Genomic DNA, 166,646 nt, shown 5'->3' with positions numbered 1-166,646 from the left:
GGTCGGGATGGCCCCCCCTTTTTTGTGCCCAAACGCGGGCCGTCACGGTGCGGCCGGCGTGACCGCGGCCTTCAGCAGAGGCTCGACGCGATAGGGGATCTGGGTCGACAGGGCGATCGTCGTGTCCGTCCGCCGGACCGCGGGGGAGGCCAGGATCCGGGCGATGATCTCCTGTAGATGCGGCGTGCTGTGGGCGACCACGCGGCACAGCAGATCGGCCTGGCCGCTCGTGCCGTACACCTCGAGGATCTCCGGGATCTCGGCCAGCGTCTCCACCGCCTCCGTCAGCCGGCCCTGCGCGATCTGCAGGGAGGCGAAGGCGAGGATGGGATAACCGATCTCCTCGGTGGCGATGGCGGGGCCGAAGTCCGTGATCACTCCGCGCGCGGTCAGCTTCTCCACGCGTGCCTGCACGGTGCCCCGGGCCACGCCGAGCAGGCGGGCCAGTTCGGTGAGCCCGATGCGGGGATGGGCTCGCATGGTGGTCAGCAGCCGGCTGTCGAGCGCGTCGAGCATGTGCCGAGGCTACGCCCGGAGTGGGCGAATCGACCAGTGTGATCAGCCGTGAACGATCAGTTTTGGGCGATCCGCCTACTGCGACTGGTCACTCTTGCCACTCGTAGGGCGAGTTGCTGTCATATAGAAGTATGTTCGAGGAAGCGCAGTATTTCGCTCCGGTGGCGACGAGGGATGACGGTTCCGTCGTCGTCGAGCTGGCCACCAGCCACCCGGGGTTCGCGGACCTGGTCTACCGGGAACGGCGCAACGCGATCGCGGCGCTGGCGCTCGGTCACACGCCCGGCGACCCGATTCCCGTCGCCGAGTACACCGACGAGGAGCACCACGTGTGGGCGCTCGTCAGCAAGGAACTGGCGGTCAAGCACCACAAGTACGCGGTGCGCGAGTTCCTCCGCGGGGCGGAGCGGCTCGGGCTGCCCGAGCACCGCATCCCGCAGCTTCAGGAGGTCAGCGACCTGCTCCATCCGCTCACCGGATTCCGCTACCTGCCCGCCGCCGGGCTGGTGCCGCTCCGTGAGTTCTACGGGGTGCTGGCCGACGGCCTCTTCCACTCCACGCAGTACATCCGGCACCATTCGGTGCCCTTCTACACGCCGGAGCCGGACATCATCCACGAGGTGATCGGCCACGCCAACACTTTGGCCTCGCCCCGGTTCGCCGAGCTGTACCGGGCCGCCGGGCGGGCGGCGCGGCGGATGGAGACCACCGAGGCGCTGGAGTTCGTCTCCAAGGTGTTCTGGTTCACGCTGGAGTTCGGCGTCATGCGGGAGGACGGCGAGCTCAAGGCGTACGGCGCGGGGATCCTCAGCTCGTACGGCGAGATCGAGGAGTTCCGCGGGATGGACATCCGCCCGCTCGACCTCGCCGTGATGGGCACCACCAAGTACGACATCACCAAGTATCAGGAGGTGCTCTTCGAGGCGGCCTCGTTCGACCACCTCGAAGACACCGTCGGGACGTTCTGGGACACCTGCGACGACGACGCCGTCACCCGCCTCCTGTCCGGGCGCCGGCCGTAGGGGCTTGTCCCCGGCTCAGGGCGCGGGGACGATCAGCAGGGCGTCGCCGACTCCCCGCTCCACGCCGTCGGACGGGTGGTTGACCACCTTCTTGCCGATGACCATGGCGCTGGAGCCGCCGCCGTCGAGGTTGATCGCGTCACGCGCCCCGAGCCAGCGCATGAGCTCGGCCGCCTCGAAGAACGACGCGCCGATCGTGCCGCCGGGGTCGCGGCCGTCCACGACCGCGATGACGAGCTTGCCGTTCCGGGTGACGCCGGCGAGCGTCCGGGGGTGGCGGCGCAGGATCATGTTGGTGTTGGCCATGCCGTCCCGGCCTGGGTTGATCGTCGTCCGGCCCCCGCGGACCAGGCCCACGGCGCCGCCGATGATGTTCGTCTCCGGCGTCAGCGGGACGGCCCTCTTCGTGCGCAGGTCCGTGACCCGGGTCGTGATCCTGACCGTCGTGCCCTCGGTCACGTGCTCCGACAGCCAGTCGGCGCCCGCTCCGACGCCGTGCAGCACCCGCATCCCACGGGTGACCTTGCCGCCCGTGTCGCGGACGGCAAGCACCTTGCCGGTCGCGTCGAGGACCGCCTCGACGCCGTCGTCCTTCGGGGTCTCCCGCCCGAGCTCCTCGGTGTAGAGGACGACCTCGTCCGGCTGCGGCACCCGGTTGAGGCCGGCCACCTGGACGGTCGTCCCGTCGGCCGCGCGGGCGACCACCGAGGAGGACAACTCGGTGACCCGGGCCGTACGGCCCTTCAGCACCAGGCCGACCCGGCCGGGGACCGCCTCGCTGAGCAGTTTCCCGCCCACGACCGAGATGCCGGTGGGGTCGCCGCGGAAGGCGGGGAGGGTGTGGATGTCGAAGAAGCCGCCGTTCACCGCCGCCACGGCCTTCGCGGCGGTGGCCATCGCCGAAACCTTCTCCCGCTTGGCGACGCTCGTGCCCACCGAGGACCGGTAGGAGCCGCGGAAGGTGCGGGGATCGACCACGATCACCCGTACGCTCCAGGGGCCGGTGGTGACGAAGCCGTCGTCGCCCTGGAAGTCCACCTTCGCGCTCACGCCGGCGTCCTTGAGCTGCTTGACGACCTTGGCGGCCTCGGCCTTCTGGCTGAGCGGCCAGCCGCCGACGCGGACCATGTAGTAGTCGCCGGCGGGGAAGTCGGCCACGGCCGGCCGGGTGAACTTCACCACCGTGGGAGTGAACCCCGCCACCTGTACGGCGTCCGCCTGGGCCTGCGCGTTGGACTCGGACATGAAGTCCTTGCCCGCCACGACGACGCTGACGGTGTACCCGTCCTTCGCGGAGCCGTGCCGGAGCGTGAAGTAGCTGATGCCGGGTCCGAGGCTCTTGGCCGCCGACTTCGGTATCCCGGGCGCGCCGAGCGGAAAGCTCGTCGTCGGCAGGCCGGCGACGGGTTCGGCGGCTGCCGGGGCCGTAAGGGTGGTCGTCGTCAGGGCCAGTGCTGCGGCCCCGGCGATCAGGCGGCGTCTCATGCGGTTTCTCCCCATTGGTGATCCTTGCGGGACCATCGTGGCGAGACTGACACCCCTTGTGGAGGCGAACGCGCCAAAGGGCATCAAATTGCGACGTGCCACCGTCGGCGGCACGCGCGAAAAACGGATTAGGGGAACGCAAACGTACAAACTGCGCGCCCAGCGACTTATGCGGGATCGCGGGAGGCGCGGGCGTCCATCTCCCGGGCCCGCTGGACGAACTCCTGCGCGGAGCGGGCCTCGATGTGGACGAGCAGTCCGTCGGGGCGACGGAACATGCCCCAGTAGTGGGTGGTGGCCTGGCCCCACCAGATGGTCCAGCCGGGGAAACGCGCGGACAGGGCCCGTACCACCACGGCCGGGCTGATTCGGGGTTCGTTCATCGTGGGCACGCTTCGAGATAAGCACGATTCGGTGCGTGATCGCGAGTGTGCGAAGGGTAGCGGGTAGGAACTCTTACACCGGGGTCGACATACCTACGTTCCGGTTATGACATCGCCATGAGTGGTCGTCCGCCCGGGCCGGTGGCGGCCGGATCGCGCTCAGCCGCTCTCGCGGCGGAAGGTCTCCAGGGCCAGCAGCGCGACGTGCAGCGACAGGCACGACTCGACGTCGTCGAGGTCGATGTCGAGGACGCGCTCCAGCCGCCGCAGCCGGTCATAGAAGGCGGGCCGGGACAGGTGGGCCTTCTGGGCGGCCACCGCTTTGTTGCGGCCCGAGTCGAGGTAAACGCGCAGGATGCGGGTCAGGTCGCCGTGCCGCTGCGCGTCGTGGGCGAGCAGGGCGCCGAGTTCGCGTTCGGCGAAGGTCTGGAGCCGCGCGTCGTCCCGCAGCAGGTGCAGCAGCCCGCGCAGCCGCAGATCGGGCAGGCGGTAGAACGGCCGTCCGTCGGGCCGGCGCACCGCGACCTCGGCGACCTGCTCGGCCTCCAGGAAGCTGCGCCGTACGTCCTTGATCGATTCCACGACGGAGCCGGCCGCGAGCACGAACGGCGTGACGAACCCGGCCCGCAGGCGCTCGGCCAGCACGCCGAGCGCCGTCTCGGCGGCCGTACGGGGCGGCAGCGGCAGCAGCACCCCCACGCTGCTCTGGTCGAGCGCTCCCACCAGCGCGGGCAGCTTGGCCTCGCGGCAGGCGGCGGCGCCGGCCTCGGCCAGTTCGCCGAGCCTGGCCTGCTCGCCCAGCGCGGTGCCGGCCGGGACCGCGCCCGCCGCGACTGTGCCGGCCGGGACCGGGCCGGCCGGGGAGGGCAGGCGGATGACGGCGCTCACCAGCCTGCGGCCGGTGAGCGGGACGCCGACGGCGCGGGCCCGCGCGGCGGCCTCGTCGGGATCGGCGTAGGCGTGGGTGAGGATGCCGGTGAGTATCGTGCCGTGCGCCTGCCGCTCCAGGGACTCCTGGTGCCGCTCCAGCAGGCGGCCGAGCGCGAGGGTGGTCGCCGCGCGTTCGGCGAGCACGATGTCGCGGGGGCCGGGCGGGCCGTCGCACAGCAGGATGAGCCGTCCCCAGTCCTGGCCCCGGGCCCCGACCATGGTCACCAGCCATCCGGCGGCGGCGTCGTAGGCGGTCCGCCCGGACGGCATGACCGCGCGCGACCTGGCCTCCCAGTTGGCCAGCACGGTGCCGGTGTCGCCTCCGGCGGCGTCGCAGGCCAGCACCTGGTGGGCGAGGTTCTCCAGCAGCGCCGGGCGGCCGGAGAACCGGACGACCTGGTTCAGCACCTCCCCCGGGGAGGCGCCCTCGACGGACAGCTCGGTGAAGACCTCGTGCAGCTGCTCGGAGGCCCGCAACTCCTGGAGCTGGCTGTCGATGATCCGCGCGTGCACCGACTCGGTGATCTGCACGAAGGGCGTCTCGCGGGCCAGCGTGACGAGCGGCAGCCCGTGTTCCTCCGCGGCCGTGACCACCGCCCTCGGCAGCTCGCGGACGAACCGGCGGCCGAGCTCCACGACCAGTCCCGAGGCGCCCACCTCGGCCAGTTCGCCGATGTAGTCGGCCAGGCTGCCGGGTTCGTCCGGCAGCGCCACCCCGGTCGTGAGGACGAGCTCACCGCCGCGCAGCAGATGCGCGATGTCGTGGACCTCACCGACATGCACCCAGCGGACCCGGGTGTCGAGCCGGTCGCCGCCCGCCACCACCCGGGGCTTGCCGCGCCGCACCGTGTCCAGGGCGAGCACGTCGGCGACCGTGGGGAGCATGGTCCGAGGCTACCTGATCATCATGTAAGGGCGACCCGCCGAAACATGACAGTGTGCCGGGCTCGGTGTCAGGAGTCGCCCGTCCTGTTCCGGTCCAGTCCGTCGAGCAGGGCGGTCAGCCCGAAGTCGAAGGCGAGCCGGCGGGCGACAAGGGGGTCGACGTCCATGGCGTTGTAGCTGCGATAGCGCTCCAGCAGGTTGGGCCGGTCGGCCACCGCCCTCATCAGGACCGGCTCGACCGCGGCCTGCAGGTCCGCGACGCTCTGACCGGAGCTCTCCACCGCGCCGAGGAAGGCGACCTCGGGAATCGTGGCGCCCAGCGTGTACGACACGACGGCCGCGCAGGCGTAGTCCACGTCGATGCCGTGGAAGCCCGCGCGCACGAACGCGCCCATCAGCCGGTCGGAGACGGTGAGCGCGTTCGGCCCGAGCGCGGGGACCATCCCGATCAGGCGGGCGCTCCAGGGGTGGGCGAAGACCGCACCCCGCATGGCGTACGCGAAGACTCTCGTGGTCTCCCGCCAGTCGGCGTCCTCGGGCAGCACGACGGCGGCGTAGACCTCGTCCATGACCAGCTCGATCAGCTCGTCCTTGTTCGCCACGTGCCAGTAGAGGCTGGTCGCCCCCGCGCCCAGGCGCGCGCCCAGTTTGCGCATGCTGAGCGCGTCGAGGCCCTCGGCGTCGAGCAGGTCCACGGCCGCGCGGACGATCTGGTCGCGGCTGAGGCCCTGCTCGCGCGTTCCCCTGCGCTCACGGGTCCAGACGGAGGTGAACGGCTTCGGTGACACGACACCACGATATTCGCTCGCACGGTGTTCGGTCCCGTCGTACAGTGTGCGAGACAACTCGCACACTGTACGAGGAGACGTACATGTCCCATCCCCGCCGATGGTGGATTCTCGGGGTCCTCTGCCTGAGCCTGCTGACTCTGGTCGTGGACAACACCGTGCTCAACCTCGCGATCCCGTCGCTCATGCGCGACCTCGGCGCCACCCCGCAGGACGTGCAGTGGATCATCGACGCGTACGTCCTGGTCTTCGCCGGGCTGCTGCTCACCGCGGGCAGCCTGTCCGACCGGTTCGGCAGGCGGCGGATGCTGGTGATCGGCCTGGCGTTCTTCGGCGGGGCCTCGCTGGCCGCCACCCTGGCCACCGAGCCCTGGCAGCTCGTCGGGGCCCGCGCGCTCATGGGCGTCGGCGGCTCGTGCGTCATGCCGTCCACCCTGTCGATCCTGATCACCGTCTTTGACGAGAGCGAGCGGCGCAAGGCCATCGCGGTGTGGAGCTCGGTCGCCATGGTCGGCGTCGTCGCCGGTCCCACGCTCGGCGGGTTCCTGCTCCGGCACTACTACTGGGGATCGGTCTTCCTGCTCAACGTGCCGATCGCGATCCTGGCGATCGCCGCCGCCGTCACGCTCATGCCCGAGACGTACGGCGTGGCGCGGCGGGCGGACCCGCTCGGCGTGATCCTGTCTGTCACGGGCATGGGCGGCCTCGTCTGGGCCGTCATCTCGGCGCCGGGCGGCCACCTCGACCCGGTGGTCGTCGCGGTCTCGGTGCTCGCCCTGGCGGCGTTCGTGCTGTGGGAGCGCCGCACCCCCCACCCCATGCTGCCGCTCGGCCTGTTCCGCGACCGCTCGTTCAGCGGCGCGTGCTTCTCCGTCGTGCTGCTGTCGTTCGGGGCGGGGGCGTTGATGCTGGCGCTCACGCAGTATCTGCAGTTCGTCCTCGGCTACGACCCGCTGACCGCCGGGTTCGCGCTGCTGCCGTACGTCGTGGCGGCGGCGCTCTTCAACGGCCTCGGCGCGGCGCTCGGCAAGAAGGTGAGCAACCGGACGCTCATCGTCGTGGGCCTGGTCGTGATGGCCGCCGGCTTCGCGCTGCTGTCCACGCTCACCGGCGGGTACGGCACGATGATCGCCGGCCTGATGGTCATGGGGGTCGGCGGAGGACTGGCCGGCCCGGCGGCGTACGCCACGTTGATGGGCGCGGTGCCGCCCGACCACGCCGGGGTCGGCTCGGCGCTCAACGACACGGTGCAGCAGGTCGGCATGGCGCTGAGCGTGGCGGTGCTCGGCAGCGTGCTCGCCGCGGCGTACACCTCGGCCATGCCCGCGTCGGTCCCGCCGGCGGCGCGCGAGTCGATCGGCGCCGCCGTGACGTCGGGCGATCCCTCGGTGGCCGCCGCCGGGCGTGCGGCGTTCGTGTCGGCGATGTCGGCGGGCTCGTGGGTCGGAGCGGGCTGCTCGCTCGCGGCGGCCCTGGTCGCGCTGCTGGTCCTGCGCCGCAGGGCCGTCGGTCCCGCCGCCGGCGCGGAGCCGGTGACGTCCGCCACTGTGTAAGAGGAAGCCGGATTGTCCCGACAGGCTGACGGGTGAGCCTCCGCCCGTCAGCCGGGATACTCAGAACATGTCGGACCTTCTCGCGCGCCACCGCGCGGTCATGCCCAACTGGATGGCCCTCTACTACAACGAGCCCATCGAGATCGTCGGCGGCAAGGGCAACCGGGTCGTCGACGCGGAAGGGAAGAGCTACCTCGACTTCTTCGCCGGGATCCTGACCAACATGATCGGGTATGACGTGCCCGAGGTGCGGGAGGCCGTCGAGCGCCAGCTCGCCACCGGAGTCGTGCACACCTCGACGCTGTACCTCCTCCGCACCCAGGTCGAGCTGGCCGAGAAGATCGCCCGCCTGTCGGGCATCCCGGACGCCAAGGTCTTCTTCACCAACTCCGGCACCGAGGCCAACGAGACGGCACTGCTGCTGGCCACCTACGCCCGGGGCACCGACCAGGTGCTCGCGATGCGGCAGAGCTACCACGGCCGGTCGTTCGGCGCGATCAGCGTCACCTCCAACCGCGCCTGGAAGAACAACTCGCTGTCGCCGCTCAACGTGCACTTCCTGCACGGCGCCGACCGCCACCTCACGCAGTTCCGCGGCATGTCCGACGCCGACTACATCGCCGCCTGCGTGGACGACCTGCGCCACGTGCTCGCCACCGCCGTCACCGGGAACGTCGCCGCGCTGATCGCCGAGCCCATCCAGGGCGTGGGCGGCTTCACCGCGGCCCCCGACGGGCTGTTCGCCGCGTACAAGGAGGTCCTCGACGAGGAGGGCATCCTGTTCGTCAGCGACGAGGTGCAGACGGGCTGGGGCCGTACGGGCTCGGCGTTCTTCGGCATCCAGAACCACGGCGTGACGCCGGACATGATGACCTTCGCCAAGGGGCTCGGCAACGGCTTCGCCGTCGGCGGCATCGTGGCGCGCGGCGACCTCATGGACGGCCCGCACGCCATCGGCCTGTCGACCTTCGGCGGCAACCCGATCTCGATGGCGGCGGCCAACGCGACGCTCGACTACGTGCTCGACCACGATCTGCAGGCCAACGCGGCGCGCACCGGGGACATCCTGATCTCCGGACTGCGCGAGGCGGCCGGGCGGCTGCCCGTCGTGGGCGACGTCCGGGGCCGCGGCCTGATGTTCGCCGTCGACCTGGTCGACCCCGCCACCGGAGCGCCGGCCCCCGCGCTGGCCGCCCGCTTCATGGAGGAGACCAAGAAGCTCGGCCTGCTCGCCGGCAAGGGCGGCCTGTACGGGAGCACGCTGCGCATGGCTCCACCGCTCACCCTCACCGAGGACGAGGCCCGCGAGGGCCTCGGCATCCTCGTCACCGCTCTGGAGACCGTCGACGATGAAGCACGTTAACCACTGGATCGACGGCAACCACTCGACCGGGGGTGACCGTACGGCCGAGCTGTTCGATCCGGCGACGGGCGAGGTGAGCGGCCGGGTGTCGCTCGCCTCGGCCGGCGAGGTCGACGCGGCCGTGGACGCGGCCGCGCGCGCCTTCCCCGCCTGGCGGGACGCCTCGCTGGTCAGGCGCACGCAGGTGCTGTTCCGGTTCCGCGAGCTGATGGACGCGCACCGCGACGAGCTGGCCGCGCTGATCACCGCCGAGCACGGCAAGGTCCACTCCGACGCGCTGGGCGAGGTGGCCCGCGGCCTGGAGGTCGTGGAGTTCGCCTGCGGCATCCCCCACCTGCTCAAGGGCGGCTACTCGGAGAACGTCTCCACCCGCGTCGACTCCTACTCGATCCGTCAGCCGCTCGGTGTGGTCGCGGGGATCACGCCGTTCAACTTCCCGGCGATGGTGCCGATGTGGATGTTCCCGGTGGCCATCGCCTGCGGGAACACGTTCGTGCTCAAGCCCTCCGAGCGCGACCCCTCGGCGTCGCTGCTCATCGCCGAGCTGTGGCGGCGGGCGGGGCTGCCGGACGGCGTGTTCAACGTCGTCCAGGGAGACAAGGTCGCGGTCGACCGGCTGCTGGAGCACCCGGCCGTACGGGCGGTGTCGTTCGTCGGTTCCACGCCGATCGCCCGGTACGTGTACGAGACCGGCACGGCCCACGGCAAGCGGGTGCAGGCCCTCGGCGGCGCCAAGAACCACATGCTCGTGCTGCCCGACGCCGACCTCGACCTGGTCGCCGACTCGGCCGTCTCGGCGGGCTTCGGCTCGGCGGGGGAGCGGTGCATGGCGATCTCCGTGGTGCTCGCCGTCGACCCGGTCGGCGACGACCTGGTCGAGAAGATCGTGTCGCGGGTGCGCGACCTGACCGTCGGCCCGGGCGACGACCCCGAGTCGCAGATGGGCCCGCTGGTCACCGCGGCGCACCGCGACAAGGTGGAGTCCTACCTCGACCTCGGCGTCGAGGAGGGGGCCAAGCTCGTGGTCGACGGCCGGGAGACGCCGGTGCGGGGCGGCCGGGGCGACGGCTTCTGGCTGGGCCCCACCGTGCTCGACCACGTGCCGCCGAACTCCCGCGTCCACCGCGAGGAGATCTTCGGCCCGGTGCTGTCGATCGTGCGGGTCCGCTCGTACGAGGAGGGCCTGGAGCTGATCAACACCGGCGAGTACGGCAACGGCACCGCGATCTTCACCAACGACGGCGGCGCGGCCCGGCGCTTCCAGAACGAGGTCGAGGTCGGCATGGTCGGCATCAACGTGCCGATCCCGGTGCCGATGGCGTTCTACAGCTTCGGCGGCTGGAAGGCCTCGCTGTTCGGCGACACCCACGTGCACGGCGCCGAGGGGGTCCACTTCTACACGCGGGGCAAGGTCGTCACCTCCCGGTGGCTCGACCCCTCCCACGGCGGCGTGAACCTGGGATTCCCCACCAACGGCTGAGACCGTCCGGCCGGCCGTGCCCGGTCCGGCGGCGCGTCCGCCGGACCGGGCACGGGGCCGCCTCCGGGGTGCCGGGCCAGTAGGCTCGGGACGTCCGTCTCTTCCCTGGGGGTCGTGCGTGCGCCGTACACATGTGGCCGTGGCGGTGGTGTCCGCCGCGCTGCTCGCCGCCTGCGGCAGCCGTTCCGCGCCGGGGACGGAGACGGTCACGCCGGGCGCCTCGGAGGCGGCCGCGTCGACGACGGCCTCCACCGGCCCCGGCCCGTCCGCGCCGGCCGCCCCACCCACGCCGACACCCGCGGCCTCGCTCGGGCCGGGCGAGGGAACGGTCAGCGTGGTCGCGCTCGACGGGTACGCCGAGTGGGGCGGCGTCGATCCCAAGGTGAAGTGGGTCGGCACGTTCGAGAAGGAGACGGGCTGCAAGGTCAGCCTCCGGTTCTACGACCCCCGCCAGGAGGAGAAGCCGGGCGACTTCGCGCCGTCGTCGTTCGACGTGGTCTCCGCGACGCCGGAGGTGGGCGGCAGGCTGATGGCGGAGGGCAGGGCCGCCCCGCTGAACACCGCCCTGCTCACCGGCTACGACAAGATCCCCAAGCGGCTGCGCACGCTGCCGTCGGTGACCCGGGGCGAGCAGGTGTACGGCGTGCCGTACGTCTGGGCGACCAACGAGGTCCTCTACGACTCCGGCAAGGTCCGTTCGGCCGGGCCGGAGTCGTTGTTCGAGGACAAGGGGCCGGTGCTGCTCCGCGACCGCCCGCTGTCGCTGGCGGACGCCGCGCTGGTGCTCAAGGCGCGCGGCGCGGACATCGAGGACCCCTTCGACCTCACCGACGACCAGCTCGACGCCGCCACCGACCTGTTCCGCGCGGGCGAGGCGGGCAGCCGGCTCTTCTGGCGTGACCCCATCCAGGTCGTCCAGGCCTTCGCGACGGGGTCCGTACGGCTCGCGCAGGCGACGCCGTACCACGCGGACGTGCTCAGCCACGGGCACAAGCCCGTCAAGGTGGCGGGGGACCGGCCGGTGACCGGCTGGGCCGACGCCTGGATGCTGTCGGCGCAGGCCCCCCACCCCTCGTGCGCGTACAAGTGGCTCGACTTCACCGCCTCAGCCGACGTGCAGCGGAAGGTGTCGGCCTGGATGGGCCTCGCCCCGGCCAACCCCGAGGCCTGCACCGGCGCGGCCCGCCGGATCTGCGCCGACTACGAGGTCGGAGAACCGGGCGCCTTCAAGGACGTCTACTTCGCGGTGCGCCCCGAGGCGTACGACAAGTGGGTCGACCACTGGTCCCGCATCGTGCCCTGACGTCGCCCCATGGCAGGAAGACGTGTTCGATGACCTCAAGGTCTCCGTACTTCTGGTACTACCTCTTCTTCTTCTTCTCTTGCGCGTATGGGTCGGGCACGCTGCTGACGCTGTTGGTCTTCGGTGTGAGTATCGACCACAGGGTCACTCCTGGGCGTCCGGACGACGAGGGCCTGGGAATGTCGCTGTTCGCCGTTTTCGGGCTCCTGCTTGATTTCGCCGCTCTCCTGATCTTTCGCCGGTCCTGGGCGGCGTGGATATTGTGCGGGCTCACCGCCCTGCTGGCGGTCGTCGCTATGACGAACCTGCTCGCGTCGGGCGGCCCCTCTCACCCGGCCGTTCTCCCCGAAATGCCGAGGCTCTGGTATCAGGACGCGGAGACGGCCAGAACCACCATTGCCGACCTGGGGTTCGACCTGGAGATCAAGTCCTTGACCGGCGCTGAGGTCGGGAATCCGGCGGAGTGGGTTGTCGTCGGCCAGGCTCCGGCGCCGGGAGCCCCTTTGAAAAGCGCTGCTCCAATCGAGGTCTACGTCACGACCAGGGACATGCCGATACCCAGCCCGTCCACGATGCCGGGCTCACCCTCGGCCTCGGTCCTTGAACCTTCTGAGGTTCCAGCTGCGTCGATGCAGGACTGACGAAGCCGAGGCCGCTGCGGAGCGGTCGGAGAGGGACGCTTAGGCCCGGGTGCCTGGTTCGGTGATCCGGGCGGGGGGCTTCGTGGGGCCCCGGTTTTGTCGGTGGCGGGAGAAAGAATCGGCGTGTGGATGTCGGGGGCGCGAGCTCCGCTCCGGCTCCTCAGTGAGTGCCGCCCATGGCGGTCCCACCGAGACGAAAAGGACACGACGATGACGCTCGCATATGCTCCCTCCCTCACCGGCGAGATCGTGCGGCCCGAAGACGAGGCGTACGAGAACCTGTGCCGGACCTCCGGTGGCACCGGCAGCCCCGCGTACATCGTGCGCTGCCGCGACGCGGAGGAGGTCGCGCAGGCCGTCAGGTTCGCGGCGGAGGAGGGCCTGACGCTGTCGGTGCGCAGCGGCGGGCACCACGGGGCGGGGTTCGCCACCAACGACGGCGGCCTGGTGATCGACCTGGCGCCCATCAACGGGGTGGAGGTGTTCGGCGGCCTGGACGACATCGTGCGGATCGGCGCCGGCGCGCGGTGGGGCGAGGTGGCCCGCGCGCTCGCGCCGTACGGGCTGGCCGTCTCCTCGGGAGACACCGCGGCGGTGGGCGTCGGCGGGCTGATGCTCGGCGGCGGCATCGGGTGGATGGTGCGCAAGCACGGCCTGGCCCTGGACCATCTCGTCGCCGCCGAAGTGGTGACCGCCGACGGCCGGATCGTCCGGGCGAGCGCGACGGAGCACCCCGACCTGTTCTGGGCGATCCGGGGCGGCGGTGGCAACTTCGGCGTGGTGACCACGTTCGAGGTCGCCGCCACGCGCGAGCGGGAGGTGACCTTCGCCAGGGTCGTCTATCCGGCGAGCCAGGCGGCTCGGGTGCTCAGGGGCTGGCGCGACGTCATGCGGGCTGCGGGTGACGAGCTCACGTCCACCGCGCACCTGTCTCCCGCGTCCGGCGGCGACGTCCCGCCCACGGTCGTGATCACTGCCTGCCAGGCCGGCGGTGACCACGACGCGGTGGAGCCGCTGACCCGGCTCGGCGACGCCCTCAGTGCGGACGTCGAGGTCAAGCCGTACGGGGACCTGCTGGTGGAGACCCCGCCGGGACCGCGGCCGGCCTGGCACGCGGTGCTGCGCAACCGGTTCGCCCGGTCCTGCACCGACGAGCTGATCGACACGCTCGTGTCGCGTGCGGGCGACATCCCGATGACGGTGGTGGAGTTGCGGGCACTCGGCGGGGCGATGGGCCGCGTGCCGGCCGGTGCCACCGCCTTCGCCCACCGGGACGCCGAGGTCCTGCTGACCACGGTCGTGCTGGGCGGCCAGGCGGAGCACGCGCCGGTCCGGGAGAAGCTCGAAGCCCTGTGGCGCGGCCTCGCTCCCCACACCGGCGGGGCGTACGGCAACTTCCTGAGCGAGCCGTCGAAGGACGACGTGGCCGCCGTCTACCCGGCCGGCACCTACGAGCGGCTCACCGCCGTCAAGCGCCTGTACGACCCCGCGAACCTGTTCGACCAGAACATCAACGTCGGGCCGGACGGGAGCCGCTGACGCCTCAGGACATGGCCGCGCGGGAGCGGCGGGGCAGCGGCACCTTTCCCTCGGGCGCGGGCAGCAGGGCCTCGGCGCAGTCGTCGCAGGCGTGTACGGGGGCGTTGTCGGGCAGCATGCCCACCTTGACCCGGGGGCGGGGCCACTTCTTGTGGCAGACGACACAGGCGTCGCCGTCGCGCTGCGTTGTGGTCAGACCGGCAGGGTCGAACGTCAGCATGAGCCGCTCGGCGCCGTTCGGGTTCCAGCTCATCAAAGTCCCCCCTCGATCGCCTATCGGAACCGTTATAACGCGGTTACCCTTCGTGATCGGCGCGAGTCGGGCCAAGCGATGGTTAAATCGCGGCATAACGCAAGCCGTACGACATCAAAAGGGACACCCTGGAAGATAACGGGTGCCCCTTTTGATCCGTTTGAAACGGTCTAATCGATGTTGAGGGCCTTCTCCAGGATGGACAGGCCCTCCTCCAGCAGGTGGTCGGGTATGACCAGCGGCGGCAGGAAGCGCAGCACATTGCCGTAGGTTCCGGCGGTGAGCGCGAGAAGCCCCTGCTCATGGCACCTGCGCGCGATCTCGCCGGCCGGGTAGGGCTCCTTGGTCCCCGGCACCACGAGTTCGATCGCGATCATCGCTCCGCGCCCCCGCACGTCGCCGATGATCGGGTTGCGCTCCTGGAGGGCCCGGAGACGGGGCAGCATGATCTCGCCGATGTGCCGGGCCCGCTCGACGAGCTTCTCCTCCTCGATGGTCTCCAGCACGCCCAGGGCCGCCTCGCAGGCGAGGGGGTTGCCGCCGTACGTGCCGCCGAGCCCGCCCGTGTGGACGTGGTCGAGCAGGTCGGCCCTGCCGGTCACGGCCGCCAGCGGGAGACCGCCGGCGATGCCCTTGGCGGTGCAGATGATGTCCGGGACGACCCCCTCGTCCTCGCAGGCGAACAGGTGGCCGGTCCGGGCGAAGCCCGTCTGGACCTCGTCGGCGATGAAGACGATGCCGTTGGCCCGGCAGTACTCCACGATCTTCGGCAGGAACCCGCGCGCCGGCTCGATGAACCCGCCCTCGCCCGCGATCGGCTCGATGAGCACCGCCGCGACGTTCTCCGCGCCGACCTGCTTGTTGATCATGTCGATCGCCTGCGCCGCGGCCTCCTCGGCGCAGTTCTCCGGCCCGGTGGGCCAGCGGAACGGGTAGGCGAGCGGCACCCGGTACACCTCAGGCGCGAACGGGCCGAATCCGTGCTTGTACGGCATGCTCTTGGCCGTCAGCGACATCGTGAGCAGCGTGCGGCCGTGGTAGCCGTGGTCGAACACGACGACCGCCTGCCGCCCGGTGGCGTGCCTGGCGACCTTGACCGCGTTCTCGACGGCCTCCGCGCCGCTGTTCACGAGGAACGTGCGCTTCTCGTGGTCGCCGGGGGTCAGGTCGTTGAGCTTCTCGCAGACCGCCACGTACGACTCGTACGGCGCGACCATGAAGCAGGTGTGGGTGAAGTCGGCGACCTGCTTCTGTACGCGTTCGACGACCCGGGGGGCGGCGTTGCCGACGTTGGTCACGGCGATGCCGGAGCCGAAGTCGATCAGCGAGTTGCCGTCCGCGTCGACGATCACGCCGCCGCCCGCGTGGGTCACGAAGACGGGCAGCGTGGTGCCGATGCCCGGAGGCACGGCCGACTGCTTGCGCGCGAACAGCTCGCGGGACCGGGGGCCGGGGATCTCGGTGACGAGGCGGCGCTCCTGGGGGAGCTGCGGGCCGCCGTGCGTGGTCGCAGTGCTCATATCTGAGACGCTACGGCTACCACTGCCACCTGCCGATATGCCGCTATGTCAGAATGTAGGCGCACTTTTAGCCGGTGCGCACAAGCCGGCGAACCGGGGGAGAGGGGGCCGTGGCACCCACGCTGCGCCGGGTCACGGCGATCGTACCGCTCCACCTGGAGGTTCTCGCCGGGAGGAGCGAGCTCGACCGCCCCGTGCGATGGGTCGCCGTGAGCGAGCTGGAGGACCCCACCCCGTTCCTTGAGGGCGGGGAACTCGTGCTCACCACCGGCATGCGCCTGTCCGGCGCCGACGCCGGCCCGTACGTCTCCCGGCTCGTTGCCCGGGGCGTCGCGGGGCTGGGGTTCGGCGTGGGGCTGAGCCACGACGTCGTCCCGCCGGAGTTCGCCGACGCGGCCGAGGTCGCCGGGCTGCCACTGGTCGAGGTGCCGAGAGACACCCCGTTCATCGCGATCGGCAAGGCCGTCAGCGACCTGCTGGCGGGGGAGCAGTACGAGGAGATCAGCCGCGCCTTCGCCGCGCAGGGCAGGCTGACCCGGGCGGCCCTGCGGCGCCGGGGACCGGTGGCGGTGGTGGACCGGCTGGCCAGGGAGATCGGCGGCTGGGCGCTGCTGCTCGACCCCTCCGGCGCGGTCCGGCACGCCGCGGACGCGACCGGCCACCGGGCATCCGGTGCGTACGGACCCGGCGCACGCGGGGCCGGGGAGGACGAAGCGACGGCGCGTCACGCCGGCGAGCACGGGGCCGCCCCCCGGGGGACGCGGGACGGCCCGGTGGAGGACTGGGCGCGGGAGACGGCCCGGTCGCTGGAGCCCGAGATCGCCCGGCTGCGGAGCGCGCCGTCCCCGGCGAGCCTCGCGCTGGCCACTCCGCACGAGCACGTCGTCGTCCAGCCGCTGGGCCGCCGGGGGTTCTTCGCCGTGGGTTCCCCGCGGCCGTTCTCGCCCATCGCGCACACGGTCGTCAACGCGGCCGGGTCCCTGCTGACGCTCGCGCTGGAACAGGGCAGGGAGCAGCGCGCCGCCGCGGCGCAGGTGCGCGCCGCGGTGCTGCGGCTGCTGCTGGCCGGGGAGACCGGCGCCGCGGCGCGGACGCTGGCGGCCCTCGGCATACGGCTGCCCGCCGAGCCGGTCACGGTCCTGGTCTGCCAGACCTCCGATCCGGACGCGCTGACCGAGGCGCTGGGCGGCGCGGCGCCCGCCTGCCTCACCGCTCCCTGGGAGGACCTGCTCGTCGTGGCGGCTCCGGACGCGTACGCGGAGGAGGTCGTCGCGCTGGCCGTGCGGTACGGCCGGGTCGGCGTCGGCGCGCCCGGAGTGGACCTGTCCTCGGGACGCGGCTCCTCGGGACATGGAGCGGAGACGGGCCCGGCCGGCGAGGGAGCCGACGCCGCGGGCGGCGTTCTCGCGGGCGGCGGGCCCCGGCTGGACCTCGCCGTCGGGCTGGACCAGGCCCGGCGGGCGCTCGCCTCGGCCGCACCGGTGGCACGCTTCACCGAACTCGCGGGCCAGGGACTGCTGTCGCTGTTGGATCCGGCCGCCGCGGCGTCGTTCGCCGCCGCGATCCTCGCGCCGCTCCGCGAGTACGGCTCCCGCGCCGACCTCGTCGAGTCGCTGCGTGCCTATCTGGCCAGCAACGGGCACTGGGACGCCGCCGCGCAGCGTCTCGGCGTGCACCGGCACACGCTGCGCTACCGCATGAAGCGGGTGAGCGAGTTGCTCGGGCGAAACCTCGACGACCCCGCCGTGCGCGCCGAACTCTGGATCGCGCTGTGCGTGTGACCGTGTGACGGAGGTCTGTCAGGCCTGGGGGCGGGCGATGAACGCCCGGATGGCCGCGTTCGTCACGATCTCGTAGGTCTTGCCGTCCGGCAGGTGCCCGGCACGTTCCAGACTGAGCGCGCCCTGCGCGGCGGCCCACAGCGTGTCGGCGACCTTCCGGGGCTGGGTCGGCACCAGGCGGCCCGCCGAGATGCATTCGGCGATCACCCGGTCGACGATGTTGAGCGCGGCCCTCGCCAGCGTGCGGGCGCGCTCGCTCGGGACGAACCCGGGGATGGCCCGCTCGAACATCAGGCTGTAGTAGCCGGGCTCGGACAGCGCGGCCTCGCGATAGGCGGGCCCCAGCAGGCTGAGGTGCTCCATCGGGTCGGCGCGGTGTGGCACGGCCTCCAGCCTGCGGCGGAACCGTTCGAAGCCCTCCAGGTAGAGCGCCTCGGCCAGGCCTTCCTTGCTGCCGAACATCGTGTAGATCAGCTGGGTGGAGCAGCCGGCCTCCGACGCGATCCTGCGTACGGTGAGGCTCTCCGGGCCCGCGGAGGCGAGCAGGTCGTTGGCGACGTCGAGAAGGCGAGTGCGCAGCTCGTCGTAGTTGCTCCGATGGCCGCGTGCGTAGGCACCCTGAAGACCGAGCGGCGCCGGCGTACCCATCAGCGACGAGCCCTTCTGATTGTGGGGGTCCCGCGACAGACCCGGAAGATGACTTAACCATGCCGCTCGGCTTTCAAACCGCCGGTAAACCGAAAACATCATGAAATTGCCGCGCATCCGTGACATCCCACCATAGTTGTCCACCATGGCGTGCCGGAGGGCGGCGATTGGCCCGTCCGGAGTAACGACCGGTCCGCGGCTGGGGGCATAGCGTGAAGCCATGGACGTGAGCCGCACTTCCGATCCCCGCCCCTTCTGGCTCGCCGGTCGTCCCGCCACGGGAGACGCCGAGCAGGCCGTGACCAACCCGCACGACGGAAGGGTCGTCGGCGTCCACTCGGTCCCGACGCCCGACCAGGTCGAGCAGGCCGTCGCCGCCGCCCACGCGGTGCGCGGGCAGGCCGCCGCCCTGCCCATCCACGTACGCGCCGAGGCGCTGGCCCACGTGGCCCGCCGGTTGAGCGAGCGCGCCGAGGAGATCGCCCAGCTGATCAGCGCCGAGAACGGCAAGCCGATCTTCTGGGCCCGGGGCGAGGTCGGCCGGGCCGTCTCCACCTTCCGCTTCGGCGCCGAGGAGGCCCGCCGCTTCAGCGGCGACGTGCAGCGGCTCGACACCGAGCCCGCGGCGCAGGGACGGCTCGCCTACGTCTCCCGGGTGCCGTACGGACCGGTGCTGGCGATCACGCCCTTCAACTTCCCGCTCAACCTGGTGGCGCACAAGGTCGCTCCCGCCATCGCCGTGGGCGCGCCGATCGTGGTCAAGCCGGCTCCCGCGACCCCGCTGTCGGCGCTGGTGCTCGGCGAGATCCTCGCCGAGACCGACCTGCCGGAGGGCGTGTTCTCCGTGCTGCCGGTGCCCAACGACCGGGCCGCCTCCCTGGTGGAGGACCCCCGGCTGCCGGTCGTCTCCTTCACCGGCTCGGGGCCGGTCGGCTACTCCATCCTCGACAGCGTGCCGCGCAAGCACGTCACGCTCGAACTCGGCGGCAACGCCGCCGCGGTCGTGCTCGCCGACGCCGACCTCGACTGGGCGGCGAGCCGGGTGGCGCTGTTCTCCAACTACCAGGCGGGCCAGAGCTGCATCGCGGTGCAGCGCGTGATCGTGGAGGACTCGGTCGCCGACGCCTTCACCGAGAGGCTGGTCGGCGCCGTCGGCGGCCTCGTGACCGGCGACCCGGCCGACGAGAAGACGCAGGTCGGCCCCCTCGTCAGCGAGGACGCCGCGATCCGCGTCGAGAACTGGGTGAACGAGGCCGTGGAGGCCGGCGCGCGGCTGCTCGCGGGCGGCACCCGCGACGGCGCGACCATCGCCCCCACCGTGCTGGCCGACGTGCCCGCCGGCGCGAAGGTCGCCTGCGAGGAGGTCTTCGGGCCGGTCATGACCGTGCAGCGGGTCGCCTCGGTCGACGAGGCGTTCGCCGCGGTCAACGACTCCCGGTACGGCCTGCAGGCCGGGGTCTTCACCCGCAGCCTCGACGTCGCCTTCCGGGCCAACCGGGAGCTCGAGGTCGGCGGGGTCGTCATCGGCGACGTCCCGTCGTACCGGGCCGACCAGATGCCGTACGGCGGGGTGAAGGAGTCGGGCGTGGGCCGCGAGGGACTGCGCTCGGCGATGGAGGACCTCACCTACGAGAAGGTCATGGTGCTCACCGGCCTCACGCTGTAGAACCACGCGTCCGAGGGGCCCGGGGGACGATCGTCCTCCGGGCCCCTCGTCGTCGCGGGCGATCTCGGTTTTCGGGAGATCTCAGTCGGCCACGAGCCGTGCCGTGCGCCCGTGCCAGTCGGGGGAGATGTGCTCGCGCTGCCGCCGTACGACGTAGGCGCCGGAGGCGCAGCCCGTGGCCCCGTGTTCGGGATGCAGCAGGTAGACGACGGCCGAGGCCTCGAAGATCCCGAGCGCCAGCCCTTCGGCGTCCGCGACGTCCGCCGTCCATCGGCAGGTGCCGGGGTCGGCGACGAGCGTGTGCGGGTTGCCCCCGGCGGCGCCGCGCAGGAGTTCGACCCCCTCGGGCGGCACGTCCGTCCACCGGGCCTCCGGCCGGACCGCCACGGCCGACGCGATCAAGGCGAGCGGGACGACGATCAGGTCGCCCTGGGCGTGGAGGCCGTCGACGACGGGGACGCGCGCCGACCGCTCGAGGTGGTCGAGCACGGCGAGTCCGGTCTGGTGGGACAGCGATGCCAGTGTCACGTTCATGGGAGTCACCTCAGGTTCGGCGGACGAGAAGGGAGTACTGCTCGGCGGACAGGCCATAGGTCCAGCCGGCGGCGGCGACGGGGTCGCGGAAGTGGCCCGGCACGGTCAGCCCGTACCGGCGGCGGGTCCCGTCGCGTTCGGCGGACCCGTTGACGGTGAGGAGCACCTTGGTCCCCCCGCGCAGGTCGTAGAGCCGCAGGACGTGGCCGGGGTTGCCGGGGTCGGGGGCGGAGGCGACCAGGCCGAGCCCGGCCCGCGCGACGTAGGCGTCCCAGCCGATGCGCTCGATCGCACACCGCCTGACCTCGACGTTCTCCTCCCGCTCGATGCGTCCGACGGCCGGATCGGTGATGACCCACGGGGGTACGAGCGTGCCGTGCCAGGCGTGCACGTCCCAGCCGTCGGCGTACCGCACGGCCGGGCCGTCCGGGCAGTGCAGCCGCACCTCGCCGTCGTCGCCCCACACCTCCGTACGGAGGACGACGGGCCGTTCGGACACGACGCAGACGTGCTCGTGCGGCCACCACGGGCCGCAGGAGGCGGCCGCGGCGGCCCACAGGTCGAGCCGCCGGTTCTGCTCGGGGGTGTAGCCCACGCCCGCGGCCCGGCGGAGGGCGTCGTAGTGGGCGACCCAGGCGACGCTCTGGATCCGGTACCAGGCGGGCCAGGGATGGCTCGGGCGGTGCGCCGCCAGGATCGGCAGGACGAACGCGCTGTCCGTGGAGCGCTCGGCCGGGACGCGTACGTCGCGGTGGATCCAGCGGTCCACGGTCCGATACCGGGGGCGGACCCGCGCGTCGAGGTCCAGGCAGAGCCCTGTCGCCACGGAGTGGAACCGGCGCGGCAGGGGCCACTCGGACACCAGGTCCACGCCCTGCCCGGAGCGTGGACGAAGACCGGACGGGACGGTCGTCAGGGCGGTGAACGGCGACGGAACCCAGTGGAACCGGGGCGGGGCGAGCCCGAGCAGGCCGTACAGCCCGGAGATGGCGGCCTCTGCGGCCGGACGGTCGGCGGGCCGCGTCGCCAGCGCGTGGCCCAGCCATTCTTCGCGGATTGCGGCAGCTTCCCGCTGCGCGAGGACGCTCACCGGATACGGGTGGCGTCGTCCTTTCCAACGATCATGTCTGACATCGTGACACACCCGCCCCCGGCCTGGGAAGGCCGGGCGGGGGGTTCCGGCCGCCCGGCCCGATCCCTTACAGGAGGGACAGCGCCTTGGCGAGGCCGGGGTCGCGGCCCTCGGCCAGGTCGAGGGCGGTCATGGGCGCCTGGTGGTCGACGGGGACGCCGACCGTGTCGATGATCTCCCGGGCCGGCCCGAGGTGCCGGACCTTCGGCAGCAGCAGCACGCTGCCGTCGTCGAGGAGGTAGGCCTCGGCCGGGCCGGAGACGGCCCCGACGAGGGCGCCGAGGCCGTTGTCCTTCACGGCCGCGCTGAAGTCCTCACAGGCGGAGGCGCAGCCGCGGTCGGTCAGCACGACCAGGCGCAGGCCGAGCAGGGGGATGGTGTCGTCGGTGCGGTTGGCCGCGCAGTCGCCCCTGAGCGGGCAGAAATAGCTGGTCACCTTGCCGTGGGCGAACGCGCCGAGCAGCCGGGTCACCTCGCGCGGCGACCCGCCGCCGTTGCCGCGCAGGTCGAGGACCGCGGCCTTCGTGGTGTCCTTCAACGCGGCGATGACCTGGTCGGCCGCGCCCGGGAAGAACCCGGGCACCTTGACGTAGGTGACGCCACCGGGGAGGGTCTTCGCCGTCACCGCCCGCCTCTGCTCTTCGAGGGGACCCTCCGTGAGCCTCACGGTCCGGACGCGTCCAGTCGTGGGCCGCTTCAGCGTGAGCCGCACAGTGGGGGAGGCGAACGTGTCGACGAGGCTCTGGTTGACCTTCTCCCCGATGAACGCCGGTATGCCGTCGACCTTATCGATGATGTCGCCGGGCCGGATGCCGGCCCTGTCCGCCGGGCTGCGGGGCAGGACGCGGGTGATGAACAGGGGCGGCCGGGCGGCCGGGTCGAGCTGCCCGCCCTGCGCGGCCGAGAGGCCGGCGATGCCCGTCCCCACCGGCCCGCCCTCCGACGCGGCGGTGATGTTCTCCACCCGGGCGTGGTTGTCGTGCAGTCCGGCGACCATGCCCGTGATGGCGGCCCGCAGGGCGCGCGGCTCCCCGGCGCCGAGCACCTTCGCGACGGCGGCCCAGTCGGCGGCGCGGTCCCCGGTCAGGGCGGGCAGGCGGAGGTCCGGCGTGTCGGCCCCGCGCCGGACCAGGTCCTGGGTGTACGCGGACAGGGCGGTGCGCAGCAGTTGCCGCGGATCCGTCTCGGGCCCGCTGTAGTAGTTGTCGAGCACGCAGTCGTACGCCTGCCGGAGCGTGTTCACCGTCGTCGGCGGCGAGGACGCGGGCGGGGGTCCCGACGGCGTGGCGCATCGCCCGCCGTCGTCGGCGGTCGCGGGGGACGGCCCCGACGCGAGGGCGCAGGCCGCCAGCAGGACGGCGGAGCAGAACGTTCTGATCATGTCCGTCAGCGTGGCGGGGAGCGGGTTTCAGCGCCGTGAACGAGATCGTTAACGCCGCTGTTACCCCGCCTGCGGTACGAAGACCCCATGCGGGTTCTGGTGGCGGAGGACGAACGCGACCTCGCCGATCTCGTGGCGATGGGGCTGCGCCGCCACGCGATGGCGGTCGACGTGGTCTACGACGGGGCGGGCGCCGCCGAGCGGCTGGCGGTGAGCGACTACGACGTCCTCGTCCTGGACCGCGACCTGCCCGAGCTGCACGGCGACCTCGTCTGCCGCGAGCTGGTGGCCCGCGGGAGCCGTACCCGGATCCTCATGATGACGGCGGCGGCGTCGGTGCCGGACCGGGTCGCGGGCCTCGGCATGGGCGCCGACGACTACCTGCCCAAGCCGTTCGACTTCGCCGAGCTGGTCGCGCGGGTGCGGGCGCTGGGACGGCGCAGCAGGTCGCAGGTGCCGCCGGTGCTGACGCGGCACGGGATCACGCTCGACACGCACCGCATCCAGGCGTCCCGGGACGGCCGGCACCTGCACCTGTCGCTCAAGGAGTTCGCCGTCCTGGAGACGCTGCTGCGGGCGGAGGGCGCGGTGGTGAGCGCCGAACGGCTGCTGGAGGAGGCGTGGGACGAGAACGTCGATCCGTTCACGACGGTGGTGAGGGTGGTGGTCAGCCGCCTGCGGGCGAAGCTGGGCGACCCGCCCTGCATCCAGACCATCCCCGGCGCGGGTTACGTGCTGTGACGACGGTCCGGGTGCGGCTCACGCTGATCTACTCCGGGCTGTTCCTGTTCACCTCCGTCGTGCTGCTGGTCATCGTGAACACGCTGATGCGGCAGGCGCTGGACGCGCGGATCGCGCGGTTCCCGCTGCCGCCCGAGCGGCCGCCTCCGGCCCCGCGCCTGGGCGAGCCGGAACCGCCGCCGCCGCTGTCGGAGCTGGTGCGGGACGTCATCCACTATCAGTGGGACGTGAGCGTGCTGACGATCGGGGCTCTGACCCTGGTGTCGGTGGTGGTGGGATGGGTGGTCGCGGGACGCGTCCTGCGGCCCCTCCACCGGATCACCTCCACCGCGCAGCGGCTGTCGCTGTCCACCCTGCACGAGCGGATCGCCCTCACCGGGCCGAAGGACGAGCTGAAGGAGCTGGCCGACACGTTCGACGCCATGCTCGACCGGCTGGAGCGCTCGGTCGAGGGCCAGCGGCGGTTCGTCGCGAACGCGTCCCACGAGCTGCGCACCCCGCTGGCCGTGCAGCGGACGGCGATCGAGGTCGGCCTGCCCGAGGACGTCGGGGAGATCCGCGCCAAGCTGCTGCTCCACAACCACCGCATGGAGCGCCTCATCGACGCCCTCCTCGCCCTCGCGCAGGCCGGGCACGGACTGCGCGAGCGGAGCCCGGTCGCGCTCGGCGAGATCGTACGGCTCGCCCTGGCCGACGCGGACGCGGACGGGAGGGGACCCGCGGGCGTGACGGTCACCTCGCGGATCGCCCCTTTCGTCGTACAGGGGGATCCGGTCCTGCTGAACCGGCTCGTGACCAACCTCGTCGACAACGCGCTGCGCTACAACCACTCCGGCGGGACCGTGGACGTGACCCTCGCCGACGGCGTGCTGACGGTCCGCAACACGGGCCCGGAGGTGCCGAAGGAGCGGTTCCACGACCTCTTCGCGCCGTTCCGCCGCCTGCACACCACCCGGGAGCAGGGCGCGGGGCTCGGGCTGTCGATCGTCGCGTCCATCGCCCGCGCGCACGGAGCCGCCGTACGGGCGCGGCCGGGCCCCGAGGGCGGCCTGGAGGTCACCGTGGCGTTCCCGGCGGTCGTCCCGTAACAAGGGGTGTGGTCAGCGGCGGGGCCGCAGGCCGTCGAAGAGGAGGGCGAGCGCGCGGCTACGTAGGTCGTCGCTCCACTGGTCGCGCTCGGCCGCCAGGCACGCCGCGGACAGCAGGGCCAGGAGCTCGGGCATCCGGACGTCGGACCGCACCGCGCCCGACTCCTGCGCGGCCAGCAGCAGCCGCTCAATCACGTTCCGCATGCCGCGGGAGGCCTCCGCCGTCCCCGCTTTGGGATCGGCCCCGGCCGCAGTCAGCAGGTCGGCCGGGGTCTTCCTCCGCCGCGCGTCCGCGACGACGCGCCCGAGGAACCCGAAGAACGCCTCGCCTGCGTCGGCCGGCAGCGTCTCCGCCTCCGCCAGGAGACGCAGCACGCCCTCGACGATCACCGCGTGGTAGAGGGCCTCCTGGTCGGGGAAGTGCCGGTAGATCGTGCCGAGCCCCACCTGCGCCTCGCGGGCGACCGCGCGCATCGACGCGGACATCCCGTCGCGGGCCAGGACGGTCTCGGCCGCCTCCAGGATCCGGGCCCGGTTGCGCCGCGCGTCGGCGCGCAGTGGTCTGGCGTCGCCGGTCATCGTCCTCCTCCCCATGCGGCCGGATCGGCCGCGTTGACAGCGGAACATTAGTTCCGTATGTTGCCGCGACATAATCGGAACGGTTGTTCCGGTCCGCGGGAACACGGGAACAGGGGAGCGCGCAGTGCGGCACACACAACTCGGTCGTTCGGGGCTGAAGGTCTCCACGGCGTGCCTGGGCACCATGAACTTCGGCTCGTCCGGCAGCTGCGACGAGACGGAGGCCGCCCGCATCGTCGACGCCTTCCTGGAGGCCGGCGGGAACGTGGTCGACACCGCCGACGCCTACAACGGCGGCGACTCCGAGCGCATCGTCGGGCGGGCCGTCCGGGGCAGGCGCGACTCCGTCGTGCTGGCCACCAAGGCGTTCCTGCCGCAGGGGCCCGGCCCCAACGACCGCGGGCTGTCCCGGGCCCATCTGACCCGGGCGCTGGAGGGCAGCCTGCGCCGTCTCGGCACCGACCACGTGGACCTCTACCAGTGCCACCAGTGGGACGACTCCACCCCGATCGAGGAGACCATGGCGGCCCTGGACGGGTTCGTGCGTTCGGGCAAGGTGCGTTACATCGGCTGCTCCAACTTCACCGCGGCGCAGATCGTGGAGTCGCAGTGGGCCGCGCAGCGGGCGGGCGGCACGCCCTTCGTGTCCCTGCAGCCGCAGTACTCCCTGCTCGCCCGGAGCATCGAGGCGGAGATCCTGCCCGTCTGCCGGCGGCACGGCCTCGGCACGCTGGTCTGGTCGCCCCTCGGCGGCGGCGTGCTCGCGGGCCGCTACCGGCGGGGCGAGGCCCCCGGAGCGGGAACCCGGATGGCCCGGCTCAAGGCGTCGCCGATGCCCATGGCCCGCGCCTGGGCGGACGGCCTGCTCAACGAGCCCAACCTCGTGATCGCCGACCACGTCGCCGAGGCGGCCGCCGGGCTCGGCGTCACACCGGCGGCGGTGGCGCTGGCCTGGGTGCGTCGGCGGCCGGAGGTCACCTCGGTCATCGTTGGGCCCCGTACGCTCGACCAGTTGCGCGACAACCTCGCCGGGCTCGACCTGCCCCTGCCGCCCGAGGTCGCCGCCCGCCTCGACGAGGTCTCCCGGCCCGCCCGCCTCGCGCCCGCCGACGGAACGCGGGCCGGGGGGTGAACGTCGCGAGAACATCGGCGGCGAAGGGATTGGCGCGGCTTTACGGGTGCAGTAGGGGGGCATGGACGCCAACACAGCGCTTCTCGCCGTCGTCGTCGTCACGGCGCTCGCGTTCGACTTCACGAACGGCTTCCACGACACCGCCAACGCGATGGCGACGTCCATCGCCACCGGTGCGCTGCCGCCGCGCGCGGCCGTCGCACTGTCCGCCGTGCTCAACTTCGCCGGCGCGTTCCTGTCGCTCAAGGTGGCCGCCACGATCGCGACCGGCATCGTCGACAGCGGCGCGATCACGCTGACCGTCGTCTTCGCCGGGCTCGTGGGCGGCCTCGCCTGGAACCTCGTGACCTGGTACTTCGGCATCCCCTCCAGCTCGTCGCACGCGCTGATCGGCGGCGTGGCGGGGGCGACGCTCATCGCGGTGGGCGCCTCCGCCGTCAAGGGCGCCGCGATCGTGTCGAAGGTGCTGATCCCCGCCGTCCTCGCTCCGCTCTTCGCGGCCCTCGTGGCGACCGCGGGCGCCTTCCTCGTCCACCGGATCACCCGCGGGACGCCCGACCGCTTCCGGGAACGCGGCTTCCGCGTCGGCCAGCTCTGCTCGGCGTCCCTGGTGTCGCTCGCCCACGGCACCAACGACGCCCAGAAGACGATGGGAGTCATCACGCTCGCCCTCGTCGCCGACCACGCGATCGCGCCGGACGCGGGCACGCCGTTCTGGGTCATCCTCGCGTGCGCCGTGACGATCGCGCTGGGCACCTACACCGGTGGCTGGCGGGTGATCCGCACGCTGGGCAAGGGCCTCACCGAGATCGGGCCCCCGCAGGGGTTCGCGGCCGAGGGCTCCTCGGCGGCGGTCATCTTCGCCGCGACCCACTTCGGGCTGCCGCTCTCGACGACCCACGTGACCGGCGGCTCGGTGGTCGGCGCGGGGCTCGGCAGGCGGCTCGCCGGGGAGCGGAGCGAGGTGCGGTGGGGCCTCGCCGGCCGCATGGTCGTGGCCTGGCTGGTCACGCTCCCGGCCGCCGCCCTCGTGGGCGCGGCGGCGTGGAAGGGCGCCGACGCCATCGGCGGCACCGGCGGCGCGGCCGTCGTGTTCGCCGTGATGCTGCTGCTGGCCGGCGGCCTCTACCTGGCCGCCCGGCGCGAGCCGGTGACCCACGCCAACGTCAACGCCGAGTGGACCGGGCGTCTCGTCCCCGTGAAGGAGCCGGTCGCATGAGCCAGTACATCGACGTCGCCGTGCTGTGGAAGGTGCTGCTCGCCGGGCTGCTCGGCGGCGCCGGCCTGGTCGCCGTCTACGCCCTCGGTCTCGCGGCTCTCGCCGCGGGGCGGGTGTACGACACCCCTGATCGGGGCAGCGGGACGTCCGCGGCGCGAGCGGCCGGAACGGCCGTCGCCGTCGCCTGCTTCGGCCTCGTCCTGGCCGGGGCGTTGCTCGGCCTATACGTAATGCTGACCAAGTGAGCGGGGTCGGAGATGCCGGAAGCGTCGCAGGTCGCTAAGGATCACCCGGACGGCGTCGAGCTGCTGCGGCGCACGCCCGGACTGAAGGTGCTGGACGACGATGACGACGATCCCGTCCTCGTCCGCGCCGACGGCGGGCCGGTGGACACCTGGCGGGAGCACTACCCGTACGACCATCGCATCTCGCGGCAGGACTACGACCGGCAGAAGCGGCTGCTGCAGATCGAGCTGCTGAAGCTGCAGTACTGGCTGAAGGACACCGGCGGGCGCCTGGTCATCCTCTTCGAGGGACGGGACGCCGCCGGCAAGGGCGGCACGATCAAGCGCTTCATGGAGCACCTCAACCCCCGGGGCGCGACCGTGGTGGCGCTGGAGAAGCCCAGCGAGCGCGAGCGCGGCCAGTGGTACTTCCAGCGGTACATCTCCCACCTCCCGGCGGCGGGGGAGATGGTGCTGTTCGACCGGTCCTGGTACAATCGGGCCGGGGTCGAGCGGGTCATGAACTTCTGCACTCCCGAGGAGTACATGGAGTTCATGTACCAGACGCCGCTGTTCGAGCGGATGCTCGTCCGCGACGGTATCCGCCTGGTCAAGCTGTGGTTCTCCGTCTCCAGGGCAGAGCAGCGCACCCGGTTCATCATCCGCCAGGTCGATCCCGTGCGGCAGTGGAAGCTGTCGCCGATGGACATCGCCTCGCTGGACCTGTGGGACGAGTACACCAGGGCGAAGGAGGACATGTTCCTCAACACCGACACCGAGGACGCCCCCTGGACGATCATCAAGAGCAACGACAAGAAGCGCGGGCGCCTGGAGGCGATGCGCTACGTCCTCTCCCTCTACGACTACGACGACAAGGACGTCTCGGTGGTGGGCGGGCCCGACCCCCTGATCGTCCGGTCCGCCGCCGACATCGTGGACGAGGACAACGCCGAGCCCCTGTCGCCCTTCTGACCGGGTCTCGCGCGTCCCGCACGATCAGGCCTGTTCCGCGCCGCGGAACAGGTCGCGTACGGCCGAGCCGAAGTAGGGGCCGTACATCGTGCGCTGGTCGTTGCTGTACTTGAAGCTGCTCACCGAGGTCAGCGTGCCGCGGCCGGAGCCGGGGTCGAAGCCGCTGAGCCAGGGCCCGCCGCTGGCGCCCGCCGTGAGGTCGCACCGCAGGCCCTGGTCGCGGGTCTGTCCCTGCGGGTCGCCGTGCGGCACCCCGGCGCAGTAGAGCAGGCGCTCCCCGTCGTACGGCGGGTCGGCGGGGAACCCGAACCCGTAGGTCCGCCGGCCCTGCGGCGTGTCGAAGCCCAGAGGCTGGCCGCCCACCACGTCGGTGAGGTGCCGGCCGTCCTGGTCGTCCACGGCGACCATTCCCACGTCGTAGTCGTCGTTCCCGGAGCGCGACCACGGCCCCGCGACGAACATGCGCCGGGCCGGGAAGGCGCCGTACGGCTGACGCCCCTGGTCGTAACCGGGGACGAAGGTCCAGTTCTCGGCCCAGACACCGGAGCCGTCCTTGACGCAGTGCCCGGCGGTGACGACCACGTCCCGGTTCGCGCTGCGCACGGCGCTGGCCGAGCAGACGAAGTCCACGCCGTTCATGGTCAGGAAGACCCTGCCGGTGGTCCTCGTCACCGAACCGCCCGCCGCCCAGTGCGTGCCGCTCGTGGTCACCGGGGGCATCACCGCCGCCTGCCGCGTCCTGGTCGCCCCGGCCGTCGTGCCGGTCGTGCCGGTCTCGGACGTCCCGGTCCGTACGGCGGGCCGCGCCGAGCCGGGCGCGAGGACCGGCGGCGGCAGGGCGGTGATCTTCTGCAGGCCCGCCAGCAGCCCGATCGGGACCGCCCGCGCCATCCGCTGCGGCGTCCAGTAGGGCTCGGCGGTGTGGTCCGCCACGTGTTCCACCACATCCGCCACGGGGTCCTGTACGGAGCCCGTCACGGGGCCTGTCACCGGGCCCTGCGACGGCGGGACCGCCGGTCCGGGGCCGCGGACGAGTCCGGCGGCGAGGAGGGTGACGGCAAGCAAGGGGAGGCTCGGAGTCATGGCTCCCGAGTGTGGACCACCATCGGTGTCCGCGTGGCTACTTTCCGTGAATCGGGAGGGCGCTGATCACCGGGCCGGTTCCTGGGTCGTGTTCTGCGCGGTGTTCTGGGCCGTGTTGTAGACCGCCTCGGCCTCCGGGCCGAAGTACGGCCCGAACATCCAGGAGGGCGCGAAGTTGTACTTGAAGCTGTTCACCGAGTTGACCATGCCGCCGCCGGTGCTCTGGCTGAAGTTGAGCAGCCACGGGCCGCCGCTGGAGCCTCCGGTCATGCCGCAGCTCAGCCCCTGGTCCTCCGAGGACAGGTAGTCGTCGAACGTGCGCCCGCTGCAGTAGACCAGCCTCGATCCGTCGTACGGCGCGCCGGCCGGATATCCGAAGGCGTACGTCTGGCGTCCGCGCGGCTGGTTGAACGCCACGCCCTGCCCGCCGACGACGTCGGTCAGGCTCTTGCCGCCCTGGGGCGCCACGACGGCGGCGGCGACGTCGTAGTTCATGTTCTCGCCAGAGTTCCACTGGGAGGTGGTGAGCAGGGTGGTCGCGGGCCAGGTGCCGTCGGGCCGGTTGCCCTGGTCGTAGCCCGGCACGAACACCCAGTTGGCGTGGAACGCGCCGTTCACCTTCACGCAGTGCCCCGCCGTGATCACGACGCTCTTGTTGGCGCTGGTGACGGCGGTGCCGGTGCACGAGGCGTTCCGGCCGGCGTCCGATCCGGCCGTCACCGTGAAGAACACCCGGCCCGTGGTCCTCGCGATCGTCCCGCCCGCCGTCCAGGACGACCCGGAGGTCCGGGACGAGACGTACACCGAGGACCCCGCCGCGGCGGCCCCGGAGGCGGCGGCCTGCATGGACACGCCCGAAGTGGCGCCTGTGGGGGCACTCGCGGGGGCGCTGGTGGGGGCGACGGCGGCGGGGCTCGCCCCGGACGCGTCGAGCAGGGCGGAGGCCGCGGCGGCGAAGTGCCGCGAGCCGGTGCTGGGCGCCTCCAGCGGCCTGGCGGCCTCCATCCGGGCGGTGGTCCAGAACTTCCGGACCGTCCGCTGCTCCGCCGCCGTGTCGGCCGCGTCGTGCACGGCGGGCCGCGGAGCGGCGGCGGCCGTCCCGGTGGTCTCCGCGGCGCCGGGGGCGGCGGGCAAGGTGAGGAGGACCATGGCCCCCGCCGCGAAACTGGGGACCGCGAGGGCCGTGAGACGTCGTGCCGAGGGGTGCATGCCTACCTCCGTGTCGGGATGTCCTGACGCGGGAAGGTAGCGACGCCTCCGCCCGGATTTCTCACGATCCGCCTATACGGTTATGGGGAGATTCCGGCATAGATGTACTGGTTTCTCCGCCGTATCGGGTGTTCCACGCGGCGGAACGGAAGGGCGACACGGATGCCGTCGCGGTCGTCGGCTCGGCGACAATGAGGGGATGAGCTCCCAATCCCCGCCGCAGCCCCGGTCAGTCGTCGTGCTGGGCTCTACCGGCTCCATCGGCACCCAGGCCCTCGACGTCGTCGCCCACGCGTCCGGACGGTTCCGGGTGACCGCTCTCGCGGCGGGCGGCGGGCGGGCCGACCTGCTCGCGCGGCAGGCGGCCGAGACGGGGGCGGAGACGGTGGCCGTCGCCGACCCCGCGGCCGTGCCCGCGCTGCGGGAGGCGCTCGCCGCCGCCGGGGCGCGGCCCCGGGTGCTGGCGGGCCCGGAGGGGGTGGCGGAGGTCGCCGCGTCGCCCTGCGACGTCGTGCTGAACGGCATCACCGGGGCGCTGGGGCTCACCTCCACCCTCGCGGCGCTGGAGGCGGGCCGGGTGCTCGCGCTGGCCAACAAGGAGTCGCTGATCGTGGGGGGTCCGCTGGTCAAGCGGCTGGCCGGGCCGGGGCGGCTGATCCCGGTCGACTCCGAGCACTCCGCGCTCGCCCAGTGCCTGTGGGCGGCCGGTCCCGGCGGGGCCGCTCCGGCGGCCGTACGGCGGCTGGTCGTGACGGCGAGCGGCGGCCCCTTCCGGGGCAAAAGGCGGGCCGAGCTGACGGACGTGACGCCCGAGATGGCGCTGAACCACCCGACGTGGTCCATGGGCCCGGTCATCACCGTGAACTCGGCGACCCTGGTCAACAAGGGCCTGGAGGTGATCGAGGCCCACCTGCTGTTCGACATCGGCTTCGACCGGATCGAGGTGGTGGTCCACCCGCAGTCGATCATCCACTCGATGGTGGAGTTCGTGGACGGCTCGACGGTCGCGCAGGCGAGCCCGCCCGACATGCGGCTGCCGATCTCGCTCGCGCTGGCCTATCCCGAGCGGGTGCCCGGAGCGGCCCGGCCGGTCGACTGGTCCACCGCCAGCACCTGGACCTTCGAGCCGCTCGACGACGAGGCGTTCCCCGCCGTCGCGCTGGCCCGGCACGTGGGCACACTGGGCGGCACGGCCCCGGCGGTCTACAACGCCGCGAACGAGGTGTGCGTGGAGGCGTTCCTGAAGGGCGCCCTGCCGTTCCCCGGCATCGTGGACACCGTGGAACGCGTGGTGGCCGCCCACGACCCCGGCCCCGCGTCGTCCGTCGAGGAGGTCCTCGACGCCGACGCGTGGGCGAGGGCGCGGGCGGCCGAGCTGACACGCTGAGACCACCGCTGGAACTGTGGCGCGTCCCGGGTCAGGCGGGCCGCGCCACAGCCGGGCGGGTCAGGCCGCCGAGCAGGTCAGCGACGGGGTGCCGCTGCTCGTTCCGTTGGCCAGGAAGCCGAAGGTGGTCGAGGCGCCGGCGCCGAGGCTGCCGTTGTAGTTCACGTTCTGCACGCTGATGTTGCTGCCGGACTGGCTCAGCGTGCCGTTCCAGACCTGGGTGATCGTGCCACCGCTCGGCTGTGTCCACTTGACGGTCCACCCGCCGATGGACGAGGAGCCGGCCTTGACGCTCACCTCACCCTGGAAGCCGCCGCCCCACGAGCTGACGACCTTGTACGTCGCCGAGCAGCCGCCGGGGCCGCTCGACGGGGACGAGGACGGGCTCACCGGCGGGCTCGGCGAGTTCTTGGGCGTGATGCTGGGCGAGGCCGACGGGGAGACGGGCGGGGTCGGGGTGCTGGTGCCGGTCTGGCCGACGCCGGTCACCTCGCCGTTGCCGCCGTCGAAGACGACGTCGGAGCAGCTGTAGAACGTCTCGTTGCTGTCCGAGCGCTGCCACACGGTGTAGATGATGTGGCGGCCGCTCTTACCCGAGGGCAGGCGGGCGTCCCAGTAGTAGTGGCCGTCCTCGGTGCCCACGGAGCCGACGCTCGGCGGGTTGGTGACGCTGTCGAACGGCGTCGACTCCAGGTCGCTCCACGCCAGCGCGCGGGTCGGGCTCCAGGAGTCCTTGGTGATGTACGACCGGAACGTGCCGGGGTGCGCCGCCCACTTGTTGTACTTGAACTGGATGGTCGCCCCGGACGTCAGGTGGGTGACCGGCCAGTCGTCGCGGGCCAGGTCGAAACCGCTGAAGTCGTAGACGATCGCGCCGCCGCTGCACAGCTGCCCGTCCGGGATGAAGCCGGACATCCGGCCCGCGCCGTCCGAACGCAGCACGGCGAACCAGTTGTACAGCGCGTTGGTCCCGCCCTTGGCGACCGCGGCCGCGCAGGCCGGGTTCTTCGGCTGGATGGCGCCGCTCGAGGTGGTGCCGTCCTTCCAGCACAGGTAGGTGCGGCTGCCGGGCGTCATCGGGGCGCCGTGCGCGTTCGCCGGCGAGGCGAGGACGACGGCGGAGACGAGGGCGGACAGCGCGGCCACGATCACGCCGATCGTCGCCTTCGTTGGTGTTCTTCGTGGTCTTCCCACGGGCTACCCTTTCGCGTGGTCATGGCTGCCGCACTCGTGGTGCAGCACGGCACCGCCGACGGCGCGAGCACGTCGGCCCCGGGGGACAGCCTCTGACTAACCGACCTGATGGTGGTGGTGCGAGAGCACTCGCGCTGATCGGACTGTAGGTCGGCCTTGTGCCACCGCCCACCCCGGCGGACGCGGCGGCGCTCGTCCACGCAGGTGGGACCGTTTTCATCGCTCGCGAGTCATGAAACCTTCATTCGTCGTGAAAAGGTTTCGGGCCACCCGCCCTCGCGGCACTCCTTAGACTGGGAGGGCCCCCCACCGGGCATCGCCTATCACACAAGGTGCAGAAATGTCTGTTGATCTCGGTATCCCCGCCGTGCGGAACCGGCCCATCGCCACACGGCGGGTGTCGCGTCAGATCATGGTCGGGTCGGTCCCCGTCGGCGGGGACGCGCCGGTCTCGGTGCAGTCCATGACCACCACGCTGACCGCCGACGTCAACTCCACGCTCCAGCAGATCGCCGAGCTCACCGCGGCCGGCTGTCAGATCGTCCGCGTCGCGGTGCCGTCCCAGGACGACGCCGACGCGCTGCCGGCGATCGCCAGGAAGTCGCAGATCCCCGTCATCGCCGACATCCACTTCCAGCCGAAGTACGTCTTCGCCGCCATCGAGGCGGGCTGCGCGGCGGTGCGGGTCAACCCGGGCAACATCAAGAAGTTCGACGACAAGGTCGGCGAGATCGCCCGCGCCGCCTCCGACGCCGGCGTGCCGATCAGGATCGGCGTGAACGCCGGGTCCCTCGACCCGCGCCTGCTGGCCAAATACGGCAAGGCCACCCCTGAGGCGCTGGTGGAGTCGGCGCTGTGGGAGTGCTCGCTGTTCGAGGAGCACGGCTTCCGCGACATCAAGATCTCCGTCAAGCACAACGACCCCGTCGTGATGATCCAGGCCTACCGGCTGCTGGCCGAGCGGTGCGACTACCCGCTGCACCTGGGCGTCACCGAGGCGGGACCGGCCTTCCAGGGCACGATCAAGTCGGCGGTGGCCTTCGGCGCGCTGCTGGCCGAGGGCATCGGCGACACTATCCGGGTCTCGCTGTCGGCGCCCCCGGTGGAGGAGGTCAAGGTCGGCGCCCAGATCCTGGAGTCGCTGGGCCTGCGCGAGCGCGGCCTGGAGATCGTCTCCTGCCCGTCCTGCGGACGCGCCCAGGTCGACGTCTACACCCTCGCCGAGCAGGTCCAGGCCGGGCTGGCCGGGCTCAAGGTGCCGCTGCGCGTGGCCGTGATGGGCTGCGTGGTCAACGGACCCGGCGAGGCCAGGGAGGCCGACCTCGGCGTCGCCTCGGGCAACGGCAAGGGGCAGATCTTCGTCAGGGGCGAGGTCATCAAGACCGTGCCGGAGTCGCAGATCGTGGAGACCCTCATCGAGGAGGCCCTGCGTCTGGCCGAGGAGATGGGCGTCGAGGTGGACCTCGACGACGACGAGGCCGGCGGCCCCGAGGTCGTCGTCCGCTGATCACAGGGTCGGCTCGACAGGGTCGGCTCGTTACAACAAGCAATACTCTGACTACACAATGGCAATGACCGGGTAGTACCGGGCGTAGCGCCGTGATCACACCGCGAGGCTGGCCTCTGCCGTACAGGAGCAGAGGAGCGTTGCCGGTGAAGCGGGTCGTTGGTGTGGTCGCGGGCGTGGCGGCTCTGGTCGCCGGGCTCGCCGTACCGGGAGGGGCGGCGGCATCCGGAGAGGCCGGGGCCCAGGGCGCGGAGGCCCAGGGTGCGGAGGCTCGGGGTGCGGCGTCGTGGAGCCCGGTGGGGCCTTCGAGTGGGGCGCGGGCCGGGGACCGGACGGCGCCGTGGACCCCGGCGACGTCCCGGAGACGCCCCTGGGGGCCGCCGCAGCGGCCCCTGGAGTGGCGGCCCTGTCCCTCAGAGGGCCCCTCCCAGGACCTTCAGGGCGACACGTCCTCCGGCGGCCTGCCGGGCTCCGCCGCCCCCCGCACGGTGCGGCGGGAGCCGGTGAAAGAGTGCGCCACGCTCGACGTCCCGCTCGACTACTCCGAGCCGTACGGCCAGCGGATCTCGCTGGCGCTCAACCGCTTCAGGGGCACGGTCTCGCGCGACGCCAACCACCTCGGCGTGCTGCTGGTCAACCCGGGCGGCCCGGGCGGCGAGGGCCTCAGCCTGGCGGGATACGTCGCGGCCCGGCTGCCCGCCGACGTCGCCGCGCGGTTCGACGTCGTCGGCTTCGCCCCGCGCGGGGTGGCCCCGAGCAGGCCCGCGCTGTCGTGCGTCGACCCGGCACGGTTCTTCGCCGCGCCCCGCCCCGACAACGTGCCGCGCGGAGACGCCGACGAGCATGTGCTGGCGGACCGGGCCCGGCAGTACGCCGAGGGGTGCGGCAACCGCTGGGCCTGGTTCCTGCCCTACCTGACCAGCGAGAACAACGCGCGGGACATGGACGCGATCCGGGCGGCCCTCGGCGAGGACAAGATCAGCTACCTGGGCTACTCGTACGGCACCTATCTGGGCGCGGTCTACGCCACCCTGTTCCCCCGGCGGGTGCGCCGGCTCGTGCTGGACAGCGTGGTCGACCCCGAGGGCGTCTGGTACGGCGCGAACATCGCCCAGGACCGCAGCTTCGACCGGCGCCACCGCGACTTCCTCGCCTGGCTGGCCGGGCACGACGACGTCTACCGGCTGGGCGCGAGCGAGGCCGCGGTCTCCTACGCCTGGTACGCCATGCGCGCCCGCCTGCGGGACCGCCCGGCGGGCGGCCTGGTCGGCCCGAGCGAGCTCGACGACGTGTTCTCCAACGGCGCCTACACCGACCGGCTCTGGCCGTACCTCGGGGCCGCCTTCTCGGCCTACGTCCACCGGGGAGACCCCTCGATCCTGGTGAAGCTCTTCCACAGCGAGGCCGAGATCGACGCCGAGAAGGAGAACGCCTACGCCGTCTACCTCGGGGTGGAGTGCCGGGACGCGCCCTGGCCCCGGTCATGGGCCCGCTGGCACGACGACACGCGGCGGCTCCACGCGGAGGCGCCGTTCATGGCCTGGCCCAACGCCGTCTACAACGCGCCGTGCGCCTTCTGGCCGGAGAAGGGCGGCACGCCGGTCAAGGTGGCGGGCAGCGCGCAGCTGCCGCCGATCCTGCTGATCCAGGCCCAGCGCGACGCCGCCACGCCGTACGACGGGGCGCTGCGGATGCGCCGCCGGTTCCCGACCGCGCGGCTCGTTACCTCGGCCGGGGGCAACCACGGCGTGTCCCTCGCCGGGAACGCGTGCGTGGACCGCTATCTCGCCGCCTACCTGCGGGACGCGTCGGCGCCGCCGCAGCGCAGGGGCGCGCGGGGAGCCGGCGCGAGCTGCCCGGCCGACCCGTCGCCGCGGGCGGCGCCCGTGAACCTGGCGGCGGCGCCCGGCGCGGCCGCGCACGAATCCGCCGTACGGCGGTGAGGCCCGCGCGGGCCGATACATCCCAAACGTGAACCGTTCGCGTAGGCTGGGCCCGTGATGCTGCGCACATCGGCGTCGCGCGTGCTCGACGACGGCGATCGGGACGAGGTGCTGGCGCTCCTCGACACCGATCCGGTCGCCAACGTGTTCGTAGCGGCCAGGGTCAGGGCCGTCGGCCTCAGCCCCTCGCGGCTGGGCGGCCAGATGTGGGGATACGGCCCGCGCGGCGGGCTGGTGTCCCTCTGTTACGCGGGGGCCAACCTGGTGCCCGTCCACGCCACCCGTGAGGCCGTGCACGCCTTCGCCGACCGGGCCCGCAGGCAGGGCCGCCGCTGCTCGTCCATCGTCGGCCCGGCCGCCGCCGTCGAACAGCTCTGGGAGCGGCTCGAACCCCACTGGGGCAGAGCCCGGGCGATCCGGTCGGCCCAGCCGGTCATGGCCACGAGCTCCGCGCCCGCCGTCGAGCCGGACCCGCTCGTCCGGCGGGTCCGCCCCGAGGAGTTCGGCATCCTGCTGCCCGCGTGCGTCGCGATGTTCACCGAGGAGGTGGGCGTCTCGCCGGACAACGGCGACGGCGGCGCGCTCTACCGGTCGAGGGTCGCCGAGCTCATCCGCATCGGGCGGTCGTACGCCCGGATCGACGACGGCCAGGTGGTCTTCAAGGCGGAGATCGGCGCGGTCACCCCCCACGCCTGCCAGATCCAGGGCGTGTGGGTCCACCCGGACCTGCGCGGCCGGGGCCACGCCGTGGCGGGCATGGCCGCGGTGGTGGAGCAGGCGCTGAAGTACTTCGCCCCGGTCGTCACCCTCTACGTGAACGACTTCAACCTCCCGGCCAGGGCCGTCTACCGCAGGGTGGGCTTCCAGGAGGTCGACTCGTTCATGTCCGTGCTGTTCTGATCTGTGCTGTTCTGACCGCGGCCGGCGGCCTGACCAGCCGGGTGAGCAGGTGCTCCAGCTCGGCGGCCGGATCGCCGGTCAGCCCGGCGTGCACCGGCCCGGTCTGCACGACCGTGCTGCGCGGCGCGGTGAGCCAGCGGAAGCGCGCGCCGAGCGGCTCCCCGCACAGCGGTCCCGCCTCCTCGCCGCAGGCCCGCTCGTACGCCGCCAGGGCCAGCCGTACGCCCGGGAGGTCGACCGGCGCGCCCAGCGCGAGCAGCCGTGGCTCGTCCAGCTCGGCCCGCGCGCACAGATAGCCGCGTGGCTGGCAGTAGAGGATGACCCCCGCGTTGACCAGCTCGCCCCGCTCGACGCTCGGCACCACGCGGATCACCGCGTACTCGTAGACGTCCCGCCCGCTCATCGCCCGGCCTCCCGCGCGGCCCGCCAGAAGCCGCCGATCGTCGCGCCCCGCTCGTCGCGCGGGGCGGGTGCCTCGCCCGGGTCCGGCAGCCAGTCACGCGGCCCGGCGGCCCGGGCGAGCAGGTGCTCGGCATAGGCCTGCCGTACGGCCTCCGCGTCCGCGAAGCCCGGCTCGTCCTCCAGCCACTCGTCCGGCACCAGCGCGGTCACCTCGTCGAGCAGCGTACGGGTGACGCGCCCGGCGAGGTCGGCGTCGGCCTCGCCGAGCCGGGTCGCGAACGGCGCGAGCACGTGGTCACGGCCGTCGAACCGGCGGCGGGGGTCGGCCGTCGGCCAGTTGTGGTGGAACCACAGGGCCGCGCCGTGGTCGATCAGCCAGACCCCGCCGTGCCACACCAGCAGGTTGGGGTTGCGCCAGCTCCGGTCCACGTTGTGGACGAAGGCGTCGAACCACAGCACCCGGGAGGCGAACTCGGCGTCGGGCCGCCAGGCGAGCGGGTCGAAGCCCAGCGCGCCGGGCAGGAAGTCGATCGCGAGGTTGTGCCCGGCGCTCGCGGTGAGCAGGTCCTGGATCTCCTCGTCGGGCTCGCGGGCGCCGAGCTGGGGATCGACGTCGACGACCTTCAGCTCCGGCGTGGCGAAGCCCAGCCGCCGGGCGAGCTCGGCGCAGACGATCTCGGCGACGAGCACCCGCCTGCCCTGGCCCGCGCCGCGGAACTTGACGACGTAGGTGCCGAGGTCGTCGGCCTCGACGACGCCGGGCAGCGAGCCGCCCTCGCAGCGGCGCGACGTACCGCGTCGCCGTGATCTGTTCGAGCACGACAGGAAGGTTACCGGCAGGGCCGGCGGGCGCTCCCCTCCAGGCGCCCGCCGGCCGTCGTGACGGACGACGTCTCCGGTGCCGGTCGCCGGTCTCAGTTGGCGACCGGCAGCCACCAGACCCGGCCCTCCGTCACGTCGTGGTAGACGTCGAGGAGGTCCAGGCCGGTGGTCTTGCTGCGTGACTCGGCGGCGGCCCAGGCGTAGACGCCGCGGGCGATGGTTCCGGGCTCCTGCTGCACCCGCAGCGCGTACACGAGGGCCCTGATCTCGTGGACCTGGTGGTCGTCGGGCTCGGCCTGCGCGGCGAGCTCGGCGAGCTGGCAGGCGAGGCGCAGGTCGCCGTCGGCCGCCGCGGAGACGGCGCGCCCCGCGACCGACGCGGCGCCCGCGGACAGCTCGGCGACCGCGCGGGCGAACACCGCGTCCGGAGCGGGCTTGAGGTTGGCCGGGTTGCCGTCGTGCCAGCCGCCGTGCAGCCGCCAGATGTTGCGCACGATGAACTCGGGCTCGTCGTGGTGCTCCCGCAGGTAGACGCGGGCGGCGAGCGCGGGCGGCGGCTTGACCTCGTGCAGGATCTCGTCCAGCCGGGCGCCGGAGTTCATCAGGTCGAGCGTCTGCTCCACCAGGCTGTCGAGGTAGTCGGCGGTGTCGGCGAGCGCCCTGCGCACCCGGGCGGAGCCGCAGATCGGCAGGCCCCGGCCGGGGAGGAGCAGGTCGGCGTCGAGCGCGGCCATGGCGCGGAGGGCCACCGCCCACTCGTCGGGATAGCCCTGGACCCGCTGCGGGTCGCCCGCGCCCGGCACCGTCCAGGCGAACAGGTCCCCGGTCAGCAGCACGCCGCGCTCCGGCAGGAACGCCCAGGTGGCGTCGTCCGTGGCGCCGTGGGCGTGGGTGAGCATGAAGGTGACGTCGCCCAGCGACAGCGACAGCCGGTCGCGGTAGGTCAGATCGGGCAGCCGGTGCGGCAGCGGCCACACCACCCGCGGGAACCCCTGCTCCCGCAGGTCGACGGTGGCGTTGTAGCCGGCCGTCCTGCCCTGTTGGGCGAGCCGGCGCACCAGGCCTTCCTGCGCCACCACCAGGGGCCGCGGGCCGGGTTCCGCGTCGAACTCCTCCAGCCCGGCCAGCCGGTCGGCCCTGCCCCGGGAGAAGATCGCGTACTTGAGCGGCTCGGCCGACCACTTCCTGATGGCCCGGTAGGACGGCGACGCCTCGCGGGCGTCGCCGGTGTCGAAGAGAGCCAGCCCGTCCTCGCCCCGGACGACGTAGACGTTGCCGCAGGCGGGCCACATCGCGACGCCGTAGGCGATCTCCTGCACCCCGTCCCGGCGCAGATCGGAGACGGGCACGTCCTCGGGACGCACCGAACCACGCCAGACCGCGTCGGCGAACCGAAGGATCGGTGACTCCATGCTCCAGAGCCTGGCCCTCCGCGCGCGCGAGGCCCAGTAGGGAGATCCCTAATGTCCGCCGTGAACCGCCGGGGTCTCGGCGGTCCTGCTCGCGAGAAGGTCCAGGGCGTGTTTCGAGGACGAGCCGGGTTCGGCAGTGTAGACGAAGAGCGTCGTCTCCGGGTCTCCGGGCGGGGAGAGGGTCTCGTACTCGACGGTCAGATCGCCGACGATAGGGTGCCGCAGGCGTTTGGAGCCGTGGGTGCGCTGGTGGACGCGGTGCTGCTCCCAGCAGTGGGCGAACTCACGGCTGCGCTCGCGCAGGTCGGCGGGACCGATTTTCTCACCACGGACAGCCTCGTCCTGCCCGCGGAGACGACCGCGCACTACCCGGCCATCCGCGAGATGATCCTCGATCACCTGAAGCTCCAGGGCAGCCGGCTCGGCGACCCGGTCATGGGCGCCCGCGCGATCATCGGGCGGGTCCTGGCCGGGGAGGGCCCGCTGCGGCAGTTGCTCGGTTCGGACGCCCACTCCTACGCCGTGGCCAAGGTCGAGGCCCTGCGGGCGAACGTCGAGGCCACCGCTCTCAGCGCGCCCGCCACCGACTTCCCGCGCGGCCTGATCACGGCCGGCGGCCCCGCGGGGGACGTGCCTGCGACCACGGGGCCGCTCACAGCTCGCCGCGTGCGACGGCCAGGGCGAGCTCCACGCGGGACCGCAGCCCGGTCTTGGCGTAGACCCGGGTGAGGTACACCTCCACGGTCTTGCGGCTGTAGTGCAGCTCCTCGGCGATCTCGGGGTTGCTCAGGCCGCCCGCGACCAGTTCGATGACGCGGCGCTCGCCGGGGGTGAGGCGGCCCTCGGGTTCGGGGACCATCCCGGCCTCGCGCAGGCGGCGCTCGGACAGCGCCGCCCAGGGAGCCGCGCCGAGCCGGGTGAAGATGGCGTGCGCGCGGGGGAGCTGCGCCGTGTCGCCCAGCGCGCCGAGGATCAACCGGGCGCGGGCCTCCTCGAACGGCAGGCCGTCGGCGCGGGCCCGCTCCAGCGCCGCGCCCGCCCGGGCGGGCCTCCGGAACGCCCAGCCCACCGCCAGGTCGGCGGCCAGCAGGGTCCGGGGGCTGCCGTTCGCCGACCGCTCGTCCAGCGTGGCGGCGGCCGCCCGGCAGGCCGCGTCGTCACCGGCCGCTCCCGTGATGAACACCTGTACGGCGAGGGCCCGGTGCACCACGTCCGGCACGTCGCAGGCGAGCGCCCGGCCGAGCTCGCGCCGCGCCGCGGCGAGGTCGCCCCGGGCGTGCGCGAGGCGCGCGCGGAACGTGCAGCGCAGACCGTTCTGCATGGCGCAGCCGGGCGGCGGCTCGGCGAGGACCCGGTCGGCCTCCTCCAGCCGGCCCTGGTCGAGCAGGATGTCGAGCTCCATGTTGCGCAGCAGGGCGAGGTTCTCCAGCAGGCCCGCCTCGGCGAGCCCCCGGGCCGCGACGGCGATCTCCTGGAGCGCGCGGTCCCAGTCGCCGCCGAGCCGCCGGATGACCGCGACGGTCCGCACGTGCTGCCCGGCGATGTCGTGCCAGCCGAGCCCGCGGTGGATCTGCTCGGCCTGCTCCAGCACGTCGGCGGCGCGGGCGCGCTGCCCGGCCGCCGCGAGCACGTGCGCCGCCGACTCCAGGGCCGCGAGGCGGGCGCCGGGCGGCAGCGCGGCGGCGAAGGCGAGCAACTCGTCGACCGCCCGCCGGCACTCGGCCCAGTCGCCCCGCACCAGCGCGTGGATCGCCAGGCAGCCCACCGCGATCGCGCGGTCCTGCGGCGGGCAGTCGGCGACGCTCTCCCAGGCGCGGCGGGCGATGTCGCGGCTCGGGCGGCCCAGTTCCGCGCTGACCAGCGCCTGCTGGGCGAGCAGCGCCGAGGCGTCGTCGGCCTTCGGGATCTGGCGGCGGGCTACGTCGAGCGCCACCTCGTACCACCCCATGGCGTGCGCCGCGCCGACGGCGGTGTACGCGGCCTGGGTGCGGCGCCGCCCGGAGGGCAGCACGGCGAGGGCGCGCTGGGCCGAGTTGAGCGCGAGCGCGGGCCGCGAGCCCTTCCAGTAGGCCAGGGCCTGCCTCGCCAGCAGCTCGCCCGGCTCGGGGGACAGCTCCGCGGCCTTGCCGTACCAGTGCGCGGCCGACAGCGGCGCGGTCCAGCGGGTCAGGTCGGCCGCCCGCAGCACCGCCGGAAGGGCCCGCGCGGGCGGGCCGGCCTCGGCCATGTGCGTGGCCCACTCCAGCACCCGCCGGGTGCCGGTCAGTCCGTCGCCTTCGAGCATGTCGGCGATGCGGCGATGCACCTCCCGCCGCCCCGCGGGGCCGAGGTCGTCGTACAGCGCCTCGGCGACCAGCGGGTGGGCCAGGGCGTAGCCGTCGCCGCTCCGGGCGACGACGCCGTCCCGGACCAGGGCGTCGAAGGCGCGTTCGGCCTGTTCCGGGCGCAACCCGGCCAGCGCGGCGAGCGCCGCCTGGTCCGCGGTCTCCCGGGTCCGCGACAGCGCGGCCAGCACGCGGGCGAGGTCGCGGCCGCCCCGGTCGCGCTGGAACAGCCGGCTGAGGATCGCGCCGCGCCGGGCCCCCGGGTCCGCCGAGCGCACCGCGCCGCCCTGCACCAGCGTCAGCACCGCCTCCTGGGCGAACCACGGGTTGCCCCGGCTCGCCGCGTGGATCCGCCGCAGGACGGCGTCGCTCGGCGTGCGGCCGAGCAGCGCGGTGACCAGTTCCGCCACCTCGGGCATGGTCAGCGGCTGGAGCCGTACGCACAGGTCCACGTCGAGCGCGGGCGGATGCCGCGCGGTGCAGAGGATGGCGATGGAGTCGTGCCGGTGCGGGAGGGCCCGCAGCACGCCCAGCGTGTCGGCGTCGGCGAGGTGGATGTCGTCGATGGCGAGGAGGGTGGGGCCGGGCAGCGACTCCAGGAGCCGGGCGGCCATCGCGCCGGGCGCGGCCGCGGGCTCCCCGAGCGCCGCCTGGTCGATCGACTCCAGCAGCTCGGACAGGACGCCGGCCACCTCGCCGCGCAGCGAGCCCAGGGCGTCGACCAGGGGGGCGTACGCCCGTCCGCCGTCCAGTTCCCGCGCCTGGCCGCGCAGCACGCGGAAGCCCTCCAGCCGCGCCGCCGCCTCGCCGAGCAGGCGGGTCTTCCCGATTCCGGGCTCGCCGACGATGAGGACGGTCCGGGGGGTGCTCGACAGGGCCGAGACCACCTGGCCGAGCGCGCCCGCGCGGCCCTCCCCGACGGCCGGTACGTCCACGGCTGGCCGTCACCCCCTCACATCGGGTCCACTGGCTTTCCTAGGACGCGGCATAAAGGTTGAACGTTCACACGAAATGTGACGCGCCCCGGCGGTGATCGCAAGGGGATATGGATATCAGAATTCGAACGCCGCGACGGTGACGGCGGGATCTCCCGGGACACCGGTGCGGACACGCCCGGCGGTCCGCACCACGCCCGACCGCGCCGCACCACGCCGTACCTGGGCGGCCCGGCCCGCACGCGGGTCACGGGGGAGGGGCCGGGCCCGGCGTGCCGGATGAAATGTTCTTTTCCGAGCTTCGTGATCGCCTCCCCGCCGCCGGGCGACCGGGGCGCGGCGCCGCCGGTATCGCCGGTGAGTAACCGGACCACCACGATACGGTAGGGCGAAGGTGGCGTCCGCCCGCCGATCTCCTGCGTTTACCCTCGTACTGTACGGCCGTACGGTACGGCCGTCATGACGTGCTACCCGGGGACGGACGGTCGACGATGAGCGGGCTTCTTGGGCGGCTCGGCGAATGGTGCGCTCGGCACGGCCTGCTCGTGCTCGCGCTGTGGGTCCTCGCGGCGGGGCTGCTGACCGCGGGCACGGTGGTGTGGGGCCGGCCGGTCAACAACAACGTGGCGATCCCCGGCACCGACGCGCAGCGGGCGCACGAGCTCATGCGCGAGGGCTTCGGCCCCGGGTTCGACCCGGGCGGGACCGTGCAGCTCGTCCTCTACACCCCGAAGGGCACGCTGAACGAGAAGGCCCGCAAGAAGGCCGTCGAGCGGTCGATGGACGCCCTGCGGCGGACCCCGCACGTCGCCCAGGTGGAGACGCCGTACCGGGTGGGCGGCATGTCGCCGAGCCTGCGCATCGGGATCATCACCGTGCGCCTGCGGGGGCAGGACACCACGAAGATCGCGCAGACCTCCGAGCAGCTCGCCGCCGCCGCCGCTCCGGCGGCCCGCGCGGGCATCGAGGTCGTCCCCTCCGACAGCTCCACCCCCGCCGACAAGCAGATCAAGACCGGCGTCAGCGAGGTCATCGGGGTCGTCGTCGCGCTGCTGGTGCTGCTGTTCGCCTTCGGCACGCTCGTCGCCGCGATCGTGCCGATCTTCACCGCGATCGTCAGCATCGGCGTCGGGCTCGGCATCATCGGGCTGCTCGGCCACATCGTGGACGTGCCCTCGACGGCGTCCATCCTGGCCACGATGATCGGCCTCGGCGTCGGCATCGACTACGCGCTGTTCCTGCTGTCCCGGCACCGGGCGCTGCTGGCGCGGGGAGTCGCGGTGCACGAGGCGGTCCGGCGCACGGCCGCCTCGTCGGGCGGCGCCGTGCTGTTCGCGGGCGGCACGGTCGTCATCGCCCTGAGCGCGCTGATGCTCGCCGGGTTCCCGCTGCTGGCCACGCTCGGCTGGATCACCGGCGTCTCGGTCGTGTGCGCCGTGCTCACCTCGATCACGCTGGTCCCGGCGCTGCTCGGCATCCTCGGTCAGCGGATCAACGCGCTGCGGCTGCCGTTCTTCGGGCGCGCCGCCCGCCGGGACGGCCCGGCGACGGGCTGGACCAGGCTCGGGCTGTGGGTGGCGAGCCGCCCCTGGCGGGTGCTCGCCGTCACCGTCGTCGTGCTCGCGGCGCTCGCCGCCCCGGCCGTCACGATGCGGCTGGGCCCCCTCGACGACGGGTACGGCGACAAGGGCACGTCGGCCCGGCGGGCGTACGAGCTGATCGAGGCAGGCTTCGGCACGGGGGCCAACGCCGGGCTCATCGCGGTCGCCGAGACGGACGAGAGGATCGCGGACTCCACGCCGCCCGACCCGCTCGTCCAGGTGCTGCGGCAGCGGATCGAGCACATCGAGGGCGTCGCGTTCGTCGCCGAGCCGATGGTCAACGACGACGGCCGCTCGGTGCTGTTCCAGGTCGTCCCCGACTACGCGCCGAGCGACCCGCGGGCCCTCGACGTGGTGAAGCGGGTGCGGGCCGTCCAGGTGCCGGGGGCGCGCCTGCACGTCGGCGGCGAGGTGGCCGGCATGGCCGACGCGGGCGACCGGATGATGAGCAGGACCCCCCTGGTCGTCGGCGTCGTCGTGCTGCTGAGCGCCCTGCTCCTGCTGCTGGCCTTCCGCGCGCCCCTGGTCGCCGTCAAGGCCGCGGTGATGAACCTCGTCTCGCTGGGGGCCGCCTTCGGCGCGCTCGCCGTGGTGTTCTCCCAGGGCCTCGGAAGCCGTGTGGTCGGCATGGACCCGCCGGTCTCGGCCGACGGGTCCTATCTCGCCACGCTGTTCTTCTCCGTGCCCATCGACACGTACGTGCCGCTCATGCTGTTCGCGGTGCTGTTCGGGCTGTCGATGGACTACGAGGTCTTCCTGCTGACCTCCGTACGGCAGGCCTACACGCGCAGCGGGGACAACCGCGCCGCGGTGGCCGAGGGGCTCGGGTCGACCGGCCGGGTCATCACCTCCGCGGCACTGATCATGGTGGCGGTGTTCACCGCGTTCATCGCCTATCCCGATCCCCTCGTCAAGGTGTTCGGGGTCGGGCTCGCCGTGGCCATCGCGGTCGACGCCACCCTGATCCGGGGCTTCCTCGTGCCCGCCACGATGGTGCTGCTCGGCCGGCTCAACTGGTGGATCCCGCGCTGGCTCGACCGCCTGCTGCCGAACCTGTCGGTCGAGGGCCACGAGGAGGACGCTCCACCCGCCGAGCGGACGGAGCCCCTCCTCGTGGACGCCGGCCGTCACGCCCGGCGTCCCTGACCCCCTCGCCGGTTCCCGGCGAGGGGGCGCGGGCGTCAGAAGTTCTTGCTGCGCACCGTCCACTGGGCCTTCGCCGCCAGGCCCGAGGAGCCGAGGATGTACGAGCGGGCCGTGGCGTTGCCGTTGAGGGTCATGTCCAGGAACTGGACCACGGCGGTCATGCCGTCGGTCATCTGCGCGCCGAAGATGAACCCGGTGTGCCCGGCCTGCGCCTGCTCGGCCAGCACGGCCGGCACCCTGACCAGGTCGTAGTTGGCCCGGGTGTTGTCGTAGGCGATGTCGGAGGGCCCGCCGTCCAGGAACATCACCGGTGTGTGCAGCTTGGACAGCTCCGAGCGCGAGTAACCGAACGAGCCGTCGGCGAACAACCCGCTGTCGAGCGACACGACGCTGTCGACCCGCTGGTCCTGCCCGGCGATCAGCGCCTCCAGCCCGCCGCAGGAGTGCCCGGCGGTGGCCACCCTGGAGAGGTCGAGCCGCTGGTAGAGCGGCGACCCGCTCCGGGCGTTCTCCCGCTCGGCCCAGCCGATCGCGTCGGTCAGCAGCGACGGGATCGGCGACCCGCTGTTCACCCCGTTCGGCGAGCCGTCGACCGACGCCGTGTCCACCACGACGAACCCGCGGGCCGCGATGAACGTCAGCGCCTGGACGACCTCGCTCCCGTTCGTGTGCGCGCAGGCCCCGTTGCCGAAGACCAGCACGGGCATCGCGCGCCCGACGGCCGAGGGGTTCGACGGGCGGAACACGGTGTAGCGGTTGGTGCCGTACGCCCCCTCACGCGTGACCGCGAAGTTGTTGTTGATCATCGGGCGGTCCGGCGGTGTGGCACTCGGCGTGGGGCTGGGGCTGGGGCTGGGACTGGGGCTGGGACTGGGACTGGGACTCGGGCTCTGCGGCGGCGTCGGGCTCGGGCTCTGCGAGGGGGACTGGCTGGGAGTCTGGCTGGGCGTGGCAGTAGGCGTGGCACTGGGGGAGGCGACGCCGCCGGTGCAGGTCACGCCGTTCAGGGCGAAGCTCGCCGGCTTCGGGTTCGAGCCGCTGAAGCTTCCGTTGAACCCGAAGGCGACGCTGCCGCCGGTGGGGATGGCGCCGTTGTAGGAGGCGTTGGTGACCGTGACCTGGGAGCCCGACTGGGTGTGGGTGCCGTTCCACAGCTGGGTGATGGTCTGCCCGGCGGGGAACGACCAGGTCAGCCGCCAGCCGTTGACGGGGTCGCCCAGGTTCTGGATGCCGACGCTCGCGCCGAAGCCGCCCGGCCATTCGCTGGTCACCGTGTAGGTGACCTGGCATCCGACCGCGGCCGCCGACGCGACGTGGGCGCCGGCCACCCCGGCGCCGGCTGTCAGCAGCGCGGCGACGGCGGCGGCCGTCAGGCTCGACCGCCGGCGAAAAGAGCTGTCATGTCGCACAGGCTTTTCCCATTCTCCCGAGTTGTGACGCTTCTCCGCTGCTGCGCGTACGCGCTGGTGGGGGCCACCGCTCCGGGAGGCGCCGCGGATGCCTTATGTGAGCGTTAACATCTCGGATCGCCGACATCCCGCGAAGGATGGCCTGGTGCGCTGAGCGCGAGCCAACCCGGGCGGACCCGGACGCGTCAACGCGGCGGAGTCTCCGCCTTGCTTACGCCGTGCTCACGCCGCGCCTGCCGCACCGCGCTGACCTGGCGCTTCGCGGCAGTCGGCGGCGCGGCCGACCGGAACGGCGAGCGGCACTCGGTGAATATTTCACCGGTCCAGGCGAAAACCAGCCGACCGTGTGGGGTCCGCCGGCGCCGCGCTTCCGGGCGGCACGGGACTCCGCGTCACACCCTGCGACTCACCCTGCGGCGCGTCCTGTGACGCACTCTGCGGCGCGCTTTGAGGCGCGCTCTGTGGTGTGTCCGGAGTGCGCGGCCTGTCGGGACTCTGCGGCGCTTCGGGAGTCTGCTGCGGTTCGGGTGTCCTGGGCGAATCGGGTGTCCTGGGGGGATCGGGAGTCTTCGGCGGGGCGGGAGTCGGCGCTTTCGGAGTCCTGGGCACGCCGGGGGTTCCGGCCGGTTCGGGGCTCTCGCGCGGGCCGGGGCTGTTGCCGGGGACTGGCGGAGACGCGTCCGGCTTGGGGCACCGGGGGCCGGTGACGGTCCTGGTCTGCACGCGTGTGCGGTCGCCCTCCTGCGCGGCCGGGACCGTGGACACCTCGACCCTGCGGTGCACGGTCGTCCCGCACGCGGGGGAGGGGAAGGGCTGCTGGAAACCCATCCGGTAGGAGGTCGCGCCCCGCAGCGCGATCGTCTGCGGCGGAGCGGCGACGAGCGCGGCGGGCGACGGCCCGGAGGCGAACCGCGCGGTGAGCAGCACCCGCCCGGTCGTGCTCGCCCGCACCTCGACCGTCACCGCCTGGCCGTCGAACGACGTGATGCCGAGGCCGGTCACCCGCGGCGGGGCGGGGCTGGACGACGGCCCATGGCTCGGAGACCTCGTCGCGCCCATGTGGGAGGGGACAGGTCCCCCGCCCGCGCCGGTGACGCCGCCGGTGTCGCCGTCCGTGCCGCCTGCGGCCGCGCCGCCGGCGTCCTCGGTGGCGGAGCCTCCGGTGGTGGGATCCGCGGTGGTGGGGTCCCCGGTGGTGGAGTCGGCGGTGGTGGAGCCCGCTGGGACCGGTCCGGCCGTGTCCGGAGGCGGCACGGCGGGACGGCTGTGCGGCGGCGGCGTGAGCAGGGTGCCCTGCGCGACCGGCATCTGCCGGTTGGCGGCGACCACCCCCGCGGTCACCAGGGCCGCCAGCACGACCGCGCCGAGGGCGAAGCGCGGGGCGAAGCGGGTGAGCCGTTCGGCGAGCACGGTCCGGGCGAGCGACGTGGACACCTCGACCGGCACCGCCGGAGTGGCCAGGGGGAACGTCAGCGCGAGCAGGGTGGCCAGTTCCGCCAGGTGACGGCGGCCCCGCTGCTCCCAGTCGGGGCCGTAGGCCGAGGTCGCCGCGGTCTCCAGGTCGGCGACGAAGGCCCGGGCGGTCGGCGGCCGGTCGGCCGGGTTCTTGGCCATGCCCCGCGCGACCAGGGTCCGCACCGGGGCCGGCACGTCCCCGGCCGGGACGGGCGCGCTGCGGTGCAGCATGCGCAGCACCGCCATGTCCTGCGCGCGGTATGGCCGGCGCCCGGTCAGGCACTCGTAGAACACGCAGGTGGCGGCGTAGACGTCGGTGGCCGGCCCTGCGGGCCCGCCGTACCACTGCTCGGGCGCCATGTACGGCGGTGTGCCGGCCGGGGCCTCCGGCGTCCCGCTCGGCGTCGCGATGCCGAAGTCCGACAGCTTGCTCGCGCCGTCGGCCTGGACCAGCACGTTCTCCGGCTTGTAGTCCCGGTGGACGATGCCCGCGGCGTGCGCGGCCGACAGGCCCGCCAGCGAGCCCTTCAGCACGACCAGTGCGGCCTCGGGACTGGTCGAGCCGTGCTCGGCGAGGATCTTGCGCAGGGAGACGCCGTCGACGAGTTCCATGACGATCGCCGCGCCGTCACGCGCCTCGACGTACTCGTACAGGCGCACGACGTTGGGGTCGTTCAGCTCCACCATGACCCGGGCCTCGTGCCGGAACCCGGCCAGGAAGCGCGGATCGCGGCGCAGTTCCTCGCGCAGATACTTGATCGCGACGTAGGCGCCGGTGGTCGTGTAGGTCGCCAGCACGACCCGCCCGGCGCCGCCCGCGCCGAGCTCCCGCACCTCCCGGTAGCCCGGTACCGACCAGGCCCTCATGACGCCCCCTTGAATCCGCCCTGACTCAAGGTCTCACCCGAAAGGGCGGTTGTCACCGGAGCAAAAACGTCACCTCCCGGATGTAATCCGGGGGATCGGGCGCGCTGTCGTCCGTACGGTGACCCTCAGGCCGTCCCGCGCCAGAGCGCCGCGGCGACGAGTTCGGGCACCAGCGTCTCGGTGAGGAGGGTCACGTCCGGGTCGTCGTCGTGCCGGTAGCGCACCGCCGCCGCCTGGCCCTCGGCCTCGCCGCCGACCGTGAGCACCCGCGATCCACGCTGTCTGATCCACTCCATCGCCTGGTCGTCGTACCGAGAGCCGGGGAACAGGACGGCCCGGTAGTCGCAGGTCTTGGTGAGGTAGACGTCCACGTGCGCCCAGTCGCCCGTCTCGCACGCGTCGGCCTGGCGGCGCGGGCCCTCGCGGAACATCAGCGCCGACTGCTCGGCCGACGACAGCCGCTCGGCGGGGGCGATCGTGTAGACGCCGTGCGGCCCGTCGAGCAGCGCCACGGCGTCCGCGAGCCACTCCGGCCGCCGTTCCAGGAGGTCGGCGGTGGCCTCCGCGGCCCGCCGTACGAGGCCCGCCACGGCCACGGAGCCCTCGGCGAGCGTGAGCAGGAGGGCGAGCGTGTGCTGGAAGGTCCGGCAGGCGACGCCGCCCCGCTCCTCGCCCGCGAGCATCGGCACGACCAGGTCGGCGCCCTCGGTCACCGGGGAGCCGGGCCGGTTGGTCAGCGCCACGACGAACGACCTGCCCGCGTGCCGGGCCAGGGCGTCGAGGGTCTCCCGGCTGCCGCCCGAGGCCGAGACGACGACGGCGGCCGTCCGTGGGCCGGGCGGGGTGCCGCGCGCGGCGGAGGCGTACTCGGCGACCGCGTCCACCCCGGCCGCCCGCAGCCGCCCGGCCGCCACCCCCGCCGCATAGCGGGAGCTGCCCATGCCGAGGAAGACCATCCGGTCGAACCGTCGTGCCAGCCCCTCGAACGGGTCACCGGCGTCCAGCTGCCGGGCCAGCGCCTCCAGCGCGGCCGGCTTGGCCTCCAGGTCTTCCCCGAACAGCGTCGAGTTCACCGTCTGTCTCCACCCTCTCTTCGCGGGAGCCGCGCACGCGGACCGCTCATCCGAACCAGGACCGCAGCACGCCCATCGGGGCGTACCGCCAGCGGGGCAGGTGCCGGGCGGCGTAGATGAGCTCCCGGCACTCCTGCTCCACCTCGAACGGCCGTAGCAGCGTCGGGTCGAGCAGGCCGGACCGTCCGGCCTCCGTCAGCGTCCGCGTGTAGGCCGTCCGAAGTCTCCGCCGCGCGGAGACGGCCCAGGCGGCCGTCGCGGCGGGGCCGGCGGACCTGCGCCTGACCGCCACCTGCGCCGCGTGGTCCACGCTCGTGGTGAGCTGCGCGAGGTCGCGGGCGGCCGGCTGGTAGGGATCGGCGCCCGCCACGGTCGGGTTGCCGTCGAAGTCGACCACCGCGTAGCCGTCCCGCCACCGCAGGATCTGCCCGACGTGCAGGTCGCCGTGGACGCGGATCAGCGGCGTGGCGGCCGGCGACGCGAGGGGCTCCAGTTCGCGCCGCAGAGTCTCGGCCCGCCCCGCCAGCCAGACGCCGTCCTCGCCGTCCGTCAGCGCCAGCGCCTCGCGCAGCGCCTCCTCCGCCCGCTCGCGCCAGGCACCGGAGCCCGGTGGCGACAGCCGTACGGGGTCGGGGAAGACCCCGGACGGGGCGGCCATCGCGAGGTGCAGTTCGGCGGCCAGGGAGCCGATGTCGGCGGCGAAGTCCGTGCGGCCCGCCTCCGCCTCGTCGACGCACCACTCCCAGCCGTCCCGCGCCTCCGGCAGGTACGCGGTCACCAGGGCGACCAGCGCGTCCTCCCAGTAGACCGCGGCGTACGGCGTGGCCGTACGGGCGAAACCCGCCAGATGGGCGAGCAGGCCGGGCGCCGGGTGCGGGGCCCGCGAGGGCCGGGGGAACCACTTGACCACCACGGTCTCGCCCGCGATCACGGAGTGGTTGGTCTGGTCCACCGTGATCGGCCGCTCTCCGGGCGGCACCGGCGGCAGCGGCCGCAGCGCACGCACCGAGAAGGGCGGCGGAGCGGTTCCACCGGCCAGATCGCGCAGGACGCACCCGGTGACCCCGTCGCCGATCTCCAGCGCGAGGGCGCCGTCCGGCTCCTCGGTGACCCGAGGCCAACGAGAGCCTTCCACTCGATCTCCTGAATGTGGATTCAACAAGCCGACAAAAAGCGAAGGTAGACGTGATGGCCAAAGTCTTGTCTAGGTTGAGCCGTCCTGCAACACTGGCCGCCATCCTCACGCAAGGGAGTCCCCCATGACACGTCGCGTGCCCGTCGTCGTGGCCTCTGCCTGTCTTGCATCCGCGCTGACCGCCTGCGGCGGCGGCGCGGTGACCGACTCCGCGCCCGCGGCGCTCGACGCCGGCGCGGACCTGTCCAGGCAGAGCCTGACGATCTCGATCTGGGAGGGTTACAGCCCGAAGGATCTGCCACAGCGGGTGAAGGCCACGCTCGGCTTCGACACCAAGGTCGCCATCCACGACACGAACGAGACGATCGTGGCCAAGCTGACCGCCGGCGGCGACAGCGGCATCGACGTGGCGTTCGTGTCCGGTCAGTACGCGCAGGCGCTCAACGCGCAGGGCCTGCTGGAGCCCATCCACCGCGAGCTGGTCCCGAACCTGAAGAACCTCTACCCCGAGGCGTCGCAGCTCGCCTACGACAAGGGCAACGCCTACTCCGTCCCGTACACCTGGGGCACCACGGGGCTGTGCTACCGCAGCGACCTGGTGAAGACTCCGCCGACGAGCTGGAACGACCTGCTCAACCCGGCCCCCGAGCTCAAGAAGAAGATCACGATGATGACCACCGAGCGGTGGCTGGCGCTGCCCGCCCTCAAGCTGCTCGGCGCCTCGGTCAACACCACCGACCAGGCCACGCTCGACAAGGCCAAGGCGATGCTGCTGAAGGTCAAGCCCGACCTGCTGGCCTACGACGACACCACGTTCGGCGACCGGCTCAAGTCCGGCGAGGCCGTGCTGGTCGAGGCGTGGGACGGCTGGTGCCCGACGGCGGAGAAGAACATCGAGTTCGTGGTGCCGAAGGAGGGCAGCGACCTCTGGGCGGACACGATGGTGATCCTCAAGAGTTCCAAGAACAAGGAGGCGGCGCACGCCTTCGTCAACTACATCCTCGACCCCGAGAACCACGGCTGGGTGCCCGCGAACATCCTCTACCGGATCCCCAACAAGGCGGCCATGGACAAGGTCGACCCGGCACTGCTCAAGAGCTACCCGGCGCTGGCGGAGCCGCCGTCCGAGCTGCTCAAGGGGGAGAGCCTGGTCGACCTGGGCGAGGCGTCCACCGCGTACACGCGCCTGTCCACCGAGGTCTCGGCGGCGCAATGACGGTTCGACAGCCCGCCCGCGTCCTCGGGAAGGCGGCCGGCCGCCTCGCGACGATGGGGCCCGGGTTCGGCTTCCTGACCGTCTTCCTGCTGGTCCCGCTGGCGCTGGTGCTGAGCTACACCGTGTTCCGCCGGGGCCGGTTCGGGGGAGTGGTCTACGAGCCGACCGGGGAGAACTTCACCCGCCTCGCCGACCCGCTCTACCTCGACGTGGTGGTCGGGTCGGTGAAGCTCGCGGCGATCACGACGCTGCTCGCCCTGCTGCTCGGGTATCCGACGGCGTACCTGATCGCGAGGCTGCCCGCCCGGTGGAAGGTCGTCGCCCTGGTGGCGGTCGTGCTGCCGTTCTGGACGAACTTCCTCATCCGCACGTACGCCTGGATCGTGCTGCTCAACTCCGAGGGGCCGGTGAACTCCGGGCTGAAGGCGCTCGGCCTGCGGCCGGTGGAGCTGCTCTACACGGACGGCGCCATCGTCGCCGGGCTGCTCTACGCCTATCTCCCGCTGATGATCCTCCCGCTGTACTCCGCCGTGGAGCGGCTGGACCCGCAACTGCGGGAGGCCTCGGCGAACCTCGGCGCGCGGCCGGCCAGGACGTTCTGGTCGGTGACGCTCCCGCTGTCGCTGCCCGGCGTGCTGACCGGATGCGTGTTCGTGTTCGTGCCGAGCCTGGGCAACTTCGTCATTCCTGAGCTGCTCGGCGGCGGACGCCGGATCATGGTCGGCAACCTCATCCGCGACCAGTTCCTCAAGGCCCGCGACTGGCCGTTCGGGTCGGTGCTCGCGCTGGCCGTGATCGCCGTGCTCGTGCTGCTCCTGTTCGCCCAGGCGTGGGCCGCGCGGAGGGCGGGACGCGGTGCGTAGACACGGCTGGCTCCGGCTGCCCTTCTGGCTGACCTATCTGTTCCTGTACGCGCCGATCGTCGTGCTCGTCGTGATGTCGTTCAACCGGAACAGGTCGCCCTACTCGTGGGGTGGCTTCTCCCTCGACTGGTACGGCACGCTGGCGGGCAACGCGTCGATCCGCACCGGGCTGGTCAACACGCTGATCGTCGCTCTCGGCTCGACGGCGCTGTCCACGGTGCTCGGCACGCTGCTCGCGGTCGGGCTGGCCCGCCACACCCGCTCGCGGCTGCTCGACGCGCTCTCGACGCTGCCCGCGATCCTGCCCGACCTCGTCATCGCGATCGGGCTGCTGGCGTTCTACTCCGCGGTCAAGCTGACGCTCGGGCTGCACTCCGTGCTGATCGCGCACACCGTCTTCGGCATGGCCTTCGTCGCGGCCGTCGTCCGGGCCAGGCTCGGTGGCATGGACACGTCGCTGGAGGAGGCGTCCCGGGACCTCGGCGCGACCCCGCTGACCACGTTCGTCAAGGTCACCCTGCCCACGCTCGCCCCGGGCATCGTCGCGGGCGCGCTGCTCGCCTTCACGCTCTCACTGGACGAGTTCGTGATCGCGTTCTTCACCGCGGCTCCGTCCGAGCCGACCCTGCCGATCGTCATCTACTCCATGGTGCGGTTCGGCGTGACCCCCGAGATCAACGCGCTGGCGACGCTGCTGCTCGCGGTGAGCTTCACCGTCGTGATCGTCGCGCAGCGCCTGACCAGGCTGACCGAGGCCCTGAAATGACCCTCATCTCCATCAACGGTGTGAGCCGCCGGTTCGGCGAGGTGACCGCGCTCGACTCGGTCGTCCTCGAGATCCGGCAGGGCGAGTTCTTCGCCCTGCTGGGGCCGTCCGGCTGCGGCAAGACCACTCTGCTGCGGATCCTCGCCGGGTTCGAACAGCCCGACGCCGGTGCGGTGCTCCTCGACGGGGCCGATCTGCTCGCGACTCCCGCGCACCGCCGCCCGGTCAACCTCATGTTCCAGTCGTACGCCCTCTTTCCGCACATGAGCGTGGAGAAGAACGTGGCGTACGGCCTGGAGCGGGAGCGGCTGCCCCGGGCGGAGATCCGGGAGCGGGTCGGCGCGGTCCTGGAGACCGTGGGTCTGGCCGCGCAGGCTCGCCGCAGGCCGCACGAGCTGTCGGGCGGGCAGCGCCAGCGGGTCGCCCTGGCCAGGGCCGTCGTCAAGCGTCCCCGGCTGCTGCTGCTCGACGAGCCGCTGAGCGCCCTGGACAAGAAGGTCCGCTCGGAGATGCAGCTCGAACTCAAGCGGCTGCAGCACGAGGTCGGCATCACGTTCGTCGTGGTCACCCACGACCAGGAGGAGGCCATGTCGCTCGCCGACCGGATCGCGGTGATGAACGGCGGCCGGGTCGAGCAGGTGGACGCCCCCGCGGACCTCTACGAACGGCCGCGCACGACGTTCGTGGCCGGCTTCATCGGGGCCAACAACCTGTTCACCGGCAGGCTGACCGGCAAGGGTCTGGACGTGGACGGGCTGGGTGTGCTCCCCGCGCCCGCGGGGCCCGTGGAGGGCGGGACGGCGATGCTCGCCGTACGGCCGGAGCGGATCCGCCTCGGCCCGGTCACGGCCGACCAGGGGGTGCTGCGGGGCAGGGTCGTCGACGTCAGCTTCTACGGCGGTGTCTCCCATGTGGCGCTGAGTGTGGCCGGTCGTGACCGCAACGTGCTCGCGGCCACGCAGGGGCGGGCCAGGGTGGAGGCCGGAGCCGAGGTCGCCGTCTCGTGGGACGCCGACGACGGCGCGCTCGTCCCCGTGGCCTTGTCAGGATGACGGGGTCAGCGGCGATCGGTGGGCCTGAGCGGATTGCCGGTGGCCAGACGGGCGTAGTCGAGGATCAGCTCGACGGCCCTGTCCGGGTCGATCGAGTGGTGCCGGGCGATGATCCGGTAGCCGTACGCGTCCTCCAGGGCGACGAGGTTGCGGGCGATGGTTTCGGAGTCCTGCGTCAGCGTGAAGAAACCGTGGGCGGCGCCCGTCTCCAGGATCGTCTGGTACATCGACACCTGCCGGTCGAACAGCGTGGTCAGGAGCGTCGCGTAGACGCGGTTGCGGCCGGCGGCGCCGCCGAGCTCGCACAGCAGACGCACGCCCGCGTCGTCCGGGCCGTCGGGCAGGCCGGAGCGGATCGTGATGATCAGCTTTTCGGCCGGGTCGGAGACACCGCTGATCTTCCTCATCCGCCGCTCGTAGAAGCGCTCCATGCCGGCGTGATGGGCCTCGATCAGCAGCTCGCGCAGGTCGGGGTAGTGATAGAGCACCGCGCCGGAGGTGAGCCCCGCCTCCTCGGCGATCTGGTTGAGGTGGACCCCCTCGGCGCCGTGCTGGATCATCGCCCTGTGTGCCGCGTCGATGAGGTCGAGACGCCGATCCGCCTTGCTCTTGCGCTGTGTCATCCCGCCCCTGCCATTGCACCCCGGTTCAATCCGGCCACACGATACCGCGCCAGGTCTTGACGGGTGTAGAGCCTCCGTATTTGAATCTCGCTTCAACTAGCCGCAGAGGAGCCTCGAATGACGGCCACGCCCCTGACGATCCTGTTCATGCCGGAGAGCGCCTACGGGCCGACGAACAACTGCATCGGGATCGGCGACGTCCTGCGCCGCCGCGGCCACCGCGTGGTGTTCGCCGCCGAGGCGTCGTGGAAGGGCAAGCTGGAGGCGCTGGGCTTCGAGGAGGACCTCGTCGACCTGGCGCCGCCGGCGCCCGAGGACCAGGACGCGACGGAGCAGGACCCGGGCCAGTTCTGGAAGGACTTCATCCGCGACACGGCGCCCGAGTACCGCAAGAGCACGGCCGAGCAGCTGGAGACCGTGACCAAGCCGATCTGGGACGCGCTCATCGACGGCGCCAAGTACTGCGAGCCGCAGCTCAAGGCCATCATCGAGCGGGTCCGGCCGGACGTGATCGTCGAGGACAACGTGGTGGCCTTCCCCGCCCTGGTGACGGCGGGCGTGCCCTTCGTACGGATCGTGTCGTGCAACCCCCTGGAGGTGAAGGGCCCGGGCGTGGCTCCGCCGTTCTCGGGCCTGCCCGCAGACGGGACGGGCTGGGCGGATTTCCGGGCCGAGTACGACCGGACCCACCGCGAGGTGTGGGAGTCGTTCAAGGAGTGGGTGGTCGCGCAGGGCGCTCCGCCACTGCCGGACCTGGAGTTCATCCACGAGGGCGACGCGAACCTCTACGTCTACCCCGAGATCGTGGACTACGTGGCGGACCGGCCGCTGGGCGGGTCGTGGACCCGGCTGGACTCGTCGGTGCGGGAGACCGACGACGACTTCACGCTCCCGGACATCCCGGGCGAGGGCTCGCTGATCTACTTCTCGCTGGGGTCGCTCGGCTCGGCCGACGTCGAGCTGATGCGCCGCGTGATCTCCGTGCTGGCCCGCACGCCGCACCGGTACATCGTCTCCAAGGGCCCGCTGCACGAGGAGATCGAGCTGGCTCCCAACATGTGGGGAGCCGAGTTCGTCCCGCAGACGAAGATCATTCCACTGGTCGACCTGGTGATCACGCATGGCGGCAACAACACGACGACCGAGGCGTTCCACTTCGGCAGGCCTATGATCGTGATGCCGCTGTTCTGGGACCAGTACGACAACGCCCAGCGGGTGCACGAGACGGGGTACGGCGTCCGCCTGGACACCTACCGCTTCACGGACGACGAACTGATCGGGGCCGTAGAGCGACTGCTCGGCGACCAGGACCTGCGCGACCGGCTCACGTCGGCCGGTGAGGAGATCCGCCGCCGGGACGGCCTGCGCGTGGCCGCGGACGTCATCGAGAACGTCGCGGCCAAGTGAGCAGGGACAGCCGTCTGGTCGAGGACGCCGCTCCCCGGGTCTTCTGGACCGACCGGCCCGGTGCGCCCGGCCCCTACGAGCCGCTGCACGGCCGTACGACGGCGGACCTGCTGGTCGTCGGCGGTGGCTTCACCGGCCTGTGGGCAGCGGTGCTGGCCAAGCAGGAGAACCCGGCCTGCGACGTCGTCCTCGTGGAGGCCCGCTCCGTCGCGTACGGCGCGAGCGGTCGCAACGGCGGGTTCGTCTCCGACTCCCTGACCCACGGCCTCGGCCATGGGATGCGGCTGTGGCCGTCGGAGAACGCGGCGCTGCTCGCGCTCGGACGGGCGAACCTCGCGGCCATCGCCCGCTTCGCCGGCGACCACGGCATCGACGCCGACCTCCGCCTGGTCGGCAAGACCACGGTCGCGGTCGCGCCCCACCAGGTGGAGGAGCTGAGGCGAGCCGAGAGACTGCACCGCGAGCACGGCGAGGACGCGGTGTTCCTCGGCCGTGACGAGATGCGCGCGGACGTCGGCTCGCCCACCTACCTCGCGGGACTGCGCCTGCGCGGCACGGGCGGCCTCCTCGACCCCGCCGGCCTCGCGTGGGGCCTGGCCCGCGTCGCGGCCGGGCTCGGCGTGCGCGTCCACGAGGGCACCGAGGTCACCGCGCTGGCCCGGATGCGAACCGGCGTGGAGGCCAGGACCGGAGGCCGGGGGGTGGTGAACGCCGGGCAGGTGCTGCTGGCCACCAACGCCTTTCCCTCGCCTCTGCGCAGGCTGGGCCTGTTCATGCTGCCCGTCTGGGACTATGTGCTCGTCACCGAGCCGCTGTCGCCCGCGCAGCGGGCGTCGATCCGCTGGCCCGAGGGCCAGGGCCTGACCGACGCGGGCAACCAGTTCCACTACTACCGGCTCACGCGGGACGATCGCATCCTGTGGGGCGGGTACGACGCTGTCTACAACTTCGGCGGCGGGGGATCGGAGCAGCGCGACGCCTCGCACGAGCGGCTCGCGCGGCACTTCTTCGCGACGTTCCCGCAGTTGCGCGGCCTGCGCTTCACGCACAGGTGGGGCGGCATGGTCGACTCGACCAGCCGGTTCACCCCGTTCTTCGGCACCGCCATGGGCGGGCGGCTGGCCTACGCCCTCGGATACACCGGCCTCGGGGTCGGCGCGTCCAGGTTCGGCGCGCTGGTCGGCCTCGACCTGCTGGCCGGGCGGTCCACCGCGCGGACGAGGCTGAGTATGGTCCGCCATCACCCGGTGCCGTTTCCGCCGGAGCCGCTGCGCTGGCCGGTGGTGGAGCTCACCCGCCGCGAGCTCGCCCGCGCCGACGACAACGAGGGCCGCCGGGGCCCCTGGCTGCGGGTCCTCGACCGTTTCGGCATCGGCTTCGACAGCTGAGGAAGACTCATGACGACATTGATCAATCCCGCCGACGGCCAGACCATCGAGGACGTGCGCGACACCCCGCCCGACGGCGTGACGCGGGCCGTGCACGCGGCCCGGGAGGCCTTCGAGCAGTGGCGCGAGACGACGCCGGGGGAGCGGGCGCTGGTGCTGCTGCGGCTGGCGGACCTCGTCGAGCGAGACGCCGGGGAGCTGACCCGGCTGGAGGTCGAGGAGACCGGGAAGCCCGCCTCCGTGTTCCGGGACGGCGAGCTGCCGTTCGCCGTCGACAACCTCCGGTTCTTCGCCGGCGCGGCCAGGTCCCTCGACGGCACGGGCGCGGGCGTGTTCAGCGCCGGATACACGTCCGTGCTGATCAAACGGCCGATCGGGGTGGTGGGCGCGATCGCGCCGTGGAACTTCCCGTTCATCATGGCGGTCTGGAAGATCGGCCCGGCCGTCGCCGCGGGGAACGCCGTCGTGATCAAACCGGCGCCCAGGACGCCCCGCACCACGCTGCGGCTCGCCGAGCTGTTCGCCGAGGCCGGGGCCCCGGAAGGCCTCGTACGGGCGGTGACCGGCGGCGCGGACGTGGGGCGGGCCCTGGTGACCGACCCCGGCGTGGACATGGTCAGCGTCACCGGCTCCACCGCCACCGGCCGCGAGGTCATGCGCGGCGCGGTGGACGGCCTCAAGCGGGTCCATCTGGAGCTGGGCGGCAAGGCGCCCGCGCTGGTGTTCGGCGACGCCCCGCTGGAGGACATGGCGGCCGGGGTCGTCATGGGCGCCACCTACAACACCGGCCAGGACTGCACGGCCGCGACCAGGGTGTACGTCGAGAGGTCGCGGTACACCGAGGCGGTCGAGGCGCTGCGGGAGGCCGTCGCCCGTGTCCGGCCCGGTGACCCCTGGGCGGCCGACGCCGACATCGGCCCGCTGATCAGCGCCGAGCACCGCGAGCGGGTCCACGGTTTCGTGACCAGGGCGTCCGGCCGCGTCGTCCACGGGGGCGCGCCGATCGACGGCCCCGGCTTCCACTACGCGCCGACGCTGATCGCCGACGCCGACCCGGCGAGCGAGATCGTGCGGAGCGAGGTCTTCGGCCCGGTGCTGGTGGCGATGCCGTTCGACGGCGAGGACGAGGCGGTGCGGCTCGCCAACGCCACGCCGTACGGGCTGGCCTCGTCCGTGTGGTCCATGGACGTGGCCCGCGCGCTGCGTGTCTCCCACCGCCTGGACGTGGGCGTGACCTGGGTGAACGACCATCTGCCCATCGCCTCGGAGGCCCCGCACGGCGGAGTCAAGGGCAGCGGGTTCGGCAAGGACATGAGCCAGGAGGCCGTGCTGGAGTATTCGGTCACCCGGCACCTCATGATCAAGCATGCGGCCCCCGAGGCGCGCGACTCCTTCCGCCCGGCCTGAGCGGCCCGCCCGGCGAACTACGCCCCGGGGAGGTTCCGCAGCGCCTCGCGGCGGCTCAGCCCGCTGAGGCCCCGGTGCTTCACGTAGCGGAGCACCTCCTCCGGGTTGGTCCTCGCGTACTCGCGCAGCGCCCAGCCGATGGCCTTGCGGGCGAAGAAGTCGGTGTCCGACAGGCTCGGCTCGATGCACGCGTAGAGCAGGTGGACGTCGGTGCCGTCCTTGAAGGAGTTCTGGCACAGGATGGCGGCGCGCCGTTTCCACAGGTCGGCGTCGTGCGCCCACTCCAGCACCAGACGGCGCATGCTCTCGGGGTAGAGCCGCAGCAGCGTGCCGATCCGGTGGATGGCGATGTCGTCCACGAAGTCCCACCAGGCCCCGGTGACGATCATCTCCTCGTACATCGGGATCGTGTAGAGCGTCTGCCAGGACCGGTAGAACCGGTGCGCGGACAGCTCGATCGCGGCGTAGCGCTCCTCGCGGTACTCGGCGTCGCGCCACAGCGCCAGCACCGCCCGGCGCCACTCGGGCGCGCTGTCGAGCCGGTGCTCGGTGAAGAGCCTGCGCAGCAGGGCCCGCCGCGGCACGGCCGTGACCCCGAGGAACGGCATCTCCGACTTCATGTACGCCCGCATGGACTGGGCGCGCGCCGGGTCGGCGGCCTCCGTCAGCGCGAGGCGTACCGCCTTGTGCAGTGTCATGACGGCCGGCTCGCCCGCTCTCCGGTCGCGAGACCGTCGAACAGGAGCTTGACGAAGTGGTCGGCGAGGCTGTCGGTGTCGAGCCTGCCGCCGGGGCGGAACCAGCGCACGGTCACCCAGATGGTGTCGCGGATCATGCGGTAGGTCAGCTTGGGGTCGACGTCGGCGCGGAACTGGCCCGCGGCCTGGCCGGCCCTGATCTGCTCCACCCACATGCGCTCCACCTCGTCCTCGGCCCGCAGCAGGTAGTCGAACCGGTCGCCGGGCAGCGAACGGAGGTAGTTCCAGTCGTTCTGCATGACGGTGATGGCCGCCCGGTGCGGCTCCAGGGTGCCGAAGCCGATGCGGACCATCTCCGCCAGGACCGAGTGGGGGTCGCCGCCGCGTTCCAGCACGGCCCGGTAGCGGGTGATCAGATCGTCCAGGAAGGTGCGCAGCACCTCGTCGACGATCGTCTCCTTCGAGTCGAAGTGGTGGTAGAGGCTGCCGGAGAGGATGCCCGCCTCCAGCGCGATCTCCCGTACCGTGGTGGCCTGGAAGCCCTTGCGCGCGAACAACTCGGCGGCGAGCCTGACGAGGTGCTCGCGTCGTTCCGACGCCGGCCCGGCCACCCCGCGCCTCGCCCTGCCCGGACCGCTGGCCGGCACACTGACCGGCACGGCTGTGCCGCCGGACTCCTTACGCTGGTTCACGGCTCCCATTATGGCCGTCGAGCAAGGGCTTGTTCGCAACTCTCGCCTCGCGTGACCTCCCGGCATGACCGCCGCCCGTACGGCAGGATCGGACGCATGGCGAAATTGCAGTATCCGTTCACCTTGGGGGTGGCGTCGGGCGAGCCCTTATCCGACGGACTGATCCTCTGGACCCGGCTGGCTCCCGAGCCGCTGAATCCGACGCGGCCCGGCGGCATGCCGGACAAGGCGACGACCGTGCGGTGGGAGATCGCCGAGGACGAGGCGTTCCGGAAGGTCGTGCAGTCCGGCACCACGCCGGCGCAGCCCGACTGGGCGCACAGCGTGCACGTGCGGGTGGCCGGGCTGAAGCCCGGGGCCGACTACTTCTACCGGTTCTCCGCCGAGGGCCACGTGAGCCGGGTGGGCCGGACCAGGACCGCCCCCGCCGCCGGTTCGACCGCTCCCGTCCGCTTCTGCTTCGTCTCCTGCCAGCGCTACGAGCATGGTCACTTCACCGCGCTGCGCCATCTCGCCGCCGAACGGCCCGATCTGGTCCTCCACCTCGGCGACTACATCTACGAGTACGGCAAGCCGAAGAACCCCGGGCCCGGCCGCTGGGTGCGCCCGCTGGAGTCGACCGCCGAGTGCACCACGCTCGCGGGGTACCGCAACCGCTACGCCCGCTACAAGATGGACCCCGACCTGCAGGCCGCGCACGCCGCGGCGCCGTGGCTCGCGATCCCCGACGACCACGAGGTGCGGGACAACTGGGCGGGCGCGCTGCCGGGCGACGGAAGCGCCTCCGCCGCCTTCCTCAAGCGCCGGGCCGCCGCCTTCAAGGCGTACTACGAGCACCAGCCGCTCCGCGTGCGCCCGTCCGGCGCGAGCCTGCAGAACCACCGTTGGAGGCCGTACGGGCGGGTGGCCGACTTCCTGCTCGCCGACGCCCGGCAGTACCGCCAGGGCCGCGACATGCTCGGCCCTGAGCAGGAGAAGTGGCTGGTGGACCGGCTGCGCGGCTCGACGGCCCGGTGGAAGGTGCTGGCGCAGGCGGTGTTCTTCTCCCAGCGCAGGTTCCCGCTCGAACCCGTCAGCGCCGACGCCTGGGACGGCTTTCCCGACTCGCGCGCCCGCGTGCTCGCCGCCGCCCCGGACGGGCTGGTCGTGCTGAGCGGCGACGTGCACAGCGCGTACGCCTGCGACGTGCGCGCGGACTGGGCGGACCCGGCCTCCCGCGCGCTCGGCGCCGAGTTCGTCGGCCCCTCGGTGACGAGCATGCCGGGCATCACCGACGCGAGCAAGATCCTCGACATCAACCCCCACATCGCCTTCTTCGACAGCCGGCACGGATACGTGTCCTGCACGGCCGGCATGACCGAGTTCCGGGCCGACTACCGGGCGGTCGCCTTCGTGGACAAGCCCGGCGCCCCGCTGACCACGATCGCGGGCTTCGAGGTGAGGGAGAACCGGCTGCACCGCACCGATCTCTGATCCGCACTAGCAAATAGGAAAGTTTCCTATTAGATTGCGGGGCATGCCTGAGCGATGCCCTGCGGGCGCAGCATGAAGCGAAGCCCCGACCTGCTCCGTCTCGCCGACACGGTCCTGCTGCCCGGCTTCGCCGGGACCACCGCCCCCGACTGGGTGCGGCGGCGGCTCGCGGGCGGCCTCGCCGGCGTGGTGCTGTTCTCGCGGAACGTGGACACCCCGGCCCAGCTCGCCGCGCTGACCTCGTCGCTGCGCGCGGAGAACCCCGACATCGTCATCGGCATCGACGAGGAGGCGGGGGAGGTGACGCGGTTGGAGGCGCGCACGGGCAGCTCACGGCCCGGCAACTACGCGCTCGGCGTCGTGGACGACGAGGAGCTGACCGAGCAGGTGGCCCGCGACATCGGGCGCGACCTGCGGCGGGCCGGGATCACCATCGACTTCGCCCCGGCCGCGGACGTCAACTCCAACCCGGACAACCCGGTCATCGGCCTGCGGGCGTTCGGCGCCGATCCGCGGCTCGTCGCGCGGCACACGGCCGCCTGGATCCGCGGACTGCAGTCCACCGGCGTCGCCGCCTGCGCCAAGCACTTCCCCGGGCACGGCGACACGTCCGTCGACTCCCACCACGGGATCCCGCGGGTGACCGCCTCGCGGGAGGAACTGGCCGAGGTGGAGCTGTTGCCGTTCCGGGTGGCCGTCCGCGAGGGAGTGCGGGCCGTCATGACCGGTCATCTGCTCGTGACGGCGTACGACGAGGAGCGGCCTGCCACCCTGAGCCCCCGCGTCCTCACCGGCCTGCTCAGGCGGGAGCTGGGCTTCGAGGGCCTGATCGTCACCGACGGCATCGAGATGGCCGCCGTCTCCGGCCGGTACGGCCTCGGCGGCGCGAGCGCGATGGCCGTGGCGGCGGGGGCCGACGCGGTCTGCGTGGGCGGCGAGAACGCCGACGAGGCGACCCACGCGCGCATCCGCGCCGCGATCGCCGACGCCGTGACGGAGGGATCGCTGACGGAGGAGCGGCTCGCCGACGCGGCGGCGCGCGTGCGCGCCCTCGCCGCCTGGCGGGTCGCGGTGGAGCCGGGGGACGCCGTGCCCGGCGAGATCGGGCTGGCCGCCGCCCGCCGGGCGCTGCGCGTCACCCTGCGCGGGCCGGCCGGGACGCTGCCGCTGGCGGCGGCGCCCCATGTGGTCGAACTCGCGCCGGAGACCAACCTCGCGATCGACAAGGGCATGCCGTGGGGCGCCGGGGAGCCACTGGCCAAGCTGCTGCCGGGCACCACGGTCGCCCGCCTGCGCGAGGAGGACGTGCGGGGGGTGCACGGGCCGGGCGACGGCGTCGCCGCCGTGGTCCTGCGCCAGGCCGCCGACCGGCCCCTCGTCGTCGTGGTGCGGGACGCCCACCGGCATCCCTGGCAGACGGACCTGCTGGAGCGCCTGCTGGCCGCCCGGCCCGACGGCGTCGTGGTCGAGATGGGGCTGCCGGGCCGTACGGACCTGGGGGCGGTCCACATCGCCACGCACGGCGCCGCCAGGGTCTGCGGCCAGGCGGCGGCAGAGGTCCTCGCCGGCCTCGGCTGAGGGCACCGGGCCTGTGACGGGGCCGCCGGGCGTGTGAGGGCGGGGGAGGCGGGCGGCGGCTGGGCGGTGCGGCGTGCGCCGTAGCATGGGCGCCGACGCACCGCGGATGGGAGTTCGATGAAGGTCGCCTACGTCACCACGGATCACCCGATCATCCGCTTCGACGACGAACGGGAGATCGTCCTCGCCGCCTGGCTCGGGGCCGGCATCGAGGGGTCGCCCGTGAACTGGCACGACCCCGCCGTCGACTGGGCGGACTTCGACGCGGCGGTCGTCCGCTCCGCCTGGGACTACATCGATCGGCGGGACGAGTTCGTCGCCTGGGCCCACCGGGTGGAGCGGGTCACGCGGCTGTTCAACCCGGCGCCGGTGCTCGAATGGAACACCGACAAGACCTACCTGCGCACGCTGGGCGTGCCGATCGTGCCCACCTTCTGGCCCGAGCCGGGCGCGGAGCTGCCCGAGTGGGAGGAGTACGTCGTCAAGCCGGCCGTCTCGGGAGGCGCCCGCGACACGATCCGCACCGCGGACCGGGAGACCGCCGCCGCGCACGCGGCCGCGCTGCTCGCCGAGGGCCGCACGGCCATGGTCCAGCCGTACATTCCGTCGGTCGAGCAGGAGGGCGAGCTGTCGCTGCTGTACTTCGGCGGCCGGTTCAGCCACGCCGTACGGCGGAATCCCATGCTGAGCGGCGAACCCGTCGCGGCGAACCGCGCCACCCTGCGCGACCCGGACGACGACCAGTTCGCGCTGGCCGAGCGGGTCCTGGCCGCCGTGCCGCAGGACCTCCTCTACGCCCGGGTGGACCTGGTACGGATGCCGGACGGCGAGCCGGTGCTGATCGAGGTCGAGCTCACCGAGCCGTACCTGTTCCTGCGGGACGAACTGGCCGCGCCGGACCTGTTCGCCGAGGTCCTCGCCGAGACGCTCAAGGCGGGCTGACGCCCGCGGCCGGGGCTCAGCCGTGCGTCGAGATGCCGCCGTCCACCGGGATGACGGCCCCGGTGAGGTAGGAGCCGGCCCGTGAGGCGAGGAAGATGGCCGCGCCCGCCATGTCGTCGGGCCGGCCGATCCGCCCCAGCGGCACGCCGCTCTCGATCGCGCCGCGCATCTCGGGGTCGTCGAGCGCGAAGGCCATCATCTTCGACTCGAACGGCCCGGGGGCGATCGCGTTGACGGTGATCGACTCCTTGGCCAGCCGGTGCGCCAGATGCCGGGTCAGCATGTGGACCCCCGCCTTGGCCGCCGAGTAGGCGTAGTTCTCCATGAACGGCACCCGCAGCCCGTCGACCGACCCGATGTTGATCACGCGGGCGGGGTCGCCGGGCGAGGCGGCGGCGCGCAGCAGCGGCAGGAACCGGCGGGTGAGGAAGAAGACGCCCTTGACGTTGATGTCCCAGAGCTTGTCGAAGGCGTGCTCGGGATACTCCTCCAGGGGCGCGCCCCAGCTCGCCCCGGCGTTGTTGACGAGCACGTCGAGCCGGCTCTCGCGCTCGGCCACCGCCTGCGCCAGCGTCTCGACGCCCTCGGGGGTCGACAGGTCGGCCCGGACCGCCCGGCAGCCCAGCTCCGCGGCCGTGGCCTCCAGTTCGTCCTGCTTGCGGGAGGAGATGTAGACGGTCGCGCCCGCGTCGAGGAACCCACGCGCGATCATCTTGCCGATTCCCCGCGAGCCGCCCGTCACGACGACCGTCTTGCCATCCACCGAGAACAGAGTCATGAGGGGAGCGTACCGACCGGTCGGTTCCCGGCTCGCGCCGCGCGGCGGCGGGGTCGACGGTGCCGGGGTTGACGGTGCCGGCTAACGGTGGCGCGTCCTGGCGGGCGTGGGGGACCCGCCAGGACGCGCTCCGCCCCGGCGCGAGGCCTCGACCCCGGCGAGGGTTGGGGTCGAGACCTCGTTCAATCGCACGGAGTCTCTGGGGAGAGGCCGTCGTCCGGCCGCTCCGGCGTGCGGTGGTGCCGCATGATCAGGCGTGTCGCGCCGTCGGGGTCGTCGGAGGGATGGGTGATCAAGAACTCATCCTCATGCCACACAAACGACCCGTTCCTGCACCAGACCGTCAAGTCGGTGGATACCGACAGCACGGACATGCCGTTCCCGTTGCTCTGGTAGGTGTGGGTGAACCCCTGCCGGTGCAAGGCGTAGCGCAGCATGCGCGTCGCCTCGCAGGGGTCCCGCCAGGGCAAGTACGGCGTGCCCGCACGGACCGCTAGCACCTGCCCCACCTCCATTGGATGGATTTGTACCAACGTTTGGATAATGCGCGGCCCGGAGGGCTCCGGTCAAGGGGTTGTTTCCCGCTAGACCGAGATCCTCTAGATTTGTTGGAACAAAAGGGTGGATTGAGGAAAGATGGCACGATCGTCGCTCTATCAGCAGGTGGCCGCCGAGGTGCGCAGGGCCATCTACGCGGGCGAACTCGCGCCGGGGGACCAGATCCCGACCGAGACCGACCTCATGGAGGCGCACGGGGTCAGCCGCAACACCGTACGGCTGGCGCTGGGCGAACTGGAGAACGAGGGTCTCATCCTGCGGATGCGCCGGCGTGGAACGTTCGTACGCGAGCGCCGTCCCCTCCTCATGCGGCCCCAGGACGAGTTCCTCGCGCACGACCAGGAAGAGCCGCGGTTCGACGCGTTCGTCCACGCCGTCCGGTCCGAGGGCCGTACGGCCGACCAGCGGATCGAGGTGTCGATCGTCGAGCCGCCCGAGGACGTGGCGACCCGCCTCGCCCTCGCCGACGGCGCCCTGGCCGTGGTGCGCCGCCGCCTGCGGTTCGTCGACGCCCAGCCGTTCAACACGCTGGACTCGTACTTCCCGCTGGAGATCGTGGGGGGCTCCGAGATCGCCCGGCCGGGGGACATCACCCGCGGGGCCAACAGGGTGCTGGAGGAGCTCGGGCACCTGCAGACCCGCGTGGTCGACGACCTCTCGGCCCGCATGCCCACCTCCGACGAGTCGGCCCGGCTCCAGCTGGAGCCGGGCACCCCGGTGGTCGTCCACACCCGGGTCGGCTACGACGCCGACGACACTCCGGTCCGCGTGGCCGTGTCCGTGCTGCCCGCCGACAAGCATCTGATCCGATACGAGCTGGAACGTCATTGACGAGGCCCGGGCGCCCGCTCCCCTGAGCGGGCGCCGCAGGCCGAGCCCTCCTCCGGGGGGCCCATCCCTCCTGTGCGCCGGCCCGCCCGGCCGCTGCGCCGATCACTGTGCCCGTCCGTGGGCCGATTCCCGCACGGATCACCGTGCCGTTCCCCATGCCGTTGCCCATGGCGGTCCCCGGGGTCGATCCCGCCGTGGGCCTCGCCGTACCCGCGCGCCGTAGCGAGGTCCGCCGTCCACCGCGACGGACGCTGTACGGCATCTCGCCGTCACTCTGAGTGATCGGATCACCCCCCTCGGCACGAAAGGAATCAGGCATGCCTGCGAACACCCTGGATCTTGTTACGGAACTCACGCTGCGTCGCGCCACCCCCGCCGACCTTCCGGGGGTCCTCGCCCTGCTGGCCCGCACCGCCGGCTGGCTGAACGGCCTCGGCGTACGGCAGTGGCCGGCCGGGGGCTTCCCCGCCGAGCGCATCGACCCGCTGATCGGCGAGGGGGTCATGTACCTGCTCGACGCCGGTGAGGCCGCGGAGACCCTCGACGGCGCCGCCCGCGTGCCCGCCGCCACGATCGCGGTGGACGGCCACGCCGACGCGGAGTTCTGGACGCCGCGGGACCGGCCGGAAGACGCGCTGTACGTCCACAAACTGGCCGTGCACAGGTCCTTCTCGGGCCAGGGCCTGGGGGAGGCGCTGCTCGACTGGGCGGGCCTGCGGGCCGCCGTCCACGGCCGGCCGTACCTGCGACTCGACTGCTCGAAGGACAACGCCCGCCTGCAGGCGTACTACCGGGGAGCGGGTTTCCGGCACGTCCGCACCGTCGACCTGCCGCACCGCGCCTCGGGGGCGCTGTTCGAGCGGGACGCCTGCGCCGTGCTCCCCGCGTGGGACCGTTCCGGGCACGGCGAACCGGCGATGCGGGGGCACCGGCGGCGGCAGGAGCGCCACACTCCGGCGGTGCCGGCCCCGCGTGGAGGTCACGGGACGCAGCAGTTGCGCGTTCTTGACATCACGGCACACAACGAGTTGATCGAGTGCTGAACAGGGCGGATGCCGTGAGGCGCCGCAAAGGGACCCGATACTGTTCACATCATGACGGGATCCCTCCTTGAAGTGATCGCGCTCGATCTGCGTGACGCCGTGGCCGCCGAGGAGGGTGGGGCGGACCGCCTGGAGGTCGTGTCCGACATGGGCTCGGGCGGGCTCACCCCCTCGGCGGACCTCGTCGCGGCCATCGCCCGCGAGTGCGGGCTGCCGCAGATGATCATGCTTCGCCGCGACGCCGGGTTCACCGTGCGCCCGGAGGAGCTCGACCGGCTGCGCCGCGACGTGAAGGAACTGACCGAGGCGGGCGCGGCGGGGTTCGTCTTCGGATTCCTCGACGAGGACGGCTCGGTGGACGTGAAGGCGACCGAGGCGCTGATCCAGGCCGTCTCGCCGCTGCCCTGGACCTTCCACCGCGCCGTGGACCACGCCGCCGACGTGCGGGCCGCGTGGCGTGCCGTACGGCTGCTGCCGAACCTGGCGACCATCCTCACGTCGGGGTCGCCCGAGGGCGTCGGCAGCGGCCTGGACGTCCTGCGGACCCGGGCGGAGGCGGGAGACGCCTCGCTCGTGCTCGCCGGCGGCGGCCTGCGCGAGGCGCACGTCCCGGCGCTGCTCGACTACGGCATCCGCGCCTTCCACGTGGGCGGCGCGGTGCGGGGCTCCTGGCAGGAGCCCGTCGACCCGAACCGGGTCAGGCACTGGCGCCGCCTGGTGGACCGGCTCTGAAGCCCGGCGCCGTCCGGCCCGGCGTCGTCAGGTACGGCGTCGTCAGGTACGGCGTCGTCAGGTACGGCGGCGCGCGACCAGGACGGCGTCCCGGATGGTGATCTCGCGCCCCTCCGGGTCCGTCGCCGTCCGCGGCCGGGCCTCGGCGGCCGTGACCTCCCAGCCGGCCGGGTCGAGCGAGGCCGCGATCTCCTCGGCGGTGAACATCGCCTGCGGGAGGTGCGTCCGGTGGGCCACGGTCAGCAGGTCGAGCGGGTGGTGCCCGACGATCAGCAGGACGCCGCCCGGCGCCACCGCCGCGGCCAGCCGGGTGTACAGCGCCCGCCGCGTCTCGACCGGCAGGTGCATGTAGTGCGCCGACACCAGGTCGTACGCGCCCTCGGGGAGCGGGTGGTCGCGCAGGTCGGCGTGGAGCCACTCGATGCGGGCCGCGACCTCGGGGCCGGCGTCGGCGGCGTGGGCGGCGGCCCGCTTCAGCGCGGTGGCCGAGATGTCCGTGCCGGTCACCCGCCAGCCGCGCCCGGCGAGCCACACGGCGTCGGCGCCCTCGCCGCTGCCGACGTCGAGGGCCCGGCCCGGCGGCAGATCGGCGGCCTCGGCGACGAGCTGTGCGTTCGGGCGCCCGCTCCAGACGGCCGGCCGTGACTGGTAGCGCTCCTCCCAGGCGGCCTCCTCGAACATCGTGCCCATCAAGTGCCGGTAGGCGTCGACCGCCTCCGCGGTCTCCTCGGCGACGAGGTCCATGTTGATCGCCGCGCCGGTGGTCAGGCCGGACGCGGCGGCCGTGATCACCTGCGCCATGAGGTCGGCCGTGTTCCCCGCCACGTAGACGCCGGGCACGGCGGTGGCCCCCGTCGGCTCCGCGGGGATCCGGCTGCCGACCACGTCACCGTTCTTCTCCACATCGACCGGCGTGAGCCCGAGCGACCGCGCCACGTCGGCGCGGGCGGTGAACCGCGGCGCGACGACGACCGCGTCGAGCGCGATCACGTCGCCCGAGGCCAGGCGTACCCCGGTGAGCGTGTCGCCGGTCACCTCCACCTCCGCGACCTGGCCGTCCACGACGGCGATCCGGCGCGCGGCGAGCCGCTCGGCGTGCTCCGCCGGCAGAGGTGCGGCGCGATGGTTGAGGAACACCACGTTCTCGGTCCACTGCCGCCACAGGCAGGCCTGCTCGACAGCGTGCGGGCCGGTGGCCAGCACGCCGATCCGCCGGTCGCGGACCTCCCAGCCGTGGCAGTACGGGCAGTGCAGCACGTCGCGGCCCCAGCGTCCGGCCAGGCCGGGCACGTCCGGAAGCTCGTCCGCGAGCCCGGTCGCGAGCAGCAGCCGTCGTGCCCGGAGCGCGCGCCCGTCGTCGAGCGTCACGAGGAAGCGGCCGTCGTCCTCCCGTGCCGCGTTCGCCACGCGCCCGTCGGTGATCTCACCGCCGTACGCCGCGACCTCCGCACGCCCGGCCGCCAGCAGTTCGGCGGGCGGTGTGCCCTCCCTGCCGAGGTAGTTGTGCACGTGCGAGGCGGGCGCGTTGCGCGGCCGCCCGTCGTCGACCACCAGCACCGACCGCCTCGCCCGCGACAGCGCCAGGGCGCCGCTGAGCCCGGCCGCGCCGCCGCCGACCACGATGACGTCATATGTCCTGTCCACCCGAGTCTCCTCTCATCGCTCGGGTCACGATGCGCCATGATCGGCTGGATCGCCAAACAACGTTGCCGATATGGCAAAGACGGGCGCGCCGCTCAGCCGAGGGCCTGGTCGGCCCGGGCCAGCGCGGCGACCAGCGTCCGTATCGTCGCGGGCTCGTCCAGCACCCCGCCCGCCGCGGCCCGCCGCTCCTCCCACGCGCGCACCCGGTCGGCGTACTTCTCGTAGCAGGCGAGATGGAAGGCGTAGACGGTCGTGAAACGGCTGACGAGGTGCGAGGGGTGCATGTCCCAGCCCTGGTGGAAGCCGTGGGACAGCGAGTGCGTCACCAGAGCCGAGTGCCTGCGGAGCAGGGCGTGCACGTCGGCGGCCGAGTCGGAGGCGGGCGCCGCGGCGAGGGAGCCGTCCGACAGTTCGACGCCCGTGCCGGCGAGCGCGGTCCGCATCACGTGCCTCGCGTGGTCGCACGCGGGATGGTCGAGCCGCTGCTCGTCCGGGGGCAGCCCGACCGCCGCGGTGTAGTCGAACACCCCGAAGTGCGCGGCCGCGAGCCGCCCGCCGAGCGACGGCACCAGATCGGCCGACCGCTGCAGGATCAGCACGGTCTGCGGGGCCTCCACCTGCATCTCGAAGCGCAGCGTCCCGGAGGGCAGCGCCAGCGCCCGCTCCAGCGCCTCCAGGCAGCGGGCGAACTGACCGAGGTAGTCCTCCATGAGGACCTTGGGGAAGGTCACCGTGAACCCGTCCGGAAGCCGCCCGGCCCGCCGGACGACCTCGGTGAGGAACCCGTCGAGCGTACGGATCGAGCGGTGCGGGTCGCCGTCGGCGAAGGACTTCACCCGCAGTCCCCACCGGCGGGGGAGGGTGCCCGCCCGGTGCATCTCGGCGACGGCCGCCGCCGCGGACTCGGCGTGCCGGTCCTCCTCCTCCGGCGCGCGCACGCCGTACCCGTCCTCGAAGTCGATCCGCAGGTCCTCGATGGGCTCGTTGTGGAGCTTGCGGCGGACCCGTTCGTGCACGGGCTGGGCCAGCCCGGGGTCCAGCCCGAACAGCGCGGCCAGCTCGCCGGGGGTGAACAGCAGCCGGTTCAGCAGGTCGGTGGCGGCGTGCCGCCATTCGTGGACGACCCCTGCCGTGACCCGGTCCGCCGGCACGTACACGGTGTGCACCGGCTGCCACGCCGGCTCCTGGCCCGCGGGGTAACGGGCGAGCTGGTCACGGTAGACGTGGCCGAAGCCGTCGAGCAGCCCGTCCAGGCCGGTCAGCGTCGTCTCCATGGGGACGATCCTCGCAGAGTCCCGGCACGGCCACTTCATCACGCAACGTCGCCACGTTGCGACGGAGAGTTGGGTACCCTCTTACTCGAACACGCGAGCGAAAAAAGAAACGGCCCCCTGCCGGGGGCCGTAGAGCCCGGGGACGTAACCCCGGGCGCGGTGACACCATGTTAGGGCGTGATGGCGATGTGCGACAACCCCGTTCCTCGATCCGTGCGTGTCGGTCTCTACGTCGACGGGTTCAACCTCTACGCGCGGTGGGCGCTCAGGAGGGCGTTCCCCTGCGCGTGAGACGGCCGGCCGCGCCCAGCATGGCGTCCCTGCCCACCAGCTTCACCCGCTCGCCCCGCTTGAGGTTCTCCGCCAGCGCCGTCTCCGCGGCCTCGATCCCGAGCCAGTCGTCGTACGTCACCGGGCGCACGCCGCGGGCGGCGAGCAGGTCGTCCAGCCGGGCGGTGGCGGTTCCCGGCTTGACCTCGGCGAGCAGGGTACGCACGGTCTCCGCGGCGTCGGACTTGTTGGTCCCGATCACCCCGGTCGGACCCCGCTTCAGCCAGCCCGCGACGTACTGCCGGTCGGTCACCTTCCCGGCGACGTTGGGCACCGTCATCGCCCGCGTGTCGAAGGGCACCCCGGGCAACGCGACGCTCCGGTAGCCCACCGAGCGCATGACCATGTCCGCCGGGATCGTCTCGAACTCGCCGGTTCCGACGACCCGCCCGTCCTCCAGGCGGGTCCGCTCCAGCCGTACGCCCTCGACCCGGGAGACCCCGAGGATCTCCACCGGGCGCAGCCAGAAGCGCACCTCCAGACGGCGCGGCCGGTCGGCCGGCTCGCGCTCCGACCATGACCGCAGCACGTCCACGTTGCCCTTGACCTGCCGCGACAGGGCGGCCAGGTCACCGGTCGCGACCTCGTGCGGGAAGGTCAGGACGTCGGCGTTCAGCAATTCGCCGAGCTCGCGCAGCTCCTTGAGGGTGAACTTGGCGTGTTCCGGGCCGCGCCTGCCGACCATGTGGATGCGCCTGACGCGCGAGGAGGCCAGCCGGTCGAGCACCTCCTCGGGCACGTCGGTGCCGCGCAGTTCGTCGGCGGTCTTGGCCATGATCCGCACGACGTCCACGGCGACGTTGCCGACGCCGATGACGACGACGTCCTCGGCGTCGAGCGAGAAGGTGTCCGGCGGGACGTCGGGGTGGCCGCAGTACCAGTTGACGAAGTCGGTCGCGGCGACGCTGCCCGGCAGGTCCTCGCCCGGGATGCCGAGCTGTCTGTCGACCATCGCGCCGGTGCAGTAGACGACCGCGTCGTAGCAGGACAGCAGGTCGTCGGCCGAGACGTCCGCGCCGAGTTCCACACCGCCGAGGAAGCGCACCCCAGGCGTCTCCAGGACGCGCCGGAGGTATCCGGCGATCGACTTGATCGAGGTGTGGTCGGGCGCGACGCCGTACCGCACGAGCCCGTAGGGCGTGGGCAGACGTTCGAGCACGTCCACCTCGACGGGGTCGTGCGACTGTTTGACCAGTGCCTCGGCCGTGTAGATCCCGGCTGGGCCCGACCCGACGATCGCGACGCGCAGTGTCACCATGGCCTCCCGGCAGCGGCGGCGTCTCTGGCTTCGATTCTTTATCATCGGCGGCGGCCGTGTCACCGGAACGCCATGCCGAGGCACCGGACTGTGATCCTTTCTGTGATCCGTGTTGTGATGATTCGTGGGGTTGCGGCGACCCGCGGCCGCGATCAGAGTGATGCTCGTGGGCTCTGGGGCTAAAAGACGGGGAAACCCGCGGACGAGACGGCCGGGCGGTGGGACCCTCCCTGACATGAGGGGACTGCGCGGGGGGCAGGACGAGCCCGGGGCCTCGCCGGCCACGGCCCGGGGGTCGCGGAACGATCGAGGCGACGGCCGCCGCTACGAGGCACTGGGCCGGGTCATGGCCACGCTGTCCGGCGAGGCGGAGACGCTGGAGGCGTGCCGCGACCTCACCTGGTGGCGGACGACCGACCACTCCTGGCATATCGAGTGGCGCGACGGCCCGCAGGCCGCGGAGGTGGCGGCGCTGCTGGTCGAGCGGATCGGCGAACCGGGCCCCGACGCCGCGCCCGCCGCCCCGGCCGGTCCCGCGACCGCGTCGACCGCGGTGATCGACGTGCTGGGGGTGACCTTCGTGCTGCGGGCGATCGACCCGTTCGGCATGGAACGGCTGCGGTCCAGGCCCGGCCTCTGGCGGCTGTCGGCGGCGCTGGACGGGCCGGCGGGCGCAGGGGAGCGGTCGCGCCAGCACTGGGAGGAACTTCTCGGCGGCTGAGCGGCGGGCGCGCGTTGAGGGGAGGCGGCCGGTGCCCCGAGTCGATAGCCTTGGAGCACATCGTCTTCGTCTCCCACGTCGCCGCCGGGGCTCCGCGAGGAGATCCGCGCCGGAGTCTCCGGCCGCGGCGATCCGGGGGAGACGTCGCGGGAGACCTCTCACGAGCAAGGAGTAGCCGTGCTGCTGCGTATGTCGACCCTGTTCCTGCGCACCCTGCGTGAGGATCCGGCGGACGCGGAAGTGCCGAGCCACAAGCTGCTCGTCCGCGCCGGCTACGTCCGCCGGGTCGCGCCCGGCATCTACTCCTGGCTGCCGCTGGGCAAGATCGTGCTGGAGAACGTCGCCCGGGTGGTCCGCGAGGAGATGGACCGGATGGGCGCGCAGGAGGTGCTGTTCCCCGCGCTGCTGCCCCGCGACTACTACGAGCCCACCGGCCGCTGGACCGAGTACGGCGACACGCTGTTCCGCCTGAAGGACCGCAAGGGCGCCGACTATCTCCTCGGGCCGACGCACGAGGAGATGTTCACCGACATGGTCAAGGGGGAGTACTCCTCCTACAAGGACTATCCGGTGACGCTGTACCAGATCCAGACCAAGTACCGCGACGAGGCGCGTCCCCGGGCCGGCATCCTGCGGGGCCGGGAGTTCGTGATGAAGGACTCCTACTCCTTCGACCTCGACGACGACGGCCTGAAGCGGTCCTACGAGATGCACCGCGACGCCTACATCCGCATCTTCGACCGCCTCGGCATCGACTACCGGATCTGCTTCGCCATGTCGGGGGCGATGGGCGGATCGGCCTCCGAGGAGTTCCTCGCGCCCTGCGACACCGGTGAGGACACCTTCGTGGCCTGCCACAACTGCGGGTACGCGGCGAACGCCGAGGCGGTCGTGACACCCGCACCGCCCGCGGTGACCGCCGAGCAGCCGGCCATGGAGGTCCTCGACACGCCCGGCACGCCCACGATCGAGTCGCTGGTGACGTACGTCAACGAGCGGTACGGCCTCGGAATCACCGCGGCGGACACCCTGAAGAACCTCGTCGTCAAGGTCCGCACGCCGGGCTCCGACGAGGTCAGGACCGTGGTCGTCGGCGTACCCGGCGACCGCGAGGTGGACTTCAAGCGCCTGGAGGCCGCGCTCGCGCCCGGTGTGCCGGAGATCTTCGAGGCCGAGGACTTCGCCCGCCACCCCGGCCTGGTGCGCGGCTACATCGGCCCGCAGGTGCTCGCGGACCTCGGGATCACCTACCTCGTCGACCCCCGCGTCGTGGCGGGCTCGGCCTGGGTGACCGGCGCCAACGAGCCGGGCAGGCACGCCGCGCACGTGGTCGCGGGCCGTGACTTCCAGCCCGACGGCACGATCGAGGCCGCCGAGGTGCGCGCGGGCGACTCCTGCCCCCGCTGCGCCCACCCGCTGTCGATCGACCGCGGCATCGAGATCGGGCACATCTTCCAGCTCGGCCGCAAGTACGCCGACGCGGCCCACCTCGACGCGCTGGGGCCGGACGGCAAGCCCATCCGCATCACCATGGGCTCGTACGGCGTCGGCGTGTCCCGGGCGGTGGCGGTGCTGGCCGAGCAGCGGCACGACGCGCTGGGCCTGGTGTGGCCCAGGGAGGTGGCCCCCGCCGACGTGCACATCGTCGGCACCGGCAAGGAGAACCAGATCGAGGTGGCCAGCGAGCTCGCCGAGAGCCTGGAGGCGCGGGGACTGCGCGTGCTGGTGGACGACCGTCAGGGCGTGTCGCCGGGCGTCAAGTTCAAGGATTCCGAGCTGCTGGGCGTGCCCACCGTCCTGATCGTCGGCCGTGGGCTGGCCCAGGGCGTGGTGGAGCTGCGCGACCGGGTCGCCGGGACCAAGGAGGAGATCCCGCTGGACCAGGCCGTCGACCGCGTCCTCGCCGCCTGCCTCCCCGCCTCTTCCGCGTGACCTTTCCGGTAGGGCCGGCCTCCGGCCCTACCGAGGTCAGGACCCGGAGGGAGCGGCGTCGGGAAGCCCGGCTTCCGGTTGCGCGGTACTCGCTTCTGTAGTGCTGGTTTCCGTGGGGCCGGTTTCCGTGCTGTCGGGCGATCCGCTGTCGGGCGATCCGCTGTCGGGCTGTGCGGTGTCAGGCTCTGCGGTGTCGGGCGGTCCTGCCTGAGTGGAGCCGGTGTCGCGGCCGGGCATGCCGGGGAAGGCGCCGATCTCCGGCTGCCAGCCGTACGCGCGCGTCGCGCTCTCCTGCGCCGCCAGCGCGGCGAGCCGCCGCAGGGCGGGATCGCGGTCGGCGGCGAGCTCCAGGTAGGCGGTGACGACCCGCTGCTCCACGAGCACCGCCAGGCGCACCGCGTCGGACGGCGTGCGCACCTCGAACGGCAGGCCGTAGGAGGGGCCCGGCTCGGTGGGTGTGCCGCCCCGCTGGGTGATGAGCGTGCGCAACTGGTCGCGCCGCGCCCGGTGCGCGTCGAAGCCCGCCGTCGCCCGGGCGAGCAGCGCGCCCTTCGTCCTCCCGCCGACGACTCCGTAGGCGTACACGGCGGCGTACTCGGCGGACAGGGCCCGGCCGAGGGCGGCGACAGAGGGCCCCGCGGCGGAGCCCGGAGCAGGGCTCACCGCCGGGCTCACTGACGGGCTTACTGCCGGGCTCACGGCGGGCGGGGTCGCGGGCTCAGCCACGAAGCCTCCCCAGGGCGACGACGTGGACGGCCTCGCAGGCGCCGATGCTGACCAGAAGCTGGGCGAGTGCGGGCGAGGCCGTGGCGGTCTGCGCGGGACGCGCCGCCGCGGAGGCCTTTTCGAAGTCCCGCAGCACTCCGACGGAGACCTGGGTCGAGCCGTCGGAGGGCGATCCGGACGGCGATGCGGGGGGCGATCCGGAGGACGACGGGGCCGACGTGATCGGAGCGGTCCCGGCGGGCAGCAGCGCGCGCAGCGCCCGCACGTGAGCCGCGTGCCGCTGCCGGAACGGCTCCAGCGTGGCGGCCCGGCCGGGCAGCGCGGCGACCGCGCGCCCGTACAGCGCCACCAGCCGCTCCTTGTCCGCGATCAGCTCGCCGATCAGCACGGCCTGCGGGTCCGGAGGGGGTGGCGTGACGGGCTTGTCCGGGCCGTTCGAACAGCCTCCCGCGGCGGCCAGGCCCGCCGCGGCGGCGACGCCCAGCAGGGCACGTCTGGTCACCCGTGCCCCGCCGCTGTCCCCTCTGCCGCCGCTGCCCCCTTCACCGCCGCTGTCCTCTTTCACGACACAGCATCGTACGGCGCGCCGCCCACTGGTCCCCGCCCGTGACCGTGATGATCGTGTGCGTGTCGGACGGTCGCCCGGGTGTGGCGCAGTTTCCACCTCCCGGTGTCGATAGGCTGTTGGCACATCGGGCTAGTTACATGGTCGTAGGGAGGTCGGCATGGGCAGCGACGCTCGACGCGGCCGCCTGGTCGAACTACTCGGCCCGGTGGTCGCCGCCGAAGGGTTCGACCTGGAGGACGTGACGGTCACTCCGGCGGGACGCCGGAGGCTGGTGCGCGTGGTGGTGGACCGGGACGGCGGCGTGAGCCTGGACGACGTGGCTGACGTGAGCCAGTCCGTCTCCAAGCGGCTCGACGAGGTGGACGTGCTCGGCGGCAGCGCGTACGTGCTGGAGGTCACCTCCCCCGGCGTGGACCGGCCGCTCACCGAGCCGCGCCACTGGCGCCGGGCGCACGGGCGGCTGGTGCGGGCGGAGCTGCGCGACGGCACCTCGGTGGAGGGCCGCGTGACCGCCGCGGACGAGTCCGGTGTGGAGCTGGACGGCGCGCGCGGCATCGCCTTCGGCGAGCTGGTGCGCGGCCGCGTGCAGGTCGAGTTCAACCGGCGCGACGCCGGTCTCGACGACGAGCACGACGGCGAACTTGATGACGAACGTGACGAGGACCTCGATGTCGACGAGGACATCGCCGACGCCGCCGACACCGGCGACGAGGGCTAGGGGGGAGCCTTGTGGACATTGACATGAGCGTCCTGCGCAGCCTGGAGCGGGAGAAGGACATCTCCTTCGACCTGGTCGTCAAGGCGATCGAGGACGCGCTGCTGATCGCGTACTTCAGGACCGAGGGCGCGGCGCAGAAGGCGCGCGCCGAGCTGGACCGCGACACGGGCCACGTGGTGATCTGGGCGGCCGAGCTGGGCGAGAACGGCGACGTCGTGCGCGAGTACGACGACACCCCGTCCAACTTCAGCCGGATCGCCGCCACCACGGCCAAGCAGGTCATCCTGCAGCAGCTCAGGGACGCCGAGGACGAGATCAACTTCGGCGAGTTCGCGAGCCGCGAGGGCGAACTGGTGGCCGGCGTCATCCAGCAGGGCAAGGATCCGCGGGTGGTGCTGGTCGACCTCGGCAAGATCGAGGCGATCCTCCCGCACAACGAGCAGGTCCCGGGCGAGGAGTACGCGCACGGCGAGCGCATCCGCTGCTACGTCGTGCAGGTGAAGAAGGGTCCGAAGGGCCCGTCGGTCACCCTCTCGCGCACCCACCCCAACCTGGTGAAGAAGCTCTTCGCGCTGGAGGTCCCGGAGATCGCCGACGGCACGGTGGAGATCGCGGCCATCGCCCGGGAGGCGGGCCACCGCACCAAGATCGCCGTACGGTCGCGCAAGCCGGGCGTCAACGCCAAGGGCGCGTGCATCGGCCCGATGGGCTCGCGGGTGCGCAACGTGATGACGGAGCTGCACGGCGAGAAGATCGACATCATCGACTGGTCCGAGGACCCGGCCGAGTTCGTCGGGAATGCCCTGTCTCCCGCGCGTGTTTCCCGTGTCGAGGTGGTCGACGCCGATGGCCGCATGGCGCGCGTCATCGTGCCCGACTACCAGTTGTCCCTGGCCATCGGCAAGGAAGGGCAGAACGCCCGCCTCGCCAACCGGCTGACCGGCTGGCGGATCGACATCCGGCCGGACACCGAGCAGGCCCCTGCTGATCCCGCCGATGCGTCGGCGAGGTAAGCTGGAAGACGGTTGCCGGGCAGTCCCGCTGAGAACGTGTGTGGGCTGCCGGGTTCGCACGGTAAAGTCCGAGTTGCTCCGCCTGGTCGTGGTCGAGGACGTCATCGTCCCCGACGTGCGAGGACGGCTCCCGGGACGTGGTGCCTCGTTGCACCCGTCCCCGCGCTGTCTGGAGCTCGCAGAGCGTCGCAGGGCGTTCCCTCGCGCGTTTCGCGCGCAGGGGTCGCTTGACACGTCGCTCTTGCGGGATCACCTGGAGGGGTTGACGCCGGGGCGGTCCGGGTGAATGGTTACCGCTGGTCCCCGGTATCGGCTCCGGGAATCAGGGCACGACGTAATTGTCATGTAGGACGCCGAGTTGATGGGCGGAGTCAGATTGCTATGAGCGCCTGATGAGCACGCGGCGATGAGTACGTTCAGGTAGCGACGGTCCGGCGGCACTGCTAGCCTCCCGGGCCGAGTTAGGGAGTGCAGTGGCGAAGGTCCGGGTATACGAGCTCGCCAAGGAGTTCGGGGTCGAGAGCAAGGTCGTCATGGCCAAGCTCACCGAAATGGGCGAGTTCGTGAGGTCGGCGTCCTCGACGATAGAGGCGCCGGTCGTCCGCAAACTGACCGAGGCGTTCAAGGGTGACGCCTCCAGGGGCGGGGGTAGGCCCGCCCGTCCGGCGCAGCCGAAGCCTGCGCCCAGGCCGGCTTCAGAGAGCCAGGTCAACGGGGGCGCCCCACAGGCGCCCGTTTCCCAGTCCGGCGACACGGTCGCGCGGCCGGGCCCGAAGCCGGGTCCGCGGCCCGCTCCGCGGCCGGTTCCGATGCCTCATCCGCAGGTGGCCCAGCCGGAGGCGGCGCGCCCCGAGGCCGCCCGTCCGCAGGGACCCCGTCCGGACGTTCCGCGTCCCGACGCCCCGCGTCCGGACACCTCCCGGCCCGCGGCCTCAGGCTCACGGCCCGGTGGTGCCGCACCCGGAGCGCCCAAGCCGGGCCCGCGGCCCGCGCCGGCGTCGCGCCCGGGTGGCGCGCCCGCCGGTCCCGGTGCCCCGAGCGGTGGCGCCCCGCGTCCCGGTGGCGGTGGACCCAAGCCGGGCCCGCGCGGCCCGCGTCCGGGCAACAACCCGTTCTCCTCGACCGCCAGCGGCATGGGCCAGCGGCCCGCGCGGCCCGGCGGCCGCGACGGTGGACGTCCCGAGCGAGGCGACCGTCCCGACCGTGGAGACGGCGCTCCTCGTGAGCCGCGCCGTGACGGCGCCATGCCGCGTCCGCCCGCCGCGCGCTCCGGCGCTCCCGGCGCGGGCGGTCCGCGTCCCGGCCCCGGGGGCCCGCGTCCCGGTCCGGGCATGGGCGGTCCCCGCCCGGGTCCCGGCGCCGGAGGTCCGCGTCCCGGAGGTCCGCGTCCGAACCCGATGATGATGCCGCAGGGCCGTCCGGCCGGACCGGGCGGCGGCGGCGGTCCGCGTCCCGGTGGCGGCGGTGGCCGTCCCGGTCCCGGTGGCGGCGGTGGCCGCCCGGGTGGTGGCGGCGGTCGTCCCGGTGGCGGCGGCTTCGGCGGTCCGCGTCCCGGCGCCACGGCCGGTCGTCCCGGCGGGCCGGGCGGTGGTCCCGGCGGCGGCGGTGGCGGCGGCTTCGCCGGTCGTCCCGGCGGTGGCGGCGGCCGTGGCCGCGGTGGCGGCACGGCGGGCGCGTTCGGGCGTCCGGGAGGCCGTCCGACCCGTGGCCGCAAGTCCAAGCGCCAGAGGCGCCAGGAGTTCGACAACATGCAGGCCCCGGCGATCGGCGGCGTGCAGGTCACACGTGGCGGCGGGCAGACGATCCGCCTGCCGCGGGGTGCGTCCCTGGCGGACTTCGCCGACCGGATCGGTGCGAACCCGGCCTCGCTCGTGCAGATCATGCTGCACCTCGGCGAGATGGTGACCGCGACCCAGTCGGTCAGCGAGGAGACGCTCCAGCTTCTGGGCGCCGAGCTGGACTACGACGTCCAGGTCGTCAGCCCGGAGGAGGAGGACCGCGAGCTCCTCGAGTCCTTCAAGATCGAGTTCGGTGAGGACGAGGGTGACGAGGGCGACCTCGCGCCGCGTCCGCCGGTCGTGACCGTCATGGGTCACGTCGACCACGGTAAGACGAAGCTGCTCGACGCGATCCGCCACACCAACGTGGTGGCCCGCGAGGCCGGCGGCATCACGCAGCACATCGGCGCCTACCAGGTGGGCACCACCCACGAGGGCGAGCCGCGCAAGATCACCTTCATCGACACCCCGGGTCACGAGGCGTTCACCGCCATGCGTGCCCGTGGTGCGCAGGCCACCGACATCGCGGTGCTGGTGGTCGCGGCCGACGACGGTGTGAAGCCGCAGACGATCGAGGCGCTGAACCACGCCCAGGCGGCCGACGTGCCGATCGTGGTGGCGGTCAACAAGATCGACAAGGAGGGCGCGGACCCGACCAAGGTGCGGGCCCAGCTCACCGAGTACGGCCTGGTGGCCGAGGAGTTCGGTGGCTCCACGCTCTTCGTGGACATCTCCGCCAAGCAGGGCGTCGGCATCGACGGCCTGCTGGAGGCCATCCTGCTGACCGCGGACGCCGAGCTCGACCTGCGGGCGAACCCGGACATGGACGCCCAGGGCCTGGCCATCGAGGCGCACCTCGACAAGGGCCGCGGCCCCGTGGCGACCGTGCTCGTGCAGCGCGGCACGCTGCGGGTGGGCGACTCGATCGTCTGTGGCGAGGCCTTCGGCCGCGTCCGGGCGATGCTGGACGACAACGGGGAGACGGTCGAAGAGGCCGACCCCTCGCGTCCGGTCCTGGTCCTCGGTCTGACCGCCGTCCCGCGCGCGGGCGACAACTTCATCGTCGTCGGCGACGACCGGATGGCCCGTCAGATCGCCCAGCAGCGGGCGGCCCGGCAGCGCATCGCCGACATGGCCAGGTCCGGCCGTCGGCGCACTCTCGAGGAACTGTTCAAGGACCTCGAGAAGGGCCAGGTCGACGAGCTCAAGCTCATCATCAAGGGTGACGTCTCCGGTTCCGTCGAGGCCCTGGAGGACGCCCTGCTCAAGATCGACGTGGGCGAGGAGGTCAAGCTCCGCGTGCTGCACCGCGCCGTCGGTGCCATCACGGAGTACGACGTCAACCTCGCGATCGCCGACGACAACGCGGTCATCATCGGCTTCAACGTGCGGCCCGAGGTCCGGGCCCGCGACCTCGCCGAGCGCGAGGGCGTCGACATCCGGTACTACTCGGTCATCTACCAGGCGATCGAGGAGATCGAGGCGGCCCTCAAGGGCATGCTCAAGCCGGAGTTCGAAGAGGTCCGGACCGGCACGGCCGAGGTCCGCGAGGTCTTCAAGGTTCCGAAGATCGGCAACGTCGCCGGTTCGATCGTCCGTACGGGCGTGATCACCCGCAACAGCAAGGCACGGCTCATCCGCGACGGTGTCGTGGTGGCCGACAACCTCACCGTCTCGTCGCTGCGCCGCTTCAAGGACGACGCGACCGAGGTCCGCGAGGGCTTCGAGTGCGGTATCGGTGTCGGTTACAACGACATCAAGGTCGAGGACGTCATCGAGACGTTCGAGATGCAGGAGAAGCCGCGCGCCTGACGCACCGCGCCGCCGCCCCCGCACCACGCGTGCGGGGGCGGCGGTCGGGCGTCTTCGCCGTGGTGAGACATCCATGTTCATCGGTGCACTTACTCTTGACGTCCTGCTCGGCGACGTCCGCTCGCTGAAGCAGAAGCGCTCCGTGGTCCGGCCGATCATCGCCGAGATCCGGCGACGTTTTCCCGCCGTCGCCGTGGCCGAGGCGGGGCATCTCGACCTGCACCGGCGCGCCGAGATCGGCGTGGCCGTGGTGTCGGAGTCGGCGGCCAACTGCGACGAGGTGCTGGACGCCTGTGAGCGGGTAGTCGCCTACCACCCCGAGATCGAGCTGCTGTCGGCGCGGCGGCGGCTCTTCAACGACCACGAGGAATAGACGGCCGGGCCCCCGCGTCAGCCGTACAGATACGAGGGAGCGTGAGCATGGACGCAGCGCGTGCCAGGAAGCTGGCCGACCGCATCCAGCAGGTGGTGGCGGAGATGCTGGAGCGGCGGATCAAGGATCCGCGGCTGGGGTTCGTGACGGTGACCGACACCCGGGTCACCGCGGACCTGAGCGACGCGACCGTCTACTACACGGTCTTCGGTTCGGAGGCGGAGCGGGCCGACTCGGCCGCCGCGCTGGAGAGCGCCAAGGGCATCATCCGCTCCGAGGTCGGCCGGCAGACCGGCCTGCGGCACACTCCCACCCTCTCGTTCGTGCACGACCCGCTCCCCGACAACGCCCGCCACATGGACGACCTGTTCGCGCTGGCCAGGGCCAAGGACGCCGAGGTCGCCAAGCAGGCCGAGGGCGCGCAGTTCGCCGGCGAGGCCGACCCCTACCGCTTCGAGGACGACCTCGACGCCGAGGCGGCCGAGGAGGAGGGCGAGGAGACGGCCGAGGAGGAGCCCAGCGGCCGCGCCGGACACTCCGCCCGGTGACCGCGATCGAGACCGCGATCGGCGAGCCGGACTGGCGGCGGGCGGCCGATCTCATCCACGGCGCCGGCACACTGGCGCTGGCCTGCCACGTCTCCCCCGACGGGGACGCCCTCGGCTCGATGCTGGGCCTCGGGCTGGCGCTGGCGCGGTCGGGGAAGAAGGTCGTGGCGTCCTTCGGCGACCGGTTGCTCGAGGTGCCCCGGCTGCTGCGGTTCCTGCCCGGCCAGGAGCTGCTCGTCGAGGTCGCGGCCTATCCCGCCGAGCCGGATCTGATGATCACTTTTGACGCGTCCACGATGGAGCGGCTGGGCCTGCTCGCGCCGCACGCGGGCAAGGCCGGGGAACTGCTCGTGATCGACCACCACGTGTCGAACACCAGGTTCGGGACGGTCCACCTGGTGGATCCCTCGGCCGCCTCCACCACGATGGTGGTCGAGGAGCTGATCCACCGGCTCGGGCTGCCGGTGGACCGATCCGTCGCCACCTGCCTGTACGCCGGACTGGTGACCGACACCGGCTCGTTCCGGCACTCCGTCACCACGCCGGCCGCCCACGCCATGGCGGGCCGGTTGCTGGAGACCGGGCTCCGCCCGGAGGAGCTCGCCCGTGAGCTGTGGGACCGGTCGCCGTACGCGTATCTGCGGGTGCTGGGCGCGGCGCTCGGACGGGCCACGCTGGAACCGGACGTCGCGGGCGGCCACGGGCTGGTGTGGACCTTCGTGAGCCGCGCCGACCGCGCCGCCGAGGGCCTGCCGTACGACGAGGTCGAAGGCGTGATCGACGTCGTGCGCCGGGTCGACGAGGCCGAGGTCGCGGTCGTGCTCAAGGAGGACGACGACGGCGGCTGGAACGTCTCGACGCGGTCCAAGGGCGTGGTGGACGTGGCCCGTGCCTGCGCCGCCCTCGGCGGCGGCGGGCACGCGCGGGCCGCGGGGTTCTCCTCGGCGCTGCCCGTGGCGGACACGATGGCCGCCCTCCGCCCCCTCCTCACCCCGCCCGTCCCTCCTCACCCGCACAGGACTGAGCCGTGACAAGAAGGCCCCCGCCGCCGAGCGGGCTCATCATCGTGGACAAGCCCGCGGACTGGACGTCCCACGACGTCGTGGGCAAGATGCGCGGCGTCGCCGGCACCCGCAAGGTCGGCCATGCCGGCACGCTCGACCCGATGGCGACCGGCGTGCTGGTGATCGGCGTGGAGAAGGCGACCCGCCTCCTCGGGCACCTCGCGCTGACCGAGAAGGTGTACGAGGCGACGATCCGCCTCGGGGCCTCGACCAACACCGACGACGCCGAGGGCGAGGTGACCGCCACCACGCCCGCGGGCCATGTGACCGACGAGGACATCCGTGCGGGCGTCGCCGCGCTCACCGGCGAGATCATGCAGGTGCCGCCGCAGGTGAGCGCCATCAAGGTCGACGGAGAACGGGCCTACAAGCGGGCCCGGGCGGGGGAGGAGGTCGCCCTCGCCGCCCGGCCGGTCACGGTGCGCGCCTTCGAGATCGGGGAGATCAGGCGGACCCCGGAGACGGTGGACCTCGACGCGGTCGTCACGTGCTCCAGCGGCACCTACATCCGGGCGCTGGCCCGCGACCTCGGCGCGTCGCTCGGCGTCGGCGGCCACCTCACCCGGCTGCGCCGCACCCGGGTCGGCCCGTACGGCATCGAGTCGGCCCGCACGATCGAGGACCTCGCCCGCGAATGCGTGATCATGCCGATGGCCGACGCGGTGGCGGCGGCCTTCCCCCGGCGGGACGTGGCCGAGGACGAGGCGCGACTGGTCGCGCACGGCGGGCGGCTGCGCGCGGCGGGCCTCGGGCCCGGCCCGGTCGGCGTGTTCGGGCCGGACGGCGCGCTGCTGGCGCTCGCCGAGGAGCGCGACGGGGCGGCCCGGCCCCTGGTGGTCTTCGTCTCCTGAAACCGGGGCTGATTCCCGCGCGGCCGCCCGGGCATGGCAGGCTGTCTACTGCGCGCGAGGGCGTCCGGGAGGGCGATCCGGGCCGCCTCGCCGGAGGCGGGGCACATGGATGCGAAGCGAGGTCGAGGTGCAGAGCTGGCACGGGCTGGACGAGGTCCCGCAGGACTGGGGCAGGTCCGTCGTCACCATCGGCGTGTTCGACGGTGTCCATCTCGGTCACCAGCGCATGGTGACGCGGACGGTCGGCATGGCCGGCGACCTCGGGCTGCCGGCCGTGGCCGTGACCTTCGACCCGCATCCCGAGGAGGTCGTCCGGCCCGGCCACCAGCCGCCCCGGCTCACCACCACACCCCGACGGGTCGACCTGCTGTTCTCGCTCGGCGTCGACGCGGTGTGCGTGCTGCCGTTCACGCTGGAGTTCTCCCGCATGACGCCGGACGAGTTCGTGCAGACCGCGCTGGTCGACCGCCTGCACGCCGCCGGTGTCGTGGTGGGGGAGAACTTCCGCTTCGGTCACCGGGCGGCGGGCGACCTGGAGACGCTGCGCACACTGGGGGAGAAGTACGACTTCACGGCCGAGGGGGTGCCGCTCGTCAGCGACGGCGAGGCCATCTCCTCCACCCGGATCCGCGAGCGGCTCTCCACCGGTGACGTCGCGGGCGCGGCGGCCCTGCTCGGCCGCCCCCACCGGGTGGAGGGCGTGGTGGTCCGCGGCCACCAGCGGGGCCGTGCGCTCGGCTTCCCGACCGCCAACGTCGAGTCGCCGCACAACACCGCCGTCCCGGCCGAGGGCGTCTACGCCGGGTGGCTGGAGTGCTTCCAGTCCCCCTCGCCGTACGAGGGGGAGCGCTGGCCCGCCGCGATCTCGATCGGCACCAACCCCACCTTCGACGGAGTGGAGCGCACGGTCGAGGCGTACGCGCTGGACCGCGACGACCTCGACCTGTACGGCGCGCACGTGGCGGTGGACTTCGGCGAGCGGCTTCGCGACACGCTCAGGTTCGACTCGATCGAGGCGCTGATCGAGCAGATGCACGAGGACACGGCGAGGGCACGCGCGTTCACGTCGTGACGCACCGCGACGGAGCGCCGCCGGCACCTGGTAGGGTTGTATGTCAGCCATGTTCGGGTGGAGCTTTCCACCCCGGCTGTCTGTCACGGCGACTGTAGGCACGCACGGTCGTTCGCGGGCTCGAAGTGTCGCGCGTGCCATTTCATCAGAACGGAGAAGCAGTGTCGCTCGACGCCGCTACCACCAAGACCATCATCACCGAGTACGGCACCACCGAGGGTGACACCGGGTCCCCGGAGGTCCAGATCGCGCTTCTCAGCAGGCGGATCAGCGACCTGACCGAGCACCTGAAGACCCACAAGCACGACCACCACAGCCGTCGTGGTCTGCTCCTGCTGGTCGGCCGGCGCCGCCGGCTGCTGAAGTACCTGCAGGCCAAGGACATCACCCGCTACCGCTCCCTGATTGAGCGGCTGGGCCTTCGCCGATAAGGTGAGTAAGGAGCGGCGATTCCTCGCCGCTCCTTTTCCATAAACAGGCCACAATGGCCTGGCAAGACAACTGAAGAGCCGAGACACAGTGCCCCGCGTCCGCAAGCAAGCCGCAGCGCGATCCCGCGGCGTGAGAGGGCCGGTCCTCGGTAGTGGCCCCCGGTCGGCACGGCGAAAGCCGTGCGGACGGACCGGGCGCTTCGATCGAAGACCGGCACTGCACCTGAACGGGGAGCCCGGCAACCGAGACGCGGGAGACCGATCCGAGAAGGAGGTCCCCCGTGGAGGGTGTCCACAGCACGGAGGCCGTTATCGACAACGGCCCCTTTGGCACGCGTACGATCAGGTTCGAGACCGGCAGGCTGGCCAGGCAGGCAGCAGGCAGCGCGGTCGCGTACCTGGACGACGAGACCATGATCCTGTCCGCGACCACCGCGTCCAAGCATCCCAAGGAGAACCTCGACTTCTTCCCGCTGACGGTGGACGTCGAGGAGCGGATGTACGCGGCGGGCCGCATCCCCGGCTCGTTCTTCCGCCGGGAGGGCAGGCCGTCGGAGGACGCGATCCTCACCTGCCGCCTCATCGACCGGCCGCTGCGGCCGTCGTTCGTGAAGGGCCTGCGCAACGAGATCCAGATCGTCGCGACGATCATGGCCCTGCACCCCGACCACCTGTACGACGTGATCGCGATCAACGCCGCGAGCATGTCGACGCAGCTCGCCGGGCTGCCGTTCTCCGGCCCGATCGGCGGCGTGCGGGTCGCGCTCATCGACGGCCAGTGGGTGGCGTTCCCCACCCACGTCGAGCTTGAGCGCGCCACGTTCGACATGGTCGTCGCCGGCCGCACGATCGCCGACGGCGACGTGGCGATCATGATGGTCGAGGCCGAGTCGACCCGCGACACGCTGAAGCTGGTCGCCGAGGGCGCGGTCGCCCCGACCGAGGAGGTCGTGGCCCAGGGCCTGGAGGCCGCCAAGCCGTTCATCAAGGTGCTCTGCGACGCGCAGTCCAAGCTGGCCGAGGTGGCCGGCAAGGAGACCGCCGAGTATCCGATCTTCCTCGACTACCAGGACGACGCCCTGGAGGCCGTCACCGCCGCCGTGCGGAGCGAGCTGGCCTCGGCGCTGACGATCGCCGGCAAGCAGGAGCGCGAGCTGGAGATCGACCGGGTCAAGCAGCTCGCGGCCGAGAAGCTGCTGCCCGACTTCGAGGGCCGCGAGAAGGAGATCGGCGCCGCGTTCCGGTCGCTGACCAAGAAGCTGATGCGCGAGCGGGTCATCAGCGAGGGCGTCCGCATCGACGGCCGCGGGCCCAAGGACATCCGGCAGCTCAACGCCGAGGTCCACGTCGTGCCCCGGGTGCACGGCTCGGCCCTGTTCGAGCGTGGCGAGACCCAGATCCTCGGCATCACCACGCTGAACATGCTGCGCATGGAGCAGATGATCGACACGCTCAATCCCGAGCGGACCAAGCGCTACATGCACAACTACAACTTCCCGCCGTACTCCACGGGTGAGACGGGCCGCGTCGGCTCGCCGAAGCGCCGGGAGATCGGCCACGGCGCGCTGGCCGAGCGGGCGCTGATCCCCGTGCTGCCCACGCGTGAGGAGTTCCCGTACGCGATCCGGCAGGTGTCGGAGGCGGTCGGGTCGAACGGCTCGACCTCCATGGGGTCGGTCTGCGCCTCCACGATGGCGCTGCTCGACGCGGGCGTCCCGCTCAAGGAGATGGTCGCGGGCATCGCGATGGGTCTCATCGGCGAGGGCGAGACCTTCGTCACGCTGACCGACATCCTCGGCGCCGAGGACGCGATGGGCGACATGGACTTCAAGGTCGCCGGCACCAAGGACCTGATCACCGCGCTCCAGCTCGACACCAAGCTGGACGGCATCCCGGCCCACGTGCTCGCCGCCGCGCTGAAGCAGGCGAGGGGCGCCCGGCTGGCGATCCTCGACGTGATGCAGGAGGCCATCGACGCCCCGGCGGAGATGAACCCGACCGCGCCGCGGATCATCACCATCAAGGTCCCGGTCGACAAGATCGGCGAGGTCATCGGCCCCAAGGGCAAGATGATCAACCAGATCCAGGACGACACGGGCGCCGAGATCACCATCGAGGACGACGGCACGATCTACATCGGCGCCACCGACGGCCCGTCCGCCGAGGCCGCCCGCACGCTGATCAACGGCATCGCGAACCCGCACATGCCGGAGGTCGGCGAGCGCTACCTGGGCACGGTCGTCAAGATCGCCGCGTTCGGCGCGTTCGTCTCGCTGCTCCCGGGCAAGGACGGCCTGCTGCACGTCTCGCAGATCCGCAAGCTGCACGGCGGCCGGCGGATCGAGAACGTCGAGGACGTCATGAACGTCGGCGAGAAGATCCAGGTCGAGATCGCCGAGATCGACTCGCGCGGCAAGCTCTCGCTGGTCCCGGTCGAGGTGGTCGAGAAGGAGGCCGCCGAGAAGGACGCCGGTGCTGAGACCGGTGCCGCGGAGACCGGTGCCCCGCCCGCCGAGGCCGCCGCCGCGCCGGAGGGGGAGGACGAGCAGCCGCGGGCTCCGCGCCGCAGCCGCAGCCGTACCCGTGGCGGACGGGACGAGCGCAACTCGTGACCACCGAGACGCTGTTTCCGGGCAAGGAGGGTGCGGGGGTCGTCCGCCGCACCGTCCTGCCCGGCGGCCTTCGGGTCGTGACGGAGACGATGCCGACCGTGCGCAGCGTCGCGGTCGGCATGTGGGTGGGCATCGGTTCGCGCGACGAGGCCCCCGAGCACATGGGGGCCACCCACTTCCTGGAGCACCTGCTCTTCAAGGGCACGCCGACGCGGGACGCCATGGAGATCTCGGCGTCCATCGAGGGCATCGGCGGTGAGATCAACGCGTTCACCGCCAAGGAGTACACCTGCTACTACGCCCGGGTGCTCGACGAGGACCTGCCGCTGGCGATCGACGTGCTCGCCGACGTGGTGACCTCCTCGCTGGTCACCGAGGAGGACGTGGAGTCGGAGCGCGGCGTGATCCTGGAGGAGATCGCCATGCACGACGACGATCCCTCCGACGTGGTGCACGAGCAGTTCTCCACCGAGTTGTACGGCGACACGCCGATCGGCCGTCCGATCCTCGGCAACGACGACTCGATCAACGCGCTCACCCGCGACCGCATCCGCGAGTACTACCAGCGGTTCTACGTCCCGCCCCGCACCGTGGTGTCGGTGGCGGGCAACGTCGACCACGAGCGGGTGGTCGCGCTGGTCGCGGCGGCGTACGAGCGGGCGGGCGCGCTGGGCGGCTCCGCCGCGCCGGCGCAGCCGCGCATCGGCGGGCCCGGCGTGGACGTCCGGAGCGGGGTGCGGGTGCTCGACCGGCCCACCGAGCAGGCCAACCTGGTCCTCGGCATGACCGCCGTCTCCCGCAACGACGACCGGCGCTTCGCCCTCGGCGTCCTGAACGCGGCGCTCGGCGGCGGCATGTCGTCGCGCCTGTTCCAGGAGATCCGGGAGAAGCGCGGCCTGGCCTACAGCGCCTACAGCTACACCTCCCAGTACGCCGACACCGGCCAGTTCGGGATCTACGTGGGCTGCCTGCCCTCGAAGATCGACGACGTGCTGAAGATCTGCCGCGACGAGCTGGGCAGGGTCCTGGCCGAGGGCATCACGCCCGAGGAGATCGCCCGCGGCAAGGGCCAGATGCGCGGCGGGCTGGTGCTCGGTCTCGAGGACACCGGCTCGCGCATGTCCAGGATCGGCAAGAGCGAGCTCGTCTACGAGCGGCTCATGACGGTGGACGAGATACTTGGGCACATCGAGGCGGTCACCCCCGAGGAGATCGCCGCGGTCGCCCAGGACGTCCTCAACCGGCCCCTGACGCTCGCCGTGATCGGGCCGTACGCCGACAAGGACTTCGGCTTCGCCATCGCCTGAGCCTGTCGTGAGGCCGTCGTGAGCTTGTCGTAAGCCTGTCGTGAGCCCGCGCCGCGGGCTGTGGAGGCCGCGTGTGGTGCATTCGCACCGCACGCGGCCTTTTCTCGTCTGCCGTCCGCACTGACCCCTGGCCGCGCTTCCCCGTCCGTGTCTCCTGCCCGTGTCTCCTGCCCGTGTCTCCTGTCCGTGCCTCCCCTCCGCCGTCGCGGCGGCCGGGCGCTATAGCCTTGGCGCGTGATTAAGGTCGGTGTTCTGGGCGCCCGAGGGCGCGTGGGTGTGGAAGTGTGCAAGGCCGTGACCGCGGCCGACGACCTGGAGCTCGTGGCGGAGGTCGACAAGGACGACAAGCTCGACGCGCTGAGCGGCGCGGAGGTGGTGGTGGACTTCACCCACCCCGGCGTCGTGATGGACAACCTCGAATGGTGCATCTCCCACGGCATCCACACGGTCGTCGGCACGACCGGGTTCGACGACGAACGGCTGGAGACCGTGCGCGGCTGGCTGGCCGCCAATCCGGGGACGAACTCGCTCATCGCCCCCAACTTCGGCATCGCCGCCGTGCTGATGATGCACTTCGCCGCGCAGGCGGCCAGGCACTTCGAGTCCGTCGAGATCGTCGAACTGCACCACCCGCACAAGGCCGACGCGCCCTCCGGCACCGCCCGCCGTACGGCCGAACTGGTGGCGCGGGCGCGGCGCGAGGCGGGTCTCGCCCCCTCGCCCGACGCGACCTCCACCGCGCTGGAGGGCGCCCGGGGGGCGACCGTCGACGACGTCCACGTGCACGCGGTGCGGCTCGCGGGGCTCATCGCGCACCAGGAGATCATCTTCGGCGGCGAGGGGGAGACCCTCACGATCCGCCACGACTCGATGAGCCGCGCCTCGTTCACGCCCGGCGTCCTGCTGGGCGTACGACGGGTCGGGGGCCTCGACGGCCTCACCGTGGGCCTGGAGCACCTCCTCGACCTGTAGTGGTCGCCGCCCGCCGGAGGATAATCTCCGGCATGCGGTTCGGAATCCTCGGCGAGACCCGGGCGTGGCGCGACGACGGGATCGAGGTTCCGCTGGGCGGACCGGCGCGGCGCGCGCTGCTGGCGCTGCTGCTGATCCGCCCTGGCCGGGTCGTGCCGTCCGACCGGCTGACCGGGGAGATCGATCCCGGCGGCGTGCTGTCGGCCCACGCGCTGCAGTCGCAGGTGTCCCGGCTGCGCGCCGCGCTGGGGCCGGAGGCCGTGATCGAGCGGAGCGGTGCGGGATACCGGATCCTGGTCGCGGACGACGACGTGGACGCCTGCCGGTTCGAGCGGCTGGCCGGGCAGGGCCGGACGGCGTTGCGCGACGGCGAGGCGGAACGAGCGGTGACGCTGCTGCGCGAGGCGCAGGACCTGTGGCGCGGACCCGCGCTGGCCGGGCTCACCGAGAGCGAGACGGCCCAGGCCGCCGCGACGCGGCTGGAGGAGCTGCGGCTGGCCGCGCTGGAGGACCGGATCGAGGGCGACCTGCGGCTCGGCGAGCATCGCGCCGTGATCGCGGAGCTGCGCGAGCTCGTCGGCCGCCACCCGCTCAGGGAACGGCCGGCCGGACTGTTGATGCGCGCGCTGTCCGCCGAGGGCGGACAGGGCGAGGCGCTGCTCGTGTTCGAGGAGGTGAGGCGGCGCCTGGCCGACGAGCTGGGCGCCGATCCCTCGGCCGAGCTGGTCGCGTTGCACCGGGAGCTGCTGAGCGCCGATCCGTCGCCGTGGCCCGCCGCACCGCCCGCCCAGCTGACCTCCTTCGTCGGCCGCGACGAGGAGGTGGCCGAGGTCGCCGGCCTGCTCCGGGTGGCCCGGCTGGTGACCTTGCTCGGGCCCGGCGGCGTGGGCAAGACCCGGCTGTCGGTCGAGGTGGCCGGGGCGGCGGCCGACGAGGTGTGCTTCGTGGAGCTGGCCGCGCTGGGCGACGGGGACGGGCCGGCGCGGGCGGTGCTCGGCGCGCTCGGCCTACGTGAGAGCGGGCTGCAGATGGGGGACGGCCCGCGGACGCCGGTCGACCGCCTGATCGCGGCGCTGTCCCACCGGGTGCTCCTGCTCGTGCTGGACAACTGCGAGCACGTGGTCGAGGAGGCGGCCGCGCTGGCGGCGCGGCTGCTGGCGGCCTGCCCGCGGCTGCGGGTCCTGGCCACCAGCCGCGAACCTCTGGGAGTCATCGGCGAGCACCTCTACCCGGTGCGTCCGCTCGACGGCGACGCGGCGGTGCGGCTGTTCACCGACCGGGCCCGCGCCGTGCGACGGGGTTTCGCCGCCGACCCCCGGCGCGTACGGCGGATCTGCGCGGCCCTGGACGACCTGCCGCTGGCCGTCGAACTCGCGGCGGCGCGGCTACGCTCGCTGGACCTCGGCGAACTCGAGGGGAGGCTGAACGACCGGCTCGCGATCACGTCCCGCGGCAGCCGTCCGGCCGACGGCCGGCACCGGACGCTGCGTTCGGTGGTCGCGTGGAGCTGGGACATGCTGACCGAGCCCGAGCGGCGAGCCGCACGGCGGTTCACCGTCTTCGCGGGAGGCGCGACGGCGGAGTCGGCGCGGCAGGTGTGCCGCGCGGATGCCGAGACGCTGGAGTCGCTGGCCGACAAGTCGCTCCTGGAGGTCTCCCGCGGCCGTTACCGGATGCTGGAGACGATCCGCGCCTACGGCGCCGAGCGGCTCGACGAGGCGGGCGACCGCGAAACGGCGCTGCGCGCCCACGCGCGGCATGTCCTGGAGCTCGTGCGGGCGGCCGATCCGCACCTGCGGCGGGCGGGGCAACTGGAATGGCTGCCGCTCCTCGTCGCCGAGCACGAGAACCTGCTGGCGGCGGTGCGGTGGGCGGTCGAGGCCAGGGAGATCGCGACGGCCCTGGAACTGCTCGCCGCCGCCTCGGCCTACCTGTGGATCCGGGGCGTGTCCGCCGCGGTCGCACCGTACGCGATCGGGCTGCTCGGCGCGCTCGGTGACACGCCCCCGGACGGCCTCGGCGAGGAGTACGCGACGTGCGTGCTGCTGGCCGCGTCCGACCGCGCGACATGGCGGCGCCACCGCGCGGCGGCGGACAGGGCTCTGGCCGCCGCGTGGTCGGGCGACCGGCCGGGCCGTTACCCGGCGGTCCTGTTGCCGTGGATGATGCGGAACGTCGGCGAAAGCGAGCCACAGGCCGCGTTCACCCTCCTGTCGGCCCAGCACGACAGCCCCGAGCCGTGGGTGCGGGCGGTCGCCCGGATCGTGTCGGGCTTCGGCGCCCTGGGCGAGAGGGACGTCGCACCGGCCGAGCGGGACTTCGGCGCGGCCGCCGAGGATTTCCGCGTTCTCGGGGACAGATGGGGCGCCGCACTGGCTCTGGACATGCTCGCCGGGCTGGCGGGCGGACGCGGCGATCACGCGCGGGCGATCGCCCTGACCGACGATGCCCTCACCCTGACCGGCCTGCTCGGCGCCCGGGAGGACTCCGCCGACCTGCTGGTCAACCGGGGCGACTACCTGGCCGCCGCCGGCGACGCGGAGGGGGCGCGCGCGGACTACGCGAGAGCCGCCGAGCTGGCCCGCGGCGCCGGCAGCGGCACCTGTCTGGGGGCGGCCCTGCGGGGGCTCGGCGACATCGCCCTGGGGGAGGGCGGCCTGGACGAGGCGGAACGGCTGTACGGCGAGGCCCTGGAGCGGATCGACCCGCACTGGATCAGAAGCCTCGGCAACCGGGTGCGCGCGCTCGCCGGGCTGGGCCGCGTCGCGGAAGCGCGCGGCGACCACTCGACAGCCCGGACGCGCTACCGGGAGGCCGCCGGAGCCGTGGCGGCCGGCGGCATCTCGGCTCCGGACGCGCTGCGCCGGCTGGGACTTCCCGAGGCCCTCGCAGAAGCGGTGAGCCGGGGGTGAGCCTCCGGTGAGCCCCTGTCGGCAGGCTCTCCTCCATGGACAACGCCGTGAACAACGCCTCGGAGAACGTCGTGAACGACGCCGTGGCCAACCGCAACGTGCTGATCTCCGGTGCCTCCGTCGCCGGCCCCGCCCTCGCCTACTGGCTCCACCGCCACGGCTTCACCCCCACGGTCGTTGAGCGCGCCCCCGCGCTGCGCGACGGCGGATACGCCGTCGACTTCCGCGGCGAGGCGCATCTGTCGATCCTGCGCCGAATGGGCATCCTGGACGACATCGAGCGCGCCCGCACCGGCATGGGCTCCATGTCGTACGTCAACAGCGCCGGCAGGCCGCTGGCCGAGCTGCCCGCCGACCTGTTCGCCGGGGACGTCGAGATCCTCCGAGGCGACCTGGCCCGCATCCTCTACGACGCCACCAAGGAGCACACCGAGTATGTCTTCGGCGACTCCGTCACCTCGCTCGCCGAGGACGCCGACGGGGTGACCGTGACCTTCGAACGCGGCGAGCCGCGCCGGTTCGACCTGGTCGTCGGCGCCGACGGCCTGCACTCCACCACCCGCCGCCTGGCCTTCGGGCCCGAGGAGGACTACGTCAGGCACCTGGGCGTCTACTGCGCGATCTTCACCACCGCCAACCACCTCGGCCTCGACCACCACGGCCACGCCTACCGTACGGCCAACAGGCTGGTGGCGATGTACAGCGCGCGTCACAACACCGAGGCGAAGGCAGTCTTCTACTTCGGCTCACCGATCCTGGACCTGGACCGGCGCGACGTGGCCCGGCAGCAGGCCGTCCTCGTGGAGCAGTTCACCGGCAACGGCTGGCAGAGCGATCGGCTGCTGAGGGACATGCGCTTCGCGCCGGACTTCTACTTCGACTCGGTCGGCCAGGTCCGCATGGACGCGTGGACCCGGGGCCGGGTGGCCCTGGTCGGCGACGCCGCCTACTGCCCGTCCTCCCTGTCGGGCATGGGGTCCGGCCTGGCCCTGGTCGGCGCGTACGTCCTGGCGGGGGAGCTGGCCGACGCGCACGGCGACCACCGCGTCGCGTTCGCCCGCTACGAGAGGGAGGTGCGCGCGTACGCGGAGCGCTGCCAGAAGATGGGCGACGGCGTCGCCAAGCTGATGGTCCCCGGCAACCGCTTCCTGGCCTCGTTCCTCAACCGCTACTACAGGATCATGCCCTACCTGCCCGGAAGGAACCTGCCCGCGAAGATCGCGCGGAAGACCGCGCAGAGCATCACCCTCCGCGACTACGCCGCGAACGGCGCCCGCTCCCAGTAGGGCGGCAGTGCAGGGCGGCAGTGCAGGGCCGAGCAGGGCGGGGCCGGTCAGAACAGGGCCAGGCCGAGGGCGAACAGCGCGCCGAAGACGAGTTGCAGGCGCCCGGTCTGCTGCAGGGTCGCGATGAGGGCGGGGCCGGTCGCGCCCGAGCGGACCGTCCTGACGGGGGTCACCACGAGGGGGAGCGCGAGCACGGTCAGCGCGGCGAAGGGCCGTGCCGGCACAAGGGCGAGCGCGCAGACGAACGGCAGCACCAGGGTCGCCGCGTAGGCCAGACGGGTCCGGGTGTCGCCCAGCACCACCGCCAGCGTGCGCTTGCCGGACGGCCCGTCGGTCACGATGTCGCGCAGGTTGTTGACCACGAGGAGCGCGCAGGCGAGCAGCCCCACAGGCACCGCCGCGGCCAGCGACAGCCAGGTCAGGCGTTCCACCTGCACGTACGTCGTGCCGGCCACGGCCACGAGACCGAAGAACACGAAGACCGAGAGCTCACCGAGCGCGCGGTAGCCGTACGGGCGGGATCCTCCGGTGTAGAACCAGGCGGCCAGGATGGACGCGAGGCCGACCAGCAGCAGCCACCAGGCGCGGGTGGCGACCACCAGCACCAGCCCCGCGACCGCGGCGGCGAGGAAACAGGCCAGGGCGGCGGCGAGCACCCGCTTCGGCGCCGCGACGCCCGAGCCGACCAGCCGCAACGGGCCGACCCGGTCCTTGTCGGTGCCCTTGACGCCGTCGCTGTAGTCGTTCGCGTAGTTGACGCCGACCTGAAGCGCCAGCGCGACGAACAGGGCGAGCAGGGCCCGCCACCAGACCGCGCCGTCCTCCGCGACCGCCGCGCCGGTGCCGACGGCGACCGGGACGACGGCGGCGGGCAGCGTGCGGGGGCGTGCGCCCGCTAACCATTGAGCTGGGGTGGCCACGTGACTCCCTTTTCCTACCTTTGCGTAGCCGGTGAAGGCGTCACCAGTCTGGCCAATCCCCTGCGGAGTGCCGACAGCGGGGTTGGCGGACGGGACGGGCGGCGGGCGGAAGGCGGGCTGGAGGTGGCCGGGCTGCTGGTGGCCGGGCGGACGCGAGCGGTCAGCTGATGTCGGTGGTCAGGCGGATCATCCGGATCGGGCGGCCCATGTCGAGCACGCGCTCGGCCTCGTCCTCACCCCAGCCGGCCGACTCCAGGAAGCCGAGCATCTGGTGGTTGTCGGCGAACACCCAGGTCACGACCGTGCTGTAGCCGTCCTCGCGGAGGTGGTCCACGGTGGCGTTGAGAAGTCTGCTGCCGTGCCCGCGCCTGATGTGGTTCGGGTCGACGAGCAGGGTCATCAACTCGGCCGTCGTGGCCGGATGGAGGTCGGGATCCTCGGCGGGCCCGTGCGACGCCAGCCCCACGACCCGGTCGGAGGCACGCTGTGCCGCGGTCGCCAGAATCCCGCCGGGCCCGAGCGCGGTGAACGCGTCGGTGTCGGGCACCACCCGCTCGACGGCGACGAGCAGACGGTGACGCGGCGTGGGCGGCGAGAGGATCGCCTCCTCCCACTGGCGGCGCCACATCTTCTCCGCCGCCGGACCCGTCATGTGCTCCAGCGGGACCGGTGGCAGGAAGTCGCGGTAGACCGCCTTCCACGCCCGGATCTGGGTGCTGGTCACCGCGTCGACGTCCTCGAGGCGGGCAGCTCTCACACCCATTCGGCGGGCTCCTTTCTTAGCCTGTAACACCGTACTGGTCAGGAGGGCCTCGCCGTGCCGTCCACCTGGCGTCGTGCCCGATATGCCCGGGTTTTTGTGCGGTTTCCGCAGACGCGCATGGAGCACCAGGAGCGAGACCGGTTCTTTGAGGAGTCGATGAACGCCCACTGGCACGTGCTCTCGGCGCAGACCTTGAGCCGCGGCCAGGTGCCGTCGGCGTGGGCCGCCGGGATCTGCGCGGCGAGCCGCGCCAGGCCGCCCGCGACGCCGGACGCCGTCGGCTCCAGCGCGGGTGTGCCCCCCGAGAGCGTCACGCGCACCGGAAGACCGGCCAGCGCCGCCTCCAGGCCCTCCGGCCCGTCGTACGGGCCTCCGTCGTGGTTGTGGCGCAGCGCCGCGCGCAGCCCTTCGCGCAGGTGGGCGGCGACCGCGAGGTCCTCGTCGGAGGCCCGGTCGCCGTCGCCGGTCAGCCCGCGCTCGCGCAGCCAGACGGACAGGTCGGCCGGCGATGCCAGCTCGTCGGCGTCTCCCTCGACGTCGTAGGTGTTAACGAAGTCGCGGAGCAGCTCCGCCGGGCCCGTCATGATCGATCACCCCTCGTGACCACTGTACGACAGTCGGAGGTCGCGAAATACCAACACCTCCATAAGCGTTACACTGGTGTCTGGCATTCCGGCGGAGGAGAAACCAATGCGTATCAGCTACCTGGCCTACCTGGCGCTGCGGAACAAGGAGCGCCGCGAGCGCCTTTCGCGTGACGCCCGCGCGCCCCGGCAGGACCGCCGGGTCCGGTGACGGTCACCGTGGCGCTCAGTTGGGGAGGACGGCGGCGAGGCGGCGCACGCCCTCGTCGAGCTCGGCGAGGCTGACGGGGGCGGTGTGGGTCAGCCGCAGCCGCGGGCCGGGAGGCTCGGCGGGGTAGTAGATCCGTCCGGGGCTCACCAGCACGCCGTTCGCCTGCGCCGCCTCGGCCGTCTCGGCCTCGTCCGTGCCGGGCGGGAGCCGTACCCACAGGTGCAGGCCGCCGGGGGGCACCAGGTGCGCCTCGGCGGCGGGCGCGTGCCGGGCGAGCCCGGCGAGCAGGGCGGCCTGCCGTACGCCGATCTCCTGGTGGACCGCGCCGAGGTGGCGGCGCCAGGCGGGGGAGGCGAGGAACTCCAGCGCCGTCTCCTGCAGCGGGCGGGCGACGAAGAACGACTCCACCACCTGCGAGGCTCTCAGCCGGTGCGCGGCGGGCCCCCGCGCGACCAGCGCCGCCACCCGCAGGCTCGGTGAGGTGATCTTGCTCAGCGACAGGACGTGGACCACCGTCCCGTGCGCGTCCATGGCCGCCATGGGCGGCGGGACGGGACCGGTCGCCAGATAACGCGCGTAGTCGTCCTCGACGACGAAGGCGCCCGCGGCCCGTGCCACGGCCAGGACCTGTTCCCTGCGCTCGTGGCCGAGGGTCGCGCCGGTGGGGTTGTGCAGCGTCGGCTGGCAGTAGAACACCCGCGCCCCGGTCATGGCGAAGGCCTCCGCCAGCAGGTCGGGCCGTACGCCCTCGCCGTCGAGCGGCACGGCCGTGGCCCGGAGCCCGGCCGCCCGCGCCGCCGCGAGCGCACCCGGATAGGTCGGGGTCTCGACCAGGACCGGCGAGCCCGGCGCCGCGAGCGCCCGGAACGCATGCGTGAGCGCCGACTGGCCGCCGCTGACGACGAGCACGTCGTTCGGGGTGACCGTGCCGCCGACCTCCGACGCGAACCATCGGCGCAGTTCCGGCAGGCCGTTCACGGGCGGCATCCCCCACGCCTCCGGACGGCGTACGGCTCTCGCCGCGGCGGCGGCCAGGGCCCGCGCCGGGCGCAGCCCGGGGTTCAGGTAGCCGCCGGTGAGCGGCACGACGCCCTCGGCGGGCTGGGCCAGCAGGCCGGCCACCGCCGAGTCGTCGACGACCCGGTCGCCGAGGGCCACGGTCTGCCAGGACGAGTCGGGCGCGTCCGCGACCGGCCGCCGGACCGGGGCGACGAACACGCCCGCGCCGGGCCGGGTGACCACCCGTCCCTCCGCCGCGAGCTGGGCGATGGCCCGGGAGACTGTCACCGGGCCGACGCCGTGGCGGCGCATGATCTCCCTGCTCGGCGGCAGCCGCTCACCCGGCCGCGACCGTTCCGTCTCCGTACGGAGGATCGCGGCGAGACGGGCGATACTGCTATCGTCATTCATGAAATATAACGATAGCGCTATCGATGTCCGGCCGATAGCGGGCCGCGGTCCACGGCGGGGAGAACGGCAGGGAGAACAGCGAGAACGGCGGGGAGAGTGGCGGGGCAGCCTGCTCGCCGGGGTGGGGGTCCTGTCGTTCTCGGGATCCTTGCCGGCGACCGTGTTCGCGATGCGGGGGTTCGATCCGTACCTCGTCGCGATCGGGCGGGCCGTGGTCGCGGCGGTCGTCGCGGTGATCTGCCTCAGGGCCGCCGGCGCGCCGCTCCTGCCGCCCCGCGCGCACCTGCGGCCGTACGTGCTGATCGTGCTGGGCGTCGTGCTGGGCTTCCCGCTGTTCAGCGGCCTGGCGCTGAACAGCGGGGCGAGCACGGCCCACTCGGCGGTGGTCGTCGGCCTGCTCCCGGCTGCCACGGCCGCGTTCGCGGTGCTGCGGGCGGGGGAACGGCCGAGGCCGTTGTTCTGGGCCGCCTGCGCGGCCGGCGCGCTGTCGATCACCGTGTTCACGCTGACGCGCGGGACCGGCCGCCTCGCCGGGGCCGACGTGCTGCTCGTGCTCGCCCTGCTGTCGGCCGCCGTCGGCTACACCGAGGGCGGCAGGCTGGCGCGGGAGACGCCCGGCTGGCGGGTCATCTCGTACGCCCTGGTGCTCGCGGCCCCGGTCACGGTCCCGGTGACCGTGGTCCTGGCGGTGACCACACCCATGGCGCCCTCGGCCGAGTCGCTGTCCGGGTTCGCGTACGTCGCGCTGGTGTCGATGTTCCTGGGGTTCATCCCGTGGTACGCCGGGCTCGCCATGGGCGGGATCGCCCGCGCCGGGCAGATCCAGCTCGCGCAGCCGCTGCTCAACCTGGTGTGGGCCTGGCTGCTGCTGCACGAGGAGATCGGTGCCGCGACCGTCACGGCGGCCCTCGCCGTGCTCGTGTGCGTCGCCGCCACACAGGCCGGCCGCCGCACCTCGTAAGCCGGGCTCACGGTGCTGTCTTCACGCGCTGTGTTCACTGCGCTGTGTTCACTGCGCTGTGTTGACGGCGCTGTGTTCACGGCACGAGGACGACCTTGCCGACGGCGGTCCGCGCCTCGATGCGCCGGTGGGCCTCGGCGGCGTCGGCCAGGGGCAGCACCGAGTCGACCTGGGGGCGCAGCCCGCCCCGGGCCGCCAGGTCCAGCACCTCCGCGCGGGCGGCCAGCACACGGGACATCCATGACTCAGGGCCGCCGCAGCCGACGAGGGTCAGGCCGCGCTGCAGCAGGTCCATCGGCGTGACGGCCGGCGGGCCGCCGAGGAGGCCGTACAGCAGCATGCGCCCGGTGCCCGGGGTCATCGCGTCGAGAACCCGCCCGGCGGACGCGCCGCCGAGCGACTCGAAGACCACGTCGACCGGGCCGCCCGCCTCCCGCAGCCGTTCGGTCCAGCCGGGGTCGGTGTGGTCGAAGACGTCGTCGGCGCCGAGCTCCCGGGCGAGCTCGCGTTTGGCCGGGCTGCCCGCGGTGGCGAGGACGCGGGCGGCGCCCATGGGCCGGGCGAGCTGCGTGAGGTAGCCGCCGACGCCGCCGCCCGCCACCTCGGCCAGCACGGTCTCCGTTCCGGTGAGGCCGGCCGTACGCAGGAGGGTCATCGCCAGGGCGCCCTGGACGGCGACCGCCACCGCGTCTGTCGCGGCCAGGGAGTCAGGCACGGGAACGAGGGCGTCGGCGGCGGCCGTGACGTACTCCGCGTAGGTGCCTTCGCCGGTCGCATTCATGATCGCGACTCTGCGGCCGGTGAGGCCGCTGTCCACCCCTTCACCGACCTCGGCCACGACGCCCGCCGCCTCGAAGCCGAAGACCGAGGGGAGCGGCCGGGGCATGGGGAAGAGCCCCGAACGCATCGCGGTCTCGTAGTAGGCCACTCCCACGGCCTCCGTACGGACGAGCACCTGGCCCGGCCCCGGCACCGGAGTGGGCACCTCCTCCAGCGTGAGGACCTCGGGGTCCCCGGTCTTGTGCATCACGATCGCGCGCATGAACGCTCCTAACTGGACCGTCGGTCAAGTTCTGTCGCCGCTACTGTACGGACCACAGGTCCAGTTGTCACCAGGGAGCCGAGATGGGCGAGCAGCGTGCGGAACGCGCCGACGCGGCGCGGAACCGGCGTGCGATCCTCGGCGCCGCGGAGGAACTGCTGCGCAGCCATGCTCCGGACGAGGTGTCGATCGAGCGGATCGCCGCCGCGGCGGGCGTCGGCAAGGGCACCGTCTTCCACCGCTTCGGCAGCAGGGTCGGCCTCATGCGTGCGTTGATGGAGGAACGGGTGCGCGCGCTCGGCGAGGCCGTCGCCGGCGGTCCTCCCCCTCTCGGCCCCGGTGCGCCGCCCCGCGACCGTCTGGTCGCCTTCCTCGACGCGGTGGTCGGGGTCGCCGCCCGCAACGGGAGACTGATCACGGCGCACGACCACGCGCTGGCGACCCGGCGGCACGCCGAGGGGCGCCTCACGGACAACCCCGTCTACCTGTCCTGGCACGCGCACGTGACGTCGCTGATCGCCGAGGCCCGGCCCGATCTCGACGCCGATCTCGTCGCCCATGTCCTCGTCGGCTCGATGCACAACGAGGGGGTCGCGCGACTGCTTCTGGCGGGGGAGTCCGAGCGGGTCGCCGCCGGGATGCGCGCGATGGCGGAGTCCCTCCTGCGGTGACGCCGGTCCGAGAGAGATAATCCTGAACCGGACGAATTGGTAGCCTGGGGGTCATGACCGCCATGGCGCCCTCGCGGACTGAACCCGATCTGTCCTTCCTGCTCGACCACACCGGTCACGTGCTGAGGACCCGGATGGCGGCGGCGCTGGCGGAGATCGGGCTGACCGCGCGGATGCACTGCGTGCTCGTCCACGCGCTGCAGGAGGAGCGCACGCAGATCCAGCTGGCCGAGATCGGCGACATGGACAAGACCACGATGGTGGTCACCATCGACGCCCTGGAGAAGGCCGGCCTCGCCGAGCGCCGCCCGTCGAGGGCCGACCGGCGGGCCCGCATCGTCGCGGTCACGGACAAGGGTGCGCAGGTGGCGAAGCGGAGTCAGGAGATCGTCGACGGGGTGCACCGGGCCGCGCTCGAGTCGTTGCGGGAGGAGGAGGCGGAGATGCTCGTCCGGGCGTTGAACCTCCTGGCCACCGGGCATCTGGGCACACCGGCGGAGGCGCCCCAGGCCGTGCGCCGGGCACGCCAGCGAGGATGATCGGTCATCGGTAGATAGTCTGCAACAAAACTATCTGCTACGGTCCTTTCTGTTCCCCATGAACAGGAGGCGACCGATGTCGCGCATATCCCCTTCGCGCCGGTTGGCACTCGGCGTGCTGTCCACGGCGATGTTGATGACGATCCTCGACGGCAGCATCGTCACCGTGGCCCTGCCCGCGATCCAGCGCGATCTCGGGTTCGCGCCCGCCGACCTGAGCTGGACGGTCAACGCCTACCTCATCGCGTACGGAGGGTTGCTCCTGCTGGCCGGGCGCCTGGGCGACCTCCTCGGCCGCAGGGCCGTGTTCCTGGCCGGCAACGTGGTCTTCACCGTCGCGTCCCTGCTCGCCGGAGTGGCGGGAGACCCGGCGACGCTGATCGGCGCCCGGTTCCTGCAGGGCGTCGGCAGCGCCATGGCCACCGCGGTCGTGCTCGGGATCCTGGTGACGACCTTCACGGACCCGGGGGAGCGGGCCAAGGCCTTCGGGGTGTTCGGCTTCACCGGCGCCGTCGGAGCGTCGCTGGGCGCGGTGCTCGGCGGCGTCCTCACCGACGCCCTCGGCTGGCACTACATCTTCCTGATCAACATCCCGATCGGTGTGGTCACCGTCGTGCTGGCCGTCCGGGCGCTGCCGGCGGAACGGGGCCCCGGCCTGTCGGGCGGGGCCGACGCCCTCGGCGCCCTGCTGGTCACGGCCGGGCTCATGCTGGGCATCTACGCCGTGGTCCAGATCGAGCGGTACGGCGCGGGTGTCCTGTGGTTCGGCGCGGCGTCCCTCGTGTCGCTGGCCGCCTTCCTCGTCCGTCAGGCGACCGCCCGCACTCCGCTCATGCCGCTGCGGGTCCTCCGCTCGCGCGCCGTCGCGGGGGCCAACCTGGTGCAGGTCCTGGCGCTGGGCGCGATGTTCGCCTTCCAGGTCGTGGTCGCGCTCTTCATGCAGCACGTGCTGCGGTACGGCGCGCTCGGCACCGGTCTGGCCATGCTTCCGGCGGCGGTGTCCATCGCGGTGGTGTCCCTGTTCGTCTACCCCCGGCTGGCCATGCGCTTCGGCGCGCGTGGCGTCCTGCTGGCCGGTCTCGCGCTGCTGATCGGCGCGATGGGCTGGCTCGCCCGCGTTCCCGTCGACGCCCGATACGCGACCGACCTGCTCCCGGTGATGGTGCTCATCATGGGCGGCGGCCTCGTGCTCCCGGCGCTGACCACGCTCGGCATGTCCGGGGCGCGCAGCGACGACGCGGGTCTGGTCTCCGGACTGTTCAACACGACTCAGCAGATCGGGATGGCCACCGGCGTCGCGGTGCTGTCCACGCTGGCCGCGTCGCGTACGGAGGGCCTGCTGGCCGACGGGGCGAGCGGGGCGGTGGCCCTGGCCGGAGGCTACCGGCTGGCCTTCACCGTGTCCTTCATCCTGCTGGTCGCCGCTTTCGCGGTCGGGCTCCTCGTCCTGCGGCGGTCTCGGGCGGACGTCGGGCACGAGGCGGAGCTCCAGCCCGAGCGGGCGTGATCACCGACTGATTCGGGATGTCTTGTCAGGCAGTTCCTGACGGCGTAGTCTCCTGATCGCTCGTCAGGAAACGCCTGACAACGAATGCCGGGAGGGCGACATGCCGGCACCTTCTCTGTCGGAACAGGACATCCGCTGCTCGTTCTGCTCGAAGTCGAAGACCGAGGTGAACAAGATGGTCGCCGGGCCCGGCGTCCACATCTGCAACGAGTGCGTGGGGCTCTGCGCCGAGATCCTGGCCGCCCAGGCCGCCAAGGCCGCCGAGTCCGCTGAGCCCGCCGAGGCCGCGGAGATCCCGTACGCCGAGAGCATGACCGACGAGCAGATCCTGGAGTTCCTGCCGCGCATCGCGGCCGTGGGCGCGCAGGTGGAGGAGAACCTGCGGGTCTGGGTGCAGCGCCTGCGTGATCGGGGCGTCACCTGGGCCAGGATCGGCGCCGCCCTCGGCATGGCCCGCCAGTCCGCCTGGGAGCGGTTCTCCGGAGAGGAGTGACACGCCGTCGCCGGATGCGAGAACTCCCGGCCGAACGTCGCCCTCGCCCCCGGGTGTTATCCCTGGAAATCGCGCCAAGAGAACCCTGGTTCGCGGTCGTCGCGTTTCGCGAAAGTAACGCGTAGTTTGATCGCATCCTCTACAGCCGAGGTATTTGCCGGATTTGATGGACATGGACGGCATGTCGAGGCAATCTCGCATAGTCGGCGGTTGGTGCGGCGTTAGGAATGATTTTCGGGTCACGGTCCCTAAAACCTCCCCGCCCGGACATTCTTCACCGGCCCGTGCTTTCACCGGCTTGGGCGGAAGCAGACCGGATAAGTGAGTGCAGAATTCGGCTCGGCAAGCCGCCCTGGGGCGCGTCGTCATCGATCGCGGGACGAGCCCTCTCGCGTGCGCCAGTGACCCCTCTTCGTCGTACGCGGCAGGAAAGCGGAGCGGCGGCACCTACCAGAACGGCAGGACCGTCGCTCTTCCGGCCGTCCACCATCAACTGATAAAAGGCGTTCTGGTCGCACCACAAGAGGGCCGGTTTTCCGTGTGCCTGTGACACCAACAAATCGCTACGCAGGGGTGTTCATGGTGCGGTGATGTGAAAGAATCAATACAGGTTTTCGAATTCATCGGGGAGGTGTGATGGATCTGTTCGGTGCTGATCCTGTGCACCCCCCTCGTTCGAACGACACTGGCGATGACGACTGGTGGGAGCGGCTCACCGCCGGTTCGCCCCTTTGGTCATCCGAGGGCGCGCTTGCCCGTGAATATGTGCCGATCGTCGAGCCCGGGGCGTCAAAGCACGCAAGCCGACTCAGCGATTCGCTGAAAGTCCCCCTTATTAAGGCGTTTTCGAATCGTGTCGGGGCAAGGAGCGCCGACGGCTTCGCTTCCGGCGGCACTTCCGGCGGCACTTCCGGAGGCACTTCCGGAGGCGCTCATGGCGAGGTTCCCGGTTGGGTGTCCGGCAGTGGTTCTGTCGGTGGTTCTGTCGGTGGTTCTGTCGGTGGTTCTGTCGGTGGTTCCGCTGGTGCGCCTGGCGGCGCCCCCGCCACCAGTCCAGGTGACGTGAACCAGGATGCGAGCCGCGGTGCCACCGGCTTCGATCGGGATGCAGACCAGAGCGGTACGGGCCGAGAGCACGATGCCGGTTGGGATCACGATGCCGGCCGGGATCACGATGACGGGGACGCCGGTAGCGCGCCTGGTGGTGCGCCCGCTGATACTCCCGGTGCTACGCCTGGCAGTGCGTCTAATGGTGCTTCCGGCGGTGCTTACGGTGGCGCTTTCGGCGCTGGGTCGTCGTCGTGGGTGGCGGTGGCGGCGGTTGCTGAGGCGGCGCGGGTTGTGGCGCTGATGCCGGTGCCCGAGGACGCGGGCGTGTGTCTGGCCGAGGCCGAGGAGTTGCTGTCGGCTCGCGACCGGATCACTTCGGCGTTGGCGGCCCGGGTGGGCCGGGTCCATCGGGCCGGGGAGGCGAAGAGTCATGGGCATGCGTCCACCAAGTTGTGGCTGCGTTCCGCTGGGGGGATGACCCCTGCGGGTGCGGGCCGGTTGGTGACGATGAGCATGGAACTGCACCGCCTCCCGCAGGTGCGCGAGCGCTTCGCCGAAGGCACCTTGCCCGAGGGCATTGTGGAGGCGATCTGCACCGCGACCTCCGGGCTGACCGACGACCAGGCGAAGACGGCTGAGGGGATCCTGCTGGAGCTGGCGAGATCGGCGGGCGCGGCTGAGGTGGCCAAGGCGGGGCGGTATCTGCGGGCGGTGCTTGACCCCGACGGCCACGAAAAGGACGAGCAGGCCGACTTCGACCGCCGATTCTTCCGCGTCCGCCGTCGCAGGAACGGCGGTGTGGAGGGAGAGTTCTACCTGCCAGTAGAGGCCGCCGCGCGGTTGCAGCACTGGCTCGACGTCTACGCCAAGCCCAAGGCCGAGGGTGACGACCGCACCCTGAGTGTGCGGAACGCGGACGCGTTGATCGCGCTCCTGGAGAACAAGATCGTGACCGAGCTTCTGGTGCTCGTCAACGCCGAGTCCCTCCCCGACGACCCCCCAAACGCCGACCCCACAGCCGACTCCCCAGGCGCCGAACCCGCGAGCACCGACGCTGCCGACGACCTCGCCGACGACCTCTCGGGCGACCACCCAACCGGCGACACCTCAGGTACCGACCCGTCTGGCGCCGACCCCGGCCTCGACCCCGGCTCAGGAAGTGATCCTGGCCCTTGGCTTGACGCCTGCGCCGCTGAGAACCCCGCCGCCGAGGCCTGCGCGACCTGCTCCGACGACCCTGCTACGGACGCTCCCGCCTGCGGCGACGAGCGCTCGGCTCCCCAGTACACGACCACGGGCGGCTCCGCCGTCGTCTGGCCGCACTTCGACTCGGCCGACGGCGACGAGCGTGCCGACCCCGCCGACCACCTTGGCAACGTGGGCGAGGTCGATGAGGTCGGCGACGCCCGGCAGGATCACGCCGACCAGACAGACGTGCAGAGACACCGAGCGAGGGATTCGCGGCGCACATGTGCGCATCAGGCACATGCCCCTGATCCCTCGTCCGAGCGTAACGACGCTACTGGCCTCCGCAGCGAGGACAGCCCCAGGACGGGAGGCAACGCCTGGCCGGGGGCGGGAGCCGATGGACCGTCGGGTACGGACCCCGACGCTCCTCCGGGTGCGGAACAGGGTGACGCTTGGCTGGGTGGCAGTGCCTGGCTTGGCGGTGACGCGTGGGCGGGGGTGGGAGCGGATGTGCCGCCGGGGAACAGACGGCCGGGGGTGGGGGGCAATGCGCCGCCGGGGGTGTGGTTGCGGGGGTTGCCGGGGTTGATACTGGCGACCGGGCATCTGCTGCCCGTCTCCGGCGTGCACCGGCTGGCGCGTACCAGCACTTTGGTGCGGATAGTCATGGACGCTGCCGGGCAGGTGCTGGACATGGGCCGCAAGGTTCGCCTGGCGACCCCCGCCCAGCGTCGGGCGGTCTTCGCCCGGTATGCCACCTGCTGGGTGGACGGCTGCCCGCTGCCCGCCAGCATGTGCCAGATCGACCACGCGGAGAACTGGTGCAGCGGCGGGCTGACCGACCTGAAGCTGCTGGGACCGGCCTGCCAGTTCCATAACCGCGACCGCTACCGCCATCCCACCCGCTACACCCGCCGAAAGATCGGCGAGGACCGGTGGGCCTTCACCTACCGCAACCCCCGCACCACCCGGAGACGCCTATGACGTCGGACCCCGCCAACGCTGACATGCGGTAGCGGGCGAGGCCCTTGCCGGCCGCGCCCGGGGTCGCGTGCGGTTCAAGGGCGCGTGAACCTCCGGACCGTCGTCGGCATCAAAGAACCGAGAGACGGGGAGTGCGTATGGCGTTGGCGGCGCCGCTGCTGCCGGAGGACCCGGAGCGGCTGGGCGGATACTGGCTGGCGGGCCGGCTCGGGGCGGGCGGCCAGGGGGTGGTGTACGAGGCGTACGACTCCGGGGGCCGCCGTGTCGCGGTGAAGGTACTGCACGGCGAGGCGGCCCGCGACCAGGAGTTACGTGGCAGGTTCGGGCGGGAGGCGACGGCGGCCCGGAGGGTGGCGTCCTTCTGCACGGCCCGGGTGCTGGACGCGCAGCTGGAGGGCGACCAGCCGTACATCGTGAGCGAGTACGTGGAGGGGCCGAGCCTGCGCCGGGCCGTGCGTCAGGAGGGCCGCCGGTTCGCCGGGGACGATTTGCACCGGCTGGCCACCGGAGTGGCCACCGCCCTGGCCGCGATCCACGACGCGGGTGTGATCCACCGTGATCTGAAACCCGACAACGTGCTCCTCGGGCCGGACGGGCCGCGAGTGATCGACTTCGGGGTGGCCCGGACGCTGGAGATGTCGCTGACGGCGAGCGGCCTGGTGGCCGGAACGCCTACCTACATGGCGCCGGAGGTGTTCACCGGGCGGCGGGCCGGCACTCCCGCCGACGTGTTCGCCTGGGGCGGCGTCGTCGTGTTCGCCGCCACCGGAATCGACCCGTTCGAGGCGGAGAGCCTCGGCGGCGTCATGCACCGCGTCCTGTCCGTCGACCCCGATCTCAGCATGCTCCCCGAGTCGCTGCGCCCGCTGGTGGCCGCCGGGCTGCGCAAGGATCCGGAGGAGCGCCCGGCGGCCCGCGACCTGCTGAACGCCCTGGTCAGCGGGTTCCGCGGCTTCCAGGGGGATCTGCTGGCCCTGGGCAGCGCCGAGGCGGGGCTGCTGGGCCGGGACGGTGATCGCGAGCCCGGCCTGGGCATGCTCGCCGAGGAGGTGTACGCCGGGCTCGGCCCGGCCGCGCAGGCCGTCGTCCCGGACATGCTGCTGCGGATGATCGCCGTGGATGAGCACGGAGAGGAGAGCACTCGCCGGGTGAGTCGTGCGGAACTGCTGGAGGGCCGTCCGGCGGAGGAGAGGGCCGCCGTCGAGGAGGTGCTCGCGGCTCTGGCCCAGGCCGGGCTGCTGTCTGGTTCGGACGGCTCTGTCACGCTGGCCGGCCCGGCCCTGGTGAGGGCCTGGCCCCGCCTGCGCGCGTGGGCCGACGAGGAACACGACGGCCTGCGCGGGCACATGGAACTGGCCGCGGCGGCCCGTCGCTGGCGCGGAGACGGCGGGAAGGACGCCGACCTGCTCCAGGGCGCCCGGCTCGACAGCGCCCTCGCCTGGGCGGCGGGCGGGCGCCGCCACCTCGCCCTGAACGCGTCGGAACGCGAGTATCTCGCCGCCGGTTCGGCCCTGGTCAGGAGGCGCGCCAACCAGCGCAGGCTGCTCACGCTGGTCCTGGCCGTCCTGCTCGTGCTGTCGGTCGCGGGCGGCGGGCTGTCGGCGTACCAGGCCCGCAGGATCGCCGAGCAGCGCGACCAGGCGACCGGACGGCAGGTCGCCTCCCAGGCGGGGACGCTGCGCACGACCGATCCGGGCACCGCGATGCTGCTGACGGTCGCCGGCTGGCGCCTGGCTCCCGGCGCCGACACCCGATCGGCCCTCACGACGTCCCTCTACCAGCCCGAGACCGCCGTCTTCCCCGACCCTCAGGCGACCGGCACCACGCTCCGCGCGCTGAGCGGCGACGGCCGCGTCCTGGCCAGCGTCAGCGCCGACGGCGTCCGCCTCTACGACGTACGCACCGGCCGGAGGACGGGCGGCTGGGCCGACACCGGCATAGGCACCGGTCAGGTGTTGCAGAGTGTCGCGCTGAGTCCGACCGGCCGTTATCTCGCGGCGGTGCTCGGCGCGAAGGTGGTCGTGTGGGACGCCCGCACCGGGAAACGGAGGCGCGAGTACGACCCGCAGGCCGACGACTCCGCCGATCCCGAGGACCGCCGGTCGATCTTGGACCTGCTCCTGGAGTTCGGCGACGACGACGCGACCCTCGTCGTGCACGAGGGCCAGGGCCTGTTCCTCTGGAACATCGACAGTGGCCGCGCCCTTCCCCACTGGGAACTCGGCCACGCGGCCGTCGCGTCCTCGGGGCGGCTCGCGGCGTACGCCGTGGAGGGGGGCGAGCCCGGCGTCCACCTCCGGCGGCTGCCGGCCGGGACCGAGGACGCCCGGTTCCGCGCCGCCTGCCCCGGCGCTCCGATCTCCCTGGCCTTCAGCCCGGACGGTCGTACGCTGGCCTGCCGGGGCGCCAGGTCGGTCACCCTCGTCGACACCGGGACGGCGCGGCGCCTGCCCGGGCAGTTGGCGGCCGCCGGACCGGTGAACCTGGACCTCGCGAGCATGCCCGTGCTGCGGTACGGCCCCGGCGGGCTGCTGGCCTCGTTCGCCGACAACCGGATCCAGGTGTGGCGGGTCGCCGACCGCCATCTGCTGCTGGACTACCGGCTCGACGGAGCGGCCTTGGACGTCCGGTTCGACTCCGGCGGGCGTTCGCTCAGGTACGTGGTCGACCAGTCGGTCGTCACCGTGGACCTCGGGCAGCGCCTGGCGGGCGGCGGGCTCCCCGGGAAGCCGTACGCGGCGACGCTCAGCCCGGACGGGCGCCTGCTGGCCGTCCGGATGAGTGAGACCGATGCGGTGCGGCTGTGGGACGTCCGCGGGCGCCGTTTTGTCGGGGAACCCCTCCGGGGGTCGGAGCCCGGCCCCGACGCCGCCGGCTCCGACCCGCCGCAGTTCAGCCGCGACGCCCGTCACCTGCTCACCGGCGACGGCGCGGGGGCGTACACGGTGTGGGACGTCGTCACCCGTACGGCGTCGCGCACCGTCAGGGCGCCGAAGGACCGGCGACTGGAATCGGCGGCGCTGAGCCCGGACGGCCGCACGCTCGTGGCCGAGATGACCCCCCTGCTGATCCGGTCGGCGAGCCAGGAGGACGAGCGCTGGATGCGGTTGTGGGACGTGCACACCGGCGCGGTGCGCACGACCGTGCGCCTCACCCAGCCCGCGGGGCCGTACGTCTTCTCGCCGGACGGGCGCTACATGGCGCCTGTGGGCTCCGGGCCCGGCCGTTTCGTCGACGCCGCCTCGGCCAGGCCGTTCGGCGGGAACTACGATCCGTCCTCACAGAGCGGCTCCGGCTTTGGCCATCTCGCGTTCGCGCCTGACGGGCGGCTGATGGCGCTGGGCGACGGCATGGGCAGGATCGTGCTGTGGAGCACCCGGGGCCCGGTGCCGCGGCCGCCGGTGCTGCACGGTGCACTGGAGCCGGTGGGCGCGATGGCCTTCGCCCCGGACGGGCGGATCCTCGCCACCGGCGGCGGGGAGGGCACGGTCCAGCTCTGGGATGTCGGCAGCGGGCGCCGTCTCGGCCCCGCGGTCGATCTGTACGGGAGTGAGATCCTGAGCCTCGCGTTCAGCCCCGACGGCACCACCCTGTACGCCGCCGACGGGTCCGGCGGCGTGCACGACTATCCGGTGGATCCGGAGCGGATCGCCGCCGCGGTGTGCGCCCGGGTGGGGCGCACCCTGCCGGAGCGGGACTGGCCGACGTATCTTGCCGACGTGCCCTACCGCGACGTCTGCCGCTAGACGGCCTCACAATCGGACGGCGGCTCAGAGTTCGAGGACGAGACGGGGCGAGCGGGCGCGTGACACGCAGATGAACATGACGTCGCCGGCCGCGCGCTCCTCCTCGGTGAGGAGGCTGTCGCGGTGGTCGGGCACGCCGTCCAGCACCACCGTCTCGCAGGTGCCGCAGGTCCCCTCCCGGCAGGAGGACAGCACGGGGACGCCCGCCTCCTCGACCACCTCGAGGATCGAGCGGTCCTCCGGCACGGTCAGCGTCGTCCCGGTCAGGGCCAGTTCGACCTCGAACGCCGAGGCCTCGCCGCCGTCCGTGGCCGCGGGGGTGAACCGCTCGACGCGCAACGCGCCCTTCGGCCAGGACGCGCAGCGCTCCTCCGCCGCCCTCAGCAGTGGTTCCGGGCCGCAGCAGTAGACGAGGGCACCGGAGAGGGGAACGCCGAGCAGCCCGTCCAGGTCGAGCAGGCCCGTCTCGTCCTGCGGGCACAGCTCGACCCGGTCCGGATGGTCCCGTACGAGCCGGTCGGCGAAGGCCATCGAGGCCCGGGTGCGTCCGCCGTACACCAGCCGCCAGTCCGTACGGCGGCGCGCGGCCTCGGCGATCATCGGGAGGAGCGGGGTGATGCCGATCCCGCCGGCCACGAACAGGTAGCGGGGTGACTCGGCGAGGCCGAAATGGTTGCGCGGGCCGCGCACCCGCACCGTGTCGCCCTCGGCGAGCCGGTCGTGCACATGGGCGGAGCCGCCGCGCCCGATCGGCTCCCGCAGCACCGCCACCTCGAAGGCCCGGCCGTCGCCGGGGTCGCCGCACAGCGAGTACTGCCTGACCAGGCCCGGTGCGAGCAGTAGATCGACGTGTGCGCCCGGCGTCCAGGAGGGCAGCGGGCCGCCGTCGGGCCGGACGAGGCGCAGGAGCACGACCCCCTCGGCGACGGGCGTCCTGCCCGCCACCTTCAGGTCGAGCTCCGGTTCCGTCAGGGGCATGGCGCGCGGGTCCTCCGGCTGAGTGGGTGAACGAACGGCGTGTGCTCAGACGAGCGCGGCGGCGGGGGCGGGGGAGTTCTCCGCTCCGGCCGGCCGGGCCCGGTGTCCTTCCGGGTGGCCGAGCAGCCAGTCCCACAGGACCACGGGATCGTCGAACTCCCGTTCCGCGCCGCAGAAACAGGTGGCGTGCAACCGGTCGGTGCCCGGCACCCAGCGGATGCGGTAGACAGTGCGGCCGGTGCCGGCGGTGCGGCCGGTGCGAGCGCCGGGTTCGCCCCGGCCCGTCCGAGCGCCGGGTTCGCCCGGGTTCATCGGGCGGCGGTCCGCGAGGAGGCGGAGCCGGCCATCCGGGCGAGCAGTCGCCGGGCGGCCAGGCCGCCGGTGTCGATGTTCACCGACAGCTCCTGGTAGCGGTCCGGCTCGGCGGCGATGACCTGCTCCAGCGTGTTCAGCGCGGTCACGTCCTGCAGGACCACCGTCCGGTTGCTCTCCCGGAGGAAGTCGGAGACCTTCTCGTCGTCGAGCGCGAAGTCCCGCGCGACGGCCCAGAAGTCGTAGGTGCTGCGGTCCGTCGACGGGGTGATCGCGTAGACGACCTCGACGTGGAAGGCGTGCGGGTCGGCGCCGTCGGCGGCGGGCGGCGGCGACCCGACGGGGGCGACACGGCTGTGCAGGAGGTAGAGGCACGGCGGGTGATACTCGATGTCCTGCCATCGGGTGATCCGTCCCTTGATGCCGGTCGACTCGGCGTAGAACGGCGGGCACGCCGCGTCGTCCATGTGCCGGCTGACGTAGACGACGCCCTCGTCCTCGTCGACCTCGGTCGTGATCGGCGTCTCGGCCACCTCGGGCGTGCCGATGTACCCGCCGTGCAGGTAGGTCTCGTGGGACAGGTCCAGGAGGTTGTCCACGAGCAGGCCGTACCGCGCGTTCAGCGGCTCCATGCCGCACACCGTGGCGTACTCGGGCGCGACCAGCCAGGGTGCGCGCGGCGGCAGGGTGTCGCCCGGCTCGCGGTCGCCGATCCAGACCCAGACGAACGAGTCCTGCTCCACCACCGGGTAGGTCCGCAGCCGTGCCGTACGCGGGATGCGCTGCTGCGCGGGCACGGCGACACAGACGCCGTCCGGGCCGTAGGTGAAGCCGTGGTAGCCGCAGACCACCCGGTCGCCGACGAGGTGGCTGGGCGCCTCGGACAACGGGAACCTGCGGTGGACGCAGCGGTCGGCCATCGCCACCGCCCGCCCGTCCTCGGTACGCCAGAGCAGGATCGGCTCGTTCAGGATCGTACGGCCGAGCTGCCGCCGGCCCACCTCGTGGCCGTACGCGGCGACGTACCACTGGTCGCGCGCGAATTCCGTGACGATCACTGGTCACTCCTCGGTGCCGGCGGCGAGGGGCCGCCCGCGCAGGTCGGGTTTGCGGATCTTTCCGGAGCCGGTCTTCGGCAGGGCGTCGACGATGTCGAAGTAGACGGGGATCTTGTACTTGGCGAGCCGGGAGAGGAGGAACTCCCGCAGGTCGCCGGGCGTGACGGCGGCCCCGGCGCGAGGGACGACGAAGGCCCGGCCGACCTCCCCCCACCGCTGGTCGGGCACCCCGACCACGGCGGCCTCCGCCACGGCGGGGTGCTCGAACAGCACGTTCTCGACCTCGGCCGGGTAGACGTTCTCGCCGCCGGAGATGTACATGTCCTTGACCCGGTCGACGATGTGGAGGTGGCCCTCGTCGTCCAGGACGCCGATGTCGCCCGAGTGGAACCAGCCGCCCTCGGTGAGCGCGGCGGCGGTCGCCTCCGGGTTCCGCCAGTAGCCCGGTGTGACGTTCGGCCCCTGTACGAGCACCTCGCCCGGCTCGCCCGCCGCCGCGGGCGTCAGGTCGGGCCGCACCACCCGCACGTTGGCGAAGAACACCGGCACCCCGGCGGAGCCCACCTTGCGCTCGCTCTCGCCCGCCTCCAGGAAGGTGGCGCCCGGCGAGGTCTCGGTCAGCCCGTAGCCCTGGCAGAAGGTCAGGCCCCGCGCCTGGTACGCGCGGATCAACGCGACCGGGATCGCCGCCCCGCCCGACATCAGCGTACGCAGCGAGGACAGGTCGGCGTGGGCCCACCGCGGCGACCTGGCGAACGCGGCGAACATCGCGGTGACGCCGAACATCCAGGTGACACGGTGCTTCTCGATGAGGTCGTAGCACTGGTCGACGTCCCACGACGGAATGATCACGGATGTGCCGCCCTTGAGGAAGGTCGGCAGCAGCGTCTGGTTCAGCGCCGCCACGTGGAAGAGCGGCGCGCTGACCAGGGTCACCTCGGTGCTCGCCACGTCGACGCCGATCAGCATGTGGAAGCAGTTCCACGCGAGGTTGGCGTGACTGAGCATGGCGCCCTTGGGCCGTCCCGTGGTGCCGGAGGTGTAGAGGATCAGGGCGACGTCGTCGAGCGCCACCGGGATGTCGATCGGCGTGGGGTCGCCCTGCGACAGCCAGCTTTCGAACTCCGTCTCGCCGGGCGCGGGCGACGCCAGCGCCACGACCGTACGGAGGCCCGGCAGGGCGGGCAGGGCGCGGACCACCGCCGAGCACTCCGGGGCGTAGACGAGGAGGGAGGCGCCCGAGTCCGTCAGCATGTAGGCGATCTCGGGCGCCGTCAGGCGGAAGTTCAGCGGGACGAAGATCCCGCCGAGCAGGTGCGTCGCGAACAGGGTCTCGGCGAAGGCGACGTGGTTGGGACCGAGGTAGGCGACCCGGTCGCCGGCCCGCACCCCGGCGTCGCGCAGCCGGGACGCGAGCCGCGTCGTCCGTTCGTGCACCTCCGCGTAGCTGACCGGCCGGTCCGCGAAGAAGAACGCGGTGCGGTTCGGGCTCATCTGGGCCCGGCGGGCGGGCCAGCCTCCCAGTCCGGCGTTCCGCATCGGTGGCAACCCCTTCGCGTCATCTCAGGGACGGTGTAGGAGGAGCAAGGGTAGGAGGGACGGCGTCAGGCGGAGGACGGCTTCGCCGCGCCGGGCACGTCGCCGGAGGAGGGCGCGACCACCGCGACCGAGGTCAGGTCCTGACCCCTGGTCTCGCGCAGGGCCAGTACGCAGAGCACGGTCAGCAGGCAGGACGCGGCGATGATCGTGGAGGTCGTCGTGGTCCCGCCGCCTCCGGACGACGCGTCGAGTTGGGCGAACAGCAACGGGGCCAGGCCGGCGCCGAGCCCGGCGATCTGGTAGCCGAGCGAGGCTCCGGTGTAGCGGCTCCTGGTGGCGAACAGCTCCGTGTACAGGGCCGCGAGCGGGCCGAACATCAGCGGGTGCAGGATCGACTGGCCCAGCACGAGAGCGAGGGTGAGCACGGCCGTGCTGCCGCTGTTCACCATCGGGAAGAGGACGAATCCGAACACCGCCATCAGCAGCGCTCCCGTCAGCACGACCGGACGGCGCCCGACGCGGTCCGACAACGCCGCGCATCCCACGATACCGACGACGGCCAGCGCGGACGAGAGTGTGAGCCCGTTGAGCACGGCCTGCCGGGGGAAGCCGGCCCGCACGCCGTACGCGATGAGATAGGTGGTGAGCGTGCCCTGGGCCACGAAGGCGGACAGCCCGACGCCCACTGCGAGCAGCAGCGTCTTCGGGTGGTTGCGGAGCACGTCGAGCAGCGGCGCCGTCTGGCGCGCGGCCGCGTTCCTGGCGGCCTCGAAGACCGGGGTCTCGGTGACCCGCAGCCGGACGAACAGGCCGACCGCCAGCAGGAGGATGCTGAGCAGGAACGGCACCCGCCAGCCCCAGCTCAGGAACGCCTGCTCGCTCATGACCGCGCCGGTGCCGGTGAGCACGGCGGTGGACAGCACCATTCCGGACGGGGCGCCGGCGTTGGTGAAGCTCGCCCACAGGCCGCGGCGGCTGGTCGCGTGCTCGGCGGACATCAGCACCGCGCCGCCCCACTCGCCGCCGACGGCGATGCCCTGCAGGATCCGCAGCAGGACGAGCGTGATGGGCGCGAGGGAGCCGATCTGGTCGTAGGTCGGCAGCAGGCCGATCAGGAAGCTGGCGACACCCATGAGCGTCATGGTCAGCACCAGCATGCGCTTGCGGCCGAGGCGGTCGCCGAAGTGGCCGAAGAGCACGCCGCCGAGCGGCCTGGCGAGGTAGCCGGTGGCGAACGTGCCGAAGCTGGCGACCGTCGCGGCGAGCGGGTCGAGGGAGGAGAAGAAGACCTTGTTGAAGATCACTGCCGAGGCCGTGGCGTACAGCAGGAAGTCGTAGTACTCGATGACGCTCCCGATGAAGCTGGAGCTCACCGCGCGTCGGAGTTGGGTCTGGCTGGGCTGGGTCTGGCTGGGGGGTGTCTCTGGCATGACCGAGCTCCTCGTCCGGGGAGCGAGCTGTGTCGCTTTCCTGTCCGGAGGTTAGGCAGATCGATAACGGAGGTCAATACTTTGCCAAATATTGGCCAGGGGGCCGGAGAGAGGTGCTCCTCCGGCCTGCCGGAACGCCCGCGGCGCCCTCTCACGCCCGTCTTTCGGCACGCCGAAACACGCCGTACGGGCATGAAGGGCCAGGGCAGCGGGATCAGGCAGCGTGATCAGGCAGCGTGATCAGGCGTAGTGCCGGTAGACGGCGCGGGCGACGCAGGCGGGCTTGGCCGATCCCTCCACCTCCACCGTGAAGTCGAGCAGCATCTGGACACCGTTGCCGGGGACCTCCTCCACCGACACCACGGTGGCGGCGAGGCGGATCCTGGCCCCCACCCTGACCGGGCTGGGGAAGCGGACCTTCTCCAGGCCGTAGTTGACGCTCATCGTCACGCCCCGGATGTCGAGCAGTTCGTTGAACAGCGGGATGACCAGCGACAGGGTCAGATATCCGTGCGCGATCGGTGCGCCGAACGGGCCCTTGGCGGCCCGCTCGGGATCGACGTGGATCCACTGGTGGTCGCCGGTCGCGTCGGCGAAGGTGTTCACCCGGTCCTGGGTGATCTCCAGCCACCCGCTGTGGCCGAGGTCCTTGCCGGCGAGCGCGGTGATCTCGTCGAGCCCGTGGGCCGATGTCGTCATGGTTGTCGCGTCCCTTTCTGCCCGCCGAGCCCGAGCAGGCGTGCGGCGTTGTCCTTGAGGATCTTCGGGCGGACCTCCGGCTTGATGTCGAGCCGGTCGAAGTCGGCGAGCCAGCGGTCCGGGGTGATCACCGGATAGTCGGACCCGAACAGCACCTTGTCCTTGAGCAGCGTGTTCGCGTACCGCACGAGCTGCGGCGGGAAATACTTGGGCGACCATCCGGACAGGTCGATGTGGACGTACGGCTTGTGCGTGGCGACCGCCAGCGCCTCGTCCTGCCAGGGGAAGGACGGGTGGGCGAGGATGATCCGCAGGTCGGGGAAGTCCACGGCGACGTCGTCCACCAGCATGGGGTTGGAGTGCTTCAGCCGGATGCCGCCCCCGCCCGGGACGCCCGCGCCGATGCCGGTCTGCCCGGTGTGGAACAGCGCGATCGCGCCGAGCTCCTCGATCACCTCGTAGAGGGGATAGGCCATGCGGTCGTCGGGGGAGAAGCCCTGGATGCTCGGATGGAACTTGAACCCGCGCACGCCGTACTCCTCCACGAGGCGGCGCGCCTCGCGGACGCCGGCCCGGCCCTTCCACGGATCGACGCTGGCGAAGGGGATCAGCACGTCCGCGTGCGCGGCGCAGCTCTCGGCGACCTCCTCGTTGGAGATACGGGGATGGCCGGTCGCGTGCTCGGCGTCGACGGTGAACACCACCGCCGCCATCTTCCGCTCGCGGTAGTAGGCGGCCATCTCCGGGATCGTCGGCCGCGGATGTTCCTTGAAGTACTTCTCGGAGGCGCCGAACAGCTCCGCGCTCAGCGAGGCGTGCCCCTCGGCCGACACCTCGGCGTGCGTGTGCACGTCGATCGCGACAAGCTCCTCGACGTTCACGAGCCTCCCTTCGGCGCGTCCGGTGCCCCGTCCGATGTCTGGGGCGCGTCCGGCACGTTCGGTGCGGGAATGCCGTACGTCTCGGGCTCGGCGCCGACGCCCTCCGGCCACGCGGCGGCGATGGCGTCGGCCGACCAGCCGCCGTAGGTGTACGCCACCGACTTCTCGCTCGGATGGGACCAGAGCGCGAGCCGGTCGCCGCCGATGCCGATGGCCTGGCCCGTCACGTCCGCGGAGGCGTCCGAGGCGAGGAAGACGACCAGTGGGGCGACGTCCTCGACGGTGCCCATGCCCTCGCCCTGGCGCAGCCACGCGGGGAACGACCGGCCGGTCCGCTCCGCCTCCTCGATGATCGGGGCGAACGTCGGGATCGTCCGGGTCATCTCGGTGGCCGCGACCGGCACGATCGCGTTGACGGTGATGTTCGCCCTGGCCAGCTCCATCGCCCAGGTGCGGGCCATGGCGACGATGCCGGCCTTCGCTGCGGCGTAGTTGGTCTGGCCGAAGTTGCCACGCTGGCCCGCGGGGGAGGAGACGAGAATGAGGCGGCCGCCGGTCCCCTGCTCCCGCATCCGGACCGCCGCCGCGCGGGCGCAGGTGAACGTGCCGCGCAGGTGCACGCCGATCACCGCGTCGAAGTCGTCGTCCGACATCTTCCACAGCACCCTGTCGCGCAGGATGCCCGCGTTGGTGACCATCACGTCGAGCCGGCCGAACTCCTTCACGGCCGTGTCGACCAGCCGGTCGGCGACCTCGGCGGAGCCGACCGGGGCGGCGACCAGGGCCGCCCTGCCTCCCCTCGCGGTGATCCCGTCCACGACGCGCGCGGCGGAGTCGCCGTCCACGTCGTTCACGACGACCGCCGCGCCGGCCGCCGCCAGCGCCTCGGCGTACGCGCGCCCGAGGCCCCGGCCCGCGCCGGTGACGACGGCCACCTTGCCCGACAGATCCATGTGCTCCACCTCTCGATTGGGCAGCGTGCCGCCGTTCGAATCTATGGCAGTTATGTGACCATCGTCAAAGATTTGCCTTCCATGGGGAAGCGTCTACGCTTTCTGCTGTGAGCACCGGCGACCACGACCAGACGGCGGGTTCCATGCGCCCCCAGTCGTTGATGTTCAGCTTTCTCGGGATCTACGCGCTGGACCGCCGCACCGCCATCTACTCGGGCAGCGTCATCGACGTGTTCGCCCGTCTCGGCGTCTCCGAGGAGGCCGTACGGTCGACGCTCGCCCGCATGGTGAAGCGGAACCTGCTGGAACGGCACCGGCGGGGACGCAAGATGTACTTCGCGCTGACCCCGCACGCCGCCGAGGTGCTGGAGGACGGGCGCAGGCGGGTGTGGGAGACCGGGGCGGTGAACCGCGACTGGGACGGCACCTGGACCGTGGTCGGGTTCTCCCTGCCGGACAGCCGGCGCAGCACCCGGCACGACCTGCGGTCCCGGCTCGTCTGGGGCGGGTTCGGCCTGCTGCAGAGCGGGCTGTGGATAGCGCCGGGCGCCAAGGACGTCACCGAGATCCTCGCCTCCCTCGACCACGCCTCCCCTGACCATGCCTCCAACGACCCTGGCCTCGACATGGCCGACCACGTCACCGTGCTGAACGCCCGGGCGTTCAAGCCGACCGAGGCGGCCGATCTCGTCCGCAAGGCCTTCGACATCGAGCAGATCGCCGCCCGCTACCGGGCCTTCCTCGCCCGGTGGGACGCCTCCCTGCCCCTGCCGGAGGCGCCGGACGACCTCGCCCGGCAGTTGCTGCTGCACACCGACTGGCTGCAGCTCGTCCGGCAGGATCCGCACCTGCCGGCCGAGCACCTGCCCGGGGACTGGCCCGCGATCCGGGCCGAGCAGGTCTTCCAGACGCTCGCCCGCGACTACCAGCCGCGTGCCGCCGAGACGGCCGCCGCCGTCCTGGACACCCTCGCCCTCTGAGGTACGGGTGGTGCGTGCCCGGGGGCGGGCACGCACCTGGTGTCCGATGGGGCTATCCGTTGGCGCAGGCCGTGCCGTTGAGCGTGAAGCGGGCCGGCGCGGTGTTGGTCCCGCTGTAGGTGCCCTGGAAGCCGAAGCTGGTGCTGCCTCCGGCGGGGATCGCGGCGTTGTAGGAGACGTTGCGCGCCGTCACCTGCGTGCCGGACTGCGTCACCGTGGCGTTCCAGGCGTTGGTGACCTGCTGGTTGCCCGGCCAGCTCCAGGTGACCGTCCAGCCGTTGACCGCGGCGCCCGTGTTCGTGACCGTGATGTCCGCCGTGAACCCGTTGTTCCAGGTGTTGGGGCGGTAGCTGACCCGGCACGCCCCGGTCTGCGGGTCCGACGGGGTCACGCTGGGGCTCTGGCTGGGACTCTGGCTCGGGCTTTGGCTCGGGCTCTGGCTGGGGCTCTGGCTGGGACTCTGGCTGGGACTCTGACTCGGGCTCTGGCTGGTGCCCGTGAGGCCGAAGAACTGGATGGCGACGGCGGCCATCCCGCCCGACGGAAGGCTGTGACCCGCGCCCTGGATGGTGTAGGCCTCGACCTTCACCGTGCCGGAGGAGTCGGCGTAGCGGCGGCGGCTCCAGCCCGACTGCGGGGTGTCCGTGCTGGTCGGCGTCTGGCTAAGGCCGTTCACGTTGGTCCACTGCTTGATCTCCTCCTCCAGCTCCGAGTAGGCGACGACGTTGTCGTTGGTGCCGTGCCAGAGCTGCATCCGCGGCCACGGCCCCCGGTAGCTCGGGTTCGCGTTGCGCACGGCGTCGCCCCACTGCTGCGCGGTCTTGCCGACGCACGGCGCGGAGTTGCCGCCCGGGCTGTACGCCGCCTCGTTCGGGAAGCAGGTGAACGGCACGCCCATGAACGCCGCGCCCGCCTTGAAGACCTCCGGGTAGAGGCCGAGCATGGCGTTGGTCATCATGGCGCCCGAGGAACTGCCGGTCGCGAACACCCGGTTCGGGTCGCCGTGATACTGGTTCTCGACGTAGGTGATCATCGACATGAGCGACACCGGGTCGGTCTGGCCGCCGCGCACCTTCGACGCGTCGGACCAGTTGTCGAAGCAGTTGCTCTTCTTGGAAGCCGACGGGTAGATGACGATGAAGCCGTACCGGTCGGCCAGCGACGCGAACTCGCTGGACGAGTAGAAGCCGGGCCCGGAACCGCCGCACGGATGCATGGCCAGCACGATCGCCGGGTTCGACTGCACCCCGTTCGGCACGTACAGGTGCATCCGCAGGTTGCCGGGGTTGGAACCGAAATTCGTCACCTCGGTCAGCGTGGCCGCGGCGGCCGACTGCGCGGACACCAGGGTCACGGCGGCGTACAGCACCGCGGCACAGACACCGGCGAGTACCGCGAGTAATCGCTTCATTCGCTCCTCCTCTGCTGGACGTGCGGAGGTCCCGCTTTCCGGCGCGCCTTTTACGGAAGCGCCGTGCGTTGGCAAAACATGACGTCAGCCGGTATATGAGGAGGTATGGCCAGTGGTCAAGAGATGGCCCGAAGGGCCATGATCGGGCACGTCCACGCGAAACAGGTTTTAGCTGCATATCAAGCACTTTGCTATCAAGTGACTTGATATAGGAGTGCGAAACTTACATCCGGGAGGCCGGGAGGTATCGTCATGCTGGTGATCGCCTCCCGCACCCCTCCGGCCGCCCCGCAGAGCGCTCCGGCGCCCCGTCTGAGCTACCTGGTGTTCCGACTGGAGCGTCGCATCCGCGCCCACCTGGACGACTCACTCGCCCGGCACGGCGTCACCACGACGGAGTACATGGCCCTGAGCGAGCTTCGCACACGTGACGGGCTGTCGTCGGCGGAACTGGCCCGCATCGCCTTCGTCACGCCGCAGGCGATGAACCTGGTCATCCGCGACCTCGAACGGCGCGGGCTGATCCGCCGCGACCCGCACCCGGCCGGCGGACGGGTGCTGTGCGCACGCCTCACCTCCGAGGGCGTGTCGGTGCTGCAGCGGTGCGACGGCTCGCTCGACGACATCGAGACGGTCATGCTCGCCAAGGTCGACACCACGATGCGCGGCACCCTCAGGGAGGGTCTGACCCTCTGCGCCCGGGCCCTGCGCACCGACTCCCACCTCGACGCCCACCTCGACACGCACTGATCTCCGCGGCTTCCGCCCGGCGCCGGGAGCGCGCCGGCCTGATGGCGTAATGTGCAATATCCGTGTCGTTGACGCCATGATGCCCCGCCGGGAGCATCGAGGGTATGCAGCGACGTGCGGTCCGGCGTGTGGTCATCGTGGTCTTCGACGGCTTCCAGATGTTCGATCTGGCCGGGCCGGCGGACGTCTTCGCGACCGCGAACCTGCTCGCCCGCGAGGGGGGTTACCGCGTCGAGGTGGCGGCCGTGCGTGCCGGGGCCGTACCGGCGCAGAACGGGATCGTCACGCTCGCGGAGACCGCGCTCGGCGAGGTCGCGGGCCCGATCGACACGCTGCTCGTCGTGGGCGGGCTGTCCGTGCCGGAACACCTGGGTGATCGGGAACTGATCGGCGGCGTTGCCCGGCTGGCCGCCGGGGCACACCGGGTCGCCTCCGTCTGCAACGGGAGCTTCGTCCTCGCGGAGGCCGGGCTGCTGTGCGGCAGGCGCGCGACCACCCACTGGCTGGTGGCGGGGGAGATGGCCGACCGCTATCCGGACGTCGAGGTGGACGCCGACCCGATCTACATCCAGGACGGGAACGTGTGGACCTCGGCCGGGGTCAGCTCGGGCGTCGACCTCGCCCTCGCGCTCGTCGCCGCCGACCACGGCCACCGGCTCGCCCGGAACGTCGCCCGGGGGCTCGTGGTGTATCTGCACCGGCCGGGCGGGCAGAGCCAGTTCAGCGCCCCCATGCGGGCCGCCGTCCCACGGGCCGAGCCGCTGCGTGAGATCCAGGCGTTCGTCGACGCCAACCCCGCCGAGGACCTCAGCGTGCCCGCGCTCGCCCGGCGGGCGGGGATGAGCGAGCGGCACTTCTCCCGCGTCTTCACCGAGCAGACCGGGGTCCCGCCCGGCAGGTACGTCGAACGCAGCAGGGCCGACGCGGCCCGGCGGCTGCTGGAGACGACCGCCCACCCCCTGGACAGGGTCGCCAGGGAGACGGGGCTCGGCGCTCCCGAGACCCTCTACCGCGTCTTCCGCCGCCACTGGCGTGTCTCACCCGGCGACTACCGCCGCCGGTTCCGATCGAAGGAGAACAGCAGATCATGAACATCGCGATCCCCCTCTATCCGAGGTTCACCGCGCTCGACGCCGTCGGACCGTACACGGTGCTGGCCTTCGCGCCCGGCTGCACGGTCACGTTCGTCGCGGCCGAGCCGGGGCCGGTGCTCGACGACCGGGGGAGCCTCAGCCTCGCGGCCACCGCGTCGTACGCCGACCTGCCCGAGCCGGACGTGATCGTCGTGCCCGGAGGGCCCGGGACGATCGAGGCGCTGTCCGACTCCGCGCTGCTGGGCTGGATCGCGCGGGCGCACGAGCAGACGCGGTGGACCACCTCCGTGTGCAGCGGGTCCTTCCTGCTGGGCGCGGCCGGACTGCTGACGGGCCGGAAGGCGACCTCCCACTGGGGATGGCTCGACCAGCTCGCCGGGTTCGGCGCCGAGCCGGTCAGCGAGCGCGTGGTGACCGACGGGAAGATCGTGACGGCGGCCGGCGTGTCGTCGGGCATCGACATGGCCCTCACCCTGCTGGCCGCGATGCGCGACGAGGAGACCGCGCAGTCCGTGCAGCTCGCCATCGAGTACGACCCCCAGCCCCCCTTCGCCGCCGGCAGCCCGAAGACCGCCCCGGCCGGCCTGGCCGAGAAGGCCATGGCCCTCATCTGACGTCGTCCGCCGGTTCGACGGGGAAGTTCGCGCGGAACACGTTGTCCGGGTCGTAGGCGCGCTTGACCCGCCGCAGCCGGGCGAGGCCGGCCTCGCCGAAGGCGTCGAGCAGCCGTTCGGGCCGGGTGTCGGTGTCGAAGGACAGGTAGAGGCCGTCGGTGTACGGCGCGACCTCGGCGTCCCACGCGGCGTCGAGGGCCGGCTGCGCGGCGCCCATGGCGGTGAGCAGGAAGTTCTGGTGCCGGTGCGGATAGGCGGTGGCGTCGGGGGCCAGGTCGTGCGCGGCCCCGCCGGTTGCGCGTATCTGCAGGAAGTAGGACGACCGGGAGCTCGCGATCCGCCCGAACGCGCGGCTCACGTCACCGTCGAGGTGGGTGACCAGGCCGGAGCGTACGGCGGGGTCCCCACCACCCGTGTGGTGCCTCTCGGCCGGCTGGACCACCCCCGAGTAGGGCAGCAGATATCCCTGGTGACCCAGCAGTGGGCCGGCCTCGGCGAGCCGTTCGAGCTCGCTCACCGCGGCCTCCGTGTCCGCGCCGGCGTAGACGGTCATGAGCTGGGCGACGGCGTCCTGGCCGCGGCGCGCCGGTGAGAGGACGAGGAAGCTCGTCAGCTCGCGCGGCGCCTTCTCCACCGCCGCGCCCCAGCGCTCGAGGAGCCCCGCCGTGTCGCGGGCGTCCAGGGTCATCTGGGAGAAGACGACGTCGCCGAGCTCCATCGCCTCGATCTCGACCCAGGTGACCACGCCGAGGTTGCCCCCGGCGCCGCGCAGGCCCCAGAACAGGTCGGGGTTCTCCTCCCGCGAGGCGTGCAGCACCCGCCCGTCGGCGGTCACGACCTCCGCGGCGACGACGTGGTCGATCGTCAGGCCGAAGCGGCGCCCGAGCAGGCCGATGCCGCCCGTGGTCGCGAGGCCGCCCACGCCGACGCCGCCGAAGTCGCCCGAACTGATCGCCCATCCGTGCGGCACCAGGGCCTCGGCGACCTGGCCCCAGGTCGCGCCCGCGCCCAGCCGCACCCGGCGCGTGGCCGGGTCGACGACCTCGACGGTGTCGAGCGCGCCGACGTCGAGGACGATGCCGCCGTCGTTGGTGGAACGGCCGCTGATCCCGTGCCCGCCCGAGCGTACGCCGAGCGGCACGCCTTGGGACCTGGCGTACGCGAGCCCCTCGGCGACCTGGCCGGCCGTCCGGGGACGCAGAACCAGACCGGGCGACCCCGCGCGCAGGTAGTTGTGCCGCACCGACTCGTAGGCGCGGTCGCCGGGCTCGACGGCGTCGGCCGCGAGGCTCGCCGGGACCCTGCCGTAGTCGATCCCGTCGCGGCGCAGCGCGATCGCGGCGGCTCCGCGGCGGGCGGCCGCGGGGACCGTCCCGGTGGCGGCCCGCTCGCGCGCCACCGCCTCCCGTACGGCGGGGGCGATCTCCTCGCCGTAGACCTGGATGAGCCGGGGGTCGTCCGAGCCGAGGACGAACGTGCCGATGCCGTCCTCCAGCGCCAGAGCGGTCAGCTCCTCCACCCACTGCTCGACCGGCCCCCGCAGGAAACCCTCGCGGGTCTCGGTGACCTCGCCGCCGATGTTCAGCAGGCGGCGCACCCGCGCCGGATCGCGCCCGGCCTCCTCGGCGGCCGCGTCGATGATCTCGTTGCCGCGCCGCAGGTCGCCGTCCTTGAGATAGGCGAGAGAGGGCAGCCATCCGTCGGCCTCGCGCCCCACCAGGCGCAGCATCCGCGGCTTGTAGGCGCCGACCCAGATAGGGATGTCGTGCGCGGGCGCCGGACCGCGCTTGGCCCCCGCGACGCGGTGGTGTTCCCCGTCGACGCGCAGGATGCGGCGCTCACCCGCGTCCCAGATGCCGCGGATGATCTCGATGGCCTCTTCGAGCGCGGTCACGGACTCGGCCGGTGTCAGGCGGGTGCCGCCCATCGACTCGATCGCGTCCCAGAAGCCGCCCGCGCCGATGCCGAGCGCGAACCGGCCGCCGGAGAGAAGGTCGAGCGACGCCGCGGCGCGGGCCAGCACCGCCGGCGGGCGCAGCGGCAGGTTGAGCACGTTGCCCGAGACCGTGATCCGCTCCGTCCGCGCGGCCACCCAGGACAGCAGCGTCCAGGTGTCCAGGAACCCCGGCTGGTACGGGTGGTCCTGGAACGTCACGAGATCGAGCCCGGCGGCCTCGGAGATCCGCGCCAGCCGGACCGGCCCCTGCGGATCGTGGTTCTGCGGGGTGAGAAACGTGCCGAAGGTCGGCTCGTGGCCGTAGTCCGTCATCGCCGGGCCTCTCTGTGTCACAACTGATCTGTGGAGCAGACGATATGTGACGCAACTTATCGAGGTGACAGCGTATTCCGGGTTAGGGTGGATGTGTGACCGACCGCGAACCCACCGGCTCCCCGGCGCCGTCCACGCAGGGATCCGTGATCGGGTGGGCCCTCGCCGTGCTGCTGCGGGAGTGGAGCGCGCGCGTGGAGGACATCTCCCGTGACCTGCCGCACGGGGTGCGCGGCTACCAGGTGCTCTCCGCCGTCGTGCACGAGGCCCCGCCCACACAGGCCGCGCTCGCCGCCCGCCTGGGCATCGACCGCACCGTCATGACGTACCTGCTCGACAAGTTCGAGGGGTGCGATCTCGTGGAGCGCCGGCAGGACCCGGCCGACCGCCGGGCGCGGCGCATCGTGCCGACCGAGCACGGCCGGCGCGTCCTCGCCGAGCTCGACGCGCGCGTCGCCCGGGCCGAGGACGAACTGCTCTCCGGTCTCGTGCCCGAGGACCGGCGGGTCCTCACGGCGCTGCTGGAGCACGCCGCCACCGGGGCGGCGCCCGGCGAGGACCGCTGCGCCGCCGCCGCGAGACCAGTCGGCGGCAGAACCTCAGACACGGTCTAGCCGGGCTTCGGGTACGCGAGTCCGCCGTCTGATGATGCCCTCGGCCACGACCAGGTTGACGATCCAGCCCAGCGTCTGCCCGATCGGGATCATCGAGGTCGCGAGCTCTCCCACCGCCCCGGCGCCGCGGAAGGGGATCTGGGCCAGCAGGAGCAGGGGAACGAGGACGCGCGACGTCACCGCGAGGAACGTCAGCGCGTAGTTGCGCGTCATCCAGTCGCGATGGCTCACGAAGTCACGCCGGCGGGCGGCCCGGAACGCGAGCCCACCGGTGACCAGCCACAGGACGGCCGCGGTCGTGAGGCCGATCTGCGTCACGACGCGGCCCGACCACATCGCGACCGGGATCGTGGCCGCCGCGGACGGCAGCACACCGGCGAGAAGATAGGCCCGGCCGATCGTCCGGTGGATCCGCCGGCGGGCCCGCACCCGCGGCACGAACTGCAGGGGACCGAGCACCAGCGCGACGGCGGCGGTCGCGATATGGCCCACCAGGACGTAGTAGTGCAGGCTGCCGCCCACGTCGAGGCGGCTGTCGTCGATGTCGAGACCCAGGTACGGGTAGACCAGCACCGAAGCGGCGACCACCGCGACGATCAACATCAGCCATGGCGTCCGTCTCCGCATGGCCGCAGCCTCGCAGGCCCGCCCCGCCCCGGCATCCGCCCCCGGATGTCCCCGCGCGTACGCAATTCGGCGTACGGAGATCGAGCGTCAGGCGGCCTCGCACGCCATGCCCGGTCAGTCCTTCGGCCAGTTCTCCGGCGAGGACACGTACGTGCCGCGATGGGGGACGGTGAAGACGTATCCCTGGTCCCGGAGGAACTTGACGGCCTGCCGCACCGTTGCCTTGGCCACGCCCCACTGCTGCATGAGCGACTTCTCGCTTGGGATCGGCCGATTCGTCTTCAGTTCCCGGCGCTCGATACGTTCTGCGATCTCCTTCGCCATCTCCTCGTAGAGCAGCGGTCTCCGTCGGGGACGGTAGACAGTGCCGTCGCCGACGAAGGTTCCCAGACCTGGCTGGGTCTGAACGAGGCCGAGTTCCCTCAGTTCCCGGGTAACTCGCCGTGCCGTGGCGCGAGCCACGCCGTACTCCGCTTCCATCTCCGCCTCACTCGGGATGGCGTCGCCCTCGATCAACTCGCCATGACGGATCTGCGCGTGGATGAGTTCGGCGATCTGCTTGTAGACGGGTACCGGACCCTCGCGGTCGAACATGGGTCGACTCTAGACAGGCCCAGACGACTAGACGAAGGAAACCCGCTAATCCTCCGGCCACTTGTCCTCTGCTGAGACAAAGGTCCCTCGTTGAGGGACGGTGTAGACCCAGCCCTGATCGCGAAGGCGGCCGATCGCCCTGCGGACCGTCTCGCGTGCCACCTCGTATCTCTGCACCAAAGCCGTCTCGCTCGGTACGGGACGCCGAGGTTGCAGGTCTCCGCTCCGGATCTCCTGGACGATGTCCTCGGCGATCTTCCGATACATCGGAAGCTTGCGTGGTTCCCGCGGCGCGCTGTCTGGTGCGGCGACGAAGGTGCCCTCGCCCTGCACCGTGTAGATCAGGCCTTCCTCGCGCAGCATGTGGACGGCTCGCCGAGCGGTCGTCCGTGCTACCCCGAACTCGCTCTGGATGGCGGCCTCACTCGGGATGGGCCGTCCAGGCGCAAGGTCGCCTCGTTGGATCTGCTCCCGGATGATCTCAGCGATCTGCACGTAGAGATGGGTGTCACCGTCATGGTCGAGCACGCTCGAAGCGTAGACGACCCATTACGCACCTCTCTGTATTGATATGCCTGATCAGACGTTCAAGCTTGTATTGGTCAAGGCAATACAACTAGACGTACTATGGCCATGGCACGCGGCGCCAGGCGGTGTCGGTGACGATCACGTGGTCGAGGAAGCGGAGGCCGACGGTGTCGGCGGCCTCGTGGAGGCGGGCGGTGACCTCGACGTCGGCGGGGCTGGGATCGAGCGATCCGCTCGGGTGGTTGTGGGCGAGGCCGAAGGCGGCCCCGCCGGAGAGGAGGACGGTGGTGACGATGTCCCGGACCGGTGCCGGTGTGTGGTCGCTGCCGCCCTCGCTGAGCACCGAGCGCCGCAGCACCGCGCCGCGGCCGTCGCAGACGATCACGACGAGCCGCTCGCGCGGGTGCCCCTGCAGCAGGGGAGCGGCGGCCGAGGCGATGTCGGCCGAGCAGGTGATCCGGCTTCGCTCAGGCTCCGCCTGGGCCCGCCGTACGAGGTGGAAGGCGGCGGCCACCCTGGCCGCCTTGGCCGGGCCCACCCCCGGCACGGCGAGCAGCCGGTGGGCCTCGGAGCGGGCCAGCTCGCCGAGGTCGCCGCAGTGGGCGATGACCTGGGAGGCGAGCTCCACGGCGCTCACGCCCCTGCTGCCCGAGCCGAGCAGCAGGGCGAGCAGCTCTCTGTCGGCGAGCGCCGCCGCTCCGGACGCCAGCAACCTCTCGCGGGGCTGGTCGGCCAGGGGCAGGTCTTTGACGCGCATCGGCACCTCCGGACGGGGGATCCGGATTGGTTGTACCAGCGGGCACCGACAGTCAGAGGGGGCTGGGAATACCGTAGACCAGGCGGAAGCGATCACCGGGCACCACGGCGTCGCTGGTCTCTACCGGCCGGTCACCCGACCAGTACGTACGCTCGATCTGGAGCACCTGCACGCCGGCGGGCAGCTCCAGCAGATCGCTCTCGGTCGGCTGGGGCACGCGGACGTGCACGGCCTCGCTGATCTCGGTGATGGGGGTGCCGCTCGCCGCGAGGCGGAAGGCCGCGCTCCTGCGTTCGTAGGTGCCCTCTTCCGCGCCCTGGCCCTGCCCCGGCTCGATCGGCTCGTACGTGGTGAGCAGCTGGAGGGGCCTGCCGTCGCCGCGGAAGATGTGGCGGGTCCGCATCACCGGGCCCGACTCTCCCAGGCGCAGCCGGTGGACGATGTCGGGCGGCGCGTCCGCGAGCTCGCTGCGCCAGCTCCAGCTCGGATGCCGGCCGCCCGCGTGCATGTCGCTGGCGAAGGCGGTGTGGGGTTCGGGGGAGCGGCCGCGGTGGAGCGGGAGCAGGATCGGTTTCTCCCGCACCCGGTGCCCGGAGCCCACCCGGCTGATGATGAGGCCCTCCTGGGCGAGCACCCGCAGCGCGTGGCGCGCGGCCGTCTCTCCGACGCTGTACTTCCGGGTTATCTGGTGCCGCGACGGGATCGGTGCGCCCGGTGGGAGCGTGCCGTCGATGATCTGGCGGCGGATGTCTTCGACTACGCGCAGGTAGACCGGATCAGAGTTTGCCATCAATCCATCCCTGAGGGGGTGACGGGTCCTCCAAATCTTGACGTATCCGCCGGGCGACACAGAGTGACGGAAGTGTCCTGTGACCCCAACTTTGCCTGGTGAAAGGTCCGCCAATGGGCGATTGTGCCGCTAAGGGGTCGGGTGTAGACATTCCGCTCCCGCCCCCTTATCACGGCATCCATGTGGGTCCCGCCTGGGACGACCACGAGCGCATCACATGGCTGAAACCGACCCCTCGCAGCGACCGTGTCCGGGTGCGGCGTCACACCTGCGAGTGCAAGCCCACGATCTACGAGCTGTGCCAGGCGGGCGGGCTGCTGTTCGTCCGCCGCACCGAACGGGAGCCCGAGGTGAAGGTCCGCGAGACCGAGCGCCTCATCACCGTCAGGATCGTGCCCCTGTGGACGAAGCTGCTGACGGGGGAGGCCCGCTGAGCGCGCCTGGGGCCTGGAACCGCTGAACCACGACTTTCCTGGTCATACGGGGTATGACCCGCCGTTCACGGCCTCCGGGAAAAAATTCGCGCGATGGTGTGTAACGTCCGCGTAAGGAACGCCGATTCTTCGGTAGAGGTCGCCGATGTGTGTACCCCCGAGCACATATCGGCGGCCTCTTTCTCTGTCCCCGGGTCTGTCCCCGGCAGGCGTCACGGGACGGGACATATCGGGGTGGCGACGTCCATGACCCGCGCGGATCCGGGTACCGTTCGGTCTATGGCATCGCCAACTGGAACCTCCGACGCCCCCTTCGGCCGCGCGCTGACCGCGATGGTCACACCGTTCACCTCTGACGGCGCCGTCGACTATGAGGGCGTCCAGCGGATCGCCGCCTATCTCGTCGACGAGCAGCGCAACGACGGACTGGTCGTGAGCGGCACCACCGGTGAGTCCCCCACCACCTCCGACGAGGAGAAAGACCGCATTCTGCGGGCGGTGGTCGAGGCCGTGGGCGACCGGGCCACCGTCGTCGCGGGCGCGGGGACCAACGACACGCGGCACAGCGTCGAGCTGGCCCGGGCCGCCGAGCGCGCGGGGGCGCACGGTCTGCTGGTGGTGACGCCGTACTACAACAAGCCGCCGCAGGAGGGCCTGGTCCGCCACTTCACCGCTGTCGCCGACGCGACCGGCCTTCCGGTGATGCTCTATGACATTCCCGGGCGTGCGGCCACGCCCATCACGACGGAGAGCCTGTTCCGGCTCGCCGAGCACCCGCGCATCACGGCGGTGAAGGACGCCAAGGGCGACCTGTTCGCCGGCTCGCAGGTGATGGCGGGCACCGACCTGGTGTTCTACTCCGGTGACGACCTGCTGAACCTGCCCTGGCTGTCGGTGGGGGCGGTCGGCTACGTCAGCGTGGTGGGCCACGTCGTGGGCCCCGACCTCGTCGCCATGTGCGACATGTACCGCACCGGTGACGTGGCGGGCGCGCTGGAGACCCACCGGCGGCTCCTGCCGGTGGTCTCGGCGATCATGACGCGCACCCAGGGCGCGATCATGGTAAAGGCGGCGCTGACACTGGTGGGCCAGGACGGCGGTTACGTCCGGCCTCCGCTGGTGGACGCCACGCGGGAGCAGATCGCGGCGCTTCGGGAGGACCTCATCACAGGGGGTCTCAAGCTTGTGGATTAGATCAACAGATGGAGCCGAATGAGCGACTTGACCAGGAAGAAGAACAGACGATCCGGGGGTGGCGGCGTGACCGTGACCGGGCGGCGCCGGGCTGAGGGGGCGGCATGAGTCATCCGCATCCCGAACTCGGCCCGCCTCCGCCGCCGCCGGAGAACGGCCTGCGCATCGTCGCGCTGGGCGGCCTCGGCGAGATCGGCCGGAACATGGCGGTGTTCGAGTACGACGGCCGCCTGCTCGTGGTGGACTGCGGCGTGCTGTTCCCCGAGCCGGACCAGCCGGGCGTCGATCTCATCCTTCCGGACTTCGACTACATACGCGGGCGCCTGGACGACATCGAGGCGCTCGTGCTCACGCACGCCCACGAGGACCACATCGGGGCGGTGCCGTACCTGCTGCGGGAGCGGCGCGACATCCCGATCGTCGGCTCGCGGCTGACGCTCGGGCTCATCGAGAGCAAGCTGGCCGAGCACCGCATCCAGCCGGCGAAGGTCGAGGTGATCGAGGGAGAGCGGCGCTCGTTCGGGCCGTTCGAGTGCGAGTTCGTCGCGGTCAACCACTCGATCCCCGACGCGCTCGCGGTGGCGGTCAGGACCCCCGCGGGTCTCGTCCTGCACACGGGCGACTTCAAGATGGACCAGCTTCCGCTGGACGGACGGCTGACCGACCTCGGGGCGTTCGCGCGGCTCGGGGCCGAGGGCGTCGACCTGCTGATGTCCGACTCCACCAACTCGGAGGTGCCGGGCTTCGTCACCAGCGAGCGGGACATCGCGCCGGTCATCGACGACGTCTTCCGCACCGCCGCGAAGCGGATCATCGTGGCCAGCTTCGCCTCGCACATCCACCGCGTGCAGCAGATCATGGACGCCGCCGAGAAGCACGGCCGCAAGGTCGCGCTCATCGGCAGGTCGATGGTCCGCAACATGGGCGTGGCGCGCGAGCTCGGCTACCTGAAGGTGCCGGCGGGCCTGCTCGTGGACTCCCGGGAGATCGAGGAGTGGCCGCCGGAGGACGTGGTGCTGATCTGCACCGGTTCCCAGGGCGAGCCGATGGCGGCGCTGTCGCGCATGGCCAACCGCGACCACCCGATCAGGATCGCCGAGGGCGACACCGTCCTGCTGGCCTCGTCGCTGGTGCCCGGCAACGAGACGGCGGTCAGCAAGGTCATCAACGGCCTCAACCGCTGGGGCGCCCGGGTGGTCCACAAGGGCAACGCCCGGGTGCACGTGTCGGGCCACGCGGCGGCGGGTGAGCTGCTATACGTGCTCAACCTCACCAAGCCGTCCAACTTCATGCCGGTGCACGGGGAGTGGCGGCACCTGCGGGCCCACGCCCGGCTGGCCGAGCTGACCGGCGTACCCCGCGAGAACATCGTGATCGCCGAGGACGGCGTGGTCGTCGACCTGGTCGACGGCCGGGCGAGGATCGCGGGCGCGGTCCCCTGCGGGTACGTCTTCGTGGACGGCACCTCGGTGGGCGACATCACCGACGTGGCGCTCAAGGACCGGCGCATCCTGGGCGACGAGGGGTTCATCTCCATAGTCGTCGTCGTGGACTCCACCACCGGAAAGCTCACCGGCGGACCGGAGATCACCGCTCGTGGCTCGGGCATAGACCCTCACGCCTTCGACGCGGTCATCCCGCTGATCGAGTCCGCGCTGCAGGAGGTCGCCGCGGCGGGCGTCGCCGACGAGATGCAGATCCGGCGCACGATCCGCCGTACGGTGGGGCGCTGGGTGAGCGACACCTACCGCCGCCGGCCGATGATCATCCCGGTGGTCGTCGAGGTGTAGCGCACAATCCAAATCCCGTTGAACTCGGATACGGGCGTGGCGTAACGTCCCGCCCGTGTCCGAGGTGAGGATCGTCTACCGCAAATGGGGCGGAGCGCTGCACTGGCACCACTTCGCCCGGCTGCTCGGCGAGGACGAGCACGGTGTCTGGGCCGGCTTTCCCGCCCGGACCATCGCCCAGCGGGGGCACGAGCCGGAGACGGTCTTCGAGGTCCCGTCCGTCATGCTGTTCCCGCGCGACGCGTGGTGGACGGCGTCGTTCAACGCCCCGCCGCACAAGGCGGAGATCTACTGCGACATCACGACGGTGCCGGTGCGGCGTGACGGCCGGATCACCATGGCCGACCTCGACCTCGACGTCCTGCGGATGCGCGACGGCCGGGTGCTGCTGGACGACGAGGACGAGTTCGCCGACCACCAGGTGCGGTACGCGTACCCGCGGGAGGTCATCAGCCAGGCGGAGCGGTCGGCCGCCTGGCTGATGGAGTCGGTGGCCGCCCGGACCGGTCCGTTCGACGGCGCCCACGACCGCTGGCTGTCCCTCGTGACCTGAGCCCGGCTCAGCGCCAGATCATTGCAATACAGATCAGCGCCGTACGGCGGCGGTGATCGCCTTGAGGCGGGCGGCGGAGGCGAGGCCGCCGTGGTACCAGTGGATCTCGGAGGCGCCGGCCGCGGTGTACGCCTCGGCCAGGAACGTCAGCGCCCCGGCGTCGGCCGGGCGCGGCGGCAGGGCCAGCACGTACGCCCCCACCCGCGGCCCCAGCCGGCCGAGGGCCCGCAGCCCGGCCTCGTCCACCTCCGGGGAGTTCCAGCAGTTGCCGACGAGCAGGTCGGCGTCCACGCCCTCGGGGACGGTCGCGAACGGGCCGGTCGCCCACGGGTCGGCGCTGGCGTGCAGGGCGACCTCCAGGCCGGGCCGCGCCGCCCTGGCCTCCGCCAGCAGCAGCGCGCGCAGCTCGCCCGCGAGCCCGGTGCGCAGGCCGCGCAGGGTGTCCGCCAGGTCGCCCAGCGCCTCCTCGACCGAGCCCGGCCGGCCGTCCACGCCCGCGCGCACCCGCGCCCGCGCCTCGGCCACGTCCAGCCCCGCCGTCTCGTACCGCACGACGCAGTTCGCGCAGAAGCACAGGGACAGCAGGGCGACCTGCGCGGGCGACCAGTCCGCGCCGTCGGTCTTCTCGTGGTGGCCGCCGTGCCGGAAGCCGAGCGGGCCGCACGCCTCCAGGATCAGCGCGTCCGGGTCGCCGGTCTCCACGATCTCCCGGACCAGCGTGCGGCAGTAGTCGCGCACGTCGGCCGCCGCCGGGCACAGCGCGTACGGATAGCTCTCCCCGAACGCGTTGACGACGACCAGGTCGGGGTTGGCCGAGCCGAGCAGCGTGTTGTGGGTCAGCACGGTCCACGCCCGCACCGGCAGGCCCGCCGCGCGCAGGGCGTCCCTGGCCTCCCCGAACGGGTCGGCGGAGTCCATCCACGACGGCGTGCCCGGCACCAGGCGGGCGCCCTTCCACGCCTCCTCCCGTACGGGCACGTAGCAGGCGGAGTGCCGGGCGTCGACCAGCCGGTGGGCCGGGTGGTGGGGGGTCGCGGCCCGGGTGGTGTGGTACGACGCGGCGAGCGCGACGGCGTCGACGCCGAGCGCCGCCAGGCGGCCGGCGGCGCCCGGGTCGCCGGCGATGTCCCAGGGGTAGGCGTAGATGACGTTCACCAGCGTGGCCTCCGAGCGGAGAAGGACGGGTCGACGGACCTCATGTACGTCGTGTCGTCACGGGAGCGGACCCCGCACTTCTCATACTGCTCGTTCATGATTGCGAGGGCGTCGCGGTCGAGTTCCACCCCGAGTCCCGGGCCGTCCGGCACCGGGACCGCGCCGTTCACGAACCGCAGCGCGCTTTTACCGTCCGAAGATGGGGCGACCACGTCCTGGCCGTCCTGCCAGGGGGTGTGGGTGTCGCAGGCGTGGGTCACCGCCGGGGTGGCGGCGGCGAGGTGCGTCATCGCGGCCAGGCTGATGCCGAGGTGGGAGTTGGAGTGCATGGAAAGCGCGACGCCGAAGGTCGCGCACAGCGTGGCGATGTGCGCCGAGCGCACCAGGCCGCCCCAGTAGTGGTGGTCGGTCAGCAGCACACCGATGGCCCCCGCGCGCAGCGCCGGAGGCAGGTGCTCGGGGGTGACGACGCACATGTTGGTCGCGAGCGGCATCGGCACCTCGGCGGCGACCCGCGCCATGCCCTCGATGCCCTCGGTGGGGTCCTCCAGGTATTCCAGCAGGCCGTCGAGCTCGCGGCCCACCCGGATCGAGGTCTCCACGCTCCACACGGCGTTGGGGTCGAGGCGCAGCGGATGCTCCGGGAAGGCGTCCCGCAGCGCGCGGATCGCCTCGATCTCCTGGTCGGGCGGGAACACCCCGCCCTTGAGCTTGATCGAGCCGAAGCCGTACCGGCCGATCAGGAGGCGGGCCTGCTCGACCACCCCCTCGGGGTCGAGTGCGGCGCCGAAGCCGTCCTCCGGGGCGCCGGGGTGGCCGCCCCACTTGTAGAAGAGGTACGCGCTGTAGGGCACGGCGTCGCGCACCCGGCCGCCGAGCAGGTCCACGACGGGCCGGCCCGCCGCCTTGCCCCGGATGTCCAGGCAGGCGACCTCGAAGGGGGAGAAGATCCGGTCGACGGTCTTGGCCCGGGAGGAGGTGCCGGTCAGGCCGTGCAGGTCGGTGACCACGTCGGCGCCGACGAGGCCGGCCACCGTGGCGTACATGGCGTTGTCGCCGTAGACGTCGTGACCGCGCAGCGCCTCGGCCGCGGCCCGCACCCGTACGAGGTGGTCGATGTCGCCGTAGGTCTCCCCGAGGCCGGTCAGCCCCTCGTCGGTGACGACCTCGACGACCGTGCGCAGGGCCCAGGGCTCGTGGACGCCGGCGGCGTTGAGCAGCGGCGGGTCGCGGAAGGCGACCGGCGTGACGTGTATCTCGCGAATCCTCATCGGGCCGCTCATCAAGATCCTCCGTGGAAGCCCCCGTCTTCAGGCGGGGGAGGAATCGGACTCCCTGCGGAGCAGGGCGAGGGTGGGTGTTTTGCCGCAAAGCGGACCGCTGTAGGAAGCCACGTGATCGTCAGCTGATCGGGTGGCATGATGTGCGGCGTGGCGCAGATGGTGAAGCGGGCCTACAAGTACCGCTTCTATCCCACCCCCGAGCAGGTCGAAGAGCTTGCCCGGACGTTCGGGTGCGTGCGCCTGGTGTACAACAAGGCGCTGGAGGAACGCACTCGCGCCTACACGCTTGAGGGCCGCCGTGTCTCCTATGCGGAGTCCTCGGCCGCGCTGACGGCGTGGAAGCGCGAGGAGGAGCTGGCGTTCCTCAACGGGGTGTCCTGTGTGCCGTTGCAGCAGGCGCTGCGGCATTTGCAGGCGGCGTTCGCGAATTTCTTCGCCAAGCGGGCGGGGTATCCGGTGTTCAAGTCGCGTAAGAGGTCGCGGGCGTCGGCCGAGTACACCCGCTCGGCGTTCCGATGGCGGGACGGCCGGTTGTGGCTGGCGAAGATGGACGGGCCGCTGGACATCGTGTGGTCGCGTCCGCTCCCGGAAGGGGCGGAGCCGTCCACGGTGACCGTGAGCAGGGACGCGGCCGGGCGGTGGTTCGTGTCCCTCCTGGTGGAGGAGGCGATCCGCCCCCTTGGCCCCAGCGGGGACGTGGTCGGGGTGGACGCGGGGATCACCAGCCTGGTGGCCCTGTCCCGCCCGATCCCCAGGGTGACCGACGAGGACGGCAGGGTGGCCAATCCCCGGCATGAGCGTGCCGATCGCAGGCGCCTGGCCACGGCCCAGCGCTCGCTGGCGCGCAAGGCGGCGGGCAGCGCGAACCGGGCCAGGGCCCGGCTGAAGGTCGCCCGCGCCCACGCCCGGATCGCCGACCGGCGCCGGGACTTCCTGCACAAGCTGACCACCTCGCTCGTCCGCGATAACCAAACGGTCGTGATCGAGGACCTGACCGTCCGCCACATGGTCAAGAACCACTCGCTCGCCCGCGCCATCTCCGACGCCGGCTGGCGGGAGCTGCGGTCGATGCTGGAGTACAAAGCCAGGTGGTATGGGCGGGAACTGGTCGTGATCGACCGGTGGTTTCCCTCCTCCAAGCTGTGCAGCGTGTGCGGGGCACTGGCCGAGGCGATGCCGTTGCACGTCCGGGAATGGGAGTGCGCCTGCGGCGCGGTCCACGACCGGGACGTCAACGCCGCCAGGAACATCCTCGCCGCCGGGCTGGCGGAGAGGTGAAACGCCTGTGGAGCTGGTGTAAGACCTCAACGAGAGTCCTCTCGGACGAGGCGGCCGGCGGCGAAGCAGGAAGACCAACCTGTGAGGGTTGGAATCCCCTCCCTTCAGGGAGGGGAGGATGTCAACCGACCATGTCCAGCCCGGCCGCGATCAGCTTCTCCAGCCGGGCGACGTGTTCGGGGGCCGCGTCCACGAGCGGCGGCCGCACCCCGCCCACGTCGAGGCCGCGCAGCGTGACGCCCGCCTTGACCAGCGAGACGGCGTAGCCGGGCACGAGGTCGCGCAACTCGACCAGCGGCCGGTAGAAGCCGCTCAGCAGGCGGCGCACCAGGTCGTCGTCTCCGGCGTTCACGGCCTTGTGGAAGGCCAGGGCGACCTCGGGGAGGAAGCAGAACACGGCGGAGGAGTACAGGCTCACGCCGATCCCCCGGTAGGCGGGCACGGTCATCTCGGCCGTCGGCAGACCGTTGAAGAACGTGAACTCCCGCCCCGCGGTCTCCCGTACGGCGAGCACGATCCGCTGCATGAGGTCGACGTCGCCGAGGCCGTCCTTGAACCCGGTGACGTTCGCGATCCCGGTGAGCGTCGCCGCGGTGGCGGGCGTGAACCGGGCGTTGCCCCGCTGGTAGACGATGACCGGCAGGTCGGTGGCCGCCGCGACCTCGCGGACGTAGCGCACCAGGCCCTCGGCGGGGGCGTTCACCAGGTAGGGCGGCAACAGCAGCAGCCCGTCCGCGCCGGCCGCCGCGGCCCTGCGCGCGCACTCGCGGGCGTACGGGAGCGGCCCGCCCGCGCCGGACAGGACGGGGACCCGCCCGCCGGCCGACTCGACGGAGATCCGCACCACCCGCTCGTACTCGTCGATGCCCAGCGCGTTGAACTCGCCGGTGCCGCAGGCCGCGAACACCCCGCCCGCGCCGTCCGCGACTCCGCGCGTCACGTGCCGGGCCAGTACGTCCCCGGCCAGTTCGCCGCCGGGGTCGAACGGTGTCACGGGGAAGAAGAGAACGCCCTCGAGACGCATCCGCCAGCCCTCCCGTCCACGTATGTGGACACTGTTCTCGATCCTGTTCTTGACGCTAGTCGGGCCCTGAATGTGAAGTCAACGAAGAGTGCAGCCGTCTCACGAAGGGCGCCTTGGGTTCATATACACGAACAGCGCCCGTTGTTGTGAACACGCGGGCGTTACTGTGAAACTGCAAAGTGGTATCGGCGCAGAAATCAGGACAGATCGCGACAGGAGGCACATGCGTATTCTCATCACCGGCGCGGCGGGCGGCGTCGGCACCTTGCTGCGACCCCGGCTGGCCAAGGAGGGGCGCGTGTTGCGTCTGCTCGACGTCACGCCCCTGGAGGCGGGGCCCGGCGAGGAGGCGGTGACCGCGAGCATCATCGACGAGGAGGCCATGGCCGCCGCGATGGACGGCGTGGACGCCGTGCTCCACCTGGGCGGGCACAGCCTCGAACGCCCCTGGGCGCAGATCCTGGATGTCAACGTCAACGGCACCTACGTGGTGCTGGAGGCCGCACGGCGGGCCGGGGTCCGCCACGTCGTGCTGGCGAGCAGCAACCACGCCGTCGGGTTCGCCCCGCGCGGCGAGGGAGAGGCCCCCGACTACCTGTTCCCGCGCCCGGACACCTTCTACGGCGTCAGCAAGGTCACCAAGGAGGCGCTCGGCTCGCTCTACCACGACCGTTACGGCCTCGCGGTGACGTGCCTGCGCATCGGCTCCTGCTTCGAGCGGCCGAGGGACGTGCGCATGCTGTCGACGTGGCTGTCGCCCGACGACTGCGCGCGACTGGCCGAGGCGGCGCTGGCGGCCGACGGCTTCCACGTGGTCTGGGGCGTGTCGGCCAACACCCGCCGCTGGTGGTCCCTGGAGGAGGGCAGGGCCATCGGCTACGAGCCGAAGGACGACGCCGAGGTCTTCGCCGATACGCTCGTCGCCGAGCACGGCGAGCCGGACCTCGGCGACCTGCCGCACTCCGTGGTGGGCGGGGCGTTCTGCGGCCCCCACTACGACGTGGACAGTCTCACGGCGGAGGGATGAGATGACCAGCCCGATGGATCAAGCGGTGGACGAGGCGGTCCGGCGGGCCGCGGCGGCGGGCGAGGCGTGGCGCACGACGCCCGCGGCCGAGCGGGCCGCCGTGCTCGAAACCGTCGCCGACGCGCTGCTCAAGCACGCCGAGGAGCTGTGGCCGGTCGCGGCGGAGGAGACCCGCCTGCCCGAGGCCCGGCTGCGCGGGGAGGTCGCCCGTACGGCCGCGCAGTTCCGGCTGTTCGCGGACGTCCTGCGCGACGGCGGGTGGGTCGAGGCGGTCATCGATCACCCCGACCCCGGCGCCACGCCGCCGCGTCCCGACGTGCGCCGGATGAACCATCCGCTCGGCGTCGTCGCCGTCTTCGCGGCCAGCAACTTCCCCTTCGCGTTCTCCGTGGCGGGCGGCGACACGGTGTCGGCCCTCGCGGCCGGCTGCCCGGTCGTGGTCAAGGCGCACGAGGGCCATCCGCGCACCTCCGACCTCACCGCCTCCGTCGTACGGCGGGCCCTGCCCGACCCGGACCTGCTCGGGCTCGTGCACGGGTTCGAGGCCGGCGGGCCGCTGGTGCGGCACCCGCTGGTCACGGCGGCCGGCTTCACCGGCTCGATCGCGGGCGGGAAGGCGATCCAGAAGCTCATCGACGAGCGGCCCGACCCCATCCCATTCTATGGCGAGCTGGGCAGCGTCAACCCCGTCGTCGTGCTGCCGTCGGCCGATCCCGCCGCCGTGGCCTCCGGGTTCGCGGCCTCGCTGACGCTCGGGGTGGGGCAGTTCTGCACCAACCCCGGCCTGGTGTTCGTCCCGGCCGAGGGAGGGTTCGGGCAGGCCGTCGCCGAGGCGGTCGCGGGAACCAGCGGCGGGCCCATGCTGACCGCCAAGATCCGTGAAGGTTACCTGCGGGCGTCCGGCAGGCTCGCCGAACGGCTCACAGTGCTGGCCGGCGGAGGCGAGGTGGACGGCATCACCCCGCGGGTGTTCGCCGCGGACCTGGAAGCGTTCGCGGACGGCCTGCCCGAGCTGGGGGAGGAGTGCTTCGGCCCCTCGGCGATCGTGATCCGCTACCGCGACCCCGCCGATCTGCCCGCCGTGCTGCGGCGGCTGCCCGGGTCGCTGACCGCGACCGTGCACGCCGCCGGGCCCGAGGAGGCCCGCGACCTGCTGCCGGTGCTGCGCCGGCTGGCCGGGCGGCTCATCTGGAACGGCTGGCCCACCGGGGTCGCCGTCTGCTGGGCGATGCACCACGGCGGCCCCTGGCCCGCCTCCACCACCCCAGCGCACACCTCCGTCGGCGCGGCCGCCATCAGGCGCTGGACGACCCCGGTGGCGTACCAGGACTGGCCGGAGGACCTGCTCCCGCCGGAGCTGCGCGACGGCAACCCCCTCGGCGTGCCCCAGCGGGTGGACGGCCGCCCGCGCCTCTCCTGACGGACGTACGCCCACGTAACCTGGACTCCCGGATGTGCGGGAAACGGGGGTTTCGCCGTGCTCGATGTGGTGGAGCGGTACTTCACCGCCTACAACGCCCACGACCTCGGGGAGGTCATGGCCTGCTTCGGCCGGGAGCCGAGGGCGGTGGGGCCCGGCGGGCCCGTGGAGGGCCGCTCGGAGGTCGCGTCGTACCACACGTCCGTCTGGCACGCCTTCCCCGACGTGCGCGTCACGGTGTGGCAGAAGATCGTCACGGAGGCGGCCGTGGCCGTGGCCGCCGTGGGCACCGGCACGCACGCCGGCCCGTTCCCGCTCACCACGGGCGAGGTCGTCGAGGCCACCGGGCGGCGGGTCAGCGTGCGCTCCTGCTGGATGTTCGACATCGACGTCGGGTGCGGCCTGATCGGCTGCAGCGAGGTCTTCTACGACCAGCTTGAGCTGTGCGTCCAGCTCGGGCTCCGCCTGCCCGCCTGAGGCGTGCCCACCTGAGGCGTGCCCGTCTCAGGTGGGCACGTCTCAGGCGGGCCGCGGGGGACGACGCGGAGTCCGCGCGGACGTCAGCGGATCTTCCCGGCGCCCGCGTGCCGGGAGACCTCCCTGGGCACCGCCGCGGCGGGGTCGATCCCGGTGTGCAGGGCCGGGGTCCAGCCCGCGTCCGCGCCGAGATCGGGGTCGTGCTTCGCGTTGTACGCCCCGACCAGGTCGATCGGCCGTTCCGTTCCGCCGACGCGCAGCAGGTTGCCCTTGGCGGTGAGGGCGGTGCCGCCCCAGTCGTACAGCAGCGCGGCCGGGTCCACGGCCCGGCTGAGCCGGAAGTAGTTGTTCTCCGCGTAGATCTGGGACTCCACGCCCACACCCAGTGCGTACACGAAGGTCGCCGCGTCGGGCGCCTGGTAGTAGTTGTTGTAGACGTGCACCTTGCCGAACCGCACCCGCGGCAGGCGCTGCAGGTTGTCGTAGAACTCGTTGTGGTGCACGGTGACGCTGAGCTTGCCCCGGTCGTTCGCGGGGTTGTTGGTCGAGCCGATCAGCATCGTCTTGTCGTGGTCGCGGAAGCTGTTCCAGGAGACGGTCACGAGGTCGGACGCGCTGGTGATGTCCGCCTGGCCGTCGTGCACCTGGTACGGCCGGCCGAAGTAGACCGGCTGGTTCGCGTCGGGGTTGTCCCCGTCGGTGAACGTGTTGTGGTCGATCCACACATGGGTCGAACCGGTGACCGAGATGTTGTCGTAGAGGGAGTTCCAGTTGCCCTCGTCGCCGTCGGTGGGGTCCCACTGGGGGAAGCAGTCGGCGGCGTCCTCGAAGCGGATGTTGCGGATGATGACGTTGTCGGCCTTGTCCACGTGCAGGTTGATGTGCCGGATCGTCGCTCCGGGCAGGCCGACGATCGTGGTGTTCGACGGCACCTTGAGCTTGACGTACTTGGTCTGCGCCGCCGCCGAGGCGGCCCGCGCGTCCTCCATCGGCCCGGACGGCTCGGTGTCGCTGCCCCACACGGCCGGGTCGTACGCCGTGAGGTAGCCCGCGAGGGTGTAGCCGCCGGTGGCGAAGTCCGCGCAGGTCCTGTCGACGTCGACGACGCCCTTCACGTAGATGATCCGGGGGCCGGGGGAGGCGAGCGCCGCGACCAGGCCCGCACGGTCGGTGACCACGCGGACGTTTGCGGCGGGCGCCGCCGCGCCGCCGGTGGTGCCGGCGCCGGCCGAGGCCCAGCCGTCCCCCGCCGGGAGCGTCTGCCGCCCGAGATCGGCTGCCACAGAATCGGTCGCCACAGAATCGGTCGCCACGGAATCGGTCGCGGCGGCGCTCGCCGCAGGCGCCGGGACGGCGGTCGCGAGCACCAGGACGGCGGGCACGAGCAGGGATCTTGCGGGCATGGCGGTCTCCGTTCGCGGTCGTGCCTTCATCCTTCTGAACGTGATTCATACTCATGAACACCCGGACCGTACGGCGAGTTGTGGCGATGGTCAAGGCGTGCGGGAGTGCCGAGAGTGAATGTCTCGAATAGGACACGGGTCCTTGACAGGACGAGTGCGGAATATCACCGTTGATCCGTCGTCGTCCATGTCCGTGAACGGCGTTCAGGAATATGTTCAGATCCCTGGAGAAGCGTCGCGAAGGAGATGGGCCGGTGACGACGATGCGCCGCAGAGCCGTGCCGTACCTGCTGATCTCACCCACGGTCGCGCTGATCGCCGCGTTCCTCGTCTATCCGATCGGCAGCGTCGCCTACTACAGCCTGCAGCACCGCAATCTCACCCGCCCGTGGGCGGACGGCTTCGCCGGCCTGGACAATTTCCGGCACATGCTGTTCGAGGACGAGGTTTTCTGGCACAGCCTGGGATTCACCGCCAAATGGGTGATCGCCGAGATCGGTCTCCAGCTGCTCCTCGGGCTGGCGCTGGCGCTGATAGTCAATGAAAGCTTCATCGGCCGGGGGCTCGCCCGGTCGCTGGTGTTCTCCCCGTGGGCCGTCTCCGGAGTGCTGACGACCGGGATCTGGATCCTGCTCTACACGCCGGGCACCGGCGTCCTGCGTTTCCTCGGGCAGCCCGAGGCGGCGGTGCTCGGCAATCCCGACACGGTCTTCCCGGCCGTGGTGGTGGCCGAGCTGTGGCGCGGCGTGCCGTTCTTCGCGATCCTCCTGCTCGCCGGCCTGCAGGGAATCCCGGGCGAGCTGTACGAGGCCGCGGCGGTGGACGGCGCCGGGCGCCTCAGGCGCTTCCGCCACGTCACGCTGCCGCACCTGCGCGACGCGATCGTGCTGGCCACGCTGCTGCGCGGGGTCTGGGAGTTCAACAACGTCGACCTGCTCTACACGCTCACCGGCGGCGGTCCCGCGCAGGTCACGACCACGCTGCCGCTGTACGTCGCGCAGCGGGCCGTCGACTCCAAGGACTTCGGGTACGGCTCGGCGCTGACGATGGCGGGCTTCGTGATCCTGCTGTTCTGCTCCGTCCTCTACCTCCGGCTCAGCCGGTTCGGCGAGGACCGATGAGGAGGGCTCCGGCGATGAGCGCCGACGTCATGACCCGCCCGCGCCCGCGAGCGGTGCCCGCGGCCCGCCGCGGGCGGCCGAGACGGGACCCCGGCCGGGTGCTGCGGCTCTACGTCCCTCTCGGGCTGTACCTGGTCTTCACCCTCGTGCCGTTCTACTGGATGCTGGTCTTCGCCCTGCGTCCGGCGGGATCGGCCGACCCGGTGCCGTGGCCGATCACGTTCGAGCACTTCGAGACCGTCTGGAACGACATCGGCTACGCGGTGTTCTTCCGGAACAGCGTGATCGTCGGGGTCTGGTCGCTGCTGGTCACCACGGTGATCGCGGTCATGGGCGGCTACGCCCTGGCGCGTTACCGGTTCCGCGGCCGGAGCCTGTTCATGGTCGTGCTGCTGTGCACCCAGTTCGTTCCCGGCGCGATGATGCTGATCCCGCTGTTCTCGATCTTCAAGACGCTCGGCCTCATCAACAGCCTCGGCAGCCTGATCGTCGCCGACACCGTCTTCAACCTGCCTCTGTCGATCATCCTCATGAGCGGGTTCGTCTCGGCCGTGCCGTTCACGGTGGAGGAGGCCGCGATGGTCGACGGGTGCGGCCGGCTGCGCGGCTTCCTCGCGATCGTGCTGCCGCAGCTGCGGCCGGGACTGATCGCGGTCGGGTCGTTCGCGTTCATCCACACGTGGAACAACTTCCTGTTCGCGCTGATGTTCGTCAGCAGGCAGGACAGCTTCACGATCCCCGTCGGGCTCAGCTACACGATCGGGGAGTACAGCGCCGACTTCGGGGCTCTGGCGGCCGGTGGCGTCGTCGCCGCTCTGCCGGTGGTCTGCGTGTTCGCAGTGGTCCAGCGCTATCTCGTGCACGGCATCAGCGCCGGCGCGGTCAAGGGGTAGCGATCCCCCCAGCTCTACACAGCCTCTCCTGACCAGGAGGAACCATGAAGATGAAGGTGGCCTGGGCGGCGCTCGCCGTTCTCGCCGTCACCGCCACCGGGTGCGGGTCCGGCTCGGACTCCGGCGAGGGCTCCGGCAAGACGACCATCACGTTCTGGGACAACAACGGCGGCGCCCGCACCCCGATCTACCAGGAGCTCATCAAGCGGTTCGAGGCGGCCAACCCCACGATCCACGTCGAGTACGTCGGCGTCCCGATCGCCTCGGTCCAGCAGAAGTACGACACGGCCGTCGCGGGCGGCGACACCCCCGACGTCGGCGGCGTGACCACCTCGTACCTGGCCAACCTGACCGGCCAGCAGGCGCTGGAGCCGGCGGACGAGTGGCTGGCCAAGAGCGGGGTGAACGGCAAGCTGGCCACGCCGATGCTCGACTCGGTCCGCAAGACGGTGCCCGACGGCAAGCTCTACCTGGTGCCGAACACCTCCAACATGGACGTGGTCTGGTACCTGAAGGACAAGCTCCAGCAGGCGCCGGCGACCTGGGACGAGTTCTTCACGGACGCCGACCGGCTGACGAAGAAACCCGACCAGTACGGCTACACGATCCGCGGCGGCGCCGGATCGATCTTCCAGATCCTCGCCGAGATGTACTCCTACTCGGGGATCGGCGAGTTCTTCGACGCCTCGGGGAAGAGCACGGTCAACGACCCGAAGAACGCCGAGTTCCTCGGCAGGATGGCCGGGCTGTACAAGAAGGACACCCCCGAGGCCGACGTCACCAACGACTTCCCGAAGATGGTCGCCGCCTTCGGCACCGGGAAGATCGCGATGATGCACCACAACCTGGGGTCGTACAACGACCACGTGAAGGCGCACGGCAAGGACAAGATCGGCGCGTTCGCGCTGCCGACCGGCCCGGGCGGGAAGCGGACCGTCGTCGCCAACCCGGTGGACGGCTTCGCGGTGTTCAAGAGCAGCGAGCACAAGGACGCCGCCTGGAAGTTCGTGGAGTTCCTCGTCTCCCGCGACGGCAACAGCTACTGGAACCAGCAGACCGGCCAGATCCCGGCCAACACCGACGCGCAGGGCGACTCCTGGGTGCAGGGCCTGGACCACCTCAAGACGGCCGTCGACACGCTGAACGATCCGAGCACCCAGGTCGTGTCGCCGCCCTACTACCTGCCCCAGTTCTCCTCCATCACCAAGGCCGACACCGAGCCCCTCTTCCAGAAGGTGCTGCTCGGCCAGATGAAGCCCCAGGAGTTCCTCGACACCCTGGCGCAGAAGCTGACCGACGCCCAGGCCGAATGGAAGAAGGCCAACGGCGGCTGAGCGGCCACCCCCGGACCGGGCCGGTGCGTCCCTGACCGCGCACCGGCCCTCCCAACCCACCGAGGCAGCCCACTCAGGAGGCGAGGTTCCCATGGCGGTCGTCGAACGCGTCGGCGTCACGGTCTTCACCACGGTCACCAGGTCGGTGGTCGACGGGCACGGCCACCGGCACCCCGGCCCGCCCCGCGAGGTGCGGGAGGCGCTGCTCACGATCACCGACAGCGACGGCGTCACCGGGCACTGCCTCGCCGCGCCGGACACCGTACGGGAGGCGGTGATCACGAGTCACATCGGACCGGCGCTGGTCGGCCAGGACAGCCTCGACCGGGAGCGGCTATGGCACCGCGTCGCCCGACGCCAACGCGGCGCGCAGGGCAACCTCTCCGACCGCGCGCTCAGCGCCGCCGACCAGGCCCTGTGGGACCTCGCGGGGCGCAGGCTCGGCCTGCCGGTCTGGAAGCTGCTCGGCGGCGCCCGCGCCGAGGTGCCGGCGTACGCGAGCACGATGTGCGGCGACGACATCCCCGGCGGCCTGGCCACCCCCGAGGACTACGCCGCCTTCGCCAAGGACCTGGTCTCCCGCGGCTACCGCGGGATCAAGCTGCACACCTGGATGCCGCCCATGCCGTACGGCGTGGACCGCGACATCGAGGCGTGCGCGGCGGTCCGCGACGCGGTCGGCCCGGACGTGGCGCTCATGCTCGACAGCAACCACTGGTACTCCCGCTCCGAGGCCCTGACCCTCGGCCGCGCCCTCGACGAGCTCGGCTTCGCCTGGTACGAGGAGCCGATGGAGGAGGCGTCGGTGCAGTCGTACCGGTGGCTCGCCGACCAGCTCAGGACGCCGATCCTCGGCCCGGAGACCTCCTGGGGCAAGCACATGGCCCGGGCCGAGTGGGTGGCCGCCGGTGCGTGCGACATCCTCAGGGTGGGCGTGGTCGGCTCCGGCGGGATCATCCCGGCGGTCAAGGCCGTGCACCTCGCCGAGTCGTTCGGCATGGACTGCGAGATCCACGGCAACGGGTCCGGCGCCCTGGCCGTGATCGGTGCCACGCTGTGCGGGCGGTGGTACGAGCGGGGCCTGCTGCACCCGCACTCGGACTACGACACCCCCGCCCCGCACCTGCGGTCGATCGTCGACCCGCTCGTGGACGGGAAGGTGCGGATGCCGGATGCCCCCGGGCTGGGGGATGATCTGGATGTGGACTACATCGCCTCCCGTACGGTCGCCTCCTGGGGAACCGGCTCACAATAGGAGGCGGACAGGCCGGTCAGGGAGGTACCAAATGGCGGAACCCGTGCCGCACGTGAAGTCGGCGCTCCGGACGGTCGAGCTGCTCGACTTCTTCGCGCAGTATCCCGGGCTGCACAGCCTCACCGACCTGCAGGGCAAGCTGGGCTACCCCAAGAGCAGCCTGCACGCTCTGCTGCGCACCCTGGTCGACCTCGGCTGGATCGAGACCGACGTCACCGGCACGTTGTACCGGATCGGTATGCGGGCGCTGCTGGTCGGGGCGACGTACATCGACGGCGACCCGGTGGTCCAGCTCGCGCACGACGCGCTGGACTGGCTGGCGGAGGTCACGGGGGAGACCGTGCACCTCGCCCGGCTCGACCACTTCGACGTCGTCTACCTCGCCACCCGCGCCTCGCGGCACTACCTGCGGCCGTTCTCCCGGGTCGGGCGCCGGCTGCCCGCGAGCACCACCTCCCTCGGCAAGGCGATCCTGGCGAGCCGGGACGACGAGGAGGTGCGGGCGCTGCTGCCCGCCGAGCTGCCCTCGCTGACGGCCCACACCATCGTGGACGCCGAGGAGCTGCTGGTCGACCTGCGCCGGGTGCGCAAGCAGGGATACTCCGTCGACCGGGAGGAGAACACCGAGGGGCTGCGGTGCTTCGGCGTGGCGCTGCGGATCAGCGATCCGCCGAGAGACGCCATCAGCTGCTCGGTGCCGATCCCGCGCCTCACCCCGGATCGGGAGAAGGAGATCGCCTCCTGCCTCCTGGAGGCGCGCGAGCGCATCGAGCGCTCCGCCCTGCGCCAGCGCCGCGCCTACTGAATCAACCCGCCGCCCCGGCCCGTTCGGCGAGCCTTCCGGACATCTCCGTGCCTTACGAGTAACTTCGGCATCATGGCCACCCGTACGTCCGGACAGGGGTCCGGCAAGCGCTCCACGCCCCGCTCCGGGCAGCGCTCGGGGTCCCGTACGGCAGCACCGAAACGGTCCCCGGCGGGCTCCCGAGGCAGGGCGGCGCCCCGGCCCGCGCCGAGGAAGCGCCCGCCCGCCACCGGACACGACCCGATCAGCTGGGTCTTCCTGGTGATCGGCAAGGTCGTCATCGGCCTCTGGATGGTGGTGGCGAACAGCCTGGGCATGGCGGCCCGGGCGCTCGGGCAGAACGCCCGCGACCTCGACCCCGTGCACCGGCGCGACGGGCAGGGCCTGTCGGTGCTGGCCGGCGCCATCGTGCTCGCCGCCCTGACCTGGCGCCGCGACACCACGACGGGCTTCGCCGCGGTCGTCGACGCCGTGGTGCGCGGCACGGTCGGCTCGCTCACCTGGGCCGTCCCCGTGCTCCTCGCGCTGCTCGCCTGGCGGCTGCTGCGCCACCCCGACCAGAACTCCGAGACCGGCAGGATGGGCATCGGCTGGACCGCGCTGCTGGCCGGGATCCTCGGGATCGTGCATGTCGCCCACGGCACGCCGTACCCCTCGGGCGGGCCGACCGACGGCATGGACAACGTGTCGGCGGCGGGCGGCATGGTCGGCTTCATCGTCTCGGCGCCGCCGTCGAGCATCCTGCCGGCGTTCATCACGATCCCGCTTCTGGTGATGCTGTCGGGCTTCGGCCTGCTGGTGATCACCGCGACCCCGGTGCACCGCGTCCCCGAGCGCCTCGCCGAGATCCGGCACATGCTCTTCGAGCGGCCGGAGGGGGCCGGGGGGCCGCGCAGGTCGCCGGCCGGGCCGAAGAAGCGCACCCGCAAGTCGCAGGGCGACGCCGGTGAGGGCGGCGACCGGGTCAAGCCGTACGACACGCCCGTGCTGTCGGAGAAGGAGCACTCGCCGGAGATCGTCCCCGGCCTGGTGGACGAGGCCGCCGACGCGGCCGCCGACCTGGCCGCGCCGAGCGAGCCCACCGAGCCGGAGATAGAGCTCCCCAAGGCCCCGCCGCAGCCGCCGCTGCCGACCCCGGCGCCGCGGAAGGTCGAGCAGCTCGTCCTGTCCAGCCAGGAGGGGCCCTACACGGTGCCCGATCTCGCGCTGCTGCGGCCGGGCAGCGCCCCCAAGCAGGAGACCAAGGCCAACCGGACGGTCGTGAACGCGCTGACCAGCGTGCTGGAGCAGTTCTCCATCGACGCGCAGGTCATCGGGTTCACCCGCGGCCCGACGGTCACGCGGTACGAGATCGAGCTGGGCCCGGCGGTCAAGGTCGAGAAGGTCACCGCGCTCACCAAGAACATCGCGTACGCGGTGAAGTCGGCCGACGTGCGGATCCTGTCCCCGATCCCGGGCAAGTCGGCGATCGGCGTGGAGATTCCCAACGTCGACAAGGACCTCGTGTCGCTCGGCGACGTGCTGCGCTCGCAGGTGGCCCAGGCCGACCACCACCCGATGATCGTCGGCCTCGGCAAGGACGTCGAGGGCCGCACGATCGTGGCCAACCTGGCCAAGATGCCGCACATCCTCATCGCGGGCGCCACCGGCGCGGGCAAGTCGACCTGCATCAACGGGCTGATCTCCTCGATCCTGATGCGGGCCACCCCCGACGAGGTCCGCATGGTGCTGGTCGACCCCAAGCGGGTCGAGCTCAGCTCGTACGAGGGCATTCCCCACCTCATCACGCCGATCATCACCAACCCGAAGAAGGCCGCCGAGGCCCTCGAATGGGTGGTCGGCGAGATGGACCGGCGGTACGACGACCTGGCCGCCAGCGGCTTCCGGCACGTCGACGACTTCAACAAGGCCGTCCGGGCGGGCAAGCTGGTGCCCCCGCCGGGCAGTGAGCGGGTCTACCAGCCGTACCCGTACCTGCTGGTGATCGTGGACGAGCTGGCCGACCTGATGATGGTCGCGCCGCGCGACGTGGAGGACTCGATCGTCCGCATCACCCAGCTCGCCCGGGCCGCGGGCATCCACCTGGTCATCGCCACCCAGCGGCCGTCCGTGGACGTGGTCACCGGCCTGATCAAGGCGAACGTGCCGTCCCGGCTCGCGTTCGCGACCTCCTCGCTCGCCGACTCCCGGGTCATCCTCGACCAGCCGGGCGCCGAGAAGCTCGTCGGGCAGGGTGACGCGCTGTTCCTGCCGATGGGCGCGAGCAAGCCGATACGGCTCCAGAACGCGTTCATCTCCGAGAAGGAGATCGCGGAGGTCGTCGGCCACTGCAAGGTCCAGATGCAGGCCGAGTACCGCGAGGACGTGGCCGCGCCGGCCGCCGTCAAGCGGGAGATCGACGAGGAGATCGGCGACGACCTCGACCTGCTGGTCCAGGCCGCCGAGCTGATCGTGTCGACCCAGTTCGGCTCCACGTCGATGCTCCAGCGCAAGCTGCGGGTCGGCTTCGCCAAGGCCGGACGGCTGATGGACCTGCTGGAGAGCCGCAACGTGGTCGGCCCGAGCGAGGGATCGAAGGCCCGCGAGGTGCTGGTCCAGCCCGACGACCTGCCCGGCCTCCTCGCCGATCTGCGCGGCGAGTCCTAGGGCCGTCGTCACCCCGCGCGGCGGGACCGGCCGGACCCCGTCGCGTACTCTATGCCCTCCTATGACTACCCTTCGTAGTCGGTAGCTGATTGAATGGGACTAACTACGCATTGTGGGGCGGTCTGGAAGACAGGGGGCTTAACGATGAGCGTAGGTGCTGCGTTGGCCGAGGCCCGTGAGCGCGCCGGGCTGTCCGTGCGTCAGCTCAGCGAGCGCACGCGGATCCGCGAGGGCGTCATCGCGCGCTTCGAGGGGGACGACTTCTCGGTGGGCGACTTCTACGCGCGCGCCCACCTCCGTACCATCGCGTCCGGCCTCGGCCTGGACCCGGACGAGCTCGTGCGGCAGTACGCGCAGGAGCACCCGGACGGCGACTCCCCGGTCAGGACGTCGGCGCTGTTCGGAGGGGCCGCCGTGCTGCGTGAGCGGGGCCGCCGGGGCTCCGGCTGGACGATGGCCGTCGCGGTCGCCCTGGCCATCGTCGTGATCGTCGTCGTCGCGCGGATGCTCGGGGGCTCGGGAGACAGGACGGGCCCGACGGCCGTACGGGTCCCGGCGCCCGCCCAGCACGGGCAGGTGCACCACGAGGGGGCCCGGGAGGGCCGGAGCCTGGAGGAGGCCTTCGGGCCCGGCCTCGTGGTGGTCAAGGTCACCACGCGCAAGCCGTCCTGGATCGCCGTGAAGGACGCCAAGGGCAAGGCGATCTTCGAGGGCACGCTGCCGGAGGGCAAGACCACGACGTACTCGGCCAGGGACCGGGTGAAGCTGGTCATCGCCGACGCCGGGGCGGTGCGGCTCGTGGTCAACGGCAGGGACCTCGGCGCGCCCGGCAAGGACGGTCAGATGGTGCGGCGGACCTTCGCCGCGGGCGGCCCGAGTCCCCGTTAATCGCCGACTGCCGATACCGTAGTTCGCATCATGTCTTCTCGCCGAACCGTATCGCTGATCACGCTGGGCTGCGCCCGCAACGAGGTCGACTCAGAGGAGCTCGCCGCGCGGCTCGAAGCCGCCGGGTGGCAGACCGGTGACGACGACCCGGACGTCGTCGTCGTCAACACGTGCGGCTTCATCGACTCGGCGAAGAAGGACTCCATCGACACCCTGCTCGCCGCGGCCGACTCGGGCGCGAAGGTGGTCGCGGCGGGCTGCATGGCCGAGCGGTACGGCGCGCAGCTCGCCGACGCCCTGCCGGAGGCGTCCGTCATCTCCTTCGACGACTACGCGGAGATCGGGGAGCGGCTCGACGACGTCCTCGCGGGCAGGCCGCTGGTCCCGCACACCCCGCGGGACCGCCGCACGCTGCTGCCGATCAGCCCGGTGGAGCGCTCGGCGGCCCGGGCGCACATTCCCGGCCACGCCCAGGAGGACCCGCTGCCGCAGGGCGTCGCCCCCGCGAGCGGCCCGCGCACGCTGCGCAAGCGGCTCGGCTCCGGGCCGGTCGCCTCGCTCAAGCTCGCCTCGGGCTGCGACCGGCGCTGCACCTTCTGCGCCATCCCGGCCTTCCGCGGCTCGTACGTCTCGCGCGCGCCGGAGGACCTGCTCGCCGAGGCCGCCTGGCTGGCCGGTCAGGGCGTCAAGGAGCTGGTGCTGGTCAGTGAGAACTCCACGTCGTACGGCAAGGACCTCGGCGACCTGCGGGCGCTGGAGAAGCTGCTGCCGCGGCTGGCCGAGACCGAGGGCGTCGAGCGGGTGCGGGTCAGCTACCTGCAGCCCGCCGAGCTGCGGCCGGGGCTGCTCGACGTGATCGCCTCCTCCGAGGGGGTCGCGCCCTACTTCGACCTGTCCTTCCAGCACGCGAGCGGGCCGGTGCTGCGGCGGATGCGGCGCTTCGGCGACCCCCGGCGCTTCCTCGACCTCCTCGACCAGATCCGCGAGCGCGCGCCGGAGGCGGGCGTCAGGTCGAACTTCATCGTCGGCTTCCCGGGGGAGACCCAGGAGCAGTTCGAGGAGCTGGTGGGCTTCCTGGAGGAGGCCAGGCTCGACGTCATCGGCGTCTTCGGCTACTCCGACGAGGAGGGCACCGAGGCGTACGGCTTCGGGGACAAGCTCGACCAGGACGTGATCGACGAACGCGTGGCGACGCTCACCGAGCTCGCCGAGGAGCTGACCGCCCAGCGGGCCGAGGAGCGCATCGGCACCGAACTGGAGGTGCTCATCGAGGAGGACCTCGGTGACGGCGGCTACGAGGGCCGCGCGGCGCACCAGGGTCCCGAGGTCGACGGGGCGGTCACGGTGCAGGGCATCGGCCTGGTCCCCGGGCAGATCGTGCAGGCGGTCGCGGTCGACTCCGAGGGGGTCGACCTGATCGCCCGGATCAAGGCAGGCACATGACGGAGCGCGGCGAGCCGCCGGTGGAGGTGGCGGGCGCGGTAGAGGCCTCAGTAGAGACCACGGTCGAGGCGACCGCGGAGATCGGGCCGTCGCCGGCCGCCGCCGTCCCCGTCGCGCCTCCTGCGCTTGTGACCCCCGCCCCCGCGACACCGGCTCCCGTGGCGCCCCCCGCGCCCGTGGCGCCTCCGCCCGCCGACGGCGAGGAGGGGGCGGCCCGCCGCGTCAGCACCTGGAACATCGCGAACGCCCTGACCATCGCCCGCCTGGCGATCGTGCCCGTCTTCGTCGTCTTCCTGTTCGCCGAGGGCGAGGCCTGGCGGCTGGCGGCGCTGGGGGTGTTCCTGCTCGCCTCCATCACCGATCAGCTCGACGGCTGGCTGGCCAGGAAGTACGCGCTGATCACGGACTTCGGCAAGATCGCCGACCCGATCGCGGACAAGGCGCTGATCGGCGCGGCGCTGCTGTGCCTGTCGTACCTCGGTGACATCGCCTGGTGGGTCACCATCGTGATCATCGCTCGTGAGGCGGGAGTGACGCTGCTGCGCTTCCTCGTGATCCGGCACGGGGTCATCCCGGCCAGCTACGGGGGCAAGGTGAAGACCGTGCTGCAGATCGTGGCCATCGCGCTCTACATCGTGCCCGCCGTGCCCGACCTGGCCAGATGGACGGCGATGGGTCTCGCCCTGGTGGTCACGGTGGGGACCGGCGCCGACTACGTGGTGCGCGCGGTGCGGCTGCGGCAGGTGGCGAAGAGGGCGCGGACCATATGACGAGCGTGGCGACGCAGGTGCTGTCCCTGCTGGTCCGCCGGGGAGCGACGGCCGCCGTGGCCGAGTCGCTGACGGGCGGCCTGATCGGGGCCGCGATGACCGAGCCCATGGGAGCCTCCGCGGCCTTCCGGGGAGGGGTGATCGCCTACGCCACCGACCTCAAGGCGGGCATCCTCGGCGTTCCGCCCGGCCTGCTGCAGCGGGAGGGGGCGGTGCACCCGGACGTGGCGGCGGCCATGGCGACCGGGGTGCGTAAACTGACAGATTCGGACTACGGTCTCGCGGTGACGGGGGTCGCCGGCCCCGAGCCGCAGGACGGCAGGCCGGTCGGCACGGTCCACATCGCCCTGGCGGGGCCGGGGGAGCGGCTCTGGCACCGTGACCTGCTCTTGACCGGGACCAGGGACGAGATCAGAAAGGCGACCTGCCGGGAGGCTTTGGACCTGTTGGAAGGTGTGCTCCAGGCAAATTCGGGGGAACATCTCGGGTGATTACCGCGTTACGTCCCCAGCGAACATGCTCGCCACGGTCTGCCGCGGTGTCGCCCTCTACAGGTACGGTGGAGCTGTGAGTGAGGTCCGTGAGCCATCGGCGAGGAGCAAGACAGGCGCACGCCCGGCGAAGGGGCCGAGCGAACCAATGATGACGGCGAGGCGTATGTACGAAGGGCAGATGAAGAAGGGGCGACATGAGCCCACCGTGCGAGGCGTCGTGAAGGCGCCCCCCCTGGGGAGGGAGCGACAGATGATCCTGCTGCGTCAGCTGCTCGGTGACGTACTGCGGCGGCTGCGGGTGCGGCAGAATCACACCCTTCGCGAGGTCTCCACCGTGGCCCGTGTCTCACTCGGCTATCTGTCCGAGGTCGAACGCGGCCAGAAGGAAGCCTCCTCCGAGCTGCTCGCCTCGATCTGCGGCGCACTGGGTGTCCCACTGTCCCAGGTGCTGCGTGAGGTGTCCGACCAGTTCGCGCTCGCCGAACTGCAGGCCGCCCCCATGCTCGCGGAGCTGCCCGAGCACGAGCGGCTGCCGATTCCCGAGACCGTGCCCGCCGGCCCCGAGTTCGACGGCTTCCCCGAGGTCAAGGACATGGTCGCCGCGTAGACGGCGCTTCCGCCGCCCGGGCCTCGCCCCGTGGCAAGGTCGTGTCGCCGTGCCCGACGACAGACGCCCAGCCCCGGGTGTGTGGTCGGTATTGCCCTGGCACCCCTGGTGCCGCGGCACAGTGTCCGGCATGTGCCGGGCTGTATCACGACTGTTCCCTGTGCTTCTTTCCCCGTGTTCGTGTTCCCCTCGCGCCACTATGGGCGCTGGCAGGCGGGACACCAGTAGATGAGCCGTTCGGACGGCTGCGGACCCATCTCCGCCCTGCCGATCGGGCTGCCGCACCGCCGGCACGGACGGCGTGCCCTGCCGTACACGAGAAGTGACCGGCCGGGACGCGGATCACCGCTCGTCATCGGAAACGGCGCGTCCTTGCTCGCGTCGATCAGCCGGTGCGCGGTCGAGACCAGCGACTCCAGTGCCTCCGGCGGGATCGACCCCACGGCACGCCACGGCGACAGGCGCGCGGCCCACAGCGTCTCCGCCCGCCAGATCGTGCCGATCCCGGCCAGCACGCGCTGGTCGAGCAGCGCCTCGCCGATGGTCCGCCCGGGCTCCAGCAGCAGGTTGCGTACGGCCTGCGCGGGGTCCCAGTCGGGCCCGAGCAGATCCGGGCCGAGATGCCCGACGACGCGGTCCTCACGGCCGGTGGGCACGAGGTCGACCATCCCCAGCCGGGTTCCGACCGCCTGCCACTCGGCGTTCGCGAGGACCAGCCGCACCACGTCGCCCCGGGGCACCGGCCGGCCCGCCGGGCCGACCCGCCAGCTGCCCTCCATGCGCAGGTGCGTGTGGACGGTGAGCCCGCCCTCCACCCGGGTCAGGAGATGCTTGCCGCGCGGGATCGTGGTGAGCACGGCCCGGCCGCGCAGATCGGCGGTGGCGTGGCGGGGCACCCGGAAGTCGCTGCGGGTCAGCGTCCGGTCGTCGAGGGCCTTTCGCAGGCGCTTCGCGGCCCGATAGACCGAGTCACCCTCCGGCACGCAATCCTCCCGCCTCGATCAGGGGCCGACCAGTGACGGGCGGCTCACACCGGCGTGTGCGAGTCCCAGGCCGCCGGGTCGGCGGCCAGTTCGGTCACCCGCGCGGGCAGTTCGCCCTTGGCGATCTGCTCCAGGTTGACCTCCTCCAGGATGGCCCGCTCGCTCGCCCGCAGCGCGATCCACACCTGCTGCAACGCCTGGGCGGCGCCCTGGTAGCCGACGTGCTCGGGCCGCTCGCCCCTGACGTTGGCCAGGGGGCCGTCCACCGCGCGGATCACGTCGGCGAGGGAGATCGCGGCGGCCGGGCGGGCCAGCACGTAGCCGCCCTCGGGCCCGCGCTGACCGCGTACAAGGCCGGCGCGGCGCATCTGGAGCAGGATGTTCTCCAGGTATTTGGGGGGCATCTCCTGCCCCTTGGCCAGCTCGCCCACCGTTGTGGGTCCCTCGCCCGCGGCGGCGAGCTCGGCGGCGGCACGGAGGGCGTAGTCGACACGGGCAGAAAGTCGCATGTAGCCGATTATCCCGCCTGGTTGGCCTCGGTAGGACGCGGCCTCCGTTCTCACCCTGGTCTCATCCCACCCGCAGGCGTACGACGACCGGGAGGTGGTCGGAGAACGGCACCCGGGGGACGTCGGCGGCCACCACCGTGAGCCCCTTCGAGATGAGCACGTGGTCGATCCGCCGCACGGGAGCGTCGGCGGGCGAGGTCGGCGGGTCGCCGAGCGCCCGCAGCGGATCGGTCAGGCCCGCGGCCTCCAGCGCGCGCATCTGGAGATCGGACGGCGTGGTGTTGAGGTCGCCCGCCACGATCACCGGCCGCGGATCGGCCACGCCGACGCCAGGCGGGAGGGCCGCCGCGGCCAGCCGCCGGGCGATCGCCGCGACCTCGGGCGCCTGGCCCCGCGGCTCCTGCAGATGGGTGTTGACGATCCCCACCTCGTGGTCGCCGACCTGCAGCACGATCGACTGGGCCTGGGCGCCGGTCGGATAGCCGTGCCGGTTCAGCCGGGTGGAGCCGATCTCGGTGACGGGCAGGTTGGTGAGCAGCGCGTCGCCCCAGAGACGGTCGGCGGCGGGGGCGAAGTGACAGCGCATCCCGAGGCCCCGGGCGATCCGCGCCAGGTCGTCGTGCCCGCCGTTGAGCAGCCAGCCCCGGTCGACCTCGCTGAGCAGCACCACGTCGGGACGCCGAGACGCGGCCCAGGCGGCGATCCGGTCGAGGTCGAGCCGGCCGCCGAGCCCGAAGCCCATCCGGATGTTGTACGCCACGAGGGTGAACTCGTTCCCGGTGATCGGCCTCTCTGGGGGGAGGGGCTGCCAGGTGATGAGCCCGATCAGCAGCGCGATCGACAGCGCGATCGAGCCCCACCGGTGCGGCGCCCGTCGCACGGGTGCGGACCGATGCCGTCGGCCGCGCCGGAAGGCGATGACGGCGATCAGGGTGGCCACCGCGACCGGGACCACCGCGTTGGGGAACCCCAGATCGGCGTCGAAGGCGGCGTAGTAGAGGAAGACCGCCACCAGGAACACGAGCATCCCGCCGAGCACGGCGACGCCCGCACGCCGGGCCGCCACATCCGGGCGCACGCTCGTGTCATGTCCGCCGGTGTCCTGCGGGCCCGTGTCCTGTCCGCCCGTGTCCTGTCCGCCCGTGTCCTGTCCGATGGCGGCGGCGCAGGCGCCGAGGGCGACGGTCGCGACAAGGGCGGTGAGGCCGGTCAGACCGGCCTCCGTCCCCGCCACCCCGGCGACCAGGAAGAGCCCCGCCGTCCAGTTCCATGCCGTCCGGTTCCACGGCGCCGTCCAGGCGCACACCGCGGCGGCGCACCACGCCCCGGCCTGCAACGCGACCATCACTGCGGTGTAGGCCCCGCTGTGCTGCCCGGCCTCCTGCGGCACGAGGCCGGAGCCGCCGCCGTACATGCCCGCGAGCAGGAGCATCGGGCCGAACGCGAACCACAGGGCCGCCGGGGCCGGGCCGGGCGACGCGGGCGAGAGCCGTACGGACCCCAGGAAGGCGGCCCACAGGAAGAGAGCGCAGAGCGCGGCCACGGCGAGCCAGGGCAGCGGCCCGTCCCGCCAGACGAGGTCCACCCGGTCAATGGCCAGATGGAGGATCGACGCGCCCGCCAGGCCGCCGGTGAGCCCGGCCGGCACCCACGCGCCCCGGGTCGTGCGCGCGCAGCCGTAGAGGAAGACCAGCCCCGCCGTGACCCCGGCGGAGGCGAGCAGAAGTTGCGGTGTGCCCCCGTTCGCGCCCTGCAGGCACAGCCGGGCCGCGGCGAGCGCCGCCGCGCCCGCCACCAGGACGATCCGGGGCGACACGAGCCGCGCCACGGGGATCGCGGCGAACGGCAGGACGAACCACAGCGCGGCGTACAGCCCCATGCGTTCGGGAGAGGTCTCGCCCGCCCGGCCGTACAGGGTGATGAGGGACGGCAGGAACACCCGCACCACGTCGAACAGGAGCACGACGCCCGTCATGAGCATGACCAGCGGCCACGGGGGAGCCGGCAGCCCGCGGCGGGGCGGGGCCTGCGGCTGTCGGGCCGTCTCGGTCATGGCGTTCCCTCGTCTCGTCCGGCTCGCGCGGTCATATGAGCCATCCTCATGACTGGTGGGAGCGTTACCGGGAGCGGCGACCGGCGCGTTCTCCTCGCCTCCCGGCTCGCTAAGCTTTGCTGAAAACTTTGTTGCTCGTTCACGGGCGCGCGTCGTTCACGGGCGCCCGTGGTGGGATGCCGACGGGGGCCCGGCGAATCGGAGGGGCCGTGCGGGTGCGCGCCGACGGTGAGCGGGAGACTCAGACGAGGGGAAGCGGGAGTATGGAGCGACGTCCTGGCGTGCCCCGGCTGCTCCGGGAGATCAACGACCGGGCCGCCCTGGAACTGCTGCTCGCCTCGGGTCCCCTGACGCGTGGCCAGATCGGCCAGCTCACCGGACTGTCCAAGGTCACGGCCTCGCAGACGCTCGCGCGCCTGGAGGAGCGCGGCCTGGTGGAGGTCGTGGGGGAGCAGGCGGGCAACCGCGGCCCCAACGCGGCGCTCTACGGCGTGATCCCCTCCTGCGCGTACGTCGCGGGGCTCGACGTGGGGCCCGACCGGGTGTCGGCGGCGATCGCCGACATCAACGGCCACGTCGTCGCCGAGGTGACGGCGTCCCCCGACGGCGCGGACGACCCGGTGTCGCTGGTGCACTCCGCCGTCGTCAAGGCCTGCCGCGGCGGCAGAGTCGCGCTGTCGCGGCTGCGCGGAGTGGTGATCGGCACGCCCGGCGTCGTGGACCCCCGCACCGGGGACGTGCGTTTCTCCTTCGACCTCCCGCAGTGGCACGAGGGCATCCACGAGGCGCTGGCGCGGGACCTGCGCCGGGACGTCACGATCGAGAACGACGTGAACCTCGCGGCGATCGCCGAACGCGCGCGGGGCGCCGCCCGCGAGGCCGACGACTTCGTGCTCGTCTGGGTCGGCCGGGGCATCGGCCTGGCCGTCGTCCTGGGCGGGCGCCTGCACCGCGGCAGGTCGGGCAGCGCGGGGGAGATCGGATATCTCCCGGTGCCCGGGGTGCCCCTCGCCGACGACGTGCGGGCGATCCCCGGGCGGCTGCCGTCGCTGCGGGGCGGCCTGCAGTCGCTGGTCAGCTCGGAGGCGGTCGGCGAACTCGCCCGCGAGCACGGCTTCGGCGGAGCCACCGCGGCCGACTGCGTGACCGCCGCGGTCGCGGCGGGCGCCGCGGGCGAGCCCCTGCTCGACGAGGTCGCCGCGCGACTGGCGCTCGGCGTGGCCTCGGTGTGCGTGGTGCTCGACCCCGGCCTCGTGGTCCTGGCCGGGGAGGTCTGCCGGGCCGGCGGGGAGGGCCTGGCCGGCCGTGTGGAGGAGGCCGTGGCGCGCATCTGCCCGATACCGCCTCAGGTGATCACCAGCCAGGTGGACGGCAACCCGGTGCTGCGCGGCGCCGTCCTCGCCGCGCTCGACCAGGCCCGCGAGGAGATATTCACGGCGTAGGACGGCGTCGCCGTTACATGCCGTCCATGGAGTGGCCTGACATGCCGCTCATCGAGTGGCCCGGCATGTCGTCCATGGAGTGGCCCGGCACGTTCCCGTTCGCGTCGGTCACCGTGAACATCCCGGCCATCCCCATGTCGGAATGGCTCTGTACGTGGCAGTGGTACATCCACATTCCGGGGCCGACGCGTTCGCCGGCGATCACCTGGAAGCCGAACGACTCGGCGGGTCCGGTGGTCTTGGTGTCGATGATCCGGCTGTGGTCCTTCGGGCCTTGCAGCATGCCGGTGCGGTTGTCGGCCCAGCGGTGTCCGTGGATGTGGAAGGTGTGGAAGAGGTTCCCGTGGGCGATGACGATGAACTCGACTCGTTCGCCCAGCTTGGCGGTGAAGTCGGGCGCCTGGGTGAGGTTGTTGGTCTTCATGTCGTTGAAGACCACGGTGAGGGTCTTGTCGGGGAGGATGTCGCCGGTGCGGCGTACCACGAGTGGCCCGTAGAGTCCGCGCAGGATGCCGCCGGTGCCGTGGTCGGTGCCCACGACGTGGTCGTGGTAGTGCCAGTAGCCCGCGCTGCCGGGCTCGATGGTGCCGTCCGGGCGGTCGCCCGGGGTGTGGGTGCGCCAGGTGTAGACGTACCGGCCTCCCGGCTGCACCACGCTGTCGTTCATCCGCGTGCCGTCGCTGGAGGTTTCGTAGTCCACACCATGGACGTGCAGGCTGGCGGTCACGTCGGTGTTGTTGACCAGTTCGATTTCGAGGGTCTCGCCCTCGATCATCTCGATGAGGGGGCCGGGGATCGTGGGCTTGCCGGCCTCCAGGCCGTAGCCCAGCTGGCCGTCGGGCAGCTTCTCCGCATAGAGCGTGATGCGGCGGACGTCGCCCGGCGTGCCCGCGGTCTTGACCCCGGCCCTGGCCGCGGTCCTGCCCGCTGCCGTGGACGCGGGTGCGGCGGTGACCTGACTCGCCACGGCGAACGGCGCGACCGCGGCGGCTGTCGCCGCGGTGGTGGCGAAGGCGCGCCGGGAGAACAGGCGCCGCGTCACGTCAGTGTTTTTCTCGGTCATGGGTTCCCAATCGGTGACAGCACTCGCCCGGGTGCGGCGAGCTGGGGGTGGTCCGAGCTGGAGGATGGCTGGAGGATGGCTGGAGGATGGTCTGTGCCGGCGGTGTCAGGTCAGCCGCAGCTGATCGCGCTGTAGTCGGTCTCGTAGGTCGAGGTGACCTTCTTGCCGCCGATCGTCGCGGTCCCGGTCACGGTGACCTTGCCCGCGCCGATCTGCTTGGCCCGCGTGTTGAAGGACTGGTACGCCTGCTTGCCCGGAGCCACATTGGCCACGGTCGTCGAGCCGTACGGAGTCGTCAGCGTCACGGTCGCCGGCACGTCGCCGTGGTTGACGGCGGTGACCGCGACGTACACCGACGTGCCCACGCAGCGGGACGCGGCGGTGACGGTCAGCGGCACCTTCTCGCTCGCGCCGGTCACCGTGAACGTCCCGGCCATCCCCGCATCGGAGTAGCTCTGTACGTGGCAGTGGTACATCCACTTCCCGGGGCCGACGCGTTCGCCGGCGATCACCTGGAAGCCGAACGACTCGGCGGGCCCGGTGGTCTTGGTGTCGATGATCCGGCTCTGGTCCTCCAGGTCTTCCAGCATGCCGGTGCGGTTGTCGGCCCAGCGGTGACCGTGGAGATGGAAGGTGTGGAAGAAGTTGCCGTGGGCGATGACGACGAACTCGACTCGTTCGCCGAGCTCGGCGGTGAAGTCGGGCGCCTGGGCGAGGTTGTTGGTCTTCAAGTCGTTGAAGACGACGGTGAAGGTCTTGTCGGGGAGGATGTCGCCGGTGCGGCGCACCACCAGGGGTCCGTAGAGTCCGCGCAGGATGCCGCCGGTGCCGTGGTCGGTCCCCACGACGTGGTCGTGGTAGTGCCAGTAGCCCGCGCTGCCGGGTGCGAAGGTGCCGTCCGGGCGGTCGATCTGGGCGTGGGTGCGCCAGGTGTAGACGTACCGGCCTCCCGGCTGCACCACGCTGTTGTTCATCCGCGTGCCGTCGCTGTCCCACTCGTAGTCCACACCGTGGACGTGCAGGCTGGCGGTCACGTCCGTGTTGTTGACGAACTCGATCTCAAGGGTCTCGCCCTCGATCATCTCGATGAGGGGGCCGGGGATCGTGGGCTTGCCGGGCTCCAGGCCGTAGCCCAGCTGACCGTCCGGCAGTTTGTCCGCGTACAGGGTGATGCGACGGACGTCGCCCGGCGTACCCGCCGTCTTGTCCGCGGCCTTGTCCGCTGTCTTGTCCGCGGCCGCGGCGGTGACCTGACTCGCCACGGCGAACGGCGCGACCGCGGCGGCTGTCGCCGCGGTGGTGGTGAAGGCGCGGCGGGAGAACAGGCGTCGCGTCGCATCGGTGCTTTTCTCGGTCATGGTTCCCAATCGGTGACGGCGCTCGCCCGGGTGCGGCGAGCCGGGGGGTGGTCCGAGCTGAGGGGGTCGGGGGTGCCGGCGGCGAGCCGGCGCATATGACGTGAGGGCTGGGGGTGGGGCTCGGAGGCCGGCCTACGGGGCGCAGGGCATCCCGGTCCGGAGATATTCGCGCAGGTAAAGGGGCAGTTCAAGGGGTGCCTAGCAGGTCTTTCGCCGATTCTTCGATAAGAATGGTAACGAACTAGTGAACTTTGTCATCAATGTGGACTAAGTGCTGCCAGACTGTTACGTTTTCCGCCGTAGCGCCTGAGGATTCGGCCACCGGTCTCTGCAGGGATGGAGGACGTCACGGCACCGGCATCGGCGAGCCGGTGAGCACCGCGGCTGATCAGACAGTTCTTCCGAAGGTTGCTGTCGCACCCCCCAACCAAAGGAGTGGACGATGGGCCGAAGAGACCTCTTCGCACACCCCGATCACCCGCCTGGCGCCGCGCCGTGATCATAATGTCAAACGTCGCCCTGACCGTGGGAGCGGCGACGCCGCCCGTCATGGCCGCGCCGGCCTGAGAGGTACAACGGTATGCGCATCAGATCTTCTTCGGGCCTCCTCAGTGGTTTGCGGAGGGCGCTCAGAACCCCTGCCACGCTCGGACGCATCGTCCTGGTGATGTTGGCGGTGGCACTGCCGACGGTGTGGCTGTCGGGAGCCGGGGCCGCGGCACAGAGCCAGAGCCAGAGTCAGCAGGCCGGCCAGGCGGCGGAGCAGACGCTCGTCTGGACCGCCGACAACAGCTACACCGAGTACAAGTCCGCGCCGGCCACGGCGACGGCCGGCCCGGTGACGATCGTCTTCGAGACCAACGAGTCGACCGGCAACACCTTCGGGATGTCGCACACGCTGACGTTCGACGTCTCCAGCCCCGGCTACAACCACGACGTCAACGTCAACATCATGGCCAGCCCCTTCGACACGAGCGGGGGCAGGCACGAGGTCCAGGTGAACCTCACCCCCGGAACGTACCGCTACTACTGCATGATCCCCGGTCACGCGGGCATGGTCGGCGAGCTCGTGGTCACCAGCGCCGGTCCCACCGACACGACGCCGCCGCAGGTCTCGGCGTCGGTGTCGGGCGACAAGGACGCCGACGGCAACTACGTGAGTTCCGCTTCGGTGACCGTCTCGGCC

Annotated in this window: 144 protein-coding genes and 3 pseudogenes; 84 read left to right on the top strand and 63 right to left on the bottom strand. The window is 72.2% G+C overall.

The genetic code is table 11. The features are described 5' to 3' along the window. Positions 1–42 precede the first annotated feature (42 nt). Positions 43–516 (bottom strand): Lrp/AsnC family transcriptional regulator, encoded by a 474-nt coding sequence (locus Mam01_RS22210; RefSeq protein WP_204287145.1) that lies wholly within the window; start codon positions 514–516, stop codon positions 43–45. Between the two features lie 131 nt (positions 517–647). On the opposite strand from Mam01_RS22210, the gene Mam01_RS22205 reads away from it, so the two are divergent. Continuing rightward, a complete protein-coding gene (locus tag Mam01_RS22205) occupies positions 648–1,538 on the top strand; it encodes a phenylalanine 4-monooxygenase (protein ID WP_204287144.1) in 891 nt (296 codons plus the stop codon). 15 nt (positions 1,539–1,553) lie between these two features. Here Mam01_RS22205 and Mam01_RS22200 read toward each other — a convergent pair whose 3' ends face one another. The 4 genes from Mam01_RS22200 to Mam01_RS22185 form a co-directional block, all read right to left on the bottom strand. Continuing rightward, the gene (locus Mam01_RS22200) at positions 1,554–3,023 is read right to left on the bottom strand and encodes a phosphodiester glycosidase family protein (RefSeq protein WP_204287143.1); all 1,470 of its coding nucleotides are present in this window, start codon (positions 3,021–3,023) and stop codon (positions 1,554–1,556) included. Between the two features lie 167 nt (positions 3,024–3,190). Beyond that, positions 3,191–3,406, bottom strand: coding sequence for a hypothetical protein (locus Mam01_RS22195; protein ID WP_150940649.1), 216 nt, complete (start codon positions 3,404–3,406; stop codon positions 3,191–3,193). 159 nt (positions 3,407–3,565) lie between these two features. Further along, on the bottom strand, positions 3,566–5,221 hold the full coding sequence (locus Mam01_RS22190) for a PucR family transcriptional regulator (RefSeq protein WP_204287142.1): 1,656 nt from the start codon (positions 5,219–5,221) through the stop codon (positions 3,566–3,568). Positions 5,222–5,289: 68 nt separating this feature from the next. Then, the gene (locus Mam01_RS22185) at positions 5,290–6,009 is read right to left on the bottom strand and encodes a TetR/AcrR family transcriptional regulator C-terminal domain-containing protein (protein ID WP_204287141.1); all 720 of its coding nucleotides are present in this window, start codon (positions 6,007–6,009) and stop codon (positions 5,290–5,292) included. A gap of 83 nt (positions 6,010–6,092) precedes the next feature. On the opposite strand from Mam01_RS22185, the gene Mam01_RS22180 reads away from it, so the two are divergent. The 6 genes from Mam01_RS22180 (at position 6,093) to Mam01_RS22155 (ending at position 13,888) form a co-directional block, all read left to right on the top strand. Then, complete coding sequence (locus Mam01_RS22180; RefSeq protein ID WP_204287140.1) at positions 6,093–7,562, top strand: MFS transporter; 1,470 nt, start codon at positions 6,093–6,095, stop codon at positions 7,560–7,562. Positions 7,563–7,629: 67 nt separating this feature from the next. Then, on the top strand, positions 7,630–8,925 hold the full coding sequence (locus Mam01_RS22175) for an aspartate aminotransferase family protein (protein ID WP_204287139.1): 1,296 nt from the start codon (positions 7,630–7,632) through the stop codon (positions 8,923–8,925). Beyond that, complete coding sequence (locus Mam01_RS22170; protein WP_204287138.1) at positions 8,912–10,405, top strand: CoA-acylating methylmalonate-semialdehyde dehydrogenase; 1,494 nt, start codon at positions 8,912–8,914, stop codon at positions 10,403–10,405. The genes Mam01_RS22175 and Mam01_RS22170 overlap by 14 nt, the downstream gene beginning before the upstream one ends. Positions 10,406–10,544: 139 nt before the next feature. Continuing rightward, positions 10,545–11,708, top strand: coding sequence for an extracellular solute-binding protein (locus Mam01_RS22165; protein WP_204287137.1), 1,164 nt, complete (start codon positions 10,545–10,547; stop codon positions 11,706–11,708). A 29-nt stretch (positions 11,709–11,737) separates the two neighbouring features. Further along, on the top strand, positions 11,738–12,349 hold the full coding sequence (locus tag Mam01_RS22160; protein WP_204287136.1) for a PASTA domain-containing protein: 612 nt from the start codon (positions 11,738–11,740) through the stop codon (positions 12,347–12,349). A gap of 210 nt (positions 12,350–12,559) precedes the next feature. Then, a complete protein-coding gene (locus Mam01_RS22155) occupies positions 12,560–13,888 on the top strand; it encodes an FAD-binding oxidoreductase (protein WP_204287135.1) in 1,329 nt (442 codons plus the stop codon). A gap of 4 nt (positions 13,889–13,892) precedes the next feature. Here the strand turns inward: Mam01_RS22155 and Mam01_RS22150 are convergent, their stop codons facing one another. Together Mam01_RS22150 and gabT are read right to left on the bottom strand one after the other, a co-directional pair. Next, positions 13,893–14,141 carry a hypothetical protein gene (locus tag Mam01_RS22150; protein WP_111699306.1) on the bottom strand — a complete coding sequence of 83 codons (249 nt, stop codon included), beginning with the start codon at positions 14,139–14,141 and terminating at the stop codon, positions 13,893–13,895. A gap of 170 nt (positions 14,142–14,311) precedes the next feature. Further along, positions 14,312–15,661 (bottom strand): 4-aminobutyrate--2-oxoglutarate transaminase, encoded by a 1,350-nt coding sequence (gene gabT / locus Mam01_RS22145; protein WP_204287134.1) that lies wholly within the window; start codon positions 15,659–15,661, stop codon positions 14,312–14,314. Positions 15,662–15,771: 110 nt separating this feature from the next. Here gabT and Mam01_RS22140 point away from each other — a divergent pair, with 110 nt between their 5' ends. Further along, positions 15,772–17,442: a PucR family transcriptional regulator gene (locus Mam01_RS22140; RefSeq protein WP_204287133.1), complete on the top strand. Its 1,671-nt coding sequence runs from the start codon at positions 15,772–15,774 to the stop codon at positions 17,440–17,442. Positions 17,443–17,460: 18 nt separating this feature from the next. Here the strand turns inward: Mam01_RS22140 and Mam01_RS22135 are convergent, their stop codons facing one another. Further along, a complete protein-coding gene (locus tag Mam01_RS22135; protein ID WP_150940626.1) occupies positions 17,461–18,090 on the bottom strand; it encodes a TetR/AcrR family transcriptional regulator in 630 nt (209 codons plus the stop codon). Positions 18,091–18,310: 220 nt separating this feature from the next. Between Mam01_RS22135 and Mam01_RS22130 the strand changes: the two genes are divergently transcribed. After that, positions 18,311–19,756: an aldehyde dehydrogenase family protein gene (locus tag Mam01_RS22130; RefSeq protein WP_204287132.1), complete on the top strand. Its 1,446-nt coding sequence runs from the start codon at positions 18,311–18,313 to the stop codon at positions 19,754–19,756. Positions 19,757–19,837: 81 nt separating this feature from the next. Here the strand turns inward: Mam01_RS22130 and Mam01_RS22125 are convergent, their stop codons facing one another. From Mam01_RS22125 to Mam01_RS22115, 3 genes are all read right to left on the bottom strand, one after another. After that, the gene (locus Mam01_RS22125; protein ID WP_204287131.1) at positions 19,838–20,290 is read right to left on the bottom strand and encodes a DUF8820 family protein; all 453 of its coding nucleotides are present in this window, start codon (positions 20,288–20,290) and stop codon (positions 19,838–19,840) included. 10 nt (positions 20,291–20,300) lie between these two features. Next, positions 20,301–21,380: a DUF6745 domain-containing protein gene (locus tag Mam01_RS22120; protein WP_204287130.1), complete on the bottom strand. Its 1,080-nt coding sequence runs from the start codon at positions 21,378–21,380 to the stop codon at positions 20,301–20,303. A gap of 109 nt (positions 21,381–21,489) precedes the next feature. Further along, positions 21,490–22,803 (bottom strand): S41 family peptidase, encoded by a 1,314-nt coding sequence (locus Mam01_RS22115; protein WP_204287129.1) that lies wholly within the window; start codon positions 22,801–22,803, stop codon positions 21,490–21,492. 87 nt (positions 22,804–22,890) lie between these two features. Between Mam01_RS22115 and Mam01_RS22110 the strand changes: the two genes are divergently transcribed. Together Mam01_RS22110 and Mam01_RS22105 are read left to right on the top strand one after the other, a co-directional pair. Continuing rightward, entirely contained in the window at positions 22,891–23,544 is a 654-nt protein-coding gene (locus Mam01_RS22110; protein WP_204287128.1) for a response regulator transcription factor, read from the top strand. Then, positions 23,541–24,632, top strand: a complete 1,092-nt coding sequence (locus tag Mam01_RS22105) for a HAMP domain-containing sensor histidine kinase (RefSeq protein ID WP_204287127.1) — start codon at positions 23,541–23,543, stop codon at positions 24,630–24,632. The genes Mam01_RS22110 and Mam01_RS22105 overlap by 4 nt, the downstream gene beginning before the upstream one ends. Before the next feature lie 12 nt (positions 24,633–24,644). On the opposite strand, the gene Mam01_RS22100 is transcribed toward Mam01_RS22105, so the two are convergent. After that, complete coding sequence (locus tag Mam01_RS22100; protein ID WP_204287126.1) at positions 24,645–25,211, bottom strand: TetR/AcrR family transcriptional regulator; 567 nt, start codon at positions 25,209–25,211, stop codon at positions 24,645–24,647. 124 nt (positions 25,212–25,335) lie between these two features. Here Mam01_RS22100 and Mam01_RS22095 point away from each other — a divergent pair, with 124 nt between their 5' ends. From Mam01_RS22095 to ppk2, 4 genes are all read left to right on the top strand, one after another. Next, complete coding sequence (locus tag Mam01_RS22095) at positions 25,336–26,343, top strand: aldo/keto reductase (protein WP_204287125.1); 1,008 nt, start codon at positions 25,336–25,338, stop codon at positions 26,341–26,343. A gap of 61 nt (positions 26,344–26,404) precedes the next feature. Next, the gene (locus Mam01_RS22090) at positions 26,405–27,562 is read left to right on the top strand and encodes an inorganic phosphate transporter (protein WP_204287124.1); all 1,158 of its coding nucleotides are present in this window, start codon (positions 26,405–26,407) and stop codon (positions 27,560–27,562) included. Beyond that, on the top strand, positions 27,559–27,807 hold the full coding sequence (locus Mam01_RS22085) for a hypothetical protein (RefSeq protein WP_204287123.1): 249 nt from the start codon (positions 27,559–27,561) through the stop codon (positions 27,805–27,807). Before Mam01_RS22090 ends, Mam01_RS22085 begins: the two co-directional genes overlap by 4 nt. A gap of 12 nt (positions 27,808–27,819) precedes the next feature. Continuing rightward, a complete protein-coding gene (gene ppk2 / locus Mam01_RS22080) occupies positions 27,820–28,758 on the top strand; it encodes a polyphosphate kinase 2 (RefSeq protein WP_150940608.1) in 939 nt (312 codons plus the stop codon). A 24-nt stretch (positions 28,759–28,782) separates the two neighbouring features. Here ppk2 and Mam01_RS22075 read toward each other — a convergent pair whose 3' ends face one another. Then, positions 28,783–29,841 carry a trypsin-like serine peptidase gene (locus Mam01_RS22075; RefSeq protein WP_239101513.1) on the bottom strand — a complete coding sequence of 353 codons (1,059 nt, stop codon included), beginning with the start codon at positions 29,839–29,841 and terminating at the stop codon, positions 28,783–28,785. Between the two features lie 66 nt (positions 29,842–29,907). Further along, a complete protein-coding gene (locus Mam01_RS22070) occupies positions 29,908–31,050 on the bottom strand; it encodes a trypsin-like serine peptidase (protein WP_204287122.1) in 1,143 nt (380 codons plus the stop codon). Positions 31,051–31,249: 199 nt separating this feature from the next. On the opposite strand from Mam01_RS22070, the gene dxr reads away from it, so the two are divergent. Continuing rightward, on the top strand, positions 31,250–32,437 hold the full coding sequence (gene dxr, locus Mam01_RS22065) for a 1-deoxy-D-xylulose-5-phosphate reductoisomerase (protein ID WP_204287121.1): 1,188 nt from the start codon (positions 31,250–31,252) through the stop codon (positions 32,435–32,437). 60 nt (positions 32,438–32,497) lie between these two features. On the opposite strand, the gene Mam01_RS22060 is transcribed toward dxr, so the two are convergent. Continuing rightward, a complete protein-coding gene (locus tag Mam01_RS22060) occupies positions 32,498–33,631 on the bottom strand; it encodes a lytic polysaccharide monooxygenase auxiliary activity family 9 protein (RefSeq protein ID WP_239101512.1) in 1,134 nt (377 codons plus the stop codon). Between the two features lie 340 nt (positions 33,632–33,971). Here Mam01_RS22060 and ispG point away from each other — a divergent pair, with 340 nt between their 5' ends. The 3 genes from ispG (at position 33,972) to Mam01_RS22045 (ending at position 37,981) form a co-directional block, all read left to right on the top strand. Next, positions 33,972–35,138, top strand: coding sequence for a flavodoxin-dependent (E)-4-hydroxy-3-methylbut-2-enyl-diphosphate synthase (gene ispG, locus Mam01_RS22055; RefSeq protein ID WP_204287120.1), 1,167 nt, complete (start codon positions 33,972–33,974; stop codon positions 35,136–35,138). Between the two features lie 146 nt (positions 35,139–35,284). After that, positions 35,285–37,081, top strand: coding sequence for an alpha/beta hydrolase (locus Mam01_RS22050; protein WP_239101511.1), 1,797 nt, complete (start codon positions 35,285–35,287; stop codon positions 37,079–37,081). Between the two features lie 57 nt (positions 37,082–37,138). After that, positions 37,139–37,981, top strand: a complete 843-nt coding sequence (locus Mam01_RS22045; RefSeq protein WP_150937118.1) for a GNAT family N-acetyltransferase — start codon at positions 37,139–37,141, stop codon at positions 37,979–37,981. Here the strand turns inward: Mam01_RS22045 and Mam01_RS22040 are convergent. From Mam01_RS22040 to Mam01_RS22025, 4 genes and pseudogenes are all read right to left on the bottom strand, one after another. After that, on the bottom strand, positions 37,962–38,384 hold the full coding sequence (locus Mam01_RS22040; protein ID WP_204287119.1) for a DUF3037 domain-containing protein: 423 nt from the start codon (positions 38,382–38,384) through the stop codon (positions 37,962–37,964). The two genes, Mam01_RS22045 and Mam01_RS22040, sit on opposite strands and share 20 nt — an antisense overlap. Next, positions 38,381–39,203: pseudogene (locus Mam01_RS22035) on the bottom strand (HipA family kinase). The gene Mam01_RS22040 and the pseudogene Mam01_RS22035 overlap by 4 nt, the downstream one beginning before the upstream one ends. 94 nt (positions 39,204–39,297) lie before the next feature. Beyond that, the gene (locus tag Mam01_RS22030; protein ID WP_204287118.1) at positions 39,298–40,617 is read right to left on the bottom strand and encodes an alkyl sulfatase dimerization domain-containing protein; all 1,320 of its coding nucleotides are present in this window, start codon (positions 40,615–40,617) and stop codon (positions 39,298–39,300) included. A gap of 48 nt (positions 40,618–40,665) precedes the next feature. Then, complete coding sequence (locus tag Mam01_RS22025) at positions 40,666–40,920, bottom strand: MmyB family transcriptional regulator (protein ID WP_239101517.1); 255 nt, start codon at positions 40,918–40,920, stop codon at positions 40,666–40,668. Here Mam01_RS22025 and Mam01_RS36835 point away from each other — a divergent pair. After that, complete coding sequence (locus tag Mam01_RS36835) at positions 40,855–41,346, top strand: Rossmann-fold NAD(P)-binding domain-containing protein (RefSeq protein WP_239101518.1); 492 nt, start codon at positions 40,855–40,857, stop codon at positions 41,344–41,346. The two genes, Mam01_RS22025 and Mam01_RS36835, sit on opposite strands and share 66 nt — an antisense overlap. On the opposite strand, the gene Mam01_RS22020 is transcribed toward Mam01_RS36835, so the two are convergent. Then, on the bottom strand, positions 41,270–43,876 hold the full coding sequence (locus Mam01_RS22020; RefSeq protein WP_204287117.1) for a helix-turn-helix transcriptional regulator: 2,607 nt from the start codon (positions 43,874–43,876) through the stop codon (positions 41,270–41,272). The genes Mam01_RS36835 and Mam01_RS22020 overlap by 77 nt on opposite strands. A 491-nt stretch (positions 43,877–44,367) precedes the next feature. Between Mam01_RS22020 and Mam01_RS22015 the strand changes: the two genes are divergently transcribed. Further along, entirely contained in the window at positions 44,368–46,623 is a 2,256-nt protein-coding gene (locus tag Mam01_RS22015) for an MMPL family transporter (RefSeq protein WP_204287116.1), read from the top strand. A gap of 35 nt (positions 46,624–46,658) precedes the next feature. Here the strand turns inward: Mam01_RS22015 and Mam01_RS22010 are convergent, their stop codons facing one another. The 4 genes from Mam01_RS22010 to Mam01_RS21995 form a co-directional block, all read right to left on the bottom strand. After that, positions 46,659–48,032, bottom strand: a complete 1,374-nt coding sequence (locus tag Mam01_RS22010) for a cellulose binding domain-containing protein (RefSeq protein WP_239101510.1) — start codon at positions 48,030–48,032, stop codon at positions 46,659–46,661. A 315-nt stretch (positions 48,033–48,347) separates the two neighbouring features. Then, positions 48,348–50,354, bottom strand: a complete 2,007-nt coding sequence (locus Mam01_RS22005) for a serine/threonine-protein kinase (RefSeq protein WP_204287115.1) — start codon at positions 50,352–50,354, stop codon at positions 48,348–48,350. Between the two features lie 125 nt (positions 50,355–50,479). After that, entirely contained in the window at positions 50,480–51,427 is a 948-nt protein-coding gene (locus Mam01_RS22000) for an SIS domain-containing protein (protein ID WP_204287114.1), read from the bottom strand. Positions 51,428–51,473: 46 nt separating this feature from the next. Further along, positions 51,474–52,562, bottom strand: a complete 1,089-nt coding sequence (locus tag Mam01_RS21995; protein WP_204287113.1) for a hypothetical protein — start codon at positions 52,560–52,562, stop codon at positions 51,474–51,476. A gap of 124 nt (positions 52,563–52,686) precedes the next feature. On the opposite strand from Mam01_RS21995, the gene Mam01_RS21990 reads away from it, so the two are divergent. From Mam01_RS21990 to Mam01_RS21975, 4 genes are read left to right on the top strand one after another with little or no spacing between them, the layout of a single operon-like run. Continuing rightward, positions 52,687–53,778, top strand: coding sequence for a polyamine ABC transporter substrate-binding protein (locus Mam01_RS21990; RefSeq protein ID WP_204287112.1), 1,092 nt, complete (start codon positions 52,687–52,689; stop codon positions 53,776–53,778). Next, positions 53,775–54,641, top strand: a complete 867-nt coding sequence (locus Mam01_RS21985; protein ID WP_239101509.1) for an ABC transporter permease — start codon at positions 53,775–53,777, stop codon at positions 54,639–54,641. Before Mam01_RS21990 ends, Mam01_RS21985 begins: the two co-directional genes overlap by 4 nt. Further along, positions 54,634–55,407, top strand: a complete 774-nt coding sequence (locus tag Mam01_RS21980; protein ID WP_204287111.1) for an ABC transporter permease — start codon at positions 54,634–54,636, stop codon at positions 55,405–55,407. The genes Mam01_RS21985 and Mam01_RS21980 overlap by 8 nt, the downstream gene beginning before the upstream one ends. Continuing rightward, the gene (locus Mam01_RS21975) at positions 55,404–56,459 is read left to right on the top strand and encodes an ABC transporter ATP-binding protein (protein ID WP_204287110.1); all 1,056 of its coding nucleotides are present in this window, start codon (positions 55,404–55,406) and stop codon (positions 56,457–56,459) included. The genes Mam01_RS21980 and Mam01_RS21975 overlap by 4 nt, the downstream gene beginning before the upstream one ends. A 5-nt stretch (positions 56,460–56,464) precedes the next feature. Here the strand turns inward: Mam01_RS21975 and Mam01_RS21970 are convergent, their stop codons facing one another. Further along, complete coding sequence (locus Mam01_RS21970; protein ID WP_204287109.1) at positions 56,465–57,082, bottom strand: TetR/AcrR family transcriptional regulator; 618 nt, start codon at positions 57,080–57,082, stop codon at positions 56,465–56,467. Between the two features lie 117 nt (positions 57,083–57,199). On the opposite strand from Mam01_RS21970, the gene Mam01_RS21965 reads away from it, so the two are divergent. Genes Mam01_RS21965 through Mam01_RS21955 form a run of 3 tightly spaced genes read left to right on the top strand, consistent with a single transcriptional unit; the run spans position 57,200 to position 61,284 of the window. Continuing rightward, the gene (locus Mam01_RS21965; RefSeq protein WP_204287108.1) at positions 57,200–58,489 is read left to right on the top strand and encodes a glycosyltransferase; all 1,290 of its coding nucleotides are present in this window, start codon (positions 57,200–57,202) and stop codon (positions 58,487–58,489) included. Then, on the top strand, positions 58,486–59,877 hold the full coding sequence (locus Mam01_RS21960; protein WP_204287107.1) for an NAD(P)/FAD-dependent oxidoreductase: 1,392 nt from the start codon (positions 58,486–58,488) through the stop codon (positions 59,875–59,877). The genes Mam01_RS21965 and Mam01_RS21960 overlap by 4 nt, the downstream gene beginning before the upstream one ends. A 9-nt stretch (positions 59,878–59,886) precedes the next feature. Beyond that, complete coding sequence (locus tag Mam01_RS21955) at positions 59,887–61,284, top strand: aldehyde dehydrogenase family protein (protein WP_204287106.1); 1,398 nt, start codon at positions 59,887–59,889, stop codon at positions 61,282–61,284. A gap of 17 nt (positions 61,285–61,301) precedes the next feature. Here Mam01_RS21955 and Mam01_RS21950 read toward each other — a convergent pair whose 3' ends face one another. Together Mam01_RS21950 and Mam01_RS21945 are read right to left on the bottom strand one after the other, a co-directional pair. Further along, positions 61,302–61,982, bottom strand: coding sequence for a DNA alkylation repair protein (locus Mam01_RS21950; protein ID WP_150936755.1), 681 nt, complete (start codon positions 61,980–61,982; stop codon positions 61,302–61,304). Continuing rightward, entirely contained in the window at positions 61,979–62,683 is a 705-nt protein-coding gene (locus Mam01_RS21945) for a TetR/AcrR family transcriptional regulator (protein ID WP_204287105.1), read from the bottom strand. Before Mam01_RS21945 ends, Mam01_RS21950 begins: the two co-directional genes overlap by 4 nt. 87 nt (positions 62,684–62,770) lie before the next feature. Here Mam01_RS21945 and Mam01_RS21940 point away from each other — a divergent pair, with 87 nt between their 5' ends. The 3 genes from Mam01_RS21940 (at position 62,771) to Mam01_RS21930 (ending at position 66,667) form a co-directional block, all read left to right on the top strand. Further along, entirely contained in the window at positions 62,771–64,147 is a 1,377-nt protein-coding gene (locus Mam01_RS21940; RefSeq protein ID WP_239101508.1) for an alkaline phosphatase D family protein, read from the top strand. A gap of 72 nt (positions 64,148–64,219) precedes the next feature. Continuing rightward, positions 64,220–65,725 carry a glycoside hydrolase family 3 protein gene (locus Mam01_RS21935; protein WP_204287104.1) on the top strand — a complete coding sequence of 502 codons (1,506 nt, stop codon included), beginning with the start codon at positions 64,220–64,222 and terminating at the stop codon, positions 65,723–65,725. A 117-nt stretch (positions 65,726–65,842) separates the two neighbouring features. After that, the gene (locus Mam01_RS21930) at positions 65,843–66,667 is read left to right on the top strand and encodes an ATP-grasp domain-containing protein (protein ID WP_204287103.1); all 825 of its coding nucleotides are present in this window, start codon (positions 65,843–65,845) and stop codon (positions 66,665–66,667) included. A 16-nt stretch (positions 66,668–66,683) separates the two neighbouring features. On the opposite strand, the gene Mam01_RS21925 is transcribed toward Mam01_RS21930, so the two are convergent. Continuing rightward, on the bottom strand, positions 66,684–67,445 hold the full coding sequence (locus tag Mam01_RS21925; protein ID WP_204287102.1) for an SDR family oxidoreductase: 762 nt from the start codon (positions 67,443–67,445) through the stop codon (positions 66,684–66,686). Positions 67,446–67,627: 182 nt separating this feature from the next. Beyond that, the gene (locus tag Mam01_RS21920; RefSeq protein WP_150936768.1) at positions 67,628–67,882 is read right to left on the bottom strand and encodes a hypothetical protein; all 255 of its coding nucleotides are present in this window, start codon (positions 67,880–67,882) and stop codon (positions 67,628–67,630) included. Between the two features lie 199 nt (positions 67,883–68,081). Here Mam01_RS21920 and Mam01_RS21915 point away from each other — a divergent pair, with 199 nt between their 5' ends. From Mam01_RS21915 to Mam01_RS21905, 3 genes are all read left to right on the top strand, one after another. Beyond that, positions 68,082–68,834 (top strand): GntR family transcriptional regulator, encoded by a 753-nt coding sequence (locus tag Mam01_RS21915; protein ID WP_117410488.1) that lies wholly within the window; start codon positions 68,082–68,084, stop codon positions 68,832–68,834. A 317-nt stretch (positions 68,835–69,151) separates the two neighbouring features. Further along, complete coding sequence (locus tag Mam01_RS21910; RefSeq protein ID WP_204287101.1) at positions 69,152–69,877, top strand: GNAT family N-acetyltransferase; 726 nt, start codon at positions 69,152–69,154, stop codon at positions 69,875–69,877. 51 nt (positions 69,878–69,928) lie between these two features. Then, on the top strand, positions 69,929–70,609 hold the full coding sequence (locus tag Mam01_RS21905; RefSeq protein WP_204287100.1) for a copper homeostasis protein CutC: 681 nt from the start codon (positions 69,929–69,931) through the stop codon (positions 70,607–70,609). A gap of 57 nt (positions 70,610–70,666) precedes the next feature. On the opposite strand, the gene Mam01_RS21900 is transcribed toward Mam01_RS21905, so the two are convergent. The 3 genes from Mam01_RS21900 to Mam01_RS21890 all read right to left on the bottom strand — a co-directional run bounded on the left by Mam01_RS21900 (position 70,667) and on the right by Mam01_RS21890 (position 75,115). Next, a complete protein-coding gene (locus Mam01_RS21900; protein ID WP_204287099.1) occupies positions 70,667–72,253 on the bottom strand; it encodes a bifunctional NAD(P)/FAD-dependent oxidoreductase/class I SAM-dependent methyltransferase in 1,587 nt (528 codons plus the stop codon). A 92-nt stretch (positions 72,254–72,345) separates the two neighbouring features. Further along, positions 72,346–73,527, bottom strand: coding sequence for a DUF6986 family protein (locus Mam01_RS21895; RefSeq protein ID WP_204287098.1), 1,182 nt, complete (start codon positions 73,525–73,527; stop codon positions 72,346–72,348). Positions 73,528–73,792: 265 nt separating this feature from the next. After that, positions 73,793–75,115 (bottom strand): FAD-dependent oxidoreductase, encoded by a 1,323-nt coding sequence (locus tag Mam01_RS21890; RefSeq protein WP_204287097.1) that lies wholly within the window; start codon positions 75,113–75,115, stop codon positions 73,793–73,795. Positions 75,116–75,350: 235 nt separating this feature from the next. Here Mam01_RS21890 and Mam01_RS21885 point away from each other — a divergent pair, with 235 nt between their 5' ends. Then, the gene (locus tag Mam01_RS21885) at positions 75,351–75,836 is read left to right on the top strand and encodes a hypothetical protein (RefSeq protein WP_239101507.1); all 486 of its coding nucleotides are present in this window, start codon (positions 75,351–75,353) and stop codon (positions 75,834–75,836) included. Positions 75,837–76,013: 177 nt separating this feature from the next. Beyond that, complete coding sequence (locus Mam01_RS21880) at positions 76,014–77,768, top strand: proline--tRNA ligase (protein WP_204287096.1); 1,755 nt, start codon at positions 76,014–76,016, stop codon at positions 77,766–77,768. Between the two features lie 36 nt (positions 77,769–77,804). Here Mam01_RS21880 and Mam01_RS21875 read toward each other — a convergent pair whose 3' ends face one another. Continuing rightward, positions 77,805–78,431: a ferritin-like domain-containing protein gene (locus Mam01_RS21875; protein WP_204287095.1), complete on the bottom strand. Its 627-nt coding sequence runs from the start codon at positions 78,429–78,431 to the stop codon at positions 77,805–77,807. A 55-nt stretch (positions 78,432–78,486) separates the two neighbouring features. Then, on the bottom strand, positions 78,487–79,059 hold the full coding sequence (locus tag Mam01_RS21870; RefSeq protein ID WP_204287094.1) for a hypothetical protein: 573 nt from the start codon (positions 79,057–79,059) through the stop codon (positions 78,487–78,489). Between the two features lie 160 nt (positions 79,060–79,219). Between Mam01_RS21870 and rimP the strand changes: the two are divergent. The 15 genes and pseudogenes from rimP to Mam01_RS21795 form a co-directional block, all read left to right on the top strand. After that, positions 79,220–79,684, top strand: a pseudogene (gene rimP / locus Mam01_RS21865) (ribosome maturation factor RimP); the annotation flags it as partial. A 119-nt stretch (positions 79,685–79,803) separates the two neighbouring features. Then, positions 79,804–80,793, top strand: coding sequence for a transcription termination factor NusA (nusA, locus tag Mam01_RS21860; RefSeq protein WP_204287092.1), 990 nt, complete (start codon positions 79,804–79,806; stop codon positions 80,791–80,793). Further along, positions 80,777–81,079: a YlxR family protein gene (locus Mam01_RS21855; protein ID WP_150936788.1), complete on the top strand. Its 303-nt coding sequence runs from the start codon at positions 80,777–80,779 to the stop codon at positions 81,077–81,079. The genes nusA and Mam01_RS21855 overlap by 17 nt, the downstream gene beginning before the upstream one ends. 187 nt (positions 81,080–81,266) lie before the next feature. Continuing rightward, positions 81,267–84,383, top strand: a complete 3,117-nt coding sequence (gene infB / locus Mam01_RS21850; RefSeq protein WP_204287091.1) for a translation initiation factor IF-2 — start codon at positions 81,267–81,269, stop codon at positions 84,381–84,383. A gap of 73 nt (positions 84,384–84,456) precedes the next feature. Then, on the top strand, positions 84,457–84,756 hold the full coding sequence (locus Mam01_RS21845; protein WP_167521514.1) for a DUF503 domain-containing protein: 300 nt from the start codon (positions 84,457–84,459) through the stop codon (positions 84,754–84,756). Between the two features lie 47 nt (positions 84,757–84,803). Then, positions 84,804–85,304 (top strand): 30S ribosome-binding factor RbfA, encoded by a 501-nt coding sequence (gene rbfA / locus Mam01_RS21840; RefSeq protein WP_204287090.1) that lies wholly within the window; start codon positions 84,804–84,806, stop codon positions 85,302–85,304. Beyond that, positions 85,301–86,335, top strand: coding sequence for a DHH family phosphoesterase (locus Mam01_RS21835; RefSeq protein WP_204287089.1), 1,035 nt, complete (start codon positions 85,301–85,303; stop codon positions 86,333–86,335). The genes rbfA and Mam01_RS21835 overlap by 4 nt, the downstream gene beginning before the upstream one ends. After that, positions 86,332–87,219: a tRNA pseudouridine(55) synthase TruB gene (gene truB / locus Mam01_RS21830; RefSeq protein ID WP_204287088.1), complete on the top strand. Its 888-nt coding sequence runs from the start codon at positions 86,332–86,334 to the stop codon at positions 87,217–87,219. Before Mam01_RS21835 ends, truB begins: the two co-directional genes overlap by 4 nt. 127 nt (positions 87,220–87,346) lie before the next feature. Continuing rightward, entirely contained in the window at positions 87,347–88,291 is a 945-nt protein-coding gene (locus tag Mam01_RS21825; RefSeq protein ID WP_204287150.1) for a bifunctional riboflavin kinase/FAD synthetase, read from the top strand. A gap of 161 nt (positions 88,292–88,452) precedes the next feature. After that, on the top strand, positions 88,453–88,722 hold the full coding sequence (rpsO, locus tag Mam01_RS21820; protein WP_150936800.1) for a 30S ribosomal protein S15: 270 nt from the start codon (positions 88,453–88,455) through the stop codon (positions 88,720–88,722). A 281-nt stretch (positions 88,723–89,003) separates the two neighbouring features. Next, entirely contained in the window at positions 89,004–91,334 is a 2,331-nt protein-coding gene (locus tag Mam01_RS21815; protein ID WP_204287087.1) for a polyribonucleotide nucleotidyltransferase, read from the top strand. Next, positions 91,331–92,641: a M16 family metallopeptidase gene (locus Mam01_RS21810; RefSeq protein WP_150936804.1), complete on the top strand. Its 1,311-nt coding sequence runs from the start codon at positions 91,331–91,333 to the stop codon at positions 92,639–92,641. The genes Mam01_RS21815 and Mam01_RS21810 overlap by 4 nt, the downstream gene beginning before the upstream one ends. Before the next feature lie 234 nt (positions 92,642–92,875). Continuing rightward, on the top strand, positions 92,876–93,613 hold the full coding sequence (gene dapB / locus Mam01_RS21805; protein ID WP_150936806.1) for a 4-hydroxy-tetrahydrodipicolinate reductase: 738 nt from the start codon (positions 92,876–92,878) through the stop codon (positions 93,611–93,613). 32 nt (positions 93,614–93,645) lie between these two features. Continuing rightward, positions 93,646–96,525, top strand: a complete 2,880-nt coding sequence (locus tag Mam01_RS21800; RefSeq protein WP_204287086.1) for an ATP-binding protein — start codon at positions 93,646–93,648, stop codon at positions 96,523–96,525. Positions 96,526–96,560: 35 nt separating this feature from the next. Further along, positions 96,561–97,811, top strand: coding sequence for an FAD-dependent monooxygenase (locus Mam01_RS21795; RefSeq protein WP_204287085.1), 1,251 nt, complete (start codon positions 96,561–96,563; stop codon positions 97,809–97,811). Positions 97,812–97,858: 47 nt separating this feature from the next. Here Mam01_RS21795 and Mam01_RS21790 read toward each other — a convergent pair whose 3' ends face one another. The 4 genes from Mam01_RS21790 to Mam01_RS21775 form a co-directional block, all read right to left on the bottom strand. Then, positions 97,859–98,731: a 1,4-dihydroxy-2-naphthoate polyprenyltransferase gene (locus Mam01_RS21790; RefSeq protein WP_204287084.1), complete on the bottom strand. Its 873-nt coding sequence runs from the start codon at positions 98,729–98,731 to the stop codon at positions 97,859–97,861. 160 nt (positions 98,732–98,891) lie between these two features. Beyond that, positions 98,892–99,494 (bottom strand): GNAT family N-acetyltransferase, encoded by a 603-nt coding sequence (locus Mam01_RS21785; RefSeq protein ID WP_150936814.1) that lies wholly within the window; start codon positions 99,492–99,494, stop codon positions 98,892–98,894. 38 nt (positions 99,495–99,532) lie between these two features. Continuing rightward, positions 99,533–100,078 carry a CGNR zinc finger domain-containing protein gene (locus tag Mam01_RS21780; RefSeq protein ID WP_204287083.1) on the bottom strand — a complete coding sequence of 182 codons (546 nt, stop codon included), beginning with the start codon at positions 100,076–100,078 and terminating at the stop codon, positions 99,533–99,535. Positions 100,079–100,304: 226 nt separating this feature from the next. Then, the gene (locus Mam01_RS21775; protein ID WP_204287082.1) at positions 100,305–101,699 is read right to left on the bottom strand and encodes an aminotransferase-like domain-containing protein; all 1,395 of its coding nucleotides are present in this window, start codon (positions 101,697–101,699) and stop codon (positions 100,305–100,307) included. A gap of 34 nt (positions 101,700–101,733) precedes the next feature. Here Mam01_RS21775 and Mam01_RS21770 point away from each other — a divergent pair, with 34 nt between their 5' ends. Then, a complete protein-coding gene (locus Mam01_RS21770; protein ID WP_373868714.1) occupies positions 101,734–102,660 on the top strand; it encodes a DMT family transporter in 927 nt (308 codons plus the stop codon). A 76-nt stretch (positions 102,661–102,736) separates the two neighbouring features. Here Mam01_RS21770 and Mam01_RS21765 read toward each other — a convergent pair whose 3' ends face one another. Beyond that, positions 102,737–103,702 carry a quinone oxidoreductase family protein gene (locus Mam01_RS21765; RefSeq protein ID WP_239101506.1) on the bottom strand — a complete coding sequence of 322 codons (966 nt, stop codon included), beginning with the start codon at positions 103,700–103,702 and terminating at the stop codon, positions 102,737–102,739. A gap of 83 nt (positions 103,703–103,785) precedes the next feature. Here Mam01_RS21765 and Mam01_RS21760 point away from each other — a divergent pair, with 83 nt between their 5' ends. From Mam01_RS21760 to Mam01_RS21735, 6 genes are all read left to right on the top strand, one after another. Continuing rightward, positions 103,786–104,373, top strand: a complete 588-nt coding sequence (locus Mam01_RS21760; RefSeq protein ID WP_204287080.1) for a TetR/AcrR family transcriptional regulator — start codon at positions 103,786–103,788, stop codon at positions 104,371–104,373. A 53-nt stretch (positions 104,374–104,426) separates the two neighbouring features. Beyond that, positions 104,427–104,912 (top strand): MarR family winged helix-turn-helix transcriptional regulator, encoded by a 486-nt coding sequence (locus tag Mam01_RS21755; RefSeq protein ID WP_204287079.1) that lies wholly within the window; start codon positions 104,427–104,429, stop codon positions 104,910–104,912. Between the two features lie 76 nt (positions 104,913–104,988). Next, positions 104,989–106,419 carry an MFS transporter gene (locus tag Mam01_RS21750; protein WP_204287078.1) on the top strand — a complete coding sequence of 477 codons (1,431 nt, stop codon included), beginning with the start codon at positions 104,989–104,991 and terminating at the stop codon, positions 106,417–106,419. A 100-nt stretch (positions 106,420–106,519) separates the two neighbouring features. Then, positions 106,520–106,912 carry a ClpX C4-type zinc finger protein gene (locus Mam01_RS21745; protein WP_204287077.1) on the top strand — a complete coding sequence of 131 codons (393 nt, stop codon included), beginning with the start codon at positions 106,520–106,522 and terminating at the stop codon, positions 106,910–106,912. A gap of 1,311 nt (positions 106,913–108,223) precedes the next feature. After that, the gene (locus Mam01_RS21740; protein WP_204287076.1) at positions 108,224–110,134 is read left to right on the top strand and encodes an HNH endonuclease signature motif containing protein; all 1,911 of its coding nucleotides are present in this window, start codon (positions 108,224–108,226) and stop codon (positions 110,132–110,134) included. Positions 110,135–110,271: 137 nt separating this feature from the next. Further along, positions 110,272–113,880, top strand: a complete 3,609-nt coding sequence (locus Mam01_RS21735) for a serine/threonine-protein kinase (RefSeq protein WP_204287075.1) — start codon at positions 110,272–110,274, stop codon at positions 113,878–113,880. A 24-nt stretch (positions 113,881–113,904) separates the two neighbouring features. Here the strand turns inward: Mam01_RS21735 and Mam01_RS21730 are convergent, their stop codons facing one another. The 8 genes from Mam01_RS21730 to Mam01_RS21695 form a co-directional block, all read right to left on the bottom strand. After that, positions 113,905–114,858: a PDR/VanB family oxidoreductase gene (locus Mam01_RS21730; protein ID WP_204287074.1), complete on the bottom strand. Its 954-nt coding sequence runs from the start codon at positions 114,856–114,858 to the stop codon at positions 113,905–113,907. A 45-nt stretch (positions 114,859–114,903) separates the two neighbouring features. Beyond that, positions 114,904–115,170 carry a hypothetical protein gene (locus tag Mam01_RS21725; protein WP_204287073.1) on the bottom strand — a complete coding sequence of 89 codons (267 nt, stop codon included), beginning with the start codon at positions 115,168–115,170 and terminating at the stop codon, positions 114,904–114,906. After that, positions 115,167–116,228, bottom strand: a complete 1,062-nt coding sequence (locus Mam01_RS21720; protein WP_204287072.1) for a Rieske 2Fe-2S domain-containing protein — start codon at positions 116,226–116,228, stop codon at positions 115,167–115,169. Before Mam01_RS21720 ends, Mam01_RS21725 begins: the two co-directional genes overlap by 4 nt. A gap of 3 nt (positions 116,229–116,231) precedes the next feature. Then, positions 116,232–117,767 carry an acyl-CoA synthetase gene (locus Mam01_RS21715; protein WP_204287071.1) on the bottom strand — a complete coding sequence of 512 codons (1,536 nt, stop codon included), beginning with the start codon at positions 117,765–117,767 and terminating at the stop codon, positions 116,232–116,234. A gap of 65 nt (positions 117,768–117,832) precedes the next feature. Continuing rightward, a complete protein-coding gene (locus Mam01_RS21710) occupies positions 117,833–119,197 on the bottom strand; it encodes an MFS transporter (RefSeq protein WP_204287070.1) in 1,365 nt (454 codons plus the stop codon). A 240-nt stretch (positions 119,198–119,437) separates the two neighbouring features. After that, positions 119,438–119,896: a MaoC family dehydratase gene (locus Mam01_RS21705; RefSeq protein WP_150936838.1), complete on the bottom strand. Its 459-nt coding sequence runs from the start codon at positions 119,894–119,896 to the stop codon at positions 119,438–119,440. Further along, on the bottom strand, positions 119,893–120,777 hold the full coding sequence (locus tag Mam01_RS21700; protein WP_204287069.1) for an amidohydrolase family protein: 885 nt from the start codon (positions 120,775–120,777) through the stop codon (positions 119,893–119,895). The genes Mam01_RS21705 and Mam01_RS21700 overlap by 4 nt, the downstream gene beginning before the upstream one ends. Beyond that, positions 120,774–121,730: an SDR family oxidoreductase gene (locus tag Mam01_RS21695; protein WP_204287068.1), complete on the bottom strand. Its 957-nt coding sequence runs from the start codon at positions 121,728–121,730 to the stop codon at positions 120,774–120,776. Before Mam01_RS21695 ends, Mam01_RS21700 begins: the two co-directional genes overlap by 4 nt. Before the next feature lie 107 nt (positions 121,731–121,837). On the opposite strand from Mam01_RS21695, the gene Mam01_RS21690 reads away from it, so the two are divergent. Then, positions 121,838–122,710 (top strand): PaaX family transcriptional regulator, encoded by an 873-nt coding sequence (locus tag Mam01_RS21690; RefSeq protein WP_204287067.1) that lies wholly within the window; start codon positions 121,838–121,840, stop codon positions 122,708–122,710. 52 nt (positions 122,711–122,762) lie between these two features. On the opposite strand, the gene Mam01_RS37390 is transcribed toward Mam01_RS21690, so the two are convergent. Continuing rightward, entirely contained in the window at positions 122,763–124,121 is a 1,359-nt protein-coding gene (locus tag Mam01_RS37390) for an extracellular catalytic domain type 1 short-chain-length polyhydroxyalkanoate depolymerase (RefSeq protein WP_204287066.1), read from the bottom strand. A gap of 252 nt (positions 124,122–124,373) precedes the next feature. On the opposite strand from Mam01_RS37390, the gene Mam01_RS21680 reads away from it, so the two are divergent. From Mam01_RS21680 to Mam01_RS21670, 3 genes are all read left to right on the top strand, one after another. Then, complete coding sequence (locus Mam01_RS21680; protein WP_239101505.1) at positions 124,374–124,871, top strand: MarR family winged helix-turn-helix transcriptional regulator; 498 nt, start codon at positions 124,374–124,376, stop codon at positions 124,869–124,871. A 104-nt stretch (positions 124,872–124,975) separates the two neighbouring features. After that, positions 124,976–125,962, top strand: coding sequence for a GlxA family transcriptional regulator (locus Mam01_RS21675; RefSeq protein WP_204287065.1), 987 nt, complete (start codon positions 124,976–124,978; stop codon positions 125,960–125,962). Continuing rightward, entirely contained in the window at positions 125,959–126,579 is a 621-nt protein-coding gene (locus tag Mam01_RS21670; RefSeq protein WP_204287064.1) for a DJ-1/PfpI family protein, read from the top strand. The genes Mam01_RS21675 and Mam01_RS21670 overlap by 4 nt, the downstream gene beginning before the upstream one ends. On the opposite strand, the gene Mam01_RS21665 is transcribed toward Mam01_RS21670, so the two are convergent. Next, the gene (locus Mam01_RS21665; RefSeq protein ID WP_204287063.1) at positions 126,572–128,848 is read right to left on the bottom strand and encodes an LLM class flavin-dependent oxidoreductase; all 2,277 of its coding nucleotides are present in this window, start codon (positions 128,846–128,848) and stop codon (positions 126,572–126,574) included. The genes Mam01_RS21670 and Mam01_RS21665 overlap by 8 nt on opposite strands. A gap of 95 nt (positions 128,849–128,943) precedes the next feature. Between Mam01_RS21665 and Mam01_RS21660 the strand changes: the two genes are divergently transcribed. Further along, positions 128,944–129,462 (top strand): MarR family winged helix-turn-helix transcriptional regulator, encoded by a 519-nt coding sequence (locus Mam01_RS21660; RefSeq protein WP_204287062.1) that lies wholly within the window; start codon positions 128,944–128,946, stop codon positions 129,460–129,462. On the opposite strand, the gene Mam01_RS21655 is transcribed toward Mam01_RS21660, so the two are convergent. The 5 genes from Mam01_RS21655 to Mam01_RS21635 form a co-directional block, all read right to left on the bottom strand. Continuing rightward, entirely contained in the window at positions 129,448–130,089 is a 642-nt protein-coding gene (locus Mam01_RS21655) for a DUF2306 domain-containing protein (protein WP_204287061.1), read from the bottom strand. The two genes, Mam01_RS21660 and Mam01_RS21655, sit on opposite strands and share 15 nt — an antisense overlap. A gap of 114 nt (positions 130,090–130,203) precedes the next feature. Further along, on the bottom strand, positions 130,204–130,683 hold the full coding sequence (locus Mam01_RS21650) for a GntR family transcriptional regulator (RefSeq protein ID WP_204287060.1): 480 nt from the start codon (positions 130,681–130,683) through the stop codon (positions 130,204–130,206). Positions 130,684–130,728: 45 nt separating this feature from the next. Continuing rightward, on the bottom strand, positions 130,729–131,211 hold the full coding sequence (locus Mam01_RS21645; RefSeq protein ID WP_204287059.1) for a GntR family transcriptional regulator: 483 nt from the start codon (positions 131,209–131,211) through the stop codon (positions 130,729–130,731). A gap of 97 nt (positions 131,212–131,308) precedes the next feature. Next, a complete protein-coding gene (locus tag Mam01_RS21640) occupies positions 131,309–131,968 on the bottom strand; it encodes a JAB domain-containing protein (protein ID WP_204287058.1) in 660 nt (219 codons plus the stop codon). A 52-nt stretch (positions 131,969–132,020) separates the two neighbouring features. After that, a complete protein-coding gene (locus tag Mam01_RS21635; RefSeq protein ID WP_150936867.1) occupies positions 132,021–132,758 on the bottom strand; it encodes a GntR family transcriptional regulator in 738 nt (245 codons plus the stop codon). 254 nt (positions 132,759–133,012) lie between these two features. On the opposite strand from Mam01_RS21635, the gene Mam01_RS21630 reads away from it, so the two are divergent. From Mam01_RS21630 to Mam01_RS21615, 4 genes are all read left to right on the top strand, one after another. Further along, positions 133,013–133,192: a hypothetical protein gene (locus Mam01_RS21630; RefSeq protein WP_204287057.1), complete on the top strand. Its 180-nt coding sequence runs from the start codon at positions 133,013–133,015 to the stop codon at positions 133,190–133,192. A 279-nt stretch (positions 133,193–133,471) separates the two neighbouring features. Next, the gene (gene dapA / locus Mam01_RS21625) at positions 133,472–134,386 is read left to right on the top strand and encodes a 4-hydroxy-tetrahydrodipicolinate synthase (RefSeq protein ID WP_150936869.1); all 915 of its coding nucleotides are present in this window, start codon (positions 133,472–133,474) and stop codon (positions 134,384–134,386) included. A 104-nt stretch (positions 134,387–134,490) separates the two neighbouring features. Further along, the gene (locus Mam01_RS21620) at positions 134,491–136,176 is read left to right on the top strand and encodes a ribonuclease J (RefSeq protein WP_204287056.1); all 1,686 of its coding nucleotides are present in this window, start codon (positions 134,491–134,493) and stop codon (positions 136,174–136,176) included. A gap of 55 nt (positions 136,177–136,231) precedes the next feature. Further along, a complete protein-coding gene (locus Mam01_RS21615; protein ID WP_204287055.1) occupies positions 136,232–136,729 on the top strand; it encodes a ribonuclease FAU-1 family protein in 498 nt (165 codons plus the stop codon). 33 nt (positions 136,730–136,762) lie between these two features. Here the strand turns inward: Mam01_RS21615 and Mam01_RS21610 are convergent, their stop codons facing one another. Together Mam01_RS21610 and Mam01_RS21605 are read right to left on the bottom strand one after the other, a co-directional pair. Then, a complete protein-coding gene (locus tag Mam01_RS21610) occupies positions 136,763–137,884 on the bottom strand; it encodes a hypothetical protein (RefSeq protein WP_204287054.1) in 1,122 nt (373 codons plus the stop codon). Further along, positions 137,881–139,167 (bottom strand): glucarate dehydratase family protein, encoded by a 1,287-nt coding sequence (locus Mam01_RS21605; RefSeq protein WP_239101504.1) that lies wholly within the window; start codon positions 139,165–139,167, stop codon positions 137,881–137,883. The genes Mam01_RS21610 and Mam01_RS21605 overlap by 4 nt, the downstream gene beginning before the upstream one ends. Before the next feature lie 138 nt (positions 139,168–139,305). Between Mam01_RS21605 and Mam01_RS21600 the strand changes: the two are divergent. Beyond that, positions 139,306–140,529: pseudogene (locus Mam01_RS21600) on the top strand (RNA-guided endonuclease InsQ/TnpB family protein); the annotation flags it as partial. Between the two features lie 37 nt (positions 140,530–140,566). Here Mam01_RS21600 and Mam01_RS21595 read toward each other — a convergent pair. After that, the gene (locus Mam01_RS21595; protein ID WP_204287052.1) at positions 140,567–141,469 is read right to left on the bottom strand and encodes a 5-dehydro-4-deoxyglucarate dehydratase; all 903 of its coding nucleotides are present in this window, start codon (positions 141,467–141,469) and stop codon (positions 140,567–140,569) included. Positions 141,470–141,692: 223 nt separating this feature from the next. On the opposite strand from Mam01_RS21595, the gene Mam01_RS21590 reads away from it, so the two are divergent. The 3 genes from Mam01_RS21590 to Mam01_RS21580 are packed head-to-tail and all read left to right on the top strand — an operon-like array spanning position 141,693 to position 144,393. Continuing rightward, on the top strand, positions 141,693–142,496 hold the full coding sequence (locus Mam01_RS21590; protein ID WP_204287051.1) for an NAD-dependent epimerase/dehydratase family protein: 804 nt from the start codon (positions 141,693–141,695) through the stop codon (positions 142,494–142,496). A 1-nt stretch (position 142,497) separates the two neighbouring features. Further along, complete coding sequence (locus Mam01_RS21585; RefSeq protein WP_204287050.1) at positions 142,498–143,916, top strand: aldehyde dehydrogenase (NADP(+)); 1,419 nt, start codon at positions 142,498–142,500, stop codon at positions 143,914–143,916. 57 nt (positions 143,917–143,973) lie between these two features. Next, a complete protein-coding gene (locus Mam01_RS21580) occupies positions 143,974–144,393 on the top strand; it encodes a nuclear transport factor 2 family protein (RefSeq protein ID WP_204287049.1) in 420 nt (139 codons plus the stop codon). Between the two features lie 83 nt (positions 144,394–144,476). Here the strand turns inward: Mam01_RS21580 and Mam01_RS21575 are convergent, their stop codons facing one another. Further along, positions 144,477–145,796 carry a pectate lyase family protein gene (locus tag Mam01_RS21575; RefSeq protein WP_204287048.1) on the bottom strand — a complete coding sequence of 440 codons (1,320 nt, stop codon included), beginning with the start codon at positions 145,794–145,796 and terminating at the stop codon, positions 144,477–144,479. 263 nt (positions 145,797–146,059) lie between these two features. Here Mam01_RS21575 and Mam01_RS21570 point away from each other — a divergent pair, with 263 nt between their 5' ends. From Mam01_RS21570 to Mam01_RS21520, 11 genes are all read left to right on the top strand, one after another. Beyond that, positions 146,060–146,917 (top strand): carbohydrate ABC transporter permease, encoded by an 858-nt coding sequence (locus Mam01_RS21570; protein ID WP_239101515.1) that lies wholly within the window; start codon positions 146,060–146,062, stop codon positions 146,915–146,917. A gap of 14 nt (positions 146,918–146,931) precedes the next feature. Further along, complete coding sequence (locus tag Mam01_RS21565; RefSeq protein ID WP_204287046.1) at positions 146,932–147,810, top strand: carbohydrate ABC transporter permease; 879 nt, start codon at positions 146,932–146,934, stop codon at positions 147,808–147,810. Positions 147,811–147,854: 44 nt separating this feature from the next. Next, positions 147,855–149,144, top strand: a complete 1,290-nt coding sequence (locus tag Mam01_RS21560; RefSeq protein ID WP_239101503.1) for an ABC transporter substrate-binding protein — start codon at positions 147,855–147,857, stop codon at positions 149,142–149,144. A 91-nt stretch (positions 149,145–149,235) separates the two neighbouring features. Continuing rightward, positions 149,236–150,399, top strand: a complete 1,164-nt coding sequence (locus tag Mam01_RS21555) for an enolase C-terminal domain-like protein (RefSeq protein WP_204287045.1) — start codon at positions 149,236–149,238, stop codon at positions 150,397–150,399. Between the two features lie 31 nt (positions 150,400–150,430). Next, complete coding sequence (locus Mam01_RS21550) at positions 150,431–151,204, top strand: IclR family transcriptional regulator (RefSeq protein ID WP_150936897.1); 774 nt, start codon at positions 150,431–150,433, stop codon at positions 151,202–151,204. Between the two features lie 72 nt (positions 151,205–151,276). Then, the gene (locus Mam01_RS21545) at positions 151,277–153,850 is read left to right on the top strand and encodes a DNA translocase FtsK (RefSeq protein WP_204287044.1); all 2,574 of its coding nucleotides are present in this window, start codon (positions 151,277–151,279) and stop codon (positions 153,848–153,850) included. A gap of 144 nt (positions 153,851–153,994) precedes the next feature. Further along, positions 153,995–154,738 (top strand): helix-turn-helix domain-containing protein, encoded by a 744-nt coding sequence (locus tag Mam01_RS21540; RefSeq protein ID WP_204287043.1) that lies wholly within the window; start codon positions 153,995–153,997, stop codon positions 154,736–154,738. A gap of 30 nt (positions 154,739–154,768) precedes the next feature. Further along, positions 154,769–156,181: a 30S ribosomal protein S12 methylthiotransferase RimO gene (gene rimO / locus Mam01_RS21535; protein ID WP_204287042.1), complete on the top strand. Its 1,413-nt coding sequence runs from the start codon at positions 154,769–154,771 to the stop codon at positions 156,179–156,181. After that, positions 156,178–156,951: a CDP-diacylglycerol--glycerol-3-phosphate 3-phosphatidyltransferase gene (gene pgsA, locus Mam01_RS21530; RefSeq protein ID WP_204287041.1), complete on the top strand. Its 774-nt coding sequence runs from the start codon at positions 156,178–156,180 to the stop codon at positions 156,949–156,951. The genes rimO and pgsA overlap by 4 nt, the downstream gene beginning before the upstream one ends. Then, a complete protein-coding gene (locus Mam01_RS21525) occupies positions 156,948–157,442 on the top strand; it encodes a CinA family protein (protein ID WP_204287040.1) in 495 nt (164 codons plus the stop codon). The genes pgsA and Mam01_RS21525 overlap by 4 nt, the downstream gene beginning before the upstream one ends. Positions 157,443–157,695: 253 nt before the next feature. After that, positions 157,696–158,052 (top strand): helix-turn-helix domain-containing protein, encoded by a 357-nt coding sequence (locus tag Mam01_RS21520; RefSeq protein ID WP_204287039.1) that lies wholly within the window; start codon positions 157,696–157,698, stop codon positions 158,050–158,052. A 197-nt stretch (positions 158,053–158,249) separates the two neighbouring features. Here the strand turns inward: Mam01_RS21520 and Mam01_RS21515 are convergent, their stop codons facing one another. From Mam01_RS21515 to Mam01_RS21505, 3 genes are all read right to left on the bottom strand, one after another. Continuing rightward, positions 158,250–159,035 (bottom strand): DNA-formamidopyrimidine glycosylase family protein, encoded by a 786-nt coding sequence (locus tag Mam01_RS21515; RefSeq protein ID WP_204287038.1) that lies wholly within the window; start codon positions 159,033–159,035, stop codon positions 158,250–158,252. Positions 159,036–159,079: 44 nt separating this feature from the next. Continuing rightward, entirely contained in the window at positions 159,080–159,544 is a 465-nt protein-coding gene (locus tag Mam01_RS21510) for an RrF2 family transcriptional regulator (RefSeq protein ID WP_204287037.1), read from the bottom strand. A gap of 61 nt (positions 159,545–159,605) precedes the next feature. Beyond that, on the bottom strand, positions 159,606–161,597 hold the full coding sequence (locus tag Mam01_RS21505; protein ID WP_204287036.1) for an endonuclease/exonuclease/phosphatase family protein: 1,992 nt from the start codon (positions 161,595–161,597) through the stop codon (positions 159,606–159,608). Between the two features lie 263 nt (positions 161,598–161,860). Between Mam01_RS21505 and Mam01_RS21500 the strand changes: the two genes are divergently transcribed. Next, positions 161,861–163,039: an ROK family transcriptional regulator gene (locus Mam01_RS21500; RefSeq protein WP_204287035.1), complete on the top strand. Its 1,179-nt coding sequence runs from the start codon at positions 161,861–161,863 to the stop codon at positions 163,037–163,039. Positions 163,040–163,052: 13 nt separating this feature from the next. Here Mam01_RS21500 and Mam01_RS21495 read toward each other — a convergent pair whose 3' ends face one another. Next, the gene (locus Mam01_RS21495) at positions 163,053–164,102 is read right to left on the bottom strand and encodes a multicopper oxidase domain-containing protein (protein ID WP_204287034.1); all 1,050 of its coding nucleotides are present in this window, start codon (positions 164,100–164,102) and stop codon (positions 163,053–163,055) included. 110 nt (positions 164,103–164,212) lie between these two features. Further along, on the bottom strand, positions 164,213–165,460 hold the full coding sequence (locus tag Mam01_RS21490) for a multicopper oxidase domain-containing protein (RefSeq protein WP_204287033.1): 1,248 nt from the start codon (positions 165,458–165,460) through the stop codon (positions 164,213–164,215). 667 nt (positions 165,461–166,127) lie between these two features. On the opposite strand from Mam01_RS21490, the gene Mam01_RS21485 reads away from it, so the two are divergent. Continuing rightward, the coding region (locus Mam01_RS21485; protein ID WP_204287032.1) for a cupredoxin domain-containing protein at positions 166,128–166,646 on the top strand (519 nt) is incomplete at its 3' end.

The sequence above is a fragment of the Microbispora amethystogenes genome (assembly GCF_016863015.1).
Lineage (GTDB): Bacteria > Actinomycetota > Actinomycetes > Streptosporangiales > Streptosporangiaceae > Microbispora > Microbispora amethystogenes.
Note: the sequence above shows the minus strand (reverse complement) of the source record. Positions and strands in the feature narration are given on the sequence as shown.

Coding starts and splice junctions, on each gene's coding strand:
- Mam01_RS22210 (WP_204287145.1), bottom strand. CDS start 516: ATGCTCGACGCGCTCGACAGCCGGCTGCTGACCACCATGCGAGCCCAT.
- Mam01_RS22205 (WP_204287144.1), top strand. CDS start 648: ATGTTCGAGGAAGCGCAGTATTTCGCTCCGGTGGCGACGAGGGATGAC.
- Mam01_RS22200 (WP_204287143.1), bottom strand. CDS start 3,023: ATGAGACGCCGCCTGATCGCCGGGGCCGCAGCACTGGCCCTGACGACG.
- Mam01_RS22195 (WP_150940649.1), bottom strand. CDS start 3,406: ATGAACGAACCCCGAATCAGCCCGGCCGTGGTGGTACGGGCCCTGTCC.
- Mam01_RS22190 (WP_204287142.1), bottom strand. CDS start 5,221: ATGCTCCCCACGGTCGCCGACGTGCTCGCCCTGGACACGGTGCGGCGC.
- Mam01_RS22180 (WP_204287140.1), top strand. CDS start 6,093: ATGTCCCATCCCCGCCGATGGTGGATTCTCGGGGTCCTCTGCCTGAGC.
- Mam01_RS22175 (WP_204287139.1), top strand. CDS start 7,630: ATGTCGGACCTTCTCGCGCGCCACCGCGCGGTCATGCCCAACTGGATG.
- Mam01_RS22170 (WP_204287138.1), top strand. CDS start 8,912: ATGAAGCACGTTAACCACTGGATCGACGGCAACCACTCGACCGGGGGT.
- Mam01_RS22160 (WP_204287136.1), top strand. CDS start 11,738: ATGACCTCAAGGTCTCCGTACTTCTGGTACTACCTCTTCTTCTTCTTC.
- Mam01_RS22155 (WP_204287135.1), top strand. CDS start 12,560: ATGACGCTCGCATATGCTCCCTCCCTCACCGGCGAGATCGTGCGGCCC.
- Mam01_RS22150 (WP_111699306.1), bottom strand. CDS start 14,141: ATGAGCTGGAACCCGAACGGCGCCGAGCGGCTCATGCTGACGTTCGAC.
- gabT (WP_204287134.1), bottom strand. CDS start 15,661: ATGAGCACTGCGACCACGCACGGCGGCCCGCAGCTCCCCCAGGAGCGC.
- Mam01_RS22135 (WP_150940626.1), bottom strand. CDS start 18,090: ATGGGTACGCCGGCGCCGCTCGGTCTTCAGGGTGCCTACGCACGCGGC.
- Mam01_RS22130 (WP_204287132.1), top strand. CDS start 18,311: ATGGACGTGAGCCGCACTTCCGATCCCCGCCCCTTCTGGCTCGCCGGT.
- Mam01_RS22125 (WP_204287131.1), bottom strand. CDS start 20,290: ATGAACGTGACACTGGCATCGCTGTCCCACCAGACCGGACTCGCCGTG.
- Mam01_RS22115 (WP_204287129.1), bottom strand. CDS start 22,803: ATGATCAGAACGTTCTGCTCCGCCGTCCTGCTGGCGGCCTGCGCCCTC.
- Mam01_RS22110 (WP_204287128.1), top strand. CDS start 22,891: ATGCGGGTTCTGGTGGCGGAGGACGAACGCGACCTCGCCGATCTCGTG.
- Mam01_RS22100 (WP_204287126.1), bottom strand. CDS start 25,211: ATGACCGGCGACGCCAGACCACTGCGCGCCGACGCGCGGCGCAACCGG.
- Mam01_RS22090 (WP_204287124.1), top strand. CDS start 26,405: ATGGACGCCAACACAGCGCTTCTCGCCGTCGTCGTCGTCACGGCGCTC.
- Mam01_RS22085 (WP_204287123.1), top strand. CDS start 27,559: ATGAGCCAGTACATCGACGTCGCCGTGCTGTGGAAGGTGCTGCTCGCC.
- ppk2 (WP_150940608.1), top strand. CDS start 27,820: ATGCCGGAAGCGTCGCAGGTCGCTAAGGATCACCCGGACGGCGTCGAG.
- Mam01_RS22075 (WP_239101513.1), bottom strand. CDS start 29,841: ATGACTCCGAGCCTCCCCTTGCTTGCCGTCACCCTCCTCGCCGCCGGA.
- Mam01_RS22070 (WP_204287122.1), bottom strand. CDS start 31,050: ATGCACCCCTCGGCACGACGTCTCACGGCCCTCGCGGTCCCCAGTTTC.
- dxr (WP_204287121.1), top strand. CDS start 31,250: ATGAGCTCCCAATCCCCGCCGCAGCCCCGGTCAGTCGTCGTGCTGGGC.
- ispG (WP_204287120.1), top strand. CDS start 33,972: ATGTCTGTTGATCTCGGTATCCCCGCCGTGCGGAACCGGCCCATCGCC.
- Mam01_RS22045 (WP_150937118.1), top strand. CDS start 37,139: ATGCTGCGCACATCGGCGTCGCGCGTGCTCGACGACGGCGATCGGGAC.
- Mam01_RS22040 (WP_204287119.1), bottom strand. CDS start 38,384: ATGAGCGGGCGGGACGTCTACGAGTACGCGGTGATCCGCGTGGTGCCG.
- Mam01_RS22030 (WP_204287118.1), bottom strand. CDS start 40,617: ATGGAGTCACCGATCCTTCGGTTCGCCGACGCGGTCTGGCGTGGTTCG.
- Mam01_RS22015 (WP_204287116.1), top strand. CDS start 44,368: ATGAGCGGGCTTCTTGGGCGGCTCGGCGAATGGTGCGCTCGGCACGGC.
- Mam01_RS22005 (WP_204287115.1), bottom strand. CDS start 50,354: ATGAGGGCCTGGTCGGTACCGGGCTACCGGGAGGTGCGGGAGCTCGGC.
- Mam01_RS21990 (WP_204287112.1), top strand. CDS start 52,687: ATGACACGTCGCGTGCCCGTCGTCGTGGCCTCTGCCTGTCTTGCATCC.
- Mam01_RS21985 (WP_239101509.1), top strand. CDS start 53,775: ATGACGGTTCGACAGCCCGCCCGCGTCCTCGGGAAGGCGGCCGGCCGC.
- Mam01_RS21975 (WP_204287110.1), top strand. CDS start 55,404: ATGACCCTCATCTCCATCAACGGTGTGAGCCGCCGGTTCGGCGAGGTG.
- Mam01_RS21970 (WP_204287109.1), bottom strand. CDS start 57,082: ATGACACAGCGCAAGAGCAAGGCGGATCGGCGTCTCGACCTCATCGAC.
- Mam01_RS21965 (WP_204287108.1), top strand. CDS start 57,200: ATGACGGCCACGCCCCTGACGATCCTGTTCATGCCGGAGAGCGCCTAC.
- Mam01_RS21955 (WP_204287106.1), top strand. CDS start 59,887: ATGACGACATTGATCAATCCCGCCGACGGCCAGACCATCGAGGACGTG.
- Mam01_RS21950 (WP_150936755.1), bottom strand. CDS start 61,982: ATGACACTGCACAAGGCGGTACGCCTCGCGCTGACGGAGGCCGCCGAC.
- Mam01_RS21945 (WP_204287105.1), bottom strand. CDS start 62,683: ATGGGAGCCGTGAACCAGCGTAAGGAGTCCGGCGGCACAGCCGTGCCG.
- Mam01_RS21940 (WP_239101508.1), top strand. CDS start 62,771: ATGGCGAAATTGCAGTATCCGTTCACCTTGGGGGTGGCGTCGGGCGAG.
- Mam01_RS21935 (WP_204287104.1), top strand. CDS start 64,220: ATGAAGCGAAGCCCCGACCTGCTCCGTCTCGCCGACACGGTCCTGCTG.
- Mam01_RS21930 (WP_204287103.1), top strand. CDS start 65,843: ATGAAGGTCGCCTACGTCACCACGGATCACCCGATCATCCGCTTCGAC.
- Mam01_RS21925 (WP_204287102.1), bottom strand. CDS start 67,445: ATGACTCTGTTCTCGGTGGATGGCAAGACGGTCGTCGTGACGGGCGGC.
- Mam01_RS21920 (WP_150936768.1), bottom strand. CDS start 67,882: ATGCTGCGCTACGCCTTGCACCGGCAGGGGTTCACCCACACCTACCAG.
- Mam01_RS21915 (WP_117410488.1), top strand. CDS start 68,082: ATGGCACGATCGTCGCTCTATCAGCAGGTGGCCGCCGAGGTGCGCAGG.
- Mam01_RS21910 (WP_204287101.1), top strand. CDS start 69,152: ATGCCTGCGAACACCCTGGATCTTGTTACGGAACTCACGCTGCGTCGC.
- Mam01_RS21905 (WP_204287100.1), top strand. CDS start 69,929: ATGACGGGATCCCTCCTTGAAGTGATCGCGCTCGATCTGCGTGACGCC.
- Mam01_RS21895 (WP_204287098.1), bottom strand. CDS start 73,527: ATGGAGACGACGCTGACCGGCCTGGACGGGCTGCTCGACGGCTTCGGC.
- Mam01_RS21890 (WP_204287097.1), bottom strand. CDS start 75,115: ATGGTGACACTGCGCGTCGCGATCGTCGGGTCGGGCCCAGCCGGGATC.
- Mam01_RS21885 (WP_239101507.1), top strand. CDS start 75,351: ATGAGGGGACTGCGCGGGGGGCAGGACGAGCCCGGGGCCTCGCCGGCC.
- nusA (WP_204287092.1), top strand. CDS start 79,804: ATGAGCGTCCTGCGCAGCCTGGAGCGGGAGAAGGACATCTCCTTCGAC.
- Mam01_RS21855 (WP_150936788.1), top strand. CDS start 80,777: ATGCGTCGGCGAGGTAAGCTGGAAGACGGTTGCCGGGCAGTCCCGCTG.
- Mam01_RS21845 (WP_167521514.1), top strand. CDS start 84,457: ATGTTCATCGGTGCACTTACTCTTGACGTCCTGCTCGGCGACGTCCGC.
- rbfA (WP_204287090.1), top strand. CDS start 84,804: ATGGACGCAGCGCGTGCCAGGAAGCTGGCCGACCGCATCCAGCAGGTG.
- Mam01_RS21800 (WP_204287086.1), top strand. CDS start 93,646: ATGCGGTTCGGAATCCTCGGCGAGACCCGGGCGTGGCGCGACGACGGG.
- Mam01_RS21795 (WP_204287085.1), top strand. CDS start 96,561: ATGGACAACGCCGTGAACAACGCCTCGGAGAACGTCGTGAACGACGCC.
- Mam01_RS21785 (WP_150936814.1), bottom strand. CDS start 99,494: ATGGGTGTGAGAGCTGCCCGCCTCGAGGACGTCGACGCGGTGACCAGC.
- Mam01_RS21780 (WP_204287083.1), bottom strand. CDS start 100,078: ATGACGGGCCCGGCGGAGCTGCTCCGCGACTTCGTTAACACCTACGAC.
- Mam01_RS21775 (WP_204287082.1), bottom strand. CDS start 101,699: ATGAATGACGATAGCAGTATCGCCCGTCTCGCCGCGATCCTCCGTACG.
- Mam01_RS21765 (WP_239101506.1), bottom strand. CDS start 103,702: ATGCGCGCGATCGTGATGCACAAGACCGGGGACCCCGAGGTCCTCACG.
- Mam01_RS21760 (WP_204287080.1), top strand. CDS start 103,786: ATGGGCGAGCAGCGTGCGGAACGCGCCGACGCGGCGCGGAACCGGCGT.
- Mam01_RS21755 (WP_204287079.1), top strand. CDS start 104,427: ATGACCGCCATGGCGCCCTCGCGGACTGAACCCGATCTGTCCTTCCTG.
- Mam01_RS21750 (WP_204287078.1), top strand. CDS start 104,989: ATGTCGCGCATATCCCCTTCGCGCCGGTTGGCACTCGGCGTGCTGTCC.
- Mam01_RS21745 (WP_204287077.1), top strand. CDS start 106,520: ATGCCGGCACCTTCTCTGTCGGAACAGGACATCCGCTGCTCGTTCTGC.
- Mam01_RS21735 (WP_204287075.1), top strand. CDS start 110,272: ATGGCGTTGGCGGCGCCGCTGCTGCCGGAGGACCCGGAGCGGCTGGGC.
- Mam01_RS21730 (WP_204287074.1), bottom strand. CDS start 114,858: ATGCCCCTGACGGAACCGGAGCTCGACCTGAAGGTGGCGGGCAGGACG.
- Mam01_RS21725 (WP_204287073.1), bottom strand. CDS start 115,170: ATGAACCCGGGCGAACCCGGCGCTCGGACGGGCCGGGGCGAACCCGGC.
- Mam01_RS21715 (WP_204287071.1), bottom strand. CDS start 117,767: ATGCGGAACGCCGGACTGGGAGGCTGGCCCGCCCGCCGGGCCCAGATG.
- Mam01_RS21710 (WP_204287070.1), bottom strand. CDS start 119,197: ATGCCAGAGACACCCCCCAGCCAGACCCAGCCCAGCCAGACCCAACTC.
- Mam01_RS21705 (WP_150936838.1), bottom strand. CDS start 119,896: ATGACGACATCGGCCCACGGGCTCGACGAGATCACCGCGCTCGCCGGC.
- Mam01_RS21695 (WP_204287068.1), bottom strand. CDS start 121,730: ATGGATCTGTCGGGCAAGGTGGCCGTCGTCACCGGCGCGGGCCGGGGC.
- Mam01_RS37390 (WP_204287066.1), bottom strand. CDS start 124,121: ATGAAGCGATTACTCGCGGTACTCGCCGGTGTCTGTGCCGCGGTGCTG.
- Mam01_RS21680 (WP_239101505.1), top strand. CDS start 124,374: ATGCTGGTGATCGCCTCCCGCACCCCTCCGGCCGCCCCGCAGAGCGCT.
- Mam01_RS21675 (WP_204287065.1), top strand. CDS start 124,976: ATGCAGCGACGTGCGGTCCGGCGTGTGGTCATCGTGGTCTTCGACGGC.
- Mam01_RS21670 (WP_204287064.1), top strand. CDS start 125,959: ATGAACATCGCGATCCCCCTCTATCCGAGGTTCACCGCGCTCGACGCC.
- Mam01_RS21665 (WP_204287063.1), bottom strand. CDS start 128,848: ATGACGGACTACGGCCACGAGCCGACCTTCGGCACGTTTCTCACCCCG.
- Mam01_RS21655 (WP_204287061.1), bottom strand. CDS start 130,089: ATGCGGAGACGGACGCCATGGCTGATGTTGATCGTCGCGGTGGTCGCC.
- Mam01_RS21650 (WP_204287060.1), bottom strand. CDS start 130,683: ATGTTCGACCGCGAGGGTCCGGTACCCGTCTACAAGCAGATCGCCGAA.
- Mam01_RS21640 (WP_204287058.1), bottom strand. CDS start 131,968: ATGCGCGTCAAAGACCTGCCCCTGGCCGACCAGCCCCGCGAGAGGTTG.
- Mam01_RS21635 (WP_150936867.1), bottom strand. CDS start 132,758: ATGGCAAACTCTGATCCGGTCTACCTGCGCGTAGTCGAAGACATCCGC.
- dapA (WP_150936869.1), top strand. CDS start 133,472: ATGGCATCGCCAACTGGAACCTCCGACGCCCCCTTCGGCCGCGCGCTG.
- Mam01_RS21620 (WP_204287056.1), top strand. CDS start 134,491: ATGAGTCATCCGCATCCCGAACTCGGCCCGCCTCCGCCGCCGCCGGAG.
- Mam01_RS21605 (WP_239101504.1), bottom strand. CDS start 139,167: ATGAGCGGCCCGATGAGGATTCGCGAGATACACGTCACGCCGGTCGCC.
- Mam01_RS21595 (WP_204287052.1), bottom strand. CDS start 141,469: ATGCGTCTCGAGGGCGTTCTCTTCTTCCCCGTGACACCGTTCGACCCC.
- Mam01_RS21590 (WP_204287051.1), top strand. CDS start 141,693: ATGCGTATTCTCATCACCGGCGCGGCGGGCGGCGTCGGCACCTTGCTG.
- Mam01_RS21585 (WP_204287050.1), top strand. CDS start 142,498: ATGACCAGCCCGATGGATCAAGCGGTGGACGAGGCGGTCCGGCGGGCC.
- Mam01_RS21575 (WP_204287048.1), bottom strand. CDS start 145,796: ATGCCCGCAAGATCCCTGCTCGTGCCCGCCGTCCTGGTGCTCGCGACC.
- Mam01_RS21570 (WP_239101515.1), top strand. CDS start 146,060: ATGCGCCGCAGAGCCGTGCCGTACCTGCTGATCTCACCCACGGTCGCG.
- Mam01_RS21565 (WP_204287046.1), top strand. CDS start 146,932: ATGAGCGCCGACGTCATGACCCGCCCGCGCCCGCGAGCGGTGCCCGCG.
- Mam01_RS21560 (WP_239101503.1), top strand. CDS start 147,855: ATGAAGATGAAGGTGGCCTGGGCGGCGCTCGCCGTTCTCGCCGTCACC.
- Mam01_RS21555 (WP_204287045.1), top strand. CDS start 149,236: ATGGCGGTCGTCGAACGCGTCGGCGTCACGGTCTTCACCACGGTCACC.
- Mam01_RS21550 (WP_150936897.1), top strand. CDS start 150,431: ATGGCGGAACCCGTGCCGCACGTGAAGTCGGCGCTCCGGACGGTCGAG.
- Mam01_RS21545 (WP_204287044.1), top strand. CDS start 151,277: ATGGCCACCCGTACGTCCGGACAGGGGTCCGGCAAGCGCTCCACGCCC.
- Mam01_RS21540 (WP_204287043.1), top strand. CDS start 153,995: ATGAGCGTAGGTGCTGCGTTGGCCGAGGCCCGTGAGCGCGCCGGGCTG.
- rimO (WP_204287042.1), top strand. CDS start 154,769: ATGTCTTCTCGCCGAACCGTATCGCTGATCACGCTGGGCTGCGCCCGC.
- pgsA (WP_204287041.1), top strand. CDS start 156,178: ATGACGGAGCGCGGCGAGCCGCCGGTGGAGGTGGCGGGCGCGGTAGAG.
- Mam01_RS21525 (WP_204287040.1), top strand. CDS start 156,948: ATGACGAGCGTGGCGACGCAGGTGCTGTCCCTGCTGGTCCGCCGGGGA.
- Mam01_RS21520 (WP_204287039.1), top strand. CDS start 157,696: ATGATCCTGCTGCGTCAGCTGCTCGGTGACGTACTGCGGCGGCTGCGG.
- Mam01_RS21510 (WP_204287037.1), bottom strand. CDS start 159,544: ATGCGACTTTCTGCCCGTGTCGACTACGCCCTCCGTGCCGCCGCCGAG.
- Mam01_RS21505 (WP_204287036.1), bottom strand. CDS start 161,597: ATGACCGAGACGGCCCGACAGCCGCAGGCCCCGCCCCGCCGCGGGCTG.
- Mam01_RS21500 (WP_204287035.1), top strand. CDS start 161,861: ATGGAGCGACGTCCTGGCGTGCCCCGGCTGCTCCGGGAGATCAACGAC.
- Mam01_RS21495 (WP_204287034.1), bottom strand. CDS start 164,102: ATGACCGAGAAAAACACTGACGTGACGCGGCGCCTGTTCTCCCGGCGC.
- Mam01_RS21490 (WP_204287033.1), bottom strand. CDS start 165,460: ATGACCGAGAAAAGCACCGATGCGACGCGACGCCTGTTCTCCCGCCGC.